This window comes from Streptomyces chrestomyceticus JCM 4735 (assembly GCF_003865135.1).
Taxonomy (GTDB): domain Bacteria; phylum Actinomycetota; class Actinomycetes; order Streptomycetales; family Streptomycetaceae; genus Streptomyces; species Streptomyces chrestomyceticus.
Genome location: NZ_BHZC01000001.1, coordinates 3095559 through 3323997, shown reverse-complemented (window position 1 = coordinate 3323997; position 228439 = coordinate 3095559). Strand labels below are relative to the sequence as shown.

Here is a 228439-nt window from a genome sequence, read left to right as displayed (position 1 = left end):
GCCGCCGGCCCGGGGCCGGCGGCGGCTGCCCGACATTCTCTTCCAGCCTAGACACCCGCCCCGCATCGGGGCTCGGTGCTTCGCCGTCCCGGTGCCTGCGGCAGGATGGACGCCACCTGGTACGTACGCGTCAGCACGCCTACGCACTGAAGACAACCGCTGGAGACGCCCGGTGAGTTCCCCAGATCCGTCCGTTCGCGCAGCGCGAAACGAAGCTGCCGAGACCGAGCACGCAGGAAAACAGGCGGACGGCGCGCCCGCCCGGCCGCTGCGCCGTCCCGTCGTCGCGGTCACCGGCGCCGCCTCCGGCGTGGGTGCCCTGCTGACCCAGGCGCTGGCCGAGTCCGACGAGGTCAAGCGGGTGGTGGCCATCGACGAGCGGCGCGGCGAGACCGCCGGGGCGCACTGGCACGTCCTGGACGTCCGGGACCCGGCCATCGCCGACAAGCTGCGCGGCGCCGACGTCGTCGTGCACCTCGCCGTCGACCTCGACCTGGAGACCGACGCCGCGGCCCGTACGGCGTACAACGTGCGCGGTACGCAGACGGTCCTCACGGCCGCCGCGGCCGCCGGCGTGCACCGGGTCGTGCTCTGCACCTCCGCCATGGTCTACGGCGCGCTCCCCGACAACGACGTGCCGCTGGCCGAGGACGCCGAGCTGCGGGCCACCGCCGACGCCACCGGGGTCGGCGACCTCCTGGAGATCGAGCGCCTGGCGCACCGCGCGCCCCGCGCGCACCCCGGCCTGAACGTCACCGTCCTGCGCCCCACCGTCCTGGTCGGCGGCACGGACACCGCGCTGACCCGCTACTTCGAGTCGCCGCGGCTGCTGGTCGTCGCCGGTTCCCGCCCCGCCTGGCAGTTCTGCCATGTGGAGGACCTGGTCAGCGCCCTGGAGTACGCCGCGCTGGAGAAGGTCGAGGGCGAGCTGGCGGTGGGCTGCGACGGGTGGCTGGAGCAGGAGGAGGTCGAGGAGCTGTCCGGCATCCGGCGCATGGAGCTGCCGTCCTCGGTGGCGCTCGGCGCCGCCGCCCGGCTGCACCGCATCGGCCTCACGCCGTCGCCCGCCGGAGACCTGGCCTACACGATGCACCCGTGGGTGGTCAGCGGCAGCCGCCTCCACGAGGCGGGCTGGCGCCCCCGGTGGACGAACGAAGAGGTGCTGGCCGAGCTGCTGGAGGAGGTCGCGGGCCGGCATACGGTCGCGGGCCGCCGCCTGGGCCGCAAGGACGCCACCGCGGCCGGAGCGGCCGGCGCGACGGTCGCCCTCCTGGGCACCGCTGCCCTGGTCCGGCGCGCCCGTAAGGCGCGCCGGCGGATCTGAGGGGCGGGGGCGCTCCATCCTGGCTGCGGGGAGGCCCCGTACTGCCGCGGGCTAGCCTCCGTACGGCTGCGGGGGCCCGTACGGCTGTGGAGAACCCTCCGTGCGGTCGCGGGAAGCCTTGCGCCGCCCCCGGGCCCGCGCCCGCGTCCTCCCGCGCCTGTAGAAGCCTCCAACCCGCCCCGCCGCAGGACCGGCGGAAAGCCCATGCCCCGCGCCGCCGCCCCGTACGGCACGATGGAGCCATGCCAGGCACGTATGACCACCCGGGCGAGCAGGGCGCGGCGGACGCGATCCGCCTCCTCGCGGTCCGTGACACCCCGCTGTCCTTGGACGAGGTCTTCGCGGCCGTCGGCGATCCCGCCGCCGGCGGCACGGCCCTGTTCGTCGGTACGGTCCGCTCGCACGACGGCGGCGCCGACGTCGACGCTCTCGGGTACTCGGCGCACCCGAGCGCCGAGGCGGAACTGCGCCGCGTCGCCGAGAAGGTGGCCGCCGACTTCCCCGTACGCGCGATGGCCGCGGTGCACCGCGTGGGCGAGCTGGCCGTCGGCGACCTGGCGGTCGTCGTGGCGGTCTCCTGTCCGCATCGTGCGGAGGCGTTCGCGGCCTGCCGACGGCTGATCGACGACCTCAAGCACGAGGTGCCGATCTGGAAGAACCAGCGCTTTTCGGACGGTACGCAGGAGTGGGTCGGCGCTTGCTGACGGCCGGTTTCCGGCGGTGGCGTGCGTTCCGGGCGGCGTCGGTAAAGCCTTTACGCGCGCTCCAGTTGCGTAACCCGCCCCCTGGCGTAAGCGTTGACCTGGCAGATGGTTAATCTGCTTATTCGTCGTTGCGGTTGTTACAAGGGGTCGGGAGGCCGCTATGGGAGCGCTCCTCTGGTTGACGATTCCGGTTCTCGCCGTCATCGCCGCCGTCGTGTGGAGCAGTTGGGCATCACGCAACCGCAGGACCGGGGACGTCGCGGAACTGGCAGGCTATGCGCGGTTCCGGGAGGCGATGGAGAAGCCCGAGAAGGCACATTCCGGTTCCGACGCGGCATGAGCATGTCGGGCTGAGCCGGGGTACGGCCGGGGCCGTGGCCGCCGTACGCGGACGCAAGCGGCCGCCAGGGCTCCGGTTCTCCGCCACGCTCCCGCCGCCCCGTTCGCGGCGGCTCCGGTTCGCCGCGTCCGGTGCTCCGCGCCCCGCTCCGCACCCCGTTCCGCCCGTCCCCGGACGGACCGGCCCCGAGGGCCGGGTGTCGGACGCGTCCCGTACTGTCGTTCCATGCCACGCCGCACCGCGACGCTGCTCGCCTCTCTCGTGATGCTGATTGCGCTGATCTGCGCCGGGATGGTGATTCCCGTTCCGTATTCCGAGATGTACCCGGGGCCCACGACCAACACCCTGGGTGAGGACGAGGGTGAGCCGGTGCTCCAGATATCCGGCCACAAGACGTACCCGACCTCCGGCCACCTGGACATGGTCACCGTCCGGGTCACCGGCGCGGAGTACCGCATGAACCTCTTCGCCTCGGTCGTCGGCTGGCTCAAGCACGACAGCCTCGTGGTGCCCCACAAGACGCTCTACCCGGAGGGCCAGACGGCGGAGCAGTCCGACCAGCAGAACGCCGAGGAGTTCACCCAGTCCCTGGAGAGCGCCAAGGTCGCCGCGTTCAAGCAGCTTGGTATCCCGGTGGGCTCCCAGACGGTCGTGGCATCCGTCGTCAAGGACGCCCCCGCGGACGGCAAGCTGCACGCCGGAGACGTGATCAAGGCCGTGGACGGTACGGCGGTCAAGGCCAACACGGACGTCGCCGAACTGGTCACCAAGCACAAGCCGGGCGAGCAGGCCGTCTTCACGGTCATCCCGGCCAAGGAGGCGGCCGCGGCCCAGAAGAAGGGCAAGCGGCCCGAAGGCCCCACCAAGGACGTCGCCGTCACGACCGCGAAGGCGAAGGACGGCCGGTCCGTCGTGGGCATCCAGGCCGGTATCGACTACACCTTCCCGTTCAACGTCGACATCAAGCTGGCCGACGTCAGCGGCCCCAGCGCCGGGCTGATGTTCGCCCTCGGGATCATCGACAAGCTCACGCCCGAGGACCTGACCGGCGGGAAGTTCGTGGCCGGTACGGGCACGATAGACGCCGACGGCAAGGTCGGCCCGATCGGCGGCATCGCGATGAAGGTGGTCGGCGCGCGCAACAAGGGCGCCGAGTACTTCCTCACGCCCAAGGACAACTGCGCGTCCGTCGTCGACGACCACCCGGACGGCCTGCGCCTGGTCAAGGTGGACACCATCCAGGACGCGCTGAAGTCCCTGGAGAAGATCCGCAAGGGCGACACGGCCGGCCTGCCGAGCTGCCCCGCGAACAAGTAGGCGGGCCCCGGGCCGGGGCGCCCGCCCCGGCCCCGGACGGGCCGCGGTGTCAGCTCTCGAAGGTGGCGGACAGCGCGTCCGCCAGCCCCGGCACGAGCTGCGAGCCGGTCAGCACCTCGGACGTGGCGTCCTTCTCCCGCAGCCGCAGCGCCGACTCGCGCGTGCCGTCCCGCAGCACCGCCACCGTCATCCGCACCTCCTGGCGGTCCGGGTGGCCGGCGACCCACTTGGCGAGCTGGGCCTCGTCCATACCCTCCGGTACGGAGTCCTCGGCGGACGGCGGCAGCATCAGCCGCTCCACGGTCATCGCGCAGCCGGCCACCGCGTCCGGCCAGCCGATGGTGGCCAGGAACTCGTCCAGCGGGGCGCCGGCCGGGATCTCGTCCTGCTCGACCGGGGTCAGCGAGGCGGTGGTGGAGTCGTCGATACCGAGCTGTTCGGCGAGCGAGGGTTCCTGCTCGCGGAGCTGAGCGGTGTCCACGAGGGCGAAAAGACGGGCGGGCTGGTCCCAGCCGAGCCCGGCGGCGTACTCGTCGATTTCGAGTACGGCACGGGTCAGCGGGCTGGCGGCGAGGGGGGTGCCGTCGACGGGAAGGTTGTTCATGCTCAATATCGTGCCCTGCCGACCCCGGAAAACGGGAACCGAGTAAAGCCTTAGTAAGTTGCAACAGTGGGTCCTAGTATCGCCGGGCCTGCTCAACACGACAGCGAACTTCGAGGTGCGCACCTTGGCTTTCCAGATGCCGGACCGCGGCGGAGGCCCGACAGGGCCACGGATCAGAGTCGGCCGACCGTCCCGGCGGATCCGGACCCTGCTCATGACACTGGGCGTGCTGGCCGTGCTGGCCATGCTCTTCGTCATGTTCTCCGGGTTCTGGACCGACTGGCTCTGGTACCGGTCGGTCAAATTCTCCTCGGTCTTCACCACCACGCTGTGGACGAAGATCGGACTGTTCGCCGCCTTCGGTGCCCTGATGGCCGCCGCGGTCGGTGTCAACATCTGGCTGGCGCACCGGCTGCGGCCGCCGCTGAGCGCGATGTCCATGGAGCAGCAGAGCCTGGACCGCTACCGGATGGGCATCGCCCCGTACAAGAAGTGGGCGCTGCTCGCGGTCACCGCGGTGGTGGGCCTGATCGCCGGGGCCTCGGCCTCGGGCCAGTGGCGTACGTGGCTCCAGTGGGTGAACGGCGTGCCGTTCGGCCAGAAGGACCCCCAGTTCGGCAAGGACGTGGCGTTCTACGCCTTCGACCTGCCCTGGTACCGCTTCCTGCTCAGCTTCGGCTTCGCCTGCGCGGTGCTGTGCCTGATCGCCGCGGCGCTCACGCACTACCTGTACGGCGGGCTGCGCGTCACGAGCCCCGGCTCCCGCGCGACGGCCGCCGCCACCGGTCACCTCTCGGTGGTGCTGGGCATCTTCGTGTCGCTCAAGGCCGTCGCGTACTGGCTCGACCGGTACGGCCTGGCGGTGAAGTCCAGCGGGCTGAAGTCCGCCGACGGCTGGACCGGCCTGCGCTACGTGGACGCCAACGCCTACCTGCCCGCCAAGACGATCCTGTTCTTCATCGCGGCGATCTGCGCGGTGCTCTTCTTCGCGACGCTGTGGCGCCGTACCTGGCAGCTCCCGGTCATCGGCTTCGGCCTGATGGTGCTCTCCGCGGTCCTCATCGGCGGCCTGTACCCGGCCATCGTGCAGAAGTTCCAGGTCCAGCCGAACGAGCAGGCCAAGGAAGCGCCGTACATCAAGCAGAACATCAAGGCGACCCGCGACGCGTACGACATCGACGGTGTCGACGTGCAGAGCTACAACGGCAACTACAAGCCGAAGGACGACACGGACCGGCAGAAGCTGCGGGACGCCGCCGACACCACGGCGAGCGTGCGGCTGCTCGACCCGAACGTGGTCTCCCCGTCCTTCCAGCAGCGCCAGCAGGTCCGGAGCTACTACCAGTTCCCGTCGACGCTCGACGTCGACCGGTACAAGGACAAGGACGGCAAGGACCAGGACACCGTCATCGGTCTGCGTGAGCTGAACCTGAACGGCGTCTCCGAGCGGAACTGGATCAACGACCACTTCAAGTACACCCACGGGTTCGGCGCGGTGGCGGCCAAGGGCACCACGTTCGCCGAGGGCGGCGAGCCGGCCTACACCGAGAGCGAGCTGCCCTCGAAGGGCCAGTTCGGCCCGTACGAGCAGCGGGTGTACTACGGCGAGAAGACCACCCAGTACTCGATCGTGGGCGGGCCGCAGAAGGAGCTGGACTACTCCTCCGACAAGAGTGGCGAGAAGAGTTACAGCTATACGGGCAAGAGCGGAGTGAATCTCGCCAACCCGATCAACCGCGCCGCCTACGCGGTCGCGTTCGGCGAGCCGCAGATCCTCTACTCGGGCGCCATCGGCGAGGGCTCGCGGATCCTGTACAACCGCACGCCCAAGGAGCGCGTGGAGGCGGTCGCCCCCTGGCTGACCATCGACGGCGACGCCTACCCGGCGGTCATCGACGGCCGGATCAAGTGGATCGTCGACGCCTACACGACGAGCAACGGCTACCCGTACGCCTCGCGCACCACGCTCGGCGACACCACCGCCGACTCGCTCACCGACGGTCAGCGGGCGGTCGTCGCCCAGCAGAACCAGGTCAATTACATCCGCAACTCGGTCAAGGCCACGGTCGACGCCTACGACGGCTCGGTCAAGCTCTACGAGTGGGACACCAAGGACCCGGTCCTGAAGACCTGGATGAAGTCGTTCCCGGGCACGGTCGAGAAGAAGAGCTCCATCAGCAAGTCCCTGATGGAGCACATGCGCTACCCGCAGGACCTGTTCAAGGTGCAGCGCCAGTTGCTGACGACGTACCACGTCACCGACCCGAACACCTTCTACACGGGCAGCGAGCGCTGGCAGGTCCCGAACGACCCGACGAACAAGTCGGGCAACTCCGTGCCGCCGTACTACCAGAGCCTGAAGATGCCGGACCAGAAGGCCCAGACCTTCGCGCTCACCACGACGTTCACCCCCAACAAGCGGGACAACCTGGGGGCGTTCATGGCGGTCGACGCCAACGCCACCAGTGGTGACTACGGCAAGATCAGAGTGCTGAAACTGCCGTCCCAGACACCGGTGCCGGGACCGCAGCAGGTGCAGTCGAAGTTCAACTCCGATCCGAAGATCGCCAACGAGCTGAACATCCTGAAGAAACTCGGTGACTCCGAGATCGAGTACGGCAACCTGCTGACCGTCCCGATGAACGGCGGTCTGCTGTACGTGGAGCCGGTCTATCTGCGCGGCGCGGGCACCAACTATCCGCTGCTGAAGAAGGTGCTGGTCAGCTACGGCGAGAACGACCCCGTGCTGGGCAACAACCTGGCCGAGGCGCTCGATGTCGTGTTCGGCAAGAAGCCGCCGGGCTCCGGCACGGAGCAGCCGCCGTCCAACGGCGGTGACACGGGGCAGCAGCCGCCCGCCGACCAGACGGTGCAACAGGCCCTCGACGACGCCGTGAAGGCGTACGAGGACGGCGAGAAGGCCCGCAAGGAAGGCGACTGGGCCGGTTACGGCGACGCGCAGAAGAAGCTGAAGGCGGCCCTGGACCGGGCGGCCGAGGCGGAGAAGAAGTCCGCACAGAAGGGTGACGCCGGCAAGAACGGCGGCACCGGCGGAGGCTGATCCGCGGCCCGGCCCCTGGCAGACTGCCGGCGGGCCGGGCACCCCCTCCGCGCCGTGGTACCGTGGACACACAACGGCGCGGGGTGGAGCAGCTCGGTAGCTCGCTGGGCTCATAACCCAGAGGTCGCAGGTTCAAATCCTGTCCCCGCTACTGAAGAACGAAGGCCCGGATCCTTGGGATCCGGGCCTTCGTCATGTGTGGCGCGACACGCCCGGACGGGCGCGCCTTTCCCGGATGTGAACGGACGTGGAGGAGAACGGAGTTTGGCATGTCTCTGTATCGGGAAGTCGACAAAACGCTGTAGTGACCTCACTGGCTGCGGTATACCAGGTGTACGCGGGTTGCGGGTGGTGCGACGATGGCCCTCATGGGGGACAAGGCAAGGTTGTTGGAGACAGGCCGGTTTGTGCACGCGCCCGACGACGGGCGCGAATCCGGGACACCGGGCGGACGGGACACCGTGCTTCCGGACCAGCGTGATGCCGACATGCCGCTGGACGTGATCGAGGCCGACGCCGCCGCGGAGGCGTCCGAAGCCGTGACCGAGGCCCACCACCGCCGGGCCGCCGAAGCCGGCGACACCGGGGCCATGAGCGTGCTGGGCGCGATGCTGCTGCGCCGCGGCGACCTGGACGGCGCCGAACCGTACCTGCGCTCCGCCACCGCGGCCGGCGACCGCGCGGCCGCCAACAACCTGGGCGTCCTGCTGCACCAGCGCGGGTACGCGGACGAGGCGGCGGGCTGGTGGCGGATCGCCGCCGTCGCCGGATCCGCCGCGGCCGCCCACGCGCTCGGCCGCTTCTACCGGGAGCGCGGCGACGAGCCCGCCGCCGAGTACTGGCTGCGCCAGTCCGCCGAGTCGGGGCACTGCCTCGGCGCGTACGCCCTCGCCGACCTCCTGGAGCACCGCGGCGACGTGGGCGCCGAGCGCTGGTTCCGGGCCGCCGCCGAGCGCGGGCACCGCGAAGCCGCGTACCGCCTCGCCCGCCTGCTGGACGACCGCGCCAACGCCCTGGGCGGCGACGGCATCCCGGACGCCGAGGCCGAGCAGTGGTACCGCCAGGCCGCCGCACGCGGGCACCGCCGCGCCGCACTCCACCTGGGCACGCTCCTGGAGGAGCGCGGCGACACCCAGGAGGCCGGCCGCTGGTACCTGACCGCGGCCAAGGGCGGTGAGGCGCGGGCCGCCTGCGCCCTCGGCTTCCTGCTGCGCGACGCGGGCGACGAGGAGAGCGCCGCCGAGTGGTGGCGCCGCGCCGCCCAGGACGGCGACGGCAATGCCGCCAACGCGCTGGGCGCGCTGCACGCCGACCGCGGCGAGACGCAGACCGCCGAACGCTGGTACCGCGCCGCACTGGACGCGGGCGACGTGAACGGCGCGTACAACATCGGCCTGCTCTGCGCCGAACAGGGCCGCGAGGGCCGTGGCGAACAGTGGTACCGCCGCGCCGCCTACGCGGGACACCGCGAGGCCGCCAACGCGCTCGCCATCATGCTGCTCCAGCGCGGCGACTCGGCGGGCGCCGAGCCGTGGTTCTCCAAAGCAGCCGAGGCGGGCAGCGTGGACGCCGCCTTCAACCTCGGCATCCTGTACGCGGAGCGCGGCGCGGAGCGGATGGCGCACGAGTGGTACGAGCGTGCCGCCGCGGCCGGTCACACCGAGGCCGCGCTCCAGGTCGCCATCGTCCAACTGCGCGACGGTGACACGGAGGACGCCGAGCGGAACCTGCGCTGCGCGGCGGAGGGCGGCAGCGCCGAGGCCGCGTTCCGCCTCGCCGACCTGCTGGACCGCCGCGACGGCGGCGCGGTCGAGCGGCGGCAGGACGACGAGTGCACCCGGTGGTACGAGCACGCCGCGCGGCAGGGGCACCGGCGTGCCCAGGTTCGGGTTGGCATGTTCGCGGCGGCGCGGGGCGATGTGGTCGAGGCCGCGCGCTGGTACCGCGCCGCGGCCGAGGCGGGCAGCCGCAACGGCGCCTTCAACCTCGGCCTGCTGCTGGCCCGGGAGGGCAGCCTGCCCGAGGCCGCCCTGTGGTGGACCCGCGCCGCCGAGGACGGACACGGGCGCGCAGCCCTGCGCCTGGCCCTGCTCGCCGCCCGGCGCGGCGCACTGGCCGAGGGGCACCAGTGGTGCCGGCGGGCCGTGGAGCTGGGGCCGCCGGAGGTCGCGGAGCGCGCGGCGCGGCTGCGCGAGGCGCTCCAGGAGGAGCTGACGGCGTGAGGATGTCGTACGGGGTGGCGCAGGCCGCCTCGTACGCCGCCGCCATCTGCCGCCCGGCCCCGAGGGCGCCGTCGGCCCACTGGCCCCAAGGCAACGGAACGTGATTTGCGCTGGTCGTCGCGGTGCGGTTACAGTAGACACACAACGGCGCGGGGTGGAGCAGCTCGGTAGCTCGCTGGGCTCATAACCCAGAGGTCGCAGGTTCAAATCCTGTCCCCGCTACTGAAGACGAAGGCCCGGATTCTCAGGAATCCGGGCCTTCGTCGTATCCGCCTACGGAGCGGGGGCGCGGGCGCGTCATTCGCCGGTGCGTTCGCCCTTCGGGCCCCGGCCGCGTTCGGTGCGCGGCCCTCGGCTGCGCCATCCCTCCTCGCCCTGGAGGGTCTCGTTGGCCTCCTCGTTGGCGTGCTGATCGTTGATTCCGCTGTTTTCGGCGTCCTTGCGGAGCCGGGCGCGGCGCTTGTCGTAGTCCTTGCTGCCGGGCTCGGGCATGGTGGACCACCTCCTGGGCCCCGGGTGCCCCGGTGATTCCGGCGAAAACGCCACCAAGCGGTCACTGCCCTCGCGGCTTGACCTCGTACCGCTGCCCCAGGTCCGGGTCCTCGACCCCTTGCAGCTCGCTGGCCACCCGGAACTTGGCGACCAGATCGTGCACCAGGACGCGGGTCTCTTCCGGCTCCCGCCCGGAGCGCCGCGCGATGTCCTGGAGGTACACGCCGTCGCCGCCGTGTTCCGCCTGTGCCTCGGTGAGCGCCCGGAGGGTCTCCTCGTGGGCCGAGGTGTAGCCCCTGCCGTCCCCGTACGAGGGCAGCGGCGCGGCGCGCTCGGGAGGCGGGGGCGCCGGCTCGTGCGGTTCGCCCTGCTTGCCGCGGTGCCGCGCCGCGATCCGCTCTTCGTGCGCCGCCTTCTCCGGCTCGTGCGTGCGTTGCTTCGAGGCGCCGGTGGTCACCTGCCGGGCGCTGGGGGCCTCGCCGGCCGCACGGGCCTCACGGGCCGCCGCGCGGCGCTGGTCCTCGTCGCCTTCGACCTTCTTGCGCACCATCGGTACGGTCCCTTCCTGGTCGGGATGCGGGTCCAGGTCGGGTACCCGAGGTGCGGGACCTAATCACCGGTGGCGGTGGGGCGGAAGGCGGGCGCACGCCGAAGAGCCCGCACCGTGTCGGGGGCGGGCTCTTGCTGTCGTCGGCGCGACCGTCGCCCGGGTCAGCCGTGGGAGTGGCAGTTCGGGCAGATGCCCCGGTACGTCACCGACACCTCGGAGACCTGGAAGCCGAACCGTTCCGGCACCGGCAGGGCGGCGAGCGGGTCGCTGTCCAGGTGTACGTCCCTTATGGTCCCGCACCGCGAGCACACCAGGTGCTGGTGGTCGTGGTGGGCGTTGGGGTCGTACCGCTTGGCGCGGCCGTCCGTGCTGACCTCCAGCACCTCACCGAGCGAGACCAGCTCGCCGAGCGTGTTGTAGACGGTGGCGCGCGAGATCTCCGGCAGCCGCTCGGTCGCCTTCGCGTGCACCTCGTCAGCGGTGTAGTGGACGTGGTCCCCGTCGAGGACCTCGGCGACGACGCGTCGCTGCGCGGTCAGCCGCCAGCCGCGTCTCCGGAGTCGTTCCAGCAGGTCACTCATGCCAATCACCTATCAGTCAGATAAGGGCAAGGGTAGCAGTGGCTCGTCCATCACCGGATCCGGTACGAGTTTCGGGTTCTTCTTGACTTAGACAATGTCCAATGTAGGATCGGTTTCGGCGCAAGCCAAGGGCAGGTTCATGACTCAGGAGGCGCACGTGTCGGTACAGAGCAGCACCGGACCGCTGACCACGGAGGCCGGGGCTCCGGTCGCGGACAACCAGAACAGCGAGACGGCCGGCATCGGCGGTCCCGGACTCATCCAGGACCAGCTCCTGATGGAGAAGCTCGCGCACTTCAACCGCGAGCGCATCCCGGAGCGCGTGGTGCACGCCCGCGGCGCCGGGGCCTACGGCACCTTCACGGTGACCGCGGACGTCACGCGGTACACCCGCGCCAAGTTCCTCTCCGAGGTCGGCAAGCAGACCGAGACGTTCCTCCGGTTCTCCACGGTCGCCGGCAACCTCGGCTCCGCCGACGCGGTGCGCGACCCGCGCGGCTTCGCGCTGAAGTTCTACACCGAAGAGGGCAACTACGACCTCGTCGGCAACAACACCCCGGTGTTCTTCATCAAGGACGCCATCAAGTTCCCCGACTTCATCCACACCCAGAAGCGCGACCCGTACACGGGCTCGCAGGAGGCGGACAACGTCTGGGACTTCTGGGGCCTGTCGCCCGAGTCCACCCACCAGGTGACCTGGCTCTTCGGTGACCGCGGCATCCCGGCGTCCTACCGCCACATGGACGGCTTCGGCTCGCACACCTTCCAGTGGAACAACGAGGCCGGCGAGGTCTTCTGGGTCAAGTACCACTTCAAGACCGACCAGGGCATCAAGTGCCTGACCCAGCCGGAGGCCGACAAGCTCGCCGGTGAGGACCCGGACAGCCACCAGCGCGACCTGCGCGAGTCCATCGAGCGCGGCGACTTCCCGAGCTGGACCGTCCAGGTGCAGATCATGCCGGCCGCCGACGCCGCGACGTACCGCTTCAACCCGTTCGACCTGACCAAGGTCTGGCCGCACGCGGACTACCCGCCGATCGAGATCGGCAAGCTGGAGCTCAACCGCAACCCGGAGAACATCTTCGCCGAGGTCGAGCAGGCGATCTTCTCCCCGCACCACTTCGTGCCGGGCATCGGCCCCTCGCCCGACAAGATGCTCCAGGGCCGGCTGTTCGCGTACGGCGACGCCCACCGCTACCGCGTCGGCATCAACGCCGACCACCTGCCGGTCAACCGCCCGCACGCCACCGAGGCCCGCTCGCACGGCCGCGACGGCGCGCTCTACGACGGCCGGCACGGCGGCGCGAAGAACTACGAGCCGAACAGCTTCGGCGGCCCGGTGGAGACCGGCCGCCCGGCGTGGCAGCCGATCGCGGTGAGCGGCACCACCGGCGAGTCGGAGGCTCCCTCGCACGCCGAGGACAACGACTACGTGCAGGCCGGCAACCTGTACCGCCTGATGACGGAGGAGGAGAAGGAGCGTCTGGTCGGCAACCTGGCCGGCTTCATCTCCAAGGTCTCGCGCGACGACATAGCCCAGCGCGCGATCGAGAACTTCCGCAAGGCGGACCCCGACTACGGCAAGCGGCTGGAGGCCGCGGTCCAGGCCCTGCGCGGCTGACCCTTCCCTTGCCGTAACACCGAAGAGGCCGGACGCCATGGGGCTCCGGCCTCTTCGCGTGCACGCGCGCGGGCATGCGGCCGCGGGCCGGCCGCAGTACGTCTGCGCTCCGGCCGCCGTACGCCCGCGCGACGTCACCCCTGGGCCAGGGCTGTCACGCCGACGCCAGGCCCCTCACGCCGGTACGGGGCTGACCCGCTCCGTGCGCTGCTCCGGGACTGCGGCCCGACACCGGATGATGTCGCGGACCGACACGATTCCCACCGGCTCCAGGTCGTCGAGCACGATGAGATGCCGGAAGCCGCCGTGCACCATGGCGGCGGCGGCCTCGTCGAGCGTCCACTCCGGAGCGGCGAAGACCACGTCCGAGGTCGTGTGGGCCTGTGCGGTCTCCCGGTCCGGGTCCTCTCCCGCGCCCAGGGAGTTGAGGATGTCGCGTTCGGTGAGGATGCCGAGTCCGCTGGTGTCGGTGTCCAGGACGACGGCCGCGCCGACGCGCCGCGCCGCCATCAGACGGGCCGCCTGGCGCAGTGTGTGGGCGGGCCCGATGGTGAGGACCACCGTGCTCATGGCGTTGCGCACGTACATGGGCATGGAATGGAGCCACCTCCCTTGTCGCTTGCGGAATGCACCTTGCGAATCGATTCACAAGTTCACAAGCTTCGGTGTTCTCATGTTCACATGCGCCCGGGGGAGCAACAAGGGGCGCGGAACGGACGGTTTCCGTTCTCACGCCCCCGGGTGCCGGTTCGTATACGGGTTCGAGCCGGACGGGGCCCGGTTCAGGCCGGACGGGGTCTCAGCGGCGCTCGTCGCCGATGTAGCTGAGCAGCTCCTCGTGCAGCAGGCCGTTGGAGGCCGCGGCGTTCCCGCTGTGCGGCCCCGGCACACCGTCCAGGCCGGTGAACCGGCCGCCCGCCTCCTGCACGACGACCGCGCAGGCCGCCATGTCCCACAGCGACAGCTCCGGCTCCGCGCAGATGTCCACCGAGCCCTCGGCGACCATCATGTACGGCCAGAAGTCGCCGTAGCCGCGGGTGCGCCAGCAGTCCCGGGACAGTTCGAGGAAGCCGGGCAGGCGGCCCTGCTCCTCCCAGCCGGTGAGCGAGGAGTACGCGAACGAGGCGTCCTGGAGGCGGCTCACCCGCGATGCCTGGAGCCGGGTGGCGGAGGTCAGGCTGCGGCCCGTGTACGCGCCGAGGCCCTCCGCCGCCCACCAGCGGCGGTTGAGCGCGGGTGCGGAGACGACGCCGACCACCGGGCGGTCGCCGCCCTCGCCGCGCTCCATCAGGGCGATGAGCGTGGCCCAGACCGGCACCCCGCGCACATAGTTCTTGGTGCCGTCGATGGGGTCGATGATCCAGCGGCGCGGGCCGGAGCCCTCGCTGCCGAACTCCTCGCCCAGGACGGCGTCGCGCGGACGGGCGCGCTGCAGATGACCACGGATCAGTTCCTCGGCCGCCTTGTCGGCCTCGCTCACCGGAGTCATGTCCGGTTTGGTCTCGACCTTGAGGTCGAGTGCCTTGAACCGCTCCATGGTCGCGGCGTCGGCGGCGTCCGCCAGGACGTGGCCGAGGCGGAGGTCATCGTGATAGTCGGGCATGTGCGAACAGTATCGACTGGTCTCCGGCACGAGCCACATGACGCCGGTTGCCCGGCGCGTACGGACCCTTGACAGCCCCTGGCGGCGAGTCAATTCTGTGCGGCACACCGGCCATCTGGGCCGGCGGCCTGGGAGGCGACGATGCCTACAGCGCGTGAATCCCTGCTGGACGCCGCCTACGCGGCGCTCGCGGCCAGGCCGTGGGCAGGAGTCCGGATGGTCGATGTCGCGGCCGAGGCCGGGGTATCCCGGCAGACCCTCTACAACGAGTTCGGCAGCAAGGAGGGCCTGGCCAGAGCCCTGGTGCGGCGGGAGACGGAGGGCTACATCGCCGGGGTCACCCGGGCCCTGGCGGAACCGGGCGCCGGGCCGGGCGGGACGGGCGGTGACGTGGAGGCCCGGGTGGTGGCCGCGGCCGCGTGGACCGTACGGGCCGCCCGGACCAATCCGCTCGTACGGGCGGCGCTGACGGGCTGCTGGAGCGAGCGGCTGCCGGCCCCGGCGGGCGGAATACCGGGACGGCGCGGACCGTACCCCGGCGGCGTGAGCGGCCAGCCGGGGGCGCGCGCGGACGGGCCCCCGCCGGGCCCGACCGACCTGGTGAGCCGGTTCAGCGACTGCGCGATGGCGGCGCTGGAGGCCGACTGGCCCAAGGAGAACCTCCCCGAACTCGGCACCGCCTGCGCCACCGCGGCCCGCCTCACCCTGTCGTACGTCGTCGCCCCCGCCGAGCCCGAAGACCTCACCCGCCAGCTCCACCGGGCCTTCGCCCACGCCGTGCACCGGACCTGACCGCCGCCCGAGCGCCCCGGGCGACCACCGGGAAGGTGACGACGGGACAGCACCGAACGAGACCGGTCAAACGCCGAACGGGACCGGTCGCCACCGGACAGGACCGGTCACCATCGCACCTAGTGCGCCGACCCCGAAAGCTGAAGCCCGATCACGCCGACGATGACGAAGGCGATGGAGACCAGCTTGAGGGTGGAGACCAGGTCGCCGAGGAAGACCATGCCGTAGATGGCGGTGCCGGCCGCGCCGATGCCGGTCCACACCGCGTAGGCCGGGCCCACGTCGAGCTTCTTCAGCGAGAGGGTGAGCAGGCCGAAGCTGCCGAGGGCGAAGCAGGCGAAGGCGATCGTGGGCCAGAGCCGGGTGAAGCCGTGGGAGAGCTTGAGGCAGACCGCGAATCCCGTCTCCAGGAGCCCTGCCACCACGACGAGCAGCCACGCCATGTCCATGCCTCCGTACGGTCCGTGACCGCTTCGCCAGCCTTGGTGTGATTATGCATTTACCTCGGGCGCCGGGCAGCAAACTTGAGCGATCAGTCCCCTTCGCGTCGCTCCCGGGTGGCCAGCAGACGGCGTAGCGAGTACAGCCGTGCCGGGTCCGCGTGGCCGTCGGCCACCCACTGGTCCAGGGCGCAGTCCGGCTCGTCGTGGCTGCACGCGCGCGGGCAGTCGGCGGTGCCGGGGACCAGGTCGGGGAAGGCGAGGATGACCCGGGCGGGGTCCACGTGGTGCAGGCCGAAGGAGCGGACGCCCGGGGTGTCGATGACCCAGCCCGAGTCGTCCGGCAGCGGGAGCGCGAGCGCGGAGGTCGTGGTGTGCCGGCCGCGGCCGGTGACCGCGTTGACGTGGCCGGTGGCCCGCTTGCGGTCCGGCACCAGCGCGTTGACGAGGGTGGTCTTGCCGACGCCGGAGTGCCCGACGAAGGCGGTCATGTGGCCGCGCAGCCGCTCCCTGACCCGGTCGGCGGCGGTGCCGTCGGCGAGTTCGTCACGGTTGGTGACGATGTACGGGACGCCGAGCGTGCCGTACGACTCCAGGAGGGCGTCGGGGGACGCCAGGTCCGACTTGGTCAGGACCAGCAGCGGGTCCAGGCCCGCGTCGTACGCGGCGACCAGGCAGCGGTCGATCAGCCGCGGCCGCGGCTCCGGGTCGGCGAGCGCGGTGACGATCGCGAGCTGGTCGGCGTTGGCGACGACCACCCGCTCGAACGGGTCGTCGTCGTCCGCCGTACGCCGCAGGGTGGAGCTGCGCGGCTCGACCCGGACGATCCGCGCCAGGGTGTCCTTCGCGCCGGACAGGTCGCCGACCACCGCGACCCGGTCGCCGACCACGGCGGACTTGCGGCCCAGTTCGCGTGCCTTCATCGCGATGACCGTGCGGTCCTCGATGAGGCAGGTGAGCCGGCCCCGGTCGACGGTCAGGACCAGGCCCTCGCTGGCGTCCTCGTGCTTGGGCCGGATGTTCGTACGGGGGCGGTTGCCCTTGCGGTTGGGACGGACGCGGATGTCGTCCTCGTCGGGGTTCTTGCCGTAGCGCCGCATGGTCTGAGGAGCCTCAGCCTCTCCGCGCGGGGGCCGTGGCCTCGCCGAGCATGCCGGCCCACAGGGCGGGGAAGTCGGGCAGCGTCTTGGCGGTCGTCGCCACGTTCTCGACCTGCACGCCCGGTACGGCCAGGCCGATGACCGCGGCGGCGGTGGCCAGCCGGTGGTCCTCGTAGGTGTGGAAGATGCCGCCGTGCAGCGGACGCGGCCGGATGTGCAGGCCGTCCTCGGTCTCCGTGACGTCGCCGCCCAGCTCGTTGATCTCCTTGGTGAGCGCCGCCAGCCGGTCGGTCTCGTGCAGGCGCAGATGGGCGACGCCGCGCAGGGTGGAGGGGGAGTCGGCGAGGGCGGCCACCGCGGCGATGCCGGGGGTCAGCTCGCCGACCTCGCTCAGGTCGACGTCGATGCCCTGGACGCGGCCGGTGCCGGTGAAGGTCAGGCCGCGCTCGGTCAGCTCGCAGGAGCCGCCCATGGCGGTGAAGATCTCGCGCAGCGCGTCACCGGGCTGGGTGGTGCGCTCGGGCCAGTCGGGAATGGTGACCCGGCCGCCGGTGACCAGCGCCGCAGCCAGGAACGGCTGGGCGTTGGACAGGTCCGGCTCGACGATCAGGTCGCGGCCCAGCAGGGCGCCGGGGGTGACCCGCCAGACGTTCGGCTCGCCGCCGGACTCGGGGGTGTCCACCTGGGCGCCGACGCTGCGCAGCATGTCGACGGTCATCCGGATGTGCGGCATCGAGGGCAGCGCCGAGCCGACGTGCCGTACCTCGACGCCCTGGTTGAAGCGCGGCGCGGACAGCAGCAGCGCGCTGACGAACTGGGACGAGGAGGAGGCGTCGATCTCCACCGCGCCGCCCTCCAGGGCGCCGCCGCCGTGCACCGTCATGGGCAGCGCGCCGCGGCCGTCGTCGTCGATCCGGGCGCCGAGCGAGCGCAGCGCGTTGATCACGCCGTCGAGCGGGCGCTCGTAGGAGCGCGGGTCGCCGTCGAAGCGGATGGCGCCGTCGGCGAGGGCGGCGACCGGGGGCAGGAAGCGCATGACCGTACCGGCGTTGCCGACGTCGACGGTGGCCGGGCCGTGCAGACCGGCCGGGATCACCCGCCACGCCTCGCCGCCGCCGCCGTCCGCGCCGGCCGTCGCGGCGGCGTTGGAGGGGGCGGTCTCCTCGATGCCGACGCCCATCGTGCGCAGCGCCTCGGCCATCAGCAGGGTGTCCCGGGAGCGCAGCGGCCGGCGTAGCCAGCCGGGTTCGGAGGACAGGGCGGCGAGGACGAGGCCACGGTTGGTGACCGATTTGGAGCCGGGCACGGTGACGGTGGCGTCGACCGCTCCGGCAGCGACGGGGGCGGGCCAGAGGGCGGGATGCACGGGGCTCTCGGTCATGTCCCTCACTTTAATGGCTGGGACGGGGTGCAGATCTTGATCAAAAGTGGCGCAACCTGCAGGAAACACGGCACTGATAGTGCAGGCCGGGTCACTGTCCGGCACCGCGCTCCCGAGGACGCGCTCCGGGGCGCACCCCGAGGACACCGGTGCCCCGTCCGTACCGTACGGGCGTGAGGGCACGGCTCGCGCCCGGAAGGCGGGCACCGGCGCACGGCCCGCGCCCGGGGGACGGGTGCCGGCGCACGGCCCGTACCGGTTCAGAGATTCAGCAGCCACCGGCCGCCGCCGGCCAGCGAACTGAGCGTCACGAGGTGGAAGAGGCCCAGCCAGACGGCCGCCGGTACCCGGGTGAGCCGGGCCAACTGGTCGGGGTCGGAGTCCCCGGCCCGGCCGCGGCGCCGCTTGCCCTGGAGTTCGAAGGGCGGCCGTACGCCGCCGAGCAGCAGGAACCACACCACCGCGTAAGCGAACGCCGCCTGCACGTCCGGGGTGGTCAGCCAGGAGACGAGGAAGAAGGCGGCCCCGGAGAGCACGACGGTCAGCACGCCGTACGCGTTGCGGATCATCAGCAGCATCGCGGCGAGCAGCACGACGGCGCCCCACAGCAGCGCCGTGATGTGCCCGGAGGCCAGCAGCCAGGCGCCGAGCAGCCCCAGCAGGGAGGGGGTGACGTACCCGGCGGCCGCGGTGAGGATCATGCCCAGGCCGGTCGGCTTCCCGCGCGAGACCGTCAGCCCCGACGTGTCGGAGTGCAGCCGGATGCCGGACAGCCGGCGGCCGCTGAGCAGCGCGACGAGCCCGTGGCCGCCCTCGTGGGCGATGGTGACGGCGTTACGGGACAGCCGCCAGGCGCGGTACGGGACGATGGCGCCGAGGGCGAGCACCGCGGTGACCAGCACGAGCCAGGGCGGCGGATCGGGCTGGATGCCGAAAACCCTGTCCCATACGTCGGTGATATGACCGGTGTCCATCTCTCCCCTTGGTGTGGCGTGGCACTGTGGCATACATGTGCGGACGGTATGCAGCGAGTCGCGGCCCCGAGGATCTGGTGGGGCTCTTCGAGGTCGAGAAGTGGGAGCCGGAAGAGACCCTGGCGCCCGACTGGAACATCGCCCCGACGAAGAGCGTCCAGGCGGTGCTCGAACGTCCCCTTAAAGACGCGGAAGACCGCCGTCCGGTTCGCCAGTTGCGCAGACTGACCTGGGGGCTGGTCCCGTCCTGGGCGAAATCGCCCGATGTCGGCGTCAAGATGATCAACGCACGGGCGGAGACGGTGCACGAGAAGCCCTCGTTCCGGCGGGCGTTCGCGGCCCGCCGCTGCCTGCTGCCCGGCGACGGCTACTACGAGTGGGTCACCGCCGCGTCCGAACGGCAACTGGAGGAGCAGGGCAAGAAGAAGCGGCCCCGCAAGCAGCCGTACTTCGTCACACCGGCGGACGGCCAGGTGATGGCGCTGGCCGGGCTCTACGAGTTCTGGCGCGACCGCACCCTGCCCGACGACCACCCGCAGGCCTGGTGGGTGACCTGCACGGTCGTCACCACCGAGGCCGAGACCGCCCCGCTGGCGAACGCGGACGGCGGCGAGGGCCCGCAGACGCTCGCCGACATCCACCCCCGGATGCCGCTGGTCATGACGCCCGACAAGTGGGACGCCTGGCTCGACCCGGCCCGTACGGACGCGGCCGACCTGCTGCCGCTGCTCGCGCCGCCGCCCGCCGGGCTGATGCGCGCGTACCCGGTCCCCACCGACGTGAGCAACGTCCGCAACAACGGCCCGGAGCTGGTCAAGGAGCTGGCGGCGCCGGAGGTGGGCACGCTGTTCTGAGGCCGGGGCGCCCGCCGCACGCGGCACGGGCCCGCCGCGCGCCCCCGTACGGCACCGGGCGCGCGGGGCGGCAGGATGAGGGCGTGAGCGAAACAGTTGAGACCCCTGTGGGTGAGGCACGCATCACCTGGCACCCGGCGAAGGGCGCGCGGGCCGTCCTCGCCGTCGGCCACGGCGCCGGCGGCGGCATCGAGGCACGCGACCTGCGCGCGCTGGCGGCGGAGCTGCCCGCGCGCGGCTACACCGTGGCGCTGGTCGAGCAGCCGTGGCGGGTGGCCGGCAAGAAGCTGGCACCGGCCCCCAAGACGCTGGACACCGCCTGGACCGCACTCTGGCCCGCCCTGGAGAAGCCCGGCCTGCCGGTCGTCGCGGGCGGACGCAGCGCCGGGGCGCGCGTGGCCTGCCGCACGGCGCGCGCTCTGGGCGCGCACGGCGTACTGGCGTTGAGCTTCCCGCTGCACCCGCCGGGCAAGCCGGAGAAGTCGCGCGCGGACGAGCTGACCGGCGCCGGGCTGCCGACGCTGGTGGTGCAGGGCGGCCGGGACCCGTTCGGGCGGCCGTCGGAGTTCCCGGCGGGCACCCGCGTCGTCGAGGTGCCGTACGGGGACCACGGTTTCGCCGTACCGAAGAAGGCGGACCTCGACGAGCCGGCGGCGATGGCCGTGATCACGGACGCGGTGGGGGAGTGGCTGGACGGACTGCTCGCCTGACCCCCGGCCTGGACGGACTGCTCGCCCGACCCGGCGGGGAGCCGGCCCGTACGCCCTCAGCCCTCCTGGTCCCGGCCGCGCGGCCGGGCGCGTACGTGCATCCGCTCGCCCTGCCGCCCGAAGAGGCTGAGCACCTCCACCGGTTCGCCGCCCGCCGGCCCGAACCAGTGCGGCAGCCGGGTGTCGAACTCCGCCGCCTCGCCGGACCGCAGCACCACGTCCCGGTCCGCGAGCAGCAGCCGCAGCCGCCCGGAGAGCACGTACAGCCACTCGTAGCCCTCATGGGTGCGCAGGTCGGGCTCGCCCGCCACCGGATCGATGACCAGCTTGTACGCCTGGAGCCCGCCGGGCTGCCGGGTCAGCGGCACGAACGTCATGTGCGCCCGGCGCTGTGGCACCGCGCGCACCCGGGGATCGCCCACCTCCGGCGCGCCGACCAGCTCGTCCAGCGGCACCTGATGCGCCTGGGCGAGCGGCAGCAGCAGTTCGAGCGTGGCCTTGCGGCCGCCCGATTCGAGCCGGGAGAGGGTGCTCACCGAGATGCCCGTCGTCTCCGAGAGGGCGGTGAGCGTGACCCCTCTGTCCTGCCGCAGCCGCCGCAGCCGCGGTCCCACGTTCGTCAGCACCCGTTCGTACGCCTTGTCGTCCATCTCTTCATTGCTGAAGCGGCAAGCCGTTTTGTCAAGTGTGCCCCGGCCGCGTGGCCTGTTCCCGCGGGCTCCGTGACCATGCTCACGGGGCGGCTCCGCGGGCGGGAATGACGTGCGGGGTGCGGCTGTTGTGCCGGTTGTAGGAACGCTGAGGGAATCTTCGAAGAAGTGGGGTCCGCCGCATGGGAATCGCTTGCCCAGCCCGCCCGCAGGCCGCTGACCTGCAGTGGTCACACCTGAGGGGCGCCCAGGCCGCCATGGCTGGAGCGGCGGCGATACCGGATCGTCGTCTATTCTCCGAATCGAGCGGGTCCGCGTCCGGATCCGTCACGGTGTTGGAGGAGGTGGGTCCGGTCACCGGTACCGACGCAGGGACCGACGGCACGGCAGAGGAGCACGTCGGCCACGGGAAGCGGGAGACGGACGCCGAGCGCAACGCGCGCTTCGAGCGGGACGCGCTCACCTTCCTGGACCAGATGTATTCGGCCGCGCTGCGCATGACGCGCAACCCGGCCGATGCGGAGGACCTGGTTCAGGAGACGTATGCGAAGGCGTATGCGTCCTTCCACCAGTTCCGTGAGGGAACGAACCTCAAGGCGTGGCTGTACCGCATCCTCACCAACACCTTCATCAACTCCTACCGCAAGAAGCAGCGCGAACCCCAGCGCAGTGCCGCCGAGGAGATCGAGGACTGGCAGCTCGCGCGCGCCGAGTCGCACATGTCCACGGGCCTGCGGTCCGCCGAGTCCCAGGCGCTGGACCACCTGCCCGACTCCGACGTGAAGGCGGCCCTCCAGGCCATCCCGGAGGAGTTCCGCATCGCGGTCTATCTCGCGGACGTCGAGGGCTTTGCGTACAAGGAGATCGCCGACATCATGGGTACACCCATCGGCACGGTGATGTCCCGTCTGCACCGCGGCCGGCGCCAACTGCGCGGCATGCTGGAGGATTACGCCCGTGAGCGCGGGCTGGTCCCCGCCGGGGCAGGCGCTGCGTCCGCGCAGTCGTCGCAGTCGCACGATCGGAAAGGCTCGGGATCATGAGCTGCGGAGAGCCGCACGAGAAGGACTGCTCAGAGGTCCTCGACCACCTGTACGAGTACCTGGACCGGGAGATGCCGGCCGGTGAGTGCGAGAAGTTCCAGGAGCACTTCGACGAATGCTCGCCCTGCCTGGAGAAGTACGGGCTGGAGCAGGCCGTCAAGAAGCTCGTCAAGCGCTGCTGCGGCCATGACGACGTCCCCGTCGACCTGCGGTCGAAGGTGATGGGACGGATCGACCTGATCCGCGCGGGCGAGGCCGTGCCCGAGCAGAGCGTGCTCGAACAGGCCAAGCAGGAGCAGGCGGCGGCCCGCGCCGCCGCGGCCGCCAAGGCCCCCGAGCAGGCGTCCGGGCCCGGTCCGGACAGCACGCTCGACGCGCGTGGTGAGACCGCGCGGGCCGAATAGCGCGGCGTATCACCCCAAGGGGTGAGGGGCGGGACGGTTCGTCCCGCCCGAATCACTGATCCGCCCTTGCACCGCCGGGCCGCCCGTCCGCCGCCGGACTGCCGCGGCTCCGCCGCCCGGCGGTCGCCCGCAGGGGCTCAACTTCCCTACGCCGGGCCGCCGTTCCCGTACGGCAGGCCGCCGTTCCGTATGCCCTGCCGCCTACCTCGGCGGCCTTACGGGACGAGCCCTCGCCCCGTAAGACTCCTGTTCCCGGACTCCCGCACCGGTCCACGGCGGATCCCTGCACAGATCCCCTGCGGGCCCGCTCACAGATCCCTGCGCAGATCCCCGCAAAGGCCCGCGCAAGGTCATGGAACCGATGGGTAATGAGCGGCCCCGGAGATGGGCATGGTTGGATGCGAAGGAACCCCCGCGAACGGGGATTCAGGGGGTCGGCGAAAGGCAAGGAGCCGGTGAGGGGGACGGCGGCGGGCCGCGGACGGCGCGGCAACCGGGCTGAGCCCGGCGGCAATCTGTGGCAGGTTGTCGAGTGGGCCCTCGAACGGCCCCCGGCCTCCGTCCGGGGCGGTATCCAGGAAGCAACCAGCAGGCGGGAATCGTGAAGATCTTCGGCAAGGTACGGCACCGGCCCTCCGCCTCGTGGCGGCAGGCGACCGACCGCGCTTTCACGCTGATCGGTGACGGCCGTTACGAGGACGCGGGCGCGCTGCTGACGCGGGCGGCCGACATGGAGCCGTGGCTGTCGGAGTCCTGGTTCAACCTCGCGCTGCTGCACAAGTTCCGGCACGACTGGGAGCAGGCGCGCGCCGCCGGACTGCGCGCGGTCGCCCTGCTGGACCGCGAGGCCGGCGCCCCCGACTGGTGGAACGTGGGCATCGCCGCCACCGCCCTGCAGGACTGGCCGCTGGCTCGGCGGGCCTGGCAGGCGTACGGCCTGAAGGTCCCCGGCGAGGGGTCGCCGTCCGCCGAACCGGTCGGCATGGAGCTGGGCAGCGCCGCCGTGCGCCTGTCGCCCGAGGGCGAGGCCGAGGTGGTCTGGGGCCGCCGGCTGGACCCGGCCCGGATCGAGGTGCTCTCCATCCCGCTGCCGTCCTCCGGGCGGCGCTGGGGCGAGGTGGTGCTGCACGACGGCGTGCCGAACGGCGAGCGGACGACCGCGGCCGGCCCGTCCTTCCCGGTGTTCGACGAGATCGAGTTGTGGGCGCCCTCGCCGGTCCCCACCTGGGTGGTGCTCCTGGAGGCCGCCACGGAGGCCGACCGGGACGCCCTGGAGCGGCTGGCCGCCGACGCGGGTTTCGCCGCCGAGGACTGGTCGTCGTCCGTACGCCTGCTGTGCCGTACGTGCTCGGAGAGCCGGATGCCCAGCGACGAGGGCGAGGGCGAGCACCTGGACCCGCACGACCACAGCGAACCGGGCCATCCGGGGCCGCTGGGCCACCGTACGGCGGGCTCCGGCTCGCTGTGGGTGCCGGAGCGCGAGTGCGGCATCGCGGCCCCCGCCGGGCTGGTGCGCGGCCTGCTGGACGGCTGGGTCGCGGACAGCCCGGACACCCGGGAGTGGCGGGACCTCGAAGAGGTCTGCTGACGGCCGGCGCCCGGCATCCAGCGCGCGCCCGGCGCCCCACGCGCCCCGGCACCGCGCCCGGCCGGAACCGGACGCGGTCTCCGCGAGCCCGCGGGGCGCCCCGCGTAGGCTGGAGGGCGAAGATTTTGGGTTTCCAGGAAGGCGTACGGCGGACATGGCGCAACAGCCTGTTTTTGACCACAACGAGGAGCGGGCGGCGGAGGGCTTCGTCGACGACGTCACCGGCGCGGCGGAGCGGGAGGAGGCGCACCGCGAGCGCGGCACGTCCCGCCCGATCACCGTCGTCGGCAACCCGGTGCTGCACAAGGAGTGCAAGGACGTCACCGAGTTCGACGACAAGCTCGCCCAGCTCGTCGACGACATGTTCGCCAGCCAGCGCACGGCCGAGGGCGTGGGCCTGGCCGCCAACCAGATCGGCGTGGACCTGAAGGTCTTCGTCTACGACTGCCTGGACGACGAGGGCGTACGGCACGTCGGCGTGGTCTGCAACCCGGTCCTGGACGACCTGCCGGTCGAGCGGCGGGTGCTGGACGACTCGAACGAGGGCTGCCTGTCGGTGCCCGGCGCGTACGCGGAGCTGCCCCGTCCGGACTACGCGGTCGTCCGCGGCCAGGACATCGAGGGCAACCCGATCGTGGTCCAGGGCACCGGCTACTTCGCGCGCTGCCTCCAGCACGAGACCGACCACCTGTACGGCTACCTGTACATCGACCGGCTCTCCAAGCGCGACCGCAAGGACGCGCTGAAGCAGATGGCCGAGCGCGAGCCGCGCTACCCCGTCGTCGCCAACGACTGAGCCGCGGCCCGGCCCCGTTTATTTCGCCGTGCCTGCGGCGTACGCGGTGGCGTACGCGCCCCAGATCCGGGGCGGTATCCCGTTGCCGAACAGCCGGGCGTCGCCGCCCACGCCCTCCATGGGCAGCAGCCGCGGCGCCCCCGGCTGGGCGCGGAAGACGGTGACGGCGGTGGTCAGCCCGCCGCGGGGCGCGCCGTCGTTGCCGATGAACCAGGCCGACCGCATGCGGTCGGCGGGACCGGTGCCGCCCGCAGCGACGCCCTGCGGCAGCTTGGCGACGGCCTCCTGGGGCAGCGCCTTCCAGGCGAAGGCCCGCAGCGCGAAGGTGACGCTGCGCGCGGCCTCCGTGGTCAGCACGCGGCGCGGCTCCGGCGGCTCCAGGCCCGGCAGCGGCTTGCCGTCGTGCACGACCTTGGTCACCGAATACGGCTCGGACCGGTTGCCGTCGTTGCTGAACAGGGAGTACGCGCCGGCCAGCCGGATGGCGCTGGGCGTGGAGGTGCCGAGCGGGAACGTCGGCTCCAGCTTGGCCAGGCTGCTCTTGTGCAGGCCCGCGTCGAGGGCCAGGTCCCGGATCTTCTCCAGCCCGAGGCGTTTGCCCGCGCTGACGAACGGTGGGTGGGCGGAGGTCACCAGGCCCTCGTACAGGGCGGACGGCAGTGCGACGGCCGGTGACGGGCCGCCGGGTCCGGGAACGGCTTCCGCGGCCTCGGTGCTGCCCTCGCGCAGGGCGGTGGCCAGCACGAACGGCTTGAAGGCCGAGCCCGCCGGTACGCCCGCGGTGTCGGCGTTGTTGGCGAAGTGCTTCGTCGCGTCCGGGCCGCCGTAGAGCGCGACGACGGCGCCGTCCCGTGGCCGTACGGACGCGGCACCGAATTCCACGTACGCGTCGGCGGCACGTTTCTTCGGATCGATGCTGCGGCGCCGTTCGTCCTCCACCGCTTTCGCCAGCAGCGCCACCTTGTCCTTCTCGAAGGTGGTGTGGATGCGGTAGCCGCCGCGGGCCAGATCGCGGTCGGTCAGGTCCGTACGGCTCCTGAGGTATTTCTTCGCGGCGTCGACGAGATAGCCGGTCTGGCCTTTCTGGCTGGTCGGTGTGACCGGTTTCCGCGGCTCCGGGAACGTGGTGTAGCGGGCACGTTCCTCCCGGCTCATCAGGCCGGTCGCCACCTCACGGTCCAGAATCCACTTCCAACGCTCCACCGCCCGCTCGTGGTTGGCGTCGCTCAGCGCCGGATCGTACTGCTCGGCGCCCTTGAGCAGCGCGGCCAGCGCCGCGCCCTGGCTGGGGTCCAGGCTCTTGGCGGGAATGCCGTAATAGGCGTTCGCGGCGGCCTGGATGCCGAACGAATTGCGCCCGAAATAACTGGTGTTGAGGTAGCCCTGCAGGATCTCGGACTTGGATTTGCGGTTGTCCAGCTTGAGCGCGATGAAGAATTCCTTCACCTTGCGCTTGAGGGTCTGGTCCTGTGAGAGGTACGTGTTCTTCACGAACTGCTGGGTGATGGTGGAACCGCCCTGGGCCTCCTCGCCCTTGGCCATGTTCACCGCGGCGCGGGCGATCCCGGAGAGCGAGACACCGGAATCGGAGTAGAAACTCGCGTTCTCGGCGGCGATGACGGCGTGTTCGACGGAGTCGGGCACCTGGGCGAGGGTGACGTTCTGCCGGTTGACGGCGCCCTCGCTCACCATCTGGCTGCCGTCCGCCCAGTAGTAGACGGTGGCTTCCTGGCGCGAGGCGGCGTTCTCGTCCGGGATGTCGACCTGGACGTAGACGGTGACGAAGAGCCCGGCGAGACCGGCCGCGCCGACGGCGGCGGCGCCGAGCTGCTGTCTCCAGGACGGCAGCCAGCGGCGCCGGCCGGCGCGGCCCTGGCGGGGATAGTCGATGAACCGTTTCTTCGGTTGCTCGCTGCCCTTCATGCAAGGGGAGAGCAGGCGAGCCGGGGCAGGGTTGCCGTCGCCCGCACGTTGTCATCGACTCATCAAATCCGATCCGGATTCGTCGGACATAAAGAAACGGACGGTGCCGGTCCGCCCTCGTGGACCGGCACCGTCCGGCGGCTCGACCCCGACGGATCAGAACTCGTCGTCGAAGGAGACCGAACCCTCGACGGCGACCTGGTAGGCCGAGGCGCGCCGCTCGAAGAAGTTGGTCAGCTCCTGGACGTTCTGCAGCTCCATGAAGGAGAACGGGTTCTCCGAGCCGTACACCGGCGCGAACCCGAGGCGCTGCAGGCGCTGGTCGGCGACGCACTGGAGGTACTCGCGCATCGACTCGGTGTTCATGCCCGGCAGACCGTCGCCGCACAGGTCACGGCCGAACTGCAGCTCGGCCTCGACGGCCTCCTTGAGCATGGCGGTGACCTGGCCCTCCAGCTCGTCGTCGAAGAGGTCGGGCTCCTCCTCGCGCACCGTGTCCACGACCGAGAACGCGAACTCCATGTGCATGGTCTCGTCGCGGAACACCCAGTTGGTGCCGGTCGCCAGGCCGTGCAGCAGACCGCGCGAGCGGAACCAGTACACGTACGCGAAGGCGCCGTAGAAGAAGAGCCCCTCGATGCAGGCCGCGAAGCAGATCAGGTTCAGCAGGAAGCGGCGGCGGTCGGCCTTCGACTCCAGGCGGTCGATGGACTCGACCGAATCCATCCACTTGAAGCAGAACTCGGCCTTCTCCCGGATGGAGGGGATGTTCTCCACGGCGGCGAACGCGGCCGCGCGGTCCTCCGGGTCGGGCAGGTAGGTGTCCAGCAGCGTCAGATAGAACTGGACGTGCACGGCCTCCTCGAAGAGCTGCCGGCTCAGGTAGAGCCGCGCCTCGGGGGAGTTGATGTGCTTGTACAGCGTCAGGACCAGGTTGTTCGCCACGATCGAGTCGCCGGTCGCGAAGAACGCGACGAGCCGGCCGATCATGTGCTGCTCGCCGGGCGACAGCTTGGCGAGGTCGGCCACGTCGGAGTGGAGGTCGACCTCCTCCACGGTCCAGGTGTTCTTGATCGCGTCGCGGTAGCGGTCGTAGAAGTCCGGGTAGCGCATCGGGCGCAGGGTCAGCTCGAAGCCCGGGTCGAGCAGGTTCTTGCTGCCGGTGGTGGCGGTGTGCGAGGCGGCGGCGGACGTCTCGGTCTTCTCAGGGATGGTGGTCATGATTACTGGCATGCCTCGCAGGACTCGGGGTTTTCCAGGGAGCAGGCGACGGCCTCGGGGTCGGCCGCCTGGGCGGGTACGGGAGCGGTCTGCGCGCCCCCGCCCGTGCCGCGCGCGGACTGGGCGATACGGGTCGCCGGGCGCGAGCGGAGGTAGTAGGTGGTCTTGATGCCGCGCTTCCAGGCGTACGCGTACATCGAGCTGAGCTTGCCGATGGTCGGCGACGCCATGAACAGGTTCAGCGACTGGCTCTGGTCGAGGTAGGGCGTACGGTCCGCCGCCATGTCGATCAGCGCGCGCTGCGGGATCTCCCACGCCGTGCGGTACAGCGCGCGGGTCTCGGCGGGAATCCAGTCCAGGTCCTGCACCGAGCCGTTGGCCTCGCGCAGGGCGTCACGGGTGCGCGCGTCCCACAGGCCCAGCGCCTTCAGTTCCTCGATCAGGTACGCGTTGACCTGAAGGAACTCGCCCGACAGCGTCTCGCGCTTGAACAGGTTCGAGACCTGCGGCTCGATGCACTCGTACACGCCCGCGATGGACGCGATGGTGGCGGTCGGCGCGATGGCCAGCAGCAGCGAGTTGCGCATACCGGTCGCCGCGATACGGGCGCGCAGCGCCGTCCACCGGTCCGCCCAGCGTGGCTCGGCGTTCGGGTAGTGGTCCGGGTGCAGCACGCCGCGGGCCGTACGGGTCGCGGACCAGGCCGGGTGCGGGCCGTGCCGTTCGGCGAGGTCGGCGGACGCCTCGTACGCCGCGAGCATGATCCGCTCGGAGATACGGGTGGACAGCTCCCGTGCCTCGGGCGAGTCGAAGCCCAGCCGCAGCCGGAAGAAGACGTCCTGGAGGCCCATCAGGCCCAGGCCCACAGGGCGCCAGCGGGAGTTGGAGGTGCCGGCCTGCTCGGTCGGGTAGAAGTTGATGTCCACCACGCGGTCGAGGAAGGTCACCGCCGTACGGACCGTGGCGTCCAGCTTCTCCCAGTCCATCTCGCCGTTGTCACCCAGGTGGGCGGCGAGGTTGACCGAGCCGAGGTTGCAGACGGCGGTCTCGCCGTCGTCGGTGACCTCCAGGATCTCGGTGCACAGGTTCGAGGAGTGCACGACCTTGCCGGGCTCGGCGGTCTGGTTCGCGGTGCGGTTGGCGGCGTCCTTGAAGGTCATCCAGCCGTTGCCGGTCTGCGCGAGGGTGCGCATCATCCGCGAGTACAGGACCCGGGCCGGGACCTGCTTGACGAAGCGGCCCTCGGCCTCCGCCTTGCGGTACGCGGCGTCGAACTCGTCGCCGTACAGGTCCACCAGTTCGGGCGCGTCGCTGGGGGAGAACAGCGACCAGTCGGCGTCCGCCTCGACGCGGCGCATGAACTCGTCGGGGATCCAGTGCGCGATGTTGAGGTTGTGGGTGCGCCGGGCCTCCTCGCCCGTGTTGTCGCGCAGCTCCAGGAACTCCTCCAGGTCCGCGTGCCAGGTCTCCAGGTAGACGCAGGCGGCGCCCTTGCGCCGGCCGCCCTGGTTCACGGCCGCGACCGAGGCGTCCAGGGTGCGCAGGAACGGCACGATGCCGTTGGAGTGGCCGTTGGTGCCGCGGATCAGCGAGCCGCGGGCGCGGACCCGGGAGTACGACAGGCCGATGCCGCCGGCGTGCTTCGAGAGCCGGGCCACCTGGTGGTAGCGGTCGTAGATCGAGTCCAGCTCGTCCAGCGGGGAGTCCAGCAGGTAGCAGGAGGACATCTGCGGGTGCCGGGTGCCGGAGTTGAAGAGGGTGGGCGAGGAGGGCAGGTACGACAGGGTGCTGGTCAGGCGGTACAGCTCGGCGACGTCGGCCAGGGCCCGCTCGCTGTGGTCCTCGGCCAGGCCGCAGGCCACCCGCAGCAGGAAGTGCTGCGGGGTCTCGATCACCTGGCGGGAGATCGGGTGGCGCAGCAGGTAGCGGGAGTGCAGGGTGCGCAGGCCGAAGTAGCCGAAGCGGTCGTCGGCGCCGTCCGTCAGGGCGCGCTCCACCAGCTCGTCCAGACGTGCCGCGTGGGTGCGGACGAACTCCGCCGTGCTGTCGGCGATCAGGCCCTCGCGGTGGCCGACGGCGACGGAGGCGGAGAAGGCGACCGCCCCCTCCGCGGCCGCCTCCTCCGCGATGGCGCGGGTCAGCAGGCGGGCGGCCAGCTTGGAGTACTGCGGCTCGTCACCGATCAGGCCGGCCGCGGCCTCCATGGCCAGCGAGCGCAGCTCGGCTTCGTCGGAACCGGGGTGGCGGCCGCGCAGCGCGGCGGCGGCGATCTTGCCCGGGTCGGTGGCGGGCAGGTCGACGGTGAGGTCGGTCAGGGTGCGCAGCAGGGCGGCGCCGGGGGCGTCCGCGGCCTGGCCGCCGGGGCCCTGCCGGGGCTGCGTGTCCTTCGCGGGCTGCACGACCTGCTCGGCTGCTGCGGGCTCCGTTGGCGCGATGGTCACGTGCTGCTCTCCCTCACTCGGCGGGGGCCTGGGGAGGGCAGGGGGCGCGTACGGGCGTGCGGCACCCCCGGCACGGCAAGGGGCGCGCGGGCACACCGCGCAGCGTCCACCGGTCCAACCCGCGAGACCCGGACGTATCGACGACCGCGCCGGTCCTGGCGCGGGCGTGCTGTGGGCAGGTCTTCGGACTCACGGGTGCGGTTTGCGCACTACGTACACCGTTGCGGGACAGTTCCGGATTCGCACCGGATTCCCCTGCGACGACAGCGAGCACGAGCATACATCTTGTGCTGCCTCGTGCACCCACCCCCATATCTTGTGTCGCGTTGGCGCGGGGATGTCCGGAGCCGTGGTATTCGGCGGCCGTTCGGGGGCGGTTTCCCGGGGTTTTCCTGGGCCTCCGAGAGGGTGCCACGCGGTGGCTCGGGGGGTGTTCCCGGGGTTCCGCGGCCGTACGCCGGGCCGGGTGCCGGGCGTTTCGCCGGGCCTGTCGCGGCGTGTCCGCCGGGCGGGCTGCGGGGCTGTCCGGCGCGGGCTGGACGGGGGCTGATGCAGGGGGCGTATTGGTGGCGCGGAATGTCCCTGACGCGTTGACCGGGACTCCGGGAGCGTATTGGCTCCTTGTCTGCTCCGTCGGTCCGGCGGGGCGGGTGGGGGCCTTGTGCGAGGGGGAGTCATGCGAGGAGCCGGTGGGGCGCGGGGCGCCGTGCGCGTCGTGGGGCTGGTGGTGGGGGCGTGCGTGCTGGCGGGGGTGCTGCCCATGGCGCCGGCGGCCGCGTTGGGGCAGGCGGCCGCGGCGGGACGGGCGGTGCCGGCCACCGAGCGGGTCAGCGTCGCCGCCGACGGGACGCAGGGAAACGGTTTTTCGGGCGATCCGACGCTCAGTGCGAACGGGCGGTTCGTGGCATTCACCTCGGAAGCCACCAATCTGGGGCCCACGGACACCAACGGCCACCAGGACGTCTACGTCAAGGATTTACGGACGGGAAAGGTCGACCTGGTCAGTGTCGCCGGTGACGGCACGCCCGGTGACGCCCTCTCCGGCTCGCCCGAGATCAGCGCCGACGGGCGGTATGTGGCCTTCTACTCCAGCGCGACGAACCTGGTCCCCGGCGACACCAACGGCGAGGGCGACGTCTTCGTCCACGACCGCCGCACCGGGCGCACCACGAGCCCCACGGCGGGCGCCGGGAAGTCCCCGTACGGTTACGGGGTCCAGAACTTCGCCCTCAGCGGCGACGGCCACCGCCTCGCCTTCGGCTCCTACCGCCCCGACCTGGTGCCCGGTGACACCAACGAGCGCCTGGACATCTTCGTCCACGATGTGCAGAAGGGAACGACGCGACGGGTCAGCGTGGCGAGCGACGGCACCCAGGCGGACGGCCCGTCCGCCTTCCCGTCGATCAGCGCCGACGGCCGCCGGATCGCGTTCACCTCGAAGGCGACCAACCTCACCCCCGCCGGGCCCGGCTTCCGCCGCCCGCCGCCGCAGGACCCCCTGTACGTCCACGACCTGGCCACCGGGCGGACCCGCGTGGCGAGCCTGAGCACCACGGGCGCCGTGGTCGGCGTGTCGCCGTCGCCCCGGCTCAGCCCCGACGGCCGGTACGCGGTCTTCTCCGCCTTGGCCGCCGACGTGGTGCCGGACGACACCAACGGCACGTACGACCTCTTCGCCCGCGACCTGGAACGCGGCACCACCCGGCTGCTGTCCCGCGCGCACGACGGCACCCAGGGCAACGGCTGGTCCTCCGACGGGCGGCTCGACGCCGGCAACCGGCGGCTCTTCTTCACCTCGGCGGCCACCAATCTGGTGCCCGGCGACACCAACGGCCAGGTGGACGGCTTCGTCCGCGACCTGCGCACGGGACAGGTCGAGCGGATCAACGTCGGCGCGGACGGCGGCCAGTCGGCGTCCTGGACGAACACCGCGGCACCCGACGCCGCCGGACGGCTGGCGGCCTTCGACTCGCGCGACGACGGGCTGGTGCCCGGGGACACGAACGGGACGGGCGACGTGTTCGTCCGGCGGCTGGAGCACTGACGTACGGACGTACCGACGTCGGGGCGCTCGGCCGGAACCGGCGTACGGCGCATCGGCACCACCCGGACATCGGCGTACCGACCAGGAGGGGAACCCACCATGAGGACCACCCGCACCACGGCCCGAAGAATCGCCGCCGTGACGGGCGTGTGCGCGCTCACCGCGCTGCTGCCCGCGACGACGGCCGGCGCCCGTACCGCGCCGCCGTCCGGCACCGAGCGGGTCAGCGTCACCGCCGAGGGGGCGCAGGCCGACGACGGCTCGTCCGGCGCGGCGATCAGCGCCGACGGCCGGTACGTCGCCTTCGACTCCGACGCCACCGACCTGGTGCCCGGCGACACGAACGGCAGGTCGGACGTCTTCGTGAAGGACCTGCGGACGGGCGCCGTCCAGCGCGTCAACGTGGCGAGCGACGGCACCCAGGCCAACTCCTGGTCGTCCACCCCGTCCATCAGCGCCGACGGGCGGTTCGTCGCCTTCGCCTCCGACGCGGCGAACCTCGTGCCGGGCGACACCAACGCCGACACCGACATCTTCGTCCACGACCGCAGGACCGGGCGGACCGAGAGCGTCACGCTCGACGGGCGGCCCCCGCAGGGCAAGCAGGGCGCCCAGATGCCGGTGATCAGCGCCAACGGCCGGTACGTGGCGTTCGCCTCCAGCCGCGAGGACCTGGTGCCCGGCGACACCAACGGCGCCCAGGACATCTTCGTCCGCGACCGCAGGACCGGCGCCGTGACCCGCGTCAGCGTCTCCGTCACCGGCGGCGAGCAGGCCAACGGACCCTCCGCCGGCCCGGTGATCAGCTACGACGGCCGCAAGGTCGGCTTCATCTCCAAGGCGGCCAACCTGCCCCCGAAGTCCGCCCCGGCCGCCCGCCCGGAGAACAGCCTGCGCAGACCGCACAGCTACCCGTTCTTCGTGCACGACCTGGACACCGGCCGCACGAGCGTGGCGAGCCTCAGCTCGGCCGGTGAGCCGGTGGGCGCCTGGAACGCCTCGCTCAGCCCAGACGGCCGGTACGCGGTCTTCTCCAGCCAGTACGGGGAGGTGGTCCCCGGCCATCCGACGGGCCGCCCGGACCTGTTCCTCCGCGACCTCGCCAAGGGCACGACGGAGCAGATGAGCTTCACCCACGACGGCAAGCAGCCGCAGACCGGGGCCTCCGGCCAGGGCGTGCTGTCCGCCGACAACCGCCGTCTGTACTTCCAGTCCTCGTCCCCCGATCTGGTGCCCGGTGACACCAACGGCGCCCAGGACATCTTCGTCCGCGATCTGCGCATCGGCACCGTCGAGCGGGTCAGCGTCGCCACCGACGGCACCCAGGCCCAGGGCTACTCCTCCAACGCCTCCACCGACGCCACGGGCCACCTCGTCGCCTTCGACTCCGACGCGGCCGACCTGGTCCCGGGCGACACGAACGGGGCCTCGGACGTGTTCGTGCGGAGGGTGGGGCCGTAAGGCCGGTGAGCCGGGCCCGGCACCGGCCGTCGCCGGGCTGCCGAGCTGCTAGGCCGTCTCGCTCAGCGCACAGGCGAACGCCAGCAACCTGACACCCGGCACCGGCTCCCAGTCCCGCTCGGGTATGCGCGTGAACCCGATGCGCTCGTACACGCGGTGGGCCTTGTCGACGTGGGGCATCGCGGAGAGCACCATGCGGGACAGGCCGAGGGAGCGGGCGCGGTCCATGCAGGCGCGTACCAGCGTCTCGCCGATGCCGCGCCCGCGGCCGCCGGGGGCGACGGCCAGCATCCGGAACTCGCCCTCGTCGGGGCCGGCTATCTCGGCGTACGGGCTGCCGGGGGCGGCGAAGGTCACCGCCCCCAGCACCGTGCCGTCGGCGTCGACCGCCGTCAGCACCTCGGCGTGCTCGGCCCGGTGCGCGACTTCGCGCAGCTTGCCCGTATACGGGTCGTCGGGCCCGAGCGCCAGCAGTCCGTCCGCCGCGTAGGCCGCCACGAGGAGTTCACCGATCGCGTCGAACTCCTCCGGCCGGGCGGCCCTGATCGTGATGTCCATGAGGCAAGTGTGCACCGGGGGTCTGACAACGCCCCCGGCACCACCGGCGACCCGCTTCAGTGCCCCACCGGCACTCCGGCCGTGGCCGGCGGCAGCTCCGCCTGGACGCCCTGGTCGCCCACGTCCGCCGTGTAGTCCTCCGGGGACGTCTCGTCGACGCCGTCCGGGGCCTTGGTGGCCCGCAGGACCACCGTCAGGACGACGGTGACCAGGACGTTCAGGACGAACGCGGTCAGCCCGATGTAGCCGATCTCGCCGATGCCGGGGATCTCCGCGCTGGAGCCGCCGAAGTGCTTCTGCGTGGGGCTGGCCACCCCGTACGCCGCGAGCGTGCCGTAGAGCATGCCGGCCGCCCAGCCCGCCAGCAGCGCCCACCGGTGGAACCAGCGGGTGAACAGGCCGCCGACCAGGGCCGGCATGGTCTGGAGGATCCAGATGCCGCCCAGGAGCTGGAAGTTGATCGCGACGGTCTTGTCCATCGTCAGGACGAAGACCAGCGCACCCACCTTGACCAGCAGCGAGACCAGCTTGGCAACCTTGTGCTCCTGTGCGGGCGTGGCACCGGGCCTGAGGAAGTCCTTGTAGATGTTGCGGGTGAAGAGGTTCGCCGCGGCGATGGACATGATGGCGGCGGGTACCAGCGCGCCGATGCCGATCGCGGCGAAGGCCACCCCCGTGAACCAGTCGGGGAACATGTCCTCGAACAACTGCGGGACCGCCAACTGCCCGTTCTGCACCTTGACCCCGGCCGCCACCGCCATGAAGCCGAGCAGCGCGAGCAGCCCCAGCATCAGGGAGTACAGCGGCAGGATGGTGGTGTTGCGGCGGATCACGTTGCGGCTGCGGGAGGACAGCGTCGCGGTGATCGAGTGCGGGTACATGAACAGCGCGAGCGCCGATCCCAGGGCCAGCGTCGCGTACGCCCACTGCGCGTTCGGCCCGCTGGCCAGTTCGCCGCGCGGTGTGCCGGTGGCCGGATTCTTCTGGGCGAAGGCGTCCTCGGCCACCGCGAAGATGTGGTCGAAACCGCCCAGCTTGATCGGGATGTAGATGATCGCGACGACGATGACCAGGTAGATCAGCCCGTCCTTGACGAACGCGATCAGCGCGGGCGCCCGCAGTCCGGACGAGTAGGTGTACGCCGCGAGCACGCCGAAGGCGATCAGCAGCGGCAGGTCCTTGACGAACCAGTGGGTGTTCTCGCCGCCGCCGACGCCCATCACGTCCAGCACCGCCTGGATGCCGACGAGTTGCAGCGCGATGTACGGCATCGTGGCGAGGATGCCGGTGAGCGCCACGGCCAGCGACAGGCCCTTGGAGCCGAACCGGCCGCGCACGAAGTCGGAGGTGGTGACGTACCCGTGCTTGTGCGAGACCGACCACAGCCGGGGCAGGAAGGTGAAGATCAGCGGGTAGACGAGGATCGTGTACGGGACCGCGAAGAACCCGGCCGCGCCCGCCGCGTAGATCGCCGCGGGCACGGCGACGAAGGTGTACGCGGTGTAGAGGTCGCCGCCGAGCAGGAACCACGTCACCCAGGTGCCGAAGCTGCGGCCGCCCAGGCCCCACTCGTCGAGGTTGTCGGACTGCGCGGCCTTGCGCCAGCGCGCCGCCAGGAAGCCCATGACCGTGACGGCCACGAAGAAGAAGATGAAGACGGCGAGCGCGACGCCGTTCACGCCGTCCTTCACCGCGCCGCACCCCCCTTGCGCAGCCGCTGCTCACGCTGGACCAGCTTGTACGCGATCATGGTGAGCGCCGTCGAGATCAGCACCCACAGCATCTGGTACCAGTAGAAGAACGGGATGCCGATGAGCGTCGGCTCCACCTTGGCGTACGAGCCCACCCAGAGCATCGCCACGAAGGGCGCGACCAGGCACAGCCCGGCGATCACGCGGCTGGGCGTGACGACCGGGGCGGCTCTGCCCGCTGGTGTTCCGGCTGATGCGGACGGCTCTGGCATGGCGGTGGCTCCGTTCCCTGGCGGTCCCTCGGTGATCACGCGGGCGATGGGCAGGAAATCTAAGCCAGGGAAGTTGTACGCGTCACTACCTGTCCGCATATCGGTACGGCAACGACGCGCGCCGCCTCGGCCGCGTCGGGCCCCGCCGCCTCAGCAGCAGCGGAAGCCGGAGCGGGGGTCGCCCTCGCGCGCGGCGGCCCGCTGCCGCTCGAACTCACGACGGCCGGGTACCGGTGCGCCGGGCGCGTGCCGGCGGACATGTGCGACGTAACGCTCGTACGCGCTCTCGCCGGTCAATTCCCGTACGTACCAGCGGATCCAGCGCAGCCCGCGCCGGGCCGCCGCCACCGCCGCGCTCACGGCCCGCTCCGCTCCGCGGCCGCCAGCTCCGCCTTCTCCTCCTTGGAGGCCACCAGCCCGGCGGGCGCGACGATCGCCGACCGCACGTACGGGGCCTCGCTGAGCCGGGACGCCGCGGGATCGCGCAGATGGCGTACGCAGACCCGGGCGGCGTCCGCGATCACCACCACGATCAGCAGGGCGAGCACCGCCGACAGCACGCCGTCCACCGTCGAGTTGGTGACCACCGTGTGCATGTCGTCCATGCTCTTGGCGGGCGGCAGCACCTTCCCGGCGTCGATGGCGTCCTGATAGACCGAACGCTGCGTGAAGAAACCGACCTTGGGGTCGCCGGAGAAGACCTTCTGCCAGCTCGCGGTGAGGGTGACGACGGCGTCCCAGGTGAGCGGCACGCCGGTGATCCAGGCCCACTTGAGGCGGCCGGACTTCACCAGCAGGGTCGTGCAGACGGTCAGCGCGACCGCCGCCAGGAGCTGGTTGGCGATGCCGAAGACCGGGAACAACTGGTTGATGCCGCCGAGCGGCTCGTGCACGCCGACCCACAGGAAGTAGCCCCACAGCGCCACCACGACCGCGCTGCACAGCACGAGTCCGGGTTTCCAACTCACCCTGCGGAACGGCTTGTAGACGTTGCCCAGCATGTCCTGGAGCATGAACCGGCCGACCCGGGTGCCCGCGTCCAGCGCCGTGAGAATGAACAGCGCCTCGAACATGATGGCGAAGTGGTACCAGAACGCCTTCATCCCGGCACCGCCGAAGACCTGCGAGAAGATGTCCGCGACCCCGACGGCGAGGGTGGGCGCGCCGCCCGTACGGGACAGCAGGGTCTGCTCCTCCACGGCCTTGGCCGCGGCCGCCAACTGGTCGGGGGAGATGCTGTATCCGAACTGGGCGACGGCCTGGGAGGCCGACTGGACGGTGTCGCCGATCACCCCGGCCGGCGCGTTCATCGCGAAGTACAGCCCCGGGTCGATGATCGACGCCGCCACCAGGGCCATCACCGCGACGAACGACTCCATGAGCATCGACCCGTAACCGATCATGCGGATCTGGGTCTCCTTCTGCACCATCTTGGGCGTGGTGCCGGAGGAGATCAGCGCGTGGAAGCCGGAGAGCGCGCCGCAGGCGATGGTGATGAAGACGAACGGGAAGAGCGACCCGGCGAAGACCGGGCCGTCACCGCGCCCGGCGAAGTCCGTGACCGCGTCCATCTTCAGGTTGGGCACCGTGACCAGCACGCCGACCGCCAGCAGCCCGATCGTGCCGATCTTCATGAAGGTGGAGAGGTAGTCGCGCGGCGCCAGCAGCGTCCACACGGGCAGGACGGAGGCGATGAACCCGTACGCCACCAGCCAGACGACCAGCGTGCCCGGTTTCAGCGTGAAGGTGTCGGCCCAGGACGAGTCCGCGACCCAGCGGCCCGCGACCAGCGCGAGCAGCAGCAGCGCGACGCCGATCAGGGAGACCTCGGTGACCCGGCCGGGGCGCAGGACCCGCAGGTAGAAGCCCATCAGCAGGGCGATCGGGATGGTCATGCCGATGGAGAAGGTGCCCCAGGGGGACCGGGCGAGCGCGTTGACGATGATCAGCGCCAGCACGCCCAGCAGGATGATCATGATGGCGAAGGCGGCGAGCAGCGCGGCGGCCCCGCCGACCACGCCGATCTCCTCGCGCGCCATCTGCCCCAGCGACCGGCCGTCGCGCCGGGTGGAGAAGAACAGCACCACCATGTCCTGCACGGCGCCCGCGAAGATCACCCCGACGATGATCCAGATGGTGCCCGGCAGATATCCCATCTGGGCCGCGAGCACCGGACCGACCAGCGGTCCGGCACCCGCGATGGCCGCGAAGTGGTGCCCGAGCAGCACCCGCCGGTCGGTGGGGTGGAAGTCCACACCGTCGTTCAGCCGCTCGGCGGGCGTGGCGCGGGTCCGGTCGAACTTCAGTACGCGGGTCGCGATGAACCGCGCGTAGAAGCGGTAGCCGATCGCGTACGAGCCGAGGGCGGCGGCCACCATCCAGGCGGCCGAGACCTCCTCACCGCGGGACAGCGCGAGCAGCGTCCAGCCGGCGGCGCCGACCAGCGCCACCGCCGTCCACAGGGCGATCTTCCGGGGATTGGCGGCACTTCGAGGTCTGCCTGCTGGGCGCACCTGTACGTCCTCCCGTCGACGCGACGACGGAAGGACCGTAGAGGCAGCGGGGCGGATCGCGCCATACCCCCGCGGGCGCGGCGGGGTGCCGGGCGCGGGCCGCTTCCGGCGGGACGCCCGTACGAACCGCCCCGCCGCCGGGGGTCAGTCGGCAGGCCGCTGCAGCCGCGCCACGAACTTGTAGCGGTCGCCTCGGTAGACCGAGCGCACCCACTCCACCGGCGCGCCGTCGGCGTCGAGGGAGTGCCGGGAGAGCATCAGCATGGGCAGGCCCACGTCCGTACCGAGCAGCCCGGCCTCGCGCGGGGTGGCCAGCGAGGTCTCGATGGTCTCCTCGGCCTCGGCCGGCCGGACGTCGTAGACCTCGGACAGCGCCGTGTAGAGCGAGGTGTACTTCACCAGGTTGCGGCGCAGCGCGGGGAACCGCTTCGCCGACAGATGGGTGGTCTCGATGGCCATCGGCTCGCCGCTGGCCAGCCGCAGCCGTTCGATGCGCAGCACCCGGCCGCCGGCCGTTATGTCCAGCAGCCCGGCCAGCCGGTCGTCGGCCGTGACATAGCCGATGTCGAGCAACTGCGAGGCCGGCTCCAGGCCCTGGGCCCGCATGTCCTCGGTGTACGAGGTCAGTTGCAGGGCCTGCGAGACCTTGGGCTTGGCGACGAACGTACCCTTGCCCTGGATGCGTTCCAGCCGTCCTTCGACGACCAGTTCCTGGAGGGCCTGGCGTACCGTGGTGCGGGAGGTGTCGAACTCCGCCGCCAGGGTCCGCTCCGGCGGGACCGGCGTGCCCGGGGGCAGCGTCTCGGTGATCTCCAGCAAGTGGCGCTTGAGGCGGTAGTACTTGGGCACGCGGGCGGTACGTGCGCCGCCGCCGTTGTCCGCACTGCCCCCGTCGGTCTCCATGACCCGCCTCTCCGACTCCTGTCGCGCTGCCGTCACCGGCTCCTCCGTACGTAGCGGCTCATCGTGGCACGGGTGGGGTCCCGATGCTCCCTTACTGGTCCGTGCCCGCACGCGGGGCCCGACGCCAACGTAGCGTCTGCCCTGCGGACGGACGCCGTGCGGGCGTGTCTTTCGGGTCAGCCTGGGCCCGCGGCGTCCGGCACGGCACCTCGCGGCGTTGTCGCATCACCCACGGACACCCAGTCCGAGGGCAATGCTCCGCCTTGCGATGCACCGCACCGGACGCCGCGGGCTGCTCCAGGCTGACCCGGAAGACACGCCCTGCCGCGGCGACAGGCCCCAGATGTCGGTCCGGTAACGGACCTGACAGCGACTCTTATACACCCTTGACACCCCAAAAGGTCTAGGCCAAGCTGCGGGCACTGGTCTAAACCATTAAAGACCACTCACGGTTTTCAGGGGAGAGCGCAATGAAGCGTGGACTCATAGCGGCGACGGCAGTCGCGGGAATGTTGGTGAGTGTCGCTGCCTGTGGGTCCAGCGACAGCAAGACGGCGGGGGCCTCGGACTTCAAGGGCAAGAAGCTCATCGTCTGGGTGATGGACGGCTCCAACCCGACCCAGTGGACCAAGCAGGTCTCCGAGGACTTCAAGAAGAAGACCGGCGCCACGGTCGAATTCCGCGTCCAGCAGTGGAACGGCATCCAGCAGAAGCTGACCACCGCCCTCTCCGAGAGCACGCCGCCCGACGTCGTCGAGATCGGCAACACCCAGACCGCCGCGTACGCCAAGGCCGGCGCCCTCGCGGACCTGGGCGACCTGAAGAAGGAGATCGGCGCCGACTGGACCGACTCCTTCAACAAGGCCGCCATGGCCGACGGCAAGCAGTACGCCCTCCCCTGGTACGCGGGCAACCGCGTGGTGATGTACAACAAGAAGATCTGGGCGCAGGCGGGCATCAAGGAACTGCCCAAGACCCGCGCCGAACTCTTCAAGGCGTTCGACACCATCAAGCAGAAGACCGACGCCGAGCCGCTCTACCTCCCCGGCCAGAACTGGTACTTCTTCGACGGCCTGACCATCGGGACCGGCGCCGACCTGGTCAAGAAGGACGGCAGCAAGTGGGTCTCCAACCTCGGTGACCCCAAGGTCTCCAAGGCCATGGACATCTACAAGCAGTACCAGGCCTTCAGCACCGCCCCGAAGAACAAGGACGAGGCCACCCCGCAGCAGGCCGAGATCTTCTCCAAGGGCAAGACCGGCGCCATCATCGCCATGGGCTACGAGGGCCCCACCGCCGTCAAGGCCAACCCGGCCATCAAGGACGACATCGGCTTCTTCCCGATCCCGGGCGAGACCGCCGACAAGCCCGAGGGCGTCTTCCTCGGCGGCTCCAACTTCGCCGTCGCCGGCGGCGGCCAGAACCAGGAGCTGGCCAAGGAGTTCCTGAAGGTCGCGCTGTCCAAGAAGAACGACGGACAGATGGTCAAGGAGGTCGGCTGGAGCCCGAAGTCCCCCGACCTCGCCTCCGCCGCCAAGGGCAACCCGGCCGCCGAGGCCGCCGCGCCCGGCGCCGCCAAGTCCAGCGGCACCACCCCGCTGATCCCCGAGTGGGCCCAGGTCGAGAACACGCCGAACCCGATCAAGGCGTACATGACCGCGGTGCTCAACGGCAAGGCCCCCGCGGACGCCGCCAAGGACGTCGAGGGCGAGATCAACAAGCGGCTGTCCCAGAAGCAGTGACCGGCGGCGTGCCGCGCGACGTGATCCGCGCGGCACGCCCTCGGCACCAGAACGCGGTCCCCGCGGCGGCGCCAGGTCGTGTCTTTGGGATCAGCCTGGAGCAGCCCGCGGCGTCTGGTGCGGTGCATCGCAAGGCGGAGCATTGCCCTCGGACTGGGTGTCCGTGGGTGATGCGACAACGCCGCGAGGTGCCGTGCCAGGCGTCGCGGGCCCAGGATGATCCGAAAGACACGGCCTAGCCGCGGGGGCCGCCACCGTACGGGTTCCGTACGGGAGCCGGCCGTCCCGGCCCCCGTACGGAACCGACCAGCGTGAGCACGACCAGGTGATGGGGAGCGGGACATGTCAGTGCAGATCGAGGACGCGGTTCGAGACTCCGCGCCGCGGATCGGCAAGGGCGGCGCCCCGCCGCCCCGGCGCGGCCGAGGGACCGGCCGGGCCGCCAGAAGCGCCCCCTACCTGCTGCTGATCCCGGCCCTGGCCGCCACCGCGGTCTTCCTGGGCTGGCCCATGGTGCGGAACTTGGTCATCTCGTTCCAGAACCTGAACATGAAGCAACTGATCCAGCACCTCACCGAGTGGCGCGGCTTTGACAACTACGCGGAGGTCCTGGGGGGCGAGCAGTTCTGGCGGGTCACCCTCCGCACCATCGTCTTCACCGCCGTCAACGTCACCCTGATCATGGTGCTGGGCGTGCTGATCGGCCTCCTGCTGGCCAGACTCGGCAAGAAGATGCGCCTGACGCTGTCCGTCGCGCTCGTCCTGACCTGGGCGATGCCCGCCATCGCCGCCACCACCGTCTTCCAGTGGCTCTTCGACGCCCGCTACGGCGTCGTCAACTGGGTGCTGGACGCGCTGGGCTGGCACTCCATGGCCCGCTTCGACTGGGTCGGCAGCCAGCTCTCCACCTTCTTCGTCATCACCGTACTGATCGTCTGGCAGTCGCTGCCGTTCGTGGCCCTGAACCTCTACGCCGCGACCACGACCATCCCCAAGGAGCTGTACGAGGCCGCCCGGATGGACGGCGCCGGCACCTGGAAGGTCTTCACCAGCGTCACCTTCCCCTTCCTGAAGCCGTTCTTCCTGGCGACGACGTTCCTTGAGGTCATCTGGGTCTTCAAGGCGTTCCCGCAGATCTTCGCGATCAACGAGGGCGGCCCCGACCGGCTCACCGAGACCCTGCCGATCTACGCCTTCACCGAAGGCGTCGGCAACCTCCACTTCGGCATGGGCGCGGCCATCTCGCTGCTGACCATCGTCGTCCTGCTCGCCATGACCGCGTACTACCTGCGACTGACCCTGAAGCAAGAGGAGGACGAGCTGTGAACCGCTCACTGCTCGGCCGCATCTGGCCCAACGCCGCGGCGATCGTGCTCGCCCTCGGATTCGTCTTCCCCGTGTACTGGATGTTCACCACGGCCTTCAAGCCGAACAGCGACATCATCACCGAGGACCCGGTGTGGTTCCCGCTGCACGGCACCTTCGAGCACTTCTCGACCGCCGTGAACGCACCGAACTTCTGGACCCTGGTCGGCAACTCCGTCACCGTCACCGTGCTGGCGGTCGGACTCTCGCTGCTGATCGCCCTGTGCGGCTCCTTCGCCATCGCCCGGATGCGCTTCAAGGGCCGCAAGGGCATCATCCTGACCTTCATGGTCGCCCAGATGGCGCCCTGGGAGGTCCTGGTCATCTCGGTCTACATGATCGTGCGCGACGCCGACATGCTGAACAGCCTGGTGCCGCTGACCTTCTTCTACATGCTCATGGTGCTGCCCTTCACCCTCCTGACGCTGCGCGGCTACGTCGCCGCCGTGCCCAAGGAGCTGGAGGAGTCCGCGATGGTCGACGGCTGCACCCGCCGGCAGGCCTTTGTGAAGATCATCTTCCCGCTGCTGGCACCCGGCCTGATGGCCACCTCGCTCTTCGGCTTCATCACCGCCTGGAACGAATTCCCGCTGGTGCTGGTGCTCAACAAGGAGCCGGACAAGGGCACGCTGCCGCTGTGGCTCTCGCAGTTCCAGAGCCAGTTCGGCGACGACTGGGGCGCCACGATGGCCGCCGCCTCCATCTTCGCCGTACCGATCCTGGTCCTGTTCCTGTTCCTGCAACGCAAGGCGGTCAGCGGACTGACCGCCGGCGCAGTGAAGGGATGACGCGCGCCATGACGACACTCGTACACCCCGCCGACACCCTCACCCGCGACGCGCTCACCGTCCTCCAGCCCGGCTTCACCGGCACCACGGCCCCCGACTGGCTGCTGCGCCGGCTCGGCGAGGGCCTCGCCTCGGTGGGCCTGTTCGGACGCAACGTCGCCTCACCCGAACAGCTCGCCGCGCTCACCGCCCAGTTGCGGGCCGAACGCGACGACATCCTCGTCGCCATCGACGAGGAGGGCGGCGACGTCACCCGCCTCGAAGTACGCGGCGGCTCCTCCTTCCCCGGCAACCTCGCCCTGGGCGCGGTCGACGACACCCGGCTCACCCACGACGTGGCCCGCGAACTGGGCCGCCGCCTCGCCGAATGCGGCGTCAACCTGAACTGGGCGCCGTCCGCCGACGTCAACTCCAACCCGTCCAACCCGGTCATCGGCGTCCGCTCCTTCGGCTCCGATCCCCAGTTGGTCGCCCGGCACACCGCCGCGTACGTCGAAGGACTCCAGTCCGCCGGCGTCGCCGCCTGCGCCAAGCACTTCCCCGGCCACGGCGACACCGCCGTCGACTCCCACCACGACGTACCGCACATCGCCGCCGAGCTGCGCACCCTCCAGGAACGCGAACTGGTGCCCTTCCGAGCCGCCATCGCCGCCGGCACCAAGGCCGTGATGAGCGCGCACATCCTGCTCCCGGCCCTGGACGGCACCCTGCCCGCCACCCTGAGCCGCAACGTGCTCACCGGCCTGCTGCGCGCCCCCGCCTCCGAAGGCGGCCTCGGCTTCGACGGCCTGATCGTCACCGACGGCATGGAGATGCAGGCCATCTCCGCGACGTACGGCATCGAACGGGGCAGCGTCCTGGCCATCGGCGCCGGGGCGGACGCCATCTGTGTCGGCGGGGGACTGGCCGACGAAGCCACCGTGCTGCGGCTGCGCGACGCCTTGGTGAGGGCGGTACGCGACGGAGAGCTGTCGGAGAAGCGGCTCGCCGACGCGGCAGCACGGGTCCGCGCCCTGGCGCGGTGGACCCGGAGTGCGGGCGCGGCACAGGGGACCCTCCCTGGGGAGCGAGGGGTCGCGCCCGCACCCGAGGCCGGCCTCGTCGCGGCCCGCCGCGCGCTGCGCGTCACCCGTAACGGCCCGTACGAACCGCTCACCGAGCCCGCCTACGTCGCGGCCTTCACCCCGGTCGCCAACATCGCCGTCGGTGACGAGACGCCCTGGGGGGTCGCGGCCGAGCTGGCCCGCCTGGTCCCCGGCACCGAGACCGGCACGTACGGCAGCCCCGGCGACGCCGCGGCCGACCCGCGCGCCCGGACCGAGGACGTCCTGCGGGCGGCGGGGGAGCGGCGGATCGTCGCCGTCGTCCGGGACGTCCACCGGCACGCATGGATGGCGGCCGCCCTGGACGCCCTGCTCGACGCCCGCCCGGACACGGTGGTCGTCGAGATGGGCCTGCCGCAGGCACCGCCGCGCGGCGCCCTGCACATCGCCACCCATGGCGCGGCCCGTGTCTGCGGCCGCGCCGCCGCGGAGGTCATCGCGGGTGGCTGAGCCCCCGCCGGGCCGCGGAAGGGGAGCCGCGGCCCGGCGGGAACACGCGATTCACGCGTGACACGACGTGGCCGGGGCGCCCTCATGGGTGCCCCGGCCACGTCGTGTGCGGCAGCGTTCTGCTGCCCGTGTCCTGCTGTCCGCGTGCTGCCTACAGCCCCTGCCACTCCGGCTTGGCGGCGTACGTGGCGCGGAAGTAGTCGGCTAGCTTCAGCTTGGACGCGGCGGCCTCGTCGACCACGACCGTGGCGTGCGGGTGCAACTGGAGCGCGGAGGCCGGCACGAGCGCCGAGACCGGGCCCTCGACGGACTGCGCGACGGCGTCCGCCTTGCCCTCACCGGTGGCCAGCAGCACCAGGTGGCGGGCCTCCAGGATGGTGCCGATGCCCTGGGTGATGACGTGGTGCGGCACCTCCTCCAGGCTGTCGAAGAACCGGGCGTTGTCCTCCCGGGTCTGCTGCGTCAGCGTCTTGATACGCGTACGGGACGCGAGCGAGGAGCACGGCTCGTTGAAGCCGATGTGCCCGTCGGTGCCGATGCCCAGCAACTGGAGGTCCACGCCGCCGGCCTCGCTCAGCGCACGGTCGTACGCCTCGCAGGCCGCCTGCACGTCCTCCGCGGTGCCGTCCGGCCCCATGAAGGCGTCCTCGCCGAGCCCCAGCGGCTCCACGACCTCGCGCAGCACCACGGAGCGGTACGACTCGGGGTGCCCGGCCGGCAGCCCGACGTACTCGTCGAGCTGGCAGATGCGGGCACGCGAGACGTCCACGCCACCGCTGCGGACCGTGCCCGCCAGCGCTTCGTAGACGGGCAGCGGAGTCGATCCAGTGGCCACACCCAACAGCGCCTCGGGCTTACGGCGCACCAGGTCGGCGATGGCCTCCGCGATCAGCTCGCCGCCTGCCTTGGCGTCCGGGACGATGACAACTTCCACGCTTTGCCTGCCGATCTGGAGAATGGACTCGTGTGGTATAGACCAATCTACCAGAGCGCGTCCCACCACCCCCGGAGACATCAGGCGGCCCGCAACTGAACAGCGGGCCAACCGGGGGTGCGGTGCGGCGCGGACCGGGGCGGCCGGACGGGCCCGGGTGCGGTGGCGGGGACGGGGGCGCGCGTGGTCGACTGGCGGCGGACACCGCGGCTTCCGCGCCTGCTCCGGTCACTACGGCCGCCATGGGTGCGGCGGCCACTTCAGGGTTACGCGATACGTGACGGCTGCGCGACGGACGCGCACAGACGCTCCGCCGGACGCCGCGGGCACAGCGCGAACGGCACACGACGGCACGCGGGCACGGCAGACCACAGGAGGCGGCCAGGATGTCCGGCACGGTGAACCGCACGCTGCACGACGATTCCGAGGAACGGCCCGACGAACAGTTCGACGTACGGCCTGGCGAAGGGCCTGGCGTGCGGTCCGGTGAACGGTCTGGCGAAGGGCCCGGCGAACGGTCCGACGTACGGTCTGGTGAAGGGTCCGGCGTGCGGTCCGGTGAACGGTCTGGCGAAGGGCCCGGCGAACGGTCCGACGTACGGTCTGGTGAAGGGTCCGGCGTGCGGTCCGGTGAAGGGCCCGGCGAAGGGTCCGGCGAACGGCCCGGTCGTCACATGGCCGCCGAGATGGCCGAACAGCCCGACGTCCTGCGCCGCATCCTCGCCGAGGGCGCATCACCCATCCGTACCGTCGCCGAGCAGGTCGCCGCCCGCCGGCCGAGGTTCGTCCTGTTCACCGCCCGCGGTACGTCGGACAACGCGGCCCTCTACGCCAAGTACCTGTGCGAAGTGCGGCTCGGCATGCCCTGCGGTCTCACCTCCATGTCCACGACCACCGCCTACGGCGCACGGCCCGATCTCAGGGACTGCCTGGTCGTCACGGTCAGCCAGTCCGGCGGTTCACCCGACCTCGTAGCGTCGACCCGGGCGGCCCGCGAGGGCGGCGCGATCACCCTCGCGGTGACCAACAACGCCGACTCGGCGCTCGCCGCCGTCAGCGAGTTCCACCTCGACATCCTGGCCGGCCCGGAACGCGCCCTGCCCGCCACGAAGACGTACACGGCCGAACTCCTCGCCCTCTACCTCTTCGTCGACGGCCTGCGCGACAGCTGGGGCCACCCGGGCCCGCACGCCGCGGGCGACCTGGCCGCCAAGGCGCTGCCGGACCTCGCCGAGTCCGTCCTGGCCCGCCACGCCGAGGTCAAGGCACTCGCCGCCCGCTACCGCTTCGCCGAGCGCATGGTGCTCACCTCACGTGGCTACGGCTACCCGACGGCCAAGGAAGCCGCCCTGAAGCTCATGGAGACCAGCTACATCCCCGCCCTCTCCTACTCCGGCGCCGACCTCCTGCACGGCCCGCTCGCCATGGTCGACAACATCTCCCCGGTGATCGCGATCGTCACCGACGGCAAGGGCGGCGAGGCGCTGCGACCCGTACTGGAACGCCTGCGCGACCGGGGTGCCGACCTGGTGGTCATCGGCAGCCACACCGAGGTCGACCGGGCCGCGGCGGGCTTCGCACTGCCGACCGAAGGCGTGGCCGAGGAACTCCAGCCGGTCCTCGAAATCCTCCCCCTCCAGATGCTCGCCTACGAGGTGACCCTCGCCCGAGGCCAGGACCCCGACGCCCCCCGCTCCCTGGCCAAGGTCACCAAAACCCACTGACCCACCCCCACCGCCTCCCCCCCCGCCCCCGCCCCCCACCCACCCCTCCCTCGAACACCGGCCCTCCTGGACTTGGCCCACCCCACAAGCCGAGCCCAGACGACCATGCCGCAGCCCGCAGCCCGCAGCCCGCAGCCCGCAGCCCGCAGCCCGCAGCCCGCAGCCCGCAGCCCGCAGCCCGCAGCCCGCAGCCCGCAGCCCGCAGCCCGCAGCCCGCAGCCCGCAGCCCGCAGCCCGCAGCCTCCCGTCGCCGGACGGTCGACCGCCGGCTGCCGGCCCTCAACCCCCGGGCCTTCACCGTCGGGCCTTCACCCTCGGGCTCCGGCCCTCAGGCCCGGCTCCGGGCGGCCGACTGCTGGCTGCCGGTTCCGGCCCCCGGGTGGCTGACCACTGGCTGACGCCCCGGCCCTCAGGCCCCGGAGCCCGGGCGACCGACCGCCGGTTGCCGACCCCTGGCACCCGGCACGGTGCGACGACAGCACTTATCGATGCACAGTGGCGAGTAGCCAGGCCACTGCTGCCGGGCCAACGGCCTGCCGGGGGCGGGCGGTGAGCTGATCGCCGCCCGGTGGCCGACGAGGTGCTGTCCCGCTCCCGTACCGAGGTGTCGCAACCGGACCAGCCCGAGCCGTCCGGTCCCGGACAGACCGTCTACCAGTGGCACCGTCGCTGGTCGGTGGATGGCACCTGGCCGGAGACCCTGCCCGAGCCGCAGATCCGCAGATCGACGCCGACGCCACTGTCCCCGTCTGCGCCCTGGCCGAGCACCCTTCAGCGGGACTGGCCGGTGAGCATCGGCTCCCGATCGCTGCGTGGTGACCGTGCCCGGCGGGAGCGAGGCTTGGAACGCTCGCGGAGCGGACTGGCCCTCGAATCCATCCCCCGATCCATCTGCTGGCCGCCGAGCAGGCCCGCCCGCTGACCTGCCAGGCCAGGCCAGCGAAGCGACAGTCCATGCTCACCCCGTGCTGGAGGGGAGGGGCTGTAGATCCGGCGTCGTGGGCTGGGCCGCCCCGGTCACCGCCCGGATCGCCCCGAAGCCCGCCCTCCGATGTCGGGCTGCCGACGTCCGGCATCTAACTCCTGTCAGCGTGCATCCGTATCTGCTCAGGACGGTACAAACGAAGGCGTTCAGCTCCTTGGGTCGAGATGAGGGTGCTCGGTGTGATCGGCGTATCAGGGAGGCGGTACGGGAAGGGGGTGCGGCACAATTCGCCGGGTGATCGTCATGCATCCCGTCCTGGAGATATGCGCGCCTGACGGCTTCGGCCTCTGGCCTGTCGCGGAGGTCGGGTCGTTCGGCTTCCTGCCTCTCAGCGGTGAGCTCTCACCCGCTGAGGTCGGGACGGCGGTGATGCGCATTGCCGGCTGCAACGGCGTCACCCCCGACGGCGACCGCCCGCCTCGTCCGGCCGACACGCTCGACTCCTTCCTTCACGGACTGCTGACCTTCGACAGCCTCTTCGCACCCGGCGGCCTGCGCCTCACCGAAAACTCCACGGGCGTCACCTTCCTTCCTGGTTGCTGCGATGGACTGGAGGACTGGCGTGACTGGCACCAGTTCGTCGACGGCGGCAGTCTGCTGGGGTTCGGCCACGAGCCCGTGTCACCGGTTGCGGAGCGCTTCGGTGAGACCGTCCGGCTCACCGTCAACGCCGACCGGAGCGACAGTCCGGTGATCGAGCTGTCCGTCACCGCGCTCCGCAGCCTGCTGGCCGGTGCTGAGCGCGACCTGGCCGACTTCCTGGCGCTGACAGCCGACTGGGCCTCCAGGGAGCTGCCCGGTCACTGTGCTCCCGTCACTGCCGCCCTCGCCCGCGTCCTCGACCTCCCCGCGCCGGCCATGCCGCCGCAGCCGTAGGACGGAGGGCCTGGCTTCGTCGGCCCCAAGGGCAGGGGCCTGGGTTGCCGTGGCGTGCGACGCGGTGAGCGTGTGACGGGGTGAGCGTGTACTGCGGTGACCAGGTTCGGGTGTACTTGCCTGGGCGCTTCTACGTGTACGGAGACAACTCCCGGTCACCCGGTGCTTGAAGACCGCACCTCGGTCGACGTCCTCGCCCTCGCCCCCGCCGCGTTCATCCCTCCCACCCAGCCACCGCCGATGCCCCCGGACCCCCGCCCGCCCCACTACCTCAGAGCAGCGCAACCCCCGTAGCGTCGACCCACTGACCAGTGACCCAGCGGCTGTCGTCCGAGGCGAGGAAGGCGACGATGTCGCCGATGTCGCGGGGCTCGCCCACCCGGCCCAGGGGGGATATCTCCGCGGATGTCCGCCAGGCTTCGGGATCGTTGCGCAGCCAGCCCGCGTTCATGTCGGTGTCGACCACGCCCGGGGCGACCGCGTTGACCGTGATGCCTCGGGGGCCCAGGTCCTTGGCGAGGGTCGAGGTGAAGACGTCGAGTGCGCCCTTGGTCATCGAGTAGGCGATCAGATCGGGGCTGGCGGCGCCGCGGGTGAGGACGGTCGAGATGTTGATGACGCGGCCGCCGTCACGCAGCCGTTCCAGACCCAGCTTGGTGACGAAGAACGGGGCCTTCGTGTTGACCGCGAAGATGCGGTCGAAGTCCTCTTCCGTGACGCCCGGCAGCCGGTCGCGTCGGCCGACGATGCCGGCGTTGTTGACCAGGATGTCCAAGCCGTCCGTCTGCGCGTCGAACGCGGACCACAGCGCCGCCGCGTCGCCCGGCACGCCCAGTTCGGCCTGGAGGGGAAATGCCTGGCCGCCTGCTTCCTCGATCGCCGTGACCGTTTCCTTCGCCGCTGTTTCGTCGCGTCCGTAGTGCACCGCGACCAGCGCGCCGTCCCGCCCCAGCCGCTCGGCGATCGCCCGGCCGATGCCCCTGCTGCCGCCCGTGACCAGCGCCGTCTTGCCTGTGAGCACGCCCATGGCTGCGCCCCCCTTTTTCTGTATCGGTTGCTACAGAAAGACCGTAGCAGGGTTTCCGTAGCGAGCGCTATAGAATTGGGGGATGGCGACGAAACAGCGTGCACAGCGCGGGCGGCCCCGGTCCTTCGACCGCGAGACGGCCCTGGAGAAGGCGATGCGGGCCTTCTGGGAACACGGCTACGAAGCCGTCTCGATCGCCGACCTCACCGAGACCATGGGGATCAAGGCGCCGAGCCTGTACGCGGCGTTCGGCGACAAGCGGACGCTCTTCGAGGAGGCGGTCGAGGCGTACGTCCGGGACATCGGCGCCTTCTCCGGCCGTGCCCTCGCCGAGGAGCCGACGGCGCGCCGGGCCGTGGCGCGGATGCTGCGCGAGGCGGCGGCCTTCCATACCCTTCCGGGCTATCCGCGCGGCTGCATGATCATCACGGCCGCCACCAACTGCACGGTGCAGTCCGAAGAAGTGGTGCGCAGCCTTCAGGAACGCCGCGCCCAGACCGTGGAGCTGCTCGAAGGGCGGATCCGGGACGACATCCGGAGCGGTGAGCTGCCCGGCGGTACTGACGCGCACGCGCTCGCGACCTACGGCGCGACCGTGCTCCAGGGCATGTCGCAGCAGGCGCGGGACGGTGCGGACCGTACGACTCTGGAGCGGGTCGCCGAACTCGCGATGGCCGCCTGGCCCGCCGGGCGGAGCGATGGGGGAGGGGAGGGCGGCTCGGCGCGGGAAGAGTAGCGGGAGAAAGAGGGGCGGGGGCTCGGCGGGGCCGAGGACACCCGCAGGCCGCGGCGCCGGGACAGGACCCTCAACCTGTCCGGCACCGCAGCCCGGAGCTTCATCGGCCGGCCCGGCGGCAGGAGGCGTCCCACGTGCGGTAGGAACATCCGCCTGCCCAGAGGCCGGTCGACCGGAGGCCGTCGCGCAGTCAGGGCAGAGAGCGCTCGGGCCTCTTTCCACTCTCCTGTGCGGGGAGAGCGGAGGTTTGTGGAGGTTCGCGAAGTCTTCGTGCCGGTACCGCGGGCCCGGGGGCCGCCCCTCGCGGGGTGCGGTACCGACTCATTGTGGACTAGACCATTCAGATCTGTCCATGGCCTTGCAAGGACAACACCTACACCGTACGCCGGTAGGCTCCAAGGCGTGCCCTCCATGAACGATCTCGTACGCCAGCACACCGCCCTCAGCGACTCCGACCTGGAGTGGCTGCACCTGCTGGTCTCGGAGTGGCAGTTGCTCTCCGACCTGTCCTTCGCCGACCTGGTGCTGTGGGTGCCCACCCTCGACGGCACACGGTACGTCTCCGTCGCCCAGATGCGGCCCAACACGGGCCCCACCTCCTACCAGGACGACATGGTCGGCCACCTCGTGCCGCGGGGCCGCCGCCCGATGCTCGATTCCGCCCTGGACGAGGGACGGATCGTACGGGAGGGCGACCCCGAGTGGCGCGAGGAGGTACCGGTACGCGTCGAGTCGATCCCGGTGCGCCGCGAGGGCCGGGTGCTGGGGGTGATCGCGCGGAACACGAACCTGCTGACGGTACGGACGCCGAGCCGGCTGGAGCTCACCTACCTCCAGAGCGCCTCGGACCTCGCCCAGATGATCGCTGCAGGATCCTTTCCCTTCCCCGGCCAGCAGGTCGACATGGACGCCTCGCCGCGGGCCGGCGACGGGCTGATCCGGCTGGACGCGGACGGCGTCGTCCAGTACGCCAGCCCGAACGCGCTCTCCGCCTACCACCGCCTCGGCCTCGCCGCCGACCTCGTGGGACACCACCTCGGCCGGGCCACCGCCGAGCTGGCACCCGCGCGCGGCCCCGTCGACGAGGCGCTGGTCAAGCTGGCCAGCGGCTGGGCGCCCCGGGAGTTCGAGGTGGAGGGCGAGGACGGGGTGATCCAACTGCGCGCCATCCCGCTCAAACCCAAGGGCACGCACATCGGTTCGCTGGTGCTGCTGCGCGACGTCACCGAACTCCGGCGCCGCGAACGGGAACTGATCACCAAGGACGCCACCATCCGGGAGATCCACCACCGGGTGAAGAACAACCTGCAGACCGTCGCCGCCCTGCTGCGCCTCCAGTCCCGCCGGATGGACTCCGAACAGGGGCGCGAGGCGCTCAACGAGGCCGTACGCAGGGTCGGTTCGATCGCGATCGTGCACGAGACGCTGTCCCAGAACCTGGACGAGCGCGTCGAGTTCGACGAGATCGCCGACCGGGTGCTGGCCATGGTCGCCGAGATCGCGCCGGGCGCCGTGACCACCCGCCGTACGGGCCGCTTCGGCATACTCGACGCCGAGGTCGCCACCCCGCTCTCCATGGTCCTCACGGAGGTCCTGCAGAACGCCCTCGAACACGCCTTTGTGCCGGGTGACCAGGGGTCCGTCGAGGTGGGCGCGGTCCGCGGCGGCAGCCGTACGGAACCCCGCCTGCTGGTCACGGTCCAGGACAACGGTCGCGGTCTGCCGGACGGGTTCGACCCGCACCGGGCCGGGAACCTCGGGCTGCAGATCGTACGCACGCTCGTGGAGGGCGAGTTGGGCGGAAAGTTCGACATGGTACCGGGGACCGAACGGGGCACCCAGGTGATTCTCGACATTCCCGTACGCGCCGAGAAGCACTGATGAAGGAGCCGCCCATCAAATGAGCGGCAGGAGTGTGGAATTCGGGAAATCCGGAGAAATATCCGCGCGGGGCGCCAGGTGTGCCCCCCGTTCCCCGAATGGCCGTACAGCAGAACGAGGTAACGGAAGAGTGACGGCGAGGGCGGTGAATGGACAACGACTGGGAGGGGTAAGTCTCCAGAGTCGCCCGGGAGATGAAGGTCCAGACCTTTCTGGAGGCGCGGACGGAGGTGGGGCGGGGCGTGCGGAGGCGCGATGGGGGCGCGGACGGAGACTGGGGTGACGACGAGGGCGCGGGGCGCGCCGGGGGAGTCCGAGGTGGCCGGCCGGTGGTGAGGCGTCGGCCGCAGCGGGTCCGGACAGCAGTAAGCCCCGGACCCATCCGGTCCGGGGCTCAAAGCTCACGTTGCGTGGGGAGCTCCCAGGCGCTCGGGGCGCTGGGGGAGCATCGGGGGTACTGCGCGCTGCGGCTCGGGGGCCACGGGGCGTCTGGCGGTCAGGCGCTGGCGTTGCGCGCCCGGTTGCGAGCTGCACGGCGCTTCATGGCGCGGCGCTCGTCCTCGCTGAGACCACCCCAGACGCCGGAGTCCTGGCCGGACTCAAGCGCCCACTGCAGGCACTGCTCCATGACGGGGCAGCGGCGGCAGACGGCCTTGGCTTCCTCGATCTGCAGCAGCGCAGGACCGGTGTTGCCGATGGGGAAGAAGAGCTCGGGGTCTTCCTCGCGGCAAACGGCGCGGTGACGCCAGTCCATGGCTGCTCCATCTCCTCGTGTGACGGGATCGTTGCTTGTGAATGTGAACGCTTTCACGAATCCCTCCACAAGGGAAGGGCCGAACCCCAGTTGAGAACTGGTGCGGTCCTGAAGAATGAGGAGGAGGATTCGGGCTCTCAAGGGGGCCGGTAGAAACGGCCGTCCCGATCGCCATGAAGAGACTCGCAAACCTCGGCGGCGGATACAACCCCTTCCGGAAACTTTTTTTTGATTCCTTGGTGTCGCCTAGGTCACAGCCGTACTTCTAGGGGGTGGAAGTCAGCCTAAACGTTCGACTGAAAGGACTTTAGGCCCTACTGCTCACACAATCACACGCAGTGCACGGCGAACGCCTGTGAACGTCACGCTCGTACGGAGCCCCAGGTGGTCACCGTCCATCTGAAAGGGCAGCGGTGCCTGCGAATGCAAGGTGAAGTCCGTCAAGTCATGGAGCGAGACCACATGCTTGCCCCGGGGTCCGCGCTCCGGTGTTGACGCCAGGAGCTGGGTCGCGTAGCGGGTCACCGCAGATGCGGACAGTTTGGACAGGGCGAACACGTCGAGCGCCGTGTCGAAGGAGGCCGCCGGGGCCGGGTAGACCGGGCGATTGCCCAGGTAGGTCCAGGGGGCGGTGTTGCAGATTATCGACATGACGAGTTGCTCCACCGGGTCCTCGTTCGGGCGCTCCAGCGTGATCGTGCCGTGCCGGCGGTTCGACTCGCCGACGTACTGGCGCAGCACCTGCCGCATGTAGAGCGAGTGCGTCGAACGCTTGCCCCGCTCCCGCTGCTGTTCGACCCGGCCGACCACGCCCGCGTCGAAGCCGAAGCCCGCGCAGAACGTGAACCAGCGGGCCGGTACGCCCTCGTCCTCCGTGCCGGGCGTGCCGGCGGCCAGGCCGAGACCGACCGTGCGTTCGCTGCCGTCACGCAGCGCGTCCAGGAGGGCACCGGTCGCCTCGACCACGTCGTTGGGCAGGCCGAGGGCCCGGGCGAAGACATTGGTGGAGCCGCCGGGGACGACGGCCAGGCGCGGGAGGGACTCGGGGTCGGGGCCGTGTGTCAGCAGACCGTTGACGACCTCGTTCACCGTGCCGTCACCGCCGAGCGCGACGACCAGCTCGATCTGACCGCCCTCGGCCGCCTGCCGGGCCAGGTCCCGGGCGTGTCCGCGGTAGCGGGTCTCGGCGACCTCCAGCTTCAGGTCGCTGGCCAGCGCGTGGGTGAGGACTTCACGCGTACGCGCACTGGTGGTGGTAGCTGCGGGATTGACCACGAGAAGTGCGCGCATGTGCAGCAGGGTACCTACCTGCCGGTACCCGACTCACTCCCTGCCCGCCGTGCGGAGGAGGCCCCGGGGCTACCCTGCTGGGGTGAGCAGTAAGCAGAAACGGCCCGCGGCCAAGGCGGCCAAGCCCTCCCGGCCGGCCGAGGCGACGCGGGGCAGCAAGCCGGACCGGGAGAACGCGCAGGCCGGGGGCGCGAAGGCCGGTTCGGGCGGAAAGTCCGGGACGGCCGAGAAGCCCGGAAAGAGCGGGAAGGGCGGAAAGAGCGGGAAGGGCGGCAAGGCGGCCCAGCAGCGGCCGGACGCCAAGGCCGCTTCCGCCGGACCGAGCGGGCCGCGGCCGGCCCGGCTCAGCGCCGCCGCGGTGCTCACCGCCGTCGAAGGAGTGGCACTGGCCGCCCTCGGCGTCTACATGCTCATCGACGGGCTGACCGGCTCGCCCGACAGTCCCCGCCAGGCGGAGACGGGCGGCCTGACCGTGATCGCGCTGGCGGTGCTGCCGCTGGTCGCGGCGCGCGGACTGTGGCTGCGGCGCCGCTGGAGCCGCGGGCCGTCGCTGATCACCCAGATCGTGGCGTTCCCGGTGGCCTGGACGCTGATCAACGGCGGCGGCGCGCTGATCGCGGCCGGTGTGGGCTTGGCGGTGGTCGCGATCGCCGTCCTCGGGCTGCTGGTGAATCCGACGGCCACCGAGGCGCTGGGGATCACTCCCAAGGAGTGAGGGGCCGAGGCCCGGCCTCTTGTGGCCGGCCGGAGCGTGCGCCCAGGGTGCGGCCCAGGACGGCTGTGGGTGGCCGGAAGGCGACTCCTGCCCGGACGCTCGGGGGCGTAAGGTGCGGGCCTGCTTCTGGGCTGCGCGCGGCCCGTACGAGGCCCCGCGCGCCGTACGGCGTACGACGCCCGCCCCGCCCTACGACGGACGCCCCACGCACGACGCCCCGGGCTCGGGCATCGAGGCCGGGGCGGTGGCGGTGGTACGGGTGCAGGTACGGAAGCTTCCGTGGCAGTCGGGCTACTCCTCCACCAGGAGCTTGTCGCGGAGCTGGGCCAGGGTGCGGGCCAGCAGGCGGGAGACGTGCATCTGGGAGATGCCGACCTCCTGGGCGATCTGCGACTGGGTCATGTTGCCGAAGAAGCGCAGCAGCAGGATCTTCTTCTCCCGCGGCGGCAGGTCCTCCAGCAGCGGCTTGAGCGACTCGCGGTACTCGACGCCCTCCAGCGCCTCGTCCTCGGCGCCCAGGGTGTCGGCGACGGCCGGCGACTCGTCGTCGGTGTCCGGCACGTCCAGGGACAGGGTGCTGTACGCGTTGGCCGACTCCAGGCCCTCCAGGACCTCCTCCTCGGAGATCGCCAGGTGCTCGGCCAGCTCGTGGACCGTGGGGGAGCGGCCGTGCCGCTGCGACAGCTCGGCGGTCGCGGTGGTCAGCGACAGCCGCAGCTCCTGGAGGCGGCGGGGCACCCGGACCGCCCAGCCCTTGTCGCGGAAGTGCCGCTTGATCTCGCCGACGACCGTGGGCGTGGCGTATGTGGAGAACTCCACGCCGCGGTCGGGGTCGAAGCGGTCCACGGACTTGATCAGGCCGATGGTGGCGACCTGGGTCAGGTCGTCCAGCGGCTCGCCGCGGTTGCGGAAGCGCCGGGCCAGGTGCTCGACGAGCGGCAGATGCATCCGCACGAGCGTGTTGCGCAGCTCGGCGCGCTCCGCCGATCCGTCGGGCAGCTTGCGGAGCTCGTAGAACATCGCCCGCGCGCCGCTGCGGTCATGGGGGTCGTGAGGGTCATGGGGGTGGTGCGGGGTGTGCGGATCGCGCTCGTTCCGCTTGTTCTCGCTCTGGTCCATGTGGTCCGCCCGCTCTGCCTGCTCCGCCGCGTCCAAACGGCCGCCGTGGTCATCCGCGCCCACCGGTTGCGGCCGGGCATGATGCTGCTCGGGGATGGCCGTGACGGGCGCCATCCGCGTGCCGCTTTCAAGATCCTTCACGGGGCCCCCTGTTCGGTCATGACGGTCCGGGACCGGCGCCGCGCTCCTTGTACAGGCTGATGGTGACCGTACGGTCCTCCGCGACGGTGGAGTCGACCTTGCCGGCCAGCGCGGAGAGCACCGTCCAGGCGAAGGTGTCGCGCTCGGGGGCGCGGCCGTCGGTCGTCGGGGCCGAGACGGTCACCTGCAGCGCGTCGTCGATCAGGCGGAAGACGCAGCTCAGTACGGAGCCCGGCACGGCCTGTTGCAGAAGAATCGCGCACGCCTCGTCCACGGCGATCCGCAGATCCTCGATCTCGTCGAGGGTGAAGTCCAAGCGGGCTGCGAGTCCGGCCGTGGCCGTACGCAGCACCGACAGGTAGGCACCCGCAGCGGGCAGCCGGACTTCCACGAAGTCCTGGGTCCCGGGCTCGCCTGCGATCTGGGACACCCTCACCTCCAAGGTGACACAAGCTGGTTGAGCTGATATTCGCGCCGGTCGCGGCCCCTCTCGTGACAAGAGGAGAACGATCCGGCGCGGCACATGGTTCGCCTGCGACGCTATCGCGATCTGCGGGGCGATGTCGCCCGGAAGAGGCAGCGCCGGCTTCCGGTACGACGGCTGGACTCACAGCGTCCCGCAGTCCTACGACTGTCACTCATTGTAAGCCTACGGGTACGGACAGTGGCTAGGGGTCTGCACCGCCAAATCGGAACCAGTTACGCTGCGTTGACGTTCGAGACGCCCGCAAGGTTGTGCAGCGCATCTCCAGTGAGCCGGAAGACGGTCCATCCGTCCATGGGTTCGGCGCCGATCGACCGGTAAAAACCGATGGACGGTTCGTTCCAATCCAGGACTGACCACTCGAAACGCTCGTAGCCGCGCTCCGTGCAGATCTCCGCGAGCGCCGTGAGGAGCGCCTTGCCGTGGCCGCCGCCGCGCGCCTCCGGACGGACGTAGAGATCCTCCAGATAGACACCGTGCGTGCCCGTCCACGTCGAGAAGTTCCTGAACCACAGGGCGAAGCCGACCGGGCCCTCGGCGTCCTCGGCTATGAGCACGAACGCCGCCGGATGTGCGCCGAAGAGCGCCTCGCGCAACTGAGCCTCGGTGGCTTTCGCGGACTCCCGGGCCCGCTCGTACTCGGCCAGCTCGCGGATCATCGTGTGGATGACGGGTACGTCGTCGACCGTCGCGGTGCGGATCATGCCTGAAGGCTAGCGGGCGGCTCTGACATCCGGCCCCGGGGTGCGGTGATCCCGGCGGACCGGGCCTGTGCAAGGCGCCCAAAGGGGACGGAAGGCGGCACGGTGGCCGCGCGGACGGGGGCCCGTCGGCTCTCACGGACGGTCGGTCCGGTCTACGGTCTCGGTCGCGGCTCGGTCGGTGGTCGCCGCGCCGGCTCAGACGACGGTCTCGTCGACGAAACACCACCGCCAGCTCTCACCCGGCTCGTACGAGCGCATCACCGCGTGGCCGGTCGCCGCGAAGTGCGCCGTCGCGTGCCGGAACGGCGAGGAGTCGCAGCAGCCGACATGGCCGCACACCAGACACAGCCGCAGTTGTACGGGGTGGCTGCCGACCGCCTCGCACTCGGGGCAGGTGGCGCTCAGCGCGGCGGGCTCGGGGCGCGGCAGATCGGGAACATGCGGGCACTCGCTCATGATTGCCAGGTTAGATCGCCCGAGCGGGCGTGGCACAGGCGGCCGCGACGGCGACCGGGGGCGGCACGGGCCGGCCACGGTGGAACAGGACAGGACGGTCGGGACCGATGGACGTGATGCCACTACTGCTGCTGGTCGCGGGGAGCGCGGCGGTCGCCGGGGCCGCCCGGCGCACACCCGTACCGGCGCCACTGCTGCTCGTCGCCACCGGCCTGGCGGCGGCCTACATCCCGGGCGTACCGGACTACACGCTCGATCCGCACATCGTGCTGCCGCTCCTGCTGCCCCCGCTGCTGCACACCGCGGCGCTGGAGAGCTCCTACCTGGACCTGCGGGCCAACCTGCGGCCGGTGGCGCTGCTGTCGGTCGGCTACGTGCTCTTCGCGACGGTCGCCGTCGGGTACGTCGCCTACCTCGTCGTCCCGGACCTGCCGCTGGCGTCGGCGCTCGTCCTCGGTGCGGTGATCGCGCCGCCGGACGCGGTGGCCGCCACCGCCATCGCCCGCAGACTGCGCCTGCCGAACCGGATCACGACCATCCTCCAGGGCGAGTCGCTGGTCAACGACGCCACCGCGATCACCGCGTACAAGGTGGCGGTGGCCGCCGCCGCGGGGGTGGGCGCGACCTGGACCGACGGCATCCGCGAGTTCGCGGTCGCGGCGCTCGGCGGCATCGGCGTCGGGGTGGTGCTGATGATTCCGCTGCACTGGCTGCGCTGCCGGCTGCGGGACGCGCCGCTGCTGGAGAACACCCTGTCGCTGCTCATCCCGTTCGTGGCGTACCAGGTGGCCGAGGAATTCGGGGCGTCCGGTGTGCTGGCGGTCGTCGTGGTCGCGCTCTACCTCGGGCACCGCTCCTGGCAGGTCGACTTCGAGACGCGGCTCCAGGAGGAGGCCGTGTGGAAGATGGTCTCCTTCGTGCTGGAGTCGTCGGTGTTCGCGCTGATCGGTCTGCAACTGCCGGTCGTACTGCGCGGGCTCGGCGAGTTCAGCGGCGCCGAGGCCGCCTGGTACGCCCTCGTGGTCTTCGTGGTGGTGGTGCTCACGCGCTTCGTCTGGGTCTTCCCCGCGACGTTCCTGCCGCGCCTGCTCTCCGAACGCATCCGCACCCGCGAACCCGGTACGACCTGGAAGGCGCCGGTGATCGTCGGGTGGGCCGGGATGCGCGGCGTGGTGTCGCTGGCGATCGCCTTCTCGATCCCGGTGACCGTCCAGGACTCCGGCGACGGGTTCCCGGCGCGCAACCTGGTGCTCTTCCTGACCTTCACGACCGTCATCGGCACCCTCGCCGTCCAGGGGCTGACGCTGCCGCCCCTGATCCGCGCGCTGCGGCTGCCCCCGCGCGACGTACAGGGCGAGACGCTCGCCGAGGCGCAGGCGCAGAACGAGGCGTCACGGGCCGCGGAGCAGCGGCTGGCCGAACTGCTGGAGGACGAGCGCAACGCGCTGCCGGGGCCGCTGGCCGACCGGCTGCGCACGGTCATGGAACGGCGGCGCAACGCGGTGTGGGAGCGGCTGGGCACGGTCCACGAGGTCACGGGGGAGTCGGCGGACGACACGTACCGGCGGCTGGCGCGGGAGATGATCGACGCGGAGCGCAGGGTGTTCGTACGGCTGCGGGACGAGCGGCGGATCGACGACGAGATGATGAGCGTGCTGCTGAAGCGGCTGGACCTGGAGGAGGCCGCGGCGTACCGGGAAGGGGCCGACTAGGGAGCGCGTCGCCTTACGGGGCACAGGGGACGGGGCACGGCGTACGGGCTGCGGCTTGAGGGCTGCGGGTCACGTGGCCGGGGCCCCTGTCACGACCGCCGTGACGGTGCTGCCGGGCGGGAAGGCGCCCTCCTGGACCAGGGTCGTCAGGCCCAGGAGGAGTTTGGCGACGTAGAGGCGTTCCAGGGGTATGCCGTGCCGGTCCTCGAAGTCGGCGGCGAAGGCGTCCAGTTCGGGGGTGCGGCGGGCGTATCCGCCGCAGTGGAAGCGGTCGTCCAGGTCCCAGGTGCCGCGCCGGCCGCCGAAGGCCGCGTACTGGAGGCGTTCGGTCTCCGCGGCGAGGAAGTGCGGTGTGCCGCCCTTGAGGACGGGTATGCCGAGGGCCCGCTGGTCCGGCGCCAGGCCGGCGGCCAGGCCCGCCAGTGTGCCGCCGGTGCCGCAGGCGACGGCGACGATGTCCGACGCGCCGTGCAGTTCCCGGCCCAGGGCCGTGCAGCCCTGGACGGCGAGGGCGTTGCTGCCCCCTTCCGGTACGGCGTAGTGCGGGCCGAAACGTTCCCGGAGCGCGGCGGCGGTCTCCGGCTCGGCCTTGCGGCGGTAGGCGGCGCGGTCGACGAAGTGCAGGCGCATGCCGTCGGCGGCGCAGCGTGCCAGGGACGGGTTCAGCGGCTTGTCCGCCAGTTCCGCGCCGCGTATGACGCCGATCGTCGCGAACCCCAGGAGGCGGCCGGCCGCGGCGGTGGCGCGCAGGTGGTTGGAGTACGCGCCGCCGAACGTGAGCAGCGTGTGCTCGCCGGCCTCGGCCGCGGCCCGCAGGTTCAGCTCCAGCTTGCGCCACTTGTTGCCGGGCAGGTCGGGGTGGATCAGGTCGTCCCGTTTGAGCAGCAGCCGCACACCGCGGCGCGCGAACCGTCCGTCCTCGACGTGCTGGAGGGGGGACGGCAGACGCGGCCGCAGTGCGGCGAGGTCGGGGACGGCGGAGGTCACCCGGCCATTGTCGCGCGCCGGCGGGCGCTGCTTCACCCGACGGCGGGCCCTACGGGGGCTACGGGTCTTACGGGTGCCTCGGGTGCTACTTGAGGCGGGCGCCGATGCGGGCGCGCATGTCCTTCATCGTGAAACCCTTGGGGTCTATTTTGTCCGCGCGCCATTCCAGGTGGCCGATGACCGAGTACTCGTTCCAGCCGTGGACCCGGCACAGCGCCGCCGCGGCCTTCTCGATGGCCTCCAGTTGGGCCTCGGGCCACGGGTCCTTGCCGTCGCCCAGGTTCTCGCACTCGAAACCGTAGAAGTGGACGTTGCCGTCGACGTTGTACTGGTTGGTGGGGGGCAGTTGCTTCCGCTCGGCGATCACGGCGTTCAGGACGTCGCGGTCGCCGCTGCCCGCGTGGTTGGTGCGCCCGCAGCCGACCAGGTGCACCCGGCCGTCCTTGGTGATCACGCCGTGGCACAGCGGGCCCGGCAGCGCCGAGGTGCCGTCGTAACAGAGGCGCACCGTGCTCTCGGTCCCGGACGTGACGGTGTGGTGGATCACCACACCGTGCACCGGGCCCCAGTCACCGTGGCCCTCGCGGTTGTGCGTGCGCCACTCGCCGACCTCGACGACGTCCAGACCCTCGTCTCTGAGGGCCTTGATGAAGGTGTTCGCGGACATGGGTGGGGCCATGGCCGACTCCGTTCGGTGCGCGGCGGCCGCCGACCGCGCACCGCCTCATAAAACGCTTGTACTGGAACGTCAGGTCACAGACCAGCCGTTCGTCGCGTGTACGAGCGGATGAGCGAGCGGTTTCAGCCGCTTTCCACCGCTTTCGGCCGCGGGAAGCGCCCCTTTTCAGCCGCGCAGGAAGCCGTCACCGTGCGTGGCGACGTGGGCCTCCAGCGCGCTCAGCGCCTCCTGGGTGGCGTCGGCGGAGCCGTTGCCGCGACGCTCCGCGTAGTAGGCCGCGCCCAGCTTCTTCAGCAGGTCGTTGCCGGCCCGCTGCTGCTGGACCTCGTCGACCTTCTGCTTGCCCTGGTTCAGCGCGCTCTGTGCCTGCTCCTTGGCGCGGTCGAGAAAGCCTGCCATTGCTGCCTCCGGTGAGGTTGGGGGGCGGACGGCCCCGCTGCCGTGGCGGCGCCGTACCGGATCAACGGTCCGGACGTTACCCGCGTTCCCGTGCCACCCTGGGGAGGTGAACAGGGGCACGGAACGGGCCACGGAGGAGCAAGCGGGCCCGGTCCAGGGCGCGGACCAGGGTGCGGTCGCGGACCCCGGTGGGTACCGGGAGCGGGCCGCGCGGCTGCGTGGAGCGGTCGTCTGGACGAAGCGGTCACCCGGCGGCCCGGCGCCGGTCCCGCAGCGGGTGCTGCCCGACGGCTGCACGGATCTGCTCTGGTGGGGCGGCCGGCTGACCGTGGCCGGGCCGGACACCGGCGCGTACACCCCCGCCGCGCGGCCGGGCGAGATCTCCGTCGGACTGCGCTTCGCCCCCGGCCAGGGGCCCGCCGTCTTCGGCGTGCCGGCGCATGTGCTGCGTGACCAGCGGGTGCCGCTGGAGGAGCTGTGGCCCCGCGACCTGGTGGACCGGCTGACCGGAACGGTGGCCGGGACCGATTCACCCGGACGGGTGCTGGAGGAGATCGCCGTACACCGCCTCCGGGAGGCCGCCGGCCCGGCCGACCCCGCGCGGCACGCGATCGCCGCGGCGCTCGGCCGCGGCCGGTCCGTGGCGGAGGTCGCCCGGGACGTGGGTGTCGGTGAGCGGCAACTGCACCGCCGGTGTCTGGAGGCGTTCGGGTACGGTCCCAAGATGCTCGGCAGGGTGCTGCGCCTCGTGCACGCGCTGGAGCTGGCCCGCGGCGGGATGCCGTACGCGGAGGTGGCGGTCCGGGCCGGGTACGCGGACCAGGCGCACCTGGCGCGTGAGGTGAAAGCGCTGGCGGGGGCCCCGCTGGGGGTGATCGTGCCGCCGAGGTAGCTTGTCCGTCATGGACTACCAGGCCGTTCTTGAGGAGGTAGCGGCCTATGCGAGGTCGTATGTCGGACATGGGCAGGTTGCCGATTACATACCCGCGCTGGAGAAGGTGCCGACGGACCGTTTCGGCATAGCGCTGGCCGACATCAACGGCGAGGTGTACGGGGTGGGGGACTGGGAGGTCCCGTTCTCCGTCCAGTCCATATCGAAGACCTTCTCGCTGGCGCTGGTCATGGCCAACGACAGCGAGGACATCTGGAAGCGGGTCGGCCGCGAGCCGTCGGGGACCCCGTTCAATTCGCTGGTGCAACTGGAGTGGGAGAACGGCATCCCGCGCAACCCCTTCATCAACGCGGGCGCGCTCGTCGTCACCGACCGGCTGCAGACGCTGACCGGCGACGCCAGCACCACCATGCTGCACTTCCTGCGCGAGGAGAGCGGCAACCCGGACCTCGCCTTCGACCAGGCCGTGGCGGACTCCGAGGCGGAGCACGGCGACCGCAACGCGGCGCTCGCCCACTTCATGGCCAGCTTCGGCAACCTGGAGAACCCCGTCCCCAGCGTCATCGAGCACTACTTCTGGCAGTGCTCGATCGAGATGAGCTGCCGCGACCTGGCGGCGGCCGGCGGGTTCCTGGCCCGGCACGGACTGCGCGCCGACGGCAGCCGTCTGCTGGAGGCCCGCGAGGCCAAGCGGATCAACGCGGTGATGCTGACCTGCGGCACCTACGACGCGGCCGGGGAGTTCGCGTACCGGGTGGGGCTGCCCGCCAAGAGCGGGGTCGGCGGCGGGATCGTCGCGGTCGTACCGGGCCGCTGCACGCTGTGCGTGTGGAGCCCCGGCCTGGACAGCCGCGGCAACTCGGTCGCGGGCGCGGCGGCGCTGGACCACTTCACGTCGCTGACCGGCTGGTCGGTGTTCTGAGCCGGCCGCCCGGTGGCGGGCGGCGCTACCCCGGGCGCATCGTGGGGGCGAGGAGGTGCGTCGCCATGGAGCACGAGATGCGCGCCGAGTACGCCGAGGGTGCGGAGGCCGGTTCGTCGGGGGCAGACGGCCCGGTGAAGCTGTGGCACATGGTGCGGCTGGACGACACCCGGTCGATGTGCGGCCGCGAACTGCGACCGGATGCGGCGGTGCAGTCCGCGGACGCCTGGGGCACGGCCGCGGCCGAACCTTTCTGCCACTCCTGCGGAGCGCTGTACCTGCGCGAGGTGCCGTAGCCGCGGCGGCGGGCCTCCAGGGGACCTCGCGCCCGTACCCGTATCCGTACGCCTATGCCAGCGTCGCGAACAGGTCCACTCCGTGCCCGTCCGGGTCCTGGACCACCGCGTACCGCTGCCCCCAGGGCGCGTCCCACGGTTCCTTCTCGCCCGTGTACCCGGAGGCGGTCAGCTCCGCGTAGACCTTGTCGACCCCGGCCGGGCCCGCGCACTCGAAGGCCAGGCCCGTCGGGGTGCCGGGCCCCGGCGGCGTCCACTCGGGATCGATGGAGCGCGCGACGTCGTACGTGTCCCACATCAGGCGCAGACCGCCGGGCAGTGTCGCCTCGGCGTGCGGTGCGGTGTCGGCTTCCGCCGGGACGGCCAGGCCCAGGCGGCGGTAGAAGGTGAGCGAGGCCGCCATGTCGGCGACGACGATGCCGATCGCCGCCAGGCGCGGTGTCGTGGTTGCGGGGGTGGGGTGCGGTTCGTTGCTCATACGGGGAGCGTAGGGAGCGCCGCGTGGCCGGGTCTTGAACGAATCGGACGTCGGTACGGGGTGGGGGACCGGCAGAGGTACGGATCGGGCACCGCTACCGGCACGGATCGGCCCCCGCTACGGGCACGGATCGGGCACCCCTACGGGCACGGGAAGCCGGCCGCCCTCACGGGCACCGGATGACCTGCCCCGCGTACGACAGATTGCCGCCGAACCCGAAGAGCAGCACCGGCGCGCCGGTCTCGATCTCCCGCCGCTCCACCAGCTTGGACAGGGCCAGCGGCACGGAGGCGGCCGAGGTGTTGCCGGACTCGACGACATCGCGCGCGATCACCGCGTTGACCGCGCCGATGCGTTCCGCGAGCGGCTCGATCAGCCGCAGGTTGGCCTGGTGGAGCACGACTCCGGCCAGGTCCTCCGGCTGGATGCCGGAGCGCTCGCACACCTGGCGGGCGATGGCCGGGAGCCGGGTGGTCGCCCAGCGGTAGACGGCCTGGCCCTCCTGGGAGAACCGGGCCGGGCTGCCCTCGATACGGACGGCGCCGCCCATCTCCGGGACCGAACCCCACAGCACCGGGCCGATCTCCGGCTCCGGCGCCGCCGTGACGACCGCGGCGCCCGCGCCGTCCCCGACGAGCACACAGGTCGAACGGTCCGTCCAGTCGACCACGTCGGTGAACTTCTCGGCACCGACGACCAGCGCGTTGACGGCCGAACCGGCCCGGATGGCGTGGTCGGCGGTGGCCAGCGCGTGGGTGAAGCCCGCGCAGACGACGTTGATGTCCATGGCGGCGGGGGCCGGCAGGCCGAGCCGGGCGGCGACGCGTGCCGCGGTGTTGGGGCTGCGGTCGACGGCCGTACAGGTGGCGACCAGCACGAGGTCGATGTCCTGGGGGGCCAGTCCACTGGCGGCGAGCGCCTTGGCCGCCGCGGCGGCCGCCATCGCGTCCACGCTCTCGTCGGGGGCCGCGACGTGCCGGGTGCGGATGCCGACGCGGCTGCTGATCCAGGCGTCGTCGGTGTCGACGATCTTCGCGAGGTCGTCGTTGGTGAGCACCTCGGAAGGCTGGTAGTGGCCGAGAGACAGGACGCGTGAGCCCGTCATGGGATCCCCTGAGCGTGTGCGGACGGTGTCTGTCCAGTGTTGGGGGTGCGGCTGCTGAGGACGTAGCGAGAACCGCCAATCTTCGGGGGCGAGAACTGGAGGGAAGCCACGGACGATGCGGATCAGAGGCTTCCGGCGGCCCCGGGGCGGAGGCCGTGATCCCGCGCACGACGCCGGACCGGAGATCGCGCGCACGAGGCCGGTCCCGGGTGGCACACGACGCCGGTCCCGAGTGGGGCGCGACACGGTCCCGAGTGGCGCATGACGCCGGCCCCGAGTGGCGCACGACGCCGGACGGCCCGTACAGCGGATGAGCGCTGTACGGGCCGTGCCGGGGGCGGGCTCCCGCCGCTCAGCCGAGCGGCTTGAAGCGGCGCAGCCGGAGGCTGTTGGCCACCACGAAGACCGAGGAGAAGGCCATCGCGGCCCCGGCGATCATCGGGTTGAGCAGCCCGGCGGCGGCCAGCGGCAGCGCGGCGACGTTGTAGCCGAAGGCCCAGAAGAGGTTGGCCTTGATGGTGCCGAGGGTGCGGCGGGCGAGCCGGATGGCGTCCGCGGCGGCGCGCAGGTCGCCCCGTACCAGCGTCAGGTCGCCCGCCTCGATGGCGGCGTCCGTGCCGGTGCCCATCGCCAGGCCCAGGTCGGCCTGGGCGAGCGCGGCCGCGTCGTTGACGCCGTCGCCGACCATGGCCACCGACTTGCCCTCCGCCTGGAGGCGCTTGACGACCGCGACCTTGTCCTCGGGCAACACCTCAGCGACGACGTGCTCCGCGTCGATGCCGACCTCGGCGGCGACCGAGCGGGCGACGGCCGCGTTGTCGCCGGTGAGCAGCACCGGGGTGAGGCCGAGGGCGCGCAGCCGCCGGACCGCCTCGGCGCTGGTGGGCTTGACCGCGTCGGCGACGACGAGCACGGCGCGCGCCTCGCCGTCCCAGGCGACGGCGACCGCGGTGTGCCCGGCCTCCTCGGCGGCGGCCTTGGCGTCCGCCAGGGTGGCGGGAAGTTCGATGGCCCACTCGGTGAGGAGCGAGGTACGGCCCACGAGGACGGCGTGGCCCTCGACGACGCCCTGGACACCGCGGCCGGGGACGTTCGCGAAGTCCTCCGGGGCGGGCAGCCCGCCCGTACGCTCGTCCGCCGCGGTCGCGACGGCGCGGGCGATGGGGTGCTCGGAGGAGTGCTCCAGGGCACCGGCCAGGCGCAGCGCCTCCGTCTCGGACACGCCCTCGGCCAGGTGGACGGCGGTGAGGGTCATCGCGCCGGTGGTGACCGTACCGGTCTTGTCCAGGACGACGGTGTCGACGCGGCGGGTGGTCTCCAGCACCTCGGGCCCCTTGATCAGGATGCCGAGCTGGGCGCCGCGGCCGGTGCCGACCATGAGCGCGGTCGGCGTGGCCAGTCCCAGGGCGCACGGGCAGGCGATGATCAGTACGGCGACCGCGGCGGTGAACGCGGCGACCGCGCCCGCACCGGTGGCCAGCCAGTAGCCCAGGGTGCCGAGAGCCAGCGCGATGACGACCGGGACGAAGACGGCGGAGATCCGGTCGGCCAGGCGCTGGGCGGCGGCCTTGCCGTTCTGCGCGTCCTCGACCAGCCGCGCCATCCGGGACAGTTGGGTGTCCGCGCCGACGCGGGTGGCCTCGACGACGATCCGGCCGCCCGCGTTGACGGTGGCGCCGGTGACCGGGTCGCCGGGGGCGACCTCGACGGGTACGGATTCGCCGGTGAGCATCGAGGCGTCCACGGCGGAGGACCCGTCCACGACGGTGCCGTCGGTGGCGATCTTCTCGCCGGGGCGGACCACGAACCGGTCGCCGACCGCCAGCTCACCCACCGGTACGCGGACCTCACGCCCGTCCCGCAGCACCGCCACGTCCTTGGCGCCCAGCTCCAGCAGCGCCTTGAGCGCGGCCCCGGCCCGTCGCTTGGAGCGCGCCTCGAAGTAGCGTCCGGCCAGGATGAAGGCGGTGACGCCGGCCGCGGCCTCCAGGTAGATGTTGCTGCCGCCGTCGCCGCGTTCGATGGTCAGCGTGAACGGGTGGGTCATGCCGGGCATCCCGGCGTGGCCGAAGAACAGGGCCCACAGCGACCAGCCGAGCGCGGCCAGCGTGCCCATGGAGACCAGGGTGTCCATCGTGGCCGTACCGTGCCGCAGGTTGGTCCAGGCGGCCTTGTGGAACGGCCAGGCCCCGTACGCCACCACCGGGGCCGCCAGGGTCAGCGACAACCACTGCCAGTTGGTGAACTGCAGCGCCGGGACCATCGCCATCAGGATCACGGGTACGGCCAGGAGCACCGAGACGGTCAGGCGCTGCCGCAGCGCGGCGAGCGGGTCGGCGCCCGGTTCCGGCGCGGGAACCGGCCCCGGCGCCGTGCCGGGATCGGGTGGCGGCGGGGCGGGGGCCGGGGGTTCCGGGACGGCGGCCGTGTAACCGGTCTTCTCGACGGTGGCGATCAGATCGGCGACCTCGATGCCGGCACCGCTCTCGTACGTGACCTTCGCCTTCTCCGTCGCGTAGTTGACGGTGGCGGTGACGCCGTCCATCCGGTTGAGCTTCTTCTCGATACGGGCGGCGCAGGAGGCGCAGGTCATGCCGCCGATCTCCAGCTCGATGCCGCGCTCGTCGACGGTGGTGGTCATGGCTGCTCCTTCGGGAGGCGGGGGTGACGGCGGGGGACCGCCGTCGTCCACTGTCTGAACTGTATACCCCTAGGGGGTATCAGTGCTACCCCTCCCGGGTATGCGTCGGCGTGGCCTCACCGGACTCGGCGGCCGCCCGCAGCACCCGCCCGCCCAACTGCCGCAGGTGCTCCGCCAGCTCCGGCGGCTCGTGCACCGTGAACTCGCTGCCGAGCGTCGCCAGCCGGACCGCCGTCCACTCCAGGCAGTCGGGCCGGGTGCGCACCCGGCACACCCCCTCGCCCAGCGGCTCCACCGCGGCCACCGCGCGCCCCAGCCGCTTGCACACCTCGGCGGCGGGCGCCTGCACCGTGACCACCGCGGCGCAGCCGGGCGCCAGGCCCTGCATCCGCTCCGTGACGAACGCGGCGGCATCCCGGGCGGGCAGCTCGCGCGGCGGCACCCGTACTCCCGTGGGGTACGGGTCGCTCAGCCGGTCGACGCGGAAGATCCGCCAGTCCTCGCGCTCGTTGTCGTACGCCACCAGGTACCAGCGGCGCCCCGCCGAGACCAGCCGGTGCGGTTCCACCAGGCGCTTGGAGCGGACGCCGTCGCCCGCCCGGTAGGTGAAGCGCAGCCGCTCCTGGTTGGCGACGGCCGCGGCGAGGGCGGTCAGATGCGCCGGATCGACGGTCGGGCCGTCCCCGGCGGGCATCGGTACGGTGGCGGTGCCCAGCGCGCCCACCCGCCGCCGCAGCCGGGACGGCAGGACCTGTTCCAGCTTGGCGAGGGCGCGTACGGACGCCTCCTCGATGCCGTCGACGGTGTGCCCGGCCGCCGAGCGCAGCCCGACGGCGATGGCCACCGCCTCCTCGTCGTCCAGCAGCAGCGGGGGCATCGCGGTGCCCGCCGCGAGCCGATAACCGCCTTCCGCGCCCATGGTGGCGTGCACCGGGTACCCGAGGTCGCGCAGCCGCTCGATGTCGCGGCGGATGGTGCGGGTGGTGACGCGCAGACGGTCGGCCAGTTCACTGCCGGGCCATTCGCGGGGCGTCTGGAGGAGGGACAGCAGGTTCAGCAGGCGGGCCGAGGTTTCACTCATGCCGTCGATGATGCCGGGCCGAGTAGGACCGGAGCTGTCCTATACGGACCGTAGGGTCGAGATCTGTCCCGGAGCTCCCGGAAGCTTGTGGTCCGGGGCCCCCGGTTCCTTCGCGGCACCCAGTTCCCGGCGCCGGTCCCGAGCACCTTCCAGGAGTCACCACCATGCCCACCCCGCCCACGACCGCCCCCGGCGCGTCCGACACGGCCGGCGCGACCGGCCGCAGACGCTGGATCGCGCTCGCCGTCGTGCTGACCGCCGCCTTCATGGACCTGGTGGACGCGACCATCGTCAACATCGCGGTACCCAGCATCCAGCGGGACACCGGCGCCTCGTTCGGCGCCGTCCAGTGGATCACCGCGGGCTATGCGCTGGCCTTCGCCGTCGGCCTGATCACCGGCGGCCGGCTCGGCGACATCCACGGCCGCCGCCGGCTCTTCCTGCTCGGCATGGGAGGGTTCACCGTCGCCTCCGCGCTGTGCGGCGTCGCCGCCGACCCGGGGATGCTGATCGCCGCCCGCGTCCTCCAGGGCGCGATGGCCGCGCTGATGGTGCCGCAGGTCCTGGCGATCATCCACGTCACCTTCCCCGCGCACGAACGCGGCAAGGTCTTCGGCATGTTCGGCGCCGTCATAGGACTGGGCGCGGTCTGCGGTCCGCTGATCGGCGCGCTGCTGACGCAGTGGGACATCCTCGGCCTCCAGTGGCGGCCGATCTTCCTGATCAACCTGCCGGTCGGCATCGCCGGAATCGTCCTCGGGCGCCGCTTCATCGCCGAGTCGCGCGCTCCCAAGGCGCTGCGCCTGGACCTCGGCGGCATGGTCCTCGCCGCGCTGGCCCTCCTGATGGTGCTCTACCCGCTGACCCAGGGCCGCGAAATGGGCTGGCCCGCCTGGGGATTCGTGTCGATGGCCGCGAGCCCGCTGGTCTTCGCCGTCTTCGTACGGTACGAGCGCGCCAAGGCCCGCAAGGACGGCTCGCCGCTCGTCGAACTCTCCCTCTTCAAGCTGCGGACGTTCGTCGCGGGCGCCGGTGTGCAGCTCACCTTCGGGGCGCTCTCGGGCCTGTTCTTCCTCGTCTGGACCCTGTGCATGCAGCTAGGCCTGGGCTGGAGCCCGCTGCGCTCCGGGCTGACCGGGGTGCCGTTCTCGGTCGCCTGCTCGGCGGCGGCCGGTGTCTCCGTGCAGAAGCTGGTGCCGCGGTTCGGGCGGAAGGTGATGCAGGCCGGCGCGTTGATCATGCTCTGCGGCGTGCTGCTCTACATCGCCGGAGCCACGCGGTACGGCACGGAGCTGACGTCCTGGCAGATGGTGCCCGCCCTGCTGCTGATGGGCGGCGGCATGGGGCTGATCGTCGCCCCGATCACCGACGCGGCCCTTTCGGAGGTGCCGTCCGAACACTCCGGATCGGCGTCCGGAGTCTTCAACACCACGAGCCAACTGGGCATGGCCTTCGGGCTCGGCCTGTCGTCGGTGGCCTTCTTCGGCGTCCTCGACGGAGCGGGCGGCCGGGACCCGAGGGCGACGGTCGTCGACGCGACGGTCACTTCGCTGTGGTGGGTGGCGGCCGGTCTGGTGGTGATCTTCCTGCTGCTGTTCCTGATGCCGGGGAAGGCGCGTACTAACGGGGAGCCGCGTACGGCGGGGGAGCTCGGCACGGGTGACAGCGCTGACCGGTCCACCGAACCCGCGCCCTCGCTTTCGCCCTCGCCCTCGCCTGCGGACGGTCGCCGGACCACCCCCGACCCGGAGGGCACGCTCGTCCACTGAGCCACCCGGTTCCGCGGTCCCGGCCGGCCTCGCCCGGCAGGGGCCGCGCGCCCGTATCTACGGCGTGTAGTCCTTGCCGTTCAGGGCGCGGTAGAGGAACCGGGTGGTCGCCTCAATGGCCTCGTCCTCGGTCATCCCGGGCCACGGTTGCGCGGGCGCGTCCAGCATCGCGCTCATCATCAGCAGGGTGGTCTCGGGGGAGGCCGGCAGGTTCTCCACGTGTTCCAGGTGGTCGGCCAGGTCTTCGAGCTGGGTGCGGCGGAACTGGTCGAAGGTGCGGGTGAAGTCCTCGCTGACGAGCGCCGCCTGGCGCAGCGCGACCATGGTCGCCGCGTGCTCCCGGTGCACGCGCCAGTTGCTGGCCACGTGGTAGCGGATCGCTTCGGGGTCGGTGAAGTCCGACTTGTGCTCGTCGTTCGCGGCGTAGGCGTCGCTCGCCGCGGACAGTTCGTCCAGCAGCGCCCTGAGCAGGTTTTCCTTGCTCGTGAAGTGACGGTAGAAGGAGCCCGCGGCCCGGCCGGCCTCCGTCGTGATGTCAGTGATCTTGGTGTTCAGGTAGCCGCGGTCGGCGAACAGGCGCTTCGCCGCCTCGATCAGCGCCGCCCTTGTCTCGACCGCCTGCTCCGCGCGCTTCACGTCTCTTTTTCCTCCAGCTCTCTTGACGGCGCACGCTAGCAGCCCTCATGATGAATGCACATTCAGCGAATGGAGATTCATCATGCGAGTGCTGGTGGTGGGTGGCGGCCCGACCGGGCTGACCCTGGGGATCGAACTGGCCCGGCGCGGCGTCGGGGTGCGGGTCGTCGACAAGGCGACCGCGTACTTCGACGGCTCGCGCGGCGACAGCCTCCAACCGCGCACGCTGGAGGTCTTCGACGACCTCGGCGTGCTGGACGCCGTACGGGCCGCCGGAGCGCCGCCGGCGCCGCTGCGCGCGCATTTCGACGGCCGGTTCGCGGGCGAGCACTGGATGACCGAGCCGCGCGAGCCCCGGCCCGGCGTGCCGTATCCGAACCCGTGGGTGCTCGGCCAGTCGCAGACCGAGGGGATACTGCGGGCGCGGCTGCTGGAGTTCGGTGTCCGCGTCGAGCTGGGCACCGCGCTGACCGGCCTGGAGCAGGACGCGGACGGGGTGACCGCGCGGCTGGCCACCGGCGAGGTGGCCCGGTTCGACTACCTCGTGGGCGCCGACGGCGGCGCCAGTTCCGTCCGCAAGGCGATCGGTGTGGCCTTCCCCGGCACCACCGACGAGACCTTCCGGGTGCTGGTCGGCGACGTGACGGCGCCGGGCCTCGACCTGTCGTGCGGCCACTGGTTCGCCGCGGCGGACCACCCCATGACGGGCGTCGCGCTGACCCCGCTGCCCGGCACCGGGCAGTTCCAGTTCATCTCGCCCCTGGGCGAGGGCGACGACGCCTCCCTGGAGACGATGCAGGCCGCCCTCGACCGGTTCTCGGCCGGTGTACGCCTGACCGGACACGGCTGGTCCACGGTGTGGCGGCCGAACGTACGGCTGGCCGAGCGGTACCGGGCCGGGCGCGTCTTCCTGGCCGGCGACGCCGCGCACGTCCACCCGCCGACCGGCGGCCAGGGCCTGAACACCGGCGTGCAGGACGCCTACAACCTCGGCTGGAAGCTGGCCGCGGAGACCGCGCTGGACAGCTACGAGACCGAGCGGCGAGCCGTCGCGGCCCATGTCCTCGGCGTCAGCACCGGTCTGCTGGACAAGTACGTCGAAGGCACGGCGGACGCCCACAAGCGCGGCGAGGAGGGCTTCGGCCTCGACATCACCTACCGGGCCCCGGACGCCACCGGCACCCTCGTCACCGGCGACCGCGCCCCGGACGCCCCCCTGCTCGACGCGGACGACAAACACGTCCGCCTCTTTGACCTCTTCCGCGGCCCGCACTTCACCCGCCTGACCTTCGGCGCACCCGCCCCGGACGAGGAACACTCCTACACCGTGCTGCGCCCCGGCGAGGAGCGGCCCGACGCCGGCCGGTACGTCATAGACGCCGAGGGCCACGCCTTCACGGGCTACGCGGCGGCCCCCGGCGACACCTTCCTGATACGCCCGGACGGCTACCTGGCCTGAGCCACGCGCGGCTCCGCCGATACTGCTACGCACATTCGGGCCGACAGGAGGGAGACGTAAATCTGGACGCGCAGGTCGGCGACCTGTCAGGTGTTCTGTCGCCTGCTCGCTACCTGGAGCGTCTGCCCTTGCTGGCCGACGAGTTGCCGGCCGGAGCGCGGGGCTTCGCCACTGCTCCGGGGCATGACGACTTCTCCGGAAAGCGGTGTGTGAAGGATCTGGAGCTCCAGTACATACGGGGTGCCGGAGCTGATGGCCAGGAGGTGGAGATCCGGTTTCGGCACAACTGTTGGAAGCATGACGAAGACCTGGTCATCCGCTACTCAGGTGTCACCGGTTTCCAGGCCGGGAGCACCGAGGGGGACGACGGGGGCGACTGCCGGGACGACTGGGAGGGCCTCGGGACGGTGATCCTGGACGAGATATTGCCCCACCGGGACGGCTGCAGTCACGAGATCGTGTTCTGGGACGGCTCGCTCACCGTCGTCTGCCGGGACCTCGTCGCGACCTGGACCGAGGCGGACTGCTCTGGCAGCCAGTAAGCCAGGAGGAAGTTACAGCCACCCGTTGCGCTTGAACCCCCGGTGGATGAGGAAGCAGAGGGTGAGGGTGACGGCCATGATCAGGGGGTAGCCGAAGGTCCAGTGCTTCTCCGGCATGTGTTCAAAGTTCATGCCGTAGATGCCGCACACCATCGTCGGGACGGCGAGGATCGCGACCCAGGCGCTGATGCGCCGCATGTCCTCGTTCTGGGCCACGGTGATCTGCGCGAGGTGCGCCTGGAGTATGGAGTTGAGCAGTTCGTCGAAGGCGTTGATCTGCTCGGTGACCCGCTCCAGGTGGTCCGACACATCGCGGAAGTATGTGGTGATGTGCGGGTCCACCAGTGCCATCGGCTGGGTGGCGAGGGCCTGGAGGGGGCGGGACAGCGGTGCTACCGCGCGTTTCAGCTCCAGGAGTTCGCGCTTGAGCTGGTAGATGCGGCCCGCGCCGGTGCCGGATCCCTTGGTGCCGCCGCGCCGTTCCTCGCTGTCGCTGCGGCGCGGACTCTCGGCGAAGACCTCGCTCTCGACGTCGTCGATGTCGTCCTGCACGGCGGCGGTGACGTCCAGGTAGTCGTCCACGACCAGGTCCGCGATGGCGTGCAGGACCGCCGAGGGGCCGATGGCCAGTTGCTCCGGGTCGGCCTCCAGTTGTTCGCGCAGCGGTCCGAGCGAGCCGTGGCCGCCGTGCCGGACCGTGATGACGAAGTCGGCGCCGGTGAAGACCATGATTTCGCCGGTGTCCACCACCTCGCTGGTCTCGGTGAGCCGGTCGTGGTCCACGTAACAGACCGTCTTGAACACCGTGAACAGGGAGTTGTCGTAACGCTCCAGCTTCGGCCGCTGGTGCGCGTGCACCGCGTCCTCGACGGCCAGCGGGTGCAGCCCGAACAGCTCGGCGATGCCGGCGAACTCCTTCTCCGACGGCTCGTGCAGTCCGATCCACACGAAGCCGTCGCCGGAGCCGCGGACCCGGCGGACGGCGTCCTCGGCCGGGTGGTCGCCGTGCTGCCGGACGCCGTTCTCGTAGACGGCGCAGTTCACCACGGCGGTGCCCAGCGGTGACCGCGCGGGGTGGCTGAGGTCGACACCGCGGCGCTGCTGCTGCGGCAGCCGGACCGCTCTACGAAGGTTGCTGATCACCGACACCGCACCAGTATGGACCGGCAGCGGGGCGGAGCGGGAGGCGTGACGGCGGCTCCCGCCCCACCGTCACAGCTCCCGCCCGTACGGACCGGTCCGCTCCGGCACATCCGTACCGCGTCAGCGCCCGGCCACATGCCGCGGGCGTGCGGCGCCGAGGCCCATGGCCACCTGCGGGACGAGCAGTACCAGCAGTACGACCACCGGTACGGTCCAGCCGCCCGAGGCGTCGTGCACGGCGCCCAGTACCGCGGGGCCGGTGGCCGCCAGGATGTAGCCGAAGCACTGGGCCATGCTGGAGAGCTGCGCGGTGTGCCGGATGTCCGGGGCGCGCTGGACGATGAACAGCAGGGCCAGGCTGATCGCCGCGCCCTGGCCGAGGCCCAGCAGCGTCATCCACACGTACGCGCCGCCGGCCGGCGCGGCCAGCATCCCGGCGAAACCGGCCGCGCAGAGCACCGCGCCGATCGCGGCCAGCGCACCGGCCGACAGCCGGCGGCCGACGATCACCGGGGCGAAGAAGGAGCCCGCGATGCCCAGCAGCGAGGAGAACGACAGCATCCAGCCCGCGTCGCCCGCGCTCATCCCGGCGTCGGTGAGCATGGTCGGCAGCCAGGCGGCCGCCGCGTAGTAGCTGAGGGACTGGAGGCCCATGTACAGGGTGACCTGCCAGGCCAGGGGGGAGCGCCACAGGCCGCGTACCGGGTGGGCCGCCTCACGGGCGGCGGAGGCGGAGGTGCGCGTACGGCTGCGGGTCTGCGGCAGCCACACCGCCAGCGCGATGACCGCCAGCGAGCCCCAGCACGCCAGCGTGGCCTGCCAGCTCAGCCCGGCCGCGCGCTGCACCGGCACCGTGACACCGGCCGCCAGGGCCGCGCCGCCGAACAGCGACATGGAGTACAGGCCGGTCATCAGCCCGGACCTGGCCGCGAAGTCGCGCTTGATCAGGCCGGGCAGCAGGACGTTGGCGACGGCGATGCCCGCGCCGATGACGACCGTCCCGGCGAACAGCGCCACCACCGAATCCAGCAGCCGCAGCGCCGTACCCGCGCAGATCAGCGCCATGGTGCCGAGCAGCGAGCGCTCCATGCCGAAGCGCCGGCCGAGCCGCGGCGCGATCGGGGCGAGCAGGCCGAAGCAGAGCAGCGGCAGCGCGGTCAGCAGACTGGTGGCCGCGGCCGACATGCCGCTCTCGTCGCGGATGGTGCCGGCCAGCGGGGACACGGCGACGAGGGCGGGGCGCAGGTTGAGTGCGAGGAGGATGACGCCGGCGCCCAGGTAGAGGGCGCGGCGTCCGGTGGCGCCCGGCGCCGGGGCGGGCGGAGCGGCGCCCCCGGCAGGCGCGTCAGCGGGCGCGTCAGCAGGCGCGTCACCGGGCACATCAGCGGGCGCGTCGGCGGATGCGTCCGGCCGCGCGGCGCCGCCGGTGCCGGGGGCGCTCAAGGTGGCGGCCGGTCCGTGGTCATGCATGGTCTTCTTCTCCTGGGCTTGCTTCGCGTGCTCGGGGGGCCGCCGCCGGGGCCTCGTCGTCGGGCCGTGCGGCGCGCAGCGCGTCCATGGCCTCGGTCAGGTGGGCCAGCGCGGCCCGCTCGGCGGCGTCCGGGTCCCGGGCCTCGATGGCGTCGACGATGGCGGTGTGCGCGTCGAACTGATGGCGGACGGAATCGGGCAGCGGCCTGCGGATGACGGCCTGGAGGGTGGCGCGCAAGGCGTCGCTGAAGTGCTCGTACAGCTCCGCGAGGACGCTGTTGTGCGCGGCGGCCGCGACGGTCCGGTGGAAGCGCATGTCCGCGTCGATGAACGCGGAGACGTCACTGTTCCCCCAGGCGCGGTCGCGCTCGGCGAGGGCGGCCCGCAGCGCCGTGAGGTCGTCGTCGGTGCGGCGCAGCGCCGCGTAGCGGGCCGCGTCGCGTTCCAGGGACGCCCGGACCTCGTACGCCTCCAGGTCGGCGGCCCGGCGCAGTCGGCGCTGCACGGCCGCGCCGAAGTCGCTGTCGGCCCGTACGTACGTCCCGTCGCCCTGCCGCGGCTCCAGCATCCCGGTGTGCACGAGGGCGCGGACCGCCTCGCGGACGGTGTTGCGGCCCACGTCGAGCGTCTCGACGAGGACGGGTTCGGCGGGGATCTTCCCGCCGACCGGCCACTCGCCGTCGGCGATGAGCTGTTCCATCTGCTCGATGACCAGGCCCACCAGGCTGGTGCGGGCGGTGCTGCGCAGCGGCATGGACGCCGTCCTCCCTCTCGATTCCACCGGTGATGGGAACATCCCATGTTTGGCGGTGTCAAACGGCCGGGGTTAGCCTGAGATCGCCTGTGGTCCGTGTGATCACGGCACGGCGGTGGGGCCCGCCGGACCCGAACCGCGGCCGTCCGAGGCCGCCAACGGTCCCTGCTTGCAGAGCGGAACGCAGCACGCACGCACCGCGCGAGTAGGAGACGTATGACCACCGGAGCCCCGCGCCCGGCGACGGCCGGCGCCACGGCCCGCCCGGCCGCACCGCACACCACCGAGCCGTCCGAGCTGTCCGGGCCGCCCGGAGAGCAGTCGGCCCGCTCCCGTCCGCAGCCGCCCTGGCAGGGGCAGTGGCCCGCCGTCGGCGCCGTCGCACTCGGCGGCGGCATCGGCGCGGCTCTCCGGTACGGGGCCACACTGCTGTGGCCCACCGCCCCCGGGACCTTCCCCGCGACGGTCTTCCTGGTCAACGTCGTCGGCTGTGCGCTGATGGGCGTCCTGATGGCGCTGATCAGCGAACGGGGATCGCCCCACCCGCTGCTGCGCCCGTTCCTCGGCACCGGCGTCCTCGGCGGCTTCACGACCTTCTCCACGTACACCGCGGACATCCGCCACCTGACGGACACCGGACGGCTCGCCGTCGGCCTGGCCTACCTGGCGGCCACCCTGCTCGCCGCGCTGGCGGCGGTGTGGGCCGCACATGCAGGCACCCGGTACGCACTCACCCGGCGCGGAGGTGCGCGGTGAACTGGCTGCTCGTGGTGGCCGGCGCGATGGCCGGTGCGCCGCTGCGCTTCCTGACGGACCGTTTCGTGCAGTCCCGGCTCGGCACGGCCTTCCCCTGGGGGACGTTCACGGTCAACGTCGTGGGTTCGCTGGTGCTGGGTCTGGTCACCGGTGCGGTGGCGGCGGGCGCCGCCTCCTCGTCCCTGTACCTCCTGCTCGGTACGGGCCTGTGCGGAGCGCTGACGACGTACTCGACCTTCTCGTACGAGACGCTCCGGCTGGCCGCCGGCGGGGCGCGGTGGCGGGCCGCCGCGAACGTGGCGGCGAGTGTGGCAGCCGGCCTCGCCGCGGTGTTCGCCGGTGTGGCCTTCGCCCGGGCGCTGTGGGGCTGAGCGCGCCCGGAGCGGTACGGGGGTGACCGGACGAGCCGGGTGGGCTCGCCCGTGCGACGCTGCCCCCGTACGAGTGAACGATTGCGGTCGAGTTTCGAACGGAACCTTTCTTCACCGCCGCCCGACGCCCAGCCGGAATACGCTGATGGCGCGGTGCCCCGGACCCCGGTTCGCACGAAGGACAGTCAGTGCGGCATGTTTGATTTCAGGGGCGGGATCGCTATGGACCTCCACCACCGGATCGGTGTCAACAAGATCAACGTAGTACGGCCCGAAGGGGAGCTGGACCTCATGACCGCGCCGCGCCTGCGCACCCTGCTGCGGCGCGGACACAGCCGGGCCACCGGCCCGCCCCGGGTGATCGTCGATCTCGGCGCGGTGACCTTCATGGACTGCTCCGCGCTCCGGGAACTGTGCGCCGCGCAGAACTGGGCCGTCGAGCAAGGCGGCTGGCTGCGCGTCGTGCACGCCCACCGCGGTATCGCCACCCTGCTCAGGGCGACGCGGCTGACCGGCCGCTTCCCCCGCTACGCGAGCGTGCGGGACGCGCGCTGCGACCAGATGGCGAACTGTTCGCCGTAGACCGGGTGTCCGGCCTCCACCGGGGCCCGGACACCTCACCCGGGGCCCACGGCGCAGGCGGTCTCCCGCCGGAGGCTTGCCGGGGCATAGTAGCCGTGCGGCTTCGATCCGAGAGACGATGGACACGGGCCACGACCGGTCGAAGGCGGAAAGGGATGGTTTCCATGGCCCGTGAAGAACCCCTGACCCAGGTGTGGGCGGACTTACCCGAAGGACTCGTCGGCGACGCCGACTGCGCGGAGCTGCTGCGCCGCCTGTCCGCGCACTGCGCCGGCCTGCTCGGCGCCGCCGCGGCCGCCGTCCTCCTCGCCGACGCGCACCACCGGCTCCGGGTGGTCGCCGACTACGGCGACACCGCCCGCCTGCTGGGACCGGACGGGCCGCAGGACGCCTGCGACCCGTACGCGGACTGCTACCGCAGCGGCACCGCCGAGACGGACATCGCGCTGACCGACCCGCGCACCGCCGCACGGTGGCCGCACTTCACCGCCCTCGCGCGGGAACGCGGCCATGTGACGGCACACGCGCTGCCGATGCGCCTGCGCTCCCGTACCGTCGGCGTCCTGGCGCTCTTCTCCCGCACCGCCGCACCGCTCGGCGAACAGGCCGCCGCGTTCGCCCGGTCCCTGGCCGACCTGCTGGCCGTCACCGCCGTACAGCACAAGAGCCTGGAGCGCAGCCACGCCGAGCGGACCCAGTTGCAGCACGCGCTCAGCTCCCGCGTCGTCATCGAACAGGCCAAGGGCATGCTCGCCGAACGCTGGACGACGAGCGTGGACGAGGCGTTCACGGTCTTCCGCACCTATGCCAGGGCCCACCGCAGACGGCTGCCGGACCTGGCCCGCGAGGTCGTCGACGGCACGCTCGACAGCGGCCTCGTCATGGAGTACTTCCTCAACCGAAGGTGATTTCCTGGACCCTGTGGAGGACCGGATGGCAGAAGTCTTCTTACGGCGCCTGACCAGGTGGCAGGCCGAGGCACAACGCGAGGCCGTCGCCGACCTGTACGTCGAGGCGTACCGCGGCCCCTCGGGCGAGGAGTTCCGCGGCCGGGGGCCTTTCTGCAGCGGTTCGCGGAGCACATCCAGCGCCCCGGCTTCGAGATGGTGATCGCCAGCGACCCGGCGCTGGTCGGCTGCGCCTACGGTTTCCCCGCCGAGCGGGACGGCCGGTGGTGGCAGGGGTTCAACGGGCAGGTACCGCGTGAGCTGGAGGAACTGACGGCCTCGGGCCGGGTGTTCGTGGTCGCCGAGCTGATGGTGCTGCCCGCGCACCGGCGCGGCCACGTCGCCACCCGGCTCCAGGAGACCCTGCTGATCCGCAGCAACGCCACGGCGGTCGTCACCCTCGTCGAGACGGCGAACGGAGCGGCGCTCTCCGCGGTACGGGCGTGGGGCTGGCAGCTCACGGGCCGGCTGCGCCGCTCCGACGACGGAGAGCCGGAACTGGAGGCGTGGAGCAGGGAACTGGCGCACTGAGGCACGGCGCATCGGTACGAACAGGGCCGGGCGCGCGGCGCGGAACGCGTACGCGCGCGGCAGGGCTCCGGGGAGCCCGCCGCGCGCGTAGACGTTGTCGGACCGCGGCGCTCGCGCGCCGTAGTTTCCCGGGGCCGTGGCGTTGTCACGCCTTACCGGGCCTGCCGGGGGAGAGGCCCGTCAGGGGCGTACGCCCTGGAGTCCGTTGGCCCAGAGCTGGTCCACCTTGGCCCGCTCGGTCTGGTCCGGCTGCGAGTTCGTGCAGGACGGGCCGGGGCCGCCGCCGGACATCAGCTCGCTGCACGGGCCCTCGTAGTGGTCCGGCAGGCCCAGCACGTGGCCGGTCTCGTGCGTGGTCACGCGGGTCGAGTCGTACTCCTGGTTCTGCTTGTAGTCCAGGAAGACGAAGCCCTTGCCGTGGCCGTCGGTGCTCGCGTAGGAGCCGCGCGCGTCGTTGCCCTCGCGGTACTGGAAGTCGCCGCCGCTGCCTTCCTGGAGCTTGACGTTCTGCACCGCGCCGTTCCAGATCTGGGCGCTCCGGGATATCTGGCTCTTGAACGTGGGGGCCGCGCTCGCGTCGTAGGTGACGGTGACGACCTTGAGGTTCGGGTGGGCCGCCTGCTTGGCCTTGACCGACTCCATGACGGCCTGGAAGAACGCCTTGGTGTCGGCCTGCTCGGCGGCCGAACCGGCGTACGCGGCGGCGGTGACCCGGTGGTTCTGGGGTGCGGAGGAGGCGGAGGCCGCCGTCGCGGGGACCGAGGCGGCCAGCGTCGCGACGAGGCCCAGGCCGAGTGCGGCCGACAGCGCGGTCTTGGGAGATCTCATGGTGGGGGGACTCCTTATCGCCCGTGGGGCCGTACGGCCGCCGTGTGGGGCGGCGGCCGGGACCCTGCGGAGGAACTCTTGGTGCCGGAGAGTCTGTTGGAGAAGATCCGGGGCGCGGAGATGGCAGGTGGCGATAGCACCAGGGGATACCCCGGGGCGAAGCCGGCCCGAGCGTGTCCGAAGAGTCTGGTGTGACGTGCGCAAACGTCGTTATGCTCCGGTCGTGGAGCTCGAAGTGAGGCACCTTCGTGCGCTGTGCGCGATCGCCGACGCGGGCAGCGTACGCAAGGCCGCGCGGCAACTGGGCATGACCCAGCCTTCCCTGACGACCCAGCTCCGCCGCATCGAGAACGCCCTGGGCGGCCAGTTGTTCTTCCGCGAGCGGACCGGCAGCCGGCCGACGCCGCTGGGGCACTCGGTGCTGAGCCGGGCCCGGCCGATAGTGGCCGACATGCGGGCGCTGGTCGACGAGATCGCCTCCGCCTCCCTGCGGGCGGGCGGCGCACGGCTGTGCATCGGCAGCACCAGCAGCCGGGCCGTGGCGGGCTGGCTACGACGGCTGCGGGCCAGGCTGCCCGACACGGACACCGCCATCCGTATCGACGTGTCCGCCAACGCGCTGCTGCAGATGGTGGCGATGGGCCAGCTCGACGTCGCCTTCGTCCACGAGGTGGAGGGCGCGCCGCTGCGCCGGCCCGACGGCCTGGTGGAGCGGGAACTGATCGCCCGGGAGCCGCAGTTCGTCGCCCTGGCGGCCGACCACCCGGCGGCCCGCCACCCGGTGGTCGAACTCGCCGAGCTGGCCGGTGACCAGTGGATGGTCGACCCGTCGGTGGACGGCGAGTGGACCGGGCTGCGCCGGGTCTTCGCGGCCGCGGGCCTGGACCCCCGGGTGGTGCACGGGGACTACCTCACGGCGGCCGACCTGGTCGCGGCGGGCGAGGTGGTCGCCCCCTGCCAGCCGACCTCCCGGCCCCGGCACGGCATGGTCATCCGCCCGCTGCGCGGCGACCCGCTGGCCGTCCGGCTCTTCATGGCCCACCGCCCCGGCGCCGCCCCGGCCGCCCCCGCCGACGCCCTGTTCGCCGACCTGACCGCCTCGTACATGGAGGTGGCGTGGGAGAGCACGGCGTACCGCGAGTGGCTCGTACGGCACGACGGGCCGTTGCCGATCGGGACGTGAGGGCTGGGGCGGCAGGGCCGTGCGGCCCGTGGCGTCCGGTCAGGCGCCCCGCCCGCCCCGAGCCCGCGTGGCCTCACTTCGGATCGAGCCGGCCCTCCACCACCTCGCGGGCGACATCGGTCAGCAGTCGCCGGTGGGAGCGGGCGTAGCCGCGCAGGACGGTGAAGGCGGCGTCGGGGGAGAGGGCGTGGCGGGCGGTGAGGGCTCCCTTGGCCTGTTCGATGACGACCCGGGTGGTCAGGGCGTGCTCCAACTGGGCGGCCAGGGTGCGGCTCGCCTCGACCTCGTGCTCGCGCAGCAGTGTCACGGCGGCGAAGTCCGCGAGCGACTGGCCCAGGGCCATCAGGTCGCCGGTCAGCGCGGTCCGGCGGGTGGCGAGCAGGACCAGGGCCCCGACCGGGCCGGTGTGACCCCGTATCGGCAGGGCGGCGGTGTGGGTGCAGCCCAGCGCGAGCGCGCGGGGCGCGTAGCGCGGCCAGCGCTGCCGGGCGACCGCGCCGCTCAGGGCCGTGCCGCCGAGCGGGCGGCCGGTGCGGCGGCAGGCGGGGCCGGGGCCTTCGCCCCAGGCGACCGCGTCCGTTTCGAGGCGGCGCACGGCGGCGTCGGAGGCCGCGACCCTCGGGGCGTCGCGGGCGCCGGGGGAGAAGGTCACCGCCGTCGCCCGGACCGCGAGCAGTTCCTTGCTGCGGTCGGTGAGCCGGTTGAGCAGGGTGGGGACGCCGGGCGGGCCCTGTCCTCCGCCGCCCGCCAGCTCCACGAAGACGGAGGCGAGATGGTGCGGAGCTGTGGTCATGGGTTGAGGTCCCCTCGGTGGGTTCAGGTGCCCTGGGCGAGTTTCAGCGTGCCGCGTACGATCTGCTCGGCGATGGCGTCCGGGGGCTGCCCGTCGGCGAAGGCGCGCGCCTTGATCATGGCGAGTGCGTCCTGCACGCGGCAGCCGGCCTGGACGGAGAGTATTCCGGCGGCCTGCTGGACGCAGTCCCGGTGGTCGGCGTCCTCGTACAGTTCGGGGTCGGCGTCCGGGCCGAGGAGCACCGTACGGGTCAGTGCGTCGGCGATCACCGTGAGCGTGCCGGTGGTGGCCGTGCCGGCGCCGGGGTCGAAGACCGCGAGCGCGCCGATACAGCTCCCTTCGGTGCGCAGCGGAGCGGTGAGCACCTCGTGGATGCCCAGGGAGGTCAGCGCGGGACCGTAGGCGGGCCAGCGGCTCTCGATGGCCCGGCCGGACGCCGAGACCAGACAGCCGCCCGCCGAGGCGTCGTGCGCCGGCCCCTCGCCGAGCATGAATTCCAGGTCCTGGGCGGCCCGGGAGGGTCCGTCCGACGAGGCGACGGAGAGCTGTCCGTGGTCGGACCCCATCAGGGTGAGGGCCGCGCTGGTCGTCCCGCACGCCTCCGCGACGCCCGTCATGAAGCGCGGGCGGCTGGTCTCGTCCCCGCTCCACGCGGACATCCGTTCGGCGTAGGCCTCCTGGAGGCGTGCCGACGACCGGTGGCACTCGGCCGACCGCCGGTAGGCGTCCGCCAGATGGAGGTGCAGGTCACCGCCGGCCGAGGCCGCCAGGATCTCCTGCTGTTCGGCGCAGGCCGCGGCATGCTCGGCGCGCTGGCGGGCCCTGGCCGCACGGCGACGCGCCAGTTGTGCCTGGACGTCCCTGCGTTGGCCCCAAACCATGTTCTCAGCGTACGCCCATGGTGGCGCTCAGTCGCTGTTATCGCTGCGGTCCGCCTCCAGCAGCAGGACGACGCCGCCGTTGTGCCGGTCGAAGGGGGAACAGAGCACGTTGCAGGTGATGGGCCGGCCGATCCGGTTGACGGCCGAGACCCGCGAGGGCGACGTCCGCTTGCCGGACTCCAGGCACTTCTCCACGGCCGGGCGCAGCATCTCGGTGGGCAGACCGAAGTCCAGCGAGAAGAACGGTTCGTCGATCACCTCGTCCGGGCGCAGGCCCCACATGTCCACCGCGCCGCGGTTCCAGCTCTTGACCTTCAGCTCCTTGTCGAGGACGACCACGCCCGCGGCAATGGAGGTGACGACCCCTTCGAGGAAGGCACGGGCCTCGTCCAGCTCCTCGGTGCGGGTGCGCATCTCCTCGTTCATCGTCTCCAGTTCCTCGTTGCCGGACTGGAGCTCTTCGTTGGTGGTCTCCAGCTCCTCGTTGGTCGACTGGAGTTCCTCGTTGGTGGTCTCCAGCTCCTCGATGCTCGACTGGAGTTCCTCGTTGGTGGTCTCCAGCTCCTCGTTGGTGGACTGGAGCTCCTCGTACGCCGTCTCCAGGTCCTCGCGCACCCGCTTGTTCTCCGACTTGAGCTGGGTGGCGACGGTGACGTCGGTGAAGGTGATGTTGGTGGCGCACAGCAGTCCGTTGGAGCCCATCAGCGGCTGGATGAGGATGTCGAAGTACTGGATCTCCTCGCCGACCCGCCGCTCGGCGCCGTTGACCCGCAGGGTGCGGCGCTCGTGGGTGGCCTGCTCGATGAGCGAGCGCAGCTCGACGGGACGGTAGGAGATCTCCAGGTCCTGGAAGGGCCGGCCGATGTCGTTGGTGGTCAAGCCGAACTGGGTCCGCGCCTGGCTGTTGATCAGTACCGCGGTGCCCTCGCCGTCGACCGCGATGGCCGGGGCGGGGTTGGCGTCCAGGATCAGGTCGCGCAGTTGCCGGCTGCGGGCCGCGGTGGTCAGCTTCTCGGTGCCCGCCCCGACGCGGATCTTCGCGGGCGTGGAGTGGTACGGCGGGCCGGCGTCCCCGGGGCGCCGCCGGAAGGAGCGCTGGCGCATGCTGAGCACTTCGAACCGCTCGGCGTCGTTGAGCAGCATCTCGGCCTTGCCGAGGAAGAGGAAGCCGCGCTCGCGCAGGGCGAAGTGGAACCGGTCGATGATCTGCCGCTGCGCCTCGACGTTGAAGTACATCAGGGCGTTGCGGCAGACCAGCAGGTCCAGCCGGGAGATCGGGGCGTCCCGGGTGATGTCGTGCCGGCCGAAGATGACCCGGCGCCGCAGGTCGGTGCGGAAGCGGGTGCCGTTCTGCTCGAAGTAGGTGTCGCGCAGCTCGGGGGAGAGCGGCTCCAGGGCCTTCGCCGTGTACAGGCCGGAGCGGGCGTCGCGCAACGCCTCCTCGTCCACGTCGGTGGCGTAGATCTTGACCCGGTTCAGCGCTTCCTCGACGCCCATCGCCTCGGCGAACATGATGGCGAGGGAGTATGCCTCCTCGCCGCTGGAGCAGCCCGCGCTCCATACCCGGATCTCCTCGTCGGCGGCGGTGTCCGCGAGCAGCTCGGGCACCACCTCGCGCTGCAGGAACGTCCAGGCGTCCGGGTCGCGGAAGAAGGACGTCACATTGATCAGGATGGTGTTGAAGAGCGCGTTGAACTCGTCGGCGTTGGTCTCCAGACGGTCGCGGTAGTCCGCGTACGTCTCGGCCTCGACGTCCGACATCCGCTTGCGGATGCGCCGGCCCAGCGACGAGCGCTTGTAACCGGTGAAGTCGAATCCGCGGGCGTCCCTCAGGAAACCGAGCAACTGCTCCAGTTCTTCGTCCGTCTCGACATCCCGAGCTTGACCCATTACTGCCTCTTGGTCTCGACAAGACCGCGGATCACCGCGGCGATCTCTTCCAGGGGCAGCACGAAGTCCACCGATCCCGTGCCCACCGCTGCCTCTGGCATTCCCTTGAACTCGGCCGTACGGGGATCTTCCGCGATCACCGTGCCGCCGCGTGACTTGATGGCGTCCACACCCATGGAGCCGTCGCTGCCGGTCCCGGTCAGCACACAGGCGATCGCCTGCGCCCCGTAGGCCCCGGCGACCGACTCGAAGAGCAGATCGGCGGAGGGACGCAGGAAGTGGACCAGTTCGCTGCCGGAAAGCGTCAGCGTACCTCCGGGGCCCACCAGGAGGTGCCGGTCGGGGGGTGCGATGTAGACCGTGCCGGGCCGGGCCCGCTCCTCGGCCTCGGCCAGCTTGACCCGCAGCGCGGTGCGCCGGGAGAGCACCTCGGCGATGATGGTGCGGTGCCGGGGGTCCAGGTGCTGGACCACCAGGACCGGAACCGCGAGGTCCGGGCCGAGCGCGCCGAGGACCGCGGTCAGGGCCTTGATGCCGCCCGCGGACGACGCGAGGGCCACGACCTCGTAGTGGTCCGCTGCGCTGCGGTCTGCCGTCACGTTCCGAGCCTATCGAAAGCCGGGCCCGGCGGCGGGTACGCGGACCTGCCAACGTGCGGGAACGGCCGCACCCGGCCGCCCGGGCGCCGGTGGACGGCGCCCGCGCGGGCCGGGTGCGGCGGCGGTGCGTTCCGGAGCGGCCGCGCGTCCCGGTGGGGACGGGCGGCCGCCGCGGCGCGGGGCGGTCAGCCCTGCTTGGTCTCCCAGAAGATCTTGTCGATCTGGGCGATGTAGTCCAGGGCCTTCTGACCGGTCGCCGGGTCGTTGGAGCCCTTGGCGGCGCTCAGCGCCTTGAGGGTGTCGTTGACGAGCTGGTGCAGCTCCGGGTACTTCTCGAAGTGCGGCGGCTTGAAGTAGTCGCTCCACAGCACCGAGACGTGGTGCTTGGCCAGCTCCGCGCGCTGCTCCTTGATGAGGACGGCGCGGGTACGGAAGTCCGCGTCCTCGTTGGCCTGGTACTTCTCCTGGACGGCCTTGACCGACTCGGCCTCGATACGGGCCTGGGCCGGGTCGTACACGCCGCACGGCAGGTCGCAGTGGGCGCTGACCTTCACCTTGGGGGCGAACAGGCGGGAAAGCATGTTCAGTCCTTCCTCGTGATCGTCTTCTCAGGTGCGAGATTACTCGCCGGGGGAAGGCTTTTCTCGGGTGGCTCGGGGTCTTAGGGCAAAAGGCCGGTTCCGGGCCGGGTCTGATGGAGGATGGGACCGGTGACGGACGACCGGGCCGTGGTGGTCGCCGGGCCGGGACCGGGAGGTGGGACGGGGATGCCGGAGCGGGTGGAAGAACGCGGGCCGGAGCAGGGTGAGGAGCACGGGCGGGAGCGCGGCGGACTGCTGCGGGCCTTCGGCCTGGCCGAGGTCTACAACCCGTCGATGGTGCCGACGCTGCGGCCCGGCGACCAGCTTGTGGTGCAGTACGGGGCGGTGGTGCGGGCGGGTGACGTGGTCGTCCTGCGGCACCCGTTCCGGCAGGACCTGCTGATCGTCAAACGGGCCGTCGAGCGGCGCGACGGCGGCTGGTGGGTCCAGGGGGACAATCCGTTCGTGGAGAACGACAGCCGCGAGTTCGGGGTGGTGCCCGACGAGCTGGTGATCGCGCGCGCCTGGGTGCGGGTGCGGCCGCCGCGCGGGGTTCAGCGCTCGCTGTCGGGCGCGCTGTCCTGGGTGGTCTCCGCGGTGCGTCCGGTACGGCCCGACCGTTCGCTGTCCAGGCGCTTGCGGGCCCGGTAGGCCGCGACGTTGGCGCGGGTCGCGCAGCGGTCCGAGCAGTAGCGCCGGGAGCGGTTGGTGGAGGTGTCGAGGTAGGCGTTGCGGCACGGGCGTGCCTGGCAGATGCCGAGCCGGTCGACGCCCAGCTCGGTGAGCTGGAAGGCCAGGCCCATGGAGGCGGTGGCGGTGTAGCCGGCGGTGGCGTTGGCCGCGTGGTCGGCGATGTGCAGGTGCCACTTGGGGCGGCCGTCCTCGTCGCGGAACTCGTGTCCGGAGACCTGCGGACTGACCGGGAACTCCATCATCAGCGCGTTGAGCAGGTCCACCGCCCGCACCTCGTCACCCTCGTCCGCCGCCTCGAAGACGGCGCGCAGCCGGGTCCGTACGCCGCGCAGGCGGGTCACGTCGCTCTCGTTGGCCCGGCGGGCCATCTGCTGGGCGGGCCCGAACAGCTCGCGGACGGCCTCGACCGAGGTCAGGGTGTCGCCGCCGCGCTCGGGCTGCTCGGTGTTGACCAGGCGAACGGCATAGTCCGAGTAATAGGCCAGTTCCACTTGTAGTCCTTACGGGCGCGGTCTAGTGTTCGTAATAGGTGTTGTTGCTACGAGGGTATTACGGCCTGGAGGTAACGGTATGACCGAGACCGTCGTCGGTACTGACTGGCAGGGGTGGCAGGACAGTTGGGACCGCCAGCAGGAGTGGTACATGCCGGACCGCGAGGAGCGGTTCCGCGTGATGCTGGACATGGTCGAGGCCCTGGTGGGCACCGAGCCCCGGGTGCTGGACCTGGCGTGCGGCACGGGCAGTATCTCCGACCGGCTGCTCAAGCGTTTCCCCAAGGCGGTCAGCGTGGGGGTGGACCTCGACCCGGCCCTGCTGGCCATCGCCGGCGGATACTTCGAAGGTGACGACCGGGTGACGTTCGTCCGCGCGGACCTCAAGGATCCCCGGTGGACCGACGCCCTGCCCCACGACTCGTACGACGCCGTACTCACCGCCACGGCCCTGCACTGGATGCACACCGGGCCACTGCGCGGGCTGTACGGGCAGCTCGGCGGGCTGGTCAGGGAAGGCGGCGTCTTCATGAACGCCGACCACATGCCCGAAGGCGACACCCCGCGCTTCGACGCCGCCGAGCGCGCCTTCCGGCACGCGCGGCAGGACGAGGCCAAGGCGGCGGGCGCCCTGGACTGGAGTGCCTGGTGGGAGAAGGCCGCCGCCGACCCGGTGCTGGCCGGGCCGACCGCCGAGCGCTTCGAGATCTACGGTGAGCACGCCGACGGCGACACCCCTTCGGTGACGTGGCACTGCGAGGTGCTGCGCGAGTCCGGGTTCGGTGAGGCGCGCGCGGTGTGGCGCTCGCCGTCGGACGCGCTGGTCCTCGGACTGAAGTAGCCGCGCACGGCCCGCGCCCACGACGGGCGGTACGTACGGAGGCGCCCGCGCGCCCGTACGTACCGCCCGTCGTGCGTGTCGTACCGCCGGTCAGAGCACCTTCGACAGGAACGACTTGGTGCGCTCGTGCTGCGGCTTGCCCAGCACGTCGCGCGGGTGCCCGGACTCGACCACCACACCGTCGTCCATGAAGACCAGCGAGTCGCCGACCTCGCGCGCGAAGCCCATCTCGTGCGTGACGACGATCATCGTCATGCCGTCCGACGCCAGGTCCTTCATCACGTCCAGCACGTCACCGACCAGCTCCGGGTCGAGCGCCGAGGTCGGCTCGTCGAAGAGCATCAGCTTCGGCTCCATGGCCAGCGCGCGGGCGATCGCGACGCGCTGCTGCTGGCCACCTGAGAGCTGCGAGGGGTAGTTGCCGGCCTTGTCGGCCAGGCCGACCCGGTCCAGCAGCTTGCCCGCACGCTCCCGGGCGGTCGCCTTGGACTCGCCCTTGACTTGGACCGGCGCCTCCATGATGTTCTCCAGCGCCGTCATGTGCGGGAACAGGTTGAAGCGCTGGAAGACCATGCCGATGTCGCGGCGGCGCGCGGCCACCTCGCGGTCGCGCAGCTCGTACAGCTTGCCGTTGGCCTCCCGGTAGCCGACCAGCTCGCCGTCGACCGACAGCCGGCCGGCGTTGATCTTCTCCAGGTGGTTGATGCAGCGCAGGAACGTCGACTTGCCGGAGCCGGACGGGCCGATCAGGCAGAACACCTCACGGGGCGCGACCTCCAGGTCGATGCCCTTGAGGATGTGGGCCGTGCCGAAGGACTTGTGGACGCCCTCGGCCTTGACCATGGGGGTGGACTTGCTGGTCATGCGGCACCTCCGGCCGACGAACGGGTGGTGCCGCCGGACAGCCGGGCCCGCAGCCGCTGGACCGGCGTGGGCGGAAGCTGGCGGCTGGCGCCGCGGGCGTAGTAGCGCTCCAGGTAGTACTGCCCGACGCTGAGCACCGAAGTGGCGATCAGGTACCAGACCGCGGCGAGGATGAGCATCTCCACCACGGGACCGGCGTCGCGGCCCACGTTCTGCGCCGACTGAAGCAGGTCGTAGTACTGCACCGCGATGACCAGCGACGAGGTCTTGAGCATGTTGATGACCTCGTTGCCGGTCGGCGGCACGATCACCCGCATCGCCTGCGGCACGATGATCCGGCGCAGCGTCTTGCCGTGGCTCATGCCCAGCGCGTGCGCCGCCTCGGTCTGGCCCTCGTCGACGGCGAGCAGGCCGCCGCGGCAGATCTCCGCCATGTACGCGGCCTCGTTGAGGCCGAGGCCCAGCAGCGCGCACAGGAACGGGGTCATGAAGTCCGACCACTCGTCCTTGTAGATCGGCATGATGTCGATGTACTGGAAGACCAGGCCCAGGTTGAACCAGAGGAACAACTGGACGTAGACCGGCGTACCGCGGAAGAACCAGACGTAGAACCACGCGACCGTCGAGGTCACCGGGTTCTTCGACTGCCGCATCACGGCGAGGACCACGCCCAGCACGATGCCGATGACCATCGACAGCACCGTGATCAGCAGCGTGTTGCGCAGACCCCGCAGGATGTCCGCGTTGAACATGTACTCGGGTATCGCGCCCCAGTTGACCTTGCCCGAGGCGAAGGCCCGCACGAGCAGGGCGAGCAATGCGAGGACGACCAGCGCCGCGACCCAGCGCCCGTAGTGCCGGACGGGAATGGCCTTGATCGGCTCGGGGGCGGGCGGCGGGGCGTCCGCCGGCGGCTGGGCCGGCTTGTCGACGTCAACTGACACGGGTGTTGCCTTTCAGCGTTCGGCGGGAGGGACGGGCCGTGCGCGGCCGGGCGGGCACGCGGCGGGCGGGGCTCGGGCAGGCTCAGCTCCCGCCGTTGAGCTTGACTTCCTTGACCGCGGCGTCCGTGACGTTCCACTTCTTGAGCACCTTGGCGTAGCTGCCCTTCTTGACGATGGCCTCCATGGCCGCCTTGAGGGCGTCGCGCAGCTTGGGGCTGTCCTTGGGCACCGCGATGCCGTACGGGGCGGCCTTGACCGGAGCGCCGCCGACCAACTGGAAGTCGTTGCCGCCACCGGAGGTCTTGACCGCGTACGCCGCGACCGGATAGTCGCTGGAGACCGCGTCCACGCCGCCGGTGCGCAGCCGCGTCTGCGCCTCGGTGTCGTTGTCGAACGCCTCGATGGAGATCGAGTCCGTGCCGGACTCCTCGCACTTCTTGGACTGGTCCTTGGCCAGGTCGTGCGAGACGGTGCCGCGCTGCACCGCGATCTTCTTGCCGCACAGCGCTTCCCAGCCGTCGATCCCCTGGGTCTTGCCCTTCTGCGTGTAGATCGAGACGCCGACGTCGAGGTAGTCGATGAAGTCGACCCCGTCGCTGACCTTCTTGCCGGTGGAGCTGTCCACGCCCTGCTGGCGGTCCTTGGTGTCGGTCATCGCCGACATGGCGATGTCGTAGCGCTTGGACTTCATGCCGCCCATGAGGGTGTCGAAGGTGGCGTTGTTGAAGTTGAGCTTGACGCCCAGCTCCTCGCCCAGCGCCTCGGCGAGGTCCGGGTCGATGCCGGTGACCTTGCCGTCGGTACGGAACTCCACCGGCTTGTAGGTGATGTCCGAACCGACCTGGATCATCGCCTTGTCCTGGATCTCCTTGGGCAGGAGCTTGAACAGCGGGGCGTCGGGGTTGCGGTTCTTGGCCGCCTCGCGCTTGGCGATCGCCGCGTCGGTCTGGTCGCCGCAGGCGCTGAGCAGCAGCAGCGAGGCCGCGACCGCGGTCGCGGCGGCCACGGCTGAACGAGACCTGCCGGGGGCCGGGCGACGGGTGGGGCTTGCGGTCATGCTGATCCTCCTGCGGATGAGGGAGAAGCCGACTGAGCAGGGGCCGGGCACACACCTTCGGGCGTCGCGACCTCGTTCGGTGACGGAATCTTGCCATCCGGACACCGCTATCCGGACTGCCGTCCAGGTCAAAATCGGATAACGGAGGGGGACGAAGCCGTACATCCCAGATGTCCCTTGGGTGCTGTGCGCCAAGTGGCCGGCGGGAGGCCGGGCCGTACAGGGTCGCGTCTCGCAATTCGGACACGGCACGGGGAACTTCTGATGTTTCGCGTTGTTCGCCCCTGATGCCGTGGTTGTGACCTCAGAGGTGACCCATGGGTAACGAATCCGACTCGTCGGGGCGCACGCCCGTCCGGTAGAAAGGTTCGTTACACCCCTCATCCGGGGCTCAGGGCGCGCGTGCGGCGCGCCCGGCGTCCGTACCTCCCCCCGCGGGACGGCCATCCGTCGCGCAGGGCACGGACGCGGTGCCCGCCCACCCCTTGACCAGGGAGTGGACACCCTCAACTGATTGACGAACAAAGGGGTTGAACCAGTGACAGCCAAGACCGCCCAGGCCCACGACGGCGGCAACACGCACAAGAACGCCGGTACCGACGCCCAGGGCACGCCCGGCTCCGGACCGGACGGCGGGGAGCAGTGCCAGGACCCCGCCTTCCTCCTGCACCGCGGCGGCAAGATGGCGATCCGGGCGACCGTGCCGGTGCGCGACAGCGAGGACCTCTCCCTCGCCTACACGCCCGGCGTCGCCAAGGTGTGCAGCGCCATCGCCGAAGAACCCGAGCTGGTGCACGACTACACCTGGAAGTCCCAGGTCGTGGCCGTCGTCACGGACGGCACCGCGGTGCTGGGCCTCGGTGACATCGGGGCCGAGGCGTCGCTGCCCGTGATGGAGGGCAAGGCGATCCTCTTCAAGCAGTTCGGCGGCGTGGACGCGGTGCCGATCGCCCTCGCGACGACCGACGCCGACGAGATCGTCGACACCGTGGTGCGGATGGCGCCGTCCTTCGGCGGCGTCAACCTGGAGGACATCTCCGCGCCCCGCTGCTTCGAGATCGAGCGCAAGCTCCAGGAACGCCTGGACATCCCGGTCTTCCACGACGACCAGCACGGCACCGCCGTGGTCACGCTGGCCGCGCTGCGCAACGCCGCCCAGTTGACGAACCGTTCGCTCGGGCAGTTGCGCGCCGTCATCTCCGGCGCCGGCGCGGCCGGTTTCGCCATCGCCAAGATCCTCGTCGAGGCGGGCATCGGTGACGTCGCGGTCTGCGACCGCAAGGGCATCGTCACCGCCGACCGCGACGAGCACATCACCGACGTCAAGCGCGAGCTGGCCTCCTTCACCAACAAGGCCGGACTGACCGGCTCCCTGGAGTCGGCGCTGGACGGCGCGGACGTCTTCATCGGCGTCTCCGGCGGCACGGTGCCGGAGGAGGCGGTCTCCAAGATGGCGAAGGACGCGCTGATCTTCGCCATGGCCAACCCGAACCCGGAGATCCACCCGGACGTCGCGCACAAGTACGCGGCCGTCGTGGCCACCGGCCGCAGCGACTACCCCAACCAGATCAACAACGTGCTGGCCTTCCCCGGCATCTTCGCCGGCGCGCTCCAGGTGCGCGCCAGCCGGATCACCGAGGGCATGAAGCTGGCCGCCGCCGAGGCGCTGGCCTCGGTGGTCGCCGACGACCTGAGCGCCGAGTGCGTCATCCCGTCGCCGTTCGACGAGCGGGTCGCCCCGGCGGTCACCTCGGCCGTCGCGGCCGCCGCCCGTGCGGAGGGCGTCGCGCGCCGCTGACCCCGCGTCCGTGGGAAGGCCCTGCCTCCGGGCGGGGCCTTTTCGCTGCGCCGAATCACGGGAGAGACTCCATGGAGTACCTGTTGACGTGGGCCTTCGCGCTCCTCGCGGTCATCACCCCAGCGGCGGTGACCGCGCTGTACACCCACCTCTTCTGCGCGGGGACGTTCCGCCGCGCGACGCGGCCCTGGGCCGAGGGCGCGGCTTTCGCGGGAATGTTCTCGGTGCTGGCCTTCGCCTGGGGGCTGTGGAAGTCGTTCGCCTGGGACATCGGGGAGACCTGCGCACTGCACGGGCACCGGTACGACGTCGACTTCCACCTCGACCCCGCCCGCCGGCAGCAGGGCCTCCTCCCGCTGTTCAGCAACAAGTGCGACGCGTCGTACGACCTGGTGCCCGGCTACGTCAACCCGCTGTTCTGGTCCTGCGTCGCGCTCACCGCCGTACTGACCTGCTGCGCGGTGGCCGTCGCGGTGCGCGGCCGCCGACGGGACCGGGTGGCGCGGGGGCGGGAGTCCGCGCAAGGGGCCTGACGGCGGCCGGGGGCCGGACGGCGGCGCGGCGCGTGTCACACTCCGGCGCGGTACCGCCCGGACCCCGGGCGCCCTACGTTGGGATCATGTTTGCTGCCTACGCCGCCCGCATCGACCGCGACCAGCCGCTGAACGGCCTCGAACTGGGGGAGCGCCCGGCCCCCGGCGCACGCCCCGGCTGGACGACCGTCAACGTCAGGGCCGCCTCCCTCAACCACCACGACCTGTGGTCGCTGCGCGGCGTGGGTCTGGGCGAGGAGGCGCTGCCCATGATCCTCGGCTGTGACGCGGCCGGCACCGACCAGGACGGCAACGAGGTCGTCCTGCACTCGGTGATCGGCCAGAGCGGCCACGGCGTCGGCCCGGACGAGCCGCGCTCCATCCTCACCGAGCGCTACCAGGGCACCTTCGCCGAACAGGTCACCGTCCCCGCCTGGAACGTGCTGCCCAAGCCGAAGGAACTGTCCTTCGCCGAGGCCGCGTGCCTGCCGACCGCCTGGCTGACCGCGTACCGGATGCTGTTCACCAACGCCGGGGTACGGCCCGGGGACAGCGTGCTCGTGCAGGGCGCGGGCGGCGGGGTGGCCACCGCGGCGATCGTGCTGGGCGCGGCGGCCGGGCTGCGGGTCTTCGCCACCAGCCGCAGCGAGGACAAGCGCAAGCGTGCCGTGGAACTGGGCGCCGAGGCCGCCCTGCCCAGCGGCGAGCGGCTGCCGCAGCGGGTGGACGCGGTGATCGAGACGGTGGGCGCCGCCACCTGGTCGCACTCGGTGAAGTCCCTCAAGCCGGGCGGCACGCTCGTCATCTCGGGCGCCACCTCCGGCTTCAACCCCGAGCGCACCGAACTCAACCGCATCTTCTTCCTGGAGCTGAAGGTCGTCGGCTCGACCATGGGCAGCAAGGACGAACTGGCCTCGCTGCTGAACTTCTGCGCGGCCAAGGGCGTCCGGCCCGTCATCGACACCACCCTGCCGCTGGACCGGGCGCGCGAGGGCTTCGCGAAGCTGGCCGAGGGCGAGATGTTCGGCAAGGTCGTCCTGACGGTCTGAGGCACGGGAGCAGGGGAGAGGCGGGGACGGGTGCGGGTGCTGCGCGCGGCCGGGCGTACGGCGACGGCCTGGAGCAACGGCGGCGGGGTGACGCGGGAGATCGCCGCCGCGCCGCCCGGCGCGGGCTGGGGCACCTTCGACTGGCGGGTGAGCCTGGCCGAAGTGGGACGCGACGGCCCGTACTCGGCGCTGCCCGGCGTGGACCGCGTCCTGACGGTGGCCGAGGGCGCCGGACTGGAACTGACCGTCGACGGCATCCGCCACGTCCTGCCCGGCCCGTACCAGCCGTTCGCCTTCCCCGGCGACGCCCCGACCGGCTGCCGCCTCCTGGGCGGGCCGGTCGTCAACTTCAACGTCATGCTGCGACGCGGGCGTTCGGAGGCGATGGTGGAGATGGCGCGCGGGCGCTATGTCGCGGAGCCGCGGCCGGGGGACGGAGCGGATGCGTCCGGGGAGCGGCGGACGCGGCTGGTGGTCGCGCTGTCCGGCCGTACGCGGCTGTCCGGACCGGACGCGGCCTGCTCGCACCTGCCCGGCTCGGGCGGCAGCGCCCGCACGCTGGAGCGGTACGACGCCGCCCTGATGCCCGCTGACGCGGGGGTCTCGCTGGACACCGACGGCGTCACGGCCGTCGTCACCCTCACCGTACGGACGGCAGCGGCCGGTGCCCGGCGGCCGGAGGAGTCCGCGCGGCATCCGTGACCGGGGTGCCGGTCGCGCCGGCGCGGCGCAGGGTGTGCCGCGCGTGGGCGGTGAAGGCGTCGGTGGCGGGGTGCGTGGCCGTGCGGGGGCGGGCCAGCAGGACCGTGACCGGGCCGGCGTCGGTGATCGGTACGTAACGGACCCCCGGGTGCGGGTGGCTGTGCACGGTGGCCTCTGCCGTCACCCCGGCCGCAGCCCCGGTCGCGATCATGGTCAGCCACTCGTCGACGTTGGCGACCTCGAAGGTGCTGCGCGGACGCTGTCCGGCGGGCCACAGCGCGGCGCTGGTGGTGCACGCGGTGGCGCACAGCGCGATGGTGTGGTGCGTCAGGTCGGCCAGCGAGACCGCCTCCTCCCCGGCCAGCGGGTCGCTCTCGCACAGGGCGGCGATCCGGCGTTCGCGGTACAGCGCCACGGTGTCCAGCACCCCGTCGTCCGCCGGGACCGTCCGCAGGAAGGCGAGATCGACGCTGCCACGGCGCAGTGCCGCCTCCGCGTCGTCGAGCCGGTGCACCTCGACGGGCTCGCCGGGGTGCCCGTCCCGCCACTCGCGCAGCAGCGGCACGGTGTGCCGGCCGAGCGCGGCCCAGGCGAAGCCGACGCGCAGCGGGCGCGGCCCGGCCACCGCCTCGGCGAGCGCGTCGTCGAGCTGGGCGAGGATGCGGTGGGCGTGCTCGTGCAGCCGCCGGCCCGCCGGGGTGAGCCGCAGCCGGCGGGTGGTCCGCTCGGCCAGGGAGGTGCCCAGGCGGCTCTCCAACTGGTCCAGGGTGCGCGAGAGCGCGGGCTGGCTGACGCGCAGGACCGCCGCCGCGCCGGTGATCGTGCCCTCGTCCCCGATGGCGGCCAGCGCCCGCAGATGCCGCAACTCCACGTTCACCGCACGCCTCCGTCCTCGGTACGGCCGGGCTGCCCGTCCAGAAGCCACCCACCACTCATGACTCCCGAGCATAAATCCCGCACGGAAGGCATTTCCCTCCCCGGACGGCCCGGCCTAGCGTCGGCGGCATGAGGATTCTGCTGATCGGCGCGACCGGAAAGCTCGGCGCCGCCGTACACGAGACGCTGGCCGGACGCGGCCACGAGATCATCACCGTCGGCCGCGGCGGCGGCGACCTGCGGCTGGACATCTCCGACCCGGCGCAGGTCACCGAGGCGTACGACCGGGCCGCCGAACGGGCCGGAACCCTGGACGCGGTGGTGAGCGCGGCTGGCGACACCCCGTTCAAGCCGGTCGCCGAGATGACCGCGGAGGACTACGCGGCGGGCTTCCGCGGCAAGGTGCTCAGCCAGATCGAGCTGGTGCGCCAGGGCACCGCCCGCATCGCCGGGCGTGGTTCCTTCACGCTGATCACCGGAGTGCTCGCCCGCGACCCCATCCCCACCGGCAGCGCGGCGGCGATGGCCAACGGCGCGGTGGAGGCGTTCGTACGGGCCGCGGCGCTCGACATCGCCCCGCAGCGGGTGAACGCCGTGAGCCCGACCGTGGTCACCGAATCCCTCGCGGACTACGGGGACTTCTTCCCGGGCGTCAAGCCGGTCGACCTGGCGCAGGTGGCCGCGGCGTACGTGCGGTCGGTCGAGGGCGGACAGACAGGGCAGGTCTACGAGCCGGTGTGACGGCCGGGCGGCGGGCGCGGGCGGGTGCGGGGGCGCTCAGCCCGTGTGCGAGCCCGCGTGGGCGCGGGCGTCCCCGGCGTCGCGCTCGCGGGCGAGCGCCTTCTCGCGCCCCTTGTCCAGTACGGCGAGCAGGACGACGGTGACGGCGGTCGCCACGCCCGAGGCGACGAAGTTCCACGGCGCGTCGAGGTAGTTGACGGGCCGCATGGGGTGGCCGTGGTCGTCGCCGACGATCCGGTAGAGGACGGCCGCCGGGCCCTCCCAGAAGCCCGCGGTGAACACCAGGATGGACAGCAGCCGGTACCAGGCTTCGTGCATGGTCGTCTCCCCGTTCCGTGACGGTATTGCTCCGTTCGTGGATACGAACGTATCAAAGGTTCAGGCGTGCTGCCTTGACTTGCTCGGCATCATCTGATATTCGTCACGCTTTTGCGGGCGCGGTACGCTCTGTATGTGCGTGACGAAAAGACGGCCGAGTGCCGGATCTGCGGTGCCGGGCTGCCCGACGCGGTACGGGGTCGCCCGCCCGCCTACTGCTCGCGGAGCTGCCAGGCGAAGGCGTACCGGCGGCGCAAGAAGGCGGCCCGTGCGGCCGTGGAGGAGCGCCCCGAGCGCTCGGTGCCCGACCCCTCAGTGGCTCCCCGGTCGCCCGCCGGCAGCGCGCGGGAGCGGCGGCGACGCGAGGTCGCCGAAGCCGTCTGGCGGATCGCGGCCGCTCGCGGCCTGGAGTCGGCGAGCATGCGCGAGGTCGCGGCGGAGGCCGGGGTCTCGCTGAGGGTGGTGCAGTACTACTTCGGCAGTAAGCACCGGCTGCTGGTCGAGTCGCTGCAACTCCTGCACGAGGAGAACGACCGCCGCGCCCGCGCGCGCATGGCGGAGCTGCACGATGCCGGTGAGCTGCGGGCCGTACTGCGCGCCGTACTGGTCGAGTTCCTGCCGCTGGACGCGCAACGCGCCCTCGCGCTGCGCGTGTTCACCGCGTACTTCGTCCGCAGTCTGACCGACCCGGCGATGGCCGAGGTCTTCCTGCACGGCGAGCAGGTGGTGGAGTCCCTGGTCGCCACCCTGATCCGGGAGGCCGGCGGCGTACGGCCCGGCGTCGATCCCGCGCGCGAGGCGGACCTGCTGGTGTCGGGCGTCTCCGGACTGGGGCTCGACGTACTGCACGGGCGCCGCACGATGGCGGAGGTCCAGCGCACCATCGACTACCACCTCGACCGGATCTTCGTCTGAGCGGGGCGGGGTATGGGCCGGGGGTGGCCGGGGCGTCGTCCGGGGGTCCGCCGGGTGGCGTAGTCGCGGTTGCGCCCGTGCGGGGTCACCTCGGGCCGTCGGATGTCGGGAATCGACTCGTCGATATGGGCGACGGTGGTGGGGCGCCGATGGCGGGCCCGTTCCCGGTGCGCGTCGCCGTCCGTCCACGGGTGGCGGGCCGATATCCGGCCGTCAACCGCCATTGACACGATCGGCGCGTCAACCTACATTGACACCATGAGCGAAGCAACGAAGCTCGCCGAGCGGGCGGGCGACCAGGACCCCCGGATCGGCCTGCGGGCGGTGGCCGCGCTCCGCCGGCTGCTGGAGCAGTTGGAAGCCGTACAGGTGCGCAGTGCCCGCGTGAAGGGCTGGTCGTGGCAGGACATCGCCGCCGAGCTGGGTGTCAGCCGGCAGGCGGTCCACAAGAAGTACGGGAGGCGTTGATGTTCGAACGGTTCACGGCGAGCGCCCGCGACGTGGTGCGCGGCGCTCGCGCCTACGCGGTACGGCCGGGCTCCGGCACGGTCGGCGAGGGCGAACTGCTGCTCGCCCTGCTGGACGGCCGGGGCTCCCCGGGCGCCGAGGCGCTCGCCGCCCTCGGCGTGCGCGAGCGCCGGGCGTCCGTGGAACGGTCGCTGGAGCAGGCCCGCAGGCGGGGCGGTCTGACCTCCGCCGACGCGGAGGCGCTGGCCGGGCTCGGCATCGACGTGGCGGAGATCGTCACCCGGGTGGAACGGGCGCACGGCGCCGGCGCGCTGGACTCCGCCTCCGCGCCGAAGGAGCGCCGCGGACGCTCGTTGCGCGGACCGTTCCGCCCGGAGGCCAAGGCCGTACTGGAACGGTCGCTGCGCGTCGCGCTCGGCCGCGGCGACAAGCACATCGGCGACGAACACCTGCTGCTCGCCATGGTGTCCGGCCCGGGCCTCGCCGCGTCCGTACTGGCCGAACACGGCGGCGAGCACGCCGACGTCGTACGGGTGCTGGGGGAGCGGGCCGCGGCGGGGTGAGCGGGCCTGCCGTGGTGGCGGGACGGACGGGCGTGGGGGCCGCTGCGGCGAGGTGACGGGCGGGTGCGGTGGCGCCCGCCGCCCGCTACGGGTACGCGACCTTCACCGCCCCGATCCCCGACGTGCCGTGCCGCGGCAGCAGCCCGGCCTCGGAGACCGCGCCCAGCAGCGGGTTGAGAAGCTGGGCGAGCCGTTCCGCGCGGGACCGGCCCAGCGCCCGCCAGGGCCCGGCGGCCAGCCGGTCCGTCATGCGCTCGACGTCGTCCCGCCCCTCGCGCGCCCGGTCCGTCGGCCGCCCGGCCGGGTCGATCCAGCCGCGCGCGGCGAGCCGGTCGTGCGCGGCGCTCCACTCCTGCGACGTCCAGCCGCGCCCCTTGAAGTTGGCCTTCGGCACGGCGCCGATCGCGGCGAACGACACCAGGGCCTCGCACGGTTCGAGGTCGTAGGTCAGCAGGGCCGCCAGGTGGCCGTCGCCGCGGTGCTCGCGCAGTACCGTGATGGCGTGCCAGAGCGCCAGGTGCGGGGCGTCCGGCCAGGGCAGGTCGCGGTTGGCGGCGGCCAGCGGGCGGGCGGCCGTCGAGGCGTTCTCGGCGGCCTGCCGGGCCAGCCCGGCCGCCTCGGCGAGCTGCGCGGCGGACATGCCGGCGGCTCTCGTCAGACCGGTCATTATGCGGTCCACCGCCTGCATCCGGGCGTCCAGCACCTTGCCGGGCGCCGCCGTCGACCAGATCGCCGGCACGTACCGGGCGATCATCCGCGGGCTGAAGCTGTAGAACGTCGCGGCCACCAGTTCGGGACCCGCCGCACCGAGCGGCGCCGTGCGCCAGGCGAAGTAGCTGGGCCAGCGGGAATCGGTGTCGTAACCGAGTGCCGCCGCCTCCTCGAACGCCTCCGGTGCGAAGTAGAGAATGGCGTGGACGGGCTCCAGTTGGCGCCACATCCGGCGGGCCACGGCAGGGTATTCCGACATCGCTTACCTCTTGGCCTTCAAGATCCGTTCAGACAGGGAGAGTTGACTGTAAGGGCGGACACGGCCACAGGTCTGCGATTTCCTACGGCAGATCCCGTCGTCGGGCAAAAAGCCGTGCGAGGGTCTGAGTTCCCCGATTACGGGCGGTGAATCCAGACCCTCGCAGACAACTGTGCGTGACGGACGGGCGATCGGCCGGAGCGGTCAGTGCGGGGGTTCCCGCCTGGCCGCATATGCCTCCGGGTCCCGCAGCAGTGCTCCGACGTGCGCAGCAGTCGACGCCAGACGGCGGCGTACGTCCGTCAACTGCTCGGCGCTGACGCCGTGGTCGCGCGCCGCGTCCCGCAGGTCGTCCCGGAAGCGGTCCAGCAGCCGGTCGAAGTCCCGGGCCGGGTCACCGGATCCGGGCTCGGACGCCCACGCGGGCTCGGCGGGCGCACCGCCGCCGGTCTCCGTCCGGGCCGCCCGCGAGCCGTCCGTACTGTCGGCTCCCGCCGCCGCGTCTTCCTTGGTGAGGCCGACACCGGGGGCCTCCGCCGGGCCCTGTCCGCGCGCGCCGCCGGGACGGTCCGCGTCCGCCGGTCCGCCCTCGGCCGGCTCCGGCCCGGCGCCGAAGCGGCCCATCTCGCGCGAGACCTCCGACAGCGCCTCGCGCAGCGCCCCCGCCCAGTCCCCGGTACGTACGTGCTCCTGGGCCTGTTCCTGTACGCGCTTGATGGCCTGCTGCACCTCGTCCCGTACGAACGACTGCGCGTCCCGGGCCTGTTTGCGGGCCCGCTGCGCGTCCTGCTTCGCGCGCCGGCTCTCCTCCTTGGCCCGCCGCGCCTGCTCCTTCCACTCCTCCTTGGCGCGCCGGAACTCCTCCTTCGCCTGCCGCCAGCCCTCCTTGTCGCCGAAGCGGTCCTCGAAGTACTCGGCGGCGTCGGGGAATCCGTGCTCCGTGCCGCGGCCCCCGGCGGTGCTCCGCCGGCCCTCGCGGGCCTGCTGCGCCGCCTCGCGCATCTCGCGGCGCAGGTTCCGCGCCGAGCCGCTCACGTCCTCCCGGATGTCGGAGGCCAGCGCGGCGACCGACTCCCGGATCTCCAGCTCCAGGTCGGCCAGTTCACCGCCCCGGTCGGCCAGTTCGGCACGGCCCGCCGCGGTGATCGCGTAGACCTTGCGGCCGCCCTCGGTGGTGTGGGTGACCAGGCCCTCGGCCGCCAGTTTGGCCAGCCGCGGGTAGACCGTCCCGGCGGACGGCGCGTAGAGCCCCTGGAAGCGTTCCTCCAGGAGCCGGATGATCTCGTAACCGTGCCGCGGGGCCTCGTCCAGCAGCTTGAGGAGGTAGAGGCGGAGGCGGCCGTGGGCGAAGACGGGGGGCATGGCTGTCAGAGCACCTTCTTGTCGGCCTGGTCGGCGCTGTCGGCGGGGGAGTCCTCGGGGGACTCGGACGGTGGGCGGCGCAGGAGGGCCAGACCTCCGGAGACCGTGGTGACCTTCAGCGTGCCGTTGCCCGAGCCGAGCCGGCCCGTGATCCGCTTGGCCCCCACCGGCCGCTGACCCGCAGATCCTCGAAGGCGTTGGCGACCGTGCCGCTGGTGGTGTTCGCCTCGACCCGGGTGTCGCCCGGCGCGGGCAGCCGGATGGCGACCTCGCCGGAGACCGTGGTCAGCCGCACGTCCGCGCCCGCGCCCGCCGGATCGAGGTCCAGGGCCAGGTCGCCGCTGACCGACTCGGCCCGTACGGAGCCGCCGGAGCCCTCCAGGAGCGTCAGGTCGCCGGAGACGGAGTGGAAGCTCAGGTCCCCCGTGACGGCCTGCCCCTCGACCCCGCCCGACACGGTCTCGGCCCGCACGGGCCCGGTCAGGCCGACCAGGGTGCTGTCGCCGCTGACCCCGCGCAGCTCCGTACGCCCGGAGATCCCCGAGAGCACCGCGCTCGCGCCCACCGTGCCGACCTCGACGCGGGTCGCGGCGGGCACGGTGACCGAGACGACCGCGGTGCGCTGCCAGGCCCCCGGCCGATCATCTTCAGCAGGCCCTTCCAGGGCAGGTCCTCGTACGTGACGGTGAGCGTCCCCGCCTCCCGCCGGACGGTCAGCGGCGGCCCGGAGATCTCGCTGATCTCCACCCGCGCGGGGCCGCCGTCCGTCGTGCCGACGACGTTGACGGTCCCGCCCACCACCCGCACCTCCAGTGCGGTGACGGCGCCCTCGATCTCCAGCGTGCGCGGCTCGGAGACCGACCACTCGGCCCGTTCTGGCATGTCCTGGCCTCCCTGGCATGACGACAACGCAACATATCGCGTCTCTACCGACACGATATATCGCGCCCGGCGTCCTTTCCAAGGGCGGCGCCCCGGATGCCACGGCGAGGGCACGGCGGCGCCCCGGCACACAAAAGCGCCCGGCCGGGACGGCGGGAGGACCGCCGGCCGGCCGGGCCCGGGCACGCACCGCGTCGCACGCGGCGCCGGGTCAGTCGTCGTCCTCGTCGTCCAGCCGCGCCAGCCAGGTGGCCAGCCGCTCGACGGGGACCTCGAAGTCGGGGTTGAGGTCGACAAAGGTCCGCAGTTGTTCGGCGACCCAGCCGAGGGTGACCTCCTCCTCGCCGCGCCGGCTCTCCAGCTCCTCGATACCGCGATCCGTGAAATACACGCGCTCTCCACCAGGTTTTCGGGACGTACCCGGCCAGGATAGGCAGGCGTCGCGACCCCTCGCGTCACTCGCACCCTGGGGATAACCTGATCACCTGTCAACGGCCCTGGGGCAGTGGGACTCTGCCGCTCAGGGGGAGCAGGAGGCCGTGATGCGCGATCGCGCACATCTCATCGAGCTGCCCGACGGTACGGCGGTCTGGGCCCGGGTCTCCCGGCTGGACGTCGCCGGGACGCCGGACGAGGAATACGACGACGTCGGGGCCTGGGAGGCGCTCGGCGCCCGGGTCGAGGGGCTGCGGGACCTGGTCGGCGGGGTCGCGGCGAGCCTGCGCGAGGCCACCGAACGGGTGGCGCCGGACGAGACCAGTGTGACCTTCGGCGTGGAGGTGGCGGCCAAGCCCGGCCGGGCGGTGGCGCTGCTCGCGGACGGCGAGGCCAAGGCCAACCTGTCCGTGACGCTCACGTGGCGGAAGCGGGAGACGCCCGGGACCGGCACCGCCCCGGAGCAGGGCGGCCGCGCCGGCGGCCGAGGGCCGCACGACCCGGGTGAGTGATGGCGGCCCCGGAAGGCGGCCACGGGCCCGGACGGGGTGAACGCGCGGACCGCGAGAAGTACGCGCACCTCCTCGGGCACGCGGGCCGGGCGACCGTCGCCATCCGCCCGGCGCCCGGTGTGACCCCGGCGCCGTTGTGGGGCAGCGGCGTCTTCGTCGCCCCCGGCTGGGTGCTGACCTGCGCCCACGTGCTCACCAGCGGCGACGGCCGGCGCCGCGCCACGGGCCCGGACGGCGAGGTCGGGGTGGCGTTCGACGGGCGGGTGGCCGCCGCGCGCCTGGAGTACGACCTGAGCCGCCCGGCCCCCTTACGGGCGGCTCCCCCGCCGTGCGGGACGGCGGGGGAGGACAGACCGGAAGCACCGGAAGACCCGGACACCGGCCGGGAGGCGGCCGGGAGCGGCCCGGCGCCCGCTCCGGGCCCCCGCGTGGACCTGGCCCTCCTGCGGCTCCTCGATCCCGGCATCCGGCACCCGTGCGCCTGGCTCAGCGACCAGCCGGCCGCGCTCCTGGAGGACGCGTTCATCTTCCGCGGCCATGACCAGGACCCGCCCGGCGCCGGACGCGGCCCCGTCTCCGGCGCCGCCCCCGACCCGGGTGCCGCCCCCGTCGACCCCTTCATCGCCGTCCGCTTCGGCGCCCGCGACGCCCGCGGCCTCCAGTTCGGCACCGACGTCCGGGTGACGCCGGGCGCGTCCGGCGGACCGCTGCTGGACTGCGACCGGGGCGAGGTCGTCGGCATCGTCAAAGGCAGCCACCGCGAGGACCGGCTCGGCCTCGCGGTGCCGGTCACCGAACTGCGCGGGCTGGCGCCGCACCACCTCGTACCGGGCGCCGCCGGGCTCGGCGACGACCCGTACCACGCGCTGATGGGCCTGCACGACCGCTGGCACTGGGCCGGGCAGGACCTCGGCGGGCCGGGCGAGCCCACCTGGTTCGACGCGCAGCACGCGATCATGTCGGGGCGCGGCCGGCTGTGGGGCGTGCAGGAGCGGCTGCAGGCGCTCGACCTGCTGGCGTCGCTGCCCGCGCCGCGCGACCCGCTCGTGGTGGCCGCCGCGGTCGCCGAGGCGCTGGGCCGCGCGGACCCGCAGGGCCGTACCGGCCGGGCCGGGCCGTGGACGCTGCGCACCTGGCGGGACGGGCACGGGGCGCTCTACCAGGGCAGCGACCCGTACACGGAGCTGTGCGCCTTCGTGCACTACCTGCGCATCGTCGCGCAGCGCACGGCCGACGAGGCGCGGGAGGTCCCCGGCGACGAGGGCGTCGCGCTCCGCACGGCCGCCGAGCGGCTGGAACTGTTCGTCACGGCCAAGGCGGTCGTCCTCCTGCCCAGGGACCGGGAGCGGATCGGACCGGTACGCCGCCGCCCCGACGCGCTGCTGGTGGAGTTCGAGCCGCTGTTCTACGACGACGCGGGCGGCCGCCAACTGTTCAACTGGTCGGTCAGCGAGGGGTACGGGCAGGGCCGGTGGCAGCGCGTCGAGATCCAGGAGACGCGGGACGGCGTGCCCTTCGAGCAGGCTTGCGACCAGGTGCTGCAACGGCTCGGCCCACGGCTGCTGCGCGCCGACGACGCGGCGGGCGGCGCCCGGGTGCGCCTGGAGGTCGCGGTGCCGGAGGAGCGGTGGCACACGCCGGCGGCCCGCTGGCGCGTACCGGCCTCGACGCGCCGGTCCGCGCGCCTGCGCCCGCTGGGCCCGACGCGCGCGGTGGTGCTGCGCGACCAGGGGCGCCGCCAGGAGGTGGACCCGGCCTGGCTGCGGCGCTGGCAGGGCCTGACCGCGGCCGGGCGGATGACCGCGCTGCGGGTGCCGGCCGGCCCCCGCGCCTCGGTGTCGGGGCTGTCCCGGCTGCTGGAGGAGGCGGACGAGGGCGCGGTACCGGCGCTGTGCCGGTCGGTGGCGGACGGTACGGGGCTGGAGGCCGTCGGCTGGACCCTGGACACCGGCCACCCGGTCGCGCTGTGGCTCGCGGAGGGCCACGGCGAACGGGACTGCGACCGGGTGTGCGACGCGTTCCACCGGGAGGTGTCACAGTTGCTCGGCGCGCCGAAGTCGGTCGCCGAGATACCCGAACTGGTGCGGGAACTGCGGGCCAAGGCCGCCGAGGGCGGCGCCTCCTGGGCCCGCGACCTCGTGCTCCTCTACGACGACCCGGACAACCCGATTCCCCAACTCTTCCCCGGCGCCACGCAATTGTCGCCCCCATGACGTCCCCCGAGACCGGAAAACGCCCCGCATCCTTCCGTCCGGCTGGCTACTGTCCTAGCGTCGTGAGAGATTGCTAGGGGGACGGGTCGGGGGAGGGCGGGAAGCGGATGCCGACGCTTGCCGGGGTTGCTCTTCCGCGGCCCCTTCGCCCCTGCCCGATGGCCGGCCGGCGACGAGGAGTTCCGACGTGAGCGACTGGCTCATCTACCGTGGCGCGGGGGCTCCGCACGACGGCATCGAGCAGTTACCACCGCCCCCTCCCTGGCGGGATTTCGACGGCGGCCCGCCGGTGGCGCCGCCCGCCGCCCTCGACCACGCCTCCGAGCGCAGGCTCGGCGTACAGCGCCGCGAGGCCAGCTACCACCGGCCGGGCGAGACCGAGCGCGAGCTGGTCAACGCCGCGCTCTACCTGCGCCGTCCGCTGCTGGTCACCGGCGCCCCGGGCAGCGGCAAGTCCACCCTCGCGCACTCGGTCGCCTACGAGCTGGGCCTGGGCCGGGTGCTGAACTGGTCCATCGTCAGCCGCAGTTCGCTGCGCGACGGGCTGTACGAGTACGACGCCATCGGCCGCCTCCAGGACCTCCAGATCGCCCGCGCCGCCCAGCCGCGGCCCGGCCCCGACCCGGCCGAGGGACGCCCGCGGACACCGGACGAGCCGGGCGGCGGCATCGGCCGCTACATCCGCCTCGGCCCGCTCGGCACGGCCCTGCTGCCCGCCGCGAAGCCCCGCGTCCTGCTCGTCGACGAGCTGGACAAGAGCGACATCGACCTGCCGAACGACCTGCTCAACGTCCTGGAGGAAGGGGAGTTCCGGATTCCGGAGCTGGAGCGGCTGGCCGGATCCGCCCCCGAGGTGCCGGTGCTCAGCGACGACGGCGGCCAGGTCACCGTCCGCGACGGCCGGGTGCGCTGCCGCGCCTTCCCGTTCATCGTGCTGACCAGCAACGGCGAACGGGACTTCCCCGCTCCGCTGCTGCGCCGCTGCATCCACCTGAACATCCCCACCCCGGACAAGGAGCGGCTCGCCGACATGGTCCGGGCGCACTTCGGCGAGAGCGCGGCCGCCGACTACGAGCCGCTGATCGACCGCTTCCTGGACCGCGAGCCCGGTGACGTACGCGCCGTCGACCAGTTGCTCAACGCCATCCACCTGACGCAGAAGGCCGGCTGGGCGGACGAGGACGAGGAGGAGACGCGGCGGCGCCTGACGGCCGAACTGCTGCGGCCCCTGGATCGGACCAGGTGACCCGCGGTGCCGGCCGGCGGACCGGGCTTCGGCCCTCTCGGTGAGATCGTCGCGCGGCTGCGCGCGGCCGGGCTGCCCGCCGACGCCCGCTCCATGGCGGACGCGCTGTGGCTGGCCCGGTGGATCACCCCCGCGCCCTCCGAAGGCGACGAAGAGCCCGCCGACGGCACCGTTCCGGCCGCCGTGCAGAGGCCAAAACCAGCCACATTCTCCGTGGACCCCCGCAGCCGCGAACCGGCCCGCGACACACCGTCCCGTACGGAGCCCGCCGCGCGCGACCGCCCCCGCCGCCCGGAGGTGGACCTGCTGCCCGCACAGGACGACCGCACCCTCGGCCCCGGTCAGGGGCGGCTGGGCGAGGTCGGCATCCCCGTCGCCTCCGCCTTCCCCGGACTGCTGCCGCTGCAGCGCGCCCTGCGGCCGGTCCAGCGCTACCACCCGCCGGTCGCCCCGGCCCGCCAGGAACTGGACGAGGCCGCCACCGCCGACCTCTCCGCACACGCCGAACTGATCATCCCGGTGCTGCGCGGCGTCCGCCGCCGCGCGGCCAGCCTGCGGCTGCTGATGGACGGCTCCTCCTCCATGGCCGTGTGGGAGCAGATGCTGCACGACCTGCGGCAGGTCTGCGAACGGGTCGGCGCCTTCCGTGACGTCACGGTGCACTACCTCCACCCGCACGGCGACGAGGTCGGCGTCGCCGCCGGCCCCGGCCGGGACGCCCCGCTGCGCCCCGCCGACCAACTGCACGACCCCACGGGCCACCACCTCACCCTCGTCGTCAGCGACTGCGCGGGCCCGCTGTGGCGCGACGGGCGCATCCAGCGGCTGCTGTACCGCTGGGCGGCCGACGCGCCGCTGGCCGTGGTGCAGCCGCTGCCGCAGCGGATGTGGGCCCGCACCCTGCTCCCGGCCGTCGCGGGCACCCTCGTGCGGCGCCAGGGCCCGTACAGCGCCCTCGGCTTCAGGCCCGCCCGGCGCCGCCGCCGCGCCCCGTCCGCGAGCGGGCGCCCGCAGGGCGAGGTGCGCGAGCGCGCCGTGCCGGTCCTGTCGGCCGCCCCCGCCGCCCTCGGCTCCTGGGCCCGGCTGGCCGCGGCCGAGTCGGGCCTCTCGCTGCGCGGCGCCGCCGCCGTCGTCCGCAGCGACCACGGCCTCGGCACGGACCTCGTCCGCCGCACCGATCGGCCCGAACCCGGCGACCTGGTGCGGGAGTTCGAGCAGACCGCCTCCCCGGACGCCCGGCACCTGGCCGTCCACCTGTCGGCCGTACCGCTCGCGCTGCCCGTCATCCAGCTCGTCCAGCGCGCCATGCTGCCCCAGACCGGCCCCGCCGAACTGGCGGAGGTGCTGCTCAGCGGCCTGGTCGAGCAGTTGCCCGACCCGACGGGCGGGCCCGCCCACGCGGGCGCGGCCGGCGGTCCCTGGTACGAGTTCGTGCCCGGCGTACGCGACGAGCTGCTGAGCCGCCTGAGCGCCGGCGAGGCCGCCCTCGTCCTCAAGCACTGCTCCCTGTACATCGAGCGCACGTTCGGCCGCAGCGCCCGCAACTTCCCGGCCGTGGCGGTCGCCATGCTCTCCGGCAGCGGCCGGGAGCCGACCACCGGGCAGCGCGCCGTGCCCGAACCGTTCGCGCGGATCTCCGAACGGGTCCTGCGCCGCTTCGAACCGGCCCTCAGGACACCCGCCCCGCCGCCGTACGCGCCCGACGGGCCCGCTGCCGAGGGTGCCGCACTGCTGGAGCGCTACGAACAGGACGGCACGGTACGCGACTTGATGGAAGCGGTGCGCCTGCTGCGCGCCGCGGCCCGGCAGCTTCCCGCCGCGGGCACCGACCTCGCCCGCGCGCTGCTGCACGGCTGGGCGGAGTGGCGGCAGCCGGACGCCCTGGAAGAGGCGGAACGGTCGGTCCGGGCGGCGGCGGAAGCCGTCGGCGACGACCCGGCACAGGCGCCGGACGGGGACGGCGAAGCACGCGTCAGAGCCCTGATCGTGCTCGCCCGGGTGCGCTACGCCGCCGCGCAGGAACGCGGCGCCGCGGGGTACCCGGACGGTGAACGGAGCGCGCTGGAGGACGCCGCGCGCCACCTGGACACCGCGTGCGGGCTGATGAGCCTGCTGGACCCCCGCGTATTGGAGAGCATGGTGCTGCGTACCGAAGTGCTGCGGCGGCTGGCCGCGCTGGCCCCGGCCACCGGAGCCGCCGGCCGCCCCGGCGACCCCCTCGACGAGGCCGAGCACGCCCTGACCGTCCTCCTCGAACAGTGGCCCAGCGGCGAACAGGTGCCCGGCGAGATCTACGCCGCCCGCGGCGGCGTCCTGCTGGACCAGGCGCGCCGCGCCGCCGGCGCGGAGTCCGGCACCGAGGCGCACACCGGAGCGCTCGCCCTGCGTGCCACCGCCGACCTGGACGCCGCCACGGTCCTGCTGCGCCGCAAGGGCGGCGGCGCCGACCGCAAGGTGTGCGAGACGCTGCTGGAGCTGGCCCAGGCCCGCTCGCTGCTCGGCGCCGGCACCGGACCGGACACCGTCCTGCCCGTCCTCGCGCTGGCTCGCGCGCTCGCCCGCGAGCTGCGCGACCCGGCCCTGGAGGCGGAGAGCCTGACCCGTACGGCCGCCGCGCACCGCGCCGTGCACACCCGCACCGGCGACGCCGCCGCCCTGGACAAGGCGATCGAGGCACTGGCCGCCGCACTGCGCCTGATCACCCCCGACTCGCCCGAGCACAGCACGCTGCTGGCCGAGCGCGGCGCGGCCCTGCTGCTGCGCGCCCGGCTGGAGCCCCCCGGCGAACACGGCAAGCGGCTGGCGAACGAGGCGGTGCACGTCCTGCGCGAAGCGCTCGGCCGGGTCGCCCCGAACGACCCCGAACTGGGCGCCCACCGGCTGCTGTTCGGCCGCGCCCTGCGGCTGCGCCACGACCGGCAGCCCTCGCTGGCCGACCTGCACGAGGCCGACTGGGTGCTGGAGCTGGCCGCGCGCAGCTCGCACGACCCGGCCGTCGCCGCGGAGGCATGGCTGGAGGTCGGCGACGTCCAGCTCGCACTCGACCGGCGCTTCGGCTCCCGGGAGCGGCACGACCGCGCCGCCGCCTGCTACCGCCGGGCCGCGGCCGACGCCGACCGCGCGGGCAGCCCCCTGCTGGCGGCGCGCGCCCACCACCGGCGGGCCGGGGTGCTGGAGGACACGGCCGGGCCGCAGGCGGCCCTGGTGGCGTACCGGGAGAGCTGGGAGCAGTGGCAGCACGCGGCCGAGGAGAACGGCCCCGAGGCCCGGCGCACGAGGGAGCGGATGCGCGCCCTGGACCCGTCCGAATGACCGCCTGACCCGGCCGGCCCGGGGGTTTCCGTGCCCGCGCGCGCGGGAAACACCCGTCCACCCGGCCCAGAGGAGAACAGCGTGGCGACAGTCCCCGTCACCGGTACGGCCCCGGCCGCACCGGCCGAGCCGTCCGGCCCGTCGGCCGAGCCGCTGCCGGACTTCGGCGGTGTCGATGTGGCCGCGGTGGCCGCAGGGACGGACCACCGGGTGCTGGGGGAGGTGACGGCCCTCCTGCTGCGCACCTGGACCCCCGCCGAGCGGGCGGTGGCGTACTACGACGACGGCCCGGGGGACCCCAGGGACGACCGCTGAGGGGCGTGCCCCGACCGCTCCTGATCAGCGGTATCCGGCCAACCAGGCCGCGTATCCGGACAGTTGTCGATGCCCTGTGCATGTCTCCCGGCGGCCGAGCCATGTATGGCGACAGCGGGCCGTCTCCGGGGTGCCCGGACGTCGGACGCGGGCAGGGGGGCGGCGTCGTGGTGTGCCAGAACCATCAGCGGGCCGCGATCCCCTTCCGGCAGTTCGTCCTGAAGACGCACAGCCGCTGCAACCTCGCCTGCACCTACTGCTACATCTACACCAGCCCGGACCGCACCTGGCGCGACCGCCCGCCGCACGCCCCGCCCGGCACCGTACGCCAGACCGCCCGGCGCATAGCGGAACACGTACGCGCCCACGGCCTGGACGAGATACGCATCGACCTGCACGGCGGCGAACCCCTGCTCACCGGCCCCGGCCCGCTCCTCGACCAGGCGGCCGCGCTGCGCGCCGAGCTCCCCGCCGACTGCCACGCCCACCTGGGCGTACAGACAAACGGTACCCTCCTCACCCCGGCGACGCTCGACACGCTGGCCGGCGCGGGCTTCCGCGTCGGCCTCAGCCTGGACGGCGGCACCCCGGGCCTCAACCGCCGCCGCGTCGACCACGCGGGCCGCTCCTCCTGGCCCGCCGCGTCCCGCGCCGCCCGCCTGCTGGCCGGCCGCCCCGGCGTCTTCGCCGGCATCCTGTGCACCGTCGACCTCACCTCCGACCCCGCCCAGGTCTACGGCTCGCTGCGCGCCCTCGGCCCGCCGATGCTCGACTTCCTCCTGCCGCACGCCAACTGGACCAGCCGCCCGCCGCTGCCGCCCGGCCCGGCGGGCCCCACCCCGTACGGCGACTGGCTGTGCGCCGTCTTCGACCTGTGGTGGGCCGAACGGGAGCCGGCGCCCCGCGTCCGCCTCTTCACCGAGATCATCGGACTGCTGCTGGGCCGCCCCAGCACCAGCGAGGCGGTCGGCCTGTCACCCGTCGTCGCGCTCATCGTCGACACCGACGGCGCCATCGAGCAGGTCGACTCCCTCAAATCGGCGTACGAGGGCGCCGCCGCCACCGGCCTGGACGTCTTCCGCAACAGCTTCGACGAGGCGCTCCGCCACCCCGGGATGACCGCCCGGCGGCTCGGCGCGGACGGCCTGTGCGACCGGTGCCGCGGCTGCGCGCTGATGACGGTCTGCGGCGGCGGCAACTACGCCCACCGCTACCGGGCCGGCGGCAGCGGCTTCCGTAACCCGTCCGTGTACTGCGCCGACCTGGAACGGGTGATCCGGCACATCGCCGCCCGGCTGGACGCCGAGGTCCGGATGGGCCGGCCGGCCCGGCCCGCCCCCACGCCGACCGGGGTATCCGTCAACTGGCGTACGGCGAACAAGACCTGACGTGGCGTCGCCGTGCGGGACGATACTTGGGCTATCGTGCCGAACAGCCAGCTCGCGCCCGCGCGAACCACCGCATACCGAGGAGACGGTCGCATGGTCGATCAGTCCGGTAACACCGGCTCCGCAGAGCACATCACCATCAGCTATGCGGGCTTCAACCGGCCGTGGGCGGCGTGGATTTCGCACCAGCTCGAACAGCTCGGCCACGGCACCACCATGCTGCGCTGGGACCCCCCGGCCGACAGCCCCCTCACCGAGGAGCTGGCCGGTCTGCTCGCGGCCGAGGGCCGCCTGCTGATGGTCCTGGACGACTGGTACTTCAAGCTCGGCCCCAAGACGCACGACGAGTGGACGACCGCCCTCCAGGAGGTCGTGCCGGACCACGCCGACCGGTTCGCCGCCGTCAGCGTCGCCACCCAGCGGCTGCCCGCCACCGCCTCCGTGCTGCGCCCCGCCGACCTGCGCGACCTGGACGCCGTCGAGGCCAACCGCCGCGTCCTGAACCGCCTCGGCGTGCCGGCCGGCGCCCGCCGCCCCGCCGAGCCCGCCGCCAACGCGCCGCGCTTCCCCAACGACCCGCCCGAGATCTGGAACATCCCCCGCCGCAACAACCGCTTCACCGGCCGCGACACCGCGCTGGAGGAGCTGCACGGCAAGCTGGCGGGCCCGCTGCCCGGCCTCGGCCAGCCGCTGGAGACCCGGATCGCGCTGTACGGCATCTCCGGCGTCGGCAAGAGCCAGATCGCCGCCGAGTACGCCCACCGCTTCGGCAACGACTACGACGTCGTGTGGTGGATCAGCGCCACCAACCGGGGCGCGGCCCGCGAACAGCTCGCCGAGCTGGCCACCCGCCTCGGGCTGCCGGTCGGCCAGGAGCTGGGCGACCGGATCCGCGCCGTCCACGAGGCGCTGCGGGTCGGCCGTCCGTACCGCCGCTGGCTGCTGATCTTCGACAGCGCGGACGACATGGAGCAGATCGAGGACCTGGTGCCGGACGGCCGCGGCCACGTCCTGATCACCACCCTCACCCGCGACTGGTCCGGCTCCGGCAGCGCCCAGGAGATCGAGGTGCTGCCCTTCACCCGGATCGAGTCCGTCGCCTACGCGCGGCGCCGCGCGCCCCGGCTGACCACCATGGAAGCCGACCTGCTCGCCGAGGCCGTGCAGGACCTGCCGCTGCTGCTCGCCCAGACCGCCGCCTGGCTGGACGCCAACCCGATGGCGCCCAAGGAGTACATCGAGCTGATCCGCCGCGGCGAGCCGAGCCTGGTCGGCATCCGCATCTCCACCGACTACCCGATGGCCTTCCAGACCAGTTGGGCCATAACGCTGAACACGCTGCGCGAACGCAGCCCCGCCGCCGTCGAACTGCTCAAACTGTTCGCCTTCTTCGCGCCGGACGCGATCCCGGTGCCGATGCTCGCCCGCGCCCGCCGCGGCGACCTGCCCGAATACCTCGCCGACCTGGCCGCCGAGCCCATCGCCTGGAACACCGCGCTGCGCCGGCTCACCGAGTCCACCGCCGTACGCCTGGACTACCAGGTCGCCCAGACCACCTCGGACCCCGCCGTCGAGACCGCGCAGATGCACCGGCTCTACCACCGGTTCCTGCGCAGCGACATGGCGGAGGACGAGCGGGACGCGATGTCCGCCACGGCCTGCCGGGTGCTGGCCACCGCCGACCCGCAGGGCCCCTCCGACACCCGGACCTGGGAGCAGTACGCCGCCCTCATCCCGCACCTGGAACCGGCCGGCGTCCTGGACAGCCCGGAGACCGCCGTCCAGGAACTGCTGCTGAACTGCATCGAGTACCTGCGGGTCCGCGGCGAGTACCGCATCGGCCTGCGGCTGTGCGAACAGTTCCTCTCCCGCTGGCGCAACCGCATCGCCCCCACCCAGCGCACCATGCTCGTGATCACCCACCAGCACGCCAACATGCTGCGCAGGCTGGGCCGCTACCGCGAGGCCGAAGCGGTCGGCAGCGCCATCGTCGAGGAGCTGACCGCCGAGCGGGAGCCGGGCGACGGCGCGCTGCTGCGCGCCCAGGACGGCCTCGCCGGCACCCTGATGGCGCTGGGATCCTACGGGCACGCGCTGGAGATGTTCGAGTCGGTCGTCCGGGGCCGTACGGAACTCCTCGGGCCCGAGGCGCCGCTCACCCTCTCCTCCCGCAGCAACCTCGCCTCGGCGCTCAGCGCCCTGGGCCGCTACCAGGAGGCCCTCGAACTCTTCGGCGAAGTGCTGCTCGTCTGGGAACGCGAACTGCGCGCCCGCCACCACCTCACCCTCGGCGCCGCCTACTCCTACGCCCGGATGCTGCGCCTGCTCGGCCACTACACCGACGCCCTGTCCCGCCAGGAGCTGAACGCACGGCTCTACCGCCAGACCATGGGCAAGCACACCCCGCTGACCCTGCGCGCCGAGCACAACCTCGCGCTGTGCCTGCGCCGCTCCGGCGCCGTCACCCAGGCCGACGCCCTGATGGGCGATGTCGTGGAACGCTCCCGCCGGGTGCACGGCCCCCGGCATCCGGAGACGCTCATGATGCAGGCCAACTACGCCACGTTCCTGCGCGAGCACGGTGACCTCGGCCGAGCCAGGGACCTGGGCGAGGAGGCCGCCGAGCGGTACCGCGCCCTGGTCGGCGAGGCCCACCCGTTCGCGGTCGGCACGCTCGGCAACACCGGTCTGGTGTCGTGGGAGTTCGGCGAGCGGGACAACGCGCTGGCCATCGCCGAGGAGGCGCTCCGGGGCATGACCCGGGCGGTGGGCGCCGACCACCCCTGGACGCTGGGCTGCGCCCTGAACGCCGCCGGCGCCCGCAACCGCGTCGACGACGAGGAGAGCGCCGCAGAGCTGAGCCGGGAGACCCTGGAGCGCGCCAAGCAGGTGCTCGGCGACACCCACCCGCTGACGCTCTCCGCCAAGACGGCGCTCGCCGACGACCTGCGGGCGCTGCGGCGCGGCCAGGAAGCCTCCAAGCTGGAGCAGCAGGCCGTACAGCAGCTCACCGAGACGCTGGGCGCCGAACACCCGCACACGCTCTCCGCGCGCCGCAGGCGCCGCCCGTACTGGGACTTCGAACCCCAGCCGGTCTGAGCCCGCCCGCACTACGGAAAAGGCCCGGGGCCCCGCCGCGAACGTCGGTCGTTCGCGGCGGGGCCCCGGGCTGTCACACCGGTGTACGGATTACGCGTCGAACGCCTCGGCGATCAGCGCGGCCTGCTCGGCCTGGTGGCGCTTGGCCGAACCCACGGCCGGCGACGAGGAGTGCGGCCGCGAGATGCGGCGCAGGCGCTCGCCGTGCGGCACGTCGGCGCCGACCGACAGGTCCAGGTGGTCGATCAGGTTCAGACCCAGGAACGGCCACGCACCCTGGTTCGCCGGCTCCTCCTGCACCCACAGGTACTTGCCCGCGTTCGGGTACTTGGCGATCTCCGCCTGGAGCTCCTTGCCGGGCAGCGGGTACAGCCGCTCGATACGGACCAGCGCCGTGTCGAACGCGCCGCGCTTGACCCGCTCCGCCTCCAGGTCGTAGTAGACCTTGCCGGAGCAGAAGATGACCTTGGTGACGTCCTCGGCCTTCGCCGCGTCGTCCGAGATCACCGGCCGGAAGCCGCCCGTGGTGAACTCCGCCGTCTTCGACGCCGCGGCCTTCAGACGCAGCATCGACTTCGGGGTGAAGACGACCAGCGGCTTGTGGTGCGGGTTGTGCACCTGCCAGCGCAGCAGGTGGAAGTAGTTCGACGGGAGCGTCGGCATGGCGACGGTCATGTTGTTCTGCGCGCACAACTGGAGGAAGCGCTCGATACGGGCCGAGGAGTGGTCCGGGCCCTGGCCCTCGTAGCCGTGCGGCAGCAGCAGCGTGACGCCGGAGGTCTGGCCCCACTTCTGCTCCGCCGAGGAGATGAACTCGTCGACGACCGTCTGCGCGCCGTTGACGAAGTCACCGAACTGCGCCTCCCACATGACCAGCGCCTCGGGGCGGGCGAGCGAGTAGCCGTACTCGAAGCCCATCGCCGCGTACTCGCTGAGCAGCGAGTCGTAGACGTTGAAGCGCGCCTGGTCCTCGGACAGGTAGAGCAGCGGGGTGTAGTCCTCGCCGGTCTCCCGGTCCACCAGCACCGCGTGGCGCTGGCCGAAGGTGCCGCGGCGGGAGTCCTGGCCCGACAGGCGGACCGGGGTGCCCTCCATCAGCAGCGAACCGAAGGCGAGGGTCTCGCCCGTGCCCCAGTCGATGGTGTCGTCCTCCACCTGGGCCGCGCGGCGCTGCAACTGCGGCAGCAGGCGCGGGTGGACGGTGACCCGCTCGGGGATGTTGACCTGGGACTCGGCGATCCGCTTGACGACCTCCTGGGAGATCGCGGTGTCCACGGCGACCGGGAACTCGGCCTGCGGCTCCGGCACCTCGGGGGCGGCCGGGGCGGTGGTGGCCTCGCGGACCTCCGTGAAGACCTTCTCCAGTTGGCCCTGGAAGTCCTGGAGGGCCTGCTCGGCCTCCTCCAGCGTGATGTCGCCGCGGCCGATCAGCGACTCGGTGTAGAGCTTGCGCACCGAGCGCTTCTTGTCGATCAGGTCGTACATCAGCGGCTGCGTGAAGCCCGGGTTGTCGGTCTCGTTGTGACCGCGGCGCCGGTAGCAGATCAGGTCGATGACGACGTCCTTGTTGAACGCCTGGCGGAACTCGAAGGCGAGGCGCGCGACCCGCACCACGGCCTCCGGGTCGTCACCGTTCACGTGGAAGATCGGCGCCTCGATCATGCGGGCCACGTCGGTGGCGTACATGGAGGAGCGGGCCGACTCCGGCGCGGCGGTGAAGCCGACCTGGTTGTTGATGACGATGTGCACCGTGCCGCCGGTGCGGTAGCCGCGAAGCTGCGACATGTTCAGCGTCTCGGCGACCACACCCTGGCCGGCGAACGCCGCGTCACCGTGCAACTGGACCGGCAGGACGGTGAAGTCCGTGCCGCCCTTGCCGATGATGTCCTGCTTGGCGCGGGCGATGCCCTCGACGATCGGGTCGACCGCTTCGAGGTGCGAGGGGTTGGCGGCCAGCGAGACCTTGATCTGCTCGCCGTCCAGGCCGGTGAAGGTGCCTTCGGCGCCCAGGTGGTACTTCACGTCGCCGGAGCCGTGCATCGACTTCGGGTCGAGGTTGCCCTCGAACTCGCGGAAGATCTGCGCGTACGACTTGCCGACGATGTTGGCGAGGACGTTCAGGCGGCCGCGGTGGGCCATGCCGATGACGACCTCGTCCAGGCGAGACTCGGCGGCCGAGTCGATCACCGCGTCCAGCAGCGGGATGACGGACTCGCCGCCCTCCAGGGAGAACCGCTTCTGGCCGACGTACTTCGTCTGGAGGAAGGTCTCGAACGCCTCGGCGGAGTTCAGCCGGCGCAGGATGCGAAGCTGCTCCTCGCGCTCCGGCTTGGAGTGCCCGCGCTCGACCCGGTCCTGGATCCACTTGCGCTGCTTCGGGTCCTGGATGTGCATGAACTCGATGCCGGTGGTGCGGCAGTACGAGTCGCGCAGCACGCCCAGGATGTCGCGCAGCTTCATCATGGTCTTGCCGGCGAAGCCGCCGACGGCGAACTCGCGCTCCAGGTCCCACAGCGTCAGCCCGTGCTCGATGATGTCGAGGTCGGGGTGCTTGCGCTGCTCGTACTCCAGCGGGTCGGTGTCGGCCATGACGTGGCCGCGCACCCGGTAGGCGTGGATCAGGTCGAAGACCCGGGCCGCCTTGGTGACGTCGTCGTCGTGGCTGACGTCGATGTCGCGCAGCCAGCGCACCGGCTCGTAGGGGATGCGCAGCGACTTGAAGATGTCGTCGAAGAAGTCGTTCTCGCCGAGCAGCAACTGGTTCATGATGCGCAGGAACTCGCCGGAGGCGGCGCCCTGGATCACGCGGTGGTCGTACGTGCTGGTCAGCGTCATGACCTTGGAGATGCCCAGCTTGTTCAGGGTGTCCTGCGAGGTGCCCTGGAACTCCGCCGGGTAGTCCATCGCGCCGACGCCGATGATGAGGCCCTGGCCGGGCATCAGGCGGGGCACGGAGTGGACGGTGCCGATGCCGCCCGGGTTGGTCAGCGACGCGGTGACCCCGGTGAAGTCGTCCATCGTCAGCTTGTTGTTGCGGGCGCGGCGGACGATGTCCTCGTACGCCTGCCAGAACTCGAAGAAGCTGAGCGTCTCCGCCTTCTTGATCGCCGCGACGACGAGCTGGCGGTCACCGTTGGGCTTCACCAGGTCGATGGCCAGGCCCAGGTTGACGTGCTCGGGCTTGACCAGGGTCGGCTTGCCGTCCTTCTCCTGGAAGGAGTAGTTCATCGACGGCATGGCCTTGAGGGCCTGCACCATCGCGTACCCGATGAGGTGGGTGAAGGAGACCTTCCCGCCACGGGCGCGCTTGAGGTGGTTGTTGATGACGATGCGGTTGTCGAACAGCAGCTTCACCGGGACGGCGCGCACGGACGTGGCCGTGGGCAGCTCCAGGGAGGCGTTCATGTTCTTCGCGACAGCGGCGGAGGGGCCACGGAGGGTGACCAGTTCCGGGCCTGCGGGCGCCTCGTCGGGCTTCACGTCGTCCTTCTTGGGAGCGGGCTGTGCGGGTGCGGTCTTCGCCGGAGCGGCCTGGGCGGGCGCCGGGGCACTCGCGGCGGGCTTCGCCGGGGCGGCGGGCTGCTGCGCTGCGGGCGCGGCGGCCTTCGGCGCGGGCTGCTGCGCGGCGGGTGCCGCGGGCGCGCTCGGCGCCGCCGGGGCGGCCTGGGGCGTTCCGGAGGCCGGAGCGGCGGGGCTGCCTTCACTCGCCGCGGCCGGCGTGCTGGCGCCCGCTCCTGGCTTGTAGTCGGCGAAGAAGTCCCACCAGGCTCGGTCTACCGAGTTCGGGTCCTGGAGGTACTGCTGGTAGATCTCGTCGACGAGCCACTCGTTCGGACCGAACGCGGCAGCAGGGTTCTTACCCTGCCCCTCTTGGTCAGTCGAAGTGCTCGAACTGTTGGGGGACTGTGGCGACACGGCGGCAACCGCCCTCTTCCGCTTCCTAAGGTGGTGGACAGCGGGAATAAAGGCTACGCCTCTCCGGACCTTCGGTGCAGTCCGGGGCCGTCAGTCGTCGTGCACGTCACATTCGGCACGGGGTTTCGGGGCATGACTTGGCGGGAAACACACCAGGTTCACCTGCGTCCGGGTACGCGCCATCGCCGCTGCACCCCGGATTGTGTGCTTCCACCACCGACCCTACGACACCCGGCGTCAACCTCGAACGGAGTCGCTTCCCGGGAGAGTGACGCGGATGCGGCAGCCGCGTGGCGATTCGGCCACCCGGATCCGTCCCCCGTGCAGATCCACCGCCCAGCGCGCGATGGCCAGGCCCAGCCCCGTACCGCCGTCGCTGCCCGGGCCCGACGCCGCCGGGTCGCCGCGGTTGAACCGCTCGAAGACGTGGTGCCGCTCGGCCTCCGGGATGCCCGGCCCCTCGTCCTGCACCTCCAGCTCCAGGCCCCCGGGCGTCTCGCCGCCCCGCGCCAGCACCGTGACCCGGCCGTGCCGCGGGCTGTGCTTGATGGCGTTGTCGATCAGGTTCGCCACGACCTGGTGGAGCCGTTCGGCGTCCGCGTACGCGGCCAGTTCCGGCGGCGAGACGTCCAGGTGCAGATGTACGTCCGTACGGGTGTGGGTGCCGGAGCCGGCCAGCCCCGAGAGCGTGGAGGCGCCGCGACTCATGTTGGCCTCCTTCAGAACCCCTGACAGATAGGGCCACACCTCGAAGCGGCGGGCGTGCAACGGCACCACCCCGTTGTCCAGCCGCGACAGGTCCAGCAGGTGCTCCACCAGCCGCCCCAGCCGCTCGGTCTGCTTCAGCGCCGTACGCATCGTCTCCGGATCGGGCTCGCAGACCCCGTCCACCACGTTCTCCAGGACGGCGCGCAGGGCCGCTATCGGGGTGCGCAGCTCGTGCGAGACGTTGGCGACCAGCTCCTTGCGGTGGGTGTCCACCGCCTCCAGGTCGGCGGCCATCCGGTTGAACGCGTCGGCCAGGTCGCCGAACTCGTCGCGCCGCCCGCCGCGCACCCGGCGGGTGTAGTCGCCGTCCGCCATCGCCCGGGTCACGTCCGTCATGTCGTCCAGCGGCGCCGTCAGGCCCTGCGCGACGAACTGGGTGACCAGCAGCGAGGCGATGATCGAGAAGACCGTGATGACCCGCAGCTCGGTGTCGGAGTGGATGGCGACGAACACCAGCAGTGTCGTGATGACCACCGAGACGATGACCAGCGCGCCGAGCGCCGCCTTGACCGAGCGGTACGGGTCCAGCGGGCGCAGACCCTCCCAGACCCGCCGCCAGAACGGCTTCCAGACCCGCTCCCGCAGGGCTGTCCGGCCGTCCCACGGACGCTCCCCGCCCCGGTCGCGGGCCGGGCGTCCGGCCCGCTCCTTCTCGGCGGCCGGCCGGCGGCGGGTGGGGGCCGTCATACCGGCGGGGTCTCCAGCGCGTACCCGACACCGTGCACCGTACGGATGCGCTCCGCGCCGATCTTGCGGCGCAGCGCCTTGATGTGGCTGTCGACCGTACGGGTGCCGGAGGCGTCCGCCCAGTCCCACACCTCGGCCAGCAACTGCTCGCGGGAGAGCACCGCGCGCGGCGTGTTGGCCAGACACACCAGCAGGTCGAACTCGGTCGGCGTCAGGTGCACGTCGGTGCCGCGCACCCGCACCCGGCGCTGCGCGTGGTCGATCTCCAGCTCGCCCAGGCGCAGGATGCCGCTGCGCGGGGTGTGCGCGGCCAGCGCCGCCCGCTCCACGCGCCGCAGCAGTACGTGCACCCGGGCCGCCAGCTCCCGCATGGAGAACGGTTTGGTCATGTAGTCGTCCGCGCCGACACCGAGACCCACCAGCATGTCCGTCTCGTCGTCACGCGCGGTGAGCATCATGACGGGCACCGGACGCCGCGCCTGCACCCGGCGGCACACCTCCAGCCCGTCGAAGCCCGGCAGCATCACGTCCAGGACCAGCAGGTCCGGCTGCCACGCCTCGGCGGTGTCCACCGCGGCCGGGCCGTCGGTGGCCGTCTGCACCTGGAAGCCCTCGGCACGCAGCCGGGCCGCGATGGCGTCGACGATCGTCGGGTCGTCCTCCACGACGAGGATCCGGCGCTGGGCGCCGGGCGTGGCCGCGGCGGTGCCGCCCTGGGTGGTCTGCGTCTGATCCATCGCCCGCCCCTGCGTGTCCCCGTGCTGCATGGTCGCGTACTGCTGGGCAGCAGCGTAAGGGCAGGGTATGACCATCGGCTACGCGCCCTTGCGCGCGAGGTGCACCACGTCCGGGACGCCTCGGACAACGGGGATCTCTTCGGTACGTACGCCGGTGAACCCGGCATTTCGGAGCGCCTCTTCGAACGCGGCCGACGGCTGCGCCGACCACACGGCGAGCACCCCGCCGGGCGTCAGCCGCGCCCGGCAGGCCGCCAGACCGGCGGGGGAGTAGAGGCCGCCGTTGTCCTCGGTGACGGTCCACTCCGGCCCGTTGTCGATGTCCAGGCACAGCGCGTCGAACCTGCGCGGCCCGGCGCCCTCCCGTACGTACGCGACCAGGTCGGCGGCGACGATCTCGGTACGGGGATCGGCGAGCGCCGCCCCCGACACGGCCGACAGCGGCCCGGCACGGTGCCAGTCGATGACCGCGGCCTCCCGCTCCACCACCGTGATCCGCCCCACCGGCTCTCCTCCACCGCCCTGACCAGGGAGAACCCGACCCCGAGCCCGCCGATCAGCACACTGTGCGCCCCGTCGTGCGCCCCCGTCGCGCCACCCGGCTCCCCTGACTCCGCCAGCTCCGCGAGTGCCGCGTCCACCAGCAGCCGCTCGGACCGCCCGTCCGAGGTGTCCATCAGGAAGCACCCGTTCGCGATGATCTCGAAGTGCTCGCCCCGCTCCCGCAGCACCACCTCGCCGTACGGGCCCTCGCGGCGGTCGAGGACCCGTGGCCCGCCACCGGGCGCGGGCGGGCCGGATACGTGCACGGGGTGGTCGGGCATGGCGTGCGCGGGATGAGACATGACGGCCATCCTGACCAACCGGGCCGGGACGGGTCCAACCGGTTTACGGGCCCGGCGCCGGGCCGCGCCGCCCGTGACGCACGTCACGGGCACAGCTCGCTCATGGGTTGAACGTGCAGGCTGTCCCGTACGTAGATCTTCAGTGGCGGGCGCGCGGACGGTGCCGGCAGCCACGGACGGAAGGGGCCAGCCACCAGTGAGCCGGGTGAACACGGCAGCAGCCTCCGCCAAGACCCCACCCAACGAGGGAGCCCCCACCCCGCAAACGGCCCCTTTCGCGGGAAGCGGGGGCGCCGGCGAGGCGGTGTCCCTGGAGGGGGTGCCCAGACAGCGGGCGGACGGCGGGGCGGCCGGGGGCGGGGCTGCCGCGGTGGCCGATCCCGTACGGGGCGCGGGTGGGATGCCGTCGGCCGATTCCGTACCGGTCGCCGGTGGGCTGCCCTCCGCCGAACCCGTACCGGCCCCGGCCCCCGTCCGGGTGACGCGGCCGGCATGGCCGAGCCGGAGCCGGAGCCGGTGGCCCAAACCCTGGCGCCTCCTCCCCGGCCCCCGCGCCACCCCCTTCACCTTCGCCTACACCCTCCTCCTCGCCGCGACCTCGCTCTTCGCCGAGCACGCCGACCCGGAGCTGGTCCACACCCTCCTCCAGGCATCCAGCACGGACGTCGAGCACCTGGCGCAGGCGCCCCTGCTGGTGCTCGTCGCCAGCGCCCTGTGGATCGCGGGCGGCCCGGCCTCCGCGTACGCCGTCGCCTTCCTGCTCGTCCTGACGGCCCTGGAGCGCCGGGCCGGCGCCCTGCGGACGGCCGCGGTCTTCTTCGGCGGTCACGCGATCGCGACGCTCGCCACCGAACTCCCGGTCGGCGCCGCGGTCGCCCTCGGCCACCTCCCCGTCGACTCGCTGCAACGCCTCGACTACGGCATCAGCTTCGGCGTGATGGCCTGCACCGGCGCCCTGGCGGGCCTGCTGCCCGGCTGGGCCCGGTGGCCGCTCCTGGCGGGCGTGACCTGGTTCGCCGTCAGCAGCCTGCTGCTCTCCGGCGACCCCGTCAGCGACTCGGGCCACTTCCTCGCCCTCGTCCTCGGCACCCTCACCTGGCCCCTCCTGCGACGCCCCCGCGGACCGCGTCCGGCGGCGATTGTCAGTGGCCGTTGCTAGCTTCCTGAACACGCTTCTCCACGCTCGACGGGGAGGTGGAGCGAGGGTCGCACCCGGCCGCGGAGGCCGGGGCCCCGCTCCGTCAGGAAGAGGCACCCACCATGCGCATGATCTTCGTGAACCTGCCGGTCAAGGACATCTCCGCGTCCCGCGAGTTCTTCACCCGCCTCGGCTTCGCCTTCAACCCCGACTTCTCCGACGAGCACACCCTGTGCGTGGTCGTCGAGGAGAACATCTGCGTCATGCTCCTCCAGGAGGACCGCTTCCGGGACTTCATCAACGGCGACATCAGCGACGCCGCGAAGACCAAGGAAGTCCTCACGTGTCTGTCGTGCGACAGCCGCGAAGAGGTGGACACCGTCCTCGCCGAGGCCCTGGCCGCCGGCGCCACCCCCTGGAAGCCGGCGATGGAGGCGGGGCCGATGTACGGCGTCAGCTTCCAGGACCTCGACGGCCACGTCTGGGAGTTCATGCACATGGCACAGGGCTGAACGCTTCCCGCCCGGCCCTCGGAGGTCAGCCGGGGGCGGGCCGCCTTCGGGGCGTGCCGGATGCCTGACTCCCCCCGGTTCTCCTCTCTTGAACGCCGCCGAGTCTGCTGATTGGGTGGCCGGCATGACCGAGCTCGGACCCGTCGCTTGGCCACCTGCCCCGATCAGGACCGAGAGGCTCGTGCTCCGTGAGCCCGAGGCCCGGGACCGTGCGGCGTTCATCGAACTGCTGGCATCGCCGGAGGTGCACACCTACCTCGGCGGCCCCCGCGCCCGTGACGAGCTGGAGCGCGCGATGCCCGGGGTGCCCGAACGGTGGCCCGGGAGTTTCGTCGTCGATCTCGACGGGTCGATGATCGGCCAGATCCTGCTCAGGCGGGCACCGGAGCACCATCGCCCGGCTGCCGTGGGGAAGGTCGATCTCGGCTACCTCTTCCTGCCGCGGGCGTGGGGCTTCGGGTACGCCGCCGAGGCGTGCGCTGCGGCGCTGGACTGGTTCGACGGTGCCTTTCCCGGCGAGCCGGTGGTGCTCGCTACCCAGACCGCCAACACCGGCTCAATGCGCCTCGCGGCGAAGCTGGGATTCACCGAAGTGGAGCGGTTCCATGCCTGGGGCGCCGAGCAGTGGCTCGGCATGCGGCCCCCGGTCACGGCGTCCGACTGAACTCGCCCCCCGACAGGCCGATCCGCCGGACGGCAGTCGGTCCGACACCCCTGTGCCGCTGTCGTGCCCCTGGTTGTCCGTTCATTCCTGAACTTGCATGAGGACATCGAGGCCAACTGGGCGATGAGGGGGCAGGGCGACCGATGTTGGGCTCGTCTGCCCAACCCGTCCTTGCATTTTCCATACGCTGGGGCCGCAAGCGCACCTTCCCCTGGAAGTCTTCACGCATTGCGCGTCCTCCGCGTCACGTAGAGGCGGCGTAGCCCGCGCAGGGTGCGGGCTCGTCGGCAGCGCCGAGTCGCGCACGCTTATAGCACGGTGTGGGTGGCGCTGTCCTGGGAACGGGCGGGTAGTCACCGCGATGGGTGCCGTGACGAAGGACGTGAACGTTTGTGCGTTCCCGGGGCGTTGGGCTGCTCCTAGATTGGCTGTGTGCCGCGCCCGGTGGGCTGCCGGACGCAGTGCTCTGTGACTTGTTCGGCTGCTGCCCGGTGGAGACGGGATGTCCCATTGCCAGGAAGCTCACTTGGGCCGTAGGCCACCGGGCCGGCAGGCTGCGGCCGGTCGGTGGTGGATGTGCGGCTACTGGATGCGTGAGGTGGCCGTGATCGAGTTTCATGGCGAGATCGACATCGCGAGCGCGACGGCCGCTCCCAGCCGCCTGGCGCCTGCCGCCGCGGTACCCGGGGCGGCCGTCGTTATCGATCTGCGGCCGGTGACGTTCTTCGACTGTTCGGGGCTGCGGCTGCTGCTGTGGGCGCGTCAACTCGTTTGGGCCCGCAGCGGTCAGTTGCGGGTGGTGTGCGACGACGAGCGGATCCTGCGGTTGTTGCACCTCACCGGTACGGCCGCGCTGCTGCGGCCCGTGGCGACGCTCACCGACGCACTGGCCTCCTAGCCGCGGCTCGGCCCCGGTACCTTCTCGCGCTTCGCGGCTCGGGCGGTAGGTTGAAACCGGCTGCGGCGGGCGGGCTGTCGCCTGAGTACGTCACGTTCATTCAGCTCCCCGGACCCTGGAGCGATCATGTTGACACCGCCGTCCTCTCCGGCCGTGTTACGGGCGCGGTGGACCGTGCGTCCGCCCGGCCTGCGCCTGAGCGGCGCCGTCGAGCCGCGCACGCACCAGGTTCTGGAGCGGTACCTGGGGGAACTTGCACGGCGGTTTCCCGGCCGCGGCGTCCATCTGGATCTGACGGCGGTGACCGCGCTGGATCTGGCCGGGGCGGCGCTGGTGGTGGCCACCCGGGACCGGCTGCGGCACCTTGGAGGCGACCTGCGACTGCACACGGCTGATGGTCTGGTGCCGTCCGCGCACGGGCGGCCGGGGCGGTCGGGCGCGGGCCGCGGCGCGCCGCCGGTGCCACGCGGGCTGCGGGCGGGCTGAGCGGGCCCGCCGCGCCGCCTGGGGCGTTCGCCGGACGGGGCGGCGGGGTCAGGGTGCGGTGTCCTCCGGCTCCAGGTGGAGGCGGTGGGCGAGGATGTCGTGGGCGACGTCGAGCAGGGCGCGGTCGTGGGCGTAGGCGTGGGCGCGCAGCCGCAGCAGGGCTTGGTCGAGGGGGAGGGCGAGCTGGACGGCCAGCATCCCGGTGGCCTGGTGGACTTCGGCTCGGTAGAGGGTGATGCCCGGGGCGTGGTCGCCGGTGAGCAGCCGGGCGGGGGAGGCCTGCAGGAGCAGGAGCAGGGCGGCACGGGCGAAGCGGACGATGCTCTCGTGCTGGTGGGCGGTGGGCGCGCCGGCGGTGGTGCCGTAGACGGTCAGGGCCCCGGCGGGTACGACCCCCAGGTGCAGGGGGGTGGCGAGGATGGTGCGGGCGCGGGTGCGGGCGGCGGCGGGCAAAAACTGCGGCCAGCGGTCGATGGGGGTGCGGGTGAGGTCGGGTTCGGTGATGGTGCGGCCGGTGCGGGCGGCGTCCAGGGTGGGGCCTTCGCCGAGGGTGTACTGCAGGTCGTCCAGCACCGGGCCGAGCCGGCCGGCGGCGTCGTCGCTCCACAGCAGTTCCAGGTGTCCGCGGGGGGTGGCCAGGCACAGGGTCAGGGCGTCGTAGCCGAGTTGGCGCGCGGCGAGGCCCGGCGAGAGGGAGCCCAGTCCCTGGCCGGCGCGGGTGGCGCCACGCACCTGGTTCCACAACTGGTCCAGGTCGGTACGGGGCATGGGTTACCTTCCGTCGCAGGCACGGCAGGCACGGCAGGCACGGCAGGCACGGCAGGCTACAGTACGGGTGCGGTCCGGCCGGCTGGCCGGGCTCAGCTGCGGGCCAGTTCGGTGGGGATGGTGCCCTGGGCGACCTCGGCGGCCAGGGCGGTGAGTTTCTGCTGCCGGGCCCGGGCGTGCCGGCGCAGGCGCTGGAACGCCTCGTCCACCGAGACCTTGAGGCGCTCCGACAGCACCCCCTTGGCCTGTTCGATCACCAGGCGGCTGTCGAGCGCGATGGTCAACTGCTCGATCACGGCGGCCTGGTCGCGGGCCTGTTGCCGGTGGCCGAAGCAGCTGGCGGCGGCGTCGGCCAGGGCCTGGGCGATGCGCAACCGCGGGCCGTCGGGCGCCGCATCGCTGTCCTGGTCGCTCATCAGGTTCAGCGCGCCGATGGTGAGGGCCGGAGAGCGCAGCGGGACGGCGGCCACCGCGGTGATGCCCACGCGCCGGGCGTTGCGGGCGAAGCGGGGCCAGCGCAGGGCCGGCGGACCGGTCAGCGAGCTGACCGCCAGCGCAACCCCGGTACGCGTGGCCTCCAGGCACGGCCCTTCGTCCAAGTCGATCTGGACCTGTTCCAGGTGCCGGCAGCGTTCATCGGAGGCGGTGGCGTACTCCACCCGCCTCATCTCGTCCAGGACGGTGACGCCCGCCCCGGCCACCGGCAGCAGCTGCGCCACGTGGGCGGTCAGGTCGTGCAGCAGTTCCAGGGGGTCGAAGTCGCTGGTGCGGTGCACCAGGTCGCGCATCGCTTCGGCGACGCGCGCTTGAGATTCGGTGATATCCACGTCGGGGCCGCCTGTCGGCAGGCTCCCGCCTCCGCGACGGGAGCGGGGGCTGGGCGCGCGCTCGGCGGTGGGAGAAGGAGTCCGGTCACAGGGGACCGCGATATGCCCGCTGACAGGGACTGCTTCTCGCCTCGGCTCCTTCTGGCCCGTCCGGGGCCGCCGCTTGGGCCGGTTCCACACGGCCTGGGCGGCCTCACGATGCACTACCCAGCGTAGCGCGCCGTGACCGGTCCGCACAGCGATTTCCCGCCCCTGCACCGCGCACTTCCATCTCCCTAGCCTTGGGCGGGGAAGGAGCGTGCGTGGGTCCGCCTCGGACCAGGGCGCCATCAACGAGTCTCCACGGGCTCGGCATGTGCCACTGCCGCTCCCGGGGACGGGCGAGCGCCGTCCCCAGCACGTGCTGGGGCTGCTGCCGTTGGCGTCGAGCGTCTCGGGTCCGGCAAGAACGCCCATCGCGGTCGCCGACCGCCGCCCGGTCCTTTCTGGAGCGACACGAGGATCTCCCTCAAGCCCTGGCAGCCGGACGGCGGTTGTTCTCCCCTTCAAGATCGTCGGCGGAGTCGGGCGTACGGCGCCGTCGTCCCGTGGGTGACGGGTGCGCGCCGGCTGGCGGGGCACGTCACTGGGGCGGAGGCTCCCAGGGCTCGCACGGCCGCGAAGCCCACGGTGCGCCGTCACCACGAGGGGTGCGCCGACCGCCGGATGCAGACACCGCAGGTCCGTGAAAGCCCGTACGGCCAGTACGGGTTCCCGGCCGCCGACCGAGGCGATCACGTGTCCGAGCTGCACCCGCGGGCGGCGGCCTCCAGCACCGCCCGCTCGCCGCCACAGCCGGGGCAGGCCGTCCTCTGGCGTCTTCGTCCGCCGACTGCCAGGGAATCCCTAGAGTGGAAGGCATCAGGAGTACGTCCCGCCACGACGGGATATCGCTCGCGGGCGACCGGTGGTCGTGCCGGGAGGTGAGAGCGGTGGCAACCGGCCGTGATCTGGCTGCGGTGCTCAGGAGCCTGCAGCCCGCCGCCGGGGACAGGAGGCTGGTCGGCGCCGACCCGAACCTGTGCGCCCAGCTCCTCGGCGTGGACGGCATCGCCGCCTGTGTCACGACGGCCGACGGCCAGAGCGAACCGCTGTGGTGCACCGAGGGCACCAGCACACGGCTGGAAGACCTGCAGTTCACGCTGGGCCAAGGGCCGGGGCCCGAGGTGATGGTGTCCTGCGCGCAGGTTCTGGTGCCGGATCTGTCGCGGGTCGCGGCCAGCCGGTGGCCCGCGCTGCTGCCGGAAGCCACGGCCCTGGGCATCGGGGCCGTCTTCTGCCTGCCGCTGCACGTCGGCTCCGCGTGCCTGGGCACCTTGACCTTGCAGCGCGCGGCATCCGGCCCCCTCCCGGATGCGACGCTGACCGACGCCTGGCTGGTGGCCAACGCCCTGACCGCCGTGTTCCTGCACGGTGGCCCGCAGCAGGAGGCGTTCGCCAGAGCCGACAGCGGCTCCGAGCTCTACCGGGCCGTCGTCCACCAGGCCACCGGGATGATCAGTGTGCAGGCCGGGGTGCCGCTGGCCCGGGCGTTGCTGCTCTTGCGCGGCTACGCCTACGGACACCGGCAGAGCGTGGTGGAGGCCGCCGAGGACGTGGTGGCCCGGCGGTTGCGCTTTCACAATGATGAAAAGGGGCCGGGAATTTCCGGCGAAGGGACTGACGGGCCATGAGGCGTGAGGAACGACTGCTGGCGGCCATGGTCGAGGCCGTGGACACGCTGGTCGACGACTTCGACCTGATCGATTTCCTGCACCGGCTGTGCGACCGGTGCAACGAACTGCTGGACGTGTCGGCGGTCGGTGTCATGCTCGCCGACCCGGGCGGCAGCCTCCAGGTGATCGCCGCCTCCGACGAGCACACCCGGCTGCTGGAACTGTTCGCCTTGCAGGCCGACCAGGGGCCGTGCGTGGAGTGTCACCGCAGCGGCACCGCCCGGCTGAACATCGTCCTGAACTCCCCCGTCCAGACCGCCGGGTTCGCGCGCTTCGCCGGGCACGCCCGCCAGGCCGGCTTCGTCACCACCCACGCCCTGCCCCTGCGGCTGCGCCAGCAGATCGTGGGCGCCCTGAACCTCTTCGACACCCGCGAACAGGACCTCAGCACAACCGACGCAGGCGTGGCGCAGGCGCTGGCGGACGTGGCGACCATCGCGATCCTGCAGCACCGCACCATCGCCCACGGCAACATCGAACGGGCCCAGCTGCGGGCCGCTCTGACCAGCCGCATCAGCATCGAGCAGGCCAAGGGCATCCTGGCCGAACGCTGGAACATCACCCTCGACGACGCCTTCGACGCCCTGCGCCGGCACGCCCGCGCGCACCGGCAGCCCCTGACCGCGCTGTGCCAACAGCTGATCGACGGCTCGCTCGACACCTCCATCATCCAGCGTCCCTGACCCCAAGCCGTGCCCGCTGCTCCAGCCGACACCCGCCCCAGCCCCCGGCGGCAACATCGGCCCCCGTCCAGTGCCCGGGGCAACCCAACGGAAAGGGACAGTCCTATGACCCCCGAGCACCATGACGCGGCGTGGCAGCGCATCGGCGCCGCGGGCGCTACCGATGCCGTCACCCTCCACACCGCCTGTCAAGCCTGCGTCGAAGACCTGGACGCCGACTTCGGCGGCGTCACCGTGGTCACCACCGGCGAACTGCGGGTGCTGGGTTGCGCCACCGACGAGCGCGCCCGGGCCGTGGAGGACGCCCAGTTGGTCACCGGCGAAGGACCGTGCACCGACGCCTACGTCCACCGCCGCACCGTCGAAGCGGACCTGCACCAGGCGGGCGGGCGGTGGCCCGCCTTCACACCGACCGCGTGCGAAACCGGAGCCCGCCGCGTCCTGGCCCTGCCCCTGGCCCTCGGCAACCTCCTCATCGGCGCCATGGACCTCTACCGCAGCACCCCCACCCCCTTCACCGCACAGCACCAGGACCGGGCCGCCGCCTACGCCCGCATCCTCGCCCTGCTCACCCTCGACGAACACCCCCACCTGATCACAACCCACGCCCGCCCCGCCCAGCGCGGACCACAGGGTTACCCACCCACCGTCCACATGGCCGCCGGCATCCTCGCCGCAACGCACAACCTCACCCCCGACGACGCCCTGGCCCGGCTGCGCGCCCACTCCTTCCGCCACAACCAACCCCTGCTACGCACCGCCGCACACGTCCTCGACCACCACCGCCTCGACTAACACCGAACGACAACCCCACCTCGGCCCCGCCGACCATGCCACCCACCCGATCACAAGCCACCTGCGTCATCCAGCCCGTTCGGCGCCGCCCGGCCGGGCGGCAGTCCATGACTCGCCGAGCCGTCGCCCCGGCGGTCGAAACAGCCCGGCCCTGCCAGGCGGGCAAGCCCGCCTGGCAGGGCCCGGACAGCCACAACGGCCGCGAGAAGATGCCGACCACCGCCGGGTCGACGCCCCGCAGCATCACGTGATCCCGCCCCGGTCAGGACACGTACCCGATCTTCCCGCCCGCCGTCGCCGACCATCACAGGCCCGGAAAGTTCCGCTGGCCGCGGCACGAGGTGAACGCGCGTACAGGTGCGATGTCCTCAGACCGCACCGCCCGTACGTCCGCCAGCGGGCGCCGTACCTCCGCCCCGCCCGGGACGACGTACGCCACCTCGAACCCGGCCATCGGCGGCCCGGCGGAACTGCCCTGAAAGACCTCTGACGCACGCCATGTACAGCTACCTCCCCCCGATGCAAGGTCACGTTGACCTATGCAAGATCGCATACCTAAAGCTGACGTCTGCAAGGTCAAGCCGTACCGGACACTGGTGTGCCTGATCGCTCACAGCGAACACGGCCGGGGGAACATCTCACGGCTCACAAGCATTGAGTGGGTATTGCTCAACTTGAATGCCGAAGGGGAGATCATGGCTTCGACGTCCACCTCGCTCACTCTGCCCGTGCTGCCCCTCGACGACGAGGTCGTGCTGCCCGGCATGGTGGTGCCGCTGGACCTTTCCGAGGCGGACGTGCGGGCCGCGGTCGAGGCCGCGCAGTCCGCCGCCTCACCGGGTAACAAGCCGCGGGTGCTTCTTGTGCCGCGGATCGACGGCTCGTACGCGGGCATCGGCGTGCTGGGCCGCGTCGAGCAGGTCGGGCGGCTGTCCGACGGCGACCCCGGCGCGCTCATCCGCGGCCTCGGCCGGGTGCGGATCGGCGCGGGCACCACCGGGCCCGGAGCCGCGCTGTGGGTGGAGGGCACCACCGTCGACGAGACGGTGCCCGAGCCCCTGCCCGGCGCGGTCACCGAGCTGGTCAAGGAGTACAAGGCGCTGGCCACCGACTGGCTCAAGAAGCGCGGCGCCTGGCAGGTCGTGGACCGCGTCCAGCAGATCGAGGACGTCTCGCAGCTCGCGGACAACTCCGGCTACTCGCCGTTCCTGAGCACCGAGCAGAAGGTGCGCCTGCTGGAGACCACCGACCCGGTGGCGCGGCTGAAGCAGGCCACCGAAGCGCTGCGCGACCACCTCGCCGAGCAGGACGTGGCGGAGGCCATCGCCAAGGACGTCCAGGAGGGCGTCGACAAGCAGCAGCGCGAGTTCCTGCTGCGCCGCCAGATGGAGGCCGTCCGCAAGGAGCTGGCCGAGCTGAACGGCGACCCGGAGGACGAGGGCGAGGACTACCGCGCCCGCGTCGAGGCCGCCCAACTGCCCGAGGACGTCCGCAAGGCGGCCCTCAAGGAGGTCGACAAGCTGGAGCGGTCCAGCGACCAGAGCCCCGAGGGGAGCTGGATCAGGACCTGGCTGGACACGGTGCTGGAGCTGCCGTGGAACGAGCGCACGGAGGACGCGTACGACATCCCCGGCGCCAAGGAGATCCTGGACGCCGACCACGCCGGTCTGGAGGACGTCAAGGAGCGCATCACCGAGTACCTGGCCGTGCGCAAGCGGCGCGCGGACCGCGGCCTCGGGCTGGTCGGCGGCCGCCGCGGCGGCGCCGTGCTGGCGCTGGTCGGGCCGCCCGGCGTCGGCAAGACCTCGCTGGGCGAGTCCGTGGCCCGTTCCATGGGCCGCAAGTTCGTCCGGGTCGCCCTCGGCGGCGTACGGGACGAGGCGGAGATCCGCGGCCACCGGCGTACGTACGTCGGCGCGCTGCCCGGCCGTATCGTCCGCGCCATCAAGGAGGCCGGTTCGATGAACCCGGTCGTCCTGCTCGACGAGATCGACAAGGTCGGCTCGGACTTCCGGGGCGACCCGGCCGCCGCCCTCCTCGAAGTCCTCGACCCGGCCCAGAACCACACCTTCCGGGACCACTACCTGGAGGTCGAGCTGGACCTCAGCGACGTGGTCTTCCTGGCCACCGCCAACGTCCTGGAGGCCATCCCGGAGCCGCTGCTCGACCGCATGGAGCTGGTCCGGCTCGACGGCTACACCCAGGACGAGAAGGTCGTCATCGCCCGGGACCACCTGCTGCCGCGCCAGTTGGAGCGGGCCGGGCTGGAGTCCGGCGAGGTCACGCTCACGGACGAGGCGCTGCACAAGCTGGCGGGTGAGTACACCCGCGAGGCGGGCGTACGGAACCTGGAGCGGGCCGTCGGGCGGCTGCTGCGGAAGGTCGCGGCCCAGAGCGAACTGGGCGAGCGCGACCTGCCGTTCACGGTGGGCGTGGACGAACTGCGCCCGCTGATCGGGCGCCCGCACCACACTCCCGAGTCTGCTCAGGACCCGGCCGAGCGGCGCACGTCGGTGCCCGGCGTGGTCACCGGCCTCGCGGTCACCGGCGCGGGCGGCGACGTGCTGTACGTCGAAGCCTCGCTCGCCGACCCGGAGACCGGCGCGTCCGGCCTCCAGCTCACGGGTCAGTTGGGCGACGTGATGAAGGAGTCCGCGCACATCGCGCTGTCCTTCCTGCGCTCGCACGGCGCCGAACTGGAGCTGCCGGTCGGTGACCTGAAGGAACGCGGCGTCCACCTGCACGTACCGGCGGGAGCCGTGCCGAAGGACGGACCGAGCGCGGGCGTGACGATGACGACGGCACTGGCCTCGCTGCTCTCCGGGCGGCAGGTGCGCCCGGACGTGGCGATGACCGGCGAGGTCTCGCTGACCGGGCGGGTGCTGCCGATCGGCGGCGTCAAGCAGAAGCTGCTCGCGGCGCACCGGGCGGGCATCACGACCGTGGTCATCCCCAAGCGCAACGAGCCGGACCTGGACGACGTCCCCGCCGAGATCCTGGACAAGCTGGACGTCCACCCGGTCTCCGACGTCCGCCAGGTCCTCGACCTGGCCCTGACCCCGGCCTCGGCCCCGGCCACCCCGGAGGTCCCGGTCGCGGCGTGACGGACGCGGCCGGCCCAGCGGCCCGGAGTCCCCTCACAGGGGGGCTCCGGGCCGCGCGTGTCCCGGTCACCGTGCGTATCGTTGTACTGCGCGACTGCCCGCACTTCGCGGCGGTGGGGAGGAGCGCATGATGACCATCGAGCTGACCGACAACAGGATCGAGATCGAGATGGCCGACAGCGACGAGCTCAGCCTGGACGAGATGTTCGACCAGCTGGAGCAGATGCCCGTCCCCGAGGGCTGGAAAGCAGAGATCGTCGAGGGGGCCGTCGTCATGTCGCCGCAGCGGGACAACCACTGGGACATCATCCTGGGGATCGTCGAACAATTACGCACGAAGTACCCGAGGAAGAGGATCAAGTCGGATGTGCGCTTCGACTTCCCCGGCGGCCTCAACGGCTTCGCTTGCGACGTGGTCGCGCTGCGGGACGGAGCGGAGAAGGACGACAAGGGACGATGGCGGTACCAGGACGTCGAATTCGTCGCCGAGGTCATCTCCCGGGGCACCTCGCACAACGACTACGGCCCCAAGCTGGATGCCTACGCAGTGGCCGAGGTCCCGGTCTACCTCATCGTCGACCCCTACTCGGGCAGGTGGCATCGCTACGCGCTGCCCAAGGACGGGAAGTACCAGGACTACCTGACCCTCGACTTCGGTGCCCCGGTGGACCTGACCGGAACGGCCGTCGGCCTGACGCTGGAGACGTCGGACTTCGACCGGAGGTGACGACGCAAGCCGATCCGGGCCCCGGCGCCCCCGCGCTGCCGGGACCCGTCGGCGTCTCACCCGTTCGCCAGCGCCTGCAACCGGTCGTACGACCCGTTGAACCGGTTCCGGTCGCCGACCGTGGCGCCCGACGACGTGTACTGCCAGACGGTGTGGAAGTCCCAGCCTGCCGGGAGTTCGCCGGCCGAGGAGCCGTAGCGGGGGATCCACAGGGGGTTCACGGAGCCGAAGCCCGCGTAGTTGCCGGTGCACTGTTTCCACCAGTTGGTGGAGGTGTAGATGAGGGCGTCGCGGCCGGTGCGTGCCTTGTAGGTGGCGAAGAAGTCTTTGATCCAGTTGATCAGGGCGGCCGCGCTCTTGCCGTAGCAGGTGGCGCCGTACGGGTTGTACTCCATGTCGAGGGCGCCGGGCAGGGTGCGGCCGTCCCGGGACCAGCCGCCGCCGTGGTCCACGAAGTAATTGGCCTGGGCGGCGCCGCTGGAGGTGTCCGGGGTGGCGAAGTGGTACGCGCCGCGGATCATGCCGACGTTGTAGGAGCCGTTGTACTGCTGCGCGAAGTAGGGGTTGGTGTAGCTGGTGGATTCGGTGGCTTTGACGTAGGCGAAGCGGACTCCGGCGTTCCAGAGGGTCTGCCACGGGACGTCGCCGTTGTGGCTGCTGACGTCGACGCCTTCGACGGAGGCGAGGGTGGGCGGCGGCGCCTCGCCCGGCGCGTCGCCCTCGTGGCGGGCGACCTGGGAGCCGGCCCAGTCCAGGCCGGGGTGGGCGGGTTCGGGGGCGGCGCCGTACGGGGCGGCGCCGGCGGTGCCCGGCAGTCCGAGGAGGAGGGCGGCGACGGTGAGGAACGTCCACGCCAGGGCCGCGAAGGAGCGCGGGCGGCGGACGGCGGGGCGGCCGGATCTGTGCACGGGCATACGTGCCTCCGAGGATCTCGGTGAACTGACCTGAGGGGGGACCGGCCGGGCGGGCCACGGCGCGCCGCGGGGCGCGCGGGGCGGGACGAGGGGAGTGGCGTGGCCGTACCGGGCGGTGTGGTGTGGTCATGCCAAGAACGTGCCGACGACGGTACGCGCGTAGATGCGGCGGGCAAAGAGGGGAGCCGGGCTTCCGTTGGTCTAATCCTGCGAAATACTGGACAAGCTGCGGCTTCGGCCGCCGCCGCAGGAAACTTTCACGGTACGGAAAGCGGGAGAGGGCGCCGACGTGCACGACACCAGAGCCGACAGTGTGGCAGGGACGGACGAACCCGGTGGTGTGGACCAGGTGTTCCTCTCCCTGGAGCGGGAGCTGGCGGTCTTCCTGCGCCGCGCCCGGGCCACCTCCGGCGAGCTGGCCCGGGAGGTGCACCCGGAGCTGGAGGCGGCCGCGTACGGCCTGCTCGTCCGACTCGCCGACGCGGGGCAGCAGCGGGCCACCGAACTCGCCGGATACTTCGGCGTGGGCAAGGCGACCATGAGCCGGCAACTGCGCGCCCTGGAGGACCTCGGGCTGATCGACCGCGAGCCGGACCCGGCCGACGGGCGGGCCGTGCTGGTCCGGCTCACCGACGAGGGGCACGACCGGTTCGGCCGGGTACGCAACAGCCGCCGCGCCCAGTACGCGCGGCGGCTCGCCTCCTGGGACCGGCGCGAGGTCGCGGAACTGGCGCGCCTGCTCCACCGGTTGAACGCGGAGCAGGACGCGGAAGAGGGGTGCGGGGCGGCCGCCAGGGGCGAGCGGAGCGGGAAGGGCGGCAACGGCTGAGAGCCGGCGCGCGGCCCCTGCGGGCGTGCGCACCGGCTCCCGGGCGGTCATCCGTGACGGCCGCCTCCTCCGCGGACGGCCGGCAGCGCGTACGGGGCTCGCCGTACAGGCTCCCGTACGGACCCCGTACGGATCAGTTCTCCACTTTCCCCGTACGGGTCAGCTCTGCGCGTGCAGCCTCAGCGGCAGCCGTCGCAGGCGCCAGGTGCCGGGCTGCCGCAGGCGTTCCTGGTCCTCCAACTGTTCCGGGGTGAGGGCGAGCGCCAGGTCCGGGTAGCGGGTGAGCAGCTTCCCGTAGGCCACCTCGGCCTCCTGCCGGGCGAGTGAGGCACCCAGGCAGTAGTGCATGCCGTGGCCGAAGCCGACGTGGTCCTCGGCGCGGCCGGCCGGCTGCCGCGTCAGGTCGAGCCGCTCCGGCCCGGTGTAGTGGCGCGGGTCGTGGTTGGCCGCGACGAGGCTGAACATCAGGGCCTCGCCCTGGCGGACCTGGACTCCGGCCACCTCGGTGTCCTCCAGGGCGTACCGAAGCTGGGTGGCCTGGATCGGCCCGCACCAGCGCATCAGCTCGTGGACCGCGCGCGGCAGCAGCGCCGGGTCCTCGTCGATCAGCCGCCGCTGGTCGGGGTGGGTGAGCAGGGCGAGGGTGCCGTTGCTGATGAGGTGGGCGGTGGTCTCGTGACCGGCCAGTACCAGGGTCAGGACCAGGGTGACCATCTCGACGTCGCTCAGCCGGCCGCCGTCGTCGTCCTGCGCCCGGATGAGCCCGCTGAGCAGGTCGTCCCGCAGGGCCGCGCGCCGTTCGTCGATCAGCTCGTGGATGTGCGAGATCATCTCCGGCATGGTGGCGCCGATGCGCTTGGGGTTCAGCGAGGCGAGGTCGGCGCCGAACCGCCGCCACAGCGCCCGATCCTCCTCGTCGATGCCGACCAGCTCGCAGATGACCGTGATGGGCAGCGGGTAGGCGAAGTGCTCGACGAGGTCGACGACGCCGTCCTCGGCATGGTCCGGCAGCCGTTCCAGCAGCTCGTCGGTGATCCGCTCGACGCGCGGCCGCAGGTCCTGGATACGGCGTGCGGTGAAGGCGCGGGAGACCAGGCGGCGCAGCCGGGTGTGGTCCGGCGGGTCGCTGGTGAGGATGTTGTCGGTGAGGTACGGGGCCAGGTCCTCGGGGATGCCGAACAGCTCGATCAGCCGGGCACGCGGGTCCTTGTCCGCGCCGATGCCGGGCACCAGGGTCGGGTTGTTGACGAACCGCTGGTCACGCATCACCTCGCGCACCACGTCGAAGCGGGTCACCAGCCAGATGGGCGAGTCGTCGATGAACCGGGCGCGGACGAGCGGGGCCTGCTCGCGCAGCGTGCCGTAGCCGGTGTACGGGTTCTCCAGCAGCTCCGGTTCCATCAGGTTCGGCTCGCCCGGGTGGAGGCCGACGTAGGAGGGGAGCGTGGTGCGGTCGGTGGTGTCCGGAGAGGCGGCGGCCGAAGGGGTGGTGGCCGGGGCGGAAGCGGTCGAGGGGGAGGCGGTGGAGTCGGGCGGGGTGGCCGCCCGGGACTCGGTGGGCGATGTGGTCATCGTGCGTTCTCCTCCTGATCAGGCGTGACCGAGGGTCACGGGCGGAGCTGGCGCCGTACTTCCTGCCGGCTCAGCTCCTCCAGACGCGCGTAGCGCGTGATGACGGCGGGGGCCGCCGCGGCGACGGCCTCCGGGTCGGGGTCGCCGGGCGGCTCCAGCGCGGTGCGGACCGTGTGGCACAGCAGGTCGGCCCGCTCCTCCGGGGCGCCCGGGGCGCGGTCGGGAAGCAGCACCTCGGCCTGGACGTAACCGGTGACCGTCGCCATGCAGACGTACATCTGCTGGTCGACGCTCAGGTCTTCGCGCACCAGGCCGTGGGCGCGCAGGGTGGTCAACTGCGAGCGCAGCGTCTCGTGGCTCGCCTCCACCAGTTCCACGAGTTCCTTCTTGGCGATGTCGTTGAGGCGCCCGAGGATGTCGGAGTCGTCGAGGTAGAGGGCGCGCAGCACCGGGTCGTCCATGAAGTCCAGGAGGGACCCGCGCAGCGCCCGGCTGGGCAGAATGCAGCGGTGGTCGGCCCGCATCCGGTCCAACTGCCTGCGGTGGTCGGCCGCCTTGGCGCGGAGCACCACGGCCAGCAGCAGCGCGTCCTTGTTCTTCCAGTGCAGGTAGACCGTGCCCTTGCCGACGTCCGCCCGGCGGGCGATCTCGTCGGCGGTCACGCGACGGTAGCCCCAGGCGAGCAGCAGCTCGCATGCGGCGTCCAGGACGCGTTCGCCCCGTTCCGCGCGTTCGTCGGCTTCCACGGCCCCTCCTGACCACGTGACCGGATGTCGAATCTGGTCACGTGGTCAAAGCTAGGCCGGGCGGCGTCCGCCGTGACAGGCTCTTTCCAGCCGTACGGGCGGAGTTACGGCAACCGGCGCCCGGCCCGCCGGCAACTGCCGCCCCGCCCGCCCGGATCACGGCTCGACCAGCACCACCGTCGCGTCGTCCCGGGACTTGCCGCGCGGGAAGCGCGCGCCGTCCGGGTCGGCGTCCTCCAGCGCCCGCACCCGGTCGACCAGCGCCTGCGGTCCCTCCTTGCGCACCACCGCGAGGCAGTCCGCCCACGAACCCTCGCCGAAGACCTCGACCCACCGTGACGCGCCGTCACTGAGCGCGGCCAGCGCTCGTACTTCGGCGCGCGGGAGGGAGCCGGTGACCGCGCGCGCCGCCACCGCCGGGTCGGCCGCCGCGGTGAAGAACCCGCCCTCGGCGTTGCGCAGCGCCTCCACGGCCGCTCCGTACTCGCGGCCTGCGGCGGCGCGTTCGGCGGAGCCGCGCGGCAGGGCCCGTACGGTCTCGCGCAGGGCCTGCACGGCGGGCGGCAGTTCGTCGAGGCGGGTGTCCAGAATGGGCCGTACCGTACCGTCCGGATGCTCGGCGAGCAGGACGGAATCGGACAGGACCAGGTACTCGACGGTGACCGGCGACCACCGGACGGCCACGGCGGTTGCCTGTGGTGTGCGGGGGTGAGAAAGGTCACAGGTCGACCGGTGAACTTCAGCCGTCCGGGAGATGGCGGCCGACAGCGCCTCAGGGAGCGTCATATCCCGGAATGAACCGGACAGTTCGAGCATCGCGCCCCCGAGGCGCGCGGTGTACCACGGCACCCCGTGCGGGCAGCCGGTCCCGTCCGGGGGCGGGGTCACGCCGTCCAGCAGGACCATGACTCCGCCCTGGCCGGAGGCGGGCAGGGCGACGGACGCGTAGTCCTCGTTCGGGTGTTGGGGGTCTCCCGGCTCGGTGGCCAGTTCGATGCGCATGGCGGCCAGTCTGCCGCAGCGCGTCCGGTTTCCCGCAGTGTGCGGACTTCGCCGGGCTCCGGCGAGTATCAGCAGGTCAGAGGCGTACGGCGGGGCTGAAAATCGCGGTCTGCCGGGATGCGGGCGGGCATCTTTCCAGGCGCCGCACGGTTCTCCAAACCCGCTCGGGGGTTGCGCGAGGTTGCATCCCGGGGCGGCCATGATCGGAAGTTGATGGTCAACTTCCGATTGATGTTCACTCATTCGAGTGGCCGGGTGTACGTTGCCGGGCCGCTGCGCGATGCCGGTGGAATGGTCGTGGCCCGGATCATGGGAGGCGCCAGGCCACTCGTCGCGACGCGCAGAGCCGGGCTGCTTCCCTCGCGGACGTGTGAATTGCTGCGGTCTTCGCACAGGTACGCGCCGCGAGCGAGAGCGACCGGGTCCGCGGGACCACACGGTGTGGGCAGGCGAGACAGGAATGCGAGCAGCGGTGCGGAAGAAGCGGCTTCGGGACGGCGCGGTCGGGCCGGGATCACCGGCCGGTTCGTTTTCGGGTACGGCGCCGGGCACGGGACCGGGCGTGCCGCCGGGGACCGGTGCGTCTGCGGGGGGCAGTGTGCCTCCGGGCGCCGGTGCGCCTCCTGGACCCGGTGTGCCGCCGGGGATCGGTGCGCCTCAGGGCACCGGTGTGCCTTCCGGTGCGGCCACGACGCCTCCCGCTGCCGACACCCTGACCGGAGCGGCCGTCCCCGCGCGCGCCCCCGAGAACAACCCCAAGAGCACCCCGAAGAAGACCCCGGCGACCCCTGCCCCTGTTCCCGCCTCCGTCCCGACCGGCCGCCGCGCGCGCGTGCGCAACCGGCTCGTCGGCGCCGTGGCCGTCGCCGCGCTCGCCGTCCTCGGGGCCGGCGCGCCCGCCGTCGTCTCCGCCCTGGACGACGTCCACGACTCCCAGCAACTGGTCGACCTGGCCGGCCTGAACGCGCACGCGGTCACCCTCGCGCACTCCCTCGCCGACGAGCGCGACGCGATGACCGAGTACGTCGCGGGCGGACGCTCCGCCAAGAACGGCGGCGCCGGGCTCTCCGAGGCCCAGCGGGCCCGGGTGGACCGCCAGATCGCCGAACTGCGGGCCGCGTCCCACGGCGCCGCCGGTGCCACCGAGACGTACCGGGCGGCCGACAAGCTCCTCGCCGCACTGCCGCAGACCCGGCAGAAGGCGCTCTCCGGGCCGGGCCCGGTCACCGAGACCTTCGACGCCTACACGGCCGCCGTCCAAGCGCTCGGCGCGCTCTCCGACGCCATCGCCGGCGGTCTGCCCGCCCGCGCGAGCGACGTCGCCCCGGACGTACGGGCCCTGCCGCAGCTCGGCCGCGCCACCGACCAGGCCGCCGCGACCCGCGCCCTGCTCGTCCCGGCCCTCGCCGCCGGCGGCCCGCAGGCCAAGCTGACCGCCGCCGCACAGCAGGCGTACGTCCGTGAACAGGCCGCGCTGGCCGCCTTCAAGCAGTCCGCGAGCACCAAGGCCCGGGACGCCTACGACCGCACCGTCAACGGCGGCGAGGTCAACACCGCCGACAGCTACCTCGCCAAGCTCACCGACCAGCCCCGCCTGGACGCCGACGACCAGCGGCTGAGCAGCGCACGCGTGAAGACCGCGCTCACCGCCCGCATCGGCCTGATGCGCGGCGTCGAGGCGTCGATGGCCACCGCCGACATCGACCGGCTGGGCGCGCTGCGCGACGACGACGTGACGGCGATGGAGATCCGTATCGCCCTGGTCGGCGTCTGCCTGCTGCTGGCGGTCGGCGCCAGCATCTCCGCATGGCGCTCGGTGACCCGGCCGCTCGCAGCGCTGCGGCTGGGCGCCGGACGGGTGGCGGCCGACCCGGCGGGCGAGCCGCCGGTCACCTTCAAGGGCCGCAACGACGAGTTCGCCGACGCCGTACGGTCCGTCAACGCCCTGCACGCCCAGGTGGGCGAGGCCACCCGCCGGGCCGCCGAACTGGAGGGCGAACGCGCCCGGCTGGTCGGCGGGCGCAAGCGGCTCGCCGCCGAGCGCGAGGTGCTCCAGGAGGAGCGGGAGTCGCTGCGCCAGGAGGTCGCGGACCTCACCGCGCGGATGGCGGCCCTGCGTACCGGCGTGCACGGCCGGTTCGTCAACCTCGCGCTGCGCACCCTGAACCTCGTCGAGCGCCAGCTCACCGTCATCGAGTCGCTGGAGCAGAAGGAGCAGGACCCGGAACGCCTGGAAACCCTCTTCAAGCTGGACCACTTCGCCGCCCGGATGCGGCGCAACAGCGAGAACCTGCTGGTCCTGGCCGGTACGGAGCACAGCGCCGGGCAGCCGGGGCCGGTGCCGCTGCTGGACGTGCTGCGCGCCTCGATCAGTGAGATCGAGCGGTACGAGCGGGTGCGCGTCCAGTCGCTGCCGCCGCACTCCCAGGTCGCCGGGTTCGCCGCCGACGACATCAGCCACCTCGTCGCGGAACTCCTGGACAACGCCACCGCGTTCTCCCCGCCGGACGCCCATGTCGAGCTGTCCGGCTGGCTGCTGGAGAGCGGCGAGGTCATGCTCTCCGTGCAGGACGAGGGCATAGGGATGACCGCGGAACGGCTGGCGGAGCTGAACGAACGCCTCGCGGACGCGACCGGGAGCGACGACAGCCTGGACACGGCGGACGAGACGCTCGGCCTCGGCCTGTACGTCGTCGTACGGCTCGCCGCGCGCCACGGTGTGCGCGTACAGCTACGCGACCAGAAGCAGGGCGGGATCACGGCCGTCGTCGTGCTGCCCGCCGCCATCCTGCCCCCCCGCCCCGCGCCGGGGACCGTCGCTCCCCCGATGCCCGGCGAGGCCGTCCAGAGCCTGCCCGGCTCGGTCGCCGAGGCCAACTCCAACACGCTCCAGACGCGGCTGCCGCGCCTGGAGCAGGGCGGCACGGACACCGGGCGGACGTCCGCGGAGACGGACACGCACGCGGGTACGAACGCGGACGACCCCCTGGTCGAGGCGGCGGAGCGCGCGGTGGAGGCGGCGGCGCCCGAGGCGCCGGCCGGCACCGACGCACCCACCGGTCCCGAGGCGCCCGCAGGCACCACCGCGGATGACGGCCCCGTGGCGGACGACGCCCCGGCGGCCCCGGCGAGCCCGTACGGCCCGCAGTCGCCCGGCCCGTACGCCAAGGAGACCGCGGAGCACGACCGGCCCGCGGAAACGGCGCCCCAGGCGCCCGGCGGGACACCTTCCGGCGCCCCCGCCTCGGCCACGACCGGCGGCCCCGGCACGTACACCACCGGAACCGGCGAGCACGCCCGGCCCGGTGCCGCACCCGCCGGCGACGGGAGCGCCGACGCGCCGCGCAAGCCCCGGCTGACCGACCAGGGCCTGCCCAAGCGCACACCGCGCATCGTGGCGCAGAAGCCGCCCGCCACCCCCCGCGCCGGCAGCGCGGCGGTCAACGCCGAGGCTTTGCGGGCCCGGCTCGGCGGCTTCCAGCAGGGGGCGCGGGACGGCCGGCGCGACGTCGAGGCCGAGGTCGCGGAACGCACAGCGGAGCAGACCATCCCACAGACGGACACCGACGGAGCGGGGGCCCCGGGACAGAGCCACGTTGTCGAGGAGGCACGCGATTGAAGGCGCAAGCGCCGGCTGCTTACGGACTGAGCAGTGAGGCACGGAATCTGCACTGGTTGCTGACGAACCTGGTCGACGAGGTACCGGGCATCCGCTCGGTGGCCGTGGTCTCCTCCGACGGGCTGCTGCTGCTCTCCTCCGACCCGGGAGCGGCCGCCGCGGCCCTCCCGGCCGGGCAGCCGGGCGCCCCGGCGGGGCCCCGGGGGTCCAGCGCGGACCTGGCGACCATCGTCTCCGGGCTGGGCAGCCTCACCACGGGCGCCGCCCGGCTGATGGACGGCGGAACGGTCAAGCAGACGATGGTCGCGATGGAGGAGGGCAGCCTCTTCGTCATGTCGGTCAGCGACGGCTCGCTGCTCGGGGTGCACGCCACGCCGGACTGCGACATGAGCGTCATCGCCTACCACATGGCGCTGTTCGTCGGCCGGGCCGGCCATGTCCTGACCCCCGAACTCCGCAGTGAGCTGCGCAAGTCGATGGAGAGCGCCCAGTGAGCACCCCGCCCCAGCTCCCCGTGCGCGGCGGGGACAAGAAACCCGCGCGCGTGCGCCCGTACTCACTGACCGGCGGCCGCACCCGCTTCGGCCACGTCCTGCTCGTGGAGACGTTCGTGGCGGCGCTGGACGCCCCCGAGGAGCGGCGGGAGCTGACGTCCGGCGGCTGGGGCGACCGGGTGATGCCGGAGATGCGGGCGATCGTGGAGCTGTGCCGCCGGATGCGTTCGGTGGCGGAGATCTCCGCGCTGCTCAAGATGCCGCTGGGCGTGGTCCGCGTCCTGCTCAGCGACCTCGCCGACCAAGGAAAGATCCGCGTCTACGGCACCGGGCACGGCACCGGCCGGCCGGACCGCGCGCTGCTCGAAAGGGTGTTGGGTGGACTTCGCAGGCTCTGACACGATGACGGCCGGTACGGCCGGGGTGGCCGGAGCGCCGCGCGGATCCGCCGGGGCCGGGGCGCCCGCCGTCGACGACGAGGCGGGGCTGCAGAGCTGGCAGACGGATCGTTCCCGCGCCCCCATCGCGACCAAGATCGTGGTGGCGGGCGGCTTCGGCGTGGGCAAGACCACGTTCGTGGGCTCGGTCTCGGAGATCACCCCCTTGCAGACCGAGGCGGTGATGACGCAGGCCAGCGAGGGCACCGACGACCTGTCCGCCACCCCGCACAAGACCACCACCACGGTCGCGATGGACTTCGGGCGGATCACCCTCGACTCCGACCTGGTGCTGTACCTGTTCGGCACGCCGGGGCAGCAGCGGTTCTGGTTCATGTGGGACGACCTGGTACGCGGCGCGATCGGCGCCGTCGTGATGGCCGACACCCGCCGGCTGGACGACTGCTTCCCCGCGCTGGACTACTTCGAGAGCTGCGGCCTGCCGTACATCGTCGCGGTCAACCACTTCGAGGGGACGGCCGCGTACGCCGTCGAGCACGTACGCGAGGCGCTGACCGTACCGCCGCACGTGCCCGTCGTGATCATGGACGCGCGCCGGCGGATCACGGTCGTCGAGTCGCTGCTCGCGCTCGTCGCCCACGCCCTCGAAGCCACTCCCGAATAGCCCCGAGCCGCCCCCCCGTACCTGGGAAGAGAGCACCACCATGCGGAAGATACTCATCGTCGGAGCCGGCCAGTCCGGTCTCCAGCTCGCCCTCGGGCTGCAGGCCCAGGGCTATGAGGTCACCCTCATGTCCAACCGCACCGCGGACGAGATCCGCTCCGGCCGGGTCATGTCCACGCAGTGCATGTTCCACACCGCCCTCCAGCACGAGCGCGACCTGGCGCTGAACTTCTGGGAGAGCCAGGCCCCGCGCATCGAGGGCCTCGGCGTCTCGGTGGCCGCGCCCGGCAGCCACGCGGAGCCCGGCGGCACCCAGCGCGCCGTCGACTGGGTCGGCAAGCTGGACGGCTACGCCCAGTCCGTCGACCAGCGCCTGAAGATGGCCGGCTGGATGGAGACCTTCGCGCAGCGCGGCGGACAACTGGTCATCCACGGCGCCGCCGTCTCCGACCTCGACTTCTTCGCGAGCCGCTACGACCTGACGCTGGTCTCCGCCGGCAAGGGCGAGCTGGTGTCGATGTTCGGCCGGGACGCCTCGCGTTCGCCGTACGACGCCCCGCAGCGCGCGCTGTCCGTCGCGTACGTGCACGGCCTGGCCCCCCGCCCCGAGCACCCCGACTTCGACGCGGTGCGCTGCAACCTCGTACCGGGCGTCGGCGAGCTGTTCATCATGCCGACGCTGACCAACTCCGGCCGTGCCGACATCCTCTTCTGGGAGGGCATACCCGGCGGCCCCCTGGACGTCTTCGCGGGCATGCGGGACCCCGACGAGCACCTGGCGACGACCCTGGAGCTCATGGAGCGCTTCACCCCCTGGGAGTACGCGCGCGCCACGAAGGTCGAGCTGACCGACGCCAACGGCACCCTGGCCGGGCGGTACGCCCCGACCGTGCGCAACCCCGTCGGCCAACTCCCCTCCGGCGGCCTGGTCCTCGGCGTCGCGGACGTCGTCGTCGCCAACGATCCGATCACCGGCCAGGGCTCCAACTCGGCCTCCAAGTGCGCCGCTTCCTACCTCGCCTCGATCATCGAGCACGGTGACCGCCCCTTCGACGCGGAGTGGATGCGGACCACGTTCGACCGCTACTGGCAGACCGCCCAGCACGTCACGAAGTGGACCAACGCGATGCTGGCGCCGCCGCCCGAGCACGTGCTCAACCTGATCGGGGCGGCGGGGCAGCTCCAGCCGGTGGCCGACCGCTTCGCGAACGGGTTCAACGACCCGGCGGACTTCGAGAACTTCTTCTACGAGCCGGAGAAGACGGAGGCGTACCTGGCTTCGCTGACTTCCCAGGTCTAGGGCGCGTCTTTCGGATCATCCTGGGCCCGGCGCCGGGCAGCCGATGTCCTTCGCCGGAGCCGCGCCCGTGAGCAGGTAGCGGTCCACCAGCGCGTCCACGCACGGGTTGTGGTTCTGGTACTGGCCGTGGTCACCGCCCGCGACGGTGACCAGGCGGGAGCCGCGCAGCGCGCGGTGGGACCGCAGAACGCCCTCGTAGTAGATGGCGGGGTCGTGCAGCGAGCCGAGCATGAGCGTCGTCGGCAGGCCCTTGCCGGTGACACGGACGCGCGGGGCGCGGGAGGCGGGCCAGGCGGCGCAGGTCGCCGCGAAGGCCAGGGCCCGCGCCCCGACCAGCGGGTACGTCGCGGTGTAGGTGGCGGTGCGGCGCACCCAGCGGTCCATGTCGTGGCTCCACGGCGTGTCGTTGCAGGTCACCGCGGTGTACTCGGCGAGGAACTCCGGACTGAGGTAGTCGCCGAAGACCTCCTTGGCGGCGCCGCGCTCGGCCGGTGCGGCGGTGTCCCAGTGGTCGAGCGCGGCGAGCGCGGTGGCCAGCGGCGCGAAGCCCCGGGCCGCGTTGTAGAGGGCCTGGCTGGTGCCGAAGTCCAGGCGGTTCGGCGTCACCCGCCGTCCGTCGTCGAGGACGGCCGGGCGGTCACGCAGCGCCCGGCGCCGCGCTTCCCACTTCGCCTCGACCGCGGCGGCCGTACGTCCGTAGTGGTACGTCGCGTCGCGCGCGGCCAGCCAGGGCAGGAAGTCCCGCTCGAACCGGCGCTGGAAGCTGCGCGGCTGGTCCATCAGGAAGGACTCCCAGGTGCCGTCGAAAGCGACGGTGCTGTCCAGGACGAGCCGGTCCACGCGGTGCGGGAACTCCGTCGCGTAGTACGCGCCGATCATCCCCGCGTACGAGGGACCGTAATACGCGAACTTGCGGGCGCCGAGCAGCGCGCGGAACAGGTCCATGTCGCGCACGGTCTGGTCGGTGGTGAGGTACGGCGCCAGACCGCCGCCGCGCTCCTGGCAGGACCGGGCCAGTTGCCGCGAGCGCTGTACGACGCCGCGTACCGCCGAGGGCGAGCGGTCCCGGGAGTCGTCGCCGAAGAACGCGTCGAACTCGGCCCGGGTCTGGCAGGCCAGGGGTGTGCTGCGCGGCAGTCCGCGCTGATCGAAACTCACGATGTCGTAGGCGGCGGCCACGGTGGGCGAGCGCTTGGCGAAGTCCGCCGGTCTGAGCAGGCCCTGGCCGCCCGGCCCGCCCGCCGCCATCATCAGGACGCCCCGCCGCGCAGCCGGATCGGCCGCCCGGTGCCGGGACACGGACACGCTGATGTCCGGGCCGTCCGCCGGGTGGTGCCAGTCGCGCGGCACGCTCATCGTCGCGCAGTCCAGCGACGGTGCGCCGTCACAGGTGTGCCAGTCGAGCCGCTGCTCCGTATAGCGCGCGGGAACGTGCCCGTCGCCCGCAGCCGCGGCGGGCCCGGTGGCTGCCGGCAGCAGAGCGGCCGTCGCCACGGTGACCAGCCCCGCCACGGAGGCCCTTCGCCATCGGCTCTTTCCGAACACCCGCATACGTTCCTCCCCGGGATACGCGTACGGCCGTACTGCCGTACAGGGAAGATGCTGCGGTGCGGGGCGGACGGTATCGATCACCCAGGTTTCACTTGTGCGGGTGGCACCAGTACCACCCCCGGTCAGGCCGGGCCCGCCGCCGACCCGTACCCCGAATCGGCGCCCGCCGTCGCGTCGTCCGGCAGCGGCGGCGGGACGTAGGCGCGCAGGGACGGAGCGCCCTGGTCCGGGCGGACGGCGCCCAGCAGGGGGTTCGACGCGACGGGGGAGACCTTGACCCGGGCGCCGGGGCGGGGCGCCTGGACCACCATGCCGTCGCCCAGGTACATCGCGACGTGCGTGGCGCCGGGGAAGTAGATCACCAGGTCGCCGGGGCGCAGCGCCCGCAGCGGCACGTGCGGCAGCCGGCGCCACTGTTCCTGGCTGGTTCGCGGGACGGGCCGCCCGGCGTGCGACCACGCCTGCGACGTCAGGCCGGAGCAGTCGAAGGAGCCGGGCCCCTGCGCTCCCCAGACGTACGGCTTGCCGACCTGCCGGAGGCCGTACCGCACGGCCCGGTCGCCACTCGCCGACGGCGCCCGGGACCCGTTCAGCTCGCCGGAGGACACCAGGCCGCGCTGTGCCTCGTCCGTGCCCTGCTGCTCCATCCGGCCCAGTTCGGCGAGCTGGTCCTCGGAGAGCGTGGAGAGCAGTTCCTCGACCTCCTTGAGGCGGCCCTCGACCGCGTCCCGCTGCTTACGGCGCCGCTCGGTGAGCACCTGCTGCTCGTCCAGCGCGGCGCGCGACGCCTTCGCCAGCTCGTCCGCCCGCTTCTCGTTGCCGGTGAGCCGGGCGACGGTGGCGGCCTGGCTGCCGGCCGCCTCCTTGAAGAGGTGGCCCTCCTCCAGCACCTCCTGCGGGTCGGCGGAGAGCAGCATCCGCAGGTACGTGGAGAGCCCGGCGGCGGCGCCGCCCTGGTACTGCTGGCGGGCGAGCCGTCCCGCGTCGGCCTGCCCGTCGGCGAGCCGGGTACGGGCGCGGGCCAGCCGGACGTTGAGGTCCTGCGACTCCTTGCGCTGGGCCTTGAGGTCCTCCTCGGTGGCGTTGTACGCCTCGGTGGCCTGTTCGGTCCGCCGGTAGAGGTCCTGGAGGCGGGTCAGCAGGCGGCGGAGGGAGGGGTCCTCGTTGGAGGCGGTGCCGGTGTCGGTGCCGGAGCCGGTTGCTTCGGTGGCGTCCGGTACTTCGGATGCGTCCGGTCCGGCGAGTCCGTCCGGTTCACCCGGCCCGCCGGGACCGTCCGGCAGCTCCAGCGCTCCGGTCGCGGCCGGGTCCGGCTCCGGTACGGCGTGCACCGGCGCGGCGGGCAGGGCCAGGGCGACCGCGCCCGCCAGGGCCGTCGCGCAGACCGACCGTACGAGCCGGGACGGCCCCGACCGCCCCGGTCCGGTCCGGCGCGGCCCGGACCGCCTTGGCGCGCACTGCCCCGACGTGCACCGCTGCGACACGAACCCACCTCCGACGGACTGCTGCGGCTCCGGCGGACCCCTGGTCCGCCGCCCGGTTCGTTCGGATCGTGCCACGGTGGTCGTATCTTCGCCGTGGGGGTGGGGCCACCGGAGCGGTACGGTCACCCGATCGGCGGCCGGGGGCGTGTCCCGGCGCCGGACGGCGGCCCCGGTGTGCTGCTGAGGGGCGGTCAGCTCCCGTAGTAGCGGTCGAAGTTCTTCTGGAACTCCCAGTCGCCGAACCGGTCCCAGTTCACGGACCAGGTCATCAGGCCGCGCATGCCGGGCCAGCGGCCGTGCGTCCGGTAGGTGCCGCAGTCGGTGCCCCGGGTGAGGCAGTTGAGGGCCTTGGTGACCTCGGCCGGGGCGGTGTGCCCGTTGCCCGCGTACGGGGAGGCGGGCAGGCCGATGGCGACCTGGGACGGCTTGAGCGCCGGGAAGACGTTGTTCTGGTTGCCGGCGACCGGGAAGCCGGTCAGCAGCATGTCGGTCATCGCGATGTGGAAGTCGGCGCCGCCCATGAAGTGGTACTGGTTGTCCAGGCCCATGATCGGGCCGGAGTTGTAGTCCTGTACGTGCAGCAGGGTCAGGTCGTCGCGCAGCGCGTGGATGACGGGCAGGTACGCGCCGGCGCGCGGGTCCTGGCCGCCCCAGGGCCCCGAACCGTAGAACTGGTAGCCGAGCTGGACGAAGAACGTCTCCGGCGCCATGGTCAGGGTGAACCCGGCGCCGTACTTGGCCTTGAGGGTCCTGACCGCCGAGATCAGGTTGACGATCGCGGGGGTCTTCGGGTTCTTGAAGTCGGTGTCGCCGGTGGCCAGTGAGAGGGAGTGGCCCTCGAAGTCGATGTCCAGGCCGTCCAGCCCGTAGCGGTCGATGATCGCGCCGACCGACTGGACGAACCGGTCGCGGGCGGCGGTGGTGGTGAGCTGCACCTGCCCGTTCTGCCCGCCGATCGAGATCTGCACCTTCTTGCCCGCGGCCTGCTTCGCCTTGACCGCGGCCTTGAACTCGGCCTCGGTCTCCACGCCGGGACACTCGGACTTCGGGCAGAGCGCGAAGCGGATGTCGCCGGAGGTGACGGAGGCCGGCTCGCCGAAGGCGAGGTTGATCACGTCCCAGCTTTCCGGGACGTCGGCCAGCCGCGTGTATCCGGAGCCGTTGGCGAAGCCGGCGTGGAGGTAGCCGACGAGGGCGTGCTCCGGGAGGGCCTGGGTGCGGGCGGCCGGCGCGGCGGGAGCGGTCTTGGCGGGCGGCGGAGCGGCCTGGGCGGGGGTGACGAACAGGGCCGTGGCGCCGAGGAGGCCGGCGACTGCGGCGGCCAGGGTGGCGGCCGGCGGTCTCCTGGACGGGCCGGGTCTGTGACTGCGGGTACGGCTGCGGCGCATGGGGGGCTCCTTGTCGACGGCGGTACGGAGGGGACGTACACGGGTGCCGAAGGTGGTGGAGGGGGCCGCCCCTGCGGGGTGGGGCCTTGCCAGGGAGGCGCAGGCGCGGCTCCCCCTGGGCAGGCAGCAAACAGGACTAGACCAGTACTGTCAATGGTCCGGACCAAGTGGGATGGTGGGCGGTCGGGGTTACCGGGCCGTACGGCCGGCGGGCGCCCGCCGGACGGTCAACGCCGCTTCGTCCACGGCCACTTCGGGCCGCCCGGCAGCCGGCCCGCCGGGTCGTACTCGTACTTCCAGCCCCTGGGCAGGCCCAGCCGCCCCACCCGGCCCGGCGCACGCCGGTACAGGTGGACCGTCGGCGGGCGGCCGTCGTCGTTCGGTACCGGGATCTCGTACGTCTTCGGCGGCTGGCCGGTCGCGCCGACGAGGACCGGCAGCACCCGCCCGTCCAGCGGGCCGCCGACGAACGGGGTGTTCTCGCTTCTCACCCCACCAGTCTCACATCGATGTACAGCCCGGTGAAAGCGCAGGTCAGGCCAGTCCGGGCGGAAACGCGCCCGAGCGGTCCCGGCTCACGGCAGGCCCGAGCGGTCCCGGCTCACAGGGGACCCGAGCGGTCCCGGCTCACAGGAGATGGGCCGCGTCGGCCACGATCGGCAGGATGCGCCGGGCCAACCGGCCGACCGGCCCCTCGGCGGTCTCCCTCGCCAGCGCCGACCGCGCCACCCGCCCGGCCTGCTCGTCGGTGGCCGCCGTCGCGGTCAGCAGCGCGACGAAGTGGTCGACGAGCCAGTCCCGCAGTTCGTCCAGCGGCGGCTGCTTCTCCTCGTCCAGCCAGATCAGGGAGGCGGCCTCGACGGCCGTGATCCACGTACGGACCGCCATCCGCAGCCGGGGCGAGGGGGCCGCGGCGCCGAGGTGGTGCAGGATCTGCTCGGCGGCGGTGCGCCGCACCTCGTCGACGATCGCGGACGTACGGGCCGTCTCGACGACGCTGCCGCCCTGGAGGAGGGCGCTGAACCCCGCGTCGTGCTCGTCGACGAACGCCAGGTAGCGGTCGAGCGCCCGGCCGAGGCGCTGGGTCAGCGGGCCGTCCTCCGGCTCGTCGAAGCAGCCCTCCAGTATGTCGGCCGCGCTGCGCAGGGCGGCCTCGTACAACTGCTGCTTGCCGCCGGGGAAGTAGCGGTAGACCAGCGGCCGGGACACCTGCGCGGCGGCCGCCACGTCGTCCAGCGACACGTCTTCGGGGGCGCGCTGGGCGAACAGGCCCAGGGCGGCGGTCAGAAGCTGGGAGCGGCGCTGCTCGACGCTGAGCCTGCGGTAGGCGGGTCGGGGTACTGCTGGGGCGGTGCCGCTGCCGTTCATCCCAGCAGCGTAACCGGCCTGCCGGGAAAGCGCCGGGGCGGGTGCGGGGGCCCGGGAGGCGTTCGCGTACGCGGCCCGCGCCGCGCCGGTGCGCCCCGGGGAGGCGCCGGTGTGCACCGGACCCGGGTCGTGCCGGTGCGCCCCGGACACCGACCGGGCCGGCGGCGGCGCCGGGCGTTCCGGCCCGAGTCGCCGCCGTGTCCCGGCCGTTACGCCAGCAGTCCCGAGCTCTTCCAGAGCCTGCGGCCCACGCCGCGCAGGACGCCGATGTCGTCGAGGAACTCCGTCAGCCGGCCCGCGCCGGACTGCATCACCTCACGGCGGTGGCCGCTAGCCTTCACCTGCGCGACCGCCTCCCGCCGGTCCAGCCCGACGTTCGTGTAGACCTGCGGGTTGACGAAGGCGATGGAGAAGACGCGGGCCGCCTCGCCGCAGCTCACGCGGGTCAGTTCCTGCTCCCAGCGCGGCGCGGTGACCATCTGGCGGCGCAGTTCCTCGCGCGCGTACCGGACGTGGCGGGCCTCCTCGACGACGTGGATGCGGGTGACGCCGCGCACGATCGTCTGCACCCGCTCGTCCGGGAAGGTCAGCCGCTGCATCCAGTCCAGGATCTCCTCGCCGAGCAGCGTGCAGGCGAACGAACCGGGCGTCGTGGAGACGGTCTTGAGGATGCGCGCGAGGTTGTGGTTGAGGCGGGAGACGGGGTACGCGGGTGCCTCGCCCTTCTGGATCATGCGCGCGAACATCTTCGAGTGCCGGCACTCGTCGGCTATCTCGGTCAGGGCGTAGCGGACGTGCGCGCTGGTGACGGACTTGTCGTAGATGTGCCGTACCAGCAACTGCATCAGGATGATCTCGAACCAGATACCCAGCGAGGCCAGGGAGGCGGCCTCGTGCCGGGACAGCTCCATCCGCTGCTCCTCGGACATCTTCTTCCACAGCGGGGTGTCGTAGAGGGACACCAGCTCCGGCGGCCAGAACCACTTGCCCTCTTCCAGGGGCGCGTCCCAGTCGAGTTCGGTGTCCGGGTCGAAGGAGTGCTTGGCGGAGGAGTCGAGCAGTCGTTCCGCCACCTGCTCGCGGTCCTTGAGCAGCCCGAGGGCGTCCCGGAGGACTTCCGGCTCCGTCACGGTCGTCGCTGTCGTCACGGTTGTCATGGCTGTGGCTACCTCGCTCGTGGGTTACCCGCGGTCACCGTCTTATGAGACTGCTTGTCAGCAAGCCCGTCAATCCCCTGCGCGCGAATTGTTGACCCGCCGGTAAGTCCGTGTGAGCCTGCCAACGACCCACTCCGGTACGGGGGTCGGAAGCGAAGCGAGGAGGCGCGAGTGTCGAGCCGCGAGCTGTACACACAGGACCCGGGCGCGTACCTGTGGACCGTGCCGGCGGGCAGTCCGGCCCGCTTCAGTTGGGAGTACGACGACGGCCGGGAGCGGCTGCTGGCCCTCTACCAGAAGGGCAAGGACAAGCAGTGGGACGCGAACCTGCGCATCGACTGGGCGCAGGAGGTGGACCCGTACGACCCGCTCGGCACCCCGGACGAATCGGTTTCCCTGTACGGCACGCCGTACTGGGACCGGATGTCGGACAAGGAACGCGGTGAACTGCGGCAGCACTACGCGGCCTGGCAGTTCAGCCAGTTCCTGCACGGCGAGCAGGGCGCGATGGTCTGCGCCGCGCGGATCGTGGAGACCGTCCCCGACCTCGACGCGAAGTTCTACTCCGCGACCCAGACCATGGACGAGGCCCGGCACGCCGAGATCTACAGCCGCTTCCTCAAGGACAAGATCGGGATGCTCTACCCGGTCAACGACAACCTCCAGGCACTCCTGGGCGACACCCTCAGGGACTCCCGCTGGGACATGCCCTACCTCGGGATGCAGGTACTGATCGAGGGCCTCGCGCTGGCCGCCTTCGGCATGATCCGCGACACCACCACCCAGCCGCTCCCCAAGCAGATCCTGACCTACGTCATGCAAGACGAGGCCCGGCACGTCGCCTTCGGGCGGCTGGCACTGCGCGACTACTACCAACAGCTCTCCGACGCCGAACTGCGCGAACGCGAGGAATTCGTCATCGAGGGCTGCTACCTGATGCGCGACCGGCTGCGCGGCCTGGAGGTCCTGGAGAACTTCGGCGTCCCCCACCAGGAAGCCGCCGACATCACCGAGAACTCCGAATTCCTCCACCTCTTCCGCAAACTGCTCTTCAGCCGCATCGTCCCGTGCGTGAAGGACATCGGCCTGTGGGGCGAACGCCTCCAGCGCGCCTACGTGGACATGGGCGTCTTCGACCTCGGGAACTCCAACCTGGACCGGCTGATGGCCCAGGACGAGGAACTGGCCGAACAGCTCGACGCGGAGCGCTTCGCGGAGGAGGAGCGCGCACGGGTCGGCGAGGTGACGGAGGCGATCGCGCTGGGGGAGGACGGCGGGGACCCGGCCTGACAGCGCGGCCCGGCCGCGTACCGCGCCGCGCTGTCAAGGCTGCTCAGTTGGACGGTCGGCGGCGCCCCGAGCGCGCCAGCCACCGGCCGTCGTGGCAGGTCACCTCGACGGGCCGGCCGAAGCACGCCGTCATGCGCTCGCCGGTGAGGACGTCCGCCACCGGGCCCTGCGCCTGCACGCGGCCCTCGCGCAGCAGCAGCGCGTGGCCGATGGCGGGGGAGAGCTCCTCCAGGTGGTGGGTGACGGTGACCGTCGACAGGCCGGGGCGGCCTTCGGCCAGGCGGTGCATCGTGTCGATCAGGTCCTCCCGGGACGGCAGGTCGAGCGCGTTGAACGGCTCGTCCAGGAGGAGGAGCGACGGGTCGGCCATCAGCGCACGGGCGATGAGGAGGCGGGCCCGCTGGCCGCCGGAACACACACCGTACGGCCGGTCCGCCAGCTCCTTGCAGTCCAGCTCGGCCAGCAGTTCGTGCGCGCGCTCGCGGGTGGCGTCGTCGTACTTTCCCCAGAGCGGCTGTACGGTGCCGGTCGCGCCGGTGAGGACGACTGTATGGCCGGTGGCGTCCTGAGGGACCTTCTGCGCGCTGGAGACCAGGCCGATGGCGGCGCGCAGTTCGCGTACGTCGACGGTGCCGAGGCGGTGGCCGAGCACCTCGACCGTGCCGGTCGTGGGGAACATCAGCGCGCCCACCAGCCGCAGGACGGTGGTCTTGCCCGCGCCGTTGGCGCCGAGCAGGGCCCAGTGCTCACCGGTGCGTACGGTCCAGTCGATGCTGTCGAGGATGACCTGCCCGGTGGTGAGACGGCGGACGCTCGCGTCGTGGAGGGCCGCGATCACCCGGCTGCCGGGGGCCGGAGGGGCGGTGGGGTCCGAGGGCTCCGAGGTCGTCATGGCGGGCAGGGTAGCTGTATGGGGCAGCTTTGTGAGGGCGGTGTCCGGGGTGTGGACCGTGTGGACCGGGGGGCGCCGGCGGCGCCCTACGCCAGCCCCAGCAGGCCCCGGACCCGGCGGTACTTCACGGTCAGCCGCTCCCGCGTCGCCGCGTCCAGCACCGCGAGCCGCGCCGGGTCCGCGTTGTGCGCCAGGTCCGCTTCCTTGATCAGCAGCGCGCCCGGGGTGGCCAGGATGCGGGCCGTGTACGCCTCGACCGGCTCACCCGGGCGCTTGGTCACCGCGCGGACCATCGCCTTGGTGCGCTCCGTGAGCGCGGCGCCGGCCAGCCACGCGGGCGTGAGCGCGCCGTCCTCGACGGCGTCGTGCAGCCAGGCCGCGGCGATCTGCTCGTCGCTGCCGCCGCGCGCCCGTACGCCTCCGGCGACCGCCGCGAGATGCTCCGCGTACGGGCGGCCGGCCTTGTCCGTCTGCCCCGCGTGGACCCGGCGGGCCAGCGCCTCGACCTCGGTGAGGGTGAGGAGCGCCCGGTCCCGGTCTCCGGCCTGATGTCCGGGCCCCGGCCGTCCCGGTCGCCCCGTACGTGCGTGTCCCGACTGTCCCGACTGTCCCATGCGTCCCCCTGCGCATCACGGTCTATTTCCCCTTACGTCACCGTAGCGCGGCCCGCATCACCGCGCGGGCGATCGGCGCCGCGCTGCCGCCGCCGCTGATGTCCGCGCGGTCGGCGGCCGCGTCCTCGACGACCACCGCCACGGCCACCGCCGGATCGGCCGCGCCGTCCTTCTTCGCCCAGGAGACGAACCAGGCGTACGGCGTGCCCTTGTTGTCCACGCCGTGCTGGGCGGTGCCGGTCTTGCCGCCGACGGTGGCGCCGTCGATCGCGGCGCCGGTGCCGGTACCCCGCGTGACCACGCCGGTCATCATCTCCTGGAGGTGCCGCGCGGTGCCGCGGCTCATGGCCCGGTGCAGGGTCTTCTGCCGGGTGGCGGAGACCGTGTCGCCGTGCGCGTCGGTCACCTTGTCCACCAGATAGGGGGCCCGGACTTCGCCGTCGTTCGCCACCGCTGCGGCGACCATCGCCATCTGGAGCGGGGTGGCCGTGGTGTCGTACTGACCGATGGAGGAGAGGGCCACCTGCGCGGCGTCCATGTCGGTGTCGAAGACGCTGCGGGCCGCGGTCGAGGGGACCTTCAGGTCCGCGTCGTTGAAGCCGAACTTCTCCGCGGCCTCCGCCATGCCGTCCAGACCGACGTCCACGCCCAGGCGGGCGAAGACGGTGTTGCAGGAGACCTCGAAGGCGTGCCGCAGCGACGCGTTCGCGCAGTCGCCCGCCTCGTTGGTGAGCCGGGTGGACGTCCCCGGAAGGGTGTACGGGCTCGGAGTGTCGGTGGCCGCGTCGAGGTCGGTGACCTTCCGGTGGTCCAGCGCCGCCGCGGCCGTGACGATCTTGAAGGTGGAGCCCGGCGGGTACGTCTGCTTCAGGGCCCGGTTGATCATCGGACGGCCGCCGCTCCGGTTGAGCCGGTTCCAGGTGTCGGCCACCGACCGCTCGGTGCCGGACAGCTCGTTCGGGTCGTACGACGGCGTGCTGACCAGCGCGAGGATCTTGCCGGTGCGCGGCTGCACGGCGGCCACCGCGCCCTTCTTGCCGCCCAGCCCCTCGAACGCGGCCTGCTGCACCGCCGCGTCGACCGTGCTGACCACGTCGCCGCCCGGCTGCTGCGCGCGGCTGATGTCGGTCCACAGCGGGAACGGCGCGAGCCGCGGGTCGGTGCCGGAGAGCACGTCGTCCTCGGCGCTCTCCAGCAGCGAGGTGCCGTAGATCTGGGAGGCGTAGCCGGTGACGGGCGCGTAGAGCGGCCCCTCGGCGTACGTCCGCTCGTACCGCAGCGTGCCGCCGCTGTCGCGCGAGCCGGTCACCGGCTCCCCGTCGACGAGGATGTCACCGCGCGGCTGACTGTAACGGGCCAGCGCGCCGCGCCGGTTGGCGGAGTTGTCGTCGTAGCGTTCGGCCTCGAAGACCTGGACGCGGACGGCGTTCAGGAGCAGCGCCACGAGCAGGATCAGGCAGAAGACGCCGGCGCGGCGGATGTAGCGGTTCACCGGCGGCTGCCCTGGTCGTCGTGGTCGTCGGGGACGCCGTCGTGGTCGGCGGGGGCGCCCCGGCCGTGGGGGGCGTGGCCGTCAGGGGGGCCGCCGGGGCTGCCGCCGTCTCCGCCCCCACCGCCTCCGTATCCGTATCCGTATCCGTACGGGAGGTCGTCCTCCTCGTACGGCGGGGCGGAGGCGCCGGACCGGGTGCCGCCGAGGCCCGCGATCACCCCGGTCTCCGCGGTGTCCGGGAGCGGTCGGCGGGCGCTGTCGCTGACCCGGACGAGCAGCGCGACGATGACCCAGTTGGTGACGACGGACGAGCCGCCCTGGGCGAGGAACGGCATCGCCATGCCGGTCAGCGGGATCAGGCCCATCACGCCGCCCGCGATGACGAAGACCTGGACGGCCAGGAGGGAGGCGAGGCCCACGGCCAGCAGCCGGCCGAACGGGTCGCGCAGCGCCAGTCCGGCCCGGAAGCCGCGGGCCACCAGGAGCGCGTAGAGGAGGAAGAGGGCGGTGAGGCCGGTCAGGCCCAGTTCCTCGCCGTAGGTGGCCAGGATGAAGTCGGACTTCATGGCGAAGCCGATGAGGGCGGAGTGCCCCTCGCCCAGGCCGGTGCCGAGCAGCCCGCCGGCGGCGAAGGCGAACAGCGACTGGGCGAGCTGGCTCGCGCCCCGGCCCGCCGTGATGCTGGCGAACGGGTGCAGCCAGTCCGCGACCCGGCTGTGCACATGCGGTTCGAGGACGCCGACGGCGGCGGCACCGGCGGCGGCGAGCAGCAGGCCCACCGCGATCCAGCCGGTGCGGCCGGTGGCCACGTACAGCAGGACGACGAAGACGCCGAAGAAGAGGAGCGAGGTGCCCAGGTCGCGTTCGAGGACCAGGACGCCGACGCTGACCAGCCAGACGGCGACGACCGGGCCGAGCACCCGGCCGGCGGGGAACTGGAGCTTCCACATCCGCTTGCCGGTGTGGGCGAGGGCGCTGCGGTTGGCCGCCAGGTACGCGGCGAAGAAGACGGTGATGAGGATCTTCGCGAACTCGCCGGGCTGGAAGGAGAAGCCCGCCACCCGGATCCAGATCTTGGCCCCGTTCACGGCCGGGAAGAAGATCGGGACGACCATCAGGGCCAGCCCGGCGGCGACCGACACATAGGCGTAGCGCTGGAGAGTGCGGTGGTCCCGCAGCAGCAGGACGACGGCGGCGAACAGGCCGACGCCGAGTGCGGACCAGACGAGCTGGGTGGGCGACGCCCGGTCGGCGGGCGTCTCCAGGTCGAGCCGGAAGATCAGCAGCAGCCCGAGCCCGTTCAGCAGGATGGCGATGGGGAGCAGCAGGGGGTCGGCGTAGGGGGCGCGGAACCTGACGGCGAGGTGGCCCAGGAGGGCCAGGGCGGCCAGGCCCGCCCCGTAGCTCGCGGCGTCGCCGGGGACGGCGTTCTGCCGGGCGAGCCCGACGTCGATGTACCCGCAGACGCTGATCAGGACGGCGCCGGCGAGGAGGGCCAGTTCGGTGCCCCGGCGTCCGGGCATCCTCAGGCCCGGTGGGGGAGCGTCCGCCGTGGGTGCGGTCATGACAGGCAACGTAGCAAGCGTTGAGGCATATGTCCTTTATGTCGGGTTCGGTGGGGTGGGTGTGGTGTGGCGTGCGAGGTGCGGGATGTACGTGTACGGCCGTGCGTCGGAGCCGTGCGTGCGGCCGTGTGCAAGGGGGCGTACGGGTACGGGTGCCGGTAAACGGGGCAGGCGCCGCTCCGGCCCGCGAGGGCTGTCGGGCAGGATGCCGGGGCCGGGCGGGCACGGTTTCCGCGGCCGTATGGCGCTGGGCGGCCCCGGTAGCGTCCGGCCGTCGCACCGGCCGGGCGGGGCGGACGCGCGAAACGGCGTGCGGGTTGCCTCGTTCGCCCGTGACGGAAACGGTGGGCCGCGCACCCCGCTTACGGTTGGCTTTTGTCCATGGCACCCGGTAGCTCCACAGTCCCGGCGACGCGTCGCGGCGCGGCTGCCTACTGGCCCGCGAGCAGGGCCGGTTCGCGCGGACCGGGCCGCGCCGCGGCCGTCTCCGGGGAAGCCCCTAGGGGGCGAACAGGGGTTGTTCCGTGATTGCGTGCAATGGCAGTTTGTAAACTCGCCCTCAAGACCACGCGCACACATATGTACAAGGCTGAGCTCGTCACGCTGGATGCGGCCGACCGGTCCATGGCGCACGTCACATCCGCGAACGCCGAGCGGATGTCCCGGCGTTCGGCAGCCCTTACCGGGGCCCGCCGAGGGCGGGTGACCGTCCCCCTCGACGAAAGGCAGTATTAGCGTCATGACGACTCTCCGTTCCCGGATCATCGCCTGGGCCGGCCGTATGTATATGGCACGGACACGAAAGAAGGGCTTCGACCTGTCTCGGATGTCTTTCTTGCCCGAGTCTGTGTTGATGCCGCTGCGGCGGAACGGGCTGGACCCGGTGGGCGAGCTGGCGACGGTGCGGGAGAAGGAGCCCATCAGCAAGCTGCCGGTGCCGATCGCCGCCAATGTGTGGCTGGTCACCGGTTACGACGAGGTCAAGGCCGTCCTGGGCAAGGGCAACGCCTTCAGCTCCGACTTCACCAACCTCATCGGGCAGGCCGGCGCCAGCACCGACCAGAACCCCGGCGGCCTCGGTTTCGCCGACCCGCCGGTGCACACCCGGCTGCGCCGGCTGCTGACCCCCGAATTCACCATGCGCCGCCTCAACCGGCTCACGCCCCGTATCCACGAGATCGTGGAGGAGCGGCTGGACGCCATGGAGAAGGCCGGCGCCGCCGGCGACCCGGTCGACCTGGTCGAGATGTTCGCCCTGCCCATTCCCTCGCTGGTCATTTGCGAACTCCTCGGAGTTCCGTACGAGGACCGCGCGGACTTCGAGCGGCTCAGCGCCGCCCGCTTCGACCTTTTCAGCGGCGCCAACGCCTCCTTCGGCGCCATATCGGAATCCCTCTCGTATTTCCGTGAGGTGGTCAAGAAGCAGCGGCAGAACCCGGGCGACGGCCTGCTCGGCATGATCGTCAAGGAGCACGGCGACTCGGTCAGCGACGAGGAGCTGGCGGGCCTGGCCGACGGCGTGCTGACCGGCGGCTTCGAGACGACCGCGAGCATGCTCGCGCTGGGCGCCCTGGTGCTCCTCCAGGACGACTCGCACTTCGCGGCCCTCAAGGACGGCGACGAGGCGGCCGACCGCTACGTGGAGGAGCTGCTGCGCTACCTCACCGTCGTACAGGTGGCCTTCCCCCGGTTCGCGCGCGAGGACCTGGAGATCGCCGGTGTGCAGATCGCCAAGGGCGACGTGGTGCTGTGCTCGCTGAGCGGCGCCGACCGGGACGGCAAGCTGGGCCCCGGCATGGAGCGCTTCGACCCGTCCCGCAACGTGCCCTCGCACCTCGCCTTCGGCTACGGCATCCACCGCTGCGTCGGCGCCGAGCTGGCCAAGATGGAGCTGCGCGCCGCCTACCCCGCGCTGGTGCGGCGCTTCCCCGCCATGCGGCTCGCGGTGCGGCCGGAGGAGCTGGCGTTCCGCAAGCTGTCGATCGTGTACGGGATCGAGTCGCTGCCGGTCCGCGTCGACGGCTGAGCCGCATTTCTCCCGCCTTACGCGCTTCATCCGCTGCACGCGTTTCACCGGCTTTGCTTGCTGCTCCGGCCCGCGCCGGGAGGGCGGAATTCCGCCCTCCCGGCGCGCGTAAGGATTCGATAATCGATTATTTCCCATAATCGATTATCCGTGCTGCCCGAGCTTGGCCGAAAAGGCCGAGGGACCGGCCAGCGCAATCGTTTCTTCCCGCCCCCGGAAAGGCGGAAGCGCTCCGCCCCCGGCACTCACTCCGGCCGCAGGGTCACCGGCAGGCTGGTGATGCCGCTCAGCAGGTTGGAGTAGTTGCGGCGGGTGTCGCCGCGCAGTTCCACCGAGGCGACGAGCTCGCGCAGACCGGTCAGCATGGCGGCGATCTCCGCCCGGCCCAGGTAGGCGCCGAGGCAGAAGTGCGGGCCGTACCCGAAGGACAGGTGCTTGTTGGGGGTGCGGCCGAGCAGGAACCGCTCCGGGGCGTCGAAGACCTCCTCGTCCATGTTGGCCGAGTCGCTCCACAGCGTGACGACGTCCCCGGCCCTGATCACCTGCCCCTGCCCGCCGACCGGGACGTCCTCCAGGGCCGTCCGGCCGAAGTGCAGCGCGGGCGTCGTCCAGCGCAGGATCTCGTCGACGGCGGTGGCGATGTCCGCCTCGCCGCTCTTCAGGGCCTGCCACTGGGCCGGGTGTTCGACGAGGGCGAGCACCCCGCCGGTCATCGACATCCGGCTGGTCTCGTCACCGCCGATGATCAGGCTGTAGCAGTTGACCACGATCTCGTCCATGGTCAGCGGCCGGCCCTCGATGAGGCCGGTGGCCAGCACGCTGACCGCGTCGTCGCCCGGGTTCCCGCGCCGCTCCTCGGCCAGCGTGCCGAAGTACGCCAGGATGTCGTTGCGCGCCTGCCAGGCCGCGACGGGCGACTGGGCGGCGCCGTCGTTGCCGAGGGCCGTCGCGGTCAGTTCGAGCACCTTCGCGCGGTCCGCCTCGGGCACGCCCATCAGGTCGCAGATCGCGGTGAGCGGGATGTCCGCCGCGACGTCCCTGGCGAAGTCGCACTCCTCGCGGGCCACCGCGTCGCGGAGCAGTTCGCGGGTGGACTGCCGGATGTGGTCCACCACGCCTTCCAGCGCGCGCGGCGAGAACGCCTTGAGCAGGATCTTGCGGATGTCGGCGTGCCGCGGCCCGTCCGTCACCGCGGCCATCATGCCCGCGGCGGAATCCCCGCCCATCAGCAGCGTGGTGAGGACATTCCCCTTCTCGGACGTGAACCGCTTGTCGTCCCGGTAGATTTCGGAGACGTCCGCGTGCCGGGAAACGACCCAGAACCCCGGCGCGCCGCCGACGGAGGGGTGCCAGTAGAACGGCTGCGTCCGGCGCAGATGGCGCCAGACCTCGCTCAGGTCGTACTCGGCGTGCGTACGCGGGTCCGTCAGGTCCAGCGTGGCTATGTCCCCAGGGCTCAGCATGATGCGGCTGGGCATGGATTCACCTGCTCCTTAGGCTCCTCGGCCGGAGTCGCCCAGGCGGCCGCTCCGCATTCGCACAGTAGCAACTCACCCCGTGGCGGCGGAGGTCGTGGCCGGAGTTCCTGGACGCACCCCGCCGTCGGACTCCGCTGTCGGGCTCGGTTGCCGGGCTCCGTTTCCCCGCGGCATGGCTGGCCGACCGGTGCGGTAAATCACCGTGCCGCATTCCCGGGCCTATTCCGGCGCCTTGTTCTCCGTCAACTGCCCGGGCCCTGTACGCCGTTGTACGACGCCCCTTCCGCGGTGTGCGCCCTGCACCGGACGCCCGGCTCCACGGCGACGTCGTGGCGGCCTCGCGGCCGTAGGCCCGACCGGCCCCCGACCGGCCGCCCGGTCCGCGACCCGGCGTACGCCCGGCCCCCGTTGCCGCTGCCACGCGCCGGTGCCGCGCGCGGACGCACGGCCTCCGCGCCGTGTCCGCCGGGCGCGCGCCGCCGCGCTGTCCACGCCGTCCGCCCGGCCCGTCCGGCCTGTTCGGACCACCCGCTCCCGCTTTCGGGCGCTTCGTCCAACTACCCCCTCTGAGCTGCGACTACGTGATCGGACGCGACGTCATCGGGCGACATTTCGTCATACGGTGCGCACAGGGGCGCGTGCTAGCATCCCGGTGTTCGACAGGGCCGGAACAAGGTCGTCACGATCGTTGGCCGACGGGGGCGCGAATGATGGCAATCGACGAGAGAGCGGACGCGGGGCCGGGTACCGGTGCCCGCTTCGACGGCGCGATCCGGTGTGCGACCGGCCGCCGTACCGCACCACCACGCCGTCCGGCGGCCACCGCCTCGTAGCGGGCCCCGGGCCGGCCTCCCGACCGGATCACCGACAGCCTTCCCTCCCGTGAGCGGACCGTGCCCTGCACGGAACGGCGGCGGCCGGCACGCGCACCGGTGTGCGGCCCGGCAGAGAGCGGGAATGCCGCCCCGTACCCGCACGCTGCGCCCGTCACGGCCCGACCACCCTCGCGGACAACGGAATTTCGCGCCGGGTCTTTTCCGCGGAAGAAGACCGAAGCTCTCCCGGCCTGCGGGCGGGACGCGCACCGACTAGGAGCGGAACCATCCATGACCAGTCAAATCAGCCTGGGGCTGCTGGTGGACCAGGCGTTCTACGGTTCCCCGTACCAGGGCAAGGACGCGTGGCGGGCCGCCGCCGAACTGGGCGCCGAATGGATCTGCATCGTCGAAGAGGCGATGGAAATCGCCCCGGAACGGCTGCTGCAATTCCGTGACGACGCCGACGCGGTGGGCCTGCCCATCAGCCTGACGGCCTGTCACGCATTCGGACTCAGTGATTTCCGCGACGTCGTGCGGGAATTCCACCTCAAGCGCGCCGAAGCCCATGTCGACCTCACCAGGGAACTGGGCGGCGAGGTCATGAAACTGCTCCTCGGCGACTGGTTCTGGCGCGCCATGTGGCCCGAGGAGGCGCAGTGGCAGTTGCTGGCCGCCTCGGTGCGGCGGCTCGCCGACTACGCCGAGGCGCGCGGCATCGCGCTCAGCGTCAAGCCCGAGCCGATGGAGACCTCCCTGGTCACGGATGTCGACGACCTCGTACGGCTGCTGGACGACGTCGGCTCCCCGGCCCTCCAGGCCAATGTCGACGTCTCCCACCTCGTCGTCGCGGGCGTGGCCGCCTCCGAGGTGGGCCGGCTGCCCGGCCGGGTCAACAGCGTCGACTACTCCGACTCCAACGGCACGTACCACGAGCACCTGGTGCCGGGCGAGGGCGTCGCGGACATGGCCGCCTTCACCGACCAACTGCTCGCCGTCGACGCCGCCTGGGTCGGCGTCGAGGTCGGCCCGTTCGCCGACCCGGAGAACGCCTACGACAAGGTCGGCCGGGCGATGGCCCGGTCCCGCGACTTCTTCGACACCGCGGCCGCGCGGCGTGTCTGACACCGAAACCCTCCCGGAGGCCCCCGTGGCAAACCCCGAAGACACCGCGTCCATACCCGCGGACCCGCTCCAGCTCGTCCGCCAGGCGTGGCAGGACGTCCTGGGCACCGACGAGGTGCCCCTGGACACCGGCTTCTTCGAAGCGGGCGGCAACTCGATGCTGCTGGTGATGCTCAGCGACGAGCTGTCCGACCGGACGGGTCGCGAGCTGGAGGTCGCCGAGCTGTTCCGGCACGACACGGTGCGCGCCCAGGCCCGGCTGCTGGACCCGTCGTACGAGCCCGAGGCGCCGGCCCCGGCCGCCGCCGCTGCCGGACGCGGGCGGCTGCTCGGCAGCGCCCGGCGCGGGCGCGCGGACAGCGGCCCGCAGCAGCCCGAAGGGTCCGCCGCGCGATGAACAGCGAGACCGCCGTAGCGGTGGTGGGCGTCGGCTGCCGGTTCCCGGAGGCCGTCACCCCGGAGGAGTTCTGGAGCAACCTCGACAAGGGCGTGGTCTCGCTCCGCGACATCCCCGCCGAGGATCTGCGCCGCTGCGGTGTGTCCCCGGAGACGGCCGCCGCGCCGGGCTTCGTGACCCGGTCCGGCTGGATCGCGGACCCGGAGCTGTTCGCCGCCGAGTTCTTCGGCCTCACCCCCGTCGAGGCCGAGCTGATCGACCCGCAGCAGCGCCTCTTCCTGGAGGCGTGCCGGGACGGCCTGGAGCGGGCCGGGCACCTGCCGAACGGCGAGCACGGGCCGCAGGTCGGCGTGTTCGCCGGGGCGAGCAACAGTACGTACAACACGCTGCTCCAGTACGCCCGCGCCCGTACGGAAGGCCCCGCCGCCTTCGACGACCTGGCCACCCAACTGGGCGGCGGCATCGACTTCATGGCCCCCCGGGTCTCCTACAAGCTCGGCCTGCGCGGCCCGTCCCTGGCCGTGCAGACCGCCTGCTCCTCCTCGCTGACCGCCGTGCACTACGCGGTCCTGAGCCTGCTGTCGGAGGAGTGCGACATCGCCCTGGCGGGCGGCAGCGGACTCTCGTACCCGTCCGTCGGCTACCGGTACCAACCCGGAGGCGTGCTCTCCGAGGACGGCTTCTGCCGCGCCTTCGACATCCGCTCCACCGGTACGGGCGCGGGCTCCGGCATCGGCGTCGTCGTGCTGCGCCGCCTGGCCGACGCGCTCGCCGACGGCGACCCGGTGCTCGCCGTGATCGGCGGCAGCGCGGTCGGCAACGACGGCGCCCGCCGGCCCGGCTTCACCGCGCCCAGCCCGGACGGCCTGGCCTCGGTCGTCGCCGCCGCGCTCACGGTGGCCGGCACCGACCCGGCGGACCTGCGCTACGCCGAGGCGCACGGCTCCGGCACGCCCCTGGGCGACCAGGTCGAACTGCGCGGCCTCATCGACGGGCTGCGCGCGGCGGGCGCCCGCCCGTCCGACCGCAACCACTGCGCGCTCGGCACGGTCAAGGCGAACATCGGGCACGCCGGGTCGGCCGCCGGCATCGCCGGACTGATCAAGGCGGTCCACGTCGTCCGCACCGGCAACCTGGCGCCGCACCCGATGTTCGAGCACGCCCGCGACCCCGGCGTCCTCGCCGACAGCCCCTTCCGCGTCCCCACCGAGCTGGAACGGTGCACCGACGCCGGCCGCCGGGTGCTGGTGAACTCGATGGGCCTGGGCGGCGCCAACGCCTCCGTCGTCCTCGCCCCGCCGCCGGAGCCGGTGCGCCCCGCCGCGCCCGCCCGGCCCGTCGTACGGCTCCAGCTCTCCGCCCGGACCCGTACCGAACTGGACGCGCTCTCCCGCGACCTGGCCGACGAGATCGACCAGGACCGGGCCGCGCCCGGGGACATCGCCCACACCCTGCGCCTCGGACGGCAGGACTTCGCCGAGCGCCGGGTCGTCACGGCGGCCCCCGACCGGCTGGCCGCCGCCCTGCGCCTGCCCCGCCCGCCCGCCGCCCGCACGGTCCGCGCCGGAACGCGCCGCCCCGTCCTGGCCGTCACGGCGTCCGGTGAGCAGGCGGAGGCGATACGCACCACGCTGCTGGCGGCCCTGGGCGGCCGTACCGAGCAGCACACCGGCGTGCCCGACGCGCTGCCCGCCGACGCCTACCTGATCGTCGTCGGCGAGGGCGAGGGCGAGAGCGGACCCGGCCGGTACGTGATCCCGGCAGCGGACGGCGCCGACACCGGCGACCACATCGCCGCCGCGCTCGCGGACGCCTGGCTGCACGGCGTCCCGGTGGACGCCCGCGCGCTCGACGACGGCACCGGCCGCCGCGTCACGCTGCCCACGTACCCGTACACCCGGCGGCGCTGCTCGGCGCTGGACGACTCGGTGTTCGACGTGCCGGGCGCCGCCCGCCAAGAACCCGCCCGGCCGAGCGCGCCCGCCGGCCGGCCCGCCGGTCTGGAAGGCGAACTGGTCGCCCTCTGGGAGGAGCTGTTCGGCACCGGAGGCATCGGCCCGCACGACACCTTCGGCGCCCTCGGCGGCACGTCCCTGCTCGGCCTGCGGATGACCCTGGAGGTGCAGGAGCGGTACGGCATCCTCCTCAACCTGCACCGCACCGGCGGCAGCCAGGCCACCGTCGCCCGCGTCGCCGAGGCGATCCGCGGCGCGTCGGACCGTACGGACGGCGAGCCCACCGGGACGGCAGACGCCGCCCTCATCGACGCCGACCTGGCCCTCGAACTCCCGCCCCTCGCCCCGCGCACCGCCCCGCCCGGCACGGACGTCCTGCTCACCGGCGCCACCGGCTTCGTCGGCGCCTTCCTGCTGCACGAACTCCTCCAGGACCCCGGCCACCGCGACAGCCGCGTCTACTGCCTGGTCCGCGCCGACGACGAGGACCACGGCCGCCGGCGCCTGCGCGAGGCCGCCGCCCGCTTCCGGCTCCCCGAGCCCGACCCGGAGCGGGTCCACGTCGTCCCCGGCGACCTGCGGGACGTCGCCGAGGTGTGCGAGACCTACCGCGACGGCGAACTGGCCCGCCGCACCGGCCACGTCGTGCACTGCGGCGCGCACGTCGTCTTCACCGAGCCGTACGAGGTGCTGCGCCCGGCCAACACCCTGGCCACGTACCACCTCCTCGGCTGGATGCGCCGCCACGGCATCACCGACATCAGCTACATCTCCACCCTCGCCGCCTGCGGCCAGGCCCTCGGCTCCGAAGGCCGGCTGCTGGAGCGCCGGGAGCAGCCCCTGGACCCGGAGGCCGGCGGCTACGGGATCTCCAAGTGGGTCAGCGAACGCCTCCTGGACAAGGCCGAACGGGACGGGATGCGGGTACGGGTCTTCCGCCCCGGCCTGATCGGCGGCGACACCACCACCGGCGCCTGCAACGACCTGGACATGCTCTGGCGGCTGGTGGCCGCGTGCCTGGCCGTCGGCGCCCACCCGGCGGACGACATGCCGCTGCCGGTGGCGCCCATCGACCTGGTGGCCCGCGCGGTCGTCCAGCTCGGCCGGGAGCCCGGCTCGGCGGGCCGCGCCTACCACCTGGTCGGCGCGGAGGCCACCACCTTCGCCGCGCTCTTCGCCGAACTGGGCGCGCTCGGCGCGCCGACCCGGCCCGTCCCGGTCGCGGAGTGGGCACGGCTGGCCGGCCGGCGGGCGCTGGAGACCGGCGACCCGGTGCTGTCGACCATGGCCCTGTACGAGACCCACGACCTGGACACGCCGCGGGTGGACGTGGAGGCCCGGCTGTGGGGGGACTGGCTGCGCGAGCGCGGCCTGGACCCCCGGCTGGACGGCGGACGGGCCCTGCAAGCCCTGCGCCATCTCGCCGGACACCCCACCTTCGCGGACTTGTTGACCGATGTGACGGAAGGCGCCTGACCCAGTGAGCACCGACAGGACCACCGACAAAACCGCTGACGGGACGGCGACGAACGAGGGATGGGGCGACGGCCGGCCGGCCGTCGTCGGCGCCGGGGTCATGGGCACCGCGCTGGCCACGCTCGCCGTGGGCCGCGGCCTCCCGGTCCTGCTGATCGACGTGTCCGAGGCACAGTTGGAGCGCGCCCGCGGCAATGTGCGCCAGCAGCTCCGGCACGCCCGGCTGCTGGGCAAGCTGCCCAAGGGACCGGACGGCGAGCTGACGCTGAGCACGTCGTACGAGCAACTGGACGGCGCGGCGGCCGTCATCGAGGCCGTCACCGAGACCACCGACGCCAAGGTCAAGGCGCTCGGCGCCATCTCGGCCGCGGTCCGCCCCGGCACCCTCATCGCCTCCAACACCTCGGCCGTACCCGTCGACGAGCTGGCGGGCTACACCCAGCGCCCCGAGGACGTCGTCGGCACCCACTTCATGAACCCGCCCTACCTCATCCGGGCGGTCGAGGTGATCCGCGGCCCGCGTACCGGCGACGCGGCGATGGCGGCGCTGGACCGGCTGCTGACCGCCCTGGACCGGGAGGCCATCGTCGTCGGCGACGGCCCCGGCTTCGTCTCCAACCGCATCCTGATGCGGGTGATCAACGACGCGGCCCGGCTGGTCGCCGAGGGCCGCGCCCCCGCCGAGAACGTGGACCGCGTCTTCACCGGCTGCTTCGGGCACCGTACGGGGCCGCTGGCCACCGCGGACCTGATCGGCCTGGACAACATCGTCGACACCCTCAAGGTGCTGCACGACCGCACCGGCGACGACGGATACCTCGCCTGCGACCTGCTCCTGGACAAGGTGCGGGCCGGCGACTTCGGCCGCAAGACCGGCCACGGCTTCTATTCCTACGGAGGAACGCGCGCATGACCACCGTCGACAACCAGGCCGACGCGGCGACCGGACCCGGCGCCGGGGACGTCCAGCAGCGCCTGGTGGCGTTCCTCGGCACCCGTACCGGCGGCGACTGGGACGTGGACCAGGACCTGTTCGCCTCCGGGGCGTTCTCCTCGCTGTTCTCGCTGGAACTGCTCCAGTACGTCGAGCAGGAGTTCCAGGTCACCGTCGAGGGCGACGACCTGTCCCTGGACAACTTCCGTACCGTGCCGGCCATCACCGCGCTGGTCCAGCGGCTGCGCGGCGAAGGAGCGGCGGGGCAGTGACGGCACAGGCGACCGCGGACCCCGCCACCGCGCTCGGCGCACTGGTCGGTGACCGCGCCGAGGAGTGGGACCTGGCCGGCCGGATTCCCGGGGAGACCGTACGGGAGGCGTCCCGGCGCGGCCTGCTGTGCGCCCAGGTCGCCGCGGAACACGGCGGCCTGGGCCTGGACAGCCGGGCCAACGGCGAACTGACCGCGTACGCCGGTTCCCTGTGCGGCTCCCTGCGGTCCCTGATGACCTCGCAGGGCATGGCCGCCTGGACCGTGCAGCGCTTCGGCACCGCGGTCCAGCGCGGCAGGTTCCTGCCCCGGCTCACCGGGGGAGAGACGGCCGGTGTCGCGTTCTCCGAGAGCGGCGCGGGCAGCGACCTGTCGGCGATGCGCACGGAGATCCGCCGGGACGGCGACACCGTGCACGTCACCGGCCGGAAGGTCTGGGTGACCGGCGCCGCCTACGCGAGTCTGCTGGTGGTCTTCGGGACGTACGGGGACGGGGCCGCCGTCGTCGTGGTGCCCGCCGACGCCCCGGGCGTACGGATCGAGCGGGTGCCGGACCCGATGGGCTGCAGGGCCGCCGGCCACGCCGACGTGCGCCTCGACGGCGTCCGCGTACCGGCGGACCACCTGCTGTCCGGCGCCGGCCTGCCGGTCGCCCTGCTCGCCACCGCCGCGCTCACCTACGGGCGGCTCTCGGTCGCCTGGGGCTGCGCGGGCATCCTGCGCGCGTGCCTGGACAGCACGGCGGCGCACACCCGCACCCGGGAACAGTTCGGCAAGCCGCTCGCCGACCACCAGCTCGTCGCCCGGCACCTGGCCGAACTGGCCGTCGCCGAGCAGGTCGCCCTCCGGTGCTGCGAGCACGCCAGCGCCTGCTGGGACGAGAACCGGCCGGAGCTGGGCACCCAGGCCGTCGTCGCCAAGTACGTCGCCTCCCGGGAAGCCACCAAGGGCGCCGCCACGGCCGTCCAGGTGCTGGCCTCACGTGGGGCGCGCGACGGCCACCCGGTGGCGCGGGCCTACCGCGACGCCAAGCTCATGGAGATCATCGAGGGCAGCACGGAGATCAGCCAGTTGCTCCTCGCGGACCACGTACGGACGGGCCGGGGATGACGACGACGGACACGGGCAGCGGCGCGGACACGGCCATCGGGGTGGGGGCGGTGCACTGCCTCCTGCCCGACGAGCTGGTGCCCGTCGAGAAGCTGGACGAGGTCGGGCAACTCCCGCGTGAGGAAGCGGAGTTCGCGCGGGACTGCGGTATCCGTACGGTCGGCCGCTTCGACGACGGGGCGACGGCCGCCGGACTCGCCGCCCAGGCCGTACGCGAACTGCGCGCCGAGGACCCGGCCGCCCCGGACCCCGACGTCCTGGTGGTCGTCGGCGCCCGCGCCCCCGAGGTGCTGCTCGGCTCCGGCTCCGGCCACGTCGCGCACGAGGCCGGGCTCACCCCGCCGTTCTCCTTCGTCCTGGACGGCCTGGGCTGTACGGGCTCCAGCGCGGCCTGGGCCCTGGCCAGGGACCTCCTCGTCGCCGACCCGGACCGGCAGTCCGTGATGATCACGCACGCCAGCCGTCCGGTCGCCCTGGACCGGGTGCGCCACCCGGTCACCGTCGTCGGCGACGGCGCCTTCGCCATGACCCTGGTGCGCGGCGGCCGCCCCGTACTGCGCGCCCACCGCCAGCACACCGACGGCCGGTTCCACGACCTCCTCCAGGTCGACTACCGCAACGCCCCCTGGTACGAGTGGCGCGAGGAGGTCAGCTCCGCCGACCGCTACCGCTTCGAACTGGCCCTGCACAGCCAGCAGCACCTCAAGCGCCTGGTCGGGCAGGTGCTGGACGACGCGGGCGTGGAGCGGCGGCGGATCGCCGCCACCCTCATGCAGAACGTCACCGCCCCGGCCTTCCAGTTCTACGAGACCCTGCTCGGCCTGCCCGTCCACCCGGTCTGCGGCGAGAACCTGCAGGCGTACGGCCACACCGGCGCCATGGACGTGGTGCTCAACCTGGACCGGCTGCTGGCCCGCGGCGAACTGGCCCCCGGCGACCTCGTCCTCGTCCTGAACAACAGCCCCGTCGCGGCCTGGGCCGTGACCCTCTGGGAGGTATGACCGGCATGGCGGCCACCGAGACGGCGGAGACCGGCACCCCCACGGACGCGGCGGAGACAGCCGTACGTCCGGCGGTGAAGTGCCTGGTCTGGGACCTGGACAACACCCTGTGGCAGGGGACCCTGCTGGAGCACGACGAACTCGTCCTGCGGCCCGGCGTCCTGGAGACGCTCAAGGCCCTGGACGAGCGCGGCATCCTCCAGTCGGTGGCCAGCCGCAACGAGTACGACGACGCCTGGGCGAAGCTGGAAAGCCTCGGCGTCGCCGGCTACTTCGTCCTGCCGCACATCGGCTGGGGCCGCAAGTCCGACGCCGTACGCGCCGTCGCCGAAGAGCTGAACTTCGCGCAGAACACCCTCGCGTTCATCGACGACCAGCACACCGAACGCGCCGAGGTCGCCTACCACCTGCCGGACGTGCGCTGCTACGACGCGCCCGAGGCGGCCGGACTGCCGGACCTGCCCGACTTCACGCCCACCGTCACGAGCGACGCACGCCGCCGCCGGGCCATGTACCAGGAGAAGTTCCGGCGCGAGGCCGCCCAGAGCGAGTTCAACGGCCCGGACGAGGACTTCCTGCGCACCCTGGACATGCGGATGCGCATCGCCCGCGCCGACGAGGACGACCTCGCGCGCGTCGAGGAACTGACCCTGCGCACGAGCCAGATGAACGCGACCGGTGTGCACTACTCCGACGCCGACCTGCGCGCCCTGCTCACCGACCCGGACCACGAGGTGCTGATCACCACCGTCGAGGACCGCTTCGGTTCGCACGGCGCGGTCGGAGTGGCTCTGCTGGAGCGGCAGCCGGGCCGCTGGCGCCTGAAGCTGCTCGCCACCTCCTGCCGGGTGGTCAACTTCGGCATCGGCACGCAGTTGCTGCGCTGGACCGCCGACCAGGCCGCCCGGGCCGGAGTGCACCTGGAGGCCGACTTCCGGCGCACCGACCGCAACCGGATCATGGAGGTCGCGTACCGGTTCGCGGGCTTCGACTCGAAGCCGTGCGCGTGCCAGGAGGACGGCCGGGAGGCGGCTGCCGACGCCCCGGCGGACGTCCAGCGCCTGCACCTGGTCCCGCAGCGGCAGACCGCGCCGACGACCCTGACCGTGACCGGCCCCGTCCTGTGGTCGGGCGACGGCACCGGGAAACCGTGGGCATGACGGGCGGGGCCGCGGCGGGTCCCGGCCGGGGCGCCTTCGGACGGCTGTGGGCCTCCACCGCGGTCTCCGCGCTGGGCGACGGCGTACGGCTGACCGCCCTGCCGCTGCTCGCCCTCTCGCTCACCACCGACCCGCTGCTGATCTCCCTGGTGACGGTGGCCAACTGGCTGCCGCTGCTGCTGTCGCCGCTGGCCGGCGTCTGGGCCGACCTGGCCGACCGGCGGGCGCTGCTCATCGGCGTCGACCTGATGCGCGCGGCCGCCGTCCTGGTCCTCACGCTGACGGTGGTCACCGGCGTGGTGAGCCTGCCGGTGGTCTGCGCGGTGGCGGCGGTGCTCGGGCTGGGCGAGACCGTGCACATCGTGGCGTCCCAGTCGTACCTGCCGATGGTGGTGGACACCTCCCGGCTCGCCGCCGCCAACGGGCGGCTGCACGTCGCCCAGTTGATCTTCCGCGACTCCGCCGGACAGCCGCTCGGCAGCCTCGCCTTCGTCGCCGGGGCGGGCCTGCCGTTCCTCATCGACGGGGTGTCGTTCCTGTTCGGCGTGGCCCTGCTGGCCACCCTCCCGCGTTCGCCCGGACCGTCCGCCGGGCCCGCCGAGCCGGGCGCGGCGCCGCGCTGGCGCACCATGATCCTGGACGGCGTCCGCCTGCTGCGCACCGACCGGCTGCTGGCCACCCTGGCGGGCATGCTCGGCGCGCTGAACTTCTGCATGGCCGTCACCGGCACCCTCGAAGTCCTCTACGTCGTGCGCTGGCTCGGCCTCCCGGAAGCCGCCTTCGGCGTGTTCCTGGCCGTCGGCGCGCTCGGCGGCATCGTCGGCGGACTGCTCAACGCGCGGCTGGCCGACCGGTTCGGCACCTTCCCGGCGGCGCTCGGCGGCATGGTCCTGATGGGCCTCGCGATGCTGCTGACCGGCCTGGTGCACCACACGGTCGTCGCGGCCGCGGGCTTCGCCCTGATGGCGCTCGGCGCCGCCGTCTACCAGGCGCTCACCGTCTCCTTCCGCCAGGCCACCACCCCGCCCGACCAGCTCGGCCGGCTCAACGGCGTCTACCGGCTGGTGGGCACCGGCACCATCCCGCTGGGCGCGCTGGCGGGCGGCGCGCTCGCCAAGGCGGTCGAGGTCAACGTCCCGTACACGGCCGCCGGAGTCGTGGTGCTGCTGCTGTTCGCGGTGGTCGCCCGCCCGGTCGTCCGGATGGGGACGGTGCAGGAGCGGCGCGCCGGGGCCCCGGACGCACCGGCGGAGGCCGCCTCGTGAACCTTCCGTCCGCCGTCGGCACCACCCCCGTCCCGCCCACCGAGGACCCCGTACGCCAGGAGCCCGCCTTGGAAGACCGCACCCTCTACCAGTGGTTCGCCGACTCGGCCCGCCGGTGGCCGGACGCCCCGGCCCTCGAAGTGGGCGAGCAGACCCTGACCTATGGCGAACTGCACCGCCGGGTGCTGGACCTGGCGGCCCGCATCCTCGACGAGCAGCCCACGGGCGACGGCCCTGCCCGTCCGCCGTCCCGGATCGCGCTGGTCGCCACCCGGACGGTGCCTGCGTACGTGGCGTACCTGGCCGTACAGCGCCTCGGCTCCTCCGCCGTCCCCCTCAACGCCGACCATCCGCTGCCCCGCAACGTCGACATCGCGCGCCGCGCCGGGGTCGGCGCCGTCCTGGTCGGCAAGGAGCACCGCGACACGTTCGCCGAGCTCCCCGCGGACTTCCGGCCGGTGGTGACCGTCGTACCGGACGACGACGGCTACTTCCCGGAGCAGCCCGCCGACCCCCTGCCCGCCCATCCCGGCGACCCGGAGGCCGAGGCGTACCTGCTGTTCACCTCCGGCTCCACCGGCCGCCCCAAGGGCGTGCCGGTCCGCCACCGCAACGTCTCCCCGTACGTGGCGTACAACATCGCCCGCTACGAGGCGGGCCCCGGCTGCCGGATGTCGCAGACCTTCGGCCTGACCTTCGACCCGTCCGTGTACGACCTGTTCGTCGCGTGGGGCTCCGGCGCCACCGTCGTCGTCCCGGACAAGGACGAGCTGTACCGGCCCGTGGACTACGTGGTGCGCCGCCGCCTCACCCACTGGTTCTCCGTACCGTCGCTGGTCACCACTGCCGAGCGGTACGGCAACCTGCCGCTCGGCCGCGTCACCACGCTGCGCCACAGTTGCTTCAGCGCGGAGCCGGTCACCGCGCAGTTGACCGCGCGCTGGCACGAGGTCGCGCCCGGCAGCCGTATCCACAACCTGTACGGGCCGACCGAACTGACCATCACCTGCACCGACCACGAACTCGCCGACGGCGGGGCCACCGCGGCGGGCAGCGCCAACGGCACGGTGCCCATCGGCCGGCCGTACCCGCACATGGAGGCGGTCCTCCTGGACGAGGCGGGACAGCCCTGCGACGACGGCGAGCTGTGCGTGCGCGGCGCCCAGCGCTTCGACGGCTACCTGGACCCGGCCGACAACGCCGGGCGCTTCGTCCGGTACGAGCCCGGCACGCCCGCCGTCCCGTACGACGGCACCGGGCCGCTCGCCCGCGACCACTGGTACCGGACCGGCGACCGGGTGCGCCGCGAGGACGGCCTGCTGGTGCACCGCGGCCGGCTGGACAACCAGGTCAAGATCATGGGGCACCGGGTGGAGCTGGGCGAGGTGGAGGCCGCGATGCGGCGCCACCCCGAGGTGACCGAGGCGGCCGTGGTGGTCGTCACGGTCCAGGATGAAGTGCGGCTGCTGGCCGCCTACCTGGGCAAGGAGATGCGGGCGCACGCGTTCAGCCACTGGCTGCGGCAGCACGTGCCGCTGCACATGGTGCCGCGCCGCATCCGGCGCCTGGAGGAGCTGCCGCACAACGACAACGGCAAGCTCGACCGGCAGCGGCTCGCCGAGCTGCTGGCGTGAGGGGCGGCGGTCAGGTGCTGCGGCGTTCCAGGCCGGTGGGGTGCTCAGGGTTTACGTGCGGGACCGCCGCGCCGAAGCGGGGCCGTGCCGTGCTCACCACGGCCGCCACGGCGTCCCGGCGCGCGTCCGTGTGGTCGAGCACGTACAGGTCGCCGTGGCGGTACGGGCCGGCGCTCCCGTCGGGCAGCCCCGAGAGGTCCACGGCGGCCAGCCCGCCCAGTGTCGCCCTGCCCAGCTTGACGAAGCACTCCTTGCGGACCCACTGGCGCAGGAAGTACGCGTCCGGGTCGGCATGTTCGCGCATCGCCGCCCGCTCGGCCGCGCTCAGGACCCGGCCCGCCGCGCCCCGCACACTGTCCGGCAGCGTCCGCCGCTCCACGTCCACGCCGACCGGCTCGTGGCCCGCCACGGCGGCCACCACGCCCGTCGTGTGCGACAGGCTCACGTACACCTGCGGCAGCCCGGCCAGGCCCGGCCTGCCGTGCTCGCCGGAGCCGCAGCCGGGACACCGCTGCTCCAGTACGAGGGAGTCCGCTGGCCGGTCCAGCAGCCGGGCGGCGCAGAGCCGCACCAGGACGTGCGCGGCGATGAAGTCGGCCCGCAGAGCCAGGGTCAGGAACGCGTCCGCGCGCCGCCGCTCCACGCCGGTGAGCAGCCCCTCGTACGCCGGGACCGCCCCGAGCACCTCGTCCGTACCCGCCACCACTGCCGTCGGCTGTCCGCGCGTCCCCGTCACGGGGGTCACCCTTCCAGCGCGGCCACGGACCGGGCAACCCACCCCCATCAGCGCTTTCGCATCTTTTGAACGGCCCGCTCCAGGCGCCGGCCGACGAGTGGAGGACCAGTGAACGACATGACGCAGGCCGCGGTTTCCGCCGCTCCCTTCCCGGAGCTCTTCGCCCGGCAGACGGCCCGCACCCCGGACGCCACGGCGCTGGCCTTCGAGGACACTACCCTGACGTACCGCGAGCTGGACGCACGGGCCAACCGCCTGGCGCACTGGCTCACCGGGCAGGGCGTGGGCCCGGAGACCCGCGTGGCGCTGGTCCTGCCGCGTTCGGTGGAGCTGGCGGTGGCCCTGCTCGCCGTCCTGAAGGCGGGCGGCGCGTACGTACCCGTCGACCCGGAGTACCCCGAGGCCCGCCGCGCCTACATCCTCGACGACGCGGCCCCCGTCCTCGTCCTCGACGAGGAGTCCCTGCCCCGCGACCTGTCCGGCCACCCCACGACCGACCCCGGCGTGCGCCTCACCCCCGCCCACGCCGCGTACGTCATCTACACCTCCGGCTCGACGGGCACGCCGAAGGGCGTCGTCGTCCCGCACGCGGGCCTCGCCGGGCTGGCGGCCGCACAGGCCGAACGGTTCGCGGTGACGGGGGAGAGCCGCGTCCTGCAGTTCGCCTCACCCAGCTTCGACGCCTCCGTCGCCGAGTTCTGCGTCGCCTGGCTGACCGGCGCCGCCCTCGTCATGGCCCCCGCCGCCCGTCTGCTGCCCGGCGCGGGCCTCGCCGGACTGGTCGCCGAACAGCGCGTCACCCACGCCACCCTGCCGCCGTCCGTCCTTGCCGCCCTCCCGCCGCACACCACCCTCCCGCAGCTCACCACGCTGGCGGTGGCGGGCGAGGCGTGCCCGCCGGACGTGGCCGCACGCTGGTCGGCCGGGCGGCGCCTGATCAACGCGTACGGCCCGACCGAGACGACGGTGTGCGCGTCGGTGAGCGCGCCGCTGTCCGGCCGCGTGGTGCCCGCCCTCGGCACACCGGTCGCCGACGTGCGCCTGTACGTGCTCGACGCGGCGCTGCGCCCCGTGCCGGACGGCGGCACCGGCGAGCTGTACGTCACCGGCAGCGGCCTGGCCCGCGGCTACCTCGGCCGCTCCGGGCTGACCGCGGAGCGCTTCGTGGCCTGCCCGTTCGGGCCGGCGGGCGCGCGGATGTACCGCACCGGCGACGTGGTGCGCCGCCGGGCCGACGGCGAGCTGGAGTTCGTCGGCCGCGCCGACGACCAGGTCAAGGTGCGCGGCCACCGCGTCGAGCCGGGCGAGGTCGAGCAGGTGCTCGGCGCGCACCCGGCGGTCGGGCAGGCCGTGGTCACCGCCCGCGAGGACCGGCCCGGCGACGTCCGCCTGGTCGGCTACGTCGTACCGGCCGACGGCCCCGCGCCGGCCGCCGGGGCCGACGCGCACCAGGTCGGCGAGTGGCAGGAGATGCACGACCTGGTCTACGCCGACGAGGCCAAGGCGCAGGACGACGAGCCGCCGTTCGGCGAGGACTTCGGCGGCTGGAACAGCAGCTACGACGGCACCCCGATCCCCGTCGCGGAGATGCGCGACTGGCGCGCCGAGACCGTACGGCGCATCCTCGCGCTGCAGCCCCGCAGGGTGCTGGAGATGGGCGTCGGCAGCGGCCTGCTGCTGTCGCAGGTGGCGCCCGCCTGCGAGGCGTACTGGGGAGCGGACTTCTCCGCCCCGGCCGTCGAGCGGCTGCGCCGCCAGGTCGCCGCCGTACCGGAGCTGGCGGGCAAGGTCGAGCTGAGCTGCCGGCCCGCCGATGTGACCGAGGGCCTGCCCACCGGTTACTTCGACACCGTCGTCATCAACTCGGTCACCCAGTACTTCCCCAACGCCGCCTACTTCCTGCGCGTCCTGCGCAACGCCGTGGACCTGCTGGCCCCCGGCGGCCGGGTCTTCGTCGGCGACCTCCGCAACCGCCGCCTGCTCCGCCTCTTCCGTACGGCTGTCGAACTGCACCGCGCCGGAGCGGACACCGAGCCGGGCGCCCTCGGCGCGGTGATCGACCAGAGCGTCCGCCTGGAGAAGGAACTCCTGGTCGACCCGGACTTCTTCGCCGCGCTGCCCGCCGGACTGCCGGACGTGACGGACACCGCCCTCCAGCTCAAGGGCACCCGCCACCACAACGAGCTGACCCGCCACCGCTACGACGCCGTCCTGCACAAGCGGCCCGCCCGTACGGTCTCCTTCGCCGACGTCCCCCGCCTGGTCTGGGGCCGGGACGTCACCGACGAGACCACCCTCGCACAGGCCCTGCGCGAGCGGCCCGGACAGCGGCTGCGCCTGACCGGGGTGCCCAACCCGCGCCTGGCGGGCGAAGCGGCGGCCGCGGCCGCCGTCGCGGCGGGGCTGCCGGTGGACGAGGCGCGCTCCCGGCTGGCCGCCCCCGGCACCACCGACGGCGTCGAACCCGAGCAGCTCACCGGACTGGGCGCCCGCCTCGGCCTGTGGACGGCCGCCACCTGGGCGCCCGACAGCCCGGAAGGCCAGTACGACGTACTGTTCGCACCGGAGGAAGACCTCGCCTCGGCGGTCGCCGTCGGCCTCTGCCGCCCGGCCGGCGACCTCACCGGGCCGCTCGCCGAGCACACCACCGATCCCGGCGCGGCCCTGACCACCGCCGCCCTGGTCACCGACCTCCACCGCCACCTGCGCGACCGGCTGCCCGCCCACCTCGTCCCGTCCGCCCTCGTCGCGCTGGACACCCTGCCCCTGACGCCCAACGGCAAGGTCGACCGCGCCGCGCTGCCCGCGCCCGACCTGGCCCACCTCGGCGCCGACACCGGCGGCCGGGCGCCGCGCACCCCGCGCGAGGGCGTGCTGTGCGAGCTGTACGCCGACATCCTCGGCCTGCCGCAGGTCGGCATCGACGACAACTTCTTCACCCTGGGCGGCCACTCGCTGCTCGCCACCCGCCTGATCGGCCGCATCCGCACCGCCCTGGACGTGGACCTGCCCATCACCGCCGTGTTCGAGGCACCCACCGTCGCCGCGCTCGCCGCACACGTCGACGCCGCCGCCTCCGGGAGCCGCCCGGCCCTGCGGCCGTTCCCGCGCCCCGACGTGCTGCCGCTCTCGTACGCCCAGCGCCGCCTGTGGTTCCTGCACCGGCTGGAGGGGCCGAGCGCCACGTACAACGTCCCGACCGCGCTGCACCTGTCCGGCGAACTGGACCACGACGCGCTGCGCGCCGCGCTGGACGACCTGCTCGCCCGGCACGAGAGCCTGCGCACGGTCTTCCACGAGACGGCCGGCGGCACCCCGCACCAGGTCGTCCTCGGCCCGGACGACCTGGCCGGACTGCCGCCCGTGCTCTCCGTGGTACGGACCGGCCCCGACGACGTACGCCGCCTGCTCCGCGAGGCCACCCGCCACACCTTCGACATCGCCGCCGAACTGCCCCTGCGCGCCACGCTGTTCCAGGTCGGACCCGACGAACACGTGCTGCTCCTGCTGCTGCACCACATCGCGGGCGACGGCTGGTCGGCGGCGCCGCTCTCGCGCGACCTGGCGGCGGCGTACGACGCGCGGCGCCAGGGCCGGGCACCGCAGTGGGCCCCGTTGCCCGTCCAGTACGCCGACTACACCCTCTGGCAGCGGGACTTCCTCGGCGACCCCCAGGACCCCACCAGCGTCCAAGGGCGGGAACTCGATTATTGGACACGGCAACTGACCGGCCTCCCCGAGGAGATCGCGCTCCCGTACGACCGCCCGCGCCCCCGGCGCGCGACGTACCGGGGTGACGCGCTGGACCTGGAACTCCCCGCGAGCCTGCACGCGGACCTGCACGCCCTGGCACGCGACACCGGCACCAGCCTGTTCATGATCGTGCAGGCGGGCCTGGCGGCCCTGCTCACCCGCCTCGGCGCCGGCACCGACATCCCGCTCGGCAGCCCCGTCGCGGGCCGCACCGACCAGGCCCTGGACGACCTGGTGGGCTTCTTCGTCAACACCCTCGTGCTGCGGACGGACACCTCCGGCAACCCGACCTTCCGCGACCTGCTGCGCCGCGTCCGCGACACCGACCTCGCCGCCTGGTCCCACCAGGACCTGCCCTTCGAGCAGTTGGTGGAAGCCCTCAACCCGGTGCGGTCGGCGGGCCGGCAGCCCCTGTTCCAGGTGGTCGCCGCCGTGCAGAACGCCCCCGAAGGCGGCTTCGACCGGCTCGGCGTCCGCACCCGTACCGAGCTGGTCAGCACCGGCACCGCCAAGTACGACCTCTTCCTCAGCCTCTGGGAGCGCCAGGGCCCGCAGGGCGAACCGCGCGGCCTGGACGGCTTCGTCGAGTTCAGCACCGACCTCTTCGACCGCTCCACGGTCGCCACGCTCGCCGCCCGGCTCGTCCGCGTCCTGGAGACCGCCGTCGCCACACCGGACGTACCGCTCGCCCACCTCGACGTGCTGACCACCGAGGAGCACGAGCGGCTGCGGCGGCACGCGTCGGCCGCCCGGCCGGCGGTGCGGCACAGCACCCTGCCCGAACTGTTCGCCGAGCAGGCGGCCCGTACGCCGGACGCCACGGCCCTGGTCTTCGAGGACGTCTCGCTCACCTACGCCGAGCTGAACGCCCGCGCCAACCGCCTCGCGCACTGGCTGACCGGCCAGGGCGTGGGCCCGGAGGCGCTGGTGGCCGTGGTGCTGCCGCGCTCGGCCGAACTGGCCGTCGCGCTGCTCGCCGTCCTGAAGGCGGGCGGCGCCTACGTACCCGTCGACCCGGACTACCCCGCCGAACGGCGCGCCTTCGTCCTCGCCGACACCGCGCCCGCCCTCGTCCTGGACGCCGCGGCGCTGCGCCGGGACCTGTCCGCGTACCCGGACACCGACCCGGCGACCGGCCTGCGTCCGGCCCACCCGGCGTACGTGATCCACACCTCCGGCTCGACGGGCACGCCGAAGGGCGTCGTGGTCTCCCACACCGGCCTCGCCGCGCTGGCCGCCGCACAGGCCGAACGCTTCGCGGTGACGGGGGAGAGCCGCGTCCTGCAGTTCGCCTCACCCAGCTTCGACGCGTCGGTCTCCGAGATGTGCGTGACGTGGCTGACGGGCGCCGCCCTGGTCATGGCGCCGGGGGAACGGCTGCTGCCGGGCGCCGGACTGGAGGACCTGCTCGCCGAGCAGCGCGTCACCCACGCCACCCTGCCGCCGTCGGTGCTGGCCGCCCTGCCGCCGAAGGAGACGCTGCCCGGCGTCGTCTCGCTGGTCGTGGCGGGCGAGGCATGCCCCGCCGACCTGGTGGAACGCTGGTCGTCCGGCCGCCGCATGGTCAACGCGTACGGCCCGACCGAAGCCACCGTGTGCGCCACGGTCGGCGAGCCGCTGTCCGGCCGGACGCTGCCCGCCCTGGGCGCGCCGATCGGCGACGTACGGCTGTTCGTGCTCGACGCGCTGCTGCGGCCGGTGCCGGACGGCGGCGCGGGAGAGCTCTACCTCGCGGGCTCGGGCCTGGCCCGTGGCTACCTCGGCCGCCCGGCGCTGACCGCCGAACGCTTCGTGGCCTGCCCGTTCGGCCCGGCGGGCGCCCGGATGTACCGCACCGGCGACCTCGTACGGCGCCGGGCCGACGGCGAGCTGGAGTTCGTCGGCCGCGTCGACGACCAGGTCAAGGTGCGCGGCCACCGCATCGAACCGGGCGAGGTCGAGCAGGCGCTCGGCGCCCACCCGGCCGTACGCCAGGCCGCCGTGGCGGCGCGCGCCGACCGCACCGGCGACCTCCGCCTGACCGGCTACGTCGTGCCCGCCGATGACGCCGCCCGGCAGACCCTCGCCGCCGACCTCCGCCGCGACCTGCTCGCCCGGCTGCCCGAATACCTGGTGCCGTCCGTCATCACGGTCCTCGACGCGCTGCCGCTGACCCCGAACGGCAAGGTGGACCGCACGGCGCTGCCCGCCCCCGACCCGGCCCGCACCGGCGCCGGACCGGGCCCCCGTGCCCCGCGCTCGCCGCAGGAGGAGATCCTGTGCGAGCTGTACGCCGACCTCCTCGGCGTCCCGAACGTCGGCATCGACGACGACTTCTTCGCCCTCGGCGGCCACTCCCTGCTCGCCACTCGCCTGGTCAGCCGCGTCCGCGCGGTCCTCGGCGTGGAACTGCCCATCGCCGCCCTCTTCGAGGCCCCCACCGTCGAAGCCCTGGTCGAACGCCTCGGCCTGTCCACCGCGCGCACCCGAAGCGCCCTGCGGCCCATGCCGCGCCCCGAGGTGCTGCCGCTGTCGTACGCCCAGCGCCGCCTGTGGTTCCAGTACCGCCTCGAAGGCCCCAGCCCCACCTACAACATCCCCCTGATGCTGCGCATCGACGGCCCGGTGGACGAGGACGCGCTGCGCGCCGCCCTCGGCGACCTGCTCGCCCGGCACGAGAGCCTGCGCACCGTCTTCCGCGAGACCGGCGGCACCCCGCAGCAGGTCGTCCTCGACCCGGCCACCGACCCCGACGCCTTCGACATCCTCACCGTCACCGAGGACGTCCCCGGCGACCCGGAGGCGTTCCGCGCGCTCCTCAAGGAAGGCGCCCGGCACCGCTTCGACCTGACCGCCGACCTGCCGCTGCACGTGAAGCTCTTCCGCGTCGGCCCGGACGAGAACGTCCTGCTCCTGCTGCTCCACCACGTCGCCGGAGACGGCTGGTCGATGGCGCCGCTCTCCCGCGACGTGGCGACCGCGTACGACGCGCGCCGCGCCGGGCGGGCCCCCCAGTGGACGCCGCTGCCCGTCCAGTACGCCGACTACACCCTGTGGCAGCGGGACTTCCTCGGCGACCCCGAAGACCCCGACAGCGTCTACGGACGCCAGATCGCCTACTGGCGCGAGCAGTTGAAGGGCATCCCCGAGGAGATCGCCCTGCCCTTCGACCGCCCACGGCCGCAGCGTGCCTCCTTCCGCGGCGACTCGATCACCTGGGAGATCCCCGCGCGGCTGCACCACCGCCTGCACGCCCTCGCGGGCGAGACCGGCACCAGCCTCTACATGGTCCTCCAGGCGGGCCTGGCCGCCCTGTTCACCCGCCTCGGCGCCGGCACCGACATCCCGCTCGGCAGCCCCGTCGCGGGCCGTACCGACCAGGCGCTGGACGACCACATCGGCTTCTTCGTCAACACCCTCGTACTGCGGACGGACACCTCCGGCGACCCGACCTTCCGCGAACTGCTCCAGCGCGTACGGAGCACCGCCCTCACCGGCTGGGCCCACCAGGACCTCCCCTTCGAGCAGCTCGTCGAAGCCCTCAACCCGGTCCGCTCGGCGGCCCGCAACTCCCTCTTCCAGACCATGCTCACCCTCGACAACGCGCCCGAAGGGGAGTTCACCCTCGGCGGCCACGCCGCCCGCACCGAGCCCGTCCACGTCGACGCCTCCCGCTTCGACCTGTCCGTCTTCCTGACCGAACGGCGCGGCGCGCACGGCGAGCGGCCCGGCATGGACGGCGCGATCGAGTACAGCACCGACCTCTTCGACCGGCGTACGGTCGAGGCGCTGGCCGCCCGCTTCGTCGCCCTGCTCGACGCGGTGACCGACGACCCCGACCAGTCGCTCGCCCAGCTCGACGTCCTGACCGCCGACGAACGGGCCCTGCTGCTCGGCGAGGTCAACGCCACCGACCGGCCGCTCCGGCGCACCTCCCTCGCCGAGGCGTTCCAGGCGCAGGCCGCCGCGTACCCCGACGCCCCCGCCCTCACCTTCCAGGACACCACCCTCACCTACGCCGAGCTGAACGCCCGCGCCAACCGCCTCGCCCGGCACCTGTCCGACGCGTACGGAGTCGGCGCCGAGCGCCGCGTCGCCGTCCTCCTGGACCGCTCCGCCGACCTGGTCGTCGCGATCCTCGCCGTCCTCAAGGCGGGCGGCGTGTACGTACCGCTCGACAAGCGCTACCCGGCCGCCCGGATGCGGCTGATCGCCGCCGAGACCGAGGCCGTCGTCGTCCTCACCCAGCAGGACCTGCCGGCCGCCGCCTACCTCCCCGGCGTCCCGGCCCTGGCCGTCGACGCCTGCGCGGAGACGGTGGCCGAGCTGCCCGCCACCGACCCCACCGCTCCCGCCGCGTACGCCGACTCCGTCGCGTACGTCATGTACACCTCCGGCTCGACCGGCGCGCCCAAGGGCATCGCCGTCACCCAGGGCGACGTGGTGGCCCTGGCCGCCGACCACTGCTGGGCCGAGGACAGCCCCCACGGCGCCCGGCACACCGTGCTCGGCCACGCCTCCACCGCGTTCGACGCCTCCACCTTCGACCTGTGGGTCCCGCTCCTCAACGGCGGCCACCTCGTCATGGCCCCGCCCGGCGACCTCACCCCCGACGACTACCGCACCCTGCTCACCACCCACCGCATCACCGCCGTCCTCCTCACCACCGCCCTGTTCAACCTGCTCGCCGAGGAGTGCCCCGGCGCGCTCGCGGGCGTCCGGCAGGTCTGGACGGGCGGTGAGGCAGCCTCCCCGTCCGCCGTACAGAAGATCCTCGACGCCTGCCCCGACACCCGCGTCTGCAATGTCTACGGGCCCACCGAGGTCACCATGTCGGCCACGTACCACGCGCTGCGCGCACCCCGGCGGATCGCCGGGACGGTCCCCATCGGACGCCCCATGGACAACATGCGTGTCTACGTCCTCGACAGCGCCCTGCGCCCCGTCGCCCCCTCGGTGACCGGCGAACTGTACGTAGGCGGCACCGGCCCGGCCCGCGGCTACCTCAACCGCCCCGCCCTCACCGCCGAACGCTTCGTCCCCGACCCCTTCGGCGCCCCCGGCGCCCGCATGTACCGCACCGGCGACCTGGTCCGCTGGACCGCGGACGGCCACCTCGACTACATCGGCCGCGCCGACTCCCAGGTCAAGATGCGCGGCTTCCGCATCGAACTCGGCGAGATCGAGACCGTCCTGGACTCCCACCCCGCCGTCGCCCAGGCCACCGTCAACCTGCGCGAGATCACCCCGGGCGACGCCCGCCTGGTCGCCCACCTCGTCCCCGTCTCCCGGGAAGCCTTCGACGCCACCGCCCTCCGCCGCCACCTGCGCGACCGCCTCCCCGCCTACATGGTGCCGTCCGCCCTCGTGGCCCTCGACACCATGCCGCTCACCCCGAACGGCAAGGTCGACCGCAAGGCCCTGCCCGCCCCCGACCCCCGCTCCGAACTCGGCGGCCGCGGCCCCCGCTCCCCGAAGGAAGAGATCCTCTGCGGGCTGTACGCCGACGTGCTGCGCGTCCCCCGCGTCGGCATCGACGACAGCTTCTTCGTCCTCGGCGGCCACTCCCTGATGGCGACCCGCCTGATCAGCCGCATCCGCACCGCCCTCGGCGTCGAACTGCCCATCGGCGCTCTCTTCGAGGCTCCCACCGTCGCCGCCCTCGTCCGGCGCCTGGACTCCGCCACCGCCCAGGCCCGCCCGCCGGTCAGGCCCGCGGTACGCCCCGGAGCCGTACCCCTGTCCTACGCCCAGCGCCGGCTCTGGTTCCTGCACCGCCTCGAAGGCCCCAGCCCCACCTACAACATCCCGCTCGCCCTGCGCTTCTCCGGCAAACTCGACCACGACGCCCTACGGGCCGCCCTCGGCGACCTCGTCGCCCGGCACGAGAGCCTGCGCACCGTCTTCCCCCGCCGCGCCCGCGCCGCCCAGCAGATCATCCTGCCGCCCGACTCCGGCCGCGACCTGCTCACCGTCGTCGAGACGGACCCCGACGGCCTGGCCCCCGCCCTGCACGAGGCCGCCACCCACTCCTTCGACATCACCGCCGAACACCCCCTGCGGGCCACCCTCTTCGCCACCGGCCCCGACGAGCACGTCCTCCTCCTGCTCCTGCACCACATCGCGGGCGACGGCTGGTCCATGGCACCGCTCTCCCGCGACCTCGCCGCCGCGTACGACGCGCGCAGCGCGGGCGAGGAGCCGCAGTGGACCCCGCTCCCCGTCCAGTACGCCGACTACACCCTCTGGCAACAGAACTTCCTCGGCGACCCCACCGACCCCGACAGCACCTACTCCTCCCAACTCGCCTACTGGCGAGCCGCACTCGCCGACCTCCCCGCCGAAATCCCCCTCCCCCTGGACCACCCCCGCCCGGAGGTCACCACCTACCGCGGCGACATGTTCCCCATCCATCTCTCCGCCGACCTCCACCAGGGCCTCCACACCCTGGCCGGCGACACCGGCACCAGCCTCTACATGGTCGTCCAGGCCGGCCTCGCCACCCTCCTCACCCACCTCGGCGCCGGCACCGACATCCCCCTCGGCAGCCCCGTCGCCGGCCGCACCGACCAGGCCCTGGACGACCTCGTCGGCTTCTTCGTCAACACCCTCGTCCTCCGTACGGACACCTCCGGCGACCCCACCTTCCGCGAGCTGCTGTCCCGCGTCCGCGACACCGACCTCGCCGCCTGGGCCCACCAGGACCTCCCCTTCGAACAACTCGTCGAAGCCCTCAACCCGGCCCGCTCCACCGCCCGCCACCCCCTCTTCCAGACCCTCCTCACCCTCGACAACGCCCCCGAACGCCACTTCACCCTCGGCGGCAACCACGCCCGCCCCGAACCGGTGGACCTGCACGTCGCCCACTTCGACCTCTCCATCGGCCTCACCGAACAGCGCGCCCCCCAAGGCACGCCCGAGGGCCTGGACGGCTTCGTGGAGTACAACACCGACCTGTTCGAGCGGGAGACGGTGGAGGGCATGGCAGCCTCCCTCATCACCCTGCTGACCGCGGCCGTCGCCACTCCCGACGCACCCCTGTCCGCCCTGCTGACATGACCTGCGCGGGGCACCGCGCCACTGGACCACGGGGTGCCCCGCCACCCGGCCACCCGGCGCGCCGCGCCACTGGACCACGGGGTTGGTGCCGCGCCACTGGGCCATCCGAAGCAACCGCCCCTGCGCACCTCCCGCGCAGGGGCTACACCTGTACCGTGCAGACCTTCCTCCCGTACCCCGACTTCGCGGCCTCCGCCGCCGTCCTCGACGCGCGCCGACTCGGAAAACAGCGGGTGGAGACCCTCCAGGTACTGCGCGGCCTGACCGTCCCCGGCTACGGATGGCGACACCACCCGGCCGTCCGCATGTGGACGGGCTACGAGGAGGCCCTCGTCCGGTACGGCCTGGAAATGTGCCGCGAATGGACTGCCACCGGCCGCCAGGACACCTGCGCCACCACCCTCACCCAGGACTTCACCGCCCACCACCCCCACACCCCCGTACGCACCTACCCCGAACTCTCCGCCTCCGGCGACCTCCCGAACTGGCTCGGCGACCCGGCCTTCCACCGCAGCCACCAGTCGGCCCTGGTCACCAAAGCCCCGGACCACTACCGCACGCTCTTCCCCGACGTACCGGAAGGGTTGCCGTATGTGTGGCCGGTGTCGGATCGGGGGGCGGGGGTGGTGGGGGAGATGGGGTGAGGCCGGGGACCGGGGCGAGTCCGGAGGCGGGCCCGGGATATCGCTCCCGGCTGAGCCGCCGCATCGCCCCGACCAGGAAGACCACCGCGACCAGCACCACCGCCGGAGGCAGCCCAGCCGGCCGTCCCTCGACCCGGATCGCGCCCATGAAGTCGAAGAACGGCAGACCGTTGGCGACCGTGTACCAGAGCGGCAGGTAGACCGCCCCACGGCTGACCCCGGGCCGCCCCGCGAGGTCAGACCTTGATGACGGTGACACGTCCGCCGCACAGTGCGGCGAGATCGTCCGGGTCGGAAGTGAGGACGGTTACGGGGCCGGAGGCGGCTAGCGCCGTGGCGCTGAGCATGGCGACGATGGCGTATTTGTGGCCGTAAAGACTTGTTTCGGCGAGCAGCGCGGCAGCGTGCCGGGCGATCGACTCGGTGACCGGTTCCACGACCAGGCGGGAGAGCGTCCACTCCAAGGCCGGGCGGTTGATCCGGGGGTGGACCACTTCCACCAGTGTTGCCGCCGAGGTGATCACGCGCAGGTCATCGGCGCGGGCGAGGGCGAGCCAACCGGTCACGGCACGGTCGCGCAGGACCGCTTTGGCCAGCCCTTCGCTGTCGAGCACGAGGGTGCTGCCAGGGACCGCGGGAGAGCGGGTCACGCGGCATTCGCTCCGCCCTGAGTCTGCTCATGGCGTGCCTGGTGGAGCTGGTCACGGAGGGACTGGATCTCCTCATCCGTGACGGGGCCGTGCTCGGCCTCGGCGATGTGGATGAGTTCGTTGAGGTTGTCCCGCTCGATCTGGCGAGCAACGGCCGCAGTCACGTAAGCGGACAGGCCGGACGGCCCCCCCGCGGGCCTTGGCGGCTTCTGCGATGTCGCGCGGCATGGTGATCGAGTACTTGCCGGTGGGCTCGCTCATGCCATCAATCCTGCCTTTCATCCTCCTCTGCGGGGGTGTATCTCCGGCCTGCGGACCGTGAGCTGAGCATCCCGTGACGAGAACGCATGACCTCTGGGAACGCGGTGAGATTCCCGATCGAGCAGGGCATGCTCCCTGTCGACCCGCCGGCCACCGTCAACTGGCGGACCTGAGAGGCCGTCAAGCAGGTGGGCCCCGCCCGGCCCTCGAGCCTGCTCCCCCGCGGGTTCCCGAGAAGTGACGGCACCGTAGACCGTGTGCGTCTCGGCAGGCACAAGTAAGGCCCTGACCGGCATTTCTGCTGGTCAGGGCCTTAATTTCCGGTGCCCCCGGCAGGATTCGAACCTGCGCACACGGCTCCGGAGGCCGTTGCTCTATCCCCTGAGCTACGGGGGCGTGTCGGCCGTTGTTCTCGGCGACGGGTAGAACACTACCAGCTCCGGAGGGGTGTTCATGAACGGGTTGGGGGAGGGCGGCGTAGCGCATGGGGGAGTGGGGGTGGGGGTGGTCGGGGAAAGGTCCCTCGCACGGGGGCGGAAGTGGGGAAAACCCGGACGCAGCCGGAGGCGCGCGCCTAGTCTCAAGGTGTGCCTGGCTTGTCCGGCCGGGTCCTTGTGGTCGACGACAACAAGGTCATCCGGCAGTTGATCAGGGTCAATCTCGAGCTGGAGGGCTTCGAGGTCGTGACCGCGGCTGATGGTGCCGAGTGCCTGGACATCGTGCATACGGTCGCTCCCGATGTGGTGACGCTCGATGTGGTGATGCCCCGGCTCGACGGGCTGCAGACGGCGGCGCGGCTGCGGGCCGATCCGCGGACGCGGGGGATCCCGCTCGCTGTCGTTTCCGCCTGTACGCAGGCGGAGGTGGAGAGCGGGCAGGCGGCGGGGGTGGATGCCTTCCTGGCGAAGCCGTTCGAGCCCATGGATCTCGTGCGTACGGTGCGGCGGCTGATGTGCCGTGGCGGCGGGGAAGAGGGGGGCGAGGGGACGGCGGACGTAGTGGAGGAGGCGGGCGGCGGCGGTGAGGCGGATGCCGGTGCCGGTGCGGGGACCGATGCGGATGCCGGCGGTGGTTCGGAGTCCGTGGTGCGGCCGGCCGGCTGAGGGGCCGGGTGGTGACGGAGGGTGCGGGGCCGCCGGGGTGTCCGGTGGGTGAAACGTGGTGGCGGTGGGGGACCGTTTCTCCCATACGCTGGGGGTGTGACCCCCGCTGAGCTCTCCCGCGCCGTCCAGCGCGCCGTACGTGGTGCCGTGGCGGACGGGGAACTCTCCGTGACGGTTCCGGAGCGGGTTGTCGTGCGTGCGCCGTTGCCGGGGGAAGGCGGGGGCGGCGAGACCGACCTCGCGTGCGATGTCGCGCTGCGGATCGCCAAGGAGGCCGGGCGGCCGCCGCGTGAGGTGGCGGAGGTACTGCGGCGGCGGTTGGTGGGCCTGCCCGGGGTCGGGGGAGTGGAGATCGCCGGGGCTGGGTTCTTGAATGTGACGTTGACCCGGGCTGCTCGCGCCGAGCTTGTGGGGAAGGTGCGGGGGCAGGGGCAAGGGGAGTGGTTGGGGTCGGTGTTGGCAACCGGGGGTACGGCGGTCGCGCCGGTGGCCTTGCGGGCTGCGGGGGGTGTGCGGGCCGCGGTCGTGGTGGAGGCTTTGGAGCGGATCCTGCCCGCGGGGGGAGCAGCGGGTCGGAGCAAGAACGAGGCGGGGGAGCCGCGGGTCGAGGTGATTCGTCCCCGGCCGGTGCCGGTGGAGGTTCGTCACGAGCGCGAGGGGCACGAGGGGCATCGTGAGAGGGGTGCGGTCAGCTCTGCCTCTCAGGAGTGGCGTGCTCTGGCCACCCGACTGGGCCCCGACGAAGCCCGCTGGGTGCTGTTGCGGGCCGCGCGGCACGATGTGGTGCGGCTTCCCGTGCGGCCGGTGCAGCGGGAGAGCAATGGGCGGTTTCGGGTGCAGTATGCGTATGCGCGTACGTGTGCGATGACGCGCAACGCCCGGGAGTTGGGGTTCGCGGGCGAGCCGGGGGACGTGGGGGCCGGTGCGGAGGGCGGGTGGGAGGTCCGGGAGGTCCGGGAAGTCTGGGCTGCGGTCGCCGAGTATCCCGGTGTCGTCGAGGCCGCCGCGCGGCACCGGGCGCCCGATCGGGTCGCGCGGCATCTGGAAGTGACCGCCGACGCCTGGCTGCGATGTCATGACGTGTGTCCGCCGCTGCCCGTCGGGGAGGAGAAACCCTCGGCCGTGCACCGTGCCCGGCTGGCCCTCGCCGAAGCCGCCGGAACGGTGCTCGCCCACGGCCTGCACCTGCTCGGCATCTCCACGCCCGAACGACTGTGACCCGAACGATTGTGACGAAACGGTCGGCCGAGACCGTCCACGACCGCCCCGGCCGTCCACAACCGTCCCGGCCGTCCGAATGTCTGTGATCCGTCCGGCGGCGCCGTACGCGCGGCGACGCCGTAGTACCGAGTACCCGAGGGGAACCTCCACGCCATGAGCCGCTCCGCACACCCCGCAGGACCCCGTCACGGTGACGTGCTGCCCGAGGGGCACTACACCGCTCCGCCCACCGACCTGAACAGCCTCGACCCCCGGGTGTGGTCCCGTACGGTCGGGCGCTCCGCCGACGGGGTGGTCACCATGGGCGGGGTGGACGTGACCGCGCTCGCCGAAGAGTTCGGGACGCCTGCCTACTTCCTGGACGAGGACGACTTCCGGGGCCGGTGCCGGGCCTGGAAGGAGGCGTTCGGGGAGGGGGCGGACGTCTTCTACGCCGGGAAGGCGTTTCTCTCGCGGGCCGTGGTGCGGTGGCTGGCCGAGGAGGGGATGAACCTCGACGTGTGCAGCGGTGGCGAGCTGGCCACCGCGCTCGCGGCGGGGATGCCGGCCGAGCGGATCGCGCTGCACGGGAACAACAAGAGCATCGAGGAGATCACCCGGGCCGTGGAGGCCGGGGTCGGGCGGATCGTGCTGGACTCGTTCCAGGAGATCGTGCGGGTGGCGCACGTCGCGGACCGGCTGGGCAAGCGGCAGCGGGTGCAGATCCGGGTGACGGTGGGCGTGGAGGCCCATACGCACGAGTTCATCGCGACCGCGCACGAGGACCAGAAGTTCGGGATCGCGCTGGCCGGCGGGCAGGCCGCGGAGGCCGTACGGCGGGTGCTGAAGCTGGACGGCCTGGAGCTGACCGGCATCCACTCGCACATCGGGTCGCAGATCTTCGACATGGCCGGGTTCGAGGTGTCGGCGCGGCGTGTGGTGCAGTTGCTGACCGAGGTACGGGACGAGCACGGCGCCGAGCTGCCGGAGATCGACCTCGGCGGCGGGCTCGGGATCGCCTACACCTCGGACGACGACCCGCGCGAGCCGCACGAGATCGCGAAGGCGCTCGGGGACATCGTGACGCGGGAGTGCGCGGCGGCCGGGCTCGCCGTGCCGCGCCTGTCCGTGGAGCCGGGCCGCGCCATCGTCGGGCCGACCGCCTTTACCCTGTACGAGGTGGGCACGGTCAAGGAGCTGGACGGGCTGCGTACCTACGTCTCCGTCGACGGCGGCATGTCCGACAACATCCGTACGGCCCTGTACGACGCCGAGTACAGCGTGGCGCTGGCCTCGCGTACCTCGGACGCGCCGCCGATGCTCTCGCGGGTGGTCGGCAAGCACTGCGAGAGCGGCGACATCGTCGTACGGGACGCGTTCCTGCCCGCCGACGTGGCCCCCGGTGACCTGCTCGCCGTGCCCGCGACCGGCGCGTACTGCCGGTCGATGGCGAGCAACTACAACCACGCCCTGCGTCCGCCGGTGGTCGCGGTGCGCGAGGGAGAGGGACGGGTCATCGTCCGGCGGGAGACGGAGGAGGACCTGCTGCGTCTCGACGTCGGGTGAGCCGGGGGTACGGGCACAAGGGCGCGGGGGCGTCGCTCCGGTGAGCGGGCGGCCCCGGCGCCCGGTGGCGGGGCCGCCCGTCCGGTGACCGACAATGGTGGAACAGATGTCTCGCCATCCGGACCGGGGCCGGAATTCCCGGTCCGGTGCGTGAGACTGGTGCAGACCGAGCAGGGAAAGCGAAAGAGGTCGAATGATGCGTACGCGTCCGCTGAAGGTGGCGCTGCTGGGCTGTGGAGTGGTCGGCTCAGAGGTGGCGCGCATCATGACGACGCACGCCGACGACCTCACGGCCCGCATCGGCGCGCCGGTCGAGCTGGCCGGTATCGCGGTGCGCCGCCCGGACCGGGTGCGCGCGGGCATTCCCGCCGAGCTGATCACCACGGATGCGAAAGAGCTGGTCAAACGGGATGACATCGACGTGGTCGTCGAGGTCATCGGGGGCATCGAGCCCGCCCGTACGCTGATCACCACCGCGTTCGAGCACGGCGCCAGCGTGGTGTCGGCCAACAAGGCGCTCGTCGCCGCGGACGGTGCCGCGCTGCACGCCGCCGCCGAGGCCAACGGCGCCGACCTGTACTACGAGGCCGCCGTGGCCGGCGCGATCCCGCTGGTCCGGCCGCTGCGCGAGTCGCTGGCCGGCGACAAGGTCAACCGGGTGCTGGGCATCGTCAACGGGACGACGAACTTCATCCTGGACAAGATGGACAGCACGGGGGCGGGGTACTCCGAGGCGCTGGACGAGGCCACCGCGCTCGGGTACGCGGAGGCCGACCCGACCGCGGACGTCGAGGGCTTCGACGCCGCCGCGAAGGCCGCCATTCTGGCCGGTATCGCCTTCCACACCCGGGTGACCATCGACGACGTGCACCGCGAGGGGCTGACCGAGGTCACCGCCTCCGACATCGCCTCCGCCAAGCGGATGGGCTGCACGGTCAAGCTGCTCGCGATCTGCGAGCGGGCCGCCGACGGCGCCTCGGTGACGGCACGCGTGCACCCCGCCATGATTCCGCTGTCGCACCCGCTGGCCTCCGTCCGCGAGGCGTACAACGCGGTGTTCGTGGAGTCCGAGGCCGCCGGCCAGCTCATGTTCTACGGCCCCGGCGCGGGCGGCTCGCCGACCGCCTCCGCGGTCCTCGGCGACCTGGTGGCGGTCTGCCGCAACAAGCTGGCCGGGACCACCGGGCCGGGCGAGTCCGCGTACACGCAACTGCCGGTCGGCCCCATGGGTGACGTGGTCACCCGCTACCACATCAGCCTGGACGTGGCCGACAAGCCCGGTGTCCTCGCCCAGGTCGCCACGGTCTTCGCCGAGCACGGCGTGTCCATCGACACGGTCCGCCAGCAGAGCAAGGACGGGGGTGCCGCCCGCTCCGGAGAGACCGACAACGGGGGAGAGGCGTCCCTCGTCGTCGTCACGCACCGGGCGGCCGACGCCGCCCTGTCGTCGACCGTCGGCGCGCTGCGCGACCTGGACACGGTCCGGGGCGTCGCCAGCATCATGCGGGTCGAAGGGGAGTAAAGGAACCCATGTCTGCCAATTCCACCGCGAGCCGTCAGTGGCGCGGAATCATCGAGGAGTACCGGGACCGGCTGCCGGTCGGCGCGTCGACCGAGGTCGTCACGCTCCGTGAGGGCGGTACGCCGCTGGTGCCCGCCCAGGTGCTCTCCGAGCGCACGGGCTGTGAGGTGCATCTCAAGGTAGAGGGCGCCAACCCCACCGGGTCCTTCAAGGACCGCGGCATGACGATGGCCATCACCCGGGCGAAGGAGGAGGGCGCGAAGGCCGTCATCTGCGCCTCCACCGGCAACACCTCCGCCTCGGCCGCCGCGTACGCCGTACGGGCCGGGATGGTGTGCGCCGTCCTGGTGCCGCAGGGCAAGATCGCGCTCGGCAAGATGGGCCAGGCGCTGGTGCACGGCGCCAAGATCCTCCAGGTCGACGGGAATTTCGACGACTGTCTGACGCTGGCCCGCGGCCTCTCCGAGCGGTACCCCGTCGCACTTGTGAACTCTGTCAACCCGGTACGGATCGAGGGCCAGAAGACCGCCGCCTTCGAGATCGTCGACATGCTGGGCGACGCGCCGGACATCCATGTGCTGCCGGTCGGCAACGCGGGCAACATCACCGCGTACTGGAAGGGGTACCAGGAGTACGCCGCCGACGGCATCGCCGCGCGCACCCCGCGCATGTGGGGCTTCCAGGCGTCCGGCAGCGCGCCGATCGTACGTGGCGAAGTCGTCAAGGATCCGCACACGGTCGCGACGGCCATCCGGATCGGCAACCCCGCCTCCTGGCAGTTCGCCGAGCGCGCCCGGGACGAGTCCGGCGGCGCCATCGACGAGGTGACCGACCGTCAGATCCTGGCCGCCTACCGGCTGCTGGCCTCTCAGGAGGGCGTCTTCGTGGAGCCCGCCTCGGCCGCCTCGGTGGCCGGTCTGCTCAAGGCGGCCGACGAGGGCAAGGTCGACCCGGGCCAGCGCATCGTCTGCACGGTCACCGGCAACGGCCTCAAGGACCCGGACTGGGCCGTCGCGGGCGCCCCGCAGCCGGTCACCGTCCCGGTCGACGCGGACGCCGCGGCCGAGCGCCTCGGCCTGGCGTAGTACGCCCCCGGAGGGTGCGACGCACCCGGCCGCGGTTCCCCGCGGCCGGGGGTACGCCCCGAACGTGCGACACCGCGCGGAAAAGGGTTATGGAGCCCGCAGGAACCCCGTAACCTCGGATGCAGCAAACCCTGCAAACCCTGCAAAGGCTGCAAAGGCGGCCATGGGCCGTGGGCAGCGCGCGACACGCATCGTGCGCCTCCTGTGCGCCCTATGTCGCCACAGAACCTTCCTTCGATAGGCTGGCAGCCAACTCCCCTCCCCACGGCATGTCGCGGTGGTGTGCAGGGCAGGTCAGAACGGTCCCCACGAGCCGGCCGGGCACCCAGGTGCCGCGGCGCTCCGGGGCAGTGCCGCAGCATCACATCAAGGAGAGTCATCGAGCGATGGCCGGTCCAGCGTTCCGCGCCGCCGCCGTCCGGGTGCGCACCCCCGCGACCAGCGCCAATCTCGGTCCCGGCTTCGACGCCCTCGGGCTGTCCCTGGGCCTGTACGACGACGTCGTGGTGCGGGTGGCCGATTCCGGCCTGCACGTCGACATCGCGGGCGAGGGCGCCGAGACCCTGCCGCGCGACGAGAGCCACCTGCTCGTACGGTCCCTGCGCGCCGCCTTCGACCTGCTCGGCGGGCAGCCGCGCGGCCTGGAGATCGTCTGCGCCAACCGCATCCCGCACGGCCGCGGCCTGGGCTCCTCCTCCGCCGCGATCTGCGCGGGCATCATGGCCGCCCGCGCGGTGACCATAGGCGCCGAGCAGAAGCTGGACGACGTGGCGCTGCTGGAACTGGCCACCGAGATCGAGGGCCATCCGGACAATGTCGCCGCCTGCCTGCTCGGCGGCTTCACGCTGGCCTGGACCGATACCGGATCGGCGCGCGCGATCCGGATGGATCCGGCCGATTCCATCGTTCCGGTGGTCTTCGTACCGGGCAAGCCGGTGCTCACCGAGACCGCGCGGGGCCTGCTGCCGCGGACCGTCCCGCACGTGGACGCGGCGGCCAACGCCGGCCGCGCCGCACTGCTCGTCGAGGCCCTGACCAGGCGCCCCGAGCTGCTGCTGGCCGCGACCGAGGACCGACTTCACCAGGAGTACCGTGCTCCCGCGATGCCCGAGAGCCTGGCCCTGGTGAACCGACTGCGGGCGGACGGCGTCCCCGCGGTCGTCTCCGGCGCGGGCCCCACGGTCCTCGCGCTGGTCCAGGAGGACGCGGCCGACAAGGTCGCCGGCCTCGCGGGCGAGGGGTGGGCGGCCAACCGGCTGGCCCTCGACGCGGCGGGCACCTCGGTGCTGCCGCTCGCCGGGTGATCGACGGATTGCCGGTCTTCGAGAGGGGGAATGTTTGTTGGATCCGGTAGTGTTAACCTCAAGTGAGTACGTGACGCCTCTGCGGCGCGGTACTCCGTGTCCCCCATCGGGACCACCTTTCTTCCGGGAGCCTCCCAAACTGCTTGGAGCAGTTGCCTGAGCAGAAGCGAGCACGCTCCGGAATCGGCGTGACGGACATGAGTCACAGACATCTCTTCGCGCCGGAACCATGAACTGATCTCTCCGCCATTTCCGGCGGGACCACCGCCCCGGCCAGGTCCGCGAGTACGGGACCGCAGCCGGACAGCACAACCGGTCGCCGAGCCAGACAGGCCGACGCCCGCTCCAGGGAAGGACCCTTCGTGAGCGACACCACCGATCTGATGGGCGTACGCACCGATGGCAGTGCCACCGCGCCCGCCACGGACGCTCCCGCCGCGCCTGCGCGGCGCCGCCGTTCCGGCACCGGCCTGGACGGCATGGTCCTGGCAGAGCTGCAGCAGGTCGCCTCCAGCCTCGGTATCAAGGGCACCGCGCGGATGCGCAAGAGCCAGCTGATCGAGGTCATCAAGGAGAAGCAGGCCGCCGGCTCCGGTTCCGGCGCCGCCGCCAAGGGCGACGCGCCCGCAGAGACCGAGACCAAGCCCAAGCGCCGGGCGACCTCCAAGGCCCGTACCGGCGAGGAGGGCGACGCCAAGGCCACGGGCAAGGCGGACGCCAAGGCCGCCGACAAGGGCGCCGGCCAGCAGCAGATCGACATCCCGGGCCAGCCGAGCGACGAGCAGCCGGCCGGCGAGCGCCGCCGGCGCCGCGCCACCGCCGCCGCGGGCAGCCCCGACAGCGCCGGTGAGGCGAAGGCCGAGGCCAAGACCGAGGCGAAGGCCGACACCCGTACCGCTCAGCGCGAGGACGCCAAGGCCGAGGCCGCCGCGGACAGCGCCGAGGGCCGCCAGGGCAAGGGCGACCGCCAGGACCGCGGGGACCGCCAGGACCGCGGCCAGAAGGGCGACCGCCAGGGCCGCGGTGAGCGGGGCGAGCGCGGTGAGCGCGGCCAGCGCGACCGCCGCAACAAGAACAACGACGGCGGCGACGGCAACCAGGGCGGCAACCGCCAGCAGCGCGAGAGCCGCGACAACCGGGACAACCGCCGGGCCGACGAGGACGGGGACGACTTCGAGGGCGGGCGCCGCGGGCGCCGCGGCCGTTACCGCGACCGCCGCGGCCGCCGCGGCCGTGAGGACTTCGGCAACGAGCCGCAGGTCTCCGACGACGACGTGCTGATCCCCGTCGCGGGCATCCTCGACATCCTCGACAACTACGCGTTCATCCGGACCTCCGGCTACCTGCCCGGACCGAACGACGTGTACGTCTCGCTCGCCCAGGTCCGCAAGAACGGCCTGCGCAAGGGTGACCACGTCACCGGCGCGGTCCGCCAGCCCCGCGAGGGCGAGCGCCGCGAGAAGTTCAACGCGCTGGTGCGCCTGGACACCGTCAACAGCGTCTCGCCCGAACAGGGCCGTGGCCGCCCGGAGTTCGGCAAGCTGACGCCCCTTTACCCGCAGGAGCGGCTGCGCCTGGAAGGGGAGCCCGGCGCGCTGACGCCGCGCATCATCGACCTGGTCGCGCCGATCGGCAAGGGCCAGCGCGGTCTGATCGTGGCGCCGCCGAAGACCGGCAAGACCATGATCATGCAGGCGATCGCCAACTCGATCACCCGCAACAGCCCCGAGTGCCACCTGATGGTCGTCCTGGTCGACGAGCGTCCGGAAGAGGTCACCGACATGCAGCGGTCGGTCAAGGGCGAGGTCATCTCCTCGACCTTCGACCGCCCGGCCGAGGACCACACCACCGTCGCCGAACTGGCCATCGAGCGCGCCAAGCGCCTGGTGGAGCTGGGTCACGACGTGGTCGTCCTGCTGGACTCCATCACGCGTCTGGGCCGTGCGTACAACCTCGCCGCCCCGGCGTCGGGCCGCATCCTGTCCGGTGGTGTCGACTCGACCGCGCTGTACCCGCCGAAGAAGTTCTTCGGTGCGGCGCGCAACATCGAGGACGGCGGCTCGCTGACCATCCTGGCCACCGCGCTGGTCGAGACCGGCTCGCGGATGGACGAGGTGATCTTCGAGGAGTTCAAGGGCACCGGCAACATGGAGCTCAAGCTCGACCGGAAGCTCTCGGACAAGCGCATCTTCCCGGCGGTGGACGTGGACGCGTCCAGCACCCGTAAGGAAGAGATCCTGATGGGCAGCGACGAGCTGGCCGTCGTCTGGAAGCTGCGCCGGGTGCTGCACGCCCTGGACCAGCAGCAGGCCATCGAGCTGCTGCTGGACAAGATGAAGCAGACGAAGTCCAACGCGGAGTTCCTGCTCCAGATCCAGAAGACGACGCCCGGTATGGGCAACGGCAACGGTAACGACTGACGTCGGCCCCGTACGAACGGCCCGCCGGCGCCCGTCAAGGCGCCGGACCCGGCCGTAGCCGCACGGCTGAGCCCTCCTGGCCACATCGGTGACCGGGAGGGCTTCGTGCTGTCGGCGGAAACCCGCAGATTGTTGCCTTGCGCACACGCGCGGCGCTCGCGGAGGCCGTCACTCCGCTTTCCGCCTCCGGACAAAAGACCTGGTCACCCCGGCAAAAGTCGACTTTTGGCCGGAGTTTCGGCGGGCCGGTTTCTAAGAATGGCTCTCAATCCCGTTGTGCAACCCTTCCGGTCTGCCCCCCGTCTTTCAAGGAGCAACAAACCGTGGCCGGACACTGAACGGTGCGGCGAGGGGCAGCCGAGAGAACGAGGACTGAGGAGCAGATGGCGGACGACAGCAGGGCCGCGAACCCGGCCAAGAGCCGTTCCCGCGGCATACGTGCCACGGGCCGCCGGCGCAAGGGTCCGACCCGGCGCCGCCGCGCCCTGACGATCACCGTGTGCGCGCTGGTGAGCTGCGTACTGCTCGGTGGCGCGGGACTCGGTTACGTCTACTTCAAACTCAACGGCAACCTGAAGGGCGTCGACATCAACGCCGCCCTCGGCAAGAACCGGCCCAAGGACAACGACGACGGGTCGATGGACCTCCTCGTCATGGGCTCCGACTCCCGGGCCGGCAAGAACGGCGAGTATGGGAGCGACGAGGGCGGCGCCCGCTCCGACACCGCGATGATCGTGCATATCTTCAAGGGCCACAAAAAGGCCAGCGTCGTCAGCATCCCGCGCGACACCCTGGTCCAGCGCCCGGACTGCACCAAGGACGGCAAGAACATACCGGGCCAGCGCAAGGCCATGTTCAACACCGCCTTCGAGGTCGGCGGCCCGGCCTGCGCGGTCAAGACCGTCGAGGCGATGAGCGGCGTCCGGATGGACCACTTCGTCGAGGTCGACTTCACCGGCTTCAAGAAGCTCATCGACGCCCTGGGCGGCGTGGACATCACCACCACCAAGCCCATCCACGACAACAAGAGCCACCTGAACCTGGAGCCCGGCAAGCACACCCTCAACGGTGAGGACGCCCTCGGCCTCGTACGGACCCGGCACGGCGTGCCCGGCGGCGACGGCAGTGACCTGGGCCGCATCCAGCTCCAGCAGACGTTCATCAAGGCCCTGATGAAGCAGGTCAAGAGCATCGGGCTGCTGTCGAACCCGACGAAGCTCTACGGCATCGCCGACACCGCCACCAAGGCCATCACCACCGACAGCGACCTGAACTCCGTCAACGCGCTGATGGGGCTCGCCAAGGAGATGGGCGGTATCGGGTCGGACAGCATCGACATGGTCACGCTGCCCGTCACGTACGACCCGAAGAATCCGTCCCGTGTGCTGCCGCTGGAGAAGCAGTCCCGGCAGGTCTGGGACGCGCTGCGCCAGGATCAGGACATCCCCAAGGAAGCGATCAAGGATTCCGCTGGTGACAAGGGTGGAACGGGCAGCTACGTGAAGTAGCGGAATCGTTTCTTCACCTCATCTCCCGGCCCCGCCGGCCGCCCGGGAACAAATTCCGGAGCACCCCGGTTTTGGGAGATGAGGCCAGTCCTGGCAGACTGGACCGTCGGCCCCGGTTCACGTGACGCAATCCGCGGAACGACCCGGAGCCCTCCCGAACCTAGGAGATTCCCTTGAAGCGCGACATCCACCCGGAGTACGTCGAGACCCAGGTCAGCTGCACCTGTGGCGCGTCGTTCACCACCCGTAGCACCGTGGCCGGCGGCACCATCCGTGCCGACATCTGCTCCGAGTGCCACCCGTTCTACACGGGCAAGCAGAAGATCCTCGACACCGGTGGCCGTGTGGCCCGCTTCGAGGCCCGCTTCGGCAAGGGCGCCGGCGCCGCCAAGAAGTAGCGACCCGCAAGGCGCCGGTTCCGTCTCGCCCCGCGAAGGGGCGGCGGACCGGCGTTTTGTCGTCCAGGCCACGGACCCCGCCGGAGGTCCCCGGGGCCCGCGGCCCCGCCGCACACGTGCCGGCAACCGGCAACCGGGAACCCCCGGATCCCGGAAGACACAGCCAGGTGAGGAATCCCCACGATGTTCGAGGCGGTCGAGGAACTGATCGGCGAGCACGCCGACCTCGAAAAACGACTGGCCGACCCCGCGGTCCACGCCGACCAGCGCGAGGCCAAGCGGCTCAACAAGCGCTATTTCGAGCTCACCCCGATCATCACGGCGTACCGCGCCTGGAAGCAGACCGGCGACGACATCGGCACGGCCCGCGAACTGGCCGCCGACGACCCGGACTTCGCCGACGAGGTCAAGGACCTCGAAGCGCGCCGCGAGGAGCTCACCGAGAAGCTGCGGCTGCTGCTCGTGCCGCGCGACCCCAGCGACGACAAGGACGTCATCCTTGAGGTCAAGGCCGGCGAGGGCGGCGAGGAGTCCGCGCTGTTCGCCGGCGACCTGCTGCGCATGTACCTGCGCTACGCCGAGCGCGTCGGCTGGAAGACCGAGATCCTCGACGCCAACGAGTCCGACCTCGGCGGCTACAAGGACGTCCAGGTCGCCGTGAAGACCAAGGGCGGCAACGGCGCCACCGAGCCCGGCCAGGGCGTGTGGGCCCGCCTGAAGTACGAGGGCGGGGTGCACCGCGTGCAGCGGGTGCCCGCCACCGAGTCCCAGGGCCGCATCCACACCTCCGCGGCCGGCGTGCTCGTCACGCCCGAGGCCGAGGAGGTCGAGGTCGAGATCGGTCCGAACGACCTGCGCATCGACGTCTACCGCTCGTCGGGCCCCGGCGGCCAGTCGGTCAACACCACCGACTCCGCCGTCCGCATCACCCACCTGCCCACCGGCATCGTCGTCTCCTGCCAGAACGAGAAGAGCCAGCTCCAGAACAAGGAGCAGGCCCTGCGCATCCTGCGGTCGCGGCTGCTGGCCGCCGCCCAGGAAGAGGCCGAGAAGGAGGCGTCGGACGCCCGGCGCAGCCAGGTCCGTACCGTCGACCGCTCCGAGCGCATCCGGACGTACAACTTCCCGGAGAACCGCATTTCGGACCACCGCGTCGGCTTCAAGGCGTACAACCTGGACCAGGTCCTCGACGGCGAGCTCGATCCGGTCATCCAGGCGTGCGTGGACGCCGACTCGGCCGCCAAGCTGGCCGCCGCCCAGTAAAGCCCGTAGAACGTCCGTACCACGCCCGTAGAACGAGCCGGAGGAACAGCGTGCCGTCGCCTTCCGGGGGTCACGACCCCCAGCGGCCCCGCCGCGGGCCCAACCCCCGCACCGTGCTGCTCGCCGAGGTGGCCCAGGCCACTCAGCGGCTGGCCGACGCCGGCGTACCCTCACCGCGCTTCGACGCCGAGGAACTCGCCGCACACGTCCACGGCGTCAAGCGCGGTGAACTGCACCGGGTCCCCGACGCGGACTTCGACGCCCGCTACTGGGAGGCCGTCGCCCGCCGCGAGGCCCGCGAGCCGCTCCAGCACATCACCGGCCGGGCCTTCTTCCGCTACCTGGAACTGCACGTCGGCCCCGGCGTCTTCGTCCCCCGCCCGGAGACCGAGTCGGTCGTCGGCTGGGCGATAGACGCGGTACGGGCCATGGACGTCGTCGAACCGCTCATCGTGGACCTGTGCACGGGCTCCGGAGCCATCGCCCTCGCCCTGGCGCAGGAGGTGCCCCGCTCCCGGGTGCACGCCGTCGAGCTGTCCGACGAGGCCATGCAGTGGGCCCGCAAGAACGTCGAGGGGTCCCGCGTCGTTCTCCAGCAGGGCGACGCGCTGACCGCGCTCCCCGAGCTGGACGGCCAGGTGGACCTGGTCATCTCCAACCCGCCGTACATCCCGCTGACCGAGTGGGAGTACGTCGCACCCGAGGCACGCGACCACGACCCCGAGCTCGCGCTGTTCTCGGGCCAGGACGGCCTGGACACCATCCGCGGCATCGAACGGACCGCGCACCGCCTGCTGCGGCCCGGCGGCGTCGTGGTCATCGAGCACGCCGACACCCAGGGCGGCCAGGTTCCGTGGATCTTCACCGAGGAGCGGGGCTGGGCCGACGCGGCCGACCACCCCGACCTGAACAACCGGCCCCGCTTCGCCACCGCGCGCAGGGCGACGCCATGACGAGCCCGGCCCCCACGAGTCATCTGTACGTTCCGCACGAGGAGGTCCGTTAAATGGCACGGCGATACGACTGCAGCGACGCGACCGACCGCGCGACCGGTCTGCGCGAGGCCGCATCGGCCGTCCGTCGCGGCGAGCTGGTCGTGCTGCCGACCGACACCGTCTACGGCATCGGCGCGGACGCGTTCAGTGCCGAGGCCGTCGGTGACCTGCTGGAGGCCAAGGGGCGCGGGCGCGGCATGCCGTCCCCGGTGCTCGTCGGCTCCCCGAACACCCTCCACGGGCTCGTCACGGACTTCTCCGAGCAGGCCTGGGAGCTGGTCGACGCCTTCTGGCCCGGCGCGCTGACCCTGGTCGCGACCCACCAGCCGTCGCTGACCTGGGACCTCGGCGAGACCCGCGGCACGGTCGCGGTCCGTATGCCGCTGCACCCGGTCGCCATCGAGCTGCTGACCGAGTTCGGCCCGATGGCCGTCTCCAGCGCCAACCTCACCGGGCACCCGTCGCCGCAGGACTGCGACGCGGCCCAGGAGATGCTCGGCGACTCCGTCTCCGTCTACCTGGACGGCGGCCCGACCCCCGCCGCCGTGCCGTCCTCGATCGTGGACGTGACCGGGCCGACGCCGCTGCTGCTGCGCGAGGGCGCGCTCAGCGCGGAGGAGCTGCGCAAGGTGGCTCCCGGGCTTGAGGTGGCGAATTGATTGCGCCCCTCGGGCGTGGCATAGCGGGACCCGGAGAGGACAGCTCCCGCACGTTCCGCATTCTCCACGTCAGCACCGGCAACGTCTGCCGCTCGCCCATCACCGAGCGGCTGCACCGGCACGCCCTCGACCTGCGGCTGGGCGCGGACCGCGGCGGCCTGGTCGTGGAGAGCGCCGGCACCTGGGGCCACGAAGGCGCGCCCATGGAGACCCACGCCGCCACGGTTCTGGCCGACTACGGCGCGGATCCGGCCGATTTCACCGGCCGCGAGCTGCTGGACGAGCACGTCATCCGGGCCGACCTCGTGCTGACCGCCACCCGCGACCACCGCGCCCAGGTCATCTCCATGGGCCACTCGGCGGGCCTGCGCACCTTCACGCTGAAGGAGTTCAACCGCCTCGTACGGGCCATAGACCCGGCCACGCTCCCCGAGCCCGACCCGGCGCTGCCCGGCGGCGGCCTGGTCGAACGCGCCCGCGCCCTGGTCGGCGCCGCGGCGGCACTGCGCGGCTGGCTGCTGGCGCCGAACCCGGAGGCCGACGAGGTCTACGACCCGTACGGCGCGCCCATCACGTTCTTCCGCTCCATCGGCGACGAGATCAACCAGGCCCTGGACCCCGTCGTGACGGCCCTGACGGGGGTTCCTGCGCGGGCTTGAGGGCCTGGGGGCCTCTGGGCGGTGCGGGCGGGGGACGGGGCTCCCAGGAGGCGCTGGGGGCCTGTGGCCGGGGTTGTGGCTTCGCTCCCGCTCGCTCCGGGTAAGCCCCCGGTGGGGGAACGTGTGCGGTCGCCCCGTAGGGCCGGCTGCCCGGCTCCAAACCCCCACCAGCTCCCTCCACCGCGCCCCCGCCCCGCCTCGCGCCTACATTGGACCCACGTCCCCGTCCGAGGTCCGGAGCGCGCCATGCCCGCCACCACCACGTCATCCCGGAGCGACATCACGGCTGCCCGCAGGGAGGCGGCCGGGGCAGGGGCGGGGCACGGCGGGTACGTGCCGCCCGCCTGGACGCCCGACTTCGCGGGGCTGCTGGAGCAGGACCCCGAGATCGCCGGGGTGCTGCTCGCCGAGGCGGCCCGGCAGGGGGACGGGCTGCAGCTCGTCGCCGCCGAGAACTTCGCCTCCCGGGCCGTGCTGGCCGCCCTGGGCTCCCCGCTCGCCAACAAGTACGCCGAGGGCTATCCGGGCGCCCGGCACCACGGCGGGTGCGAGGTCGTGGATCTCGCCGAGCGGCTCGCCGTGGAACGTGCCAAGGCCCTGTTCGGCGCCGAGCACGCCAACGTGCAGCCGCACTCCGGGTCCTCGGCCGTGCTGGCCGCGTACGCCGCCCTGCTGCGCCCGGGCGACACCGTCCTGGCCATGGCGCTGCCGCACGGCGGGCACCTGACGCACGGTTCCCCGGCCAATTTCTCCGGCCGCTGGTTCGACTTCGCCGGGTACGGCGTCGACCCGCACACCGGCCTGCTGGACTACGACGAGGTGCGCGCGCTGGCCCGCCGGCACCGGCCCAAGGCCATCGTCTGCGGTTCGATCTGCTATCCGCGGCATCTGGACTACGCCGCCTTCCGGGAGATCGCCGACGAGGTGGGCGCGTACCTCATCGCGGACGCCGCCCACCCCATCGGACTGGTCGCCGCGGGCCTGGCGCCCAGCCCGGTCCCGTACGCGGACGTGGTGTGCGCGACCACCCACAAGGTGCTCCGCGGCCCCCGGGGCGGCATGATCCTGTGCGGTGCCGAGCTGGCGGAGCGCATCGACCGGGCGGTCTTCCCGTTCACCCAGGGCGGTGCCCAGATGAACGCGGTCGCCGCCAAGGCCGTCGCCTTCGGCGAGGCCGCCACCGACGCCTTCGCCGCTTACGCGCGGCAGGTCGTCACCAACGCGCGGGCGCTGGCCGGCTCGCTGGCCGAGGAGGGCCTGCCGGTCACCACCGGCGGTACGGACACCCACCTCGTCACCGCCGACCCGGCGCCGCTGGGGGCGGACGCCCGTACCGCCAGGGGGCGTTGTGCGGCCGCGGGCATCGTGCTGGACACCTGCGCCCTGCCGTGCCCCGAAGACCCGTCAGGACGCCGTCCAGGGCTGCGGCTGGGTGCCGCCGCCCTGACCACCCAGGGCATGGGCGAGGACGAGGCGGTGCGGGTCGGCGCGCTGATCGCGGCGGCCGTACGGGAGGACCCGGGCGCCCGCGAGGCGACCGCGGCATTGGTCCGGCGCTTTCCCCCATATCCCCATCCTGGGTGAGCTCTGGAACCATGCGCGGGACGGGGTTGTCTTCCCTTACGTTCACGGATAGGGGGCGGACACGCATATGGTGTGTGGCTGTGATGGCCAGCGATACCAATGGGGCAGCCCGTGCGTGAATACCTGCTGACGCTGTGCGTCACGGCCGCGGTCACTTACCTGCTGACCGGGCCGGTACGGAAATTCGCCATCGCGGCCGGCGCGATGCCCGAGATCCGCGCGCGCGACGTGCACCGCGAACCCACCCCGCGCCTCGGCGGCATCGCCATGTTCGGCGGGCTGTGCGCGGGCCTGCTGGTCGCGGCCCATCTCACCAACCTCAAGTCCGTCTTCGAGCACTCCAACGAGCCGCGCGCGCTGCTGTCGGGCGCCGCGCTGATCTGGGTGCTGGGCGTGCTGGACGACAAGTGGGGCGTGGACGCGCTGGTCAAGCTCGGCGGGCAGATGATCGCCGCCGGTGTGATGGTCCTTCAGGGTCTGACGATCCTGTGGATCCCGGTGCCGGGCATCGGCACGGTCTCGCTGAGCCCGTGGCAGGGCACGCTCCTGACGGTGGCTCTGGTCGTCATCACCATCAACGCCGTCAACTTCGTCGACGGCCTGGACGGGCTCGCGTCCGGCATGGTGTGCATCGCCGCCGCGGCGTTCTTCATGTACGCGTACCGGATGTGGTTCGGGTACGGCATCGAGGCGGCCGCGCCCGCGACGCTGTTCTCGGTCGTCCTGATGGGCATGTGCCTGGGCTTCCTGCCGCACAACATGCACCCGGCGCGGATCTTCATGGGTGACTCGGGGTCGATGCTGATCGGGCTGGTCATGGCGGCCGGCGCGGTCTCGGTGACCGGCCAGGTCGACCCGGACCTGCTCAACCTGAAGGCGGGCAGCGTCCGCGAGGCCACCCACGCGATGGTGCCGGTCTACATCCCGCTGCTGCTGCCGCTGACGATCATCGCGGTGCCGGTCGCCGACCTGGTGCTGGCCATCGTGCGCCGTACGTGGAAGGGCCAGTCGCCGTTCGCCGCCGACCGCGGGCACCTGCACCACCGGCTGCTGGAGATCGGCCATTCGCACAGCCGCGCTGTCCTGATCATGTACTTCTGGTCCGCGTTGATCGCCTTCGGCGCCGTGGCGTACTCGGTCAACAACGCGAGCGTGTGGGTCGTGATGGGCATCGTGCTGCTGAGCGCGATCGGGCTCGTCCTCCTGCTGCTGCCGCGCTTCACGCCGCGGGCGCCGCGCTGGATGGAGTGGATGGTGCCGCCGCGGTACCGGCGCAGCGTGCAGGCGGCGGCCGTCGCCGCGGCCGCCGAGGAGAGCGCGGCGATCGACGAGGCCGGGGAACGGTCGGCGCAGGGGGCCCCGGAACGGGAGCGGCAGCCGGTGCCGGCGGGCGTCAACGGGGCCACCGCGATCGGTGACCGGTCGCGCTTCACCGACCGCCGCAAGGCCGGAAGTCATCGCTGAGACGCGTTTTCGCCCCTAAGAGCGACGTTCGAGAATTACCCCAAACGTGTCTCATAGCAGACAGAACGGCAGGGTGTCTCGCTCCAACGCGCGGATTACTGCTCACGTGTGACGGGCAGCACACCGAGCAGGTAAAGACCTCATCAAATAGTTTGTGATACCGTTCACGAAACCCGGCGGCAGAGCCGAAGGACCGAAGTGCGACGGTCTTTCGGCCTCAGGTTCTCCCTCAGGCCGGGTCTACGCTCGTCCTTGACGACACCACCCCCATTTTTTGCCGGAGCGCCGCCATGCAGTCCACTGACGCCCGCCTACTTGCCAATGTCTCCGTACCCTCGCTTGCCACCGGCGCCGTCGGCGTCGTGATCAGCGCTGTGGTCGCGGGCGGGCAGGGCGCGATCGGTGCTGCCATCGGAACGGTGCTGGTGCTGCTGCTGATGGGGTCGGGTCTGGTGGTCCTCCAGCAGACCGCCAAGCGCCTCCCGGATCTGTTCCAGATGATGGGACTGCTGCTGTACGCGGTGCAGATCCTGGCGGTCGCGGTCTTCATGATCGCCTTCAAGGACACCACGCTCTTCAACGTCAGGGCGTTCGCCTTCACCCTGCTCGCGACCGTCCTGGTGTGGATCGCCTTCCAGGCCCGCAGCTATATGAAGGCAAAGGTTCTCTACGTGAATCCCGAATCCGCCGACGCGAAGAAGGCGGAAACCACGGGGTCGCGGACGTGAGGCGTAGGGCCGGAATAAAAGCCCACGCGAGAGCCTGCTATCGTCCGGTGCCAACTGCGGCGCAGTCGGCGCAGGCGGCTGAGCCTCCAGGTTCCGAGTCAGGGAACCGGTTGCATGTCCGGCCGATGCCTGTGAACCGATCCGGCCCCGCGCCGATCAGCCGCCCCCCAATCCGTAAGACCAGTCCAGTGCCGCACCGTGGCTCAATGCCGCGCCGACACAACGAGGTTGCCGTACCCATGCGCCACGCTGAAGGAGCTCGCGGTGAGTGCTGAAACGATGCTCGCCCTCGACACGGAGTGCCACCTCTTCATCCCGGGGTGTGGCTTCGAGGCCCCGGGCCTTCATTCGTTCGTCTTCGAGCCCCTTTTCACCATCGGTGGCTACGAGTTCAACAAGCCGATGCTGCTGGCCCTGGTCAGCACGGTGATCATCGTGGCGTTCTTCTGGGCCGCCTTCGGCCGCGCCAAGGTGGTGCCCGGCAAGCTGCAGATGATCGGTGAGGCGGGTTACGACTTCGTGCGCCGCGGGCTCGTCTACGACGCGCTCGGCAAGAAGGAGGGCGAGAAGTTCGTCCCCTTCATGGTCGCGCTGTTCTTCTTCGTGTGGATCATGAACCTCTGGTCGATCATCCCGGTCGCCCAGTTCCCGGTGACATCGGTCATCGCGTTCCCCATGGGTCTGGCCCTGGTGGTCTACATCACCTGGCTCGTGCTGACGTTCAAGAGGCAGGGCTTCGTCGGCGGTCTGAAGAACCTCACCGGCTACGACAAGTCGCTCGGCTGGGTCCTCCCGCTGATCATGTTCCTGGAACTGCTGCAGCACCTGATCATCCGGCCCTTCACGCACGCGGTCCGGCTGTTCGCGAACATGTTCGCGGGCCACATGCTCATCCTGATGTTCACCGTCGCGAGCTGGTACCTGCTGAACGGCATCGGCATCGCCTACGCGGGCGTCTCGTTCCTCATGACCATCGTGATGACGGCCTTCGAGCTCTTCATCCAGGCCATCCAGGCGTACATCTTCGTGCTCCTGGCCTGCAACTACATCCAGGGCGCGCTCGCCGAGCACCACTGAGCCCCCAGGTACCCCAGCAGTCCCACCAGACGTCCGGTGGCCAACCCCCACCGGTCCATGAAAGAGAAGGAAGACACGGCATGTCCGCGACTCTCGAACTCGCCGCCGGCCTCAAGGGCAACGTCGCTTCGATCGGCTACGGCCTCGCCGCCATCGGCCCCGGCGTCGGCGTCGGCATCATCTTCGGTAACGGCACCCAGGCCCTGGCCCGTCAGCCCGAGGCGGCCGGCCTGATCCGCACCAACCAGATCATGGGCTTCGCCTTCTGCGAGGCGCTCGCCCTCATCGGCATCGTCATGGGCTACGCGTACCCGTCCTAATCACGGAACGCACCGACGACGCCACTTAGACGGAAGGCATTGATGTGAGCGCCCTGGTGAACATGGCGGCGGAGGTTCCTGAGAACCCCCTCGTCCCGCCGATTCCAGAGCTGGTCATCGGCCTGGTCGCTTTCTTCATCGTCTTCGGCTTCCTCGCGAAGAAGCTCCTCCCGAACATCAACAAGGTTCTGGACGAGCGCCGCGAGAAGATCGAAGGCGGTATCGAGAAGGCGGAGGCCCTACAGGCCGAAGCCCAGCAGGTCCTGGAGGACTACCGGTCCCAGCTCGCCGACGCGCGCCACGAGGCCGCCCGGCTGCGCCAGGAGGCGCAGGAGCAGGGAGCGACGCTGATCGCCGAGATGCGTGCCGAGGGCCAGCGGCAGCGCGAGGAGATCATCGCGGCCGGCCACGCGCAGATCGAGGCGGACCGCAAGCAGGCCGCGCAGTCGCTGCGCCAGGACGTGGGCAAGCTCGCCACGGAGCTGGCGGGCAAGCTGGTCGGTGAGTCCCTGGAGGACCACGCCCGCCAGAGCCGGACCATCGACCGCTTCCTCGACGAGCTTGAGGCCAAGGCGGCGTCGGACTCGACGAAGGCAGAGGCCGGCCGATGAATGGAGCGAGCCGCGAGGCACTCGCCTCCGCACGCGAGCAGCTCGACGCGCTGACGGACAACACGACCGTCGACGCCGCGAAGCTCGCCGAGGAGCTGGCTGCCGTCACCGCTCTGCTCGACCGCGAGGTGTCGCTGCGTCGGGTCCTCACCGACCCGGCGCAGGCCGGCGAGGCCAAGGCCGAGCTGGCCGGGCGCCTGTTCGGCGGCCAGGTCGGCGGCGAGACCGTCGACCTGCTCTCCGGCATGGTCCGCTCCCGCTGGTCGCGCTCGCGCGACCTGGCGGACGCGACCGAGGAGCTGGCGTACTCCGCCGACCTCGTCGCGGCACAGCGGGCGGGCGCCCTCGACGACGTCGAGGACGAGCTGTTCCGGTTCGACCGGATCGTCGCCTCGTCGCACGAACTGCGCGCGGCACTGACCGACCGCACCACGCAGGGCCCGGCCAAGGCCGAGCTGCTGCGCTCGCTGCTGGGCGGCCGGGCCAACCCGGTCACCGAGCGCATCGTGGTCCGGCTTGTCGCACAGCCGCGGGGCCGTAGCCTGGAAGCAGGGCTGAACGCCCTGTCCAAGCTGGCCGCGGCGCGCCGGGACCGCATGGTCGCGGTGGTCACCTCCGCGGTGCCGCTCAGCGACACCCAGCGGCAGCGCCTCGGCGCGGCCCTGGCGGCGGTGTACGGACGGCAGGTCCACCTGAACCTCGACGTGGACCCCGAGGTCCTCGGCGGAGTCCAGGTCCGGATCGGCGACGAGGTCATCAACGGCAGCATCGCCGCACGTCTCGAAGAGGCGTCCCGGCGGATGGCCGGCTGACCCACCCACCAACTCAAGAAGTAGTACGGCGGCCCGAGTTGGGCCGTGGACGCAGTGACATCACGGGGGCAACCGCCCCTGCCTGCGGCGGGGGACACGCATGACCCCCGTAAACGACGACGGGCCCAACAAGGAGAGCAGGGAACCCAGATGGCGGAGCTCACGATCCGGCCGGAGGAGATCCGGGACGCGCTGGAGAACTTCGTCCAGGCGTACAAGCCGGACGCGGCCTCGCGCGAGGAGGTCGGGACGGTCAGCGAGGCCGGTGACGGCATCGCGAAGGTCGAGGGTCTTCCCTCGGCGATGGCGAACGAGCTGCTGAAGTTCGAGGACGGCACCCTCGGCCTCGCGCTGAACCTGGAAGAGCGCGAGATCGGTGCGGTCGTCCTCGGTGAGTTCAGCGGTATCGAGGAGGGCCAGCCGGTGCGCCGCACCGGTGAGGTGCTCTCGGTCGCCGTGGGCGAGGGCTACCTCGGCCGCGTCGTCGACCCGCTGGGCAACCCGGTCGACGGCCTCGGCGAGATCGAGTCCGAGGGCCGCCGCGCCCTGGAGCTCCAGGCTCCGGGCGTCATGGTCCGCAAGTCGGTCCACGAGCCGATGCAGACCGGCTACAAGGCCGTCGACTCGATGGTGCCGATCGGCCGTGGCCAGCGTCAGTTGATCATCGGCGACCGCCAGACGGGCAAGACCGCCCTGGCCGTCGACACGATCATCAACCAGCGCGACAACTGGCGCTCCGGCGACCCGAAGAAGCAGGTCCGCTGCATCTACGTCGCCATCGGCCAGAAGGGCTCCACCATCGCGTCCGTGCGCGGCGCGCTGGAGGAGGCCGGTGCCCTGGAGTACACGACCATCGTCGCCGCCCCGGCGTCCGACCCGGCGGGCTTCAAGTACCTGGCGCCCTACACCGGCTCGGCCATCGGCCAGCACTGGATGTACCAGGGCAAGCACGTCCTGATCATCTTCGACGACCTCTCGAAGCAGGCCGACGCCTACCGCGCCGTGTCCCTGCTGCTGCGCCGCCCGCCGGGCCGTGAGGCGTACCCGGGTGACGTCTTCTACCTGCACTCCCGCCTGCTGGAGCGCTGCGCGAAGCTCTCCGACGAGCTCGGCGCCGGCTCGATGACGGGTCTGCCGATCGTCGAGACCAAGGCGAACGACGTGTCGGCGTTCATCCCGACCAACGTCATCTCCATCACCGACGGCCAGTGCTTCCTGGAGTCCGACCTGTTCAACGCGGGCCAGCGCCCGGCGCTGAACGTCGGTATCTCCGTCTCCCGTGTGGGTGGCTCCGCCCAGCACAAGGCCATGCGCCAGGTCTCCGGCCGGCTCCGCGTGGACCTCGCCCAGTTCCGTGAGCTGGAGGCGTTCGCCGCCTTCGGTTCCGACCTGGACGCGGCCTCCAAGGCGCAGCTCGCCCGTGGTCAGCGCATGACCGAGCTGCTCAAGCAGGGCCAGTACCAGCCGATGCCCGTCGAGGAGCAGGTCGTCTCCATCTGGGCCGGTACCACCGGCAAGATGGACGACGTCCCGGTCCAGGACATCCGCCGCTTCGAGCGCGAGCTGCTGGATTGGATGGGCCGCGAGAAGAAGGAGCTGCTCACCAGCATCGCCGAGGGCGCCAAGATGTCCGACGACACCATTCAGGCGCTCGCCGACACCGTCGCCACCTTCAAGCAGCAGTTCGAGACCTCGGACGGCAAGCTTCTCGGTGAGGACGCTCCGGTCAGCACGAGCAAGTGACGACGGAAGGGACCTGATCCATGGGAGCCAAGCTCCGGGTCTACAAGCGTCGCATCCGCTCCGTCACCGCGACCAAGAAGATCACCAAGGCGATGGAGATGATCGCCGCCTCGCGCATCGTCAAGGCGCAGCGCCAGGTGGCGGCATCGACGCCGTACGCGAGTGAGCTCACCCGCGCGGTGACGGCGGTTGCCACCGGTTCGAACACCAAGCACGCCCTGACGACCGAGGCGGAGAACCCCACGCGGGCCGCGGTGCTGCTCATCACGAGCGACCGCGGTCTGGCCGGCGGCTACTCCTCCAACGCCATCAAGGCCGCCGAGCAGCTCACCGAGCGGCTCAAGGCCGAGGGCAAGGAGGTCGACACCTACATCGTCGGCCGCAAGGGTGTCTCGTACTACGGCTTCCGTGAGCGCAAGGTCACGGAGTCGTGGACCGGCTTCACCGACAGCCCGACGTACGCGGACGCCAAGGCCGTCGCCGGGCCGCTGATCGCCGCCGTCCAGCAGGACACGGCCGAGGGCGGCGTGGACGAGCTGCACATCGTCTACACCGAGTTCGTCTCGATGATGACGCAGACGCCGGTCGACGACCGGCTGCTGCCGCTCAGCCTCGAAAAGACGGCCGAGGAGGCGCAGGAGTCGTCCAAGGGCGAGATCCTGCCGCTGTTCGACTTCGAGCCGTCGGCGGAGGACGTCCTGGACGCCCTGCTGCCGCGGTACGTGGAGTCGCGTATCTACAACGCGCTGCTCCAGGCCGCCGCCTCCAAGCACGCCGCCACGCGGCGCGCGATGAAGTCGGCGACCGACAACGCGGAAGAACTCATCAAGTCGCTCTCGCGGCTTGCCAACGCGGCCCGCCAGGCCGAAATCACCCAGGAAATCAGCGAGATCGTCGGTGGCGCGAGCGCACTGGCCGACGCGACCGCGGGGAGTGACTGACAACTATGACCACCACTGTTGAGACGGCCACGGCGACGGGCCGCGTCGCGCGGGTCATCGGCCCGGTCGTCGACGTGGAGTTCCCCGTCGACGCGATGCCGGACATCTACAACGCGCTGCACGTCGAGGTCGCCGACCCGGCCGAAGAGGGCAAGCTCAAGACGCTGACCCTGGAGGTCGCGCAGCACCTGGGCGACGGCCTGGTCCGCGCCATCTCCATGCAGCCCACCGACGGTCTGGTCCGCCAGGCCACGGTGACCGACACCGGCGCGGGCATCACCGTGCCCGTCGGTGACGTCACCAAGGGCAAGGTGTTCAACACCCTCGGCGAGATCCTGAACGTGGACCCGGCCACGGTCGAGGTCAACGAGCGCTGGCCGATCCACCGCAAGGCCCCCAGCTTCGACCAGCTCGAGTCCAAGACCGAGATGTTCGAGACCGGCGTCAAGGTCATCGACCTGCTGACCCCGTACGTCAAGGGCGGCAAGATCGGTCTGTTCGGCGGCGCGGGCGTCGGCAAGACCGTCCTCATCCAGGAAATGATCTACCGCGTGGCCAACAACCACGACGGTGTGTCGGTGTTCGCTGGTGTCGGTGAGCGCACCCGTGAGGGCAACGACCTCATCGAGGAGATGACGGACTCCGGCGTCATCGACAAGACCGCGCTGGTCTTCGGCCAGATGGACGAGCCCCCGGGCACCCGTCTGCGCGTGGCGCTGGCCGGTCTGACGATGGCGGAGTACTTCCGTGACGTCCAGAAGCAGGACGTCCTCTTCTTCATCGACAACATCTTCCGGTACACCCAGGCGGGTTCCGAGGTGTCCACCCTGCTCGGCCGTATGCCGTCCGCGGTGGGTTACCAGCCGAACCTGGCGGACGAGATGGGTCTCCTCCAGGAGCGCATCACCTCGACCCGTGGTCACTCGATCACCTCGATGCAGGCGATCTACGTCCCCGCGGACGACCTGACCGACCCGGCGCCGGCCACCACCTTCGCCCACCTGGACGCCACGACCGTTCTGTCGCGTCCGATCTCGGAGAAGGGCATCTACCCGGCGGTGGACCCGCTGGACTCGACGTCCCGCATCCTGGACCCGCGCTACATCTCGCAGGACCACTACAGCTGTGCCTCGCGGGTCAAGACGATCCTGCAGAAGTACAAGGACCTGCAGGACATCATCGCGATCCTCGGTATCGACGAGCTGGGCGAGGAGGACAAGCTCACCGTCCACCGCGCCCGCCGCATCGAGCGCTTCCTGTCGCAGAACACCCACGTGGCGAAGCAGTTCACCGGTGTCGACGGCTCGGACGTGTCGCTGGACGAGTCCATCGCGGCGTTCAACGCGATCGCCGACGGTGAGTACGACCACTTCCCCGAGCAGGCGTTCTTCATGTGCGGTGGCCTCGAGGACCTGAAGGCGAACGCCAAGGAGCTGGGCGTCTCCTGAGGCCCGGCGCGTTCCGGGGGCGGCCCTGGCCGCCCCCGGTCCGTACGACCACTAGTATTTGACCCAACATCTGCCGCACCCGGCAGGTGGAGACCCGAGGAGCCATCGTGGCTGAGCTGCACGTCGAGTTGGTCGCCGCCGACCGTCAGGTCTGGTCGGGCGAGGCCAGCCTGGTCGTCGCGCGCACCTCGTCGGGCGACATCGGCGTCATGCCGGGGCACCAGCCGCTGCTCGGCGTGCTGGAATCCGGTCCGGTGACGATTCGTACGACCGGCGAGGACGGGGACGGCACCGTCGTCGCCGCCGTGCACGGCGGCTTCATCTCGTTCGCCGACAACAAGCTGTCTCTGCTCGCGGAGATCGCCGAGCTGTCCGACGAGATCGATGTCCAGCGCGCGGAGCGGGCCTTGGAGCGGGCGAAGTCGGAGGCCGACGCGGCCGCCGAGCGCCGCGCCGATGTCCGGCTGCGCGCGGTGGCGGGCGTGCACTGAAGCCCACCACCGACGAGTTCGTCCCTCAGCCGCGGGCTGCGCTGGAATCCTCCAGGGCGGTCCGCGGCTGAGGCAATGCAGGTGCGTTTTCCCCCTCGCGCCCGAACCGGCGCGCGGGTACCCCCATCGAGGCGAGGAGGTCGGTTCGGATGGTCCTCGCTCTGCTCGTGAGCGGCGCGGTCGTCGTACTGGTGCTGCTGGGGCTCTTCGTCTTCGGTCTACGGCGACGGCTCATCCAGCGCTCCGGCGGCACCTTCGACTGCAGCCTGCGCTGGAACGTGCCCGAGGAAGAGGCCGAGCCCAGCGGCAAAGGCTGGATCTACGGGGTCGCCCGCTACAACGGTGACCGGGTGGAGTGGTTCCGCGTCTTCTCCTACGCGCCCCGCCCCCGCCGCCAACTGGAACGCTTCGCCATCGAGGTGCTGGAGCGCCGCACCCCCCAGGGCGAGGAGGAGCTGGCCCTGCTCTCCGACTCCGTCGTGCTCGCCTGCCGCCATCGCGGTACGAGGCTGGAGCTGGCCATGAGCGAGGACGCCCTGACGGGTTTCCTGGCTTGGCTGGAGGCGGCGCCTCCGGGCCAGAGAGTGAACGTGGCATAGCGGGACCCGCCACCTGCGTCCGAACAGCCGTAAGGCCGGGAAGGCGGGGGCGACGCCGCCTTCCCGGCCGGTCCGGGGTGGTGAGCCGGGTTACTTCAGGCCGCTGTCGATGGCGGTCATCAGTTCGCCGTTCGCCGTGTCACCGCTGAACTCCCAGAAGAACGCGCCGCCCAGTCCCTGCTGCTTGGCGTAGTTCATCTTGCCGATGATGGTCGCGGGAGTGTCGTAGCTCCACCAGTTGCTGCCGCAGCGGGCGTAGGCGGTGCCGGCGACGGTTCCGGTGGACGGGCAGCTCGCCTTGAGGATCTTGTAGTCCTCGATGCCCGCCTCGTACTTGCCGGGGGCCGGTCCGGTGGCGGTGCCGCCGGGGGCGTCCTGGGTGACGCCCGTCCAGCCGCGTCCGTAGAAGCCGATGCCGATCAGCAGCTTCTTCGCGGGGACGCCCTTGGCCTTGAGCTTCTGCAGGGCCGCGTCGGTATTGAAGCCCTGCTTGGGGATGCCGGTGTACGACGTCAGGGGCGAGTGGGGGGCGGTGGGGCCGGTCTTGTCCCAGGCGCCGAAGAAGTCGTACGTCATGACGTTGTACCAGTCGGCGTACTGCGAACCACCACCGTAGTCGGCCGCGTCGATCTTGCCGCCGTCCGAGCCGTCGGCGGTGATCGCGGCGGTGACCAGTTGCTTGCCGAACTTGTCGCGGAACGCCTTCATCATGGTGCTGAAGGCCGCCGGGCCGCTGGTGTCGCAGGTCAGGCCGCAGGCGTTGGGGTACTCCCAGTCCAGGTCGATGCCGTCGAAGAGGCCGGCCCAGCGCGGGTCGTTGACCAGTTGGTAGCAGGAGTCGGCGAAGGCCGTCGGGTTCTTGACGGCGTCGGTGAAGCCGCCGGACCAGGTCCAGCCGCCGAAGGACCACAGGAGCTTGATGTTCGGGTACTTCGCCTTGAGCTTCTTGAGCTGGTTGAAGTTGCCGCGCAGCGGCTGGTCCCAGGTGTCGGCGACGCCGTCCACGCTCTGGTCGGCGGTGTACGCCTTGTCGGTGGCCGCGTAGGCGTCACCGATGGTGCACTTGCCGCCCTGGACGTTGCCGAACGCGTAGTTGATGTGCGTCAGCTTGCTCGCGGAGCCCGAGGTGACCAGGTTCTTCACGTGGTAGTTGCGGTCGTAGACGCCCCACTCGGTGAAGTAGCCCAGCTTGACCGCGTCGACGGGCTGCTGGCCGCCGCCGGTGGTGCGGACGGTGGTGGCGGCGCTGGCGGGGCCGGTCTGGTCGGCGGTGTCGCGGGCGACGACGGTGTACGTGTACTCGGTGCCCTTGGTCAGGCCGCTGTCGGTGTAGGCCAGCTTCTCGATGGTGGCGATCTTCGTGCCGTCGCGCAGGATGTCGTAGTTCTTGACGCCCTTGTCGTCGGTGGCCGCGGTCCAGCTCAGCCGTACGGAGGTGTCGGTGATGTCGCTCGCCACCGGCTTGCCGGGCGCGGACGGCGGATTGTCACCGGGCTGCCCGCCGCCGGTGGTGCGGACAGTGGTGGGCTCGCTGGCGGGGCCGGTCTGGTCGGCGGTGTCGCGGGCGACGACGGTGTACGTGTACGAGGTGTCCTTCGTCAGGCCGCTGTCGGTGTAGGCGAGCTTCTCGACGGTGGCGACCTTGGTGCCGTCGCGCAGGATGTCGTAGTTCTTGACGCCCTTGTCGTCGGTGGCGGCGGCCCAGGTCAGCCGTACGGAGGTGTCGGTGACGTCACCGGCCACCGGCTTTCCGGGGGCGGACGGCGGGGTGTCACCGGGCTGCGCCCCGTCGCAGGGGCCGCCGTTGAGCTTGCAGCCGCTCACGTCGCCGCCGCCGGAGCCGGTGCCGATGAAGCCGAAGCTGACCGAGGCACCGGGGGTGATGGTGCCGTTCCAGTTGACGTTTTTGGCGGTGTAGTGCCCGTTCGAGCCGCTGACCTGGGCGTCCCAGGCGGAGCCGACGGTGGTGCCGACGGGGAAGTCCCACTCGACGGTCCAGCCGTTGAGGGTGGTGGTGCCGGTGTTCTTCACCGTCCACTGCCCCTGGAAGCCGGTACCCCAGTCGGAGACCTTGGTGTACGTGGCGGTCGCCGACTCGGCGGCGTGCGCGGGGGTGGCGCCGAGGCCGATGAGCGCCGCCACGGGGAGGAGGAGTGCGGTGAGGGCCGCGAGGGCTCTTCGTCGGGCGTGGGTGGTGCGTGTCAGGGTTCCGGGTGTCACGGATGCTCCCAGGTAAGGGGGTGGAGGTGGGGGAACCTGCGCCGCCCGGTGAGCGCTGTGGGGCGCGCTCACCGCAAAGATGTGAAGGGAGCGTAAAAAGGTCCAGACCTGCGGTCAAGAGGTCTGGACCAAAGTGGTTGGCACTCTCCGCCGCGCCCACCCGGCGCGGCAGCGGCCCTTACCCCTCCCGGCCGTCGCTGACACCCAACTCCTGCGCCAAGACCGCCGCCTGCACCCGGCTGCGCAGCTCCAGCTTCCCCAGCAGGCGGCTGACGTGCGTCTTCACCGTGGCCTCCGCCATCGCCAGGTGCTCCGCGATGTCGGCGTTGGACAGGCCCCGGCCGAGGCAGCCCAGCACCTCGCGTTCGCGGCGGGTCAGCGCGTCCAGGACGGCCGGGTCCGGCGCCGAGGCACCGGCGGGCCGCCGTACCGTACGGGGATTGGCGAACTCCGCGATCAGCCGCCGGGTCACGGCCGGAGCGATCATGCCCTCCCCGGCGGCCACCGTGCGCACCGCGTCCAGCAGCGCCGCCGCCTCGCTGTCCTTGAGCAGGAAGCCGGCGGCGCCCGCCCGCAGCGCCCCGAAGACGTACTCGTCCAGGTCGAAGGTGGTCAGCACCAGGACGTCGGCCAGTCCCTCGTCGACGATGGCGCGAGTGGCCGAGACGCCGTCCAGCTTGGGCATCTGTATGTCCATCAGGACCAGGTCGGGCCGGAGTTCGCGGGCCAGCCGCACCGCCTCCTCGCCGTCCGCGGCCTCCCCGGCCACGTCGATGTCGGGGGCGGAGCGCAGGATCAGCGCCAGCCCGGCCCGTACGGCGGACTGGTCCTCGGCGATCAGCACCCGGACCGGGCGGCCGGTGGCAGCGGTCATCGTCTCTCTTCCTCCTCGCGGACGGGCAGTTCGGCCCGTACCCGCCATTCCTTGCCGTCGTCGTGTCCGCCGCCGCCCTCGGGCCCGGCCTCGAACCGCCCGCCGAGCAGCTCGATCCGCTCCCGCATGCCGACCAGTCCGGCGCCGGAACCGGGCGCGCGCGGGCCGGGCCGGTCGCCGAAGGGGCTGGTGACGCAGACGGTGAACGGGCCGCCGGGGCATGGGCGACACGGACCACGACGTCGCCGGGCGCGGCGTGCTTGAGGGCGTTGGTCAGGGACTCCTGCACGATGCGGTACGCGGCCAGCTCCACCGGGGCGGGGAGCCGCGCGCCGCCGCCGTCCGCCCGGGTGTCCTCCAGGGTGAACGCCAGGCCGCTGCTCGCCCCGTTGGCGCGGGCCTGCGCCAGGAGCGCTTCGAGCCCGTCCAGGGTGGGGGTGGCCTGCGCCTCCGCTGTGCCGCCGGGGTCCTTCGCGTCCCGCAGCAGGCCGATCAGCCGCCGCATCTCGGCGAGGCCCTGCACACTGTTCTCGCGGATGACGCCGAGCGCCTCGCGGCTGGCGCCGGGGTCGTCGAGGGACTGCGCGGCCGTGGCGTGGATGGCGATGGCGGACAGGTGGTTGGCGACCATGTCGTGCAGTTCGCGGGCCATCCGGGCGCGTTCGGCGACGATGGCCTGGGTACGGTCCATCTCGGCCAGCAGCGCGGTCTGTTCGGCCTCCAGGCGCGCGGCCCGGGCGGCGTTGCGGTGTTCGCGGATGATGATTCCGGTCCAGGCGGGACTGATGGTGATCACGCCGACGCCGAGACCGAGCAGCAGGGCCTGCGGGTCGTGCAGGATCGCCACCGGGACGATGGTGGCCACGACGGTGAGCAGGACGCTGATGACCGGCACCCGCCGGGCGGTGCCCGGGGGCCCGTACAGCACCGCGGCGTAGACGATGTCGGTGAACATCACGATCGTGGCGATCAGCCCGCCGCAGCACACGTCCAGTACGAGCGCGACGGTCGCCAGGCCCAGCGCGGTCCGCGGGGCGGTCCGGCGCAGCAGCTCGGTGCCGGAGATGACCACCAGCGGCACCAGACCGAGCCAGGGCGGCAGGCCCAGCAGCGGCGGGCTGCTGTGCAGCCCCAGCCCCCACAGCAGCAGACCGCCGAGCAGGCCGCAGACGGCGATGCACACGTCGTCGCGGTGCGGGCGCGCCAGGGAGGCGAAGGGTCTCGCGGTCACCCCTCCATCAAACACGGCGGTGCGGCCCGCCGCCTCCACGCCCCGGCCGAACCCGTGGCGCCGCGCGCTACATCGAAAGATGCAGCACCGGATCATCGCGGGCGACGAGGTGACGGCCGGATTCCGGGGCGAGCCTGGAAGGACAGGAAAGAAGGGGAGTCCCGTGATCGTCACACTGATCATCGTCTGCGAGGCCGGCTTCTGGGTGCTGCTGGCCGGTGGGCTGGCCCTGCGCTACCTGGTGAAGATGCCGCGTACCGGCGCCGCCGTCCTGCTGCTGGAACCGCTGCTGGAACTCGTCCTGCTGGTCGCCACGGCCGTCGACCTGAAGAACGGTGCCGAGGCCGACTGGAAGCACGGGCTCGCCGCCGTCTACATCGGCTTCTCGGCCGCGCTGGGGCACCGCACGATCAAGTGGGTGGACGTCCGCTTCGCCCACCGTTTCGCGGGCGGCCCGCCGCCCGTGCCGACGCCGAAGTACGGGCGGGAGCGCGCGGTCTTCGAGTGGCAGTCGGCGGGCCGCTGGATCCTCGCCGCGCTCATCGCGATGGGACTCCTGCAGCTCGCGGCCTGGTACGTGGGCGACCCCGCCCGGACCGCCTCGCTGCGCGACTGGCAGACCAAGATGCTCATCGTCATCGGCATCAACCTGGTCATCGCGGTGAGCTACACGCTGTGGCCGAAGAAGGCGCCGGAGGGGCACCTGCCCCCGGGCGGCGCGGACGAGCGCGAGCGCGGCCAGGCCGGCACGGCCCGGCGCCCGCCCTCGTCCTGGTGACGCCGCCTACCGCTCGCCGCCCGGCACCCACAGCACGTCGCCCTGCTCCTTGTTGGCCGTGCGGGCCAGGATGAACAGGAGGTCGGAGAGGCGGTTGAGGTAGGTGGCGGTGAGGTGGTTCATGGTGTCGCCGTGCATCTCCAGCGCCGCCCAGGTGGAGCGCTCGGCGCGGCGGACCACCGTGCACGCCTGGTGCAGCAGCGCGGCACCGGCCGTACCGCCGGGCAGGATGAAGCTGCGCAGCTTCTCCAGGCTCTCCAGGTAGTGGTCGCAGTCCGCCTCCAGCTTGTCGATGTAGGACTGCTCGACGCGCAGCGGCGGGAACTCGGGGTTCTCCACCACCGGCGTCGACAGGTCCGCGCCCACGTCGAAGAGGTCGTTCTGCACCCGGACGAGCACCGTGACGACGTCCTCCGGCAGCGAGCCGAGGGCGACGGCCACGCCGATCGCCGCGTTGGCCTCGTTGGCGTCCGCGTAGGCCGCGATCCGCGTGTCGGTCTTGGCGGTACGGCTCATGTCGCCGAGGGCGGTGGTGCCCTTGTCGCCGGTACGGGTGTAGATGCGCGTCAGATTGACCATACGGGCGAGCCTACGCCGCGGCCCTGCGGAAGGCGCGGGCGCAGACCGCCGCGGCCACCGCCGCGAGTCCGGCGGCGGTCAGCGCTCCGTACAGCACCGGCGTACCGGTGTAGTCGCCCACGTAGGCCGCGCGGACACCGTCCACGAGGTGGCGCAGCGGCATGAAGCGGGAGAGGACGTCCAGCCACCCGGGGGCCAGGGCCATCGGCAGCATCAGGCCGGAGAGCAGCATGGTGGGCATGGTGGCGGCGTTGACGACGGGGCCGAACTCCTGTGGTGAGGCGACCTTCAGGGCCAGCGCGTACGACAGCGAGGACAGGGCGACGGCCGTCGCGGCGACGAACGCGAAGCCGATGAGGATGCCGCCGAGCGGCGCCCGCAGCCCCATCACCAGCGCCACCAGTACCAGCAGCCCCGCCTGGAACGTGAGCAGCACGGTGTCCCGCAGCACCCGCCCCAGCAGCAGCGCGAGCCGGCTCACGGGCGTCACCCGCATCCGCTCCACCACCCCGTACTGCTTTTCGAGAATGATGGCGAAGCCGCAGAACGACGCCCCGAAGAGCGCGAGTTGCAGCAGCAGGCCGGGCACCAGGACCTGCCACGAACTGCCCTCGGAGGCCAGTGGCAGCTTCGTCAGCAGCGGTCCGAAGAAGAGCAGGTAGAGCAGCGGCATCAGGACGCCGAAGAGCATCTGCACCTTGGAGCGCAGGGTCTGCCGGGCGTAGCGCCCGAAGATCAGGGCGGTGTCGGACAGGACGGGCGACATACGGGACTCCGTAAGTGGTCGGGCGGTCAGACGGCTACGGGGGTGGTGTCCACCGGCGCGGGGCCACGCCCGGTGATGGCGAGGAAGGCGTCCTGGAGGGACGCGTCGGCCGAGCCGGCGTAGGCGGTCTTGAGCGCGCGCGGGGTGCCCTCGGCGGCCACCACGCCCTTGTCGACGACCACCAGGCGGTCGGCGAGCGCGTCCGCCTCGTCGAGGTAGTGGGTGGTCAGGACGACGGTGGTGCCGTAGTCCGTACGCAGCTTCCGCACCAGCTCCCACAGGCCGGCTCGGCTGCCGGGGTCGAGGCCGGTCGTCGGCTCGTCCAGGAAGAGCACCGCGGGCCGGTGCGGCAGCCCCATCGCGATGTCCAGCCGCCGCCGCTGCCCGCCGGACAGCGCCGCGCACGTGCGGTCCAGCAGCCCGTGGAGGCCGAGGTCGTGCGCCAGTTCCTCGGCGCGGGCGGCGGCCCGTGCCTTCGGCAGGCGGTACAGGCGCCCCTGGGTCACCAGTTCCTCCCGTACGGAGATGTGCGGGTCGACGCCGCCGGACTGGGCGACGTAGCCGGTGGCGCGCCGCACGCCCGCCGGGTCGCGGAGCAGGTCGCAGCCGGCGACGGTCGCGCTGCCGCCGGTGGGGGCGAGGAGCGTGGTGAGCATCCGCAGGGTGGTGGTCTTCCCGGCGCCGTTGGGGCCGAGCAGGCCGAGGATCTCGCCGTGTCCGACGGTGAGGTCGATGCCGCGTACGGCTTCGACGGGGCCGTGCCGGGTGGGGAAGGTCCGGGTCAGGCCGGACGCCGTGATGACTGCCATGCCGGACAGAAAAACAGAGCGACTGAAAAATTGCAATGCCCCCAAAAATTAAAGAACCCCAAGAAGGCGTACGATGCGGGGCATGGCAGAGGGACTCAGGGAGCGCAAGAAGCGGCAGACGCGCCAGCACATCTCGGACATGGCCACCGGCCTGTTCCTGGAGCGCGGCTTCGACGACGTGACCATCGCGGAGATCGCGGAGGTCTGCGAGGTCTCGGTCAACACCGTCTACAACTACTTCCCGGCCAAGGAAGACCTCTTCATGGACCGCGGCGCCGGGCTGGTGGACCGCCTCGCGCGCTACGTACGCGGCCGGGACGCGGGGGAGTCGGCGGCCGCCGCCGTCCTGCGCGAACTGCGCGAACAGGTCGAGGCCGTCTCACCCGCCGTCGGACTCGTCGAGGGCTACGACCGCTTCCTGCGCGTCATCGAGGGCGCCGCCACCCTCAAGGCCCGCCTCTGGCACCTCCAGCAGGAACAGCTCACCCGCCTGGAGGAGACCCTGCGCCAGGAGGCCGGCGCCGCGGCGGACGACTGGCTGCCGCTCCTGGTGGCCGGTCAGCTCAACTGGGTGCACGCCACGCTCACGGCGCACATCGCCCGCGCCATGATGGCCGGCCGCGCACCCGACGAGGTGTCACGCGAAGCGCTCGTCCTGCTCGACGACCTGGAGGGCGCGCTCGGCGGAAAGGTCCTCAACTATGCCGTGCGCGGCGGCCGGTGAGCCCGCGCGGTGTGATGTCCGTCATCTGAGACGTGACGCGCATCTCTAACCCTCCTATCGATCGCCGCCGGGCGCTAACGTCACTGCCGAGAGCCGTCAGGTGTACAGCGTGTTAGGGGACAGCAAGTGGCAAAGAAGCTCGCCGTCATCGGAGCCGGACTCATGGGGTCCGGTATCGCGCAGGTCTCGGCCCAGGCGGGCTGGGAGGTCGTCCTCCGCGATGTGACGGAAGGCGCGCTGGCCCGCGGCAAGGGCGGCATCGAGGCCTCGTACGAGAAGTTCGTGAGCAAGGGCAAGCTGGCCGCGGCCGACGCCGAGCAGGCGCTGGCCCGGATCACCACCACGACCGACCTGGACGCGGCGGCCGACGCGGACATCGTCGTCGAGGCGGTCTTCGAGCGGATCGACGTCAAGCGCGAGATCTTTACGAACCTGGACAAGCTGGTCAAGGACGAGGCGGTGCTCGCCTCCAACACCTCGGCCATCCCGATCACCAAGATCGCCGCGGCCACCGGGCGCCCCGAGCGAGTGGTGGGCACGCACTTCTTCTCGCCGGTGCCGATGATGCAGTTGTGCGAACTGGTGCGCGGCTACAAGACCAGCGACGAGACCCTCGCCACCGCCCGCGCGTTCGCCGAGTCCGTCGGCAAGACCTGCATCGTCGTCAACCGTGACGTGGCCGGCTTCGTGACCACCCGTCTGATCTCGGCGCTGGTCGTGGAGGCGGCGAAGCTGTACGAGTCCGGGGTCGCCAGCGCCGAGGACATCGACACCGCCTGCAAGCTGGGCTTCGGACACGCCATGGGGCCGCTGGCCACCGCCGACCTGACCGGCGTGGACATCCTGCTGCACGCCACCGACAACATCTACACCGAGTCGCAGGACGAGAAGTTCGCGCCGCCGGAGGTCATGCGGCGGATGGTCGATGCCGGCGATATCGGCCGCAAGAGCGGGCAAGGCTTCTACGAGCACTGATTCCGCGTCGGACGGGCCCGGACCCCGCACCGCGCTGTCGCGGCGTCAGGCGCCGCTCCGGGCACGGCCGGGAGCGCGGCGGCCGGGGCTCCGGCCGCCGGCGGCCCGCCCCGCGGCGGCCGGTGCGCCAGGCGCACGGGTCCGGTGCCGTCACCCTCCGGGGTGAATTCGGTATCGGTTCGCTTACAGGCGGCAACTTCGCCGCATGAGAGGCAGTCAGTTCTGTAGACGTAACGATCGAGCATTCATCACCCGGGGAGCGCATATGCACATCAGGGGCGACCACGCCGAGCTGGTCGTCGGGGGCCGCCTCGACGTCCGCAGCGCGGCGGACGCCCGAACCGTCCTGCACTCCGCCGTCGACTCGGGCCAGGGCGACCTCGTGCTGGATCTGACCGGACTCGACTCGTGGGACGCCACCGGACTCGGCGTGATCATGGGCGCGCACCGCCGCGCCGGGCGGGCCAACCGCCGGCTCGTGCTGCGCGGCGTACCGCCGCAGATGCAGCGGCTGCTGGTCGCCACCCGCCTGCACCGCATCCTCGCCATCGAGGGCGGCATCGCGGCCGAGACCCTGCCGCGGGTCTGACGGCGCGACGGCGCCGACGGCAAGATCAAAAAGCCGCATACCCGAAGGATTCTCACAACACTGTGACGTTCCGGGCAGGAGCGGACCCCGGCGCTTCGTAGATACTGGGCGAAGGTCTAAGGTTCGGTTTTCCGCCGTCCGGTTCGCCGCACGGCGGGCACCGGACCAGAAGCGGCGGCCGGGGAGCACCCCGGCCGGAGGCTGGGGGAGTGCGGACGGCCGGGACACGAACCGCCGGTCGGCACGCCAAGCGCATCTGGGGGGCATTTCACCATGGACCCGAACACCAACCGGGGACCTGAGGAGTACGGCGAGCAGGACGCCCCTGTCCCGACGCCCGCGGCCGGCGGCTCCGCGGCCGCCCCCGGCGGGCCCGCCCGCACCGTACAGCTCGTGTCGGGCCCCTACCTGCTCACCGTCAACCCGGTCGACGGCAGCGAGATCGAACCCTGCCCGCCCGGCGAACAGCCCGCCGTCCCCGGCAAGCACGGCCCCGAGGAGCGCGCCGAGCTGGCCCGCGCCGCCGCGCCGCCCGCCCTGCCGGTCTCCGCCGGCCGCCAAGGCGCGCTCCTGGAGCGCGCGGAGGAGACCGACCGGCTGGTGCGGCTGCTGTCCCGCGGCAGATCCGTACGCGTCACCGGGCCCTCCGGATCGGGCCGTACGCGCCTGCTGGACGCCGTCGCCACCGCCTGCGAGGGCCTGGCCCCCGACGGTGTCGTCCGGCTCTCCGGATACCGCCGCACCCCCACCGACGTGATGTACGAGCTGTTCGCGGCCGTCCACCGGGCCCCGCTGCACCGCCCCGACCGCGGCGAGCTGCTGCGCCTGCTCGGCGAGATCGGCGCCATCGTCGTCCTGGACGACCTGGAGTTCGGCGGCGCCGCGCTGGACGAGCTGCTGGGCGCCACCCCCGAGTGCGCCTTCCTGTTCGCCGCCACCCCCGACGTCGCCGCGCCCTCGCCCGGCTCCCACCTCGAAGAGGTCTCCCTCGGCGGCATCGGCCGCGACGCCTGCCGCGAGCTGCTGGCGGGCGTCGTCGGCCGGCCGCTCACCGACGACGAGGCCGCGTGGG

Annotated in this window: 196 protein-coding genes, 3 tRNA genes, 6 pseudogenes and 1 riboswitch (1 of these 206 running past the window's edge); of the genes and pseudogenes, 119 read left to right on the top strand and 86 right to left on the bottom strand. The window is 72.1% G+C overall.

Annotated elements, in window-relative coordinates; all coding sequences use genetic code 11:
* Positions 1-172: 172 nt before the first annotated feature.
* From EJG53_RS13730 to EJG53_RS13715, 4 genes are all read left to right on the top strand, one after another.
* Positions 173-1324 carry an SDR family oxidoreductase gene (locus EJG53_RS13730; protein WP_125045084.1) on the top strand — a complete coding sequence of 384 codons (1152 nt, stop codon included), beginning with the start codon at positions 173-175 and terminating at the stop codon, positions 1322-1324.
* A gap of 242 nt (positions 1325-1566) precedes the next feature.
* Positions 1567-2028, top strand: a complete 462-nt coding sequence (locus EJG53_RS13725; RefSeq protein WP_030022102.1) for a molybdenum cofactor biosynthesis protein MoaE — start codon at positions 1567-1569, stop codon at positions 2026-2028.
* A gap of 160 nt (positions 2029-2188) precedes the next feature.
* Positions 2189-2368, top strand: coding sequence for a hypothetical protein (locus EJG53_RS13720; RefSeq protein WP_031001097.1), 180 nt, complete (start codon positions 2189-2191; stop codon positions 2366-2368).
* A gap of 225 nt (positions 2369-2593) precedes the next feature.
* Entirely contained in the window at positions 2594-3685 is a 1092-nt protein-coding gene (locus EJG53_RS13715) for a YlbL family protein (RefSeq protein WP_125045083.1), read from the top strand.
* Between the two features lie 49 nt (positions 3686-3734).
* Here the strand turns inward: EJG53_RS13715 and EJG53_RS13710 are convergent, their stop codons facing one another.
* Complete coding sequence (locus EJG53_RS13710; protein ID WP_031001102.1) at positions 3735-4289, bottom strand: PPA1309 family protein; 555 nt, start codon at positions 4287-4289, stop codon at positions 3735-3737.
* Positions 4290-4425: 136 nt separating this feature from the next.
* On the opposite strand from EJG53_RS13710, the gene EJG53_RS13705 reads away from it, so the two are divergent.
* The 4 genes from EJG53_RS13705 (at position 4426) to EJG53_RS13690 (ending at position 9794) form a co-directional block, all read left to right on the top strand.
* On the top strand, positions 4426-7350 hold the full coding sequence (locus tag EJG53_RS13705) for a UPF0182 family membrane protein (protein ID WP_125049354.1): 2925 nt from the start codon (positions 4426-4428) through the stop codon (positions 7348-7350).
* Positions 7351-7427: 77 nt separating this feature from the next.
* Positions 7428-7501, top strand: a tRNA-Met gene (locus EJG53_RS13700).
* A 208-nt stretch (positions 7502-7709) separates the two neighbouring features.
* Positions 7710-9572, top strand: coding sequence for a tetratricopeptide repeat protein (locus EJG53_RS13695; RefSeq protein WP_174856403.1), 1863 nt, complete (start codon positions 7710-7712; stop codon positions 9570-9572).
* A 148-nt stretch (positions 9573-9720) separates the two neighbouring features.
* Positions 9721-9794: transfer RNA gene (locus tag EJG53_RS13690), tRNA-Met, on the top strand.
* 75 nt (positions 9795-9869) lie between these two features.
* Here the strand turns inward: EJG53_RS13690 and EJG53_RS13685 are convergent.
* The 3 genes from EJG53_RS13685 to EJG53_RS13675 all read right to left on the bottom strand — a co-directional run bounded on the left by EJG53_RS13685 (position 9870) and on the right by EJG53_RS13675 (position 11195).
* Entirely contained in the window at positions 9870-10064 is a 195-nt protein-coding gene (locus EJG53_RS13685; RefSeq protein WP_125045082.1) for a hypothetical protein, read from the bottom strand.
* A gap of 61 nt (positions 10065-10125) precedes the next feature.
* Positions 10126-10614, bottom strand: a complete 489-nt coding sequence (locus EJG53_RS13680; protein WP_125045081.1) for a hypothetical protein — start codon at positions 10612-10614, stop codon at positions 10126-10128.
* Positions 10615-10775: 161 nt separating this feature from the next.
* Positions 10776-11195 carry a Fur family transcriptional regulator gene (locus EJG53_RS13675; RefSeq protein ID WP_125045080.1) on the bottom strand — a complete coding sequence of 140 codons (420 nt, stop codon included), beginning with the start codon at positions 11193-11195 and terminating at the stop codon, positions 10776-10778.
* 139 nt (positions 11196-11334) lie between these two features.
* Between EJG53_RS13675 and EJG53_RS13670 the strand changes: the two genes are divergently transcribed.
* Positions 11335-12816: a catalase gene (locus tag EJG53_RS13670; protein ID WP_125045079.1), complete on the top strand. Its 1482-nt coding sequence runs from the start codon at positions 11335-11337 to the stop codon at positions 12814-12816.
* A gap of 174 nt (positions 12817-12990) precedes the next feature.
* Here EJG53_RS13670 and EJG53_RS13665 read toward each other — a convergent pair whose 3' ends face one another.
* Entirely contained in the window at positions 12991-13404 is a 414-nt protein-coding gene (locus EJG53_RS13665; RefSeq protein WP_125049352.1) for a CBS domain-containing protein, read from the bottom strand.
* Between the two features lie 211 nt (positions 13405-13615).
* Positions 13616-14419, bottom strand: coding sequence for a histidinol-phosphatase (gene hisN / locus EJG53_RS13660; RefSeq protein WP_125045078.1), 804 nt, complete (start codon positions 14417-14419; stop codon positions 13616-13618).
* Positions 14420-14560: 141 nt separating this feature from the next.
* On the opposite strand from hisN, the gene EJG53_RS13655 reads away from it, so the two are divergent.
* On the top strand, positions 14561-15211 hold the full coding sequence (locus EJG53_RS13655; RefSeq protein WP_125045077.1) for a TetR/AcrR family transcriptional regulator: 651 nt from the start codon (positions 14561-14563) through the stop codon (positions 15209-15211).
* A 119-nt stretch (positions 15212-15330) separates the two neighbouring features.
* Here the strand turns inward: EJG53_RS13655 and EJG53_RS13650 are convergent, their stop codons facing one another.
* The 4 genes from EJG53_RS13650 to EJG53_RS13635 all read right to left on the bottom strand — a co-directional run bounded on the left by EJG53_RS13650 (position 15331) and on the right by EJG53_RS13635 (position 19106).
* Positions 15331-15654, bottom strand: a complete 324-nt coding sequence (locus tag EJG53_RS13650; RefSeq protein WP_030022114.1) for a DMT family transporter — start codon at positions 15652-15654, stop codon at positions 15331-15333.
* Between the two features lie 89 nt (positions 15655-15743).
* The gene (gene rsgA / locus EJG53_RS13645) at positions 15744-16751 is read right to left on the bottom strand and encodes a ribosome small subunit-dependent GTPase A (protein ID WP_125045076.1); all 1008 of its coding nucleotides are present in this window, start codon (positions 16749-16751) and stop codon (positions 15744-15746) included.
* A gap of 13 nt (positions 16752-16764) precedes the next feature.
* Positions 16765-18132 (bottom strand): 3-phosphoshikimate 1-carboxyvinyltransferase, encoded by a 1368-nt coding sequence (gene aroA, locus EJG53_RS13640; protein ID WP_125045075.1) that lies wholly within the window; start codon positions 18130-18132, stop codon positions 16765-16767.
* A gap of 260 nt (positions 18133-18392) precedes the next feature.
* Positions 18393-19106 carry a M50 family metallopeptidase gene (locus EJG53_RS13635; RefSeq protein ID WP_125045074.1) on the bottom strand — a complete coding sequence of 238 codons (714 nt, stop codon included), beginning with the start codon at positions 19104-19106 and terminating at the stop codon, positions 18393-18395.
* A gap of 35 nt (positions 19107-19141) precedes the next feature.
* On the opposite strand from EJG53_RS13635, the gene EJG53_RS13630 reads away from it, so the two are divergent.
* Both EJG53_RS13630 and EJG53_RS13625 read left to right on the top strand, forming a co-directional pair.
* Positions 19142-19960, top strand: coding sequence for an SOS response-associated peptidase (locus EJG53_RS13630; RefSeq protein WP_125045073.1), 819 nt, complete (start codon positions 19142-19144; stop codon positions 19958-19960).
* 83 nt (positions 19961-20043) lie between these two features.
* Positions 20044-20670, top strand: a complete 627-nt coding sequence (locus tag EJG53_RS13625; RefSeq protein ID WP_125045072.1) for an alpha/beta hydrolase family protein — start codon at positions 20044-20046, stop codon at positions 20668-20670.
* Positions 20671-20726: 56 nt separating this feature from the next.
* On the opposite strand, the gene EJG53_RS13620 is transcribed toward EJG53_RS13625, so the two are convergent.
* Complete coding sequence (locus EJG53_RS13620) at positions 20727-21320, bottom strand: helix-turn-helix domain-containing protein (RefSeq protein WP_125045071.1); 594 nt, start codon at positions 21318-21320, stop codon at positions 20727-20729.
* Positions 21321-21664: 344 nt separating this feature from the next.
* Here EJG53_RS13620 and EJG53_RS13615 point away from each other — a divergent pair, with 344 nt between their 5' ends.
* The 4 genes from EJG53_RS13615 to def all read left to right on the top strand — a co-directional run bounded on the left by EJG53_RS13615 (position 21665) and on the right by def (position 25151).
* A complete protein-coding gene (locus EJG53_RS13615) occupies positions 21665-22363 on the top strand; it encodes a sigma-70 family RNA polymerase sigma factor (RefSeq protein ID WP_031001129.1) in 699 nt (232 codons plus the stop codon).
* Positions 22360-22767: a mycothiol system anti-sigma-R factor gene (gene rsrA, locus EJG53_RS13610; protein WP_031001130.1), complete on the top strand. Its 408-nt coding sequence runs from the start codon at positions 22360-22362 to the stop codon at positions 22765-22767. The genes EJG53_RS13615 and rsrA overlap by 4 nt, the downstream gene beginning before the upstream one ends.
* 601 nt (positions 22768-23368) lie before the next feature.
* Complete coding sequence (locus EJG53_RS13605; protein ID WP_031001132.1) at positions 23369-24355, top strand: tetratricopeptide repeat protein; 987 nt, start codon at positions 23369-23371, stop codon at positions 24353-24355.
* Positions 24356-24509: 154 nt separating this feature from the next.
* Positions 24510-25151, top strand: coding sequence for a peptide deformylase (def, locus tag EJG53_RS13600; protein ID WP_125045069.1), 642 nt, complete (start codon positions 24510-24512; stop codon positions 25149-25151).
* 18 nt (positions 25152-25169) lie between these two features.
* Here the strand turns inward: def and EJG53_RS13595 are convergent, their stop codons facing one another.
* The 3 genes from EJG53_RS13595 to EJG53_RS13585 form a co-directional block, all read right to left on the bottom strand.
* The gene (locus tag EJG53_RS13595; RefSeq protein WP_125045068.1) at positions 25170-27074 is read right to left on the bottom strand and encodes a transglycosylase domain-containing protein; all 1905 of its coding nucleotides are present in this window, start codon (positions 27072-27074) and stop codon (positions 25170-25172) included.
* 156 nt (positions 27075-27230) lie between these two features.
* A complete protein-coding gene (locus EJG53_RS13590; RefSeq protein ID WP_125045067.1) occupies positions 27231-28295 on the bottom strand; it encodes a ribonucleotide-diphosphate reductase subunit beta in 1065 nt (354 codons plus the stop codon).
* Positions 28296-28297: 2 nt separating this feature from the next.
* Complete coding sequence (locus EJG53_RS13585) at positions 28298-30736, bottom strand: ribonucleoside-diphosphate reductase subunit alpha (protein ID WP_125045066.1); 2439 nt, start codon at positions 30734-30736, stop codon at positions 28298-28300.
* Positions 30737-30893: 157 nt separating this feature from the next.
* A riboswitch (cobalamin riboswitch) is annotated at positions 30894-31056 on the bottom strand.
* A 356-nt stretch (positions 31057-31412) separates the two neighbouring features.
* Here EJG53_RS13585 and EJG53_RS13580 point away from each other — a divergent pair.
* The gene (locus EJG53_RS13580) at positions 31413-32780 is read left to right on the top strand and encodes a TolB-like translocation protein (protein ID WP_125045065.1); all 1368 of its coding nucleotides are present in this window, start codon (positions 31413-31415) and stop codon (positions 32778-32780) included.
* Positions 32781-32879: 99 nt separating this feature from the next.
* Positions 32880-34241, top strand: coding sequence for a TolB family protein (locus EJG53_RS13575; protein WP_125045064.1), 1362 nt, complete (start codon positions 32880-32882; stop codon positions 34239-34241).
* A 48-nt stretch (positions 34242-34289) separates the two neighbouring features.
* On the opposite strand, the gene EJG53_RS13570 is transcribed toward EJG53_RS13575, so the two are convergent.
* From EJG53_RS13570 to EJG53_RS13545, 6 genes are all read right to left on the bottom strand, one after another.
* On the bottom strand, positions 34290-34799 hold the full coding sequence (locus EJG53_RS13570; RefSeq protein WP_125045063.1) for a GNAT family N-acetyltransferase: 510 nt from the start codon (positions 34797-34799) through the stop codon (positions 34290-34292).
* Between the two features lie 56 nt (positions 34800-34855).
* Positions 34856-36490 carry a monocarboxylate uptake permease MctP gene (gene mctP / locus EJG53_RS13565; RefSeq protein WP_125045062.1) on the bottom strand — a complete coding sequence of 545 codons (1635 nt, stop codon included), beginning with the start codon at positions 36488-36490 and terminating at the stop codon, positions 34856-34858.
* The gene (locus EJG53_RS13560) at positions 36487-36762 is read right to left on the bottom strand and encodes a DUF3311 domain-containing protein (protein ID WP_125045061.1); all 276 of its coding nucleotides are present in this window, start codon (positions 36760-36762) and stop codon (positions 36487-36489) included. Before EJG53_RS13560 ends, mctP begins: the two co-directional genes overlap by 4 nt.
* A 150-nt stretch (positions 36763-36912) precedes the next feature.
* A complete protein-coding gene (locus EJG53_RS13555) occupies positions 36913-37122 on the bottom strand; it encodes a YbdD/YjiX family protein (RefSeq protein ID WP_371858680.1) in 210 nt (69 codons plus the stop codon).
* Entirely contained in the window at positions 37119-39275 is a 2157-nt protein-coding gene (locus EJG53_RS13550) for a carbon starvation CstA family protein (protein ID WP_125045060.1), read from the bottom strand. The genes EJG53_RS13555 and EJG53_RS13550 overlap by 4 nt, the downstream gene beginning before the upstream one ends.
* A gap of 144 nt (positions 39276-39419) precedes the next feature.
* Positions 39420-40178 (bottom strand): GntR family transcriptional regulator, encoded by a 759-nt coding sequence (locus EJG53_RS13545; RefSeq protein ID WP_125049350.1) that lies wholly within the window; start codon positions 40176-40178, stop codon positions 39420-39422.
* A 470-nt stretch (positions 40179-40648) separates the two neighbouring features.
* Here EJG53_RS13545 and EJG53_RS13540 point away from each other — a divergent pair, with 470 nt between their 5' ends.
* From EJG53_RS13540 to EJG53_RS13525, 4 genes are all read left to right on the top strand, one after another.
* Positions 40649-41920, top strand: coding sequence for an extracellular solute-binding protein (locus tag EJG53_RS13540; RefSeq protein WP_032926157.1), 1272 nt, complete (start codon positions 40649-40651; stop codon positions 41918-41920).
* 342 nt (positions 41921-42262) lie between these two features.
* Positions 42263-43246: a carbohydrate ABC transporter permease gene (locus EJG53_RS13535; RefSeq protein ID WP_125045059.1), complete on the top strand. Its 984-nt coding sequence runs from the start codon at positions 42263-42265 to the stop codon at positions 43244-43246.
* Positions 43243-44073: a carbohydrate ABC transporter permease gene (locus EJG53_RS13530; RefSeq protein ID WP_031001153.1), complete on the top strand. Its 831-nt coding sequence runs from the start codon at positions 43243-43245 to the stop codon at positions 44071-44073. The genes EJG53_RS13535 and EJG53_RS13530 overlap by 4 nt, the downstream gene beginning before the upstream one ends.
* 8 nt (positions 44074-44081) lie before the next feature.
* Positions 44082-45626: a glycoside hydrolase family 3 protein gene (locus EJG53_RS13525; RefSeq protein ID WP_125045058.1), complete on the top strand. Its 1545-nt coding sequence runs from the start codon at positions 44082-44084 to the stop codon at positions 45624-45626.
* A 151-nt stretch (positions 45627-45777) separates the two neighbouring features.
* Here the strand turns inward: EJG53_RS13525 and nagB are convergent, their stop codons facing one another.
* Positions 45778-46560, bottom strand: coding sequence for a glucosamine-6-phosphate deaminase (gene nagB / locus EJG53_RS13520; RefSeq protein ID WP_125045057.1), 783 nt, complete (start codon positions 46558-46560; stop codon positions 45778-45780).
* Positions 46561-47234: 674 nt separating this feature from the next.
* On the opposite strand from nagB, the gene EJG53_RS13515 reads away from it, so the two are divergent.
* Together EJG53_RS13515 and EJG53_RS13500 are read left to right on the top strand one after the other, a co-directional pair.
* On the top strand, positions 47235-48284 hold the full coding sequence (locus EJG53_RS13515; RefSeq protein WP_125045056.1) for an SIS domain-containing protein: 1050 nt from the start codon (positions 47235-47237) through the stop codon (positions 48282-48284).
* Positions 48285-49512: 1228 nt separating this feature from the next.
* A complete protein-coding gene (locus EJG53_RS13500; RefSeq protein ID WP_218041972.1) occupies positions 49513-50145 on the top strand; it encodes a hypothetical protein in 633 nt (210 codons plus the stop codon).
* 271 nt (positions 50146-50416) lie between these two features.
* Here the strand turns inward: EJG53_RS13500 and EJG53_RS13495 are convergent, their stop codons facing one another.
* Positions 50417-51172 carry an SDR family oxidoreductase gene (locus EJG53_RS13495; protein ID WP_125045052.1) on the bottom strand — a complete coding sequence of 252 codons (756 nt, stop codon included), beginning with the start codon at positions 51170-51172 and terminating at the stop codon, positions 50417-50419.
* 82 nt (positions 51173-51254) lie between these two features.
* Here EJG53_RS13495 and EJG53_RS13490 point away from each other — a divergent pair, with 82 nt between their 5' ends.
* Positions 51255-51908 carry a TetR/AcrR family transcriptional regulator gene (locus EJG53_RS13490; protein WP_125045051.1) on the top strand — a complete coding sequence of 218 codons (654 nt, stop codon included), beginning with the start codon at positions 51255-51257 and terminating at the stop codon, positions 51906-51908.
* Positions 51909-52319: 411 nt separating this feature from the next.
* A complete protein-coding gene (locus EJG53_RS13480; RefSeq protein WP_031001160.1) occupies positions 52320-53789 on the top strand; it encodes a sensor histidine kinase in 1470 nt (489 codons plus the stop codon).
* Between the two features lie 496 nt (positions 53790-54285).
* Here the strand turns inward: EJG53_RS13480 and EJG53_RS13475 are convergent, their stop codons facing one another.
* A complete protein-coding gene (locus tag EJG53_RS13475; protein WP_003983230.1) occupies positions 54286-54543 on the bottom strand; it encodes a WhiB family transcriptional regulator in 258 nt (85 codons plus the stop codon).
* Positions 54544-54864: 321 nt separating this feature from the next.
* A complete protein-coding gene (locus EJG53_RS13470) occupies positions 54865-55833 on the bottom strand; it encodes a diacylglycerol/lipid kinase family protein (protein WP_125045050.1) in 969 nt (322 codons plus the stop codon).
* 316 nt (positions 55834-56149) lie between these two features.
* On the opposite strand from EJG53_RS13470, the pseudogene EJG53_RS43605 reads away from it, so the two are divergent.
* Positions 56150-56548 (top strand): annotated as a pseudogene (locus tag EJG53_RS43605) (hypothetical protein); the annotation flags it as partial.
* A 291-nt stretch (positions 56549-56839) separates the two neighbouring features.
* Here the strand turns inward: EJG53_RS43605 and EJG53_RS13460 are convergent.
* From EJG53_RS13460 to EJG53_RS13445, 4 genes are all read right to left on the bottom strand, one after another.
* Complete coding sequence (locus EJG53_RS13460; RefSeq protein WP_031001162.1) at positions 56840-57781, bottom strand: RNA polymerase sigma factor SigF; 942 nt, start codon at positions 57779-57781, stop codon at positions 56840-56842.
* Between the two features lie 43 nt (positions 57782-57824).
* Positions 57825-58238: an ATP-binding protein gene (locus EJG53_RS13455; RefSeq protein WP_003985353.1), complete on the bottom strand. Its 414-nt coding sequence runs from the start codon at positions 58236-58238 to the stop codon at positions 57825-57827.
* A gap of 269 nt (positions 58239-58507) precedes the next feature.
* Complete coding sequence (locus EJG53_RS13450) at positions 58508-58996, bottom strand: GNAT family N-acetyltransferase (RefSeq protein WP_125045049.1); 489 nt, start codon at positions 58994-58996, stop codon at positions 58508-58510.
* A 195-nt stretch (positions 58997-59191) separates the two neighbouring features.
* A complete protein-coding gene (locus EJG53_RS13445) occupies positions 59192-59452 on the bottom strand; it encodes a UBP-type zinc finger domain-containing protein (RefSeq protein WP_125045048.1) in 261 nt (86 codons plus the stop codon).
* A 107-nt stretch (positions 59453-59559) separates the two neighbouring features.
* On the opposite strand from EJG53_RS13445, the gene EJG53_RS13440 reads away from it, so the two are divergent.
* Complete coding sequence (locus EJG53_RS13440; RefSeq protein ID WP_125045047.1) at positions 59560-61164, top strand: Na+/H+ antiporter; 1605 nt, start codon at positions 59560-59562, stop codon at positions 61162-61164.
* A gap of 69 nt (positions 61165-61233) precedes the next feature.
* On the opposite strand, the gene EJG53_RS13435 is transcribed toward EJG53_RS13440, so the two are convergent.
* From EJG53_RS13435 to EJG53_RS13425, 3 genes are all read right to left on the bottom strand, one after another.
* Positions 61234-62151: a 1-aminocyclopropane-1-carboxylate deaminase/D-cysteine desulfhydrase gene (locus tag EJG53_RS13435; protein WP_125045046.1), complete on the bottom strand. Its 918-nt coding sequence runs from the start codon at positions 62149-62151 to the stop codon at positions 61234-61236.
* Between the two features lie 85 nt (positions 62152-62236).
* Positions 62237-62830 (bottom strand): peptidoglycan recognition protein family protein, encoded by a 594-nt coding sequence (locus EJG53_RS13430; RefSeq protein WP_125045045.1) that lies wholly within the window; start codon positions 62828-62830, stop codon positions 62237-62239.
* Positions 62831-62995: 165 nt separating this feature from the next.
* Positions 62996-63229 carry a hypothetical protein gene (locus EJG53_RS13425; protein WP_125045044.1) on the bottom strand — a complete coding sequence of 78 codons (234 nt, stop codon included), beginning with the start codon at positions 63227-63229 and terminating at the stop codon, positions 62996-62998.
* A gap of 106 nt (positions 63230-63335) precedes the next feature.
* Between EJG53_RS13425 and EJG53_RS13420 the strand changes: the two genes are divergently transcribed.
* From EJG53_RS13420 to EJG53_RS13410, 3 genes are all read left to right on the top strand, one after another.
* On the top strand, positions 63336-64121 hold the full coding sequence (locus EJG53_RS13420; protein WP_244955127.1) for a helix-turn-helix domain-containing protein: 786 nt from the start codon (positions 63336-63338) through the stop codon (positions 64119-64121).
* A 10-nt stretch (positions 64122-64131) separates the two neighbouring features.
* Positions 64132-65043: a glutaminase gene (locus EJG53_RS13415; RefSeq protein WP_125045043.1), complete on the top strand. Its 912-nt coding sequence runs from the start codon at positions 64132-64134 to the stop codon at positions 65041-65043.
* Positions 65044-65108: 65 nt separating this feature from the next.
* Positions 65109-65339, top strand: coding sequence for a hypothetical protein (locus EJG53_RS13410; protein WP_125045042.1), 231 nt, complete (start codon positions 65109-65111; stop codon positions 65337-65339).
* Between the two features lie 52 nt (positions 65340-65391).
* Here EJG53_RS13410 and EJG53_RS13405 read toward each other — a convergent pair whose 3' ends face one another.
* From EJG53_RS13405 to EJG53_RS13390, 4 genes are all read right to left on the bottom strand, one after another.
* A complete protein-coding gene (locus EJG53_RS13405) occupies positions 65392-65817 on the bottom strand; it encodes a VOC family protein (protein WP_125045041.1) in 426 nt (141 codons plus the stop codon).
* A 166-nt stretch (positions 65818-65983) separates the two neighbouring features.
* Positions 65984-66922, bottom strand: a complete 939-nt coding sequence (locus EJG53_RS13400; protein ID WP_125045040.1) for a beta-ketoacyl-ACP synthase III — start codon at positions 66920-66922, stop codon at positions 65984-65986.
* A 352-nt stretch (positions 66923-67274) separates the two neighbouring features.
* Positions 67275-69563 carry a heavy metal translocating P-type ATPase gene (locus EJG53_RS13395; protein WP_125045039.1) on the bottom strand — a complete coding sequence of 763 codons (2289 nt, stop codon included), beginning with the start codon at positions 69561-69563 and terminating at the stop codon, positions 67275-67277.
* A gap of 85 nt (positions 69564-69648) precedes the next feature.
* Positions 69649-70644: a helix-turn-helix transcriptional regulator gene (locus EJG53_RS13390; protein ID WP_125045038.1), complete on the bottom strand. Its 996-nt coding sequence runs from the start codon at positions 70642-70644 to the stop codon at positions 69649-69651.
* A gap of 164 nt (positions 70645-70808) precedes the next feature.
* On the opposite strand from EJG53_RS13390, the gene EJG53_RS13385 reads away from it, so the two are divergent.
* On the top strand, positions 70809-72413 hold the full coding sequence (locus EJG53_RS13385; protein ID WP_244955126.1) for an MFS transporter: 1605 nt from the start codon (positions 70809-70811) through the stop codon (positions 72411-72413).
* Between the two features lie 57 nt (positions 72414-72470).
* On the opposite strand, the gene EJG53_RS13380 is transcribed toward EJG53_RS13385, so the two are convergent.
* Positions 72471-73049 carry a TetR/AcrR family transcriptional regulator gene (locus tag EJG53_RS13380; protein WP_125045037.1) on the bottom strand — a complete coding sequence of 193 codons (579 nt, stop codon included), beginning with the start codon at positions 73047-73049 and terminating at the stop codon, positions 72471-72473.
* Between the two features lie 82 nt (positions 73050-73131).
* On the opposite strand from EJG53_RS13380, the gene EJG53_RS13375 reads away from it, so the two are divergent.
* Together EJG53_RS13375 and EJG53_RS13370 are read left to right on the top strand one after the other, a co-directional pair.
* Positions 73132-74508, top strand: coding sequence for an FAD-dependent monooxygenase (locus tag EJG53_RS13375; protein ID WP_125045036.1), 1377 nt, complete (start codon positions 73132-73134; stop codon positions 74506-74508).
* 209 nt (positions 74509-74717) lie between these two features.
* On the top strand, positions 74718-75050 hold the full coding sequence (locus EJG53_RS13370) for a hypothetical protein (RefSeq protein ID WP_244955125.1): 333 nt from the start codon (positions 74718-74720) through the stop codon (positions 75048-75050).
* 12 nt (positions 75051-75062) lie between these two features.
* On the opposite strand, the gene EJG53_RS13365 is transcribed toward EJG53_RS13370, so the two are convergent.
* The 3 genes from EJG53_RS13365 to EJG53_RS13355 form a co-directional block, all read right to left on the bottom strand.
* Positions 75063-76193, bottom strand: a complete 1131-nt coding sequence (locus tag EJG53_RS13365; protein ID WP_125049348.1) for a magnesium and cobalt transport protein CorA — start codon at positions 76191-76193, stop codon at positions 75063-75065.
* Positions 76194-76313: 120 nt separating this feature from the next.
* Positions 76314-77663: a CynX/NimT family MFS transporter gene (locus EJG53_RS13360; protein ID WP_125045034.1), complete on the bottom strand. Its 1350-nt coding sequence runs from the start codon at positions 77661-77663 to the stop codon at positions 76314-76316.
* Positions 77656-78417 carry a FadR/GntR family transcriptional regulator gene (locus tag EJG53_RS13355; protein ID WP_125045033.1) on the bottom strand — a complete coding sequence of 254 codons (762 nt, stop codon included), beginning with the start codon at positions 78415-78417 and terminating at the stop codon, positions 77656-77658. The genes EJG53_RS13360 and EJG53_RS13355 overlap by 8 nt, the downstream gene beginning before the upstream one ends.
* 216 nt (positions 78418-78633) lie before the next feature.
* On the opposite strand from EJG53_RS13355, the gene crcB (EJG53_RS13350) reads away from it, so the two are divergent.
* The 6 genes from crcB (EJG53_RS13350) (at position 78634) to EJG53_RS13330 (ending at position 81604) form a co-directional block, all read left to right on the top strand.
* The gene (gene crcB / locus EJG53_RS13350; RefSeq protein WP_125045032.1) at positions 78634-79173 is read left to right on the top strand and encodes a fluoride efflux transporter CrcB; all 540 of its coding nucleotides are present in this window, start codon (positions 78634-78636) and stop codon (positions 79171-79173) included.
* Positions 79170-79544 carry a fluoride efflux transporter CrcB gene (crcB, locus tag EJG53_RS13345; protein ID WP_125045031.1) on the top strand — a complete coding sequence of 125 codons (375 nt, stop codon included), beginning with the start codon at positions 79170-79172 and terminating at the stop codon, positions 79542-79544. Before crcB (EJG53_RS13350) ends, crcB (EJG53_RS13345) begins: the two co-directional genes overlap by 4 nt.
* Before the next feature lie 195 nt (positions 79545-79739).
* Positions 79740-80126, top strand: coding sequence for an STAS domain-containing protein (locus tag EJG53_RS13340; protein WP_125045030.1), 387 nt, complete (start codon positions 79740-79742; stop codon positions 80124-80126).
* 164 nt (positions 80127-80290) lie between these two features.
* Positions 80291-81034, top strand: a complete 744-nt coding sequence (locus EJG53_RS13335; RefSeq protein ID WP_167515105.1) for a GAF and ANTAR domain-containing protein — start codon at positions 80291-80293, stop codon at positions 81032-81034.
* A gap of 25 nt (positions 81035-81059) precedes the next feature.
* Complete coding sequence (locus tag EJG53_RS42415; protein ID WP_244955124.1) at positions 81060-81236, top strand: hypothetical protein; 177 nt, start codon at positions 81060-81062, stop codon at positions 81234-81236.
* Positions 81230-81604 carry a hypothetical protein gene (locus tag EJG53_RS13330; protein ID WP_244955123.1) on the top strand — a complete coding sequence of 125 codons (375 nt, stop codon included), beginning with the start codon at positions 81230-81232 and terminating at the stop codon, positions 81602-81604. The genes EJG53_RS42415 and EJG53_RS13330 overlap by 7 nt, the downstream gene beginning before the upstream one ends.
* 180 nt (positions 81605-81784) lie before the next feature.
* Here EJG53_RS13330 and snpA read toward each other — a convergent pair whose 3' ends face one another.
* Positions 81785-82432 (bottom strand): snapalysin, encoded by a 648-nt coding sequence (gene snpA / locus EJG53_RS13325; protein ID WP_125045028.1) that lies wholly within the window; start codon positions 82430-82432, stop codon positions 81785-81787.
* A 223-nt stretch (positions 82433-82655) separates the two neighbouring features.
* On the opposite strand from snpA, the gene EJG53_RS13320 reads away from it, so the two are divergent.
* A complete protein-coding gene (locus EJG53_RS13320) occupies positions 82656-83615 on the top strand; it encodes a LysR family transcriptional regulator (RefSeq protein ID WP_244955122.1) in 960 nt (319 codons plus the stop codon).
* Positions 83616-83688: 73 nt separating this feature from the next.
* On the opposite strand, the gene EJG53_RS13315 is transcribed toward EJG53_RS13320, so the two are convergent.
* The 5 genes from EJG53_RS13315 to sodN all read right to left on the bottom strand — a co-directional run bounded on the left by EJG53_RS13315 (position 83689) and on the right by sodN (position 88359).
* On the bottom strand, positions 83689-84408 hold the full coding sequence (locus tag EJG53_RS13315; protein ID WP_125045027.1) for a GAF and ANTAR domain-containing protein: 720 nt from the start codon (positions 84406-84408) through the stop codon (positions 83689-83691).
* A 23-nt stretch (positions 84409-84431) separates the two neighbouring features.
* Positions 84432-85289, bottom strand: coding sequence for a GAF and ANTAR domain-containing protein (locus tag EJG53_RS13310; protein WP_125045026.1), 858 nt, complete (start codon positions 85287-85289; stop codon positions 84432-84434).
* A gap of 27 nt (positions 85290-85316) precedes the next feature.
* On the bottom strand, positions 85317-87179 hold the full coding sequence (locus tag EJG53_RS13305; protein WP_125045025.1) for a CheR family methyltransferase: 1863 nt from the start codon (positions 87177-87179) through the stop codon (positions 85317-85319).
* Entirely contained in the window at positions 87179-87778 is a 600-nt protein-coding gene (locus EJG53_RS13300; protein ID WP_125045024.1) for a chemotaxis protein CheB, read from the bottom strand. The genes EJG53_RS13305 and EJG53_RS13300 overlap by 1 nt, the downstream gene beginning before the upstream one ends.
* 185 nt (positions 87779-87963) lie before the next feature.
* Positions 87964-88359, bottom strand: a complete 396-nt coding sequence (gene sodN, locus EJG53_RS13295; RefSeq protein ID WP_030017226.1) for a superoxide dismutase, Ni — start codon at positions 88357-88359, stop codon at positions 87964-87966.
* 186 nt (positions 88360-88545) lie between these two features.
* Between sodN and sodX the strand changes: the two genes are divergently transcribed.
* Positions 88546-89010 (top strand): nickel-type superoxide dismutase maturation protease, encoded by a 465-nt coding sequence (gene sodX / locus EJG53_RS13290; protein WP_125049346.1) that lies wholly within the window; start codon positions 88546-88548, stop codon positions 89008-89010.
* On the opposite strand, the gene EJG53_RS13285 is transcribed toward sodX, so the two are convergent.
* Positions 88914-89543, bottom strand: coding sequence for a CGNR zinc finger domain-containing protein (locus EJG53_RS13285; RefSeq protein WP_125045023.1), 630 nt, complete (start codon positions 89541-89543; stop codon positions 88914-88916). The genes sodX and EJG53_RS13285 overlap by 97 nt on opposite strands.
* A gap of 79 nt (positions 89544-89622) precedes the next feature.
* On the opposite strand from EJG53_RS13285, the gene EJG53_RS13280 reads away from it, so the two are divergent.
* Positions 89623-90384, top strand: a complete 762-nt coding sequence (locus EJG53_RS13280; protein WP_125045022.1) for a class I SAM-dependent methyltransferase — start codon at positions 89623-89625, stop codon at positions 90382-90384.
* 90 nt (positions 90385-90474) lie between these two features.
* On the opposite strand, the gene EJG53_RS13275 is transcribed toward EJG53_RS13280, so the two are convergent.
* From EJG53_RS13275 to EJG53_RS13265, 3 genes are all read right to left on the bottom strand, one after another.
* The gene (locus EJG53_RS13275; RefSeq protein WP_078623906.1) at positions 90475-91227 is read right to left on the bottom strand and encodes an amino acid ABC transporter ATP-binding protein; all 753 of its coding nucleotides are present in this window, start codon (positions 91225-91227) and stop codon (positions 90475-90477) included.
* Positions 91228-91244: 17 nt separating this feature from the next.
* Positions 91245-92192: an amino acid ABC transporter permease gene (locus EJG53_RS13270; RefSeq protein WP_031001215.1), complete on the bottom strand. Its 948-nt coding sequence runs from the start codon at positions 92190-92192 to the stop codon at positions 91245-91247.
* A gap of 82 nt (positions 92193-92274) precedes the next feature.
* Entirely contained in the window at positions 92275-93249 is a 975-nt protein-coding gene (locus EJG53_RS13265; protein ID WP_125045021.1) for an ABC transporter substrate-binding protein, read from the bottom strand.
* 538 nt (positions 93250-93787) lie between these two features.
* Here EJG53_RS13265 and EJG53_RS13260 point away from each other — a divergent pair.
* The 4 genes from EJG53_RS13260 (at position 93788) to EJG53_RS13245 (ending at position 97331) form a co-directional block, all read left to right on the top strand.
* Positions 93788-95047 (top strand): NAD(P)-dependent malic enzyme, encoded by a 1260-nt coding sequence (locus EJG53_RS13260; RefSeq protein ID WP_125045020.1) that lies wholly within the window; start codon positions 93788-93790, stop codon positions 95045-95047.
* A 71-nt stretch (positions 95048-95118) separates the two neighbouring features.
* Positions 95119-95580 carry a hypothetical protein gene (locus EJG53_RS13255; RefSeq protein ID WP_125045019.1) on the top strand — a complete coding sequence of 154 codons (462 nt, stop codon included), beginning with the start codon at positions 95119-95121 and terminating at the stop codon, positions 95578-95580.
* Positions 95581-95666: 86 nt separating this feature from the next.
* Positions 95667-96629 carry a zinc-binding dehydrogenase gene (locus EJG53_RS13250; RefSeq protein WP_125045018.1) on the top strand — a complete coding sequence of 321 codons (963 nt, stop codon included), beginning with the start codon at positions 95667-95669 and terminating at the stop codon, positions 96627-96629.
* Positions 96630-96659: 30 nt separating this feature from the next.
* Positions 96660-97331: a HutD/Ves family protein gene (locus EJG53_RS13245; protein WP_125045017.1), complete on the top strand. Its 672-nt coding sequence runs from the start codon at positions 96660-96662 to the stop codon at positions 97329-97331.
* Here the strand turns inward: EJG53_RS13245 and EJG53_RS13240 are convergent.
* On the bottom strand, positions 97270-98208 hold the full coding sequence (locus tag EJG53_RS13240; protein WP_125045016.1) for a LysR family transcriptional regulator: 939 nt from the start codon (positions 98206-98208) through the stop codon (positions 97270-97272). The two genes, EJG53_RS13245 and EJG53_RS13240, sit on opposite strands and share 62 nt — an antisense overlap.
* A gap of 128 nt (positions 98209-98336) precedes the next feature.
* Here EJG53_RS13240 and EJG53_RS13235 point away from each other — a divergent pair, with 128 nt between their 5' ends.
* The gene (locus EJG53_RS13235) at positions 98337-98948 is read left to right on the top strand and encodes a short chain dehydrogenase (protein ID WP_125045015.1); all 612 of its coding nucleotides are present in this window, start codon (positions 98337-98339) and stop codon (positions 98946-98948) included.
* A gap of 36 nt (positions 98949-98984) precedes the next feature.
* Here the strand turns inward: EJG53_RS13235 and EJG53_RS13230 are convergent, their stop codons facing one another.
* Positions 98985-99266: a hypothetical protein gene (locus EJG53_RS13230; protein WP_125045014.1), complete on the bottom strand. Its 282-nt coding sequence runs from the start codon at positions 99264-99266 to the stop codon at positions 98985-98987.
* A gap of 135 nt (positions 99267-99401) precedes the next feature.
* Here EJG53_RS13230 and EJG53_RS13225 point away from each other — a divergent pair, with 135 nt between their 5' ends.
* The 3 genes from EJG53_RS13225 (at position 99402) to EJG53_RS13210 (ending at position 101212) form a co-directional block, all read left to right on the top strand.
* The gene (locus EJG53_RS13225) at positions 99402-100181 is read left to right on the top strand and encodes a TetR/AcrR family transcriptional regulator (RefSeq protein ID WP_244955121.1); all 780 of its coding nucleotides are present in this window, start codon (positions 99402-99404) and stop codon (positions 100179-100181) included.
* A gap of 258 nt (positions 100182-100439) precedes the next feature.
* Positions 100440-100649, top strand: a complete 210-nt coding sequence (locus EJG53_RS13215; RefSeq protein WP_031001233.1) for an RNA polymerase sigma factor sigma-70 region 4 domain-containing protein — start codon at positions 100440-100442, stop codon at positions 100647-100649.
* On the top strand, positions 100649-101212 hold the full coding sequence (locus EJG53_RS13210; protein ID WP_125045013.1) for a Clp protease N-terminal domain-containing protein: 564 nt from the start codon (positions 100649-100651) through the stop codon (positions 101210-101212). Before EJG53_RS13215 ends, EJG53_RS13210 begins: the two co-directional genes overlap by 1 nt.
* An 85-nt stretch (positions 101213-101297) precedes the next feature.
* Here the strand turns inward: EJG53_RS13210 and EJG53_RS13205 are convergent, their stop codons facing one another.
* The 4 genes and pseudogenes from EJG53_RS13205 to EJG53_RS13190 form a co-directional block, all read right to left on the bottom strand.
* Positions 101298-102182: an SCO6745 family protein gene (locus tag EJG53_RS13205; protein WP_125045012.1), complete on the bottom strand. Its 885-nt coding sequence runs from the start codon at positions 102180-102182 to the stop codon at positions 101298-101300.
* 204 nt (positions 102183-102386) lie between these two features.
* The gene (locus EJG53_RS13200; RefSeq protein ID WP_125045011.1) at positions 102387-103544 is read right to left on the bottom strand and encodes a PadR family transcriptional regulator; all 1158 of its coding nucleotides are present in this window, start codon (positions 103542-103544) and stop codon (positions 102387-102389) included.
* Between the two features lie 5 nt (positions 103545-103549).
* Positions 103550-104426, bottom strand: a pseudogene (locus EJG53_RS41075) (DUF4097 family beta strand repeat-containing protein).
* Between the two features lie 211 nt (positions 104427-104637).
* Positions 104638-104817 carry a DUF6104 family protein gene (locus EJG53_RS13190; protein WP_030017204.1) on the bottom strand — a complete coding sequence of 60 codons (180 nt, stop codon included), beginning with the start codon at positions 104815-104817 and terminating at the stop codon, positions 104638-104640.
* 151 nt (positions 104818-104968) lie between these two features.
* On the opposite strand from EJG53_RS13190, the gene EJG53_RS13185 reads away from it, so the two are divergent.
* The 7 genes from EJG53_RS13185 to fxsT all read left to right on the top strand — a co-directional run bounded on the left by EJG53_RS13185 (position 104969) and on the right by fxsT (position 116946).
* Entirely contained in the window at positions 104969-105373 is a 405-nt protein-coding gene (locus EJG53_RS13185; RefSeq protein ID WP_244955120.1) for a CU044_2847 family protein, read from the top strand.
* Positions 105373-107586, top strand: coding sequence for a VMAP-C domain-containing protein (locus EJG53_RS13180; RefSeq protein ID WP_125045009.1), 2214 nt, complete (start codon positions 105373-105375; stop codon positions 107584-107586). Before EJG53_RS13185 ends, EJG53_RS13180 begins: the two co-directional genes overlap by 1 nt.
* A 187-nt stretch (positions 107587-107773) precedes the next feature.
* On the top strand, positions 107774-108832 hold the full coding sequence (locus EJG53_RS13175; protein WP_125045008.1) for an AAA family ATPase: 1059 nt from the start codon (positions 107774-107776) through the stop codon (positions 108830-108832).
* A gap of 6 nt (positions 108833-108838) precedes the next feature.
* Positions 108839-112144, top strand: coding sequence for an SAV_2336 N-terminal domain-related protein (locus tag EJG53_RS13170; protein WP_125045007.1), 3306 nt, complete (start codon positions 108839-108841; stop codon positions 112142-112144).
* 81 nt (positions 112145-112225) lie between these two features.
* Positions 112226-112459, top strand: a complete 234-nt coding sequence (locus EJG53_RS13165; protein WP_125045006.1) for a YxD-tail cyclophane-containing RiPP peptide — start codon at positions 112226-112228, stop codon at positions 112457-112459.
* Positions 112460-112626: 167 nt separating this feature from the next.
* Positions 112627-113847, top strand: a complete 1221-nt coding sequence (locus EJG53_RS13160; protein ID WP_244955119.1) for an FxsB family cyclophane-forming radical SAM/SPASM peptide maturase — start codon at positions 112627-112629, stop codon at positions 113845-113847.
* A gap of 93 nt (positions 113848-113940) precedes the next feature.
* Positions 113941-116946, top strand: coding sequence for an FxSxx-COOH system tetratricopeptide repeat protein (fxsT, locus tag EJG53_RS13155; RefSeq protein WP_125045004.1), 3006 nt, complete (start codon positions 113941-113943; stop codon positions 116944-116946).
* A 90-nt stretch (positions 116947-117036) separates the two neighbouring features.
* Here the strand turns inward: fxsT and EJG53_RS13150 are convergent, their stop codons facing one another.
* From EJG53_RS13150 to EJG53_RS13135, 4 genes and pseudogenes are all read right to left on the bottom strand, one after another.
* The gene (locus EJG53_RS13150) at positions 117037-120861 is read right to left on the bottom strand and encodes a multifunctional oxoglutarate decarboxylase/oxoglutarate dehydrogenase thiamine pyrophosphate-binding subunit/dihydrolipoyllysine-residue succinyltransferase subunit (protein WP_125045003.1); all 3825 of its coding nucleotides are present in this window, start codon (positions 120859-120861) and stop codon (positions 117037-117039) included.
* Positions 120862-121098: 237 nt separating this feature from the next.
* Positions 121099-122316, bottom strand: coding sequence for a sensor histidine kinase (locus EJG53_RS13145; protein WP_244955118.1), 1218 nt, complete (start codon positions 122314-122316; stop codon positions 121099-121101).
* Complete coding sequence (locus tag EJG53_RS13140) at positions 122313-123053, bottom strand: response regulator transcription factor (protein WP_031001263.1); 741 nt, start codon at positions 123051-123053, stop codon at positions 122313-122315. The genes EJG53_RS13145 and EJG53_RS13140 overlap by 4 nt, the downstream gene beginning before the upstream one ends.
* Positions 123054-123131: 78 nt before the next feature.
* Positions 123132-123877, bottom strand: a pseudogene (locus tag EJG53_RS13135) (spermidine synthase family protein).
* A 226-nt stretch (positions 123878-124103) separates the two neighbouring features.
* Here EJG53_RS13135 and EJG53_RS13130 point away from each other — a divergent pair.
* The 5 genes from EJG53_RS13130 (at position 124104) to EJG53_RS13110 (ending at position 127596) form a co-directional block, all read left to right on the top strand.
* The gene (locus tag EJG53_RS13130) at positions 124104-125057 is read left to right on the top strand and encodes a rhomboid-like protein (protein WP_244955117.1); all 954 of its coding nucleotides are present in this window, start codon (positions 124104-124106) and stop codon (positions 125055-125057) included.
* 101 nt (positions 125058-125158) lie between these two features.
* Positions 125159-125548, top strand: a complete 390-nt coding sequence (locus EJG53_RS13125) for a VOC family protein (RefSeq protein ID WP_125045002.1) — start codon at positions 125159-125161, stop codon at positions 125546-125548.
* A 124-nt stretch (positions 125549-125672) separates the two neighbouring features.
* Entirely contained in the window at positions 125673-126212 is a 540-nt protein-coding gene (locus EJG53_RS13120) for a GNAT family N-acetyltransferase (protein WP_125045001.1), read from the top strand.
* Between the two features lie 604 nt (positions 126213-126816).
* The gene (locus EJG53_RS13115) at positions 126817-127110 is read left to right on the top strand and encodes an anti-sigma factor antagonist (RefSeq protein WP_244955116.1); all 294 of its coding nucleotides are present in this window, start codon (positions 126817-126819) and stop codon (positions 127108-127110) included.
* 126 nt (positions 127111-127236) lie between these two features.
* Positions 127237-127596, top strand: a complete 360-nt coding sequence (locus EJG53_RS13110; protein WP_125044999.1) for an STAS domain-containing protein — start codon at positions 127237-127239, stop codon at positions 127594-127596.
* A gap of 48 nt (positions 127597-127644) precedes the next feature.
* Here the strand turns inward: EJG53_RS13110 and EJG53_RS43320 are convergent, their stop codons facing one another.
* Both EJG53_RS43320 and EJG53_RS13100 read right to left on the bottom strand, forming a co-directional pair.
* A complete protein-coding gene (locus EJG53_RS43320) occupies positions 127645-128364 on the bottom strand; it encodes an ANTAR domain-containing protein (RefSeq protein WP_280526766.1) in 720 nt (239 codons plus the stop codon).
* 92 nt (positions 128365-128456) lie between these two features.
* Positions 128457-129191, bottom strand: coding sequence for a GAF and ANTAR domain-containing protein (locus tag EJG53_RS13100; RefSeq protein ID WP_244955115.1), 735 nt, complete (start codon positions 129189-129191; stop codon positions 128457-128459).
* A 971-nt stretch (positions 129192-130162) separates the two neighbouring features.
* On the opposite strand from EJG53_RS13100, the gene EJG53_RS13095 reads away from it, so the two are divergent.
* From EJG53_RS13095 to EJG53_RS13075, 6 genes are all read left to right on the top strand, one after another.
* Positions 130163-130903 carry a GAF domain-containing protein gene (locus tag EJG53_RS13095; protein ID WP_125044998.1) on the top strand — a complete coding sequence of 247 codons (741 nt, stop codon included), beginning with the start codon at positions 130163-130165 and terminating at the stop codon, positions 130901-130903.
* Positions 130900-131628: a GAF and ANTAR domain-containing protein gene (locus EJG53_RS13090; RefSeq protein ID WP_125044997.1), complete on the top strand. Its 729-nt coding sequence runs from the start codon at positions 130900-130902 to the stop codon at positions 131626-131628. Before EJG53_RS13095 ends, EJG53_RS13090 begins: the two co-directional genes overlap by 4 nt.
* Positions 131629-131733: 105 nt before the next feature.
* A complete protein-coding gene (locus tag EJG53_RS13085; RefSeq protein WP_125044996.1) occupies positions 131734-132423 on the top strand; it encodes a GAF and ANTAR domain-containing protein in 690 nt (229 codons plus the stop codon).
* Between the two features lie 107 nt (positions 132424-132530).
* Positions 132531-132674, top strand: a complete 144-nt coding sequence (locus tag EJG53_RS40620; RefSeq protein WP_154806371.1) for a hypothetical protein — start codon at positions 132531-132533, stop codon at positions 132672-132674.
* A 444-nt stretch (positions 132675-133118) separates the two neighbouring features.
* Positions 133119-135527, top strand: a complete 2409-nt coding sequence (gene lon / locus EJG53_RS13080; protein ID WP_125044995.1) for an endopeptidase La — start codon at positions 133119-133121, stop codon at positions 135525-135527.
* 127 nt (positions 135528-135654) lie between these two features.
* Entirely contained in the window at positions 135655-136254 is a 600-nt protein-coding gene (locus EJG53_RS13075; protein WP_125044994.1) for a Uma2 family endonuclease, read from the top strand.
* A 56-nt stretch (positions 136255-136310) separates the two neighbouring features.
* On the opposite strand, the gene EJG53_RS13070 is transcribed toward EJG53_RS13075, so the two are convergent.
* On the bottom strand, positions 136311-137168 hold the full coding sequence (locus EJG53_RS13070) for a lysozyme (RefSeq protein WP_125044993.1): 858 nt from the start codon (positions 137166-137168) through the stop codon (positions 136311-136313).
* Positions 137169-137457: 289 nt separating this feature from the next.
* Here EJG53_RS13070 and EJG53_RS13065 point away from each other — a divergent pair, with 289 nt between their 5' ends.
* Complete coding sequence (locus tag EJG53_RS13065; RefSeq protein WP_032926168.1) at positions 137458-137997, top strand: MarR family winged helix-turn-helix transcriptional regulator; 540 nt, start codon at positions 137458-137460, stop codon at positions 137995-137997.
* Positions 137998-138156: 159 nt separating this feature from the next.
* Here the strand turns inward: EJG53_RS13065 and EJG53_RS13060 are convergent, their stop codons facing one another.
* The 3 genes from EJG53_RS13060 to EJG53_RS13050 form a co-directional block, all read right to left on the bottom strand.
* Positions 138157-139569, bottom strand: coding sequence for a cytochrome P450 family protein (locus tag EJG53_RS13060; protein WP_125044992.1), 1413 nt, complete (start codon positions 139567-139569; stop codon positions 138157-138159).
* A 35-nt stretch (positions 139570-139604) separates the two neighbouring features.
* Positions 139605-140315, bottom strand: a complete 711-nt coding sequence (locus tag EJG53_RS13055) for a TetR/AcrR family transcriptional regulator (RefSeq protein WP_125044991.1) — start codon at positions 140313-140315, stop codon at positions 139605-139607.
* 156 nt (positions 140316-140471) lie between these two features.
* Positions 140472-141317 (bottom strand): protein phosphatase 2C domain-containing protein, encoded by an 846-nt coding sequence (locus tag EJG53_RS13050; RefSeq protein WP_125044990.1) that lies wholly within the window; start codon positions 141315-141317, stop codon positions 140472-140474.
* Positions 141318-142149: 832 nt separating this feature from the next.
* Between EJG53_RS13050 and EJG53_RS13045 the strand changes: the two genes are divergently transcribed.
* Genes EJG53_RS13045 through EJG53_RS13025 form a run of 5 tightly spaced genes read left to right on the top strand, consistent with a single transcriptional unit; the run spans position 142150 to position 147792 of the window.
* Complete coding sequence (locus EJG53_RS13045; RefSeq protein ID WP_125049340.1) at positions 142150-144936, top strand: sensor histidine kinase; 2787 nt, start codon at positions 142150-142152, stop codon at positions 144934-144936.
* Positions 144933-145430 carry a roadblock/LC7 domain-containing protein gene (locus tag EJG53_RS13040; protein ID WP_125044989.1) on the top strand — a complete coding sequence of 166 codons (498 nt, stop codon included), beginning with the start codon at positions 144933-144935 and terminating at the stop codon, positions 145428-145430. Before EJG53_RS13045 ends, EJG53_RS13040 begins: the two co-directional genes overlap by 4 nt.
* Positions 145427-145828 (top strand): DUF742 domain-containing protein, encoded by a 402-nt coding sequence (locus tag EJG53_RS13035; RefSeq protein ID WP_031001293.1) that lies wholly within the window; start codon positions 145427-145429, stop codon positions 145826-145828. Before EJG53_RS13040 ends, EJG53_RS13035 begins: the two co-directional genes overlap by 4 nt.
* A gap of 4 nt (positions 145829-145832) precedes the next feature.
* On the top strand, positions 145833-146492 hold the full coding sequence (locus EJG53_RS13030; RefSeq protein WP_241268323.1) for a GTP-binding protein: 660 nt from the start codon (positions 145833-145835) through the stop codon (positions 146490-146492).
* A 40-nt stretch (positions 146493-146532) separates the two neighbouring features.
* A complete protein-coding gene (locus EJG53_RS13025; RefSeq protein ID WP_125044988.1) occupies positions 146533-147792 on the top strand; it encodes a styrene monooxygenase/indole monooxygenase family protein in 1260 nt (419 codons plus the stop codon).
* Between the two features lie 15 nt (positions 147793-147807).
* Here EJG53_RS13025 and EJG53_RS13020 read toward each other — a convergent pair whose 3' ends face one another.
* The 6 genes and pseudogenes from EJG53_RS13020 to EJG53_RS12995 all read right to left on the bottom strand — a co-directional run bounded on the left by EJG53_RS13020 (position 147808) and on the right by EJG53_RS12995 (position 154740).
* Positions 147808-149343, bottom strand: coding sequence for an alpha/beta hydrolase (locus EJG53_RS13020; protein ID WP_167515104.1), 1536 nt, complete (start codon positions 149341-149343; stop codon positions 147808-147810).
* Positions 149344-149465: 122 nt separating this feature from the next.
* On the bottom strand, positions 149466-150827 hold the full coding sequence (locus tag EJG53_RS13015; protein WP_125044987.1) for a C40 family peptidase: 1362 nt from the start codon (positions 150825-150827) through the stop codon (positions 149466-149468).
* Positions 150828-151018: 191 nt separating this feature from the next.
* Positions 151019-152035 (bottom strand): annotated as a pseudogene (locus tag EJG53_RS13010) (chitinase); the annotation flags it as partial.
* A 407-nt stretch (positions 152036-152442) separates the two neighbouring features.
* Complete coding sequence (locus EJG53_RS13005; RefSeq protein WP_125044985.1) at positions 152443-152706, bottom strand: hypothetical protein; 264 nt, start codon at positions 152704-152706, stop codon at positions 152443-152445.
* A 136-nt stretch (positions 152707-152842) separates the two neighbouring features.
* Positions 152843-153583: a TetR/AcrR family transcriptional regulator gene (locus tag EJG53_RS13000; protein WP_125044984.1), complete on the bottom strand. Its 741-nt coding sequence runs from the start codon at positions 153581-153583 to the stop codon at positions 152843-152845.
* A 209-nt stretch (positions 153584-153792) separates the two neighbouring features.
* Positions 153793-154740 (bottom strand): AurF N-oxygenase family protein, encoded by a 948-nt coding sequence (locus EJG53_RS12995; RefSeq protein WP_125044983.1) that lies wholly within the window; start codon positions 154738-154740, stop codon positions 153793-153795.
* A 171-nt stretch (positions 154741-154911) separates the two neighbouring features.
* Between EJG53_RS12995 and EJG53_RS12990 the strand changes: the two genes are divergently transcribed.
* Complete coding sequence (locus EJG53_RS12990) at positions 154912-156030, top strand: ferritin-like domain-containing protein (RefSeq protein WP_125044982.1); 1119 nt, start codon at positions 154912-154914, stop codon at positions 156028-156030.
* Between the two features lie 43 nt (positions 156031-156073).
* On the opposite strand, the gene EJG53_RS12985 is transcribed toward EJG53_RS12990, so the two are convergent.
* The 4 genes from EJG53_RS12985 to EJG53_RS12970 all read right to left on the bottom strand — a co-directional run bounded on the left by EJG53_RS12985 (position 156074) and on the right by EJG53_RS12970 (position 160593).
* Positions 156074-156922, bottom strand: a complete 849-nt coding sequence (locus EJG53_RS12985; protein ID WP_125044981.1) for an ABC transporter ATP-binding protein — start codon at positions 156920-156922, stop codon at positions 156074-156076.
* A gap of 86 nt (positions 156923-157008) precedes the next feature.
* Complete coding sequence (locus EJG53_RS12980; RefSeq protein ID WP_125044980.1) at positions 157009-157536, bottom strand: HD domain-containing protein; 528 nt, start codon at positions 157534-157536, stop codon at positions 157009-157011.
* A 37-nt stretch (positions 157537-157573) separates the two neighbouring features.
* The gene (locus EJG53_RS12975) at positions 157574-159028 is read right to left on the bottom strand and encodes a penicillin-binding transpeptidase domain-containing protein (protein ID WP_125044979.1); all 1455 of its coding nucleotides are present in this window, start codon (positions 159026-159028) and stop codon (positions 157574-157576) included.
* A complete protein-coding gene (locus EJG53_RS12970) occupies positions 159025-160593 on the bottom strand; it encodes an FtsW/RodA/SpoVE family cell cycle protein (protein WP_125044978.1) in 1569 nt (522 codons plus the stop codon). The genes EJG53_RS12975 and EJG53_RS12970 overlap by 4 nt, the downstream gene beginning before the upstream one ends.
* Before the next feature lie 787 nt (positions 160594-161380).
* On the opposite strand from EJG53_RS12970, the gene EJG53_RS12965 reads away from it, so the two are divergent.
* Positions 161381-162619, top strand: coding sequence for a cytochrome P450 (locus EJG53_RS12965; protein WP_218041971.1), 1239 nt, complete (start codon positions 161381-161383; stop codon positions 162617-162619).
* Positions 162620-162864: 245 nt separating this feature from the next.
* Here the strand turns inward: EJG53_RS12965 and EJG53_RS12960 are convergent, their stop codons facing one another.
* Positions 162865-164097 carry a cytochrome P450 gene (locus EJG53_RS12960; protein ID WP_125044976.1) on the bottom strand — a complete coding sequence of 411 codons (1233 nt, stop codon included), beginning with the start codon at positions 164095-164097 and terminating at the stop codon, positions 162865-162867.
* A gap of 1106 nt (positions 164098-165203) precedes the next feature.
* On the opposite strand from EJG53_RS12960, the gene EJG53_RS12955 reads away from it, so the two are divergent.
* The 10 genes from EJG53_RS12955 to EJG53_RS12910 are packed head-to-tail and all read left to right on the top strand — an operon-like array spanning position 165204 to position 177240.
* Positions 165204-166037, top strand: coding sequence for a sugar phosphate isomerase/epimerase family protein (locus EJG53_RS12955; protein ID WP_125044975.1), 834 nt, complete (start codon positions 165204-165206; stop codon positions 166035-166037).
* Positions 166038-166062: 25 nt separating this feature from the next.
* Complete coding sequence (locus EJG53_RS12950) at positions 166063-166434, top strand: acyl carrier protein (protein ID WP_125044974.1); 372 nt, start codon at positions 166063-166065, stop codon at positions 166432-166434.
* Complete coding sequence (locus tag EJG53_RS12945; RefSeq protein WP_125044973.1) at positions 166431-169865, top strand: thioester reductase domain-containing protein; 3435 nt, start codon at positions 166431-166433, stop codon at positions 169863-169865. The genes EJG53_RS12950 and EJG53_RS12945 overlap by 4 nt, the downstream gene beginning before the upstream one ends.
* Before the next feature lie 4 nt (positions 169866-169869).
* The gene (locus EJG53_RS12940; protein ID WP_125044972.1) at positions 169870-170778 is read left to right on the top strand and encodes a 3-hydroxyacyl-CoA dehydrogenase family protein; all 909 of its coding nucleotides are present in this window, start codon (positions 169870-169872) and stop codon (positions 170776-170778) included.
* Complete coding sequence (locus EJG53_RS12935; RefSeq protein WP_125044971.1) at positions 170775-171071, top strand: acyl carrier protein; 297 nt, start codon at positions 170775-170777, stop codon at positions 171069-171071. The genes EJG53_RS12940 and EJG53_RS12935 overlap by 4 nt, the downstream gene beginning before the upstream one ends.
* Complete coding sequence (locus EJG53_RS12930) at positions 171068-172180, top strand: acyl-CoA dehydrogenase family protein (protein WP_125044970.1); 1113 nt, start codon at positions 171068-171070, stop codon at positions 172178-172180. The genes EJG53_RS12935 and EJG53_RS12930 overlap by 4 nt, the downstream gene beginning before the upstream one ends.
* Positions 172177-173181: a 3-oxoacyl-[acyl-carrier-protein] synthase III C-terminal domain-containing protein gene (locus tag EJG53_RS12925; protein ID WP_125044969.1), complete on the top strand. Its 1005-nt coding sequence runs from the start codon at positions 172177-172179 to the stop codon at positions 173179-173181. Before EJG53_RS12930 ends, EJG53_RS12925 begins: the two co-directional genes overlap by 4 nt.
* Positions 173178-174341, top strand: coding sequence for an HAD-IIIC family phosphatase (locus EJG53_RS12920; RefSeq protein ID WP_125044968.1), 1164 nt, complete (start codon positions 173178-173180; stop codon positions 174339-174341). The genes EJG53_RS12925 and EJG53_RS12920 overlap by 4 nt, the downstream gene beginning before the upstream one ends.
* Entirely contained in the window at positions 174338-175606 is a 1269-nt protein-coding gene (locus EJG53_RS12915; RefSeq protein WP_125044967.1) for an MFS transporter, read from the top strand. Before EJG53_RS12920 ends, EJG53_RS12915 begins: the two co-directional genes overlap by 4 nt.
* Positions 175603-177240 carry an amino acid adenylation domain-containing protein gene (locus tag EJG53_RS12910; protein ID WP_125044966.1) on the top strand — a complete coding sequence of 546 codons (1638 nt, stop codon included), beginning with the start codon at positions 175603-175605 and terminating at the stop codon, positions 177238-177240. Before EJG53_RS12915 ends, EJG53_RS12910 begins: the two co-directional genes overlap by 4 nt.
* A gap of 10 nt (positions 177241-177250) precedes the next feature.
* On the opposite strand, the gene EJG53_RS12905 is transcribed toward EJG53_RS12910, so the two are convergent.
* The gene (locus EJG53_RS12905; RefSeq protein ID WP_218041914.1) at positions 177251-177976 is read right to left on the bottom strand and encodes a 4'-phosphopantetheinyl transferase family protein; all 726 of its coding nucleotides are present in this window, start codon (positions 177974-177976) and stop codon (positions 177251-177253) included.
* A gap of 108 nt (positions 177977-178084) precedes the next feature.
* On the opposite strand from EJG53_RS12905, the gene EJG53_RS12900 reads away from it, so the two are divergent.
* Both EJG53_RS12900 and EJG53_RS12895 read left to right on the top strand, forming a co-directional pair.
* A complete protein-coding gene (locus EJG53_RS12900; RefSeq protein WP_125044964.1) occupies positions 178085-188767 on the top strand; it encodes a non-ribosomal peptide synthetase in 10683 nt (3560 codons plus the stop codon).
* A 155-nt stretch (positions 188768-188922) separates the two neighbouring features.
* On the top strand, positions 188923-189411 hold the full coding sequence (locus tag EJG53_RS12895) for an MSMEG_6728 family protein (protein WP_125044963.1): 489 nt from the start codon (positions 188923-188925) through the stop codon (positions 189409-189411).
* Between the two features lie 236 nt (positions 189412-189647).
* Here EJG53_RS12895 and EJG53_RS41070 read toward each other — a convergent pair whose 3' ends face one another.
* The 3 genes and pseudogenes from EJG53_RS41070 to EJG53_RS12875 form a co-directional block, all read right to left on the bottom strand.
* On the bottom strand, positions 189648-190061 hold the full coding sequence (locus EJG53_RS41070) for a type II toxin-antitoxin system VapC family toxin (protein WP_167515103.1): 414 nt from the start codon (positions 190059-190061) through the stop codon (positions 189648-189650).
* Positions 190058-190322, bottom strand: a pseudogene (locus EJG53_RS12880) (CopG family transcriptional regulator). The gene EJG53_RS41070 and the pseudogene EJG53_RS12880 overlap by 4 nt, the downstream one beginning before the upstream one ends.
* 324 nt (positions 190323-190646) lie before the next feature.
* Positions 190647-190718 (bottom strand) — tRNA-Arg (locus tag EJG53_RS12875).
* Between the two features lie 200 nt (positions 190719-190918).
* Between EJG53_RS12875 and EJG53_RS12870 the strand changes: the two genes are divergently transcribed.
* From EJG53_RS12870 to EJG53_RS12750, 25 genes are all read left to right on the top strand, one after another.
* Positions 190919-191425 (top strand): response regulator, encoded by a 507-nt coding sequence (locus EJG53_RS12870; protein WP_371858679.1) that lies wholly within the window; start codon positions 190919-190921, stop codon positions 191423-191425.
* Positions 191426-191473: 48 nt separating this feature from the next.
* Entirely contained in the window at positions 191474-192643 is a 1170-nt protein-coding gene (nrtL, locus tag EJG53_RS12865) for an ArgS-related anticodon-binding protein NrtL (protein ID WP_359130523.1), read from the top strand.
* A 156-nt stretch (positions 192644-192799) separates the two neighbouring features.
* Positions 192800-194191 carry a diaminopimelate decarboxylase gene (lysA, locus tag EJG53_RS12860; RefSeq protein ID WP_125044958.1) on the top strand — a complete coding sequence of 464 codons (1392 nt, stop codon included), beginning with the start codon at positions 192800-192802 and terminating at the stop codon, positions 194189-194191.
* A 193-nt stretch (positions 194192-194384) separates the two neighbouring features.
* Positions 194385-195713, top strand: a complete 1329-nt coding sequence (locus EJG53_RS12855; RefSeq protein ID WP_031011591.1) for a homoserine dehydrogenase — start codon at positions 194385-194387, stop codon at positions 195711-195713.
* An 8-nt stretch (positions 195714-195721) separates the two neighbouring features.
* Complete coding sequence (gene thrC, locus EJG53_RS12850; RefSeq protein ID WP_125044957.1) at positions 195722-196798, top strand: threonine synthase; 1077 nt, start codon at positions 195722-195724, stop codon at positions 196796-196798.
* Positions 196799-197184: 386 nt separating this feature from the next.
* Positions 197185-198102, top strand: a complete 918-nt coding sequence (gene thrB, locus EJG53_RS12845; RefSeq protein WP_125044956.1) for a homoserine kinase — start codon at positions 197185-197187, stop codon at positions 198100-198102.
* Between the two features lie 362 nt (positions 198103-198464).
* Positions 198465-200522: a transcription termination factor Rho gene (gene rho / locus EJG53_RS12840; protein WP_125044955.1), complete on the top strand. Its 2058-nt coding sequence runs from the start codon at positions 198465-198467 to the stop codon at positions 200520-200522.
* A 383-nt stretch (positions 200523-200905) separates the two neighbouring features.
* Positions 200906-202030, top strand: coding sequence for an LCP family protein (locus tag EJG53_RS12835; RefSeq protein ID WP_125044954.1), 1125 nt, complete (start codon positions 200906-200908; stop codon positions 202028-202030).
* 173 nt (positions 202031-202203) lie between these two features.
* Positions 202204-202428, top strand: coding sequence for a 50S ribosomal protein L31 (gene rpmE, locus EJG53_RS12830; protein ID WP_030017736.1), 225 nt, complete (start codon positions 202204-202206; stop codon positions 202426-202428).
* Between the two features lie 183 nt (positions 202429-202611).
* Positions 202612-203691, top strand: a complete 1080-nt coding sequence (gene prfA / locus EJG53_RS12825; protein ID WP_031011586.1) for a peptide chain release factor 1 — start codon at positions 202612-202614, stop codon at positions 203689-203691.
* Between the two features lie 113 nt (positions 203692-203804).
* Entirely contained in the window at positions 203805-204644 is an 840-nt protein-coding gene (gene prmC / locus EJG53_RS12820) for a peptide chain release factor N(5)-glutamine methyltransferase (protein WP_030017734.1), read from the top strand.
* Between the two features lie 53 nt (positions 204645-204697).
* On the top strand, positions 204698-205345 hold the full coding sequence (locus EJG53_RS12815; protein ID WP_125044953.1) for an L-threonylcarbamoyladenylate synthase: 648 nt from the start codon (positions 204698-204700) through the stop codon (positions 205343-205345).
* Complete coding sequence (locus EJG53_RS12810) at positions 205342-206004, top strand: arsenate reductase/protein-tyrosine-phosphatase family protein (protein ID WP_174856401.1); 663 nt, start codon at positions 205342-205344, stop codon at positions 206002-206004. The genes EJG53_RS12815 and EJG53_RS12810 overlap by 4 nt, the downstream gene beginning before the upstream one ends.
* A gap of 246 nt (positions 206005-206250) precedes the next feature.
* Complete coding sequence (locus tag EJG53_RS12805) at positions 206251-207588, top strand: serine hydroxymethyltransferase (RefSeq protein WP_125044952.1); 1338 nt, start codon at positions 206251-206253, stop codon at positions 207586-207588.
* 99 nt (positions 207589-207687) lie between these two features.
* Positions 207688-209052 carry an MraY family glycosyltransferase gene (locus tag EJG53_RS12800; RefSeq protein WP_125044951.1) on the top strand — a complete coding sequence of 455 codons (1365 nt, stop codon included), beginning with the start codon at positions 207688-207690 and terminating at the stop codon, positions 209050-209052.
* A 290-nt stretch (positions 209053-209342) separates the two neighbouring features.
* On the top strand, positions 209343-209780 hold the full coding sequence (locus tag EJG53_RS12795; protein WP_125044950.1) for a hypothetical protein: 438 nt from the start codon (positions 209343-209345) through the stop codon (positions 209778-209780).
* Positions 209781-210059: 279 nt separating this feature from the next.
* Positions 210060-210857 carry a F0F1 ATP synthase subunit A gene (atpB, locus tag EJG53_RS12790; protein ID WP_053696258.1) on the top strand — a complete coding sequence of 266 codons (798 nt, stop codon included), beginning with the start codon at positions 210060-210062 and terminating at the stop codon, positions 210855-210857.
* 80 nt (positions 210858-210937) lie between these two features.
* Positions 210938-211177, top strand: a complete 240-nt coding sequence (gene atpE, locus EJG53_RS12785) for an ATP synthase F0 subunit C (protein WP_003981314.1) — start codon at positions 210938-210940, stop codon at positions 211175-211177.
* A gap of 62 nt (positions 211178-211239) precedes the next feature.
* Positions 211240-211788 carry a F0F1 ATP synthase subunit B gene (locus tag EJG53_RS12780; protein ID WP_241268437.1) on the top strand — a complete coding sequence of 183 codons (549 nt, stop codon included), beginning with the start codon at positions 211240-211242 and terminating at the stop codon, positions 211786-211788.
* Positions 211785-212600, top strand: coding sequence for a F0F1 ATP synthase subunit delta (locus EJG53_RS12775; RefSeq protein ID WP_125044948.1), 816 nt, complete (start codon positions 211785-211787; stop codon positions 212598-212600). Before EJG53_RS12780 ends, EJG53_RS12775 begins: the two co-directional genes overlap by 4 nt.
* A 150-nt stretch (positions 212601-212750) precedes the next feature.
* A complete protein-coding gene (gene atpA / locus EJG53_RS12770) occupies positions 212751-214343 on the top strand; it encodes a F0F1 ATP synthase subunit alpha (RefSeq protein ID WP_030649803.1) in 1593 nt (530 codons plus the stop codon).
* 20 nt (positions 214344-214363) lie between these two features.
* On the top strand, positions 214364-215284 hold the full coding sequence (locus EJG53_RS12765) for a F0F1 ATP synthase subunit gamma (protein WP_125044947.1): 921 nt from the start codon (positions 214364-214366) through the stop codon (positions 215282-215284).
* Between the two features lie 5 nt (positions 215285-215289).
* Entirely contained in the window at positions 215290-216732 is a 1443-nt protein-coding gene (atpD, locus tag EJG53_RS12760; RefSeq protein WP_125044946.1) for a F0F1 ATP synthase subunit beta, read from the top strand.
* A 107-nt stretch (positions 216733-216839) separates the two neighbouring features.
* Entirely contained in the window at positions 216840-217223 is a 384-nt protein-coding gene (locus EJG53_RS12755; protein ID WP_003981308.1) for a F0F1 ATP synthase subunit epsilon, read from the top strand.
* Between the two features lie 149 nt (positions 217224-217372).
* Positions 217373-217822, top strand: a complete 450-nt coding sequence (locus EJG53_RS12750) for a DUF2550 domain-containing protein (RefSeq protein WP_031008108.1) — start codon at positions 217373-217375, stop codon at positions 217820-217822.
* A 90-nt stretch (positions 217823-217912) separates the two neighbouring features.
* On the opposite strand, the gene EJG53_RS12745 is transcribed toward EJG53_RS12750, so the two are convergent.
* The 3 genes and pseudogenes from EJG53_RS12745 to EJG53_RS12735 form a co-directional block, all read right to left on the bottom strand.
* Positions 217913-220042, bottom strand: coding sequence for a glycoside hydrolase family 18 chitinase (locus tag EJG53_RS12745; protein WP_125044945.1), 2130 nt, complete (start codon positions 220040-220042; stop codon positions 217913-217915).
* 178 nt (positions 220043-220220) lie between these two features.
* Positions 220221-220916: a response regulator gene (locus EJG53_RS12740; protein ID WP_125044944.1), complete on the bottom strand. Its 696-nt coding sequence runs from the start codon at positions 220914-220916 to the stop codon at positions 220221-220223.
* Positions 220913-222147 (bottom strand): annotated as a pseudogene (locus EJG53_RS12735) (sensor histidine kinase). Before EJG53_RS12735 ends, EJG53_RS12740 begins: the two are co-directional and overlap by 4 nt.
* 163 nt (positions 222148-222310) lie before the next feature.
* Between EJG53_RS12735 and EJG53_RS12730 the strand changes: the two are divergent.
* Positions 222311-222925, top strand: a complete 615-nt coding sequence (locus EJG53_RS12730; RefSeq protein WP_125044943.1) for a hypothetical protein — start codon at positions 222311-222313, stop codon at positions 222923-222925.
* A gap of 6 nt (positions 222926-222931) precedes the next feature.
* Here the strand turns inward: EJG53_RS12730 and EJG53_RS12725 are convergent, their stop codons facing one another.
* The 3 genes from EJG53_RS12725 to EJG53_RS12715 are packed head-to-tail and all read right to left on the bottom strand — an operon-like array spanning position 222932 to position 225079.
* Complete coding sequence (locus tag EJG53_RS12725; protein WP_125044942.1) at positions 222932-223504, bottom strand: cob(I)yrinic acid a,c-diamide adenosyltransferase; 573 nt, start codon at positions 223502-223504, stop codon at positions 222932-222934.
* Positions 223505-223514: 10 nt separating this feature from the next.
* Positions 223515-224270 (bottom strand): ABC transporter permease, encoded by a 756-nt coding sequence (locus EJG53_RS12720; protein ID WP_125044941.1) that lies wholly within the window; start codon positions 224268-224270, stop codon positions 223515-223517.
* A gap of 26 nt (positions 224271-224296) precedes the next feature.
* The gene (locus EJG53_RS12715) at positions 224297-225079 is read right to left on the bottom strand and encodes an ABC transporter ATP-binding protein (RefSeq protein ID WP_125044940.1); all 783 of its coding nucleotides are present in this window, start codon (positions 225077-225079) and stop codon (positions 224297-224299) included.
* 82 nt (positions 225080-225161) lie between these two features.
* Between EJG53_RS12715 and EJG53_RS12710 the strand changes: the two genes are divergently transcribed.
* The 4 genes from EJG53_RS12710 to EJG53_RS42405 all read left to right on the top strand — a co-directional run.
* Positions 225162-225803: a TetR/AcrR family transcriptional regulator gene (locus EJG53_RS12710; protein ID WP_125044939.1), complete on the top strand. Its 642-nt coding sequence runs from the start codon at positions 225162-225164 to the stop codon at positions 225801-225803.
* A 126-nt stretch (positions 225804-225929) separates the two neighbouring features.
* Positions 225930-226778 (top strand): 3-hydroxyacyl-CoA dehydrogenase family protein, encoded by an 849-nt coding sequence (locus EJG53_RS12705; protein ID WP_031008088.1) that lies wholly within the window; start codon positions 225930-225932, stop codon positions 226776-226778.
* A 265-nt stretch (positions 226779-227043) separates the two neighbouring features.
* On the top strand, positions 227044-227367 hold the full coding sequence (locus EJG53_RS12700) for an STAS domain-containing protein (RefSeq protein ID WP_031008086.1): 324 nt from the start codon (positions 227044-227046) through the stop codon (positions 227365-227367).
* A gap of 273 nt (positions 227368-227640) precedes the next feature.
* Positions 227641-228439, top strand: the 5' end (the start) of a protein-coding gene (locus EJG53_RS42405) for an ATP-binding protein (protein WP_125044938.1). The gene runs 1721 nt beyond the window's last position; only the first 799 of its 2520 coding nucleotides appear in the window; the start codon lies at positions 227641-227643; the stop codon falls past the right edge of the window.

What these genes read in the sequence shown, in the direction of transcription:
- EJG53_RS13725 (WP_030022102.1), top strand. Translation starts at nt 1,567, where the DNA reads ATGCCAGGCACGTATGACCACCCGGGCGAGCAGGGCGCGGCGGACGCG.
- EJG53_RS13720 (WP_031001097.1), top strand. Translation starts at nt 2,189, where the DNA reads ATGGGAGCGCTCCTCTGGTTGACGATTCCGGTTCTCGCCGTCATCGCC.
- EJG53_RS13715 (WP_125045083.1), top strand. Translation starts at nt 2,594, where the DNA reads ATGCCACGCCGCACCGCGACGCTGCTCGCCTCTCTCGTGATGCTGATT.
- EJG53_RS13710 (WP_031001102.1), bottom strand. Translation starts at nt 4,289, where the DNA reads ATGAACAACCTTCCCGTCGACGGCACCCCCCTCGCCGCCAGCCCGCTG.
- EJG53_RS13705 (WP_125049354.1), top strand. Translation starts at nt 4,426, where the DNA reads ATGCCGGACCGCGGCGGAGGCCCGACAGGGCCACGGATCAGAGTCGGC.
- EJG53_RS13695 (WP_174856403.1), top strand. Translation starts at nt 7,710, where the DNA reads ATGGCCCTCATGGGGGACAAGGCAAGGTTGTTGGAGACAGGCCGGTTT.
- EJG53_RS13685 (WP_125045082.1), bottom strand. Translation starts at nt 10,064, where the DNA reads ATGCCCGAGCCCGGCAGCAAGGACTACGACAAGCGCCGCGCCCGGCTC.
- EJG53_RS13680 (WP_125045081.1), bottom strand. Translation starts at nt 10,614, where the DNA reads ATGGTGCGCAAGAAGGTCGAAGGCGACGAGGACCAGCGCCGCGCGGCG.
- EJG53_RS13675 (WP_125045080.1), bottom strand. Translation starts at nt 11,195, where the DNA reads ATGAGTGACCTGCTGGAACGACTCCGGAGACGCGGCTGGCGGCTGACC.
- EJG53_RS13670 (WP_125045079.1), top strand. Translation starts at nt 11,335, where the DNA reads ATGACTCAGGAGGCGCACGTGTCGGTACAGAGCAGCACCGGACCGCTG.
- EJG53_RS13665 (WP_125049352.1), bottom strand. Translation starts at nt 13,404, where the DNA reads ATGTACGTGCGCAACGCCATGAGCACGGTGGTCCTCACCATCGGGCCC.
- hisN (WP_125045078.1), bottom strand. Translation starts at nt 14,419, where the DNA reads ATGCCCGACTATCACGATGACCTCCGCCTCGGCCACGTCCTGGCGGAC.
- EJG53_RS13655 (WP_125045077.1), top strand. Translation starts at nt 14,561, where the DNA reads ATGCCTACAGCGCGTGAATCCCTGCTGGACGCCGCCTACGCGGCGCTC.
- EJG53_RS13650 (WP_030022114.1), bottom strand. Translation starts at nt 15,654, where the DNA reads ATGGCGTGGCTGCTCGTCGTGGTGGCAGGGCTCCTGGAGACGGGATTC.
- rsgA (WP_125045076.1), bottom strand. Translation starts at nt 16,751, where the DNA reads ATGCGGCGCTACGGCAAGAACCCCGACGAGGACGACATCCGCGTCCGT.
- aroA (WP_125045075.1), bottom strand. Translation starts at nt 18,132, where the DNA reads ATGACCGAGAGCCCCGTGCATCCCGCCCTCTGGCCCGCCCCCGTCGCT.
- EJG53_RS13635 (WP_125045074.1), bottom strand. Translation starts at nt 19,106, where the DNA reads ATGGACACCGGTCATATCACCGACGTATGGGACAGGGTTTTCGGCATC.
- EJG53_RS13630 (WP_125045073.1), top strand. Translation starts at nt 19,142, where the DNA reads ATGTGCGGACGGTATGCAGCGAGTCGCGGCCCCGAGGATCTGGTGGGG.
- EJG53_RS13620 (WP_125045071.1), bottom strand. Translation starts at nt 21,320, where the DNA reads ATGGACGACAAGGCGTACGAACGGGTGCTGACGAACGTGGGACCGCGG.
- rsrA (WP_031001130.1), top strand. Translation starts at nt 22,360, where the DNA reads ATGAGCTGCGGAGAGCCGCACGAGAAGGACTGCTCAGAGGTCCTCGAC.
- def (WP_125045069.1), top strand. Translation starts at nt 24,510, where the DNA reads ATGGCGCAACAGCCTGTTTTTGACCACAACGAGGAGCGGGCGGCGGAG.
- EJG53_RS13595 (WP_125045068.1), bottom strand. Translation starts at nt 27,074, where the DNA reads ATGAAGGGCAGCGAGCAACCGAAGAAACGGTTCATCGACTATCCCCGC.
- EJG53_RS13590 (WP_125045067.1), bottom strand. Translation starts at nt 28,295, where the DNA reads ATGACCACCATCCCTGAGAAGACCGAGACGTCCGCCGCCGCCTCGCAC.
- EJG53_RS13580 (WP_125045065.1), top strand. Translation starts at nt 31,413, where the DNA reads ATGCGAGGAGCCGGTGGGGCGCGGGGCGCCGTGCGCGTCGTGGGGCTG.
- EJG53_RS13575 (WP_125045064.1), top strand. Translation starts at nt 32,880, where the DNA reads ATGAGGACCACCCGCACCACGGCCCGAAGAATCGCCGCCGTGACGGGC.
- EJG53_RS13570 (WP_125045063.1), bottom strand. Translation starts at nt 34,799, where the DNA reads ATGGACATCACGATCAGGGCCGCCCGGCCGGAGGAGTTCGACGCGATC.
- EJG53_RS13560 (WP_125045061.1), bottom strand. Translation starts at nt 36,762, where the DNA reads ATGCCAGAGCCGTCCGCATCAGCCGGAACACCAGCGGGCAGAGCCGCC.
- EJG53_RS13545 (WP_125049350.1), bottom strand. Translation starts at nt 40,178, where the DNA reads ATGGAGACCGACGGGGGCAGTGCGGACAACGGCGGCGGCGCACGTACC.
- EJG53_RS13540 (WP_032926157.1), top strand. Translation starts at nt 40,649, where the DNA reads ATGAAGCGTGGACTCATAGCGGCGACGGCAGTCGCGGGAATGTTGGTG.
- EJG53_RS13535 (WP_125045059.1), top strand. Translation starts at nt 42,263, where the DNA reads ATGTCAGTGCAGATCGAGGACGCGGTTCGAGACTCCGCGCCGCGGATC.
- EJG53_RS13525 (WP_125045058.1), top strand. Translation starts at nt 44,082, where the DNA reads ATGACGACACTCGTACACCCCGCCGACACCCTCACCCGCGACGCGCTC.
- EJG53_RS13515 (WP_125045056.1), top strand. Translation starts at nt 47,235, where the DNA reads ATGGCCGCCGAGATGGCCGAACAGCCCGACGTCCTGCGCCGCATCCTC.
- EJG53_RS13500 (WP_218041972.1), top strand. Translation starts at nt 49,513, where the DNA reads ATGCATCCCGTCCTGGAGATATGCGCGCCTGACGGCTTCGGCCTCTGG.
- EJG53_RS13495 (WP_125045052.1), bottom strand. Translation starts at nt 51,172, where the DNA reads ATGGGCGTGCTCACAGGCAAGACGGCGCTGGTCACGGGCGGCAGCAGG.
- EJG53_RS13490 (WP_125045051.1), top strand. Translation starts at nt 51,255, where the DNA reads ATGGCGACGAAACAGCGTGCACAGCGCGGGCGGCCCCGGTCCTTCGAC.
- EJG53_RS13480 (WP_031001160.1), top strand. Translation starts at nt 52,320, where the DNA reads ATGAACGATCTCGTACGCCAGCACACCGCCCTCAGCGACTCCGACCTG.
- EJG53_RS13475 (WP_003983230.1), bottom strand. Translation starts at nt 54,543, where the DNA reads ATGGACTGGCGTCACCGCGCCGTTTGCCGCGAGGAAGACCCCGAGCTC.
- EJG53_RS13470 (WP_125045050.1), bottom strand. Translation starts at nt 55,833, where the DNA reads ATGCGCGCACTTCTCGTGGTCAATCCCGCAGCTACCACCACCAGTGCG.
- EJG53_RS13460 (WP_031001162.1), bottom strand. Translation starts at nt 57,781, where the DNA reads ATGGCGCCCGTCACGGCCATCCCCGAGCAGCATCATGCCCGGCCGCAA.
- EJG53_RS13450 (WP_125045049.1), bottom strand. Translation starts at nt 58,996, where the DNA reads ATGATCCGCACCGCGACGGTCGACGACGTACCCGTCATCCACACGATG.
- EJG53_RS13445 (WP_125045048.1), bottom strand. Translation starts at nt 59,452, where the DNA reads ATGAGCGAGTGCCCGCATGTTCCCGATCTGCCGCGCCCCGAGCCCGCC.
- EJG53_RS13440 (WP_125045047.1), top strand. Translation starts at nt 59,560, where the DNA reads ATGGACGTGATGCCACTACTGCTGCTGGTCGCGGGGAGCGCGGCGGTC.
- EJG53_RS13430 (WP_125045045.1), bottom strand. Translation starts at nt 62,830, where the DNA reads ATGGCCCCACCCATGTCCGCGAACACCTTCATCAAGGCCCTCAGAGAC.
- EJG53_RS13425 (WP_125045044.1), bottom strand. Translation starts at nt 63,229, where the DNA reads ATGGCAGGCTTTCTCGACCGCGCCAAGGAGCAGGCACAGAGCGCGCTG.
- EJG53_RS13415 (WP_125045043.1), top strand. Translation starts at nt 64,132, where the DNA reads ATGGACTACCAGGCCGTTCTTGAGGAGGTAGCGGCCTATGCGAGGTCG.
- EJG53_RS13410 (WP_125045042.1), top strand. Translation starts at nt 65,109, where the DNA reads ATGGAGCACGAGATGCGCGCCGAGTACGCCGAGGGTGCGGAGGCCGGT.
- EJG53_RS13405 (WP_125045041.1), bottom strand. Translation starts at nt 65,817, where the DNA reads ATGAGCAACGAACCGCACCCCACCCCCGCAACCACGACACCGCGCCTG.
- EJG53_RS13400 (WP_125045040.1), bottom strand. Translation starts at nt 66,922, where the DNA reads ATGACGGGCTCACGCGTCCTGTCTCTCGGCCACTACCAGCCTTCCGAG.
- EJG53_RS13395 (WP_125045039.1), bottom strand. Translation starts at nt 69,563, where the DNA reads ATGACCACCACCGTCGACGAGCGCGGCATCGAGCTGGAGATCGGCGGC.
- EJG53_RS13390 (WP_125045038.1), bottom strand. Translation starts at nt 70,644, where the DNA reads ATGAGTGAAACCTCGGCCCGCCTGCTGAACCTGCTGTCCCTCCTCCAG.
- EJG53_RS13385 (WP_244955126.1), top strand. Translation starts at nt 70,809, where the DNA reads ATGCCCACCCCGCCCACGACCGCCCCCGGCGCGTCCGACACGGCCGGC.
- EJG53_RS13375 (WP_125045036.1), top strand. Translation starts at nt 73,132, where the DNA reads ATGCGAGTGCTGGTGGTGGGTGGCGGCCCGACCGGGCTGACCCTGGGG.
- EJG53_RS13360 (WP_125045034.1), bottom strand. Translation starts at nt 77,663, where the DNA reads ATGCATGACCACGGACCGGCCGCCACCTTGAGCGCCCCCGGCACCGGC.
- EJG53_RS13355 (WP_125045033.1), bottom strand. Translation starts at nt 78,417, where the DNA reads ATGCCGCTGCGCAGCACCGCCCGCACCAGCCTGGTGGGCCTGGTCATC.
- crcB (WP_125045032.1), top strand. Translation starts at nt 78,634, where the DNA reads ATGACCACCGGAGCCCCGCGCCCGGCGACGGCCGGCGCCACGGCCCGC.
- EJG53_RS13340 (WP_125045030.1), top strand. Translation starts at nt 79,740, where the DNA reads ATGTTTGATTTCAGGGGCGGGATCGCTATGGACCTCCACCACCGGATC.
- EJG53_RS13335 (WP_167515105.1), top strand. Translation starts at nt 80,291, where the DNA reads ATGGCCCGTGAAGAACCCCTGACCCAGGTGTGGGCGGACTTACCCGAA.
- EJG53_RS42415 (WP_244955124.1), top strand. Translation starts at nt 81,060, where the DNA reads ATGGCAGAAGTCTTCTTACGGCGCCTGACCAGGTGGCAGGCCGAGGCA.
- EJG53_RS13330 (WP_244955123.1), top strand. Translation starts at nt 81,230, where the DNA reads ATGGTGATCGCCAGCGACCCGGCGCTGGTCGGCTGCGCCTACGGTTTC.
- snpA (WP_125045028.1), bottom strand. Translation starts at nt 82,432, where the DNA reads ATGAGATCTCCCAAGACCGCGCTGTCGGCCGCACTCGGCCTGGGCCTC.
- EJG53_RS13315 (WP_125045027.1), bottom strand. Translation starts at nt 84,408, where the DNA reads ATGACCACAGCTCCGCACCATCTCGCCTCCGTCTTCGTGGAGCTGGCG.
- EJG53_RS13310 (WP_125045026.1), bottom strand. Translation starts at nt 85,289, where the DNA reads ATGGTTTGGGGCCAACGCAGGGACGTCCAGGCACAACTGGCGCGTCGC.
- EJG53_RS13305 (WP_125045025.1), bottom strand. Translation starts at nt 87,179, where the DNA reads ATGGGTCAAGCTCGGGATGTCGAGACGGACGAAGAACTGGAGCAGTTG.
- sodN (WP_030017226.1), bottom strand. Translation starts at nt 88,359, where the DNA reads ATGCTTTCCCGCCTGTTCGCCCCCAAGGTGAAGGTCAGCGCCCACTGC.
- sodX (WP_125049346.1), top strand. Translation starts at nt 88,546, where the DNA reads ATGCCGGAGCGGGTGGAAGAACGCGGGCCGGAGCAGGGTGAGGAGCAC.
- EJG53_RS13280 (WP_125045022.1), top strand. Translation starts at nt 89,623, where the DNA reads ATGACCGAGACCGTCGTCGGTACTGACTGGCAGGGGTGGCAGGACAGT.
- EJG53_RS13275 (WP_078623906.1), bottom strand. Translation starts at nt 91,227, where the DNA reads ATGGTCAAGGCCGAGGGCGTCCACAAGTCCTTCGGCACGGCCCACATC.
- EJG53_RS13265 (WP_125045021.1), bottom strand. Translation starts at nt 93,249, where the DNA reads ATGACCGCAAGCCCCACCCGTCGCCCGGCCCCCGGCAGGTCTCGTTCA.
- EJG53_RS13255 (WP_125045019.1), top strand. Translation starts at nt 95,119, where the DNA reads ATGGAGTACCTGTTGACGTGGGCCTTCGCGCTCCTCGCGGTCATCACC.
- EJG53_RS13250 (WP_125045018.1), top strand. Translation starts at nt 95,667, where the DNA reads ATGTTTGCTGCCTACGCCGCCCGCATCGACCGCGACCAGCCGCTGAAC.
- EJG53_RS13235 (WP_125045015.1), top strand. Translation starts at nt 98,337, where the DNA reads ATGAGGATTCTGCTGATCGGCGCGACCGGAAAGCTCGGCGCCGCCGTA.
- EJG53_RS13230 (WP_125045014.1), bottom strand. Translation starts at nt 99,266, where the DNA reads ATGCACGAAGCCTGGTACCGGCTGCTGTCCATCCTGGTGTTCACCGCG.
- EJG53_RS13215 (WP_031001233.1), top strand. Translation starts at nt 100,440, where the DNA reads ATGAGCGAAGCAACGAAGCTCGCCGAGCGGGCGGGCGACCAGGACCCC.
- EJG53_RS13210 (WP_125045013.1), top strand. Translation starts at nt 100,649, where the DNA reads ATGTTCGAACGGTTCACGGCGAGCGCCCGCGACGTGGTGCGCGGCGCT.
- EJG53_RS13205 (WP_125045012.1), bottom strand. Translation starts at nt 102,182, where the DNA reads ATGTCGGAATACCCTGCCGTGGCCCGCCGGATGTGGCGCCAACTGGAG.
- EJG53_RS13200 (WP_125045011.1), bottom strand. Translation starts at nt 103,544, where the DNA reads ATGCCCCCCGTCTTCGCCCACGGCCGCCTCCGCCTCTACCTCCTCAAG.
- EJG53_RS13185 (WP_244955120.1), top strand. Translation starts at nt 104,969, where the DNA reads ATGCGCGATCGCGCACATCTCATCGAGCTGCCCGACGGTACGGCGGTC.
- EJG53_RS13180 (WP_125045009.1), top strand. Translation starts at nt 105,373, where the DNA reads ATGGCGGCCCCGGAAGGCGGCCACGGGCCCGGACGGGGTGAACGCGCG.
- fxsT (WP_125045004.1), top strand. Translation starts at nt 113,941, where the DNA reads ATGGTCGATCAGTCCGGTAACACCGGCTCCGCAGAGCACATCACCATC.
- EJG53_RS13145 (WP_244955118.1), bottom strand. Translation starts at nt 122,316, where the DNA reads ATGACGGCCCCCACCCGCCGCCGGCCGGCCGCCGAGAAGGAGCGGGCC.
- EJG53_RS13140 (WP_031001263.1), bottom strand. Translation starts at nt 123,053, where the DNA reads ATGGATCAGACGCAGACCACCCAGGGCGGCACCGCCGCGGCCACGCCC.
- EJG53_RS13125 (WP_125045002.1), top strand. Translation starts at nt 125,159, where the DNA reads ATGCGCATGATCTTCGTGAACCTGCCGGTCAAGGACATCTCCGCGTCC.
- EJG53_RS13120 (WP_125045001.1), top strand. Translation starts at nt 125,673, where the DNA reads ATGACCGAGCTCGGACCCGTCGCTTGGCCACCTGCCCCGATCAGGACC.
- EJG53_RS13110 (WP_125044999.1), top strand. Translation starts at nt 127,237, where the DNA reads ATGTTGACACCGCCGTCCTCTCCGGCCGTGTTACGGGCGCGGTGGACC.
- EJG53_RS43320 (WP_280526766.1), bottom strand. Translation starts at nt 128,364, where the DNA reads ATGCCCCGTACCGACCTGGACCAGTTGTGGAACCAGGTGCGTGGCGCC.
- EJG53_RS13090 (WP_125044997.1), top strand. Translation starts at nt 130,900, where the DNA reads ATGAGGCGTGAGGAACGACTGCTGGCGGCCATGGTCGAGGCCGTGGAC.
- EJG53_RS13085 (WP_125044996.1), top strand. Translation starts at nt 131,734, where the DNA reads ATGACCCCCGAGCACCATGACGCGGCGTGGCAGCGCATCGGCGCCGCG.
- EJG53_RS40620 (WP_154806371.1), top strand. Translation starts at nt 132,531, where the DNA reads ATGACTCGCCGAGCCGTCGCCCCGGCGGTCGAAACAGCCCGGCCCTGC.
- lon (WP_125044995.1), top strand. Translation starts at nt 133,119, where the DNA reads ATGGCTTCGACGTCCACCTCGCTCACTCTGCCCGTGCTGCCCCTCGAC.
- EJG53_RS13075 (WP_125044994.1), top strand. Translation starts at nt 135,655, where the DNA reads ATGATGACCATCGAGCTGACCGACAACAGGATCGAGATCGAGATGGCC.
- EJG53_RS13070 (WP_125044993.1), bottom strand. Translation starts at nt 137,168, where the DNA reads ATGCCCGTGCACAGATCCGGCCGCCCCGCCGTCCGCCGCCCGCGCTCC.
- EJG53_RS13060 (WP_125044992.1), bottom strand. Translation starts at nt 139,569, where the DNA reads ATGACCACATCGCCCACCGAGTCCCGGGCGGCCACCCCGCCCGACTCC.
- EJG53_RS13050 (WP_125044990.1), bottom strand. Translation starts at nt 141,317, where the DNA reads ATGCGCATCGAACTGGCCACCGAGCCGGGAGACCCCCAACACCCGAAC.
- EJG53_RS13030 (WP_241268323.1), top strand. Translation starts at nt 145,833, where the DNA reads ATGACGGCCGGTACGGCCGGGGTGGCCGGAGCGCCGCGCGGATCCGCC.
- EJG53_RS13025 (WP_125044988.1), top strand. Translation starts at nt 146,533, where the DNA reads ATGCGGAAGATACTCATCGTCGGAGCCGGCCAGTCCGGTCTCCAGCTC.
- EJG53_RS13020 (WP_167515104.1), bottom strand. Translation starts at nt 149,343, where the DNA reads ATGCGGGTGTTCGGAAAGAGCCGATGGCGAAGGGCCTCCGTGGCGGGG.
- EJG53_RS13000 (WP_125044984.1), bottom strand. Translation starts at nt 153,583, where the DNA reads ATGAACGGCAGCGGCACCGCCCCAGCAGTACCCCGACCCGCCTACCGC.
- EJG53_RS12995 (WP_125044983.1), bottom strand. Translation starts at nt 154,740, where the DNA reads ATGACAACCGTGACGACAGCGACGACCGTGACGGAGCCGGAAGTCCTC.
- EJG53_RS12985 (WP_125044981.1), bottom strand. Translation starts at nt 156,922, where the DNA reads ATGACGACCTCGGAGCCCTCGGACCCCACCGCCCCTCCGGCCCCCGGC.
- EJG53_RS12980 (WP_125044980.1), bottom strand. Translation starts at nt 157,536, where the DNA reads ATGGGACAGTCGGGACAGTCGGGACACGCACGTACGGGGCGACCGGGA.
- EJG53_RS12970 (WP_125044978.1), bottom strand. Translation starts at nt 160,593, where the DNA reads ATGACCGCACCCACGGCGGACGCTCCCCCACCGGGCCTGAGGATGCCC.
- EJG53_RS12965 (WP_218041971.1), top strand. Translation starts at nt 161,381, where the DNA reads ATGGCACGGACACGAAAGAAGGGCTTCGACCTGTCTCGGATGTCTTTC.
- EJG53_RS12960 (WP_125044976.1), bottom strand. Translation starts at nt 164,097, where the DNA reads ATGCCCAGCCGCATCATGCTGAGCCCTGGGGACATAGCCACGCTGGAC.
- EJG53_RS12955 (WP_125044975.1), top strand. Translation starts at nt 165,204, where the DNA reads ATGACCAGTCAAATCAGCCTGGGGCTGCTGGTGGACCAGGCGTTCTAC.
- EJG53_RS12945 (WP_125044973.1), top strand. Translation starts at nt 166,431, where the DNA reads ATGAACAGCGAGACCGCCGTAGCGGTGGTGGGCGTCGGCTGCCGGTTC.
- EJG53_RS12935 (WP_125044971.1), top strand. Translation starts at nt 170,775, where the DNA reads ATGACCACCGTCGACAACCAGGCCGACGCGGCGACCGGACCCGGCGCC.
- EJG53_RS12925 (WP_125044969.1), top strand. Translation starts at nt 172,177, where the DNA reads ATGACGACGACGGACACGGGCAGCGGCGCGGACACGGCCATCGGGGTG.
- EJG53_RS12920 (WP_125044968.1), top strand. Translation starts at nt 173,178, where the DNA reads ATGACCGGCATGGCGGCCACCGAGACGGCGGAGACCGGCACCCCCACG.
- EJG53_RS12915 (WP_125044967.1), top strand. Translation starts at nt 174,338, where the DNA reads ATGACGGGCGGGGCCGCGGCGGGTCCCGGCCGGGGCGCCTTCGGACGG.
- lysA (WP_125044958.1), top strand. Translation starts at nt 192,800, where the DNA reads ATGAGCCGCTCCGCACACCCCGCAGGACCCCGTCACGGTGACGTGCTG.
- EJG53_RS12855 (WP_031011591.1), top strand. Translation starts at nt 194,385, where the DNA reads ATGATGCGTACGCGTCCGCTGAAGGTGGCGCTGCTGGGCTGTGGAGTG.
- thrC (WP_125044957.1), top strand. Translation starts at nt 195,722, where the DNA reads ATGTCTGCCAATTCCACCGCGAGCCGTCAGTGGCGCGGAATCATCGAG.
- thrB (WP_125044956.1), top strand. Translation starts at nt 197,185, where the DNA reads ATGGCCGGTCCAGCGTTCCGCGCCGCCGCCGTCCGGGTGCGCACCCCC.
- EJG53_RS12835 (WP_125044954.1), top strand. Translation starts at nt 200,906, where the DNA reads ATGGCGGACGACAGCAGGGCCGCGAACCCGGCCAAGAGCCGTTCCCGC.
- prfA (WP_031011586.1), top strand. Translation starts at nt 202,612, where the DNA reads ATGTTCGAGGCGGTCGAGGAACTGATCGGCGAGCACGCCGACCTCGAA.
- EJG53_RS12815 (WP_125044953.1), top strand. Translation starts at nt 204,698, where the DNA reads ATGGCACGGCGATACGACTGCAGCGACGCGACCGACCGCGCGACCGGT.
- EJG53_RS12805 (WP_125044952.1), top strand. Translation starts at nt 206,251, where the DNA reads ATGCCCGCCACCACCACGTCATCCCGGAGCGACATCACGGCTGCCCGC.
- EJG53_RS12800 (WP_125044951.1), top strand. Translation starts at nt 207,688, where the DNA reads ATGGGGCAGCCCGTGCGTGAATACCTGCTGACGCTGTGCGTCACGGCC.
- EJG53_RS12795 (WP_125044950.1), top strand. Translation starts at nt 209,343, where the DNA reads ATGCAGTCCACTGACGCCCGCCTACTTGCCAATGTCTCCGTACCCTCG.
- atpB (WP_053696258.1), top strand. Translation starts at nt 210,060, where the DNA reads ATGCTCGCCCTCGACACGGAGTGCCACCTCTTCATCCCGGGGTGTGGC.
- atpE (WP_003981314.1), top strand. Translation starts at nt 210,938, where the DNA reads ATGTCCGCGACTCTCGAACTCGCCGCCGGCCTCAAGGGCAACGTCGCT.
- EJG53_RS12780 (WP_241268437.1), top strand. Translation starts at nt 211,240, where the DNA reads ATGGCGGCGGAGGTTCCTGAGAACCCCCTCGTCCCGCCGATTCCAGAG.
- EJG53_RS12775 (WP_125044948.1), top strand. Translation starts at nt 211,785, where the DNA reads ATGAATGGAGCGAGCCGCGAGGCACTCGCCTCCGCACGCGAGCAGCTC.
- atpA (WP_030649803.1), top strand. Translation starts at nt 212,751, where the DNA reads ATGGCGGAGCTCACGATCCGGCCGGAGGAGATCCGGGACGCGCTGGAG.
- EJG53_RS12765 (WP_125044947.1), top strand. Translation starts at nt 214,364, where the DNA reads ATGGGAGCCAAGCTCCGGGTCTACAAGCGTCGCATCCGCTCCGTCACC.
- atpD (WP_125044946.1), top strand. Translation starts at nt 215,290, where the DNA reads ATGACCACCACTGTTGAGACGGCCACGGCGACGGGCCGCGTCGCGCGG.
- EJG53_RS12750 (WP_031008108.1), top strand. Translation starts at nt 217,373, where the DNA reads ATGGTCCTCGCTCTGCTCGTGAGCGGCGCGGTCGTCGTACTGGTGCTG.
- EJG53_RS12740 (WP_125044944.1), bottom strand. Translation starts at nt 220,916, where the DNA reads ATGACCGCTGCCACCGGCCGCCCGGTCCGGGTGCTGATCGCCGAGGAC.
- EJG53_RS12725 (WP_125044942.1), bottom strand. Translation starts at nt 223,504, where the DNA reads ATGGTCAATCTGACGCGCATCTACACCCGTACCGGCGACAAGGGCACC.
- EJG53_RS12720 (WP_125044941.1), bottom strand. Translation starts at nt 224,270, where the DNA reads ATGTCGCCCGTCCTGTCCGACACCGCCCTGATCTTCGGGCGCTACGCC.
- EJG53_RS12715 (WP_125044940.1), bottom strand. Translation starts at nt 225,079, where the DNA reads ATGGCAGTCATCACGGCGTCCGGCCTGACCCGGACCTTCCCCACCCGG.
- EJG53_RS12710 (WP_125044939.1), top strand. Translation starts at nt 225,162, where the DNA reads ATGGCAGAGGGACTCAGGGAGCGCAAGAAGCGGCAGACGCGCCAGCAC.
- EJG53_RS12700 (WP_031008086.1), top strand. Translation starts at nt 227,044, where the DNA reads ATGCACATCAGGGGCGACCACGCCGAGCTGGTCGTCGGGGGCCGCCTC.